205 protein-coding genes and 16 pseudogenes (2 of these 221 running past the window's edge) are annotated in these 229102 nt (G+C 59.8%); 108 read left to right on the top strand and 113 right to left on the bottom strand.

Features of this window, described 5'->3' with window-relative positions:
• Positions 1–573, top strand: the 3' portion of a protein-coding gene (locus ACZ9BX_RS26065) for a GntR family transcriptional regulator (protein ID WP_476223043.1). The gene continues 123 nt to the left of window position 1, outside the view; only the last 573 of its 696 coding nucleotides appear in the window; its start codon lies beyond the left edge, outside the window; the stop codon is at positions 571–573.
• A 54-nt stretch (positions 574–627) separates the two neighbouring features.
• On the opposite strand, the gene ACZ9BX_RS26070 is transcribed toward ACZ9BX_RS26065, so the two are convergent.
• Both ACZ9BX_RS26070 and ACZ9BX_RS26075 read right to left on the bottom strand, forming a co-directional pair.
• Positions 628–936 carry a HigA family addiction module antitoxin gene (locus ACZ9BX_RS26070; RefSeq protein WP_476220997.1) on the bottom strand — a complete coding sequence of 103 codons (309 nt, stop codon included), beginning with the start codon at positions 934–936 and terminating at the stop codon, positions 628–630.
• Positions 937–945: 9 nt separating this feature from the next.
• Positions 946–1242 (bottom strand): type II toxin-antitoxin system RelE/ParE family toxin, encoded by a 297-nt coding sequence (locus ACZ9BX_RS26075; RefSeq protein WP_476220998.1) that lies wholly within the window; start codon positions 1240–1242, stop codon positions 946–948.
• Positions 1243–1662: 420 nt separating this feature from the next.
• Here ACZ9BX_RS26075 and ACZ9BX_RS26080 point away from each other — a divergent pair, with 420 nt between their 5' ends.
• The 10 genes from ACZ9BX_RS26080 (at position 1663) to ACZ9BX_RS26125 (ending at position 10824) form a co-directional block, all read left to right on the top strand.
• Positions 1663–2265, top strand: coding sequence for an amino acid synthesis family protein (locus ACZ9BX_RS26080; protein ID WP_476221000.1), 603 nt, complete (start codon positions 1663–1665; stop codon positions 2263–2265).
• Between the two features lie 16 nt (positions 2266–2281).
• Positions 2282–3124, top strand: a complete 843-nt coding sequence (locus tag ACZ9BX_RS26085) for an alpha/beta fold hydrolase (protein ID WP_476223044.1) — start codon at positions 2282–2284, stop codon at positions 3122–3124.
• Positions 3121–4056, top strand: coding sequence for a flavin reductase family protein (locus ACZ9BX_RS26090; RefSeq protein ID WP_476221001.1), 936 nt, complete (start codon positions 3121–3123; stop codon positions 4054–4056). The genes ACZ9BX_RS26085 and ACZ9BX_RS26090 overlap by 4 nt, the downstream gene beginning before the upstream one ends.
• Positions 4053–5093, top strand: a complete 1041-nt coding sequence (locus tag ACZ9BX_RS26095; protein ID WP_476221002.1) for an LLM class flavin-dependent oxidoreductase — start codon at positions 4053–4055, stop codon at positions 5091–5093. Before ACZ9BX_RS26090 ends, ACZ9BX_RS26095 begins: the two co-directional genes overlap by 4 nt.
• Before the next feature lie 4 nt (positions 5094–5097).
• A complete protein-coding gene (locus ACZ9BX_RS26100; protein WP_476221004.1) occupies positions 5098–6561 on the top strand; it encodes an aldehyde dehydrogenase in 1464 nt (487 codons plus the stop codon).
• 5 nt (positions 6562–6566) lie between these two features.
• A complete protein-coding gene (locus ACZ9BX_RS26105; RefSeq protein WP_087001271.1) occupies positions 6567–6899 on the top strand; it encodes an NIPSNAP family protein in 333 nt (110 codons plus the stop codon).
• A gap of 38 nt (positions 6900–6937) precedes the next feature.
• Positions 6938–7948, top strand: coding sequence for an ABC transporter substrate-binding protein (locus ACZ9BX_RS26110; RefSeq protein WP_476221006.1), 1011 nt, complete (start codon positions 6938–6940; stop codon positions 7946–7948).
• Between the two features lie 119 nt (positions 7949–8067).
• The gene (locus ACZ9BX_RS26115; RefSeq protein WP_476221008.1) at positions 8068–8946 is read left to right on the top strand and encodes an ABC transporter permease; all 879 of its coding nucleotides are present in this window, start codon (positions 8068–8070) and stop codon (positions 8944–8946) included.
• 1 nt (position 8947) lies between these two features.
• Positions 8948–9748 carry an ABC transporter permease gene (locus ACZ9BX_RS26120; protein ID WP_476221010.1) on the top strand — a complete coding sequence of 267 codons (801 nt, stop codon included), beginning with the start codon at positions 8948–8950 and terminating at the stop codon, positions 9746–9748.
• The gene (locus ACZ9BX_RS26125) at positions 9745–10824 is read left to right on the top strand and encodes an ABC transporter ATP-binding protein (RefSeq protein ID WP_476221012.1); all 1080 of its coding nucleotides are present in this window, start codon (positions 9745–9747) and stop codon (positions 10822–10824) included. The genes ACZ9BX_RS26120 and ACZ9BX_RS26125 overlap by 4 nt, the downstream gene beginning before the upstream one ends.
• Before the next feature lie 1502 nt (positions 10825–12326).
• On the opposite strand, the gene ACZ9BX_RS26130 is transcribed toward ACZ9BX_RS26125, so the two are convergent.
• The 3 genes from ACZ9BX_RS26130 to ACZ9BX_RS26140 form a co-directional block, all read right to left on the bottom strand.
• On the bottom strand, positions 12327–13004 hold the full coding sequence (locus ACZ9BX_RS26130) for a DUF1028 domain-containing protein (RefSeq protein WP_476221014.1): 678 nt from the start codon (positions 13002–13004) through the stop codon (positions 12327–12329).
• A gap of 106 nt (positions 13005–13110) precedes the next feature.
• Positions 13111–13524 (bottom strand): RidA family protein, encoded by a 414-nt coding sequence (locus tag ACZ9BX_RS26135; protein WP_476221016.1) that lies wholly within the window; start codon positions 13522–13524, stop codon positions 13111–13113.
• A 60-nt stretch (positions 13525–13584) separates the two neighbouring features.
• A complete protein-coding gene (locus ACZ9BX_RS26140) occupies positions 13585–14829 on the bottom strand; it encodes a flavin-containing monooxygenase (protein ID WP_476221017.1) in 1245 nt (414 codons plus the stop codon).
• A 285-nt stretch (positions 14830–15114) separates the two neighbouring features.
• On the opposite strand from ACZ9BX_RS26140, the gene ACZ9BX_RS26145 reads away from it, so the two are divergent.
• The 9 genes and pseudogenes from ACZ9BX_RS26145 to ACZ9BX_RS26185 all read left to right on the top strand — a co-directional run bounded on the left by ACZ9BX_RS26145 (position 15115) and on the right by ACZ9BX_RS26185 (position 24757).
• A complete protein-coding gene (locus ACZ9BX_RS26145) occupies positions 15115–16068 on the top strand; it encodes a LysR family transcriptional regulator (protein WP_476221018.1) in 954 nt (317 codons plus the stop codon).
• 126 nt (positions 16069–16194) lie between these two features.
• Positions 16195–18537, top strand: coding sequence for a glycoside hydrolase family 3 C-terminal domain-containing protein (locus tag ACZ9BX_RS26150; protein ID WP_476221020.1), 2343 nt, complete (start codon positions 16195–16197; stop codon positions 18535–18537).
• Positions 18534–19739 carry an acetylornithine deacetylase gene (gene argE / locus ACZ9BX_RS26155; protein WP_476221021.1) on the top strand — a complete coding sequence of 402 codons (1206 nt, stop codon included), beginning with the start codon at positions 18534–18536 and terminating at the stop codon, positions 19737–19739. Before ACZ9BX_RS26150 ends, argE begins: the two co-directional genes overlap by 4 nt.
• 194 nt (positions 19740–19933) lie before the next feature.
• Positions 19934–20392 (top strand): annotated as a pseudogene (locus ACZ9BX_RS26160) (extracellular solute-binding protein); the annotation flags it as partial.
• A 121-nt stretch (positions 20393–20513) separates the two neighbouring features.
• Positions 20514–20708: pseudogene (locus ACZ9BX_RS26165) on the top strand (extracellular solute-binding protein); the annotation flags it as partial.
• 33 nt (positions 20709–20741) lie between these two features.
• Positions 20742–20876 (top strand): hypothetical protein, encoded by a 135-nt coding sequence (locus ACZ9BX_RS26170; protein ID WP_476223136.1) that lies wholly within the window; start codon positions 20742–20744, stop codon positions 20874–20876.
• Between the two features lie 119 nt (positions 20877–20995).
• Complete coding sequence (locus ACZ9BX_RS26175; RefSeq protein WP_476221023.1) at positions 20996–22732, top strand: ABC transporter permease subunit; 1737 nt, start codon at positions 20996–20998, stop codon at positions 22730–22732.
• Between the two features lie 48 nt (positions 22733–22780).
• Positions 22781–23839 (top strand): ABC transporter ATP-binding protein, encoded by a 1059-nt coding sequence (locus tag ACZ9BX_RS26180; protein WP_476221025.1) that lies wholly within the window; start codon positions 22781–22783, stop codon positions 23837–23839.
• Between the two features lie 3 nt (positions 23840–23842).
• Positions 23843–24757, top strand: coding sequence for a nucleoside hydrolase (locus tag ACZ9BX_RS26185; protein ID WP_476221027.1), 915 nt, complete (start codon positions 23843–23845; stop codon positions 24755–24757).
• Positions 24758–24936: 179 nt separating this feature from the next.
• Here ACZ9BX_RS26185 and ACZ9BX_RS26190 read toward each other — a convergent pair whose 3' ends face one another.
• On the bottom strand, positions 24937–25401 hold the full coding sequence (locus tag ACZ9BX_RS26190) for a winged helix-turn-helix transcriptional regulator (protein WP_476221029.1): 465 nt from the start codon (positions 25399–25401) through the stop codon (positions 24937–24939).
• An 84-nt stretch (positions 25402–25485) separates the two neighbouring features.
• Here ACZ9BX_RS26190 and ACZ9BX_RS26195 point away from each other — a divergent pair, with 84 nt between their 5' ends.
• The gene (locus ACZ9BX_RS26195) at positions 25486–26220 is read left to right on the top strand and encodes an SDR family NAD(P)-dependent oxidoreductase (protein ID WP_132568602.1); all 735 of its coding nucleotides are present in this window, start codon (positions 25486–25488) and stop codon (positions 26218–26220) included.
• Positions 26221–26341: 121 nt separating this feature from the next.
• Here ACZ9BX_RS26195 and ligD read toward each other — a convergent pair whose 3' ends face one another.
• From ligD to ACZ9BX_RS26250, 11 genes and pseudogenes are all read right to left on the bottom strand, one after another.
• A complete protein-coding gene (gene ligD, locus ACZ9BX_RS26200) occupies positions 26342–27382 on the bottom strand; it encodes a non-homologous end-joining DNA ligase (protein WP_476221031.1) in 1041 nt (346 codons plus the stop codon).
• Between the two features lie 180 nt (positions 27383–27562).
• Complete coding sequence (locus ACZ9BX_RS26205; RefSeq protein WP_476221033.1) at positions 27563–27754, bottom strand: hypothetical protein; 192 nt, start codon at positions 27752–27754, stop codon at positions 27563–27565.
• Between the two features lie 386 nt (positions 27755–28140).
• A complete protein-coding gene (locus tag ACZ9BX_RS26210; protein ID WP_476221035.1) occupies positions 28141–29136 on the bottom strand; it encodes an isopenicillin N synthase family dioxygenase in 996 nt (331 codons plus the stop codon).
• Positions 29137–29138: 2 nt separating this feature from the next.
• Entirely contained in the window at positions 29139–30005 is an 867-nt protein-coding gene (locus ACZ9BX_RS26215; protein ID WP_476221037.1) for an ABC transporter ATP-binding protein, read from the bottom strand.
• A complete protein-coding gene (locus tag ACZ9BX_RS26220) occupies positions 30002–30865 on the bottom strand; it encodes an ABC transporter permease (protein WP_476221039.1) in 864 nt (287 codons plus the stop codon). The genes ACZ9BX_RS26215 and ACZ9BX_RS26220 overlap by 4 nt, the downstream gene beginning before the upstream one ends.
• A 28-nt stretch (positions 30866–30893) precedes the next feature.
• Positions 30894–31868 (bottom strand): ABC transporter substrate-binding protein, encoded by a 975-nt coding sequence (locus ACZ9BX_RS26225; RefSeq protein ID WP_476221040.1) that lies wholly within the window; start codon positions 31866–31868, stop codon positions 30894–30896.
• 28 nt (positions 31869–31896) lie between these two features.
• On the bottom strand, positions 31897–33255 hold the full coding sequence (locus tag ACZ9BX_RS26230; RefSeq protein WP_476221041.1) for an FAD-binding oxidoreductase: 1359 nt from the start codon (positions 33253–33255) through the stop codon (positions 31897–31899).
• Entirely contained in the window at positions 33252–34100 is an 849-nt protein-coding gene (locus tag ACZ9BX_RS26235) for a creatininase family protein (protein ID WP_476221042.1), read from the bottom strand. Before ACZ9BX_RS26235 ends, ACZ9BX_RS26230 begins: the two co-directional genes overlap by 4 nt.
• Positions 34101–34159: 59 nt before the next feature.
• Complete coding sequence (locus ACZ9BX_RS26240; protein WP_476223045.1) at positions 34160–34783, bottom strand: LysR substrate-binding domain-containing protein; 624 nt, start codon at positions 34781–34783, stop codon at positions 34160–34162.
• Between the two features lie 189 nt (positions 34784–34972).
• Positions 34973–35101 (bottom strand): annotated as a pseudogene (locus ACZ9BX_RS26245) (helix-turn-helix domain-containing protein); the annotation flags it as partial.
• Positions 35101–35490: a RidA family protein gene (locus ACZ9BX_RS26250; protein ID WP_476223046.1), complete on the bottom strand. Its 390-nt coding sequence runs from the start codon at positions 35488–35490 to the stop codon at positions 35101–35103. The gene ACZ9BX_RS26250 and the pseudogene ACZ9BX_RS26245, both read right to left, overlap by 1 nt.
• Positions 35491–35644: 154 nt before the next feature.
• Between ACZ9BX_RS26250 and ACZ9BX_RS26255 the strand changes: the two genes are divergently transcribed.
• The 7 genes from ACZ9BX_RS26255 (at position 35645) to ACZ9BX_RS26285 (ending at position 40955) form a co-directional block, all read left to right on the top strand.
• Positions 35645–35830: a hypothetical protein gene (locus ACZ9BX_RS26255; protein WP_476221043.1), complete on the top strand. Its 186-nt coding sequence runs from the start codon at positions 35645–35647 to the stop codon at positions 35828–35830.
• A gap of 452 nt (positions 35831–36282) precedes the next feature.
• Positions 36283–36651 (top strand): cupin domain-containing protein, encoded by a 369-nt coding sequence (locus ACZ9BX_RS26260; protein WP_476223047.1) that lies wholly within the window; start codon positions 36283–36285, stop codon positions 36649–36651.
• A 374-nt stretch (positions 36652–37025) separates the two neighbouring features.
• Positions 37026–37835, top strand: coding sequence for a CE1 family esterase (locus tag ACZ9BX_RS26265; RefSeq protein WP_476221044.1), 810 nt, complete (start codon positions 37026–37028; stop codon positions 37833–37835).
• Positions 37836–37969: 134 nt separating this feature from the next.
• The gene (locus tag ACZ9BX_RS26270) at positions 37970–38512 is read left to right on the top strand and encodes a hypothetical protein (RefSeq protein WP_476221045.1); all 543 of its coding nucleotides are present in this window, start codon (positions 37970–37972) and stop codon (positions 38510–38512) included.
• A gap of 64 nt (positions 38513–38576) precedes the next feature.
• The gene (locus ACZ9BX_RS26275) at positions 38577–38999 is read left to right on the top strand and encodes a DoxX family protein (protein WP_476221047.1); all 423 of its coding nucleotides are present in this window, start codon (positions 38577–38579) and stop codon (positions 38997–38999) included.
• A gap of 393 nt (positions 39000–39392) precedes the next feature.
• The gene (locus ACZ9BX_RS26280) at positions 39393–40265 is read left to right on the top strand and encodes a class I SAM-dependent methyltransferase (RefSeq protein WP_476221048.1); all 873 of its coding nucleotides are present in this window, start codon (positions 39393–39395) and stop codon (positions 40263–40265) included.
• A 231-nt stretch (positions 40266–40496) separates the two neighbouring features.
• Positions 40497–40955, top strand: a complete 459-nt coding sequence (locus tag ACZ9BX_RS26285; protein ID WP_476221050.1) for a YHS domain-containing (seleno)protein — start codon at positions 40497–40499, stop codon at positions 40953–40955.
• 271 nt (positions 40956–41226) lie between these two features.
• Here ACZ9BX_RS26285 and ACZ9BX_RS26290 read toward each other — a convergent pair whose 3' ends face one another.
• From ACZ9BX_RS26290 to ACZ9BX_RS26310, 5 genes are all read right to left on the bottom strand, one after another.
• The gene (locus ACZ9BX_RS26290) at positions 41227–42438 is read right to left on the bottom strand and encodes a CaiB/BaiF CoA transferase family protein (RefSeq protein WP_476221052.1); all 1212 of its coding nucleotides are present in this window, start codon (positions 42436–42438) and stop codon (positions 41227–41229) included.
• Positions 42439–42447: 9 nt separating this feature from the next.
• Entirely contained in the window at positions 42448–43605 is a 1158-nt protein-coding gene (locus ACZ9BX_RS26295; protein ID WP_476221053.1) for an OpgC family protein, read from the bottom strand.
• Entirely contained in the window at positions 43577–45208 is a 1632-nt protein-coding gene (locus ACZ9BX_RS26300) for a thiamine pyrophosphate-binding protein (protein WP_476221055.1), read from the bottom strand. Before ACZ9BX_RS26300 ends, ACZ9BX_RS26295 begins: the two co-directional genes overlap by 29 nt.
• Before the next feature lie 122 nt (positions 45209–45330).
• Positions 45331–45813 carry a hypothetical protein gene (locus ACZ9BX_RS26305; RefSeq protein WP_476221056.1) on the bottom strand — a complete coding sequence of 161 codons (483 nt, stop codon included), beginning with the start codon at positions 45811–45813 and terminating at the stop codon, positions 45331–45333.
• Positions 45814–45841: 28 nt separating this feature from the next.
• Entirely contained in the window at positions 45842–47170 is a 1329-nt protein-coding gene (locus tag ACZ9BX_RS26310) for a tetratricopeptide repeat protein (protein ID WP_476221057.1), read from the bottom strand.
• A 254-nt stretch (positions 47171–47424) separates the two neighbouring features.
• Between ACZ9BX_RS26310 and ACZ9BX_RS26315 the strand changes: the two genes are divergently transcribed.
• The 11 genes and pseudogenes from ACZ9BX_RS26315 to ACZ9BX_RS26365 form a co-directional block, all read left to right on the top strand.
• Positions 47425–48144 carry an SDR family NAD(P)-dependent oxidoreductase gene (locus ACZ9BX_RS26315; RefSeq protein ID WP_244915082.1) on the top strand — a complete coding sequence of 240 codons (720 nt, stop codon included), beginning with the start codon at positions 47425–47427 and terminating at the stop codon, positions 48142–48144.
• Positions 48145–48151: 7 nt separating this feature from the next.
• A complete protein-coding gene (locus ACZ9BX_RS26320) occupies positions 48152–48367 on the top strand; it encodes a hypothetical protein (protein ID WP_476221060.1) in 216 nt (71 codons plus the stop codon).
• A 162-nt stretch (positions 48368–48529) separates the two neighbouring features.
• Entirely contained in the window at positions 48530–49621 is a 1092-nt protein-coding gene (locus ACZ9BX_RS26325; RefSeq protein WP_476221061.1) for a Rieske 2Fe-2S domain-containing protein, read from the top strand.
• The gene (locus ACZ9BX_RS26330) at positions 49621–50391 is read left to right on the top strand and encodes a hypothetical protein (protein ID WP_476221063.1); all 771 of its coding nucleotides are present in this window, start codon (positions 49621–49623) and stop codon (positions 50389–50391) included. The genes ACZ9BX_RS26325 and ACZ9BX_RS26330 overlap by 1 nt, the downstream gene beginning before the upstream one ends.
• On the top strand, positions 50388–50597 hold the full coding sequence (locus ACZ9BX_RS26335; RefSeq protein WP_476221065.1) for a hypothetical protein: 210 nt from the start codon (positions 50388–50390) through the stop codon (positions 50595–50597). Before ACZ9BX_RS26330 ends, ACZ9BX_RS26335 begins: the two co-directional genes overlap by 4 nt.
• Positions 50598–51043: 446 nt before the next feature.
• Positions 51044–51673 (top strand): TetR/AcrR family transcriptional regulator, encoded by a 630-nt coding sequence (locus ACZ9BX_RS26340; protein WP_476221066.1) that lies wholly within the window; start codon positions 51044–51046, stop codon positions 51671–51673.
• Positions 51674–51787: 114 nt separating this feature from the next.
• On the top strand, positions 51788–52342 hold the full coding sequence (locus ACZ9BX_RS26345; RefSeq protein ID WP_476221067.1) for a sigma-70 family RNA polymerase sigma factor: 555 nt from the start codon (positions 51788–51790) through the stop codon (positions 52340–52342).
• Complete coding sequence (locus ACZ9BX_RS26350; protein ID WP_476221069.1) at positions 52339–52974, top strand: NrsF family protein; 636 nt, start codon at positions 52339–52341, stop codon at positions 52972–52974. Before ACZ9BX_RS26345 ends, ACZ9BX_RS26350 begins: the two co-directional genes overlap by 4 nt.
• 6 nt (positions 52975–52980) lie before the next feature.
• On the top strand, positions 52981–53538 hold the full coding sequence (locus ACZ9BX_RS26355; protein WP_476221071.1) for a chlorite dismutase family protein: 558 nt from the start codon (positions 52981–52983) through the stop codon (positions 53536–53538).
• 85 nt (positions 53539–53623) lie between these two features.
• Entirely contained in the window at positions 53624–54259 is a 636-nt protein-coding gene (locus ACZ9BX_RS26360; protein WP_476221073.1) for an NrsF family protein, read from the top strand.
• Positions 54260–54488: 229 nt separating this feature from the next.
• Positions 54489–54619: pseudogene (locus ACZ9BX_RS26365) on the top strand (FAD-dependent oxidoreductase); the annotation flags it as partial.
• Between the two features lie 128 nt (positions 54620–54747).
• Here ACZ9BX_RS26365 and ACZ9BX_RS26370 read toward each other — a convergent pair.
• Entirely contained in the window at positions 54748–55092 is a 345-nt protein-coding gene (locus ACZ9BX_RS26370) for a hypothetical protein (protein WP_476221074.1), read from the bottom strand.
• A gap of 248 nt (positions 55093–55340) precedes the next feature.
• On the opposite strand from ACZ9BX_RS26370, the pseudogene nhaA reads away from it, so the two are divergent.
• Positions 55341–56135 (top strand): annotated as a pseudogene (gene nhaA, locus ACZ9BX_RS26375) (Na+/H+ antiporter NhaA); the annotation flags it as partial.
• A gap of 44 nt (positions 56136–56179) precedes the next feature.
• On the opposite strand, the gene ACZ9BX_RS26380 reads toward nhaA, so the two are convergent.
• From ACZ9BX_RS26380 to ACZ9BX_RS26440, 13 genes are all read right to left on the bottom strand, one after another.
• Positions 56180–57160: an IS5 family transposase gene (locus tag ACZ9BX_RS26380; protein ID WP_476221075.1), complete on the bottom strand. Its 981-nt coding sequence runs from the start codon at positions 57158–57160 to the stop codon at positions 56180–56182.
• Positions 57161–57433: 273 nt separating this feature from the next.
• Positions 57434–57994, bottom strand: coding sequence for an N-acetyltransferase family protein (locus tag ACZ9BX_RS26385; RefSeq protein ID WP_476221077.1), 561 nt, complete (start codon positions 57992–57994; stop codon positions 57434–57436).
• A gap of 52 nt (positions 57995–58046) precedes the next feature.
• The gene (locus ACZ9BX_RS26390; protein WP_179213949.1) at positions 58047–59282 is read right to left on the bottom strand and encodes a hypothetical protein; all 1236 of its coding nucleotides are present in this window, start codon (positions 59280–59282) and stop codon (positions 58047–58049) included.
• A 170-nt stretch (positions 59283–59452) separates the two neighbouring features.
• A complete protein-coding gene (locus ACZ9BX_RS26395; protein WP_179213946.1) occupies positions 59453–60523 on the bottom strand; it encodes a class I SAM-dependent methyltransferase in 1071 nt (356 codons plus the stop codon).
• Between the two features lie 210 nt (positions 60524–60733).
• Positions 60734–61312, bottom strand: a complete 579-nt coding sequence (locus tag ACZ9BX_RS26400) for a helix-turn-helix transcriptional regulator (protein ID WP_476223048.1) — start codon at positions 61310–61312, stop codon at positions 60734–60736.
• Between the two features lie 152 nt (positions 61313–61464).
• Positions 61465–62358, bottom strand: coding sequence for a helix-turn-helix transcriptional regulator (locus tag ACZ9BX_RS26405; RefSeq protein WP_476221079.1), 894 nt, complete (start codon positions 62356–62358; stop codon positions 61465–61467).
• 144 nt (positions 62359–62502) lie between these two features.
• Positions 62503–63216, bottom strand: coding sequence for a formylglycine-generating enzyme family protein (locus tag ACZ9BX_RS26410; RefSeq protein ID WP_476221081.1), 714 nt, complete (start codon positions 63214–63216; stop codon positions 62503–62505).
• Entirely contained in the window at positions 63186–64241 is a 1056-nt protein-coding gene (locus ACZ9BX_RS26415) for an aldo/keto reductase (protein WP_476221082.1), read from the bottom strand. The genes ACZ9BX_RS26410 and ACZ9BX_RS26415 overlap by 31 nt, the downstream gene beginning before the upstream one ends.
• Before the next feature lie 734 nt (positions 64242–64975).
• Complete coding sequence (locus ACZ9BX_RS26420) at positions 64976–65965, bottom strand: NADPH:quinone oxidoreductase family protein (RefSeq protein ID WP_476221084.1); 990 nt, start codon at positions 65963–65965, stop codon at positions 64976–64978.
• A 14-nt stretch (positions 65966–65979) separates the two neighbouring features.
• On the bottom strand, positions 65980–67149 hold the full coding sequence (locus tag ACZ9BX_RS26425) for an acetyl-CoA C-acyltransferase (RefSeq protein WP_476221085.1): 1170 nt from the start codon (positions 67147–67149) through the stop codon (positions 65980–65982).
• Positions 67150–67173: 24 nt separating this feature from the next.
• Complete coding sequence (locus ACZ9BX_RS26430) at positions 67174–67977, bottom strand: enoyl-CoA hydratase/isomerase family protein (protein WP_476221087.1); 804 nt, start codon at positions 67975–67977, stop codon at positions 67174–67176.
• Positions 67978–67996: 19 nt separating this feature from the next.
• Positions 67997–68767 carry an SDR family NAD(P)-dependent oxidoreductase gene (locus tag ACZ9BX_RS26435; RefSeq protein ID WP_476221089.1) on the bottom strand — a complete coding sequence of 257 codons (771 nt, stop codon included), beginning with the start codon at positions 68765–68767 and terminating at the stop codon, positions 67997–67999.
• A complete protein-coding gene (locus ACZ9BX_RS26440) occupies positions 68757–70427 on the bottom strand; it encodes an AMP-binding protein (protein WP_476221090.1) in 1671 nt (556 codons plus the stop codon). Before ACZ9BX_RS26440 ends, ACZ9BX_RS26435 begins: the two co-directional genes overlap by 11 nt.
• Before the next feature lie 167 nt (positions 70428–70594).
• Between ACZ9BX_RS26440 and ACZ9BX_RS26445 the strand changes: the two genes are divergently transcribed.
• The gene (locus ACZ9BX_RS26445) at positions 70595–71038 is read left to right on the top strand and encodes a MaoC family dehydratase (protein ID WP_476221092.1); all 444 of its coding nucleotides are present in this window, start codon (positions 70595–70597) and stop codon (positions 71036–71038) included.
• Between the two features lie 56 nt (positions 71039–71094).
• Here the strand turns inward: ACZ9BX_RS26445 and ACZ9BX_RS26450 are convergent, their stop codons facing one another.
• The 6 genes from ACZ9BX_RS26450 to ACZ9BX_RS26475 form a co-directional block, all read right to left on the bottom strand.
• Positions 71095–72753 carry an MFS transporter gene (locus ACZ9BX_RS26450; protein WP_476221093.1) on the bottom strand — a complete coding sequence of 553 codons (1659 nt, stop codon included), beginning with the start codon at positions 72751–72753 and terminating at the stop codon, positions 71095–71097.
• A 393-nt stretch (positions 72754–73146) separates the two neighbouring features.
• Positions 73147–73860: a TetR/AcrR family transcriptional regulator gene (locus ACZ9BX_RS26455; RefSeq protein ID WP_476221094.1), complete on the bottom strand. Its 714-nt coding sequence runs from the start codon at positions 73858–73860 to the stop codon at positions 73147–73149.
• 52 nt (positions 73861–73912) lie between these two features.
• Positions 73913–74332: a methylmalonyl-CoA epimerase gene (mce, locus tag ACZ9BX_RS26460; RefSeq protein ID WP_476221095.1), complete on the bottom strand. Its 420-nt coding sequence runs from the start codon at positions 74330–74332 to the stop codon at positions 73913–73915.
• Positions 74329–76470, bottom strand: a complete 2142-nt coding sequence (scpA, locus tag ACZ9BX_RS26465; protein WP_476223049.1) for a methylmalonyl-CoA mutase — start codon at positions 76468–76470, stop codon at positions 74329–74331. Before scpA ends, mce begins: the two co-directional genes overlap by 4 nt.
• Positions 76471–76484: 14 nt before the next feature.
• Entirely contained in the window at positions 76485–78488 is a 2004-nt protein-coding gene (locus ACZ9BX_RS26470; protein ID WP_476221096.1) for an acetyl-CoA carboxylase biotin carboxylase subunit, read from the bottom strand.
• 225 nt (positions 78489–78713) lie between these two features.
• Positions 78714–80246: an acyl-CoA carboxylase subunit beta gene (locus ACZ9BX_RS26475; protein ID WP_476221098.1), complete on the bottom strand. Its 1533-nt coding sequence runs from the start codon at positions 80244–80246 to the stop codon at positions 78714–78716.
• 112 nt (positions 80247–80358) lie between these two features.
• Here ACZ9BX_RS26475 and ACZ9BX_RS26480 point away from each other — a divergent pair.
• The 4 genes and pseudogenes from ACZ9BX_RS26480 to ACZ9BX_RS26495 all read left to right on the top strand — a co-directional run bounded on the left by ACZ9BX_RS26480 (position 80359) and on the right by ACZ9BX_RS26495 (position 85768).
• Positions 80359–81757 (top strand): annotated as a pseudogene (locus ACZ9BX_RS26480) (helix-turn-helix domain-containing protein).
• Between the two features lie 698 nt (positions 81758–82455).
• Positions 82456–82920: a MarR family winged helix-turn-helix transcriptional regulator gene (locus ACZ9BX_RS26485; RefSeq protein WP_476221099.1), complete on the top strand. Its 465-nt coding sequence runs from the start codon at positions 82456–82458 to the stop codon at positions 82918–82920.
• On the top strand, positions 82907–84538 hold the full coding sequence (locus ACZ9BX_RS26490) for an efflux MFS transporter permease (RefSeq protein ID WP_476221100.1): 1632 nt from the start codon (positions 82907–82909) through the stop codon (positions 84536–84538). Before ACZ9BX_RS26485 ends, ACZ9BX_RS26490 begins: the two co-directional genes overlap by 14 nt.
• A 155-nt stretch (positions 84539–84693) precedes the next feature.
• A pseudogene (locus ACZ9BX_RS26495) lies at positions 84694–85768 on the top strand (HlyD family secretion protein).
• Positions 85769–85917: 149 nt separating this feature from the next.
• On the opposite strand, the gene ACZ9BX_RS26500 reads toward ACZ9BX_RS26495, so the two are convergent.
• Both ACZ9BX_RS26500 and ACZ9BX_RS26505 read right to left on the bottom strand, forming a co-directional pair.
• On the bottom strand, positions 85918–87015 hold the full coding sequence (locus ACZ9BX_RS26500; protein WP_476221102.1) for an NADH:flavin oxidoreductase/NADH oxidase: 1098 nt from the start codon (positions 87013–87015) through the stop codon (positions 85918–85920).
• Between the two features lie 100 nt (positions 87016–87115).
• Positions 87116–87916 carry an SDR family NAD(P)-dependent oxidoreductase gene (locus ACZ9BX_RS26505; RefSeq protein WP_476221104.1) on the bottom strand — a complete coding sequence of 267 codons (801 nt, stop codon included), beginning with the start codon at positions 87914–87916 and terminating at the stop codon, positions 87116–87118.
• A gap of 89 nt (positions 87917–88005) precedes the next feature.
• Between ACZ9BX_RS26505 and ACZ9BX_RS26510 the strand changes: the two genes are divergently transcribed.
• Both ACZ9BX_RS26510 and ACZ9BX_RS26515 read left to right on the top strand, forming a co-directional pair.
• On the top strand, positions 88006–88545 hold the full coding sequence (locus ACZ9BX_RS26510; protein ID WP_476223050.1) for a MarR family winged helix-turn-helix transcriptional regulator: 540 nt from the start codon (positions 88006–88008) through the stop codon (positions 88543–88545).
• Between the two features lie 396 nt (positions 88546–88941).
• Positions 88942–89238, top strand: coding sequence for a hypothetical protein (locus tag ACZ9BX_RS26515; protein ID WP_476221106.1), 297 nt, complete (start codon positions 88942–88944; stop codon positions 89236–89238).
• A gap of 49 nt (positions 89239–89287) precedes the next feature.
• Here the strand turns inward: ACZ9BX_RS26515 and ACZ9BX_RS26520 are convergent, their stop codons facing one another.
• Positions 89288–89878, bottom strand: coding sequence for a TetR/AcrR family transcriptional regulator (locus tag ACZ9BX_RS26520; protein WP_476221108.1), 591 nt, complete (start codon positions 89876–89878; stop codon positions 89288–89290).
• 422 nt (positions 89879–90300) lie between these two features.
• Between ACZ9BX_RS26520 and ACZ9BX_RS26525 the strand changes: the two genes are divergently transcribed.
• The 7 genes from ACZ9BX_RS26525 to ACZ9BX_RS26555 all read left to right on the top strand — a co-directional run bounded on the left by ACZ9BX_RS26525 (position 90301) and on the right by ACZ9BX_RS26555 (position 96364).
• A complete protein-coding gene (locus tag ACZ9BX_RS26525) occupies positions 90301–90486 on the top strand; it encodes an SDR family NAD(P)-dependent oxidoreductase (RefSeq protein ID WP_476221109.1) in 186 nt (61 codons plus the stop codon).
• The gene (locus ACZ9BX_RS26530) at positions 90470–91333 is read left to right on the top strand and encodes an alpha/beta fold hydrolase (protein ID WP_476221111.1); all 864 of its coding nucleotides are present in this window, start codon (positions 90470–90472) and stop codon (positions 91331–91333) included. The genes ACZ9BX_RS26525 and ACZ9BX_RS26530 overlap by 17 nt, the downstream gene beginning before the upstream one ends.
• A gap of 29 nt (positions 91334–91362) precedes the next feature.
• Positions 91363–92367: an NADP-dependent oxidoreductase gene (locus ACZ9BX_RS26535; RefSeq protein WP_476221112.1), complete on the top strand. Its 1005-nt coding sequence runs from the start codon at positions 91363–91365 to the stop codon at positions 92365–92367.
• Between the two features lie 505 nt (positions 92368–92872).
• On the top strand, positions 92873–93661 hold the full coding sequence (locus ACZ9BX_RS26540) for an SDR family NAD(P)-dependent oxidoreductase (protein WP_476221114.1): 789 nt from the start codon (positions 92873–92875) through the stop codon (positions 93659–93661).
• 46 nt (positions 93662–93707) lie between these two features.
• Entirely contained in the window at positions 93708–94694 is a 987-nt protein-coding gene (acuI, locus tag ACZ9BX_RS26545) for an acrylyl-CoA reductase (NADPH) (RefSeq protein WP_476221116.1), read from the top strand.
• Between the two features lie 100 nt (positions 94695–94794).
• On the top strand, positions 94795–95247 hold the full coding sequence (locus ACZ9BX_RS26550; protein ID WP_476221117.1) for a DUF2147 domain-containing protein: 453 nt from the start codon (positions 94795–94797) through the stop codon (positions 95245–95247).
• 28 nt (positions 95248–95275) lie between these two features.
• The gene (locus ACZ9BX_RS26555) at positions 95276–96364 is read left to right on the top strand and encodes an alkene reductase (protein ID WP_476221118.1); all 1089 of its coding nucleotides are present in this window, start codon (positions 95276–95278) and stop codon (positions 96362–96364) included.
• 32 nt (positions 96365–96396) lie between these two features.
• Here the strand turns inward: ACZ9BX_RS26555 and ACZ9BX_RS26560 are convergent, their stop codons facing one another.
• Positions 96397–96975: a TetR/AcrR family transcriptional regulator gene (locus tag ACZ9BX_RS26560; RefSeq protein WP_476223051.1), complete on the bottom strand. Its 579-nt coding sequence runs from the start codon at positions 96973–96975 to the stop codon at positions 96397–96399.
• 312 nt (positions 96976–97287) lie between these two features.
• Here ACZ9BX_RS26560 and ACZ9BX_RS26565 point away from each other — a divergent pair, with 312 nt between their 5' ends.
• The 4 genes from ACZ9BX_RS26565 (at position 97288) to ACZ9BX_RS26580 (ending at position 101366) form a co-directional block, all read left to right on the top strand.
• Positions 97288–98298 (top strand): aldo/keto reductase, encoded by a 1011-nt coding sequence (locus tag ACZ9BX_RS26565; protein WP_476221120.1) that lies wholly within the window; start codon positions 97288–97290, stop codon positions 98296–98298.
• A gap of 43 nt (positions 98299–98341) precedes the next feature.
• Entirely contained in the window at positions 98342–99526 is a 1185-nt protein-coding gene (locus ACZ9BX_RS26570) for an acetyl-CoA C-acyltransferase (protein ID WP_476221121.1), read from the top strand.
• 23 nt (positions 99527–99549) lie between these two features.
• A complete protein-coding gene (locus ACZ9BX_RS26575; protein WP_476221123.1) occupies positions 99550–100461 on the top strand; it encodes an alpha/beta fold hydrolase in 912 nt (303 codons plus the stop codon).
• 509 nt (positions 100462–100970) lie between these two features.
• A complete protein-coding gene (locus tag ACZ9BX_RS26580; RefSeq protein ID WP_476223052.1) occupies positions 100971–101366 on the top strand; it encodes a VOC family protein in 396 nt (131 codons plus the stop codon).
• Here ACZ9BX_RS26580 and ACZ9BX_RS26585 read toward each other — a convergent pair.
• Positions 101363–103237: a sigma-54-dependent Fis family transcriptional regulator gene (locus ACZ9BX_RS26585; RefSeq protein ID WP_476221125.1), complete on the bottom strand. Its 1875-nt coding sequence runs from the start codon at positions 103235–103237 to the stop codon at positions 101363–101365. The two genes, ACZ9BX_RS26580 and ACZ9BX_RS26585, sit on opposite strands and share 4 nt — an antisense overlap.
• Positions 103238–103463: 226 nt before the next feature.
• Here ACZ9BX_RS26585 and ACZ9BX_RS26590 point away from each other — a divergent pair, with 226 nt between their 5' ends.
• Together ACZ9BX_RS26590 and ACZ9BX_RS26595 are read left to right on the top strand one after the other, a co-directional pair.
• Positions 103464–104516 (top strand): NAD(P)-dependent alcohol dehydrogenase, encoded by a 1053-nt coding sequence (locus tag ACZ9BX_RS26590; RefSeq protein ID WP_476221127.1) that lies wholly within the window; start codon positions 103464–103466, stop codon positions 104514–104516.
• A gap of 88 nt (positions 104517–104604) precedes the next feature.
• Positions 104605–104898, top strand: coding sequence for a ribbon-helix-helix domain-containing protein (locus tag ACZ9BX_RS26595; RefSeq protein WP_476221129.1), 294 nt, complete (start codon positions 104605–104607; stop codon positions 104896–104898).
• A gap of 61 nt (positions 104899–104959) precedes the next feature.
• On the opposite strand, the gene ACZ9BX_RS26600 is transcribed toward ACZ9BX_RS26595, so the two are convergent.
• The 4 genes from ACZ9BX_RS26600 to ACZ9BX_RS26615 are packed head-to-tail and all read right to left on the bottom strand — an operon-like array spanning position 104960 to position 107074.
• Positions 104960–105136: a hypothetical protein gene (locus ACZ9BX_RS26600; protein WP_476221131.1), complete on the bottom strand. Its 177-nt coding sequence runs from the start codon at positions 105134–105136 to the stop codon at positions 104960–104962.
• Between the two features lie 30 nt (positions 105137–105166).
• Entirely contained in the window at positions 105167–106264 is a 1098-nt protein-coding gene (locus ACZ9BX_RS26605) for a WD40 repeat domain-containing protein (RefSeq protein WP_476221132.1), read from the bottom strand.
• A 1-nt stretch (position 106265) separates the two neighbouring features.
• Positions 106266–106580: a hypothetical protein gene (locus ACZ9BX_RS26610; protein ID WP_476221133.1), complete on the bottom strand. Its 315-nt coding sequence runs from the start codon at positions 106578–106580 to the stop codon at positions 106266–106268.
• A 35-nt stretch (positions 106581–106615) separates the two neighbouring features.
• Complete coding sequence (locus tag ACZ9BX_RS26615; RefSeq protein WP_476221135.1) at positions 106616–107074, bottom strand: hypothetical protein; 459 nt, start codon at positions 107072–107074, stop codon at positions 106616–106618.
• A 480-nt stretch (positions 107075–107554) separates the two neighbouring features.
• On the opposite strand from ACZ9BX_RS26615, the gene ACZ9BX_RS26620 reads away from it, so the two are divergent.
• The 8 genes from ACZ9BX_RS26620 to katG all read left to right on the top strand — a co-directional run bounded on the left by ACZ9BX_RS26620 (position 107555) and on the right by katG (position 117865).
• Positions 107555–109228, top strand: a complete 1674-nt coding sequence (locus ACZ9BX_RS26620) for an aromatic/alkene/methane monooxygenase hydroxylase/oxygenase subunit alpha (protein WP_476221137.1) — start codon at positions 107555–107557, stop codon at positions 109226–109228.
• A gap of 97 nt (positions 109229–109325) precedes the next feature.
• Positions 109326–110408 carry an NADH:ubiquinone reductase (Na(+)-transporting) subunit F gene (locus tag ACZ9BX_RS26625; protein WP_436103482.1) on the top strand — a complete coding sequence of 361 codons (1083 nt, stop codon included), beginning with the start codon at positions 109326–109328 and terminating at the stop codon, positions 110406–110408.
• Between the two features lie 56 nt (positions 110409–110464).
• The gene (locus ACZ9BX_RS26630; protein WP_476221138.1) at positions 110465–111523 is read left to right on the top strand and encodes an aromatic/alkene monooxygenase hydroxylase subunit beta; all 1059 of its coding nucleotides are present in this window, start codon (positions 110465–110467) and stop codon (positions 111521–111523) included.
• A gap of 17 nt (positions 111524–111540) precedes the next feature.
• Positions 111541–111909 carry an MmoB/DmpM family protein gene (locus ACZ9BX_RS26635; protein WP_436103480.1) on the top strand — a complete coding sequence of 123 codons (369 nt, stop codon included), beginning with the start codon at positions 111541–111543 and terminating at the stop codon, positions 111907–111909.
• A gap of 70 nt (positions 111910–111979) precedes the next feature.
• The gene (locus tag ACZ9BX_RS26640) at positions 111980–113002 is read left to right on the top strand and encodes an amidohydrolase family protein (protein ID WP_476221140.1); all 1023 of its coding nucleotides are present in this window, start codon (positions 111980–111982) and stop codon (positions 113000–113002) included.
• Positions 113003–113007: 5 nt separating this feature from the next.
• A complete protein-coding gene (locus ACZ9BX_RS26645) occupies positions 113008–113814 on the top strand; it encodes an iron-sulfur cluster assembly protein (protein WP_476221141.1) in 807 nt (268 codons plus the stop codon).
• 65 nt (positions 113815–113879) lie between these two features.
• The gene (groEL, locus tag ACZ9BX_RS26650; RefSeq protein WP_476221142.1) at positions 113880–115511 is read left to right on the top strand and encodes a chaperonin GroEL; all 1632 of its coding nucleotides are present in this window, start codon (positions 113880–113882) and stop codon (positions 115509–115511) included.
• Positions 115512–115681: 170 nt separating this feature from the next.
• Positions 115682–117865: a catalase/peroxidase HPI gene (gene katG / locus ACZ9BX_RS26655; protein WP_476221143.1), complete on the top strand. Its 2184-nt coding sequence runs from the start codon at positions 115682–115684 to the stop codon at positions 117863–117865.
• 242 nt (positions 117866–118107) lie between these two features.
• On the opposite strand, the gene ACZ9BX_RS26660 is transcribed toward katG, so the two are convergent.
• From ACZ9BX_RS26660 to ACZ9BX_RS26680, 5 genes are all read right to left on the bottom strand, one after another.
• Positions 118108–120183, bottom strand: a complete 2076-nt coding sequence (locus tag ACZ9BX_RS26660; RefSeq protein ID WP_476221145.1) for a sigma-54-dependent Fis family transcriptional regulator — start codon at positions 120181–120183, stop codon at positions 118108–118110.
• Positions 120184–120262: 79 nt separating this feature from the next.
• Positions 120263–120745, bottom strand: a complete 483-nt coding sequence (locus ACZ9BX_RS26665) for a hypothetical protein (protein WP_476221146.1) — start codon at positions 120743–120745, stop codon at positions 120263–120265.
• A gap of 1107 nt (positions 120746–121852) precedes the next feature.
• A complete protein-coding gene (locus tag ACZ9BX_RS26670; RefSeq protein ID WP_476221147.1) occupies positions 121853–122209 on the bottom strand; it encodes a low affinity iron permease family protein in 357 nt (118 codons plus the stop codon).
• Positions 122210–122657: 448 nt separating this feature from the next.
• Positions 122658–123863: an LLM class flavin-dependent oxidoreductase gene (locus ACZ9BX_RS26675; protein WP_476221148.1), complete on the bottom strand. Its 1206-nt coding sequence runs from the start codon at positions 123861–123863 to the stop codon at positions 122658–122660.
• Between the two features lie 27 nt (positions 123864–123890).
• Complete coding sequence (locus tag ACZ9BX_RS26680) at positions 123891–124940, bottom strand: LacI family DNA-binding transcriptional regulator (RefSeq protein WP_476221149.1); 1050 nt, start codon at positions 124938–124940, stop codon at positions 123891–123893.
• A 263-nt stretch (positions 124941–125203) separates the two neighbouring features.
• Between ACZ9BX_RS26680 and ACZ9BX_RS26685 the strand changes: the two genes are divergently transcribed.
• The 11 genes from ACZ9BX_RS26685 (at position 125204) to ACZ9BX_RS26735 (ending at position 138005) form a co-directional block, all read left to right on the top strand.
• The gene (locus tag ACZ9BX_RS26685) at positions 125204–126280 is read left to right on the top strand and encodes an ABC transporter ATP-binding protein (RefSeq protein WP_476221150.1); all 1077 of its coding nucleotides are present in this window, start codon (positions 125204–125206) and stop codon (positions 126278–126280) included.
• Positions 126281–126339: 59 nt separating this feature from the next.
• Positions 126340–127593, top strand: coding sequence for an ABC transporter substrate-binding protein (locus tag ACZ9BX_RS26690; protein ID WP_087001191.1), 1254 nt, complete (start codon positions 126340–126342; stop codon positions 127591–127593).
• Between the two features lie 137 nt (positions 127594–127730).
• On the top strand, positions 127731–128666 hold the full coding sequence (locus ACZ9BX_RS26695; protein WP_476221151.1) for a carbohydrate ABC transporter permease: 936 nt from the start codon (positions 127731–127733) through the stop codon (positions 128664–128666).
• Positions 128667–128671: 5 nt separating this feature from the next.
• Positions 128672–129526 (top strand): carbohydrate ABC transporter permease, encoded by an 855-nt coding sequence (locus ACZ9BX_RS26700; protein WP_476221153.1) that lies wholly within the window; start codon positions 128672–128674, stop codon positions 129524–129526.
• The gene (araD, locus tag ACZ9BX_RS26705; protein WP_476221155.1) at positions 129523–131268 is read left to right on the top strand and encodes an L-arabinonate dehydratase; all 1746 of its coding nucleotides are present in this window, start codon (positions 129523–129525) and stop codon (positions 131266–131268) included. The genes ACZ9BX_RS26700 and araD (ACZ9BX_RS26705) overlap by 4 nt, the downstream gene beginning before the upstream one ends.
• A 10-nt stretch (positions 131269–131278) precedes the next feature.
• On the top strand, positions 131279–132082 hold the full coding sequence (locus tag ACZ9BX_RS26710; RefSeq protein ID WP_476221156.1) for an HpcH/HpaI aldolase family protein: 804 nt from the start codon (positions 131279–131281) through the stop codon (positions 132080–132082).
• Positions 132083–132093: 11 nt separating this feature from the next.
• A complete protein-coding gene (locus ACZ9BX_RS26715; RefSeq protein ID WP_476221157.1) occupies positions 132094–132978 on the top strand; it encodes an SMP-30/gluconolactonase/LRE family protein in 885 nt (294 codons plus the stop codon).
• Between the two features lie 3 nt (positions 132979–132981).
• Positions 132982–133746: an SDR family NAD(P)-dependent oxidoreductase gene (locus tag ACZ9BX_RS26720; RefSeq protein ID WP_476221158.1), complete on the top strand. Its 765-nt coding sequence runs from the start codon at positions 132982–132984 to the stop codon at positions 133744–133746.
• Positions 133747–133771: 25 nt separating this feature from the next.
• Positions 133772–135763 carry an alpha-glucosidase gene (locus tag ACZ9BX_RS26725; protein ID WP_476221159.1) on the top strand — a complete coding sequence of 664 codons (1992 nt, stop codon included), beginning with the start codon at positions 133772–133774 and terminating at the stop codon, positions 135761–135763.
• 2 nt (positions 135764–135765) lie between these two features.
• On the top strand, positions 135766–136539 hold the full coding sequence (locus tag ACZ9BX_RS26730) for a TSUP family transporter (RefSeq protein WP_476221161.1): 774 nt from the start codon (positions 135766–135768) through the stop codon (positions 136537–136539).
• Positions 136536–138005 carry an NAD-dependent succinate-semialdehyde dehydrogenase gene (locus ACZ9BX_RS26735; RefSeq protein ID WP_476221163.1) on the top strand — a complete coding sequence of 490 codons (1470 nt, stop codon included), beginning with the start codon at positions 136536–136538 and terminating at the stop codon, positions 138003–138005. The genes ACZ9BX_RS26730 and ACZ9BX_RS26735 overlap by 4 nt, the downstream gene beginning before the upstream one ends.
• Positions 138006–138921: 916 nt before the next feature.
• Here the strand turns inward: ACZ9BX_RS26735 and ACZ9BX_RS26740 are convergent.
• The 8 genes and pseudogenes from ACZ9BX_RS26740 to ACZ9BX_RS26775 form a co-directional block, all read right to left on the bottom strand.
• A pseudogene (locus ACZ9BX_RS26740) lies at positions 138922–139110 on the bottom strand (DUF5615 family PIN-like protein); the annotation flags it as partial.
• Positions 139107–139336, bottom strand: a pseudogene (locus tag ACZ9BX_RS26745) (DUF433 domain-containing protein); the annotation flags it as partial. The pseudogenes ACZ9BX_RS26745 and ACZ9BX_RS26740, both read right to left, overlap by 4 nt.
• 59 nt (positions 139337–139395) lie before the next feature.
• Positions 139396–140121: a ribonuclease activity regulator RraA gene (locus ACZ9BX_RS26750; RefSeq protein WP_132568518.1), complete on the bottom strand. Its 726-nt coding sequence runs from the start codon at positions 140119–140121 to the stop codon at positions 139396–139398.
• Between the two features lie 18 nt (positions 140122–140139).
• Complete coding sequence (gene araD / locus ACZ9BX_RS26755) at positions 140140–141876, bottom strand: L-arabinonate dehydratase (protein ID WP_476221166.1); 1737 nt, start codon at positions 141874–141876, stop codon at positions 140140–140142.
• Between the two features lie 38 nt (positions 141877–141914).
• Entirely contained in the window at positions 141915–142817 is a 903-nt protein-coding gene (locus ACZ9BX_RS26760) for a dihydrodipicolinate synthase family protein (RefSeq protein WP_476221168.1), read from the bottom strand.
• Positions 142818–142854: 37 nt separating this feature from the next.
• Positions 142855–144354, bottom strand: a complete 1500-nt coding sequence (locus ACZ9BX_RS26765; RefSeq protein ID WP_476221170.1) for a tripartite tricarboxylate transporter permease — start codon at positions 144352–144354, stop codon at positions 142855–142857.
• Positions 144355–144382: 28 nt separating this feature from the next.
• Complete coding sequence (locus ACZ9BX_RS26770) at positions 144383–144856, bottom strand: tripartite tricarboxylate transporter TctB family protein (RefSeq protein WP_476221172.1); 474 nt, start codon at positions 144854–144856, stop codon at positions 144383–144385.
• 61 nt (positions 144857–144917) lie between these two features.
• Entirely contained in the window at positions 144918–145904 is a 987-nt protein-coding gene (locus ACZ9BX_RS26775; protein ID WP_476221174.1) for a Bug family tripartite tricarboxylate transporter substrate binding protein, read from the bottom strand.
• Between the two features lie 234 nt (positions 145905–146138).
• Here ACZ9BX_RS26775 and ACZ9BX_RS26780 point away from each other — a divergent pair, with 234 nt between their 5' ends.
• The gene (locus ACZ9BX_RS26780) at positions 146139–147161 is read left to right on the top strand and encodes a LacI family DNA-binding transcriptional regulator (RefSeq protein ID WP_476221176.1); all 1023 of its coding nucleotides are present in this window, start codon (positions 146139–146141) and stop codon (positions 147159–147161) included.
• Between the two features lie 96 nt (positions 147162–147257).
• Here the strand turns inward: ACZ9BX_RS26780 and ACZ9BX_RS26785 are convergent, their stop codons facing one another.
• Positions 147258–148022: a GntR family transcriptional regulator gene (locus tag ACZ9BX_RS26785; protein WP_476221178.1), complete on the bottom strand. Its 765-nt coding sequence runs from the start codon at positions 148020–148022 to the stop codon at positions 147258–147260.
• A gap of 115 nt (positions 148023–148137) precedes the next feature.
• Here ACZ9BX_RS26785 and ACZ9BX_RS26790 point away from each other — a divergent pair, with 115 nt between their 5' ends.
• The 7 genes from ACZ9BX_RS26790 to ACZ9BX_RS26820 all read left to right on the top strand — a co-directional run bounded on the left by ACZ9BX_RS26790 (position 148138) and on the right by ACZ9BX_RS26820 (position 156864).
• The gene (locus tag ACZ9BX_RS26790; protein ID WP_476221179.1) at positions 148138–149451 is read left to right on the top strand and encodes a M20 family metallopeptidase; all 1314 of its coding nucleotides are present in this window, start codon (positions 148138–148140) and stop codon (positions 149449–149451) included.
• Positions 149452–149470: 19 nt separating this feature from the next.
• Positions 149471–151021: an ABC transporter substrate-binding protein gene (locus tag ACZ9BX_RS26795; RefSeq protein WP_476221180.1), complete on the top strand. Its 1551-nt coding sequence runs from the start codon at positions 149471–149473 to the stop codon at positions 151019–151021.
• Between the two features lie 58 nt (positions 151022–151079).
• Positions 151080–152027: an ABC transporter permease gene (locus tag ACZ9BX_RS26800; RefSeq protein ID WP_476221182.1), complete on the top strand. Its 948-nt coding sequence runs from the start codon at positions 151080–151082 to the stop codon at positions 152025–152027.
• Positions 152020–152844, top strand: coding sequence for an ABC transporter permease (locus ACZ9BX_RS26805; protein ID WP_476221184.1), 825 nt, complete (start codon positions 152020–152022; stop codon positions 152842–152844). Before ACZ9BX_RS26800 ends, ACZ9BX_RS26805 begins: the two co-directional genes overlap by 8 nt.
• Before the next feature lie 10 nt (positions 152845–152854).
• Positions 152855–154486 (top strand): dipeptide ABC transporter ATP-binding protein, encoded by a 1632-nt coding sequence (locus ACZ9BX_RS26810; protein ID WP_476221185.1) that lies wholly within the window; start codon positions 152855–152857, stop codon positions 154484–154486.
• 22 nt (positions 154487–154508) lie between these two features.
• Entirely contained in the window at positions 154509–155729 is a 1221-nt protein-coding gene (locus ACZ9BX_RS26815) for a M20 family metallopeptidase (RefSeq protein WP_476221187.1), read from the top strand.
• Positions 155730–155835: 106 nt separating this feature from the next.
• Positions 155836–156864: a M24 family metallopeptidase gene (locus tag ACZ9BX_RS26820; protein WP_476221188.1), complete on the top strand. Its 1029-nt coding sequence runs from the start codon at positions 155836–155838 to the stop codon at positions 156862–156864.
• A gap of 93 nt (positions 156865–156957) precedes the next feature.
• Here ACZ9BX_RS26820 and ACZ9BX_RS26825 read toward each other — a convergent pair.
• The 7 genes and pseudogenes from ACZ9BX_RS26825 to ACZ9BX_RS26855 form a co-directional block, all read right to left on the bottom strand.
• Positions 156958–157262 (bottom strand): annotated as a pseudogene (locus ACZ9BX_RS26825) (PfkB family carbohydrate kinase); the annotation flags it as partial.
• The gene (locus ACZ9BX_RS26830) at positions 157259–158926 is read right to left on the bottom strand and encodes a GH32 C-terminal domain-containing protein (RefSeq protein WP_476223053.1); all 1668 of its coding nucleotides are present in this window, start codon (positions 158924–158926) and stop codon (positions 157259–157261) included. The pseudogene ACZ9BX_RS26825 and the gene ACZ9BX_RS26830, both read right to left, overlap by 4 nt.
• A 113-nt stretch (positions 158927–159039) precedes the next feature.
• A complete protein-coding gene (locus ACZ9BX_RS26835) occupies positions 159040–160395 on the bottom strand; it encodes a NosD domain-containing protein (RefSeq protein ID WP_476221189.1) in 1356 nt (451 codons plus the stop codon).
• Between the two features lie 135 nt (positions 160396–160530).
• Complete coding sequence (locus tag ACZ9BX_RS26840; protein ID WP_476221190.1) at positions 160531–161673, bottom strand: ABC transporter ATP-binding protein; 1143 nt, start codon at positions 161671–161673, stop codon at positions 160531–160533.
• 13 nt (positions 161674–161686) lie between these two features.
• Complete coding sequence (locus ACZ9BX_RS26845; protein ID WP_476221191.1) at positions 161687–162523, bottom strand: carbohydrate ABC transporter permease; 837 nt, start codon at positions 162521–162523, stop codon at positions 161687–161689.
• On the bottom strand, positions 162516–163397 hold the full coding sequence (locus ACZ9BX_RS26850; RefSeq protein WP_476221192.1) for a carbohydrate ABC transporter permease: 882 nt from the start codon (positions 163395–163397) through the stop codon (positions 162516–162518). The genes ACZ9BX_RS26845 and ACZ9BX_RS26850 overlap by 8 nt, the downstream gene beginning before the upstream one ends.
• Positions 163398–163460: 63 nt before the next feature.
• The gene (locus tag ACZ9BX_RS26855) at positions 163461–164720 is read right to left on the bottom strand and encodes an ABC transporter substrate-binding protein (protein WP_476221193.1); all 1260 of its coding nucleotides are present in this window, start codon (positions 164718–164720) and stop codon (positions 163461–163463) included.
• A 169-nt stretch (positions 164721–164889) separates the two neighbouring features.
• On the opposite strand from ACZ9BX_RS26855, the gene ACZ9BX_RS26860 reads away from it, so the two are divergent.
• Both ACZ9BX_RS26860 and ACZ9BX_RS26865 read left to right on the top strand, forming a co-directional pair.
• Positions 164890–165909 (top strand): LacI family DNA-binding transcriptional regulator, encoded by a 1020-nt coding sequence (locus tag ACZ9BX_RS26860; protein ID WP_476221194.1) that lies wholly within the window; start codon positions 164890–164892, stop codon positions 165907–165909.
• A gap of 473 nt (positions 165910–166382) precedes the next feature.
• Positions 166383–166561: pseudogene (locus tag ACZ9BX_RS26865) on the top strand (SMC-Scp complex subunit ScpB); the annotation flags it as partial.
• Between the two features lie 129 nt (positions 166562–166690).
• Here ACZ9BX_RS26865 and ACZ9BX_RS26870 read toward each other — a convergent pair.
• Positions 166691–167584, bottom strand: a complete 894-nt coding sequence (locus ACZ9BX_RS26870; RefSeq protein ID WP_476221196.1) for a methyltransferase domain-containing protein — start codon at positions 167582–167584, stop codon at positions 166691–166693.
• Between the two features lie 154 nt (positions 167585–167738).
• Between ACZ9BX_RS26870 and ACZ9BX_RS26875 the strand changes: the two genes are divergently transcribed.
• Positions 167739–168359 (top strand): TetR/AcrR family transcriptional regulator, encoded by a 621-nt coding sequence (locus ACZ9BX_RS26875; protein ID WP_476221198.1) that lies wholly within the window; start codon positions 167739–167741, stop codon positions 168357–168359.
• 3 nt (positions 168360–168362) lie between these two features.
• On the opposite strand, the gene ACZ9BX_RS26880 is transcribed toward ACZ9BX_RS26875, so the two are convergent.
• Both ACZ9BX_RS26880 and ACZ9BX_RS26885 read right to left on the bottom strand, forming a co-directional pair.
• Positions 168363–168587 carry a hypothetical protein gene (locus tag ACZ9BX_RS26880; RefSeq protein WP_476221199.1) on the bottom strand — a complete coding sequence of 75 codons (225 nt, stop codon included), beginning with the start codon at positions 168585–168587 and terminating at the stop codon, positions 168363–168365.
• A 599-nt stretch (positions 168588–169186) separates the two neighbouring features.
• Positions 169187–170419 (bottom strand): MFS transporter, encoded by a 1233-nt coding sequence (locus ACZ9BX_RS26885; protein WP_476221200.1) that lies wholly within the window; start codon positions 170417–170419, stop codon positions 169187–169189.
• Positions 170420–170741: 322 nt separating this feature from the next.
• Between ACZ9BX_RS26885 and ACZ9BX_RS26890 the strand changes: the two genes are divergently transcribed.
• Positions 170742–170948 carry a CsbD family protein gene (locus tag ACZ9BX_RS26890; protein WP_087001323.1) on the top strand — a complete coding sequence of 69 codons (207 nt, stop codon included), beginning with the start codon at positions 170742–170744 and terminating at the stop codon, positions 170946–170948.
• A gap of 285 nt (positions 170949–171233) precedes the next feature.
• Here the strand turns inward: ACZ9BX_RS26890 and ACZ9BX_RS26895 are convergent, their stop codons facing one another.
• The 9 genes from ACZ9BX_RS26895 to ACZ9BX_RS26935 form a co-directional block, all read right to left on the bottom strand.
• Positions 171234–171731 (bottom strand): YciE/YciF ferroxidase family protein, encoded by a 498-nt coding sequence (locus ACZ9BX_RS26895; protein WP_132568579.1) that lies wholly within the window; start codon positions 171729–171731, stop codon positions 171234–171236.
• A 310-nt stretch (positions 171732–172041) separates the two neighbouring features.
• The gene (locus ACZ9BX_RS26900) at positions 172042–172938 is read right to left on the bottom strand and encodes a hypothetical protein (protein WP_476221202.1); all 897 of its coding nucleotides are present in this window, start codon (positions 172936–172938) and stop codon (positions 172042–172044) included.
• Positions 172939–173407: 469 nt separating this feature from the next.
• Positions 173408–174265 carry a transporter substrate-binding domain-containing protein gene (locus ACZ9BX_RS26905; RefSeq protein WP_027512716.1) on the bottom strand — a complete coding sequence of 286 codons (858 nt, stop codon included), beginning with the start codon at positions 174263–174265 and terminating at the stop codon, positions 173408–173410.
• Positions 174266–174305: 40 nt separating this feature from the next.
• Positions 174306–175088, bottom strand: coding sequence for an ABC transporter ATP-binding protein (locus tag ACZ9BX_RS26910; protein WP_476221205.1), 783 nt, complete (start codon positions 175086–175088; stop codon positions 174306–174308).
• Positions 175085–175825 (bottom strand): ABC transporter permease, encoded by a 741-nt coding sequence (locus ACZ9BX_RS26915; protein WP_476221206.1) that lies wholly within the window; start codon positions 175823–175825, stop codon positions 175085–175087. The genes ACZ9BX_RS26910 and ACZ9BX_RS26915 overlap by 4 nt, the downstream gene beginning before the upstream one ends.
• A complete protein-coding gene (locus tag ACZ9BX_RS26920; protein WP_476221207.1) occupies positions 175825–176544 on the bottom strand; it encodes an ABC transporter permease in 720 nt (239 codons plus the stop codon). The genes ACZ9BX_RS26915 and ACZ9BX_RS26920 overlap by 1 nt, the downstream gene beginning before the upstream one ends.
• Positions 176545–176698: 154 nt before the next feature.
• Positions 176699–177556 (bottom strand): transporter substrate-binding domain-containing protein, encoded by an 858-nt coding sequence (locus tag ACZ9BX_RS26925; protein WP_476221208.1) that lies wholly within the window; start codon positions 177554–177556, stop codon positions 176699–176701.
• 63 nt (positions 177557–177619) lie between these two features.
• Complete coding sequence (locus ACZ9BX_RS26930) at positions 177620–179305, bottom strand: M28 family peptidase (protein WP_476221209.1); 1686 nt, start codon at positions 179303–179305, stop codon at positions 177620–177622.
• Positions 179298–180722 carry a M20 family metallopeptidase gene (locus ACZ9BX_RS26935; protein WP_476221211.1) on the bottom strand — a complete coding sequence of 475 codons (1425 nt, stop codon included), beginning with the start codon at positions 180720–180722 and terminating at the stop codon, positions 179298–179300. The genes ACZ9BX_RS26930 and ACZ9BX_RS26935 overlap by 8 nt, the downstream gene beginning before the upstream one ends.
• Positions 180723–180893: 171 nt before the next feature.
• On the opposite strand from ACZ9BX_RS26935, the gene ACZ9BX_RS26940 reads away from it, so the two are divergent.
• Together ACZ9BX_RS26940 and ACZ9BX_RS26945 are read left to right on the top strand one after the other, a co-directional pair.
• A complete protein-coding gene (locus ACZ9BX_RS26940; RefSeq protein ID WP_476221213.1) occupies positions 180894–181526 on the top strand; it encodes a GntR family transcriptional regulator in 633 nt (210 codons plus the stop codon).
• Positions 181527–181928: 402 nt separating this feature from the next.
• Positions 181929–182779, top strand: a pseudogene (locus ACZ9BX_RS26945) (cation diffusion facilitator family transporter).
• A gap of 60 nt (positions 182780–182839) precedes the next feature.
• On the opposite strand, the gene ACZ9BX_RS26950 reads toward ACZ9BX_RS26945, so the two are convergent.
• A complete protein-coding gene (locus ACZ9BX_RS26950; protein WP_476221214.1) occupies positions 182840–184213 on the bottom strand; it encodes a peptidoglycan L,D-endopeptidase MepK in 1374 nt (457 codons plus the stop codon).
• 198 nt (positions 184214–184411) lie between these two features.
• Positions 184412–184654, bottom strand: a complete 243-nt coding sequence (locus ACZ9BX_RS26955; protein WP_476221216.1) for a DUF1127 domain-containing protein — start codon at positions 184652–184654, stop codon at positions 184412–184414.
• 173 nt (positions 184655–184827) lie between these two features.
• On the opposite strand from ACZ9BX_RS26955, the gene ACZ9BX_RS26960 reads away from it, so the two are divergent.
• Positions 184828–186840, top strand: a complete 2013-nt coding sequence (locus ACZ9BX_RS26960; RefSeq protein ID WP_476221217.1) for a BTAD domain-containing putative transcriptional regulator — start codon at positions 184828–184830, stop codon at positions 186838–186840.
• A gap of 116 nt (positions 186841–186956) precedes the next feature.
• Here ACZ9BX_RS26960 and ACZ9BX_RS26965 read toward each other — a convergent pair whose 3' ends face one another.
• The 3 genes from ACZ9BX_RS26965 to ACZ9BX_RS26975 form a co-directional block, all read right to left on the bottom strand.
• Positions 186957–187214 carry a transposase gene (locus tag ACZ9BX_RS26965; protein WP_476223054.1) on the bottom strand — a complete coding sequence of 86 codons (258 nt, stop codon included), beginning with the start codon at positions 187212–187214 and terminating at the stop codon, positions 186957–186959.
• A gap of 49 nt (positions 187215–187263) precedes the next feature.
• Positions 187264–187569, bottom strand: coding sequence for a hypothetical protein (locus ACZ9BX_RS26970; RefSeq protein ID WP_027512728.1), 306 nt, complete (start codon positions 187567–187569; stop codon positions 187264–187266).
• Between the two features lie 98 nt (positions 187570–187667).
• A complete protein-coding gene (locus tag ACZ9BX_RS26975; protein WP_476221218.1) occupies positions 187668–188090 on the bottom strand; it encodes a hypothetical protein in 423 nt (140 codons plus the stop codon).
• A 14-nt stretch (positions 188091–188104) separates the two neighbouring features.
• On the opposite strand from ACZ9BX_RS26975, the gene ACZ9BX_RS26980 reads away from it, so the two are divergent.
• The 4 genes from ACZ9BX_RS26980 to ACZ9BX_RS26995 all read left to right on the top strand — a co-directional run bounded on the left by ACZ9BX_RS26980 (position 188105) and on the right by ACZ9BX_RS26995 (position 191548).
• Positions 188105–189058 (top strand): MBL fold metallo-hydrolase, encoded by a 954-nt coding sequence (locus tag ACZ9BX_RS26980; protein ID WP_476221220.1) that lies wholly within the window; start codon positions 188105–188107, stop codon positions 189056–189058.
• 148 nt (positions 189059–189206) lie between these two features.
• Positions 189207–189959: an SDR family oxidoreductase gene (locus ACZ9BX_RS26985; protein ID WP_476221222.1), complete on the top strand. Its 753-nt coding sequence runs from the start codon at positions 189207–189209 to the stop codon at positions 189957–189959.
• Between the two features lie 63 nt (positions 189960–190022).
• Positions 190023–190448: a cupin domain-containing protein gene (locus ACZ9BX_RS26990; protein WP_476221224.1), complete on the top strand. Its 426-nt coding sequence runs from the start codon at positions 190023–190025 to the stop codon at positions 190446–190448.
• A gap of 71 nt (positions 190449–190519) precedes the next feature.
• Positions 190520–191548 (top strand): mechanosensitive ion channel family protein, encoded by a 1029-nt coding sequence (locus ACZ9BX_RS26995; RefSeq protein WP_476221226.1) that lies wholly within the window; start codon positions 190520–190522, stop codon positions 191546–191548.
• A gap of 606 nt (positions 191549–192154) precedes the next feature.
• Here the strand turns inward: ACZ9BX_RS26995 and ACZ9BX_RS27000 are convergent.
• From ACZ9BX_RS27000 to ACZ9BX_RS27010, 3 genes are all read right to left on the bottom strand, one after another.
• A complete protein-coding gene (locus tag ACZ9BX_RS27000; RefSeq protein ID WP_476221228.1) occupies positions 192155–193360 on the bottom strand; it encodes an NAD(P)/FAD-dependent oxidoreductase in 1206 nt (401 codons plus the stop codon).
• Positions 193361–193474: 114 nt separating this feature from the next.
• Complete coding sequence (locus ACZ9BX_RS27005; RefSeq protein ID WP_476221230.1) at positions 193475–194305, bottom strand: alpha/beta fold hydrolase; 831 nt, start codon at positions 194303–194305, stop codon at positions 193475–193477.
• 432 nt (positions 194306–194737) lie between these two features.
• On the bottom strand, positions 194738–195688 hold the full coding sequence (locus ACZ9BX_RS27010; RefSeq protein ID WP_100771599.1) for a helix-turn-helix domain-containing protein: 951 nt from the start codon (positions 195686–195688) through the stop codon (positions 194738–194740).
• Between the two features lie 796 nt (positions 195689–196484).
• Here ACZ9BX_RS27010 and ACZ9BX_RS27015 point away from each other — a divergent pair.
• Both ACZ9BX_RS27015 and ACZ9BX_RS27020 read left to right on the top strand, forming a co-directional pair.
• Positions 196485–196688, top strand: a complete 204-nt coding sequence (locus tag ACZ9BX_RS27015) for a response regulator transcription factor (protein ID WP_027513532.1) — start codon at positions 196485–196487, stop codon at positions 196686–196688.
• Positions 196689–196727: 39 nt separating this feature from the next.
• Complete coding sequence (locus ACZ9BX_RS27020) at positions 196728–197921, top strand: ROK family transcriptional regulator (RefSeq protein WP_476221233.1); 1194 nt, start codon at positions 196728–196730, stop codon at positions 197919–197921.
• 57 nt (positions 197922–197978) lie between these two features.
• On the opposite strand, the gene ACZ9BX_RS27025 is transcribed toward ACZ9BX_RS27020, so the two are convergent.
• The 7 genes and pseudogenes from ACZ9BX_RS27025 to ACZ9BX_RS27055 all read right to left on the bottom strand — a co-directional run bounded on the left by ACZ9BX_RS27025 (position 197979) and on the right by ACZ9BX_RS27055 (position 207105).
• Entirely contained in the window at positions 197979–199148 is a 1170-nt protein-coding gene (locus tag ACZ9BX_RS27025) for an ROK family transcriptional regulator (protein WP_476223055.1), read from the bottom strand.
• 152 nt (positions 199149–199300) lie between these two features.
• The gene (locus ACZ9BX_RS27030; RefSeq protein WP_476221234.1) at positions 199301–202324 is read right to left on the bottom strand and encodes an alpha-mannosidase; all 3024 of its coding nucleotides are present in this window, start codon (positions 202322–202324) and stop codon (positions 199301–199303) included.
• Between the two features lie 28 nt (positions 202325–202352).
• On the bottom strand, positions 202353–203138 hold the full coding sequence (locus tag ACZ9BX_RS27035; RefSeq protein WP_476223056.1) for a carbohydrate ABC transporter permease: 786 nt from the start codon (positions 203136–203138) through the stop codon (positions 202353–202355).
• Positions 203139–203191: 53 nt separating this feature from the next.
• The gene (locus tag ACZ9BX_RS27040) at positions 203192–204124 is read right to left on the bottom strand and encodes a carbohydrate ABC transporter permease (RefSeq protein ID WP_207917197.1); all 933 of its coding nucleotides are present in this window, start codon (positions 204122–204124) and stop codon (positions 203192–203194) included.
• Between the two features lie 90 nt (positions 204125–204214).
• Complete coding sequence (locus ACZ9BX_RS27045; RefSeq protein ID WP_476223057.1) at positions 204215–205498, bottom strand: extracellular solute-binding protein; 1284 nt, start codon at positions 205496–205498, stop codon at positions 204215–204217.
• A gap of 354 nt (positions 205499–205852) precedes the next feature.
• Positions 205853–206175, bottom strand: a pseudogene (locus tag ACZ9BX_RS27050) (hypothetical protein); the annotation flags it as partial.
• 54 nt (positions 206176–206229) lie between these two features.
• Positions 206230–207105 carry a helix-turn-helix domain-containing protein gene (locus ACZ9BX_RS27055; protein ID WP_476221235.1) on the bottom strand — a complete coding sequence of 292 codons (876 nt, stop codon included), beginning with the start codon at positions 207103–207105 and terminating at the stop codon, positions 206230–206232.
• Between the two features lie 211 nt (positions 207106–207316).
• On the opposite strand from ACZ9BX_RS27055, the gene melA (ACZ9BX_RS27060) reads away from it, so the two are divergent.
• The 8 genes and pseudogenes from melA (ACZ9BX_RS27060) to ACZ9BX_RS27095 all read left to right on the top strand — a co-directional run bounded on the left by melA (ACZ9BX_RS27060) (position 207317) and on the right by ACZ9BX_RS27095 (position 217109).
• A complete protein-coding gene (gene melA / locus ACZ9BX_RS27060) occupies positions 207317–208783 on the top strand; it encodes an alpha-galactosidase (RefSeq protein WP_476221237.1) in 1467 nt (488 codons plus the stop codon).
• Between the two features lie 118 nt (positions 208784–208901).
• Positions 208902–210989 (top strand): ABC transporter substrate-binding protein, encoded by a 2088-nt coding sequence (locus ACZ9BX_RS27065; RefSeq protein WP_476221239.1) that lies wholly within the window; start codon positions 208902–208904, stop codon positions 210987–210989.
• Between the two features lie 116 nt (positions 210990–211105).
• A complete protein-coding gene (locus ACZ9BX_RS27070; RefSeq protein WP_100771610.1) occupies positions 211106–212113 on the top strand; it encodes an ABC transporter permease in 1008 nt (335 codons plus the stop codon).
• 1 nt (position 212114) lies between these two features.
• Positions 212115–213248: an ABC transporter permease gene (locus tag ACZ9BX_RS27075; RefSeq protein ID WP_476221241.1), complete on the top strand. Its 1134-nt coding sequence runs from the start codon at positions 212115–212117 to the stop codon at positions 213246–213248.
• A 10-nt stretch (positions 213249–213258) separates the two neighbouring features.
• Complete coding sequence (locus ACZ9BX_RS27080) at positions 213259–214926, top strand: ABC transporter ATP-binding protein (RefSeq protein ID WP_476221243.1); 1668 nt, start codon at positions 213259–213261, stop codon at positions 214924–214926.
• A gap of 22 nt (positions 214927–214948) precedes the next feature.
• On the top strand, positions 214949–216319 hold the full coding sequence (melA, locus tag ACZ9BX_RS27085; RefSeq protein WP_476221245.1) for an alpha-galactosidase: 1371 nt from the start codon (positions 214949–214951) through the stop codon (positions 216317–216319).
• A gap of 204 nt (positions 216320–216523) precedes the next feature.
• Positions 216524–216730 carry a cold-shock protein gene (locus ACZ9BX_RS27090; RefSeq protein ID WP_027511051.1) on the top strand — a complete coding sequence of 69 codons (207 nt, stop codon included), beginning with the start codon at positions 216524–216526 and terminating at the stop codon, positions 216728–216730.
• Positions 216731–216867: 137 nt separating this feature from the next.
• Positions 216868–217109, top strand: a pseudogene (locus ACZ9BX_RS27095) (AbrB/MazE/SpoVT family DNA-binding domain-containing protein).
• On the opposite strand, the pseudogene ACZ9BX_RS27100 reads toward ACZ9BX_RS27095, so the two are convergent.
• The 14 genes and pseudogenes from ACZ9BX_RS27100 to ACZ9BX_RS27165 all read right to left on the bottom strand — a co-directional run.
• Positions 217081–217280, bottom strand: a pseudogene (locus ACZ9BX_RS27100) (integrase); the annotation flags it as partial. The pseudogenes ACZ9BX_RS27095 and ACZ9BX_RS27100 sit on opposite strands and share 29 nt — an antisense overlap.
• Complete coding sequence (locus ACZ9BX_RS27105) at positions 217277–217585, bottom strand: hypothetical protein (protein WP_476221246.1); 309 nt, start codon at positions 217583–217585, stop codon at positions 217277–217279. The gene ACZ9BX_RS27105 and the pseudogene ACZ9BX_RS27100, both read right to left, overlap by 4 nt.
• An 8-nt stretch (positions 217586–217593) precedes the next feature.
• Positions 217594–217971 carry a type II toxin-antitoxin system VapC family toxin gene (locus ACZ9BX_RS27110; RefSeq protein WP_476221248.1) on the bottom strand — a complete coding sequence of 126 codons (378 nt, stop codon included), beginning with the start codon at positions 217969–217971 and terminating at the stop codon, positions 217594–217596.
• Positions 217968–218258, bottom strand: coding sequence for a type II toxin-antitoxin system Phd/YefM family antitoxin (locus ACZ9BX_RS27115; protein WP_476221249.1), 291 nt, complete (start codon positions 218256–218258; stop codon positions 217968–217970). Before ACZ9BX_RS27115 ends, ACZ9BX_RS27110 begins: the two co-directional genes overlap by 4 nt.
• A gap of 429 nt (positions 218259–218687) precedes the next feature.
• Positions 218688–219197, bottom strand: coding sequence for an N-acetyltransferase family protein (locus ACZ9BX_RS27120; protein WP_476221251.1), 510 nt, complete (start codon positions 219195–219197; stop codon positions 218688–218690).
• A 283-nt stretch (positions 219198–219480) separates the two neighbouring features.
• Positions 219481–219666 (bottom strand): annotated as a pseudogene (locus ACZ9BX_RS27125) (hypothetical protein); the annotation flags it as partial.
• 139 nt (positions 219667–219805) lie between these two features.
• Positions 219806–220754 (bottom strand): IS630 family transposase gene (locus ACZ9BX_RS27130; protein ID WP_476221252.1). Its coding sequence is split into 2 segments (ribosomal slippage): positions 219806–220417 and positions 220419–220754, totalling 948 coding nucleotides; the frame shifts between segments, so codons are not numbered across the junction.
• Between the two features lie 115 nt (positions 220755–220869).
• Positions 220870–222558 carry an ABC transporter permease subunit gene (locus tag ACZ9BX_RS27135; protein WP_476221253.1) on the bottom strand — a complete coding sequence of 563 codons (1689 nt, stop codon included), beginning with the start codon at positions 222556–222558 and terminating at the stop codon, positions 220870–220872.
• A complete protein-coding gene (locus tag ACZ9BX_RS27140) occupies positions 222555–223604 on the bottom strand; it encodes an ABC transporter substrate-binding protein (protein WP_476221254.1) in 1050 nt (349 codons plus the stop codon). The genes ACZ9BX_RS27135 and ACZ9BX_RS27140 overlap by 4 nt, the downstream gene beginning before the upstream one ends.
• A 33-nt stretch (positions 223605–223637) precedes the next feature.
• Complete coding sequence (locus tag ACZ9BX_RS27145) at positions 223638–224666, bottom strand: ABC transporter ATP-binding protein (protein WP_476221256.1); 1029 nt, start codon at positions 224664–224666, stop codon at positions 223638–223640.
• Positions 224667–226277 (bottom strand): CocE/NonD family hydrolase, encoded by a 1611-nt coding sequence (locus tag ACZ9BX_RS27150; protein ID WP_476223058.1) that lies wholly within the window; start codon positions 226275–226277, stop codon positions 224667–224669. It abuts the gene before it with no gap.
• Between the two features lie 7 nt (positions 226278–226284).
• Positions 226285–227106, bottom strand: a complete 822-nt coding sequence (locus tag ACZ9BX_RS27155; protein ID WP_027512850.1) for a creatininase family protein — start codon at positions 227104–227106, stop codon at positions 226285–226287.
• A 16-nt stretch (positions 227107–227122) separates the two neighbouring features.
• Complete coding sequence (locus ACZ9BX_RS27160) at positions 227123–228631, bottom strand: class I adenylate-forming enzyme family protein (RefSeq protein WP_476221257.1); 1509 nt, start codon at positions 228629–228631, stop codon at positions 227123–227125.
• 138 nt (positions 228632–228769) lie between these two features.
• Positions 228770–229102 carry the end of a LysR family transcriptional regulator gene (locus tag ACZ9BX_RS27165; protein ID WP_476221258.1) on the bottom strand. Its footprint extends 651 nt past the window's final position, so only the last 333 of its 984 coding nucleotides appear in the window; its start codon lies beyond the right edge, outside the window; the stop codon is at positions 228770–228772.

Raw genomic sequence — 229102 nt, forward strand, 5'->3', positions numbered from 1 at the left:
CTGGTGGAGCGAGATCTGTGCGCCCAGCTTGGCGTGAGCCGGACGATTGTTCGCGAGGTGCTGCGCCATCTTGAGTCGGAAGGCCTTGTTGCGAATCTTCCGAACAAGGGCCCGATCGTGGCCCGGCTCGATGCCGATGAAGCGCGGCAAATCTATGAAATACGCGGAGCTCTGGAGGGCATGGCGGCACGCCTCTGCGCCGAGCGTCGCGATCCTGCAATCGTTGAGGCACTCGAGGCCGCGCTGAATGATATTCGCCAATGCTACAGCAAAAAAGACATGCCCGGCGTGCTGGCCAGTACCTCGGCTTTTTACCAAGTGCTTTTCAGCAAGGTCGATCGCCGCGTTGCCTGGGGCATTGTCAACCTACTGACTGTCAGGATCAATCATCTCCGCTCGATGACAATCAAGACGGATAACCGCAATGTCGAGGGTCCCGCACAGATGGAGAGGATCATCGAGGCGATCAGGCGGGGGGATGGCGAGGGCGCCTATCGCGCGGCGATGGACCATGTCACAAGTGCGGCAGCCATTGCCGAGGCCGTGATCTCGGCCCAGTCGCCGGCTGCCTGACATCTTTGCCGTTGATGTGAAGCGGCGGTCCCTTCCCTGGCGGTCGCTGCTTACTCACGCTGCGGAAGCAAGAGGTTTGGCACGTTCGATTCGCTCAATCTCACGCGGAGAGTGCATCGCTTCCCACAAATCAGTGCGGCGCTGCACGTTGAGCCAAAAGTCGGGACTATTGCCGAAAACACGCGCCAGAATGAGCGCGGTCGGAGCTGTCACGGTGCGGCGAGCGTTGCAAAGCTCGTTCACATGTTTGCGCGGAACTCCCATCGCCTCGGACAAAGCCAACTGCGTCAGGCCAAACGGCTGCATGAACTCTTCCACCAGAATTTCCCCGACTGTCGCCGGCTTACGCGCGGTCATCAACATTTTGTCACCTCATCGATAGCTATGGTCGTCAAGATATAGGTCAGACGCTTCGCCTTTGCTTCCGTCCCATCGGAACACCAGCCTCCATTGCTTGTTGACGCGGATGGAATGGAAGCCGTCGAGATTCCCTTTTAACTTCTCGAAATGATTGCTCGGCGGTACCCTCAAGTCTTGATCGGAAGTCGCATCGTCAATCATCTGGAGTTTGCGAAACAAGCGGCTTTCGAGATCGAATGGAATATTGCGAGAACTTATATCCTCCACGAAGAAGGCCCGTAACCACCCATTCCGAAACCCTGCGATCATTCCAATCCTCCAAAGTAGTCGCAATGTACCGCTCTATGGGACTATGGGCAACTCGTTTCTCCCGCCGCAAGCCTCAGATGACAACAATCTTGTTGCAGGAGAAGGCATCATCGATGTCTTGGTCGCACTTCGTATGGGCTGAGGGTTCCGACGCTCAAAGGCTTCGGGGCGGACCGAACCCATTGCCTCGAGTTGTTGCCAGAAATGATGTGCGAAGCCTGCGGCTTCCCCAATGAGGCGGAGATGGCTTGCCGCTATGAAGTTGCATGTGAAGGGGTCGGATTCGAGCGGCATTCTCTAAGTAACTGATAGAAATACACAATATCTGATAATGACGCCCAATTATTCCGTCTGGATAAAGGCTATTGACGAATTAATATTATGGCATACCATAACACCATATGTAGCTGAGGACGTCGCATGAGCATCCAGATCCGCAAGACGCTGTTGCAAATCGAAACCACCTTGATCGAAGGCGGAAAGGCCGCGCCGCTACCGCTGAAACTGTATTCGGCTTTCGCGGTGGTCAAGAATCCATGGGCAGGCAAAGGCTTTGTCGAGGACCTCAAGCCGGAAATCCATGCGGGCGCGCCTGTGCTGGGAGAATTGCTGACGCGCATGATCATCGAAGCCGTTGGCTCCGGCGAAGCTGTCGAAGGGTACGGAAAGTCCGCGGTCGTTGGACTGGACGGCGAGATCGAACATGCGTCCGCGCTCATACACACGCTTCGTTTCGGCAATTTCTATCGCCATGCGGTCGGCGCGAAATCCTATCTTGCCTTCTGCAACACGCGCGGTCCGGCCAACGCGCCGATCATGATCCCCTTGATGGACAAGAATGATGAAGGACGCCGTTCGCATTACCTGACCATTCAGACGTCTATTCCCGATGCGCCGGCAGCCGACGAGATTGTGGTGGCGCTTGGCGCGTCGGTAGGTGGGCGCCCGCATCACCGCATCGGCGACCGCTATCAGGATCTCAAGGATCTTGGCCAAGACGTCGCCAATCCCGCCGGTGTTTGAGAAGGCTGGGCGTGAAATGCAGATCGCTGGATCAACCACGCAAGGCGCTTGCGCAAAGGCCTACGGTTCCTTTGCCAGGGACGCGACGGCAAGTGGCATGGCCTATCACGAAGCCGGCACGGGTGAACCGCTTGTGCTCATCCACGGTGTCGGCATGCGGCTCGAAGCCTGGGGGCCACAGATCGCATGCCTGTCTGCAACTCATCGTGTGATCGCGGTCGACATGCCTGGGCACGGTGGAAGCAGAAAGCTGTCGGTGGGCAGCCCGCTTGAGGCTTTCGTGGCCTGGTTCGGGCGCTTTCTGGACGAGATGGGATTGGACGCGGTGAACGTGGCCGGGCACTCCATGGGGGCCTTAGTGTCCGGGGGCGCAGCGGCAACGTTCGGCGACCGGATCAAGCGTGTTGCCTACCTCAACGGCGTATACAGGCGAGATCCGGAAGCAAAGGCTGCCGTGCTTGCGCGCGCCGCGGCCATTTCTCAGTCGGGCGTGGACAAAGAGGGGCCTCTGGTCCGTTGGTTCGGTGACGATCCCGACAGTGCGATTGCACGCGAGCTGACGCGGAAGTGGCTGAATCTTGTCGATCCGGAGGGATATGCTATCGCCTATTCCGCCTTCGCCGGAGGAGACGCGACCTTTGCCGATCGCTGGAAAGACGTGGCAGGACCCGCGCTGTTCTTGACAGGATCGGATGATCCGAACTCGACGCCGCTGATGGCGGTACAAATGGCGGCGCTTGCGCCGCAAGGCTCGGTCCGCATCGTCGAAGGCCATCGTCACATGGTCAACCTGACAGCGCCGGATATCGTAAACTCGCTGCTCGCGGAGTGGCTGTCGTTCGGGGAGGACGTACGATGACAATCCAGACTGTCGACCCAAGGGCCCTGCGCGACGCATTCGGCGCGTTCCCGACCGGCGTGACTGTCGTGACCGCCAACGACAAGGCCGGAAACCCGATCGGCTTTACGGCAAACTCCTTCACCTCCGTATCCCTTGATCCACCGCTCCTGCTTGTCTGCCTTGCAAAGACGTCCCGCAACTACGCGACGATGACGGGCGCACGACATTTTGCAATCAACGTGCTCTCCGAAACGCAAAAGGATGTGTCGAATACATTCGCACGGCCTGTCGAGGACAGATTTGCGGCGGTCGAGTGGGGCAAGGGATCTGCAGGTTGCCCGATATTCTCGAATGTGGCGGCCTGGTTCGAATGTGCCATGGAACAGGTCGTCGAGGCCGGCGACCACGTCATCTTGATGGGGCGCGTGGAGTCTTTCGACAATAGCGGCCGCAACGGTCTCGGTTATGCGCGCGGCGGCTATTTTACGCCGATCCTGGCAAGCAAGGCTGTTTCGGCGGCAACGGAAGGCAATATCGAGCTCGGTGCCGTGGTTGAACGCCGCGGAGAGGTCCTGCTTCTCGGCGACGATATCCTCTCGCTGCCAACCTGCGACGTCGATGACGGCAACCCGACTGAAAAGCTCCAGGAATACCTCCAGACGCTTACGGGACTGACGGTCAGCATCGGCTTCCTCTATTCGGTTTACGAGGGGAAAAGCGACGGAAAGCAACATATCGTCTATCGCGCGTCTGTTTCGTCAGGGGAGCCCGCAAACGGCAGGTTCCTGAAGCCGGACGCTCTGTCCCGGGCGTGTTTCAGGACCAGCTCGACCGCAGACATCGTCGCTCGTTTCGCTATGGAAAGCTCGATCGGCAATTTCGGCATCTATTTTGGCGATGAGACTGGCGGCACTATTCGTCCCATTCCATCCAAGGGCATACGATCATGAAATTCTCCCTCTTTGTTCATATGGAGCGGCTCGACGCCGACCAAACCCAAAAGAGCCTCTACGAGGAATTCGTGGCGCTCTGCGAGATCGCCGACAAAGGCGGCATGCACGCGATCTGGACCGGCGAACACCACGGGATGGACTTTACCATCGCGCCCAATCCGTTTGTTACCATTGCCGATCTGGCCCGGCGCACGACGCGGGCAAGGCTTGGAACCGGGACTGTCATCGCACCCTTCTGGCACCCGATCAAACTCGCTGGCGAAGCAGCGATGACCGACATCATTTGCGATGGCAGGCTCGACATCGGAATTGCCCGCGGTGCTTATTCTTTCGAATATGAGCGTCTGCTGCCCGGTCTTGATGCCTGGGGCGCTGGGCAGCGGATGCGCGAACTCATCCCCGCCGTCAAAGGTTTGTGGAAGGGTGACTACACCCATGAGGGTGAATTCTTCAACTTCCCATCGACCACCTCGGCGCCAAAGCCGCTGCAGCAACCGCACCCGCCTATATGGGTTGCGGCGCGCGATCCGAACTCGCATGAGTTCGCCGTGGCCAACGGCTGCAATGTTCAGGTGACGCCGCTGTGGCAGGGCGATGACGAAGTCCAGACACTGATGGGGCGCTTCAACGATGCCTGCGCCAAGAACCCGGATAGAGACCGGCCGAAGATCATGCTGCTTCGTCACACCTATGTCAGCTCCACCGAGGAGGACATCGCCCAGGCCGCGCACGAGCTGAGCGTCTACTACAATTATTTCTTCGCCTGGTTCAAAAACGACAAGCCGATCACGCAAGGCCTGATTGAACGCATTCCGGACGAAGATATCCGATCGAACGCGATGCTCTCGGATGAGGTCATGCGCACGAACAATGTCGTGGGAACCGCGCAAACCGTCATTGATCGCCTCAAGTCCTACGAAGCGCTCGGCTACGACGAATATTCCTTCTGGATCGACACCGGCATGAGCTTCGAGCGCAAGAAGGCGTCGCTCGAGCGCTTCATCGCCGAGGTCATGCCGGCATTTTCGGAGTAAGTATATGCAGCGTTTCCAGCATTATATCGATGGCGAATTCTTAGATGGCGAAGCTCGCTTTCCGAGCATCGATCCCGCGACCGGCAAGGTCTGGGCGGAGATGCCGGAAGCGCGCGAAGCGGATGTCGATCGGGCCGTGAGCGCCGCCGACAGGGCGCTTTATGAAGGCCCCTGGTCGAAGATGACGGCGACGCAACGTGGCAGGCTGCTCTATAAACTCGCTGACCTCGTTGCGGCAAACGCTCAGACGCTTGCCGAACTTGAGACGCGGGATACCGGCAAGATCATCCGCGAGACATCCGCTCAGATTGCCTATGTCGCCGACTATTATCGTTACTATGCCGGCATGGCCGACAAGATCGAGGGCTCCTACCTCCCGATCGACAAGCCCGACATGGATGTCTGGCTTCGCCGGGAGCCCATTGGCGTTGTCGCGATGGTCGTGCCTTGGAACAGTCAGCTCTTCCTGTCCGCCGTAAAAATCGGACCGGCGCTTGCGGCCGGCTGCACCATGGTCGTGAAAGCCTCCGAAGACGGTCCGGCGCCGCTTCTCGAATTTGCGCGCCTCGCGCATGAGGCAGGCTTTCCCCCAGGTGTGGTCAACATCATTACGGGGTTCGGCGCATCTTGCGGCGCAGCGCTCGGCAGACATCCCAAGGTCGCCCATGTCGCCTTCACAGGTGGGCCAGAAACCGCACGGCACATCGTTCGCAACTCGGCTGAAAACCTTGCATCCACCTCACTTGAGCTTGGCGGCAAGTCGCCCTTCATCGTCTTTGCGGACGCTGACCTCGAAAGTGCTGCCAACGCCCAGGTCGCAGGTATCTTCGCCGCGACGGGACAGAGCTGTGTCGCCGGATCGCGGCTGATCGTGGAGCGCAGCGTCAAGGATGAGTTCATCGCACTGCTGCAGCAGAAGGCCGAAGCGATCCGGATTGGCCCTCCGCTCGATATGGCAACCGAAGTTGGACCGCTTGCGACTAAGCGCCAGCAGGACAATATCGCAGCCCTCGTCGAGAAGTCGGTGGCATGCGGAGCCCGTCTCGTCACAGGCGGACGCAAGGCTGATGGGAAGGGCTATTACTTCCCGCCGACGATACTCGACTGCGACAATGTCGCGTCGCCCTCGCTAGTCGACGAGTTCTTTGGACCGGTTCTTTCAGTCGTCTCGTTCGAGACCGAGGCCGAAGCGCTGAGGCTTGCAAATGATACGCGCTACGGCCTGGCGTCCGGTGTCTTCACTCAGAACCTCACCCGCGCGCACCGCCTGATGAAGAGCCTGCGGGCCGGGATTGTCTGGGTCAATACCTATCGCGCGGTATCGCCGATCGCGCCGTTCGGCGGTTTCGGCCTGTCCGGACATGGCAGGGAAGGCGGCATGGCTGCGGCGCTCGATTATACCCGCACCAAGACGATCTGGCTCCGGACGTCTGACGATCCGATCCCCGACCCGTTCGTGATGAGGTGACGCCGATGTTTTACGAGATCCGGACCTACAGGCTGAAGAACGGCACGATTCCGCAATATCTCAAGGTCGTGGAAGAAGAGGGCATAGAAATCCAGAAGAGCCATCTCGGCGCACTGGTTGGCTACTTCTTTTCGGAGATTGGAACCATCAACGAGATCGTCCACATCTGGGCTTTTGCCAGCCTGGACGATCGGGACGCAAGACGACAGAGGCTGATGGCCGATCCGCGCTGGCAAGCCTTCCTGCCAAAGATTCGTGACCTCATCGAGGTGGCGGAAAACAAGATTATGAAGCCAGCAAACTTCTCCCCCAAGGAAAGACGCGCGCTGACGGCATAATGCAAAAGCGAGACGAACCAAAACAAGGATAAGGGAACATGAAAACCACATTCGCTGTCGCAGCAGTTGCCGCGCTCATCGCAGCATCCGCACCGGCCAAAGCCGAAAGCCTCGTCTTCTCCAGTTGGGGGGGAACCACGCAGGACGCGCAGAAGGCCGCATGGGCAAGTAAATTCACCACCGACACCGGCACCCCCGTCGTACAGGATGGCCCGACGGACTATGGCAAGTTGAAGGCCATGGTCGAGGCAGGACAGGTCTCCTGGGATGTCGTCGACGTCGAAGGGGATTATGCCGCTCAGGCCGGCAAGAACGGCCAGCTTGAGAAGCTTGATTTCTCCGTCATCGACAAGTCAAAGCTCGATCCGCGGTTCGTCACTGATTATTCCGTTGGCAGCTTCTACTATTCCTTTGTGGTTGGCTGCAATGCCGATGCCGTCAGCGCTTGCCCGAAAACATGGGCCGACCTGTTCGACACGGCAAAATTTCCGGGAAAGCGCACCTTCTACAAGTGGTCGGCTCCCGGTGTGATCGAGGCTGCGCTGCTGGCCGACGGCGTTCCGGCCGACAAGCTTTATCCACTTGACCTCGACCGCGCCTTCAAGAAGCTGGATACGATTAAATCCGACATCATCTGGTGGTCGGGCGGCGCCCAGTCGCAGCAATTGCTCGCCTCAGCCGAAGCGCCCTTCGGCAGCCTTTGGAATGGCCGCATGACGGCACTCGCCAAAAGCGGCGTCAAGGCTGAGACCTCCTGGGAACAGAACATTACCGCTGCGGATTCGCTTGTCGTGCCGAAGGGAGCGCCGAACCTCAAAGCGGCTATGAAGTTCATCGCGCTGGCCACATCCGCAGAGGCGCAGGCAGCGTTTGCAAAGGAAACGGGCTATGCTCCGACCAATATTGAATCGGCCAAACTGATGGATCCGGAGACGGCGAAAACACTACCCGATCAGCAGACGGCCAGCCAGGTCAATGCCGATATGGCCTACTGGGCAGACAACCGCGATGCGATCGGCGAACGCTGGTACGCCTGGCAGGCCAAGTAGGCTGAAGAGCAGATCACCAGGCACGGCGGCGCAATACCCGCCGTGCCGAGAACGCAGCGTCTGTGCCGCTTCCAGGCTCTTAGGCGCCAGTCCGAAATTCGCCGTCGGGAAGGATTGTCATGTCGACGTTTAGTGATGCCCCCACCGTAGCCGTAGCAATAGCTGTACCAAAGGCACGGAAGCCGACAGGTTTCGGTGGGGTTGTCCCGGCGCTCATCTTCGTGGCCATCTTCTTCATCGTGCCCGTTGCGGCACTGTTGCTGCGAAGCGTTTTGGAACCCGTCCCGGGTTTAGGTAACTATGCCGAGTTGCTTGGATCGGCGACCTATCTCAAGATATTTGCCAACACCTTCATCGTCTCAGCTTTCGTGACTGGGATTTCGCTCCTGATCGGCTTTCCCGTCGCCTGGGCCTTGGCAATCATGCCTGGAAGACTGGCATCTGTGATGTTTGCAATCCTGCTCCTGTCGATGTGGACCAATCTGCTGGCGCGCACCTATGCCTGGATGGTGCTTTTGCAACGGACGGGTCTGATCAACAAGATGCTGATGGGCATGGGGCTGATCGACCAACCGCTGCCGCTCGTCAACAATCTGACAGGTGTCACGATCGGCATGACTTATATCATGCTGCCCTTCATCATCCTGCCGCTCTACGGTGTGATCAGGAAGATCGACCCGTCGATCCTGCAGGCGGCTGCCCTTTGCGGGGCGAACCGGTGGCAATGTCTCACACGCATTCTCCTGCCGTTGGCCGTGCCGGGAATGGCGGCCGGTGCGCTGATGGTCTTCGTCATGTCGCTGGGTTACTTCGTGACGCCGTCGCTTCTCGGCGGCACGGCGAACATGACGCTCGCAGAACTGATCGCGCAGTTCGTGCAGTCGCTGGTCAATTGGGGCATGGGAGGCGCAGCCGCGTTGGTTCTCCTTGTGGTAACTCTGTCGCTTTACGCCGTGCAGCTGCGTTTCGTCGGTAACCAGAACCCGGGAGGGCGTTGATATGCTGCTCAATTTCGATCGCCTCGGCTGGTGGAAATACATCCTTGTTGTGATTTCGGTTTTGACCGCAGCCTTTCTGTTGCTGCCCATCGTCTTTATCGCAGCGCTATCCTTCGGCTCCTCGCAATGGCTGATCTTTCCGCCTCCTGGCTGGACGCTGCAATGGTACCAGGACCTTCTGGCCGATCCCCGATGGCTGGAATCGGCCTGGACGAGTTTCAAGATCGCGGTCATCGTGACGATCCTGTCGGTGCTGCTCGGGCTTGTGACGTCCTTCGGACTGGTCCGCGGAACGTTCATGTTTCGCGATGCCTTGAAGGCGCTGTTCCTGACACCGATGATACTTCCCGTCGTCGTTCTTGCGGTTGCTCTTTATGCCTTCTTTCTGAGGATCGGCCTTGGCGGCACGCTGGTTGGTTTCGTGATATCCCACCTCGTTCTTGCGTTGCCATTCTCGATCCTCGCCATTTCCAGTGCGCTGGAAGGCTTCGACAAATCCATCGAGGATGCCGCCGTGCTTTGCGGTGCATCTCCCCTTGAAGCGAAGATCAGGGTTACCCTGCCGGCGATTAGCCATGGGCTGTTTTCAGCGGCTGTCTTCTCGTTCCTAACGTCCTGGGATGAAGTGGTGGTGGCGATTTTCATGTCCAGCCCAACGCTTCAGACACTGCCCGTGAAGGTCTGGGCCACGCTGCGGCAAGACCTAACGCCCGTCGTCGCGGCCGCATCGACCCTCCTCATCCTCTTGACGATCATCTTGATGGCCTTTGTCGCTGTCGTACGCAAGGTACTGAAACAATGAATGATTCTTTCCTTCAGATCAGAGGCATCCGCAAGGAATACGGCCCGGTCGTCGCGGTACACGATGTCAACCTTGACGTACGTCGCGGCGAGTTCCTGACCTTTCTCGGACCGTCCGGATCGGGCAAGAGCACGACCCTTTACATCCTGGCCGGCTTTGAAAATCCGACGAAGGGGGACATTGCCCTGGAGGGGCAGACCCTGCTCGCCACGCCATCGCACAAGCGCAACATCGGCATGGTGTTCCAACGCTACACCCTGTTTCCACATCTCACGGTGGGAGAGAATATCGCCTTTCCGCTGAAGGTCAGGCGCAAGTCCAAGGCCGAGATCGATGCCAAGGTGAAGGAGATGCTGCGCCTTGTCAGGCTCGAAGGGTTCGAGGATCGCAAGCCGGTGCAAATGTCCGGTGGCCAGCAGCAGCGCGTCGCGCTTGCCAGAGCACTCGCCTACGATCCGCCCGTGCTTCTGATGGATGAGCCGCTCTCCGCGCTCGACAAGAAGCTGCGTGAGGAAATCCAGCATGAGATACGCCGGATTCACCAGCAAACCGAAGTGACGATCCTTTACGTGACGCACGACCAGGAGGAGGCGCTCAGGCTCTCCGATCGCATCGCCGTCTTCTCGAAGGGCGTTATCGATCAAATCGGGACCGGCCCTGAACTTTACGCCAGTCCTCGGACGCGCTTTGTCGCTGAATTCATTGGCGATAGCGACTTCATTTCCTGCGATCTGCTGTCGTCGTCCAACGGACAAGCGACGATCTCCCTTGGTGGCGATGCGGTATTCAACGAGATTCCCGTGCATGGCAACGCGGCCTCTGGCGCCAAAGCAGCCCTCATGCTGAGGCCCGAGCGTATCAGGCTGTCGCGCAGTCAGGGAACAGCAAGCAGTCTTGCCGCAACCGTCAGCGACATCACCTTCCTCGGCAACAACATTCATGTATCCACCAAAACGGTTGCTGGCGAGGCACTGGCAGTGCGCCTGCCGTTTGGCCACGAGGCGATCAGCGGGCTTAGCCGTGGCGATCACGTGCATCTCGACTTCGATCCTGGTGCCGCTCACGTATTCTGCTGAAGGTTTCCATGACGCTCAACGATCCTTTACTGTTCCGTCAGGCGTGCCCGGTCGCTCACCGCTGGACAGAAGCCGAAGGTCGTCAAGCAACGATGATCCGTAACCCGGCAACTCGCCGCTGTTGAGCGGAAATGGGGTGACGTTGAAACTTCAAGTCGAAGCATCATCTTCACGAAGAGCGGTGCAATCTACCCTATCCTGGAGGTCCCGCAGATTCTTGAAAAGCTAAATGGCGTTAAGTTCGCGGAATTGACAGCGCCAAACGAAATGCCTCTGCACGTAAATGCTGAGGCCGTTACCGACCGGGACGATGCTTCCCGCGCATTGGATGATCCACGAACAAGATCGGTGCTTCGCTTCGGCGCAGGAAGAAAGGCAGCGACCGTCCGGGTGCGTGAAACGAAGGAGCAGCTCGAAGAGATTTGGGACGCTGTGGGACTTCCACTTGATCCCCTTGCTTGAGGTCACCCTTTACGAAGGATTTATGAGGCCGCGAATTCGCGCCACGATATTTGCCTAGAGCCCTCATAATTGGGGCGAAGCAAACGGTCCTGTGCACACCACACTGGGGGCATAAATGTGGGCTATATCTTCTGCCAAGGGCACTCCTGCTCATTGTCTCGTTGGTATTCGCCCTTCTTGCAGTGCTGGTACCCGATCAGATCAAAAATATACGCTTCGGGCATTGAGCTAAATCAAAATTCGGGACTTTCCGACCTTCAAGCGAGATCCGCTTGTATGGCGCGGAAAAATTTTCGAGTCGCCGGATTTTTGCGTCCGATATTTGCGACGAGAATTGCTGAGCAATTTTAGCGTAGGCCATTGTTATGGTGCGGCTAGCCAGCGGGCTTCAGTGCGTGGCACGCGGGAAATGGTTTGTGAGATTGACCAGGAATCCGTTTCCCGGTCGGTCGCGGTCGGTCGGACGAGACTGAGGCCCGTCGGCAGGCTCGCCGTTTGGGTTCGGCGCCGGCGTCTCTCTTGTATCTCGCGGCGGATTTTTGCGATCGTCAGGTTCCTGGGGCTCTTCCTTCTCGTGGCGGCGGACAGGCTGCTCTTTAGGGTCGCCCTCCTTGGTTGGAGTTGCGATTTTCTTGGGCATATCCAGTTCCTCCAGCTTCAACGATAAGAACCGGCTGATAGGATTGAAGGTTCCGAGGCAGCCGGATTACAATCATCAACGCTAAAAATGAGACTGAAAGGGCCCTGTGCAATTTCAGAACCCAGTCCTTCAATCTTCCCAGGTTTCAAACTGTCCAACTAAATGAGATCAGTACGGGATAGGACAGGTGTCGATACCGGATCAATACTCCCCAAAAGCAAGCGATTCCGCACACCAGCCTCCTTTTTTCATTAAGACAATAAACTCAGGTATTTGGCTAATCTGTTTAGGGCGCCGCGGGTTCGAGTCCTTTCAAGACCTATTATTTGCAACGGAAAATAGCAGGGACCGCTATTCCCCGCCTTGGATTTTGCGAAATCATCACTGACGTGGTTACCGGTCATTGATCTCCAGGCACGCCATACGATGGCGCGGCAAGCGGGTTCAGGGCGCGGGTTATATAGTCGTCAGCTTGTAGTTTGTAGACTTCCCAAGCTCGAGCGACCGCTTCTACTGGGCAACCGTCATCCAGCCAATCAATGCGCAGTTCAGCATAGGGCCAGCTTGCACGATTGACGATCAACAAGCCGGCGGAATGCACGGGGCCCGCTTCTCCGCCATGATCCAGGGCAGCCTTGAGGGCCGCAATCAGCCTGTCTCCGAGGGCTCCCTCGCTAGCCTCGAACGCCTTGATCATTGCCGCCGGAACGCTGTCGTTCGCGAGAAGGTTTCCACCGGCTGCGCAATCCTTGCCGGTGGCCGATGTCCAAATACCAAGCGCCCGTGTTCCCGAATGGGTCGCTGTCTCGCCATTCACATCCACGGCGAGAAGTTGGCGGTAATCTGGAAAAGCGTCGTGTTGTCGCGCTGCCGAAACTGCCTGGGCGGCACTCTCGCCGCCTGCCAGTTTTTCCAGCATGAACGGTCCCAAAGCCGGATTGGTGACGTTCTGCGTCGTAACCGCACCAACGCCGGCGCGCGCCCAGGCGCAACGTGCGGCGACCGCGGGCGAGGAAGAAGAAATAGCCACGCCGAACTGGCCGGTTTTCATGCAGCGGGCAACGATGGAAAAGGTCATGTCGATTTCTCCTATCTGGCGACCACGACGAACGAGCCGCCCCTCTTAGGGATAGCCGAGCGGTACCTTAGGCCCGACCGGTCCGTTTCGCTTTAGGTGATTGCTATCAGTCGGGGATCACGGCCGTTGCATCGATCTCGACTAGCCATTCGGGGCGGGCCAGTGCCACTACGACGAGGCCGGTGCAAACCGGAAACACGCCTTTGATATATTCGCCCATCGTGCGGTAGACGGCCTCGCGATGGCGCACATCGGTCAGATAGACCACCAACTTGGTCACATGCTCCATCCTGCCACCGGCTTCTTCAACAAGCTGACGGATGTTCTGCATGACCTTATGGGTCTGCTCGACCGGGTTGTGGCTATCGAGGTTTTTTGCGCTATGGAGATCTTGCGGGCATTGGCCGCGCAGGAAAATAGTTGTACCGCGCGCCACGACGGCCTGGCACAGATCATTGTCGAGGCGCTGCTCCGGATAGGTGTCCTTCGTGTTGAACTTGCGGATGCGGGTATGTGCCATTTTCTTCTCCGTCGGATAAGGCCAGCAGGTCGGGTTTGATGATCGGCGGGGCATCCCGCGTTAACGCGAGTAGCTCAAGTAATAGTCTTGAATGACAATATGATCGGCTACATGTTTGGCATCGTGCCAGACGCCCCAGATGAAGCTGGAGCCGCGGCCGGAAAGCCAGGGGAGACCAAGGAAATAGATTCCCTTCTCCGACGAGACGCCACGCTTGTGTCTCGGCCGACCCGCTTCGTCGAAGGCGTTCACTTTCAGCCAGCTGTAATCCGAGCTGAAGCCGGTCGCCCAGATGATCGTGCTCACGCCTGCGTCCACCAGGTCCAGCTCGCGCAACGGATTGGCGACGCAGTCAACCTGCGGGCCGAGGGTGCGGGCCTCGGGCTCTTGAGGCAGATTGAGACCACTATTGGCAATGAAGGCGTCCGCTTCATCCAGCAGCGAAAGATAGTTTCGATCGCCGCGCTCCAGATTGCGGGCGAGATCGTCCGAGAAGGAGAGCTTGCCATTGGCGTAGGCACCGGTCATGCCCACGAGCACCATGCCCTGCGCCGCAAGACGGCGGAAATCGATGGTCTCGCCGCCACGCGCGCCACTGACGGCGATTGTCACATGCTCGGCACCCGGCGCCTGCGCCTGCGCGTCCCATTTGCCGAGGACCCCGAGCCACCAGACGAAGTCCCGTCCGCGATAGGAGCGGGGTGGGCGGTCATGGGGACCGACCGAGAGATAGACCCTGCGCCCTGCGCGCATCAATTCCTCGGCGATCTGGACACCGGACGAACCCGCGCCAACGACGAGGACGGCACCTTCGGGAAGCTGGGTCGGGTTGCGGTAGTCACTGGAATGCATCTGGTTTAAGCCGGCCTCGGCGGGAACGAGAGGCGGGATGTTCGGATTTTGGAACGGTCCGGTCGCTGCAACGACATTGCGTGCCTCGATCACGCCATCGGACGTCTCGATGCGAAAGCCGGGACGACCCGCCACCCGTTCGACGCTAGTGACCTCGATGCCACAGCGGATCGGGGCGTCATTATTTCGTGCGTAAGCCACGAAATAATCGGCGACCTGCTCCTTGGGAACGAAAGCGTCAGGATCGCCGGGAAAATCCAGGTTGGGGAAGCGATCATGCCACGCCGGACCGTTGGCGACCAGCGAGTCCCACCGCATTGAGCGCCAGCGCTCGGCGATGCGCCCGCGTTCGAGGACAAGGTGTTCCACGCCGTTCTTTCCAAGATGCTCGCTCATGGCGACGCCGGCTTGGCCCGCCCCGACGACCAGCGTGTGGATCTTCTCGACTGACATGCATTCGTCCTTCCTCTTTCACCGGGAGAAGCCACTCACCGGCGATCATGTGCCTCCCGCTCTAGCTGAGGGCTTGCTTTCGGAAAATTATGATTTCCTTCAGCACTGATTAGGATCGACGAAAGCAATGAGGTTTCGTGGCGCGCGTTGCCTGCGCTCCGAGAGGTTTACACATTGCTGAATGATAACTATTAAACTGGCGATGCCGGCCCGGGCAGGGGCAGCGGCATTCCCGCGGATCGGCTGCATCCAACGGTGCGGAGCGCTGCTGCTTTAGGTTCCCTGATGCGTTTTACCCTTCGCCAACTTGAGTATTTCATCGCGACGGCGGAGGCCGGATCTATCACGTTAGCATCCGAACGGATAAGAGTATCGCAGCCGTCCATCTCGACAGCCATTTCTCAGCTCGAGATTGAGCTCAAAACCCAGCTCTTCTTGAGGCGACACGCCCAGGGTCTTTCGCTCACGCCCGCCGGCCAAAAGCTTCTCGCGCAGGCCAAGACTGTCATCGAGCAGGTGCAGAACATGTATACTGCCGCCTCTGAAGCGACAGATCAGGTTCGCGGGACACTGTCGCTTGGATGCCTTCTCACCTTCGCTCCGATGCTTCTTCCGGAAGTCAGCCACAGCTTCAATGCCGCATACCCAGGGGCCAATGTGCGACCGACGGTCGCCGATCATAGTGTCCTCCTCGCGAAGCTGGAACGGGCCGAACTCGATGTTGCGCTGTCTTATGATCTTCTCATTCCAGAAGGGTTCGAATTCAAGCCACTCGCCGTGCTGCCCCCTTACGTTCAAGTTGCAGAGACCGATCCGCTCGCCGAGCGCTCAGCGATAACGCTTGCGGAGTTGGAGCACCGCGAATTTATTCTCCTGGATCTGCCTCTGTCGCGAGATTACTTCCTCGGCCTCTTCGCGGCGGCCGGTGTGACGCCGAACATTGTCGCACAGCTTCAACATCAAGAGGTAATCCGCACCATGGTCGGCAATCGCTATGGCTATACTCTGGCCAACGTCCGCCCCAAGAACAAAGCCGCTCTGGATGGACGACGCCTTGTTGGGCTGCGCCTGGCTGGCGATCACAAGCCGATGCACATCGGTTTGATCAGGGTCGGCCAGCGGGTCACGACACGTCTTGTGCGCAGTTTCGAAGACCATTGCCGCAACTTGATTTCCGACAACTACGTGCCTGGCATGGATGCCCCAGTCCTAAATCTGCGGCGCAGCACGCCCGGGTAGGCTCGCTTTTTTCTAAGCACCAGTTCCGAATATCTTATTTTTCTTTTGCGCTGGCGAATGCGAATGTGCGCGCCTATTCGCCGGACGCAGCCATGATGACCGGCCTTCATACCCCTGGAGATTCCCTTGTCGGACAAGATCACATTCACAGATCAACAAGCCGATCGCATTGTCGCAGCGATGTCGAACGAAGAGAAAGTTGATCTTCTTTCCGGTTTCGGCATGTGGAAGACTGCGGGAATTCCCTCATATGGGATCAAGCCGATTGTCATGACTGACGGCACTTACGGCGTGCGTTACTCGATCCCGCAGATCGATAGCGATGAACGCGGCGGAATGGACGTGGACGCCTTTCTGTCGGTGGTCAATCAGCGCGCCAGCGACGTGACGATTGCCTGGGGTGAGATGAAGCCCGCCACCTGTTTTCCCAACGGCTCGGCCATTGGCAATAGCTGGGACGAAGCGCTGATGCGTCGCCTCGGCATGTTGCTTGGCAAAGAATGCCGCGCCATGGGCGTTCACCTGCTGCTGGGTCCGGGCATCAACCTGCGCCGCACCCCGCTGGCAGGCCGCTCCTATGAATATTATTCTGAAGATCCGCTGGTGACCGGCAAGCTCGCCGCGGCCGTGATCGAGGGTATCCAGTCGCAGGGCGTCGGCACGTCGCTGAAGCACTTCGCTTGCAACAATTCCGAGGTCGAGCGGACCACGATGGACAGCGTCGTGGAGGAGCGTGCCCTGCGCGAGATCTATCTCAAGGGTTTCGAGATCGCCATCAAGCAGTCCAAGCCCTGGACAATCATGTCCTCCTATAATCGCCTGAACGGCATTCAGGCCTCTCAGGATCCCTGGCTGCTAGACGAGGTTCTGCGCAAGGACTGGGGTTTCGAAGGTGTCGTAGTCTCGGACTGGCACGGGATCAAGGATCGTCCGGTTTCGCTTGTAGCGGGCGGAGATCTCGATATGCCCGAGAGCCCGCGGCGCAAGGCAGACCTTCTGGCAGCTTTGAACTCCGGGGCCGTCCCAGTCCATGTGGTCGACCTTTCCTGCCGGCGGCTGCTCGATCTGATCGAACGATGCAACAAGGGTGCTAAAACGCCCGTGCCTTTCTATACCCCCGAGGAACATCATGCCGAAGCCCGCAGCATGGCGGCGGCATCCATGGTGCTTGTGCGCAACCAAGGGCTTCTTCCGATCTTTCCTGCAATGCAGCAGATCCTTGTGGTCGGACGCGATGCCGGAACGCCGGTAATCCAGGGATCAGGTTGTGCCACGACGATACCGACGATGGTGGATCAGCCGCTGGATGAGCTGCAGCGGGCACTCGGCCCGGCTCATAGCCTCACATTCCGCCCGGAAGCCGACGCCGAAACGCTGAAGCTGGCAGCCAGCGCAGACCTTGTCTTGGTCTTTACCTCGACCGAGGGAGCCTATGATGGTGAAGGCTCTGACCGTTCCACGCTGACACTCGGTCCGGGTCAGGACGAGATGATTGCATCGCTCGCTGCGGTGTCGGATAAGGTGGCGGTCGTCATGGCCTGCCCTGACGCAGTGGAGATGCCGTGGATCGACGCAGTTAACGCGGTGCTCGTGACGTTCTATTCAGGCCAGGCCATGGGTGGGGCAGTGGCCGATCTTCTGACCGGCATGGTCAATCCCTCGGGCAAGCTCTCGGTGACCTTCCCCAAGCGGTTGGCAGATGTGCCCGGGTTCCTCCACTATCCGGGGGAGAATGGCCGGCATGTTTACAGTGAAGGTATCCACGTCGGCTACCGGGCTTACGACCTGCGAGAGATCGAGCCGCTTTTCCCCTTTGGCCACGGATTGAGCTATACCCAGTTCGCTTATTCCGACCTGAAACTCTCAAATTCTGAAATCGGCTTGAAAGACGAGATTACCGTCAGCTTCATGATCACAAATACTGGAGAACGCGCAGGCGCGGAAGTGGCGCAGCTTTATCTTCAGGCGCCAGGCAAGCGTTTGAAGCGGTCGCCGCAGGAGTTGAAGGGCTTTGCTAAAACAATGCTTGAGCCTGGCGAACGCAAGCGAGTTGAGATCGCTATCAAGGGCTCCGATCTGGCGATCTGGGACCCGGCTCTTGGGCGTTGGGTTTTGGAAGGTGTCAACGCGCACCTTGTCATCGCAGCGTCCTCGCGCGCCCCGCGCCTTCGAGGCGACCTGAAGCTGAAGCCATCCGTGCTCCCCTTCCGCCGGCTCGCTTATGACACGCAACCCGCCTATGTGCTTCCCAACGCCATCGCCTGCGAGCACATTTCCGCTTATCTGGTGGCCCGCTGCGACATCTCCTCGGAAGACGCAATGCGGATGCTCAATCACTGCTCGAACTCCTTCTTCGGAATTTTTACCTCGCTTGAGCGGCGTCTGCGATTGTCGATACCGGAAGCGGAAGTCGCTGGATTGATCGCAGACATCAACGCCGCCATGGACGCGGCAGAGGCCAAGCTGTGACGTCGACCGAGGATTGGCTGGAGCGGCTGATCGCGCATCCGACCGTAAGTGCGGAGACGAATCTGCCACTGATCAGCGAGATCGAAGCCGCGCTGTTGAAAGCGGGAGCGGTCTGCGAGCGTTTTCCAGATTCGACGGGACAGAAGAGCTCGCTTCTGGCTCGGTTTGGACCGGATTTTTCCGGCGGGCTGATGCTTTCCGGCCATGTCGATGTCGTGCCGGTCGACGGCCAGGATTGGACGGTGCCCCCTTTTGCAATGACCCGAAAGGACGGGCGCCTTTACGGACGTGGCAGCGCGGACATGAAAGGCTTCGTGGCCTCGGTCATGGCTTTGGCTGAAAAGCTTCATTCGGCTCATCTTGCCGCACCGCTCTGGATCGCCATCTCATATGATGAGGAGATCGGCTGCGTCGGTGTGCGACCGATGATCGAAGATATCGAAGCACGCAGTATCCGGCCGGACCTCATCGTCGTCGGGGAACCGACCTCAATGCAGCTCGGCCTTGGACACAAAGGTAAGATGGCTTTCCGTGTCAAGGCCACGGGTGTGCCTCGCCATTCGGCAGAGGCGCCTCTCGCGCTCAATGCTCTGCATCTGGCAACCGATTTCGTCATGGGTTTGCGTCGGCTGCAGGACGAGATCGAAGCTCGCGGTCCGCGCGAGGCGGGTTACTCCGTGCCTTATGCGACGGTTCATGTCGGAAAGCTCGCCGGCGGCACTGTCGTCAACCTCGTGCCGGACAAGGCCGAGTTGCTGATCGAATGCCGAATGATGGCGGCAGACGACCCGCTGGCTCTGGCGGAGCGCATCCGCAAGATTGGTGAGGCGGTCCTTGAGCCGTATCGGACACACTTCCCTGAAGCTGCACTAGACGTCAACGACACGGGCAACTACCCCGGGCTTGCCACCGATGTGGATGATCCCGCCGTACTGGCATTTGCTGGATGCTTACCAGGGGAAACCAGCCAATGCCGGCTGAGCTTTGGCACGGAAGCCGGGCTTTTTGCGCAGGCACTTGAAGCGCCGGTGATCATTTGCGGACCCGGTAACATGGAGCAGGGGCACCGTCCGGATGAATTTGTCGCAGAAAGCCAGCTAGCGCTTTGCGATGCTGTTCTCGCGCGTGCTGTCGACCGGTTCTGCCGTGGCTATCTTGGCTCTGCTTCGTATGTGCCAAAGCAAATGTACGGAAAAATGTAATTTACCTAAGCCGCATTGATGAGAAATGTACGGTGACGAGGGTTAAACAACAGCCGGAGGGCAAAATGAACAATAATTTCTCACGCCGTGGTTTTCTGAAGGCGACAACAGGCATTGCCGCCATCGGCCTGGCAGCGCCGACGATCCTGAAAGGCTCGCGCGTATTCGCCGGCGAAACTCTGACGGTTCGCGACATGGGTGGCGCATTCTATGAAGGTTTCAAGGTCGCTTTCTACGATACGTTCACTGCAGAGACCGGTGTCGTCATCCAGACCAACACCAACGAGCCTGACCCGATCCCGCAATACAAGATGGCCGTCGATACCGACACGAAGCTGTTCGATGTCGCCCTGATGACGCCGGAACATGTTCTGCGAATACGCCAGCTCGGCGACCAATACATGTTGCCGCTCAACATCGAAGTTCCGAACAAGCAGGACTTCACCCCGAACACCTTTGAGCCGGACTTCGTCGGCGTCGCGATCTTTGCGCTGGCCATGGGCTATCGCAAGGATACCTTGAAGAAGGTTCCCACCAGCTGGGCCGACTTCTGGGACGTCGAGGCTTTCAATGGCCGCCGCGGCCTGTGGCGCAGCCCGGTCACAACGCTGGAAATGGCCCTGCTCGCTGATGGCGTGCCGCTCGACAAGCTCTATCCGCTTGATGTCGACCGGGCCTTCGCAAGCCTCGACAAGATCAAGTCTCACATCAATATTTTGGTGGACTTCGGGAGCCCATGCGACGCAGCTGCTCAAAGATGGCGAACTGGACATGATGTCCACGTGGTCGACCCGAGCCCAGGCCGCAATCAATGCTGGCGCGCCGGCTGGCATCGTTTGGAACGGTGGCCTTTTCAACATCGACGGCTGGACCATCGCCGGCAACACCGAGAAGGCAGACCTCGCTCGCAAGTTCATCGCGTGGTGCCTGGATGCCAAACGGCAGGCGGCTTATACCGACATCCTGGCGTGCGGCCCGACCAATATGAAGGCCTATGAGCATTTGAGTGCCGAAAAGGCTGCTCTCCTGCCCACTGCTCCAGGCAACATCAAGGGTCTGACCGTTCTCAACGCCGGGTACTGGGCCGAGCATCAGGACGAGCTGACCCAGCGTTTCGAGCAGTGGATACTCGGCTGATTTCTGGCTGGACCGACGGCCGAAGCTTGCGGCCTCGTCTCCGAGCGAGGCCGTTTGTCTGATAAGCGTGGCCCGGATCCGCGAAAGTGGAACGGGCCATTTCAACACACGGAACTTCCATGGTTGAACTTTCCGCAAAAGACACCTTTACGAGACAGCGCTTGAGGTTGGACAGCCTGTGGCTTTCGACGCCCGGGCTGGTTTACATGGCGCTGCTGCTCATCCTTCCAGCGGGCGCGCTCATTTGGCAGTCTTTCGTCAACCCCAAATCGGGCGCGTTCGATTTGTCCGTTTATCAGCAGATGTTTTCGGCCGGGGTCTATGTGAAGGTCTTGGCAAACACTTTCGCGATTGCCGCGCAGGTAACGCTGGTCTGTCTTCTGGTGGGTTACCCAATTGCTTTTTGGCTCGCAGGCCTGCAAGAGCGTCGCCGGCGCATGGCGATGTGGCTCGTTCTGCTGCCGTTCTGGGTAAGCCCGCTTTTGAAGAACTTCGCCTGGATCGTGCTTCTGGCGCGCAAAGGGATCGTGGCGCAGGTGCTCATGGGCATGGGGTTCGATACCGAACTCAACCTGCTCTACGGTCGCGGGGCTGTTGTCTTCGGGATGGCGCATGCAATGCTGCCGGTCGCCATCCTGACCATGCTGCCGACGATGCTGTCCATTGACGGCCGACTTATTCCTGCGGCAATGACCATGGGTGCAAGCCGCAGCCAGTCTTTTTGGCGCATCTTCCTGCCACTTTCCATGCCGGGTGTGGCTGCGGCAGGTCTGCTGATATTTGTCATGGGCCTTGGTTTCTTCATAACGCCCGCGCTGCTTGGATCGCCGAACGAGACCGTCATCGGCCAGATGATGATCACGCAGGTCCAAAAGCTCTTCAATCTTCGTCTTGCCGGAGCGCTTGCGGCTCTGCTGCTGGCCGTGACCTTGATCACCATCGCGCTCTACGATCGCCTTTTCGGTATGTCGGCAATCTCCGGCAACGGGTCCGGACTGAAGCGCGGTGGCTTCATCGGTACTATCGGCGGCTGGATGATCGAAGTCGGCGCGGCGGTCAGCGACCTCTTCGCCCGCCTTCTTCCAGCGCGCCTCGGCAAGGGAGCATTTACGGTGTTCGTCTGGTTCGTCATAGCCGTTCTCATCGTCCCGATCCTCGCCTTCCCGCCGATGGCCTTCTCCGGATCGAGCTTCCTCGAATTCCCACCCAAGAGCTTCTCACTGCGCTGGTTCGGAGCCTATCTCGGCTCTGATCAATGGATGGGCGCGACGATGCGCTCCGCGGCTATCGCGGTCGCGACCGGTATCTTTGCTACGATCATCTCGGGCATGGCCGCTTATGGCCTGGCCCGCTCGCAGCGCAAAAGCGGTGGATTGGTCTTCCTATCCTTCATGCTGCCGATGGTCGTGCCGAATATCGTCATCGGCGTATCCTTGTTCTACGTCATGGCAAAAGTGGGGTTGATCGCAACTGATGCCGGCATCGTGCTCGGTCACACGCTGTCGGCTATCCCAGTGGTGTTCGTCATTCTGCTGACAACTTTCCGCAGCGTCGATTGGCGCCTCCTGCAGGCGGCCGCCACTCTGGGTGCCAGCCGCTGGCAGCAGATCCGCCTGGTGCTCCTGCCATTGGTTAAAGGCGGAGCTGTCGCGGCCTTCCTCTTCGGTCTCCTTCACTCTTTCGAAGAGCTGACCATTGCTCTCTTCGTCGGAGCAGGTGTCAAACAGACCCTGCCCAAGCAGATGTGGGACGACATTATCCTCAGCATCTCTCCGACCCTGGCTGCGGCCTCGGTCTTCATCGTGGCGGTGGTGACCGTACTCTTCGTCATCGCTGAAAAGGCAAGGCCGCGCTGATATGCGGACACTTTCCTCTCCATCACGACCAAAGGAACCACGTTCGACATGTCAGTCACCTTTAGCCGCACATCCGAAACCAAGCTCACGGTTCAGGGCCTCGCGAAGATATATGGCCACACCACAGCGCTTGATCACGTCGATCTCGAAGTCCGGAAGGGCGAACTGCTTACGCTCCTTGGGCCATCCGGCTCGGGTAAGACAACCCTTCTTCAGCTCATCTGCGGGTTGCAAGATCCGAGCGCCGGCTCAGTTCTCATCGACGGGAAAGACCAGACCCACGCGCCGGTCAACAAACGTGATATCGGCGTGGTGTTTCAAAATTATGCGCTCTTCCCGCACATGAGGGTGGCTGAGAATGTTGGCTTCGCCTTGAAAATGCGCGGACTGCCCAAAGCCGAGATCGATGCGAAAGTTGCGAAAGCGCTCGAAACAGTGGGGCTTGCCCATGCCGCTGACCGCTCCCCATCCCAGCTGTCCGGCGGCCAGCAACAACGTGTCGCGCTGGCGCGCTGCCTTGTTTACGATCCCACCATCATTCTGATGGACGAGCCGCTCGGCGCTCTGGATGCCAAGCTGCGCGAAGTGATGCAGATTGAGATCAAACGCATTCACCGCGAGACAGGTGCCACAATCATCTTCGTGACGCACGACCAGCAGGAAGCCCTTGCGCTTTCTGATCGCATCTGCCTGATGAACAATGGCAAGATCGCGCAGCTCGGTACACCGCGGCAGATGTACGAGGAACCGCAAAATCTGTTCGTAGCCGATTTCATCGGGGTTTCGTCGATTGTTCGCGGCACGGTCAAAAACGGCGCGCTTCAAACCTCGCTCGGCGCTCTACCGATTGCAGGCGCAACTCCGGCCGATGGTATTAGGGGCGCCATCGTGGTGCGGCCCGAGGCGATCACTCTCGGAGATGGGGCTTGCGAAGGTCGCGTGCGTGAAACCGTGTATGGCGGTTCAGAACTGCGTGTCATCATCGATGCCGGCCAGCAGGAGATCATCGCGCGTGCGCCTGCTCAGGCTGGAGATGTGGAAGTGGGCACGAATATACGCTTCGGTTGGGCGCCTGAAGCGGGCCGCTTTTTGGTAGAGAACGCGTAGCCCATGGCCAAACTGCGATTTCTTTATGATTGCGATCCTGGCGCGGATGACGCACTCGCGATGCTCGTCGCGCTCGGCAGACCTGACGCGTTCGAGATGATCGGTGTGACCTGCGTTGCTGGCAATGTTGGCCTGGCGCCGGTGCTCAATAATGCGCGTCGCATCCTCGAACTCGCTGAACGTCAGGACATCCCGGTTTATCCAGGCGCAGCGCGGCCGATCATGGCCTCACGGGGCAGGGTTTCCATCATGCACGGTTCCGACGGCCTTGCTGGCAGTCCGCTGCCGGCACCGAAAATGCCTCTGACTCCGGGGCACGCGGCAGTTGAGATATCGCGCATCGCGAGAGCCGAAGGCCAGCTGCATATCTGCGCCACCGGACCGCTGACCAATCTAGCCTTGGCCTTGATCCTCGATCCGGATTTGCCGGACTATGTCAGCGCCATCACACTCATGGGGGGAGCCGCCTTTTGTCCTGGCAACACCACTCCGCTCGCCGAGTTCAACTTCGCGGTCGATCCGTACGCAGCAGCAATCGTCTTCGATAGCGGCATCCCGGTGACGATGCTCGGTCTCGATGTCACCCGCCAGGCCGTTATCACCAAGGACATGATCCACCAAGCGGAAGCGATAGGGACACCGGTTGCCCGCGAGGCATCCCGTCTACTCATCAACTATGGTGCCAAAGACCACTGCCTGCACGACCCCGCCGCGATCGCTTGGATGCTGTCGCCGGATATTTTCGAAACAGTCACAGGCCACGTTTCCGTTTGCACGGACAGCGGCCCAGCCGCTGGCCAGGTTGTTGCCGCGGTCAGCGAGCGACATCTAGCGGGACGGACTCCAAACTGCACGATCGTCACCGGGGTTGACGCGGCAGCTTTCCAAAGGCTGTTCCTCGAGGCTCTTGGAGCATGACAGGGCGGTAGGTCCGTTTTCGCTTAACTAGCGTTGTGCCGCCTGCAGTTGGGCGGCACATCTGTAGTCGATTGAATCATTTAGATCTCGATTTCTGCGCATCATTGGCCTGGGTTCGACTCCTTTCAAGGCGACCAGCCCCGCCGTTGTCCGACATGGCGCAATACCCTGCGAGATTGCTACTCAATTCGCGCCGATTGCCGCGTGGGCTCCGACCTTCGGCTGTTCAAGGCGTCGCGCTCGGCGAATAGGCGAGTGACTTCGGCCATGTTTTCCGTGCCCCAAGAGCAGAGGGGTACAAGGGCTTCGGCCAAGCTGCGGCCCATCGGAGTGAGGCTGTAGTCTACCCGCGGTGGGATCTCTTTGTAGTCGGTCCGCTTCACAAGACCGTCGGCCTCCAACTCCTTGAGCTGCTGGATCAGCATCTTATCACTGACATCGCGCACGGCTCGCCGCAGCGCGCCGTATCGGGTCGGGCCGCCTTGGGCAACGAAGTACAGGATCAGCGGTTTCCACTTGCCGGCGATGACCCGCAAAGTCGCGTCGAGACCGCAGGTGAAGCCAGGTAGGGTGGGCGTACAAGTTGGTGCCAGCGGCGGAACCGGCACCAGCGGTGAGGTCGGGTCTGAATTATCTGATGACATTTCTACGTACTTACCAAAAGGTGCATACTTGTCAATGGGTAGGTATGTCGCCAGCTTAGTGCAATCTCAATGAAGGAGCACATCATGAGCAGACTACAGGGTAAGACGGCAGTAGTGACGGGCGGCGGAAGCGGCATCGGCCTCGGGGCCGCCAAGCGGTTCATCGAGGAAGGCGCGTTTGTCTACATCTTCGGCCGTCGGCAGGAGACGCTCGATGCTGGCGTGGCGCAGCTGGGGTCCTCGGCGCGCGCCGTCCAGGGCTCGGTGACTGATCTGTCCGACCTCGACCGGCTGTATGAGACGATCAAAACCGAACGCGGTGGGCTCGACATTCTACTCGCCAACGCCGGGACTGGGTCGTTCGCACCGCTCGGCGAGATTACGCCCGAGCACTACGACCAGATCTTCGACCTCAATGTGAAGGGTTTGGTGTTCACGGTACAGAAGGCCCTGCCGCTGATGAGGGTGGGGGCGTCGATCATCTTGACCGGTTCAAGCACGGGGGTAATGGGGACGCCGGCGTTCAGCATCTACAGCGCAACCAAGGCGGCCGTCCGAAACCTTGCACGCAGTTGGGCGCTGGACCTGCGCGGCACGGGCATCCGCGTCAATGTGATGTCGCCGGGGCCGATCACGACGGAGCTGGCGCTGGAGGTTTTGGGCGAGGAAGGGATGGAAGCGATTGGGGCGACGACGGTGTTCGGACGCATGGGTGACCCGGCGGAGACGGGGGCGGTGGCTGCCTTCCTGGCATCCTCGGACAGCAGCTTCATGACCGGCGGCGAGGTCTTCGTCGATGGGGGCCTGGCACAAGTCTGACACGCTAGGGACATGAGCGTGAGGGTTTCGAGCTTAAACCGAAGCCCTCACTGGCGGTCTGGCATGCAGGAGACAATCTGAACCGCCGTAAGATCGCTGAAGCACAATGCTTTCGATTCGGTCACTCGATCTCGTAAATCGCCGCGTTGTCCTGCACTTCGCGCAGCCCCTTGTATGACGAATGTCGCAGCTTCCCGTCGTGCGTCCATGCCCGGTATTCGACCTCAGCAATCAGCGTCGGCTGCACCCAGACAATACCCTTCGATCGGTCCTTGTATTCGACGGGCGGCTTCTTCACCGTCAGGCGATCAAGCATAGAGCGCAGCTCCCATGCGACACTTTCCTTGAAGCCGGTCCCGACATTCCCGACATAGACGAGCCCATCGCCCTTGCGCGCCGCAAGCAGAAGGGAGCCGATTCCAGCCCGCGCGACCATGGACTGTTCATAGCCGACGATCACAAAGCTGTCGCTCTGGAGGCATTTGATCTTCAACCAATCGCCGAGGCGGCCGGAGCGGTAAGTGCTGTGCCGGTTCTTGGCGATGATGCCCTCGAGGCCGTGCTCGCACGCGGCAGCAAGCAGTTGATCGCCGTCTGCCTCGACCTCTTCGGAAACTCGAATGTCGCCTTCCTTGCCGGCGACCAGATCTTCGAGCAGATGACGCCTTCCGGACAATTCCATCTCGGTGAGGTCATGTCCATCGAAGTAGAGCAGGTCGAAAGCCATGAAGAGTGCTTCGCCGGACGTGCGTTTGCCGCCACGCCCGCCAAGCGATTGCTGCAGCAATCCGAAATTCGGCCGCCCCTGCTCGTCGAGAACGACTGCCTCGCCGTCAAGTATCGCAGTAGCCACGCCGAGCTGCTTTGCGGCTTCTGCTATCGCCGGAAAGCGATGCGTCCAATCATGCCCGCCTCTCGTGATGATCCGGACGCGCCTGGGTTCGATGTGCACCGCGAGACGATATCCGTCCCATTTGATTTCGAAGACCCAGTCTGGTCCCTTCGGCGGCTTCGCTTTTGCAAGTGCCAGACATGGCTCGATGCGCGCGGGCATGGGATCGAGGGGAAGGTTCGGCTGGGCCGGATCTCGCGGCTTGCGGGCTCTTGAACGAACCGGCATATCGGTGGCGAGCAGCGGTTTTGGTGGCGGAGATTTGACCATCCGATGATTACATCAGGGAATGCGTAAAAAGAAAACGGCATTTGAGATGATGGCATCGGAAGAATACAAGCCGAAATGCAAATAACCGGACGCATGGCCGATGGTGCAATCAAAATTCTCACCACGCCTAGAAAAATGCGGGCCTTGCCGATTCCCGACGAGGTCGCGGCGGAGCGGCGCTCAGAGATGTCTCTCCACATAGCCGTTCAGAAAGTCCCATCTCATGCCGAGCGGCTGCCTGACCAGATCATAATGGTCGTTGAACCGCTTGATGAGAGAGCCCTCCAGGTCCTGGCGGCGAGCATCGCCTAGCGCCCAGCTTCGGCCCGCAGCGCAACCGATGCTGCTGGTATGTTCGTCAACGCGTCGCACGTCCTGTGCTCAGGCAGAAGGCTTTGAAGCCGGAGCCAGAACGGTCGGAGTTCGCGCCGGGGTGTTGCCGGTAGCCAAGAGCCATTCCGCCATTAACGAGGATCTCGGCAAATCAGGGAGCTACACACAGGCGGTCGATCGGTTCGTCCAGGGATTGCTCCAATAGGCAGAGAGCGACAGTTCGCATGGCCTGCACCAAGCTAGTCTTCAGGTGTTCAGCCGGGGTTGTCGACGGTCTCGACGCCGCGGCGATTGGGCCGCCCGCTCGCGGGCGCCCAATCGCTTAGCTCCGCACCAGACCCGAAGTTCTCAGGCGTTGCTCCACTGGATCTGACTCCTTTGAAGCTTTGGATAGCGAGGGTCGAGCACGGCTTACTGAGAATTCTTCAAGCAATCTTAGCCAGCGAATATGAGCGGCGGAACATTTCACCGATATGTTCCGCTGCCGTGCAGGTCGCGAACTGGCGGGGGTTGTTGGGAGTAACGCAGGTAGGGATCGCTTCGATGACCGCATCCGGATTCGGAGAATAGAAGAAGGGTATCGAATACCGGTCCTTTTGGCTCACGTTATTGTTCACGCGATGCATGTTAGAGTTATAGATGCCGTTGGTCCAGCGAGCCATCAGGTCACCGAGGTTGATGATGAACGTTCCTTCCACCGGGGGAGCCGTGATCCACTCGTGATCGGCATTGCGGACTTCGAGACCGCCAACGTCATCGTGCGCCAGAATTGTGATGCCACCCCAGTCGGTATGGGCCCCGGCGCCAATCTGATTGAAGTGAACACCTGACGGCTGCGGCGGATACTTAATCATGCGCAATGTTGCCGAGGGAGCGTCGTAGAACGACTTGAACCAGTTTTCGTCAAGATCCAGCGACAATGCCTTCAGGGCGAGAATACGGTCACCGAGGTCCGAGACCGCCTTGCGGTAGGCAAGATTTTGCTCGCGAAATCCCGGCAAATCCGGCCATTGGTTATGACCGAAGGCGCGGATACGCCGCTGGTACCAAGGATCCGTCTCCGCCAGCTCGGCGCCGGAATAGAAGCTTTCCTTAAGGTCGGGCGGACCCTTGGTGTTCTTGTCGTCCTGGCTATCGAGAACCTGACCTCCGACCGGCTCGTAACCGGCGGTAGCCGGCGAGTTTCCCATGTGCAGGGCCATCTTCTGCTCAAGTGGCAGGTCGAAGAACGCCTTTGAAGCTGCAAACTGACCCGCAGTGAGCTCTGCAGGAACGCCGTGCTGAGACACGTAGAAAAAGCCAGTTTCCCGGCAGGCGCGATGGATCTCGTCCGCAGCTTTCCGCTTGCCGGTTTCGGTCGTGTCGCTGATGTCGATTACGGGAATAGAGGTCGCGGCTTTCGGAGGAGAATAGAGAAGCATTATCAGGTTCCCTCTTTGTTTAAGTCAGGTGTCGAACTGCGAAGAACGCCACGCCGCTCGAAACAGCGGCGAATTTCCACCATGGCGTCGTGGAATTGTGGATGAAGGTGAGCGTCTGCCCAGACCCGCGGCCTTGGCAGGTCAATTTTGATCTCAAGGTCGATCCGGCCCGGCCGGGGCGAAAGAACAATTACCCGGTCGGCCAGGAAAATCGCCTCATCAATGCCGTGCGTGATGAAAACGACCGTGTTGCCAAGCCGCATCCAAAGCGCCTGGAGATCGGAGATCATCTGCTCCCGCGTTAAGGCATCCAGAGCGCCGAAAGGTTCATCCAAAAGCAGAAGGCCGGGCCTCTGAATGATGGCGCGGCAGATCGCGGCGCGCTGCCGCATTCCGCCGGAAAGCTCGAACGGCTGTTTCGATCCGAACCCTCCCAGCCCCACCTGGTCGAGCAGCTTTTCCGCGATTGGAATATGGGCCTTACGATCGAGCTTCTTGATCTCGATTGGGAGTAGAACGTTATCAAGGACCGTTCGCCAAGGAAGAAGATAATCGGTCTGAAAGACGACGCCGGCGTGTGGATGAGGTCCGGTCAAAACCTCCTTGTCGATCTTCAGCACTCCGGTTGAGGGATGTTCAAGGCCTGCCAGCATCGAAAGCAACGTACTTTTGCCGCAGCCACTCGGCCCGACGATTGCCACGAATTCGCCGGGTTCGATACGGAGGTCCATGTCGCCGAGCGCCTGGACCTCTTCGCCTGCCGTGGATTCAAAGCTTTTTGAAACGCCTTCCAGCTCTACGAGGAGGCCATTGGCTGAAGAGCGGGACTGGCGAACCGCAGATTTCGGGATTTTCAGGTCTGCATTCATCGGCTGGAAACTCGCTTGGCGACCAGCGCCCGCTCGGCGAGCAGGAGCAGCGTATAAAGACTGACGCCCAACAAGGCGATCGAAACCACGGCCGCAAAATTGAGTGTTGTGTCGAAGTTGGCATTGGCCTGGAGCTGGATGTAGCCCAGGCCTCGCTCAGCCGCGACATATTCCCCAAGCACGGCGCCGATCACTGCCAGCGTCAGTGCAACCTTCAAGCTGCCGAAGATACTGGGAAGCGCAGCCGGCAATCGAACCTTCAGGAAGATTTGCCATTCGGAAGCACCCATGGCGCGGACCAGGTTCGCATAGCCACGATCAAGGCTTTGCAGCCCTACCACCGTCGCAACCACAATCGCGAAGAAGGAGATGAAAAAGGACAGGAAAAGCTTCGGCCCCCACCCATAGCCGAAGTACAAGACGATTAATGGCGCCAGAGCGACCTTCGGGACGGTCTGAAACGCGATCAGAATAGGATAGAGCGCGACTTCAACGATACGGGAGTAGAATACCGCCAAAGCGATGCCTACACCTGCGAATACCGCAAGCGTAAACCCGCCTAATACCTCAACCGCAGTCGTACCGGCGTGGCCAAGCAGGAGACGATGATCCGCAAGCATGCGCATAAGGATGGCGGAAGGGCGCGGTAGAACGAAATCGCTGATGCCGGAATAACGGCTCACGAGCTCCCACGAAAGAAGGAGAACCGCAGCTAGAGCCGGAGCCGCTAGTCGTTCCAGGGCCAGCGTTTGCCTTGCCCGCCGAACCCTCGCTGCCTGTGCCTTTTCGTCTTTCACCAACGGCCTCACTAAGTGACCCGGGGACTGTGAACTACCAACTAAGGACATGGCGACCTCCACATGGCGACCTCCGTTAGACTTCTTTGCATCACTCGGCTGTCAGAAGATTGTTGGTGTAGTAGGTGTCGAGTGGCTTTACCTCGGGGATTTCGCCGACGCTCTTAAGAAGCTCGACCGCCTGCTGAAGCAGCTCCGGATCGACCCAGCCGTAGGGCTTTCCGGCCACTTGAGGAATTGCATGGCCGGTCTCGACTACCTGCTTTTCCACGATATCCTTGGAGGGCGGAGCGGCCCAGTTTTTAGTGAGCTCTTCGGCCGCGACCGCCGGCTTTTCCTTCATGATGCTGATGCCCTGGTTCACAACGCTCAGGAACTTGCTGAGTTTTCCTGCCTGGTTGCTGATTTTGGCATCGCTGGTGACAATCGAGAGGCCGGGGAGCACCAGCCCGTTGTCTGCCAGGCTCAGCGTCACAAGCGGCTGTTTCGCCTGCTGTTCCAGAAGTGGTCCGTCGACGTTCAGGTAGGTGCCGATGACGTCGACATTGCGCGACAGGAACTGGCTGTTGCGAGCTTCGATCCCGACCGATACCTTCTTGATCTTGTCGCAATCGACATTGTTCACTTTGCAGAACGCCGGCAGATAGGCGGCAATCGTGTCGCCGGGGGCCACGATGAAGCTTTTCCCTTCAAGATCGGAGGGTTTGCGAACTGGTTTGTCCGGGAAGGACATGATCCCGAGCGGCGTCTTCGGGTGGTAAAGCGCGATGATCTTGATCGGCATTCCCTTGGAAATGGCGGTCAGCGCAAAAGCCGCCGGCAGCACCACGACATCCTCGCTTCCCTGCAGAAGACCGGCGAGCGCTGCAGGTGCGCCAGCGCCCTCGCCCAGCGAGACGTCCAAGCCCTGCTTTAGAAAAAGGCCTTCTTCCTTGGCGACATAGAAGGCGGCATATTCACCCTTGAGTTTCCAAGAGTATCGTACGTTGACGGTCTCAGCAGCATGAGCCGTCGCTGACGCTGTCAGCAGGAACGTTGCAGCGGCGAAGATTTTGAACATTTTCATTTTGATCCCCATATTTATTTTTGACGGTTTATGCAGCCGAGAGCTGGGCTTTCAGCTTTCCTGGATTGAGAAGCCCAAAAGGATCGGCAATCTGCTTGAATTCGGCCTGCGGTGCGTCTGTGCGCTTCCAGCCGGCACCATCAAGCAGGAAAGTGTGAGGGTTCGAGATCTGGATACCCAGAGCCTCGATTTCGAGCATGAGCGCGCCCAGGCGTTCCGGGGAATTGAACCGGACCAACGGCAGGCTGGACACGAAGACGCGACCATTGCGCCGCTGGAATTCAAGGTGCAGCATCATTTCGCTGCCAAAGCTGCGCTGCAGTTCGGCGACGAGCCGTTCTTCGTCGCCAGCGGGAAAACGAAGCTGAAGGTAGGTTAGCGTCGGATCGGTCCGCATGGCGCGCCATGTGGTGTGGTTCCAGGTGAACTCGTAGAGCGGCGGCAGTCCCACACCTCCTTCGAATGCCGCGCGCTCGGCGTCAACGGCGGATCGCTCGAAAACAAGTTCTCCGCCGAAATCCGCTGCCATTGCTGCGGTCATCGGCATCTGGGGCTCGTTGACCATCAGGATAGCGACAGCCAATCCGGCGGGAATATGGCTTGCGAGTTTGCCGAAATACGGGGAGATGGCCGGTTCGTGGATAGAAACAAGCTTCTTGGCGATACCTTCCGCGGCGGTCAGATGATAGGCAAACCGAACCGCTTTGGCGAAGTCCGGGAAAACCACGAGGCCTTCGGCCCACGGCTGCCTGGGCGCGAGCGGCATTTCGATCTCCGTGAGGATGCCGTTCATGCCATAGGCATGGAGCACCTTCAGGGCATCCCGGTCACGCAGCTGTATGGTCCGCGGCGTCTCTTCGACCGTCAGCAGCTCGACGGCAAGCACCGCGCCCGGATCCGCCAGCTGCCCCCAGGTGCAGGACCCGATACCGCCGGCGCCGCCGGCAATATAGCCCCCGATGGTTGCAAAGCGCCGGGTAGACGGAAAAAGCCGCATTTCCCAGCCCATCGGCTTCAGGGACTTGTCGATATCGAGCAGGCGGCATCCAGCCTCGAACCGCCCGACGCCGGGGGCCGAGGAGATGATCCTGTTGATACCTGTCATGTCGAGTACAACGCCGCCCTGCAGCGGTACCGCCTGCCCGTAATTGCCGGTTCCACCACCTCGGACGGTCAACGGTATGCGCCATTTGGCGCACGCGCTCGCGACCTTCGCCAGTTGTTCCCGGTTTTCCGGAACCACGACCAAGTCGGCAACCTTGTCGCTCAGCTCCGACTTCAAAATCGGCGAGAACCAGAAGAAATCGCGGCTTTTCGCCCGGATCATTTCGGACGAAACTTGCGGGATATCCGCCAGTTCGGCCTTCAGTTGCGCCAGATTGGTCATGCGATCAGCCTTGTCTTGGACTGGGCTGTGGAAGATTCCGGAAGTTCCCTGACGAGACGATCGAGATCGAATTCGCGCATATCACGCAGGAGTGCAATCATGCCATCGACCTGGTGCTCGGCGATAGCTTTGCCGACTGAGGCGGTACCGGCGGCGGCATTGCCAACAGCTCCCTCGGGATTCAGGTCATGGATTAACCAAGCCATATTGTGCTGGGCGGTTGCTCGAAGGTGAGTACAAGACTCTTCCAGCAAGGTTGATGCAGACGCGAAGTTTTTCGCCTGCGACATGCGAACAAGGTCCGGCCGGAAATGCAGCATGAGTGAGGTCTCCGCCTTGCCTGCGTGCACGCCATACCGGCGTTCGGCGTCATCGATGGTGCCGTCTGGAAAGCCGAAGCGATTCCATTGCGTCGTCACCACAAGCATATTCAGCTTGGCGCGCAGCTCTCGGGCAACGATATCCATAACCGGGTTGTTGCCGCCGTGCGAGTTGACGATCAGCATCTTGCGCAGACCGGCTTTGTGAACGCACTCGCCCAGGCTGAACCAGAACGTAATGAGCGCTTCGGTCGGGACGGTCAGGGTTCCCGGGGCGAGATGATGCTCGTTCGACTTTCCTATGGCCTGAAGAGGTAGCACCGATACCGAAATATCCTCGGGAATGCGCTCTCTTAGGCATTCCAGCATTCCGCGGCCGATGGCACTGTCGGTTGCCACGGTCAGGTGAGGACCATGCTGTTCTGTTGCAGCAACGGGTAGGATGGCAATGGAATTTTCCGCAGCCAACGCAGCAAATTCCAGTGTGGTGCGCTCTTCCCAGTAAAATCGTTTCGCAAAATTCATTTTCTGCCCTCATTTTTAGCAACGCTAACAAAACGGGCAGCATCTCCAAAGCACCAAATTTATCCTGCTGTTGTGCTTTTTTGCTCTCGGTCAAGCGAGGGTGAAGCCGCGACGAGATCAGTCACATGGTGGCGGAGATATTCGACGAAGCGGCTGGTTGCAGGGTCGATGGACCCTCGCGTTCGTGTGACCAACTTCAAAGACTGGGCCGATGTTTCCGCCAACGGGATATATCGCAGAAGGTCCTCAGCGCGCTCCATCCCGATATCGAGCGGGTTCATGAAAGCGACGGCATTGCTTAGGCGGATCATCATCTTGATCATTTCGATGGAATTGGTTTCCAGTATAGGGGCTGGTACGAGAGTCAGTCGCGACAGAGCGATGTCGATATGCGTACGCAGGCTCATGTTCGGTTCCGGCAGAACCATGGGAAATCGGACCGCGTCACCTATTCGCGCTATGGATCTCGCTGCCAACTCATGGTCCGGACTCACCACCAGTCCAATCGGAATATCGAACTGAAAGAGCGTTCTAAGCCCTGGATGCGGTTGCAGATTGAAGCCCAGACCCAGATCCACTTCACCGGACAAGACGGAGTTTGGAATGCCATCTGCAAAAAGGGCGCGCACGCGGAACTGTACGCCATGATTCCGCTCCGTATAATCATGAGCGATCTTTGCCATTGGGCCTCCGCCCAATCCAATAGTCGTCGCCAACTTGATGTGACCGCGCTGCAAGCCCTTGAGGCCGTCCAGTCTCTGCTGGAATTTGCCATAGTTGCGAAGCGTGTCACGAACGTGTTCGATCAGGGCTTCGCCTGTCGCAGTGAGCCGAAGTCGCCTCGGCATCCGCTCGAAAATCGGTTGGCCAAGCTCTTCTTCCAAGGCAATAATTTGCCGATTGATGGCGGTCGAGGCGACATTGAGTTTGATCGCCGCCTTCCTGATCGAGCCTGAGCGTACGACTTCATCGAGATAAATCAGCATCCGGGCGTGAAGCATCAAAACACCTTCGAAGCCGTTATTTCCACCTCAACCAGAAATTCCGCCCGCGTAAAGCCACTCACGACAATGAGGGTTGATACAGGCTTCGGTTCCGTCGTGAAACGGTCGCGGACTGCCATATAATCCGAGAAGTCTTCCCGCCGGGTCACGAAACCGGCTATCCGGATCACGTCCGCGAAATTCATGCCAGCTTCCTCCAGGATAGCGGCGATCGCCTTGAAGCATAGCTCTGCCTGACCGGTGACATCGGGGGGAATGGTTTCGTCAAGGGCTATTCCGAGCTGGCCGGAAGTCACCAGCAGGCTGCCGTTAGGTGGCACTAACAGCGCATGGTTATAAGCGCCGAAAGGCTTGTGGATAGAAGCTGGGTTCAAGGCTTTTTTCAGATTGTGTCCCATCACAGTCCCCGAGTGAGTAAGAAAGCAATCTCAATATTCTACGGCGAATATCCACCAAGGTGTATCTGTTGATTATGAGACGGCCCGCCGTTTTGAGAATATCGAGTATGACGTCTCATCATTGAAGGGCGAGGACCGATCCATGACGATTTCGATATTGGGCATCGATATAGGAAAGAATAGCTGCAGCATTGTCGGGGTTGACGACAAAGGCGCGGTGATTATCCGCCGAACGATACGGCGGCGGACGCTGATCGAGTTTGTCGGCAAGATGTCTACGAGCGTCGTTGCTATCAAGTCGCCACCGACACTGGCGCCGCCTTCCTAACGGGCTCAAAACTTCGCCAATGGCTGAACTCAGAAGCAGTCACAGCAAGGAACGTGTAGCCGTGGCCGAGGGCGGAGACGAAGGCGACGTGAACGGAATTCACACAGGACAAGGGACATTTTTTTACCGTCCGATGTAACGATCAGCGACCCGCGCGCGAAATACCTGCTGTGACACGGACTTCTTACCTCCTTCCCGGTCACCGGGCGGCCCGGAACCTTTTCTGGTCCGCGCGCAGGGCACCGAAACTTGAGGAACAATTTATGGGCACCAATCACGCTGCGCTCGGCAGAACTTTCGAAGCGTCCTTACTTGTATAAAGGAGTGTATTCGATGACAAGATCCGCGACTTTCGAGGGGCAGCGAGCGCAAATGCGCGATATCATGGGGCCACTCGTCGATCTCTCGGCTCAAAGCGGGGAAGATTACGTCGTCATCCGAAGTATCGTGCCATCAGGCTCGTACCGCTTCACAGCCACAGCGACCGGGAAACGATGGCAATCGTCGAAGGAAAATTTACTGCAGGGCTCGAAGGAGGCTGGCAGCAGTATGGGCCGGGTGAAATCATCGAGGTTGCTCCGAAGGAACAGCACGCATTGAGAAATAATGGTCCAGATGAGGTTTCGCTGGTACTGGTAACCACATCGCGCATGGCGAACCTCTTCGAAACGGTTAGTGTTCCTCAAGACAAGGCAGACGTCTCGCCGGACCGGCTCGCCGATTTCGTCCGAACCGCGGTCGCTTATGGCTTCTGGAATGGTAGTGTTGAGGATCAGGCTGCGATCGGCATTGAACTGCCTGACGGTAAAAGTGGTGTTTAACCTGGCGGGTCGGGGGCAGTTGACATTGGACGAGAGCCGCTCTTCGACGGAACCTGCGTCGATAAGCCAAGGACGGGGCCGCGCTTGCCCCAACGATCTGCACCTGAGATCCGGCCTTTCCCTCCAGCGCCTGTACTATGCCGTCCAGAACCTTGGTGAAGTCATAAAGGACCCGGGCCGTGCAGCGGACCTCTCCACTATTCGCCAATCGGGAGAGCCTCGCCTATTGCCGCGCTCCGGCAACGTCCAAAAAATTCCCAGACGTGACCACGTCTGCTGCGCCCGCACGCTATTGCAACATGCCTTGCGCAAACTGCTCACCGCGCACCAGGGTTCTGGCAGACTTCTCATTCTAGACATCGGTGATACCCTTCATGCGCACATGCCCGCTCGCTGCTCTCCTTCTCATCGCCGTCATGCCTCTTACTGTTTCTTCCGCAATGCTCTGCGGAGCGCAGACTGCTTGTCCGGTCAAGGACGGAAATTATCGGATCGAGTTGCCGCAAGATGGCGACATTCGCGGCGTCTTTGTCTATTTCCATGGCTTCAAAAGCTCCGCCGGGTTGCAGATGCAGCAGCGCCCCCTGGTCGAGATGACGCTCGCGCATCATCTGGCCTATGTAGCCGTCGATGGCATCGACGGGAGTTGGTCTTTTCCTCAGGGTCCCCGCCAGGGTCGCGATGAAAAGGCGTTCATCACGAATGTCTTTGATGACCTGCGACGACGCTACGGTTTTACCCCGGACAAGACAGTGATCGGAGGTTTTTCCATTGGCGCATCGATGGCTTGGTACACCGCCTGCCAGCAGGGGGAGAAAACCGCGGCGATGGTGACTTTCTCCGGCGTGTTCTGGAACCCTCTTCCAGAACTGGATGACTGCGTTGCCGATCTTCCTCCAATGGTACATTTTCATGGGACCGCGGATCAGACATTTCCGCTCGCCGGTCGGGCGATTGGCACCAAATTCCATCAGGGCGATGCGCTCAAAAGCTTGGCCATTCTGCGTGAGCGCGCCAAATGCGACATGAAGGCTGCGAAAAAAGTCATGCTGGATAGCATCGAGTGCGACGATGTCCCCGACTGCATTCGGGGCGACAGTGTCATGTGCATCCACAACGGTGGCCACGAGGCCCGGTCCGATATGCTTGACGCTGGCCTGACGGCGGTGGGCTTTCCCAAATGAAGATCGGGCTGCAAAAAAACGAAGATCCTTTGTAACAACCGCCTGCATTCCTACGAATTAGCAGGCAGCAAGGTCGCAAACCTGATCCGACGCGATGCTGACGGATCGTTCGAGGATTACAAGGGAACACCCTCATGCTGCAATCAATCACATGTCCAAACATCGGCCATGCTATCGTTCATCATTTCGGAGAAGGCGCGGCCGTCCGGGGGCAGGCGATCACTCCGAGCATTGCTCATCTGGTTCAGGCGCATCGGGAGTTGGCGATCGATTATTCCCGGATACGCCCCGGGATTGTGTTCGAGACCGTCTCGAGTGTTGCGATGCTTCCCCATGTCATCGATGGATCCACGTTTCGCATACACGTCGAAAGCACGGCGTTTCGCCGCACCGTTGTCCGACGCGAAGCGGTGGTGGAAGCCTTCATCCGCTGCGATGCAGGCGCCGAATGCACTCTTAAGCTTTGGGGACGCGTCGCATCGCAGCGGTCAGATCACTTGGTAGCTACCGACGATAAAGACGCCGCCACCGTACCTGTGATTTTCACCGTGGCCTTCTGGGAGATCTCGCGCGCACCTGACGCCCGCATGGAGCAGATGATCAGGGAAGCTTCCGAGAAAGATCGCAAAATCCGGGAGCTGGAATTGAAGGTGGCGCTCTCGATGTGTTCGCAATGAATCCATGTTCAGGCAGATGCGTACGCAGTCGTAGAATTGATTGTTCCATATGAGGGAGTTTACCATGCAGAATTCAGACAGCCCGACGATAAAGAGTGAGGCGCCGCCGCGCTGGCGTCAAATCGGACTGTGGAGCGTCAAGCTTCTCCTTGCTGCGGCCTTCATCGCCGCCGGCAGCGCCAACCTCTACGGCCTGCCGATGTTGGTTCAGAACTTCGAGCAGATCGGGCTAGGGCAGTGGTTTCGGTATTTCACCGGAACACTCGAGCTGATCGGCGCGGCCGCGCTACTCGTCCCGGCTGTGGCCTCGCTCGGTGCGCTTCTGCTCGCCGCGATCATGGTCGGCGCCACCTTGACTCATCTCTTCGTGCTGCCGGGCTCGCCCGTCCCCGCGATCGTGCTCTTCGCGCTGAGCGTGATGGTAGCCTGGGCGCATCGCGACCAGAACGCGGCGCTGGCCAGCAAGATCCTCGTCGACCGCGACTGAGGACACGAAAGTCGTCAACGCCCTCCTCTTCACGTTCCGAGGCTCATGTCACGGCTGATCATCGCCGCCCTGCTCTCTGGGAGATATCGCGCACGGCCGACGCCCGCATGGAGCAGATGATCAGGCAAGTGTCCCAGAAGGACCGCAAAATCCGGGAGCTGGAATTGAAGGTGGCGCTCTCGATGTGTTCGCAATGAACCCATGCTCAGGCAGACGCAGTCGTGAAGCCCCCAAATGTAACGCTCCAGTGCGGACGGATGTAACAGGAGTGTCGCTACCAAGTATCAAGGGAAAGACCAATGACCTTGACGACGGACTGTTATCAAACTGAGCAGCCATCGTCGATCAATGCGTGAGCCGATGAATTGATTGTTCCACACGAGGGAGTTTACCATGCAGAATTCAGACAGCCCGACAGTAAAGAATGATGCGGAATCAACCTGGATCCCCAGGGCAGAGCCAACTGTCGAACATCCCCACATGACGGACGACTTCTCTCGTGTCTACGAGATGACGGCGAATCGCAACACAGGGCAGATCGCCGCTGCCGCGCTGGACCGGGTCGGAGACATTAGATGGGGAACGCAGGTTCTTGACATTGCAGCCGGGGCGGGAGCGCTGAGCGTACCTGCGGCGCTGCGCGGCGCGGCGGTGCTCGCCGTCGACAATGCGCCGGGCATGGTGAACCTACTGTCGCAACGTCTCGCTCCGTTCCCGGCAAGCACCGCTCGGCTGATGGACGGGCAGATGCTCGCCTTGGAAGATGAAGGGTTTGACGCGACCTTCTCACTGATTGGTGCCAGCATCTTTCCCGACTGGCGGAGAGGGCTTGCGGAACAAGTTCGCGTGACCCGCCCGGGCGGCAAGGCATGCGTCGCGACGTGGCGCAAGCTGCCTGGCGGTGGCCCCTTCCTTGTTATGGCGGAAGCGCTTCGTGACGTTTACCCGAATATGGCGCCGCCGGCGCCGCCCGACGGGTTCACAACGCTTGCGGACCCGGACCGACTGGGCGCGGAGCTCAAGGGAGCAGGCCTCTCTGCGCTCGAGATCGAAGAGATCGAGGTCGTCTGGGAAGGGCCTGCTGGCCAGTCCTATCTTGACGACGTTCGGGAATTGCACGGCTACATGGGCGCTTATGCCACGCTCGATGACAATGAACGTCGCCGGGTGGATGACGCGATCTTAACGGTGGTCGACCGGATTGCAACGGACAACCGGGTTGTGCTGCGCTCGACTGCGGTTCTGGCAGTGGGAACGAGACAGTAATCACTCATTCGAATTCGTCGCAAAGGTTGCAGACTGTTTCGAACCCCTGGCGCGTCAGGAATTGGCCCGTTGGACCAACTGCTTATGACATGGCTGTCTGTCCCGAACTGGCGACGGGTGTGCAATCGGTCCATCCCTCTCCACACAAAGGTGTGAACAGCCTGGATGTAACGTCTACGCATCCCGTGACGAAGAAGGCAGGTCGCTTTCGTTCAACAGAAGGATAACACCATGACGATCTCATTACGCCCCATTCTGCCGCTTGCAGCGGCTCTCACACTTTCCTTCGCCTCTGTCGGCTATTCCGCGGAGATTTTCACGACGAATGGTGTGGCCATCAACGGCTATGATCCCGTCGCCTATTTCACCGACCATAAGCCGGTGAAAGGGTCGGGTAAATATAAGGCAACCTACCAAGGGTCGACATTCCACTTTGCATCCGCCGCACATCGCGATGCATTCACCGCCAACCCCGGGCATTTTGCTCCGCAGTATGGCGGCTATTGCGCCTTTGGAACGGCGCAGGGTCACAAGGCGTCGACCGAACCCCAAGCCTTTACCGTGGTCGATAACAAGCTCTACCTCAATTACAATGACAGCGTCCTCAAGACGTGGAGGCAGGACGTCAGCGGGTATATCAAAAAGGCCGACGCAAACTGGGGTAAGGTCAGGGTACTACCTGATCCGTAAGTCCCGATGCCGAGATGAATCACCTATCCGACCCATTGCGGATAGGTACCTTTTCAAGTTGACGAGGGCGACGCCTGCCGCCCCGAGCAAAGACGGCGCCGGAAAACGCCTCATTGCCGCCAGGCACAGCGCGACCGCAGTGCGTCAGAAACGAGATTACAATCAAACGCTCACCCTCAACTTTGTCGGTACGTCGCCCTTGTCATCGGCAAGACGACCCATTCCGGCGTCCTTGGCAAAAACCATTTGCGCGACACGATCAAGCGACAGTTTAAGTCCGGCGAGCAGCTTCGAGCATCGTGAGTTCGCGAAGGATGGCGTCCTTATCCTGATCGACATGCGGCGGCGCCCGATCGAAACGAACCGGAGTTGCGGACATTTTGAGTGGGTTGCCGAGCAGGCGGACGGTTTGTCCGTCCACTGTTTCCATGGGCATGATCATTTCACGCGCCAAGGTATGCGGATTGGTCACGACCTGATCGATCGTGGCGACCCGGCCTGCAGGGATTTCGGCATGGACGAGCCGCTGCTCCCAGTTTTCGGCGGTGTCGGCTTGTAGAGCCTCGGTCACAAGCCGGTCCAGTGCATCGACATTAGCAACGCGATCACGGTTGCGGCGAAACCGCTCGTCGCCCGCCAGATCGGGACGGCCGATCGCCGTACAGAAGCGGGCGAACTGCTGATCGTTTCCGACTGCGATTGCGATTTCACCAGCAGCCGTTGTAAAGGTCTGGTAAGGAGCGATGTTGGGATGCCGGTTGCCGATCCGACTTGGCACCTTTCCCGAAACCAGATGGTTCGTCGCGGCATTGATAAGCCAGGCAACTTGCGTGTCATAAAGTGCCAGATCGATATACTGGCCTTCGCCCGTGCGGTCGCGATGGCGCAGAGCGGCGAGGATGCCGACGGTCGCATACATGCCGCACATGACATCGGCGATGCCGAGGCCGACCTTGAGGGGCCGGCCACCGGCCGTATCGCTTTCGCCGGTGATGCTCATGATGCCGCCCATCGCCTGGACGAGAAAATCATAGCCGGTTCGCTCGGCATAGGGTCCGGTTTGACCAAAACCGGAAATCGCACACCAGACGATATCCGGTTTGATCTTGCGAATATCCTCATAGCCCAGTCCGCGCCGGTCGAGATCGCCCGGCTTGTAGTTTTCGATCACCACGTCCGAGACAGCCGCCAGTCGCTTGACGAGCGCAACGCCTTCATCGCTGGCGAGATCGATGGCTATCGATCGCTTGTTGCGGTTGGCGGACAGGAAATAAGCGCTGAGATCACTGTCGCTGCTATCGGCATCCGGCACGAAGGGCGGCCCCCAACCGCGAGTGTCGTCGCCAATATTTGGCCGCTCGACCTTGATGACATCGGCCCCGAGATCGGCGAGCAGCTGCGTGCAGGTCGGTCCGGCCAGAATCCGCGACAGGTCGAGGATGCGCAGACCTTCGAGGCTGGCGGGTTTTTGATGGTCAGACATTGGGGATTCTCACGATTTCCAGGGGGAACTCTTGAACCAGCGTACGAGATAGGCGGTTCCTATAAGCACGCCGAAGCCAATCAGGTTTCCAATTGTCTCTGCAGAAGTGGTGCGACCGGCATGATCAAGCGCAATACCAATCGGCTGTGCAATCACAATACCGGTGATGAAGACGGCGAGCGATTGCTGGCCAACCACCGTCAGAACGCGCACGACAGGGCCGCGAAGCCGGGAGCCTTTCTTACCGACGAGATGTACGGCGATGTAGCAGAGCGCCATGAAATGAACGAAGCGCAGCAGGCCGAAGTCGGTCTTGTCGGTGAGGGGGAAAAGCCTGGTGGCGGCCATTTGGAAGGCTGGATAGGCTTCCTGGAACCGTACCCAGGCAAACGGCACGGTCAGGATCACGACGGCAACCGCAAGGGCCATCAACCTGCGGTCGAAGCCGGGGGCTGGAAGGCTGCCGCGCATCAGGAAGAAACCGGTGAAGAACAGCAACTGCCATCCGAAGGGGTTAAAGAACCATCGGCGATCCGACCAGGGCTCCGCCGGCAGCCCGGTCAGGTCGAACTGGGTCACCAGCCACAAGGTAGCCATGATGGCGAATGGCAGAAAACGATGGACCTTTGATGCAAGGATCATTCCCGGCATCAACGCCAGAATGACGATGTACATCGGCAGAATGTCGAAATAGTTCGGCACATAACGCAGCGTCAGCAGGCCGACGAGAAGATTGCCCGGGTCCTTCATGAAAGGTACGAGGTTAAGACTATCGACATAGGTGACACCGTCATAGCGGGTTCCGGCGACAACCATGATGGCGGCAACGACGACAAAGACGGCAATATGGGCCCAATAAATCTGCCAGATACGTTGAGCGACGCGGGCAATGAGCGCAACCGCACCGCTGCGATCGAAGGTCGAGCCGAAGGCGATGGCCGAGGCCATTCCCGACTGGAAGACGAACATTTCCGTGGCGTCGGAAAAACCGAAGCGCGCCGGAATCCACAGCGCCCACCCGTTGTTTGGGATATGGGCCAAAAGGATAATCAGCATGCCGACACCACGGAAAAAGTCGAGCCGCGGATCACGGGGGCGCTTGACCTTCTGGGGGGCTGAACCTGTCGCCTGGGTGGGTTCAGAAGGCGCCGTCGTAGGCGCTTGCATCGAACTTGCAGGCGATGAGGGTGAAGCCTTCGCGCTCGCCGGCTGCCTCAAGCTCGTTACGGAAGTCATCACAATTCTCCACATTGACACCATAGCCGCCGAACCCTCGTGCGACGGCGGCAAAGTCAGTTTCGCCGAGCGTGACGCCGGCCGATTTCAGGCCGGCGGATGCCTGCTTCAGGGCAATCAGCGCCAGGCTGCGATCCTGAAAAAGCACGATGGTGATAGGCAGATTAAGATCGCGTAGCGTAGCAAGCTCGCCGATTCCCATCTCAAGACCGCCGTCGCCCATCACGGCGAAAACCGGACGTGATGGATCGGCGACCTTGGCACCGATCGCAAGCGGCAAGGCCGCGTTCATTGTGCAAAAGCCCGCCGATTGCAGCAATGACATGGCCCGTGGCGCAACCCATTTTTGCGACAGGAGAATGCGATGCGCTCCGCTGTCGACGGTGATGATTGCTTCCTGACCGGCAGCTGCATTGAGCGCTTCGATAATTGCGTGCGGTCCCCAGCTGCCATCGCTTGCGAATAAACGGGCAAGTTCGTTTTTCACGGCGGCGGGTTCGCCAGCCGCCCAGGTCCTCTGCCCCGCGTGAATATCGGCCAGCGCCTGTAGAAAAGAGCGAGGTGCAGCCTGGATTCTGGTGCCGGCATGATGCATGCCGTGGTCCGGGGCAGTGTCGGAAATCTCTACAAGCTTTGCTGGATCTCCGACGAAATCCAGCCAGCCGAGCCGCATTTCGATTGGGTCGTACCCAATCAACAGGACCAGATCCGAATCCCGGACCAGGTTCAGAAGAACTTGATCCGCCAGCGGTGACAATCCGGCGGCGCCGAGCGACAGCGGGTGGTTTTCGGGGATGATGCCCTTGGCCTTATAGGTTGTGATAACCGGTGCTCCAATTTTTTCGACCAGGTGCTGGAGTGCCGGACCGGCATGATCTCGCACTGCGTCGAGACCAGCGATAAAAAGCGGTCGTTGCGCCCGGCCAATCCTTTCGGAAAGTGTGTGAACGGCTGGATCCGTCACTGTTACCGAGGGCTTCAGAAGCTTCGGAGGCGAAATGACATTCAAGGCTGGCGGGACCGCGGCAGCAGTCGCTGGAGACAGGTCGAGATGGACGGGACCCATCGGCTCTGTCATGGCAAGCGCGAGTGCACGAGCGACCGTGGAAGCAGCGCTCTCGGGCTCGATTTCGAAAGACGCCTTGACCAACGGTCGGAGCAACTGTGCATGGTCGATCACCTGATGGGTGTAACGCGCGCGGGTCGAACGGTCGACAATGCCGGATATGACGATCAAAGGGACGCGCTCCTGGGCAGCGTCGGCAATGCCGTTGACCGCATTGGCAAGGCCCGGGCCCACGGTCGTCACGAGAAGTTCCGGGTTTTGCGTCATCGCGCTTGCGCCTGCCGCCATGATCGCCGCCGCGGTTTCATGGCGTGCAAGGTGAAAGGCGATGCCTGAGGCCTCCAGACCGTCTATCAGCGTGACCACTTCTCCGCCCGGCATGCCAAAGGCATGACGGACGCCATGGGCATGAAGCGTCCTGGCGACGATGTCGGCAACTCTCGGCGTAACGAAGCTTTCAGCGGTCACTATAAATCTCTCGAATTTGGTCAACTGAATTGTGTCCAGTGTTAGACTTGGCGATGAAAACCAATATGTTGAGAAGCCTGCCCGCTGATTGGCGGAACCGGGCAGGCCTAATCCCAACAGGTCTAGCGTTCCATGCGGCGGACGACGAACGCGACAACCGTACCAAACAGCATGTGGCCGATCAGCGACGCCCAGGTGAGTGTAACAAAACCGAGAAATGCCGGTTGGCCGCCAAACAGGTGTGCCATGACGTAAAGGGCGAAGATCCAAAGACCGATGCCGAAGCCGATACCTGTCAATAGCAATGGCAGTTTGGGGATGATCAGCCGCTGCAACGGCCGGGCGATGAACAGGTAGCCGATCGGATAAAAAACGATACCGACGATCGCGTGGATCGTTTCGGCTAGCAACAAATTGTTGAAACCGAACACCGATTGAACCAGAGCAGCCGGCTCCAGTGGTCCGCCAACCCACAACGGCGTGATCAGCCGTGCCCAGATTTCCCAGGTAATATTGGCGGCAAGTCCGGAAAGAATAATCGTCCGGCCGAGGCTCGGTTGAATTTCAGGGAAGACGCTTGTCTTTTGCATTTCCATCATGGACATCGTGTTTTTCCTTTTCTTTGAGGTGAGATCAGGCAGACAAACTCATGCCAACCGAATGTTCGATGGATTTGAACAGTCGGTCGTCGGCCTTCAGCCGCTGGCGAATCTGGCCGATACGCGAAACACCGACATTATTGCCATCGGTCGCCATCGCCCTGGCGAGCGCGAGGACAAAGAAGTCGCGCTGTGCGTTGCTGCCGCCGATCTTTGGCAGGTTCGCCACCATGCGTTCGAGCATGTGGCGGTCGGCCGGAGCATCGAGACCCGTGAGAACGCGCGCCATCGGTACACCGATCTCGGCGGCGACGCGGCCCTGGTCATCCATGCCAAGCGCCTTGGCTTCTATATGCGATACAAGCTCCACAGCTCCATCGCGGTCGCCAACGGCAACCATGGCGGCAAGATTATGCAGAGCTGCAAAAATCAAGGTCGTGTCCGTCTTTCGACGATGGGCTATTTCTGCCAGATCGGTCCAGCGATCACCGACATGAGCTCCCGATTGCTCCATCCGCCACAGGAGCGAGACAGCATTAGCCATGTCTCGGAAATCGTCGGTTTGCTGTGGGCGAACGTCGTCGTCGTAGATCTGCAGCACCCGATCATGATCGCCGCGTTCCAGGTGTAGCAGACCGAGATGCCAAGCCATATGAAAGGAGAAATTGTTGCAGCGCGACCAGGCCTTGCGGTTCGCCTCGAGCCAGTCAATGCCTTCTTCCGTATCGCCACGCATCTCGAAGACATGCGAGACGGCGTGAAGGCCCCAGGAATCATCGGGCTGCAGAGCAACCGCAAGCTGCCCCGCGGCAAGCGCCTCGGCATACCGACCATGCTCTTCAAGCGAAAACGCGTGGCAACCAAGAACAAAGCTCCTCGCCGTCGTGCTGGTGTCAAGGCACGCGACTGCACGCGTGCTGGCCCGTAGCATGCCGCGGGCATCTCCAAGCATGAAACGCAGGGCCTGCGAAATCTTAAAAGGCAAGAACGTCACCGACCGATCCTCGAAACCGTCGTCGAGAATATCCGTCGCACGCGAAAACGAGCCTTCGACGGCGGCCTCCAGTGCTTTCACAAGGGTGCGCTCGTCACCGGTTCCTCCGCCTCTGACCATCAGCGCTGCCTGCGCATCAACAAGTGCCTTGGTAGCCGGTTCGTCGAGCTCCGACCGCGCCAATATCAGATTTGCAAAGCCCTTCAGCGCATGGCCGGCAACATGATGGGGGTCGGCTGCCAAAGTTGACTGGATGGCCACACCAGTACTTGGCCGATGCGCCGCCAGACCAAACACGGCATTCTCGAATGCCCTTTGTGCCTCGTTGCTGTCAGTGCTGGTCATGAGACCGTAAGCATCGCGCTTCATTCGTTTGCTCCTTCAGGAGGACGCCGATTAGAACCCTCGAGATCCCATCACCCTTCGTCCGACAGAGACCTTTACGGTCGCGTCAGGTGGTTCGTTACAGCCGGTCCTGAAATTTTTCGCAGCCGCATCAAAATTTCTTGGCGTCGCATAGCGGGCGGAAGTTTTTTAAAAACATATGTAACAAAACCATGTGCTGCCGCGAATTACGGGCGGGCCTTTTGCAGGCGGCCTCAACTCGAAAGGGCGGGACCATCATGAGTGAAGCAACAGGAACAAGCACCGTTGTCATGGTTACGGGCGCAGCAGGAAACCTTGGAAGCGCCGTCGTCAGGGAGCTTGCGGCGAACGGTACGCGGCTCGTCTGCGTTGAGCATAATTCGGAAGCCCTGGAAAAATTGGCAGATAGCCTGCCCGAGAGTAGCGAAATCCTACTGATCGGCGGCATGGATCTCGCCGATTTGACGTCATGCCAGGAGGCGGTCGAAAAAACGCTCGCGAGATTTGGCCGGCTCGACGCGCTCGCCAATACCGTCGGCGGCTTCCAGACAGGACCGGTCGATGAGACGGGCGTGCACCAGTGGGATCAGTTGTTTCACATGAATGCCAGAACGGCTTATGCAATTAGTGCGGCGGTCCTGAAACCGATGCAGCAGGCAGGTTACGGCCGCATCGTCCATGTCGCGGCAGCGCCGGGACTAAAGGCCGGCGCCAATCAAGCCGCCTATGCAGCATCGAAAGGGGCGGTGATACGGCTTACGGAAGCCATCGCCGCGGAAAACCGCGACAAGCGCATTACCGCCAACTGTATTTTGCCGGGCACGATCGACACGCCGCAAAACCGGTCGGCGATGCCGAATGCGAAGACGAACAGCTGGGTTCAGCCAACGGATATCGCCAAGCTCATCGGGTTCCTCATTTCGCCTGCAGGAGGCATCGTCACTGGTGCGGCCATACCGGCGACCGGCCGCATCTGAGGGTCCCATGGTTTCGATGTCCGATCCCGTCTCCGCAGGATTGATGCTTTGGGCCGGCATCGGTCTTGCCGTCGCCGTCGCCTTTCTGCTGTTCGGATTCGACAAGGTCGATCCGGGAGCACGTGACGCCTATGCGGTCCGGCCGCTCCTTATCCCCGGGCTCGTTCTCCTCTGGCCGCTGGTCGTCTGGCGGTGGGCCAATCTTTCCAGGGGAGAACACTAGCATGCAGCGCCGTCACCGTCGCGCTCACATTGTGATCTGGACAGGCATTGCGGTCGTTCTCCCGATCATGCTTGTCGTTATCTTCGCGAGCGTTCCGAAACTGCCGGCCGATGCGCCAGCTGTGCGCCTGGATGCCACTGCAGCACAGGGGGATAAGCAACCGTGAGCCTCTCCTACAAGCCGGTCATCTGGAACAGGACCAAGATCATCTATGACGCGGTCATGCTGGCCGGGATCTTCATCTACATCCTCATTTTCCTGCGGCTAGGCCCAGTCATATCCTCTGCGCTCCGGGATACCGACCTGCCGATCCAACGGATGCGTGCCTTCGGGTCTCTGGCCTTGCTCATGCTGACCATCGTCCTCGCAATCGGGCCACTGGCACGGATCGATGCCCGTTTCGTTCCGCTCCTTTACAATCGCCGCCATTTTGGCGTGATGACCGCGATCATCGCAGCCACGCACGCCTACTATGTGCTCGGATGGTATTTCTCCTTCAGTCCAACACCACAGCTCACGGCGCTCTTCACCAGCAATACCAGCTTCACGAGCATCGCCGGCTTTCCTTTCGAACTCTTCGGCGTCTTCGCGCTCGTCATTCTGGCGATCCTTGCGGTAACCAGCCACGATTTCTGGCTTTCCTTCCTGACGCCGCCGGTGTGGAAGGCGATCCACATGAGCGTCTACGTCGCCTATGCTGCGGTCATCCTGCATGTGGCGCTCGGCGCTCTGATCGATCGCCGGGATCTTGCTTTGACATTTTTGTCGCTCGGCGGATTGGCTGCACTGTGCGCCCTGCACCTCATCGCAGGTCGGCGGGAGACATCGGCTGACGCGGCTGCATCGCAAAAGGCCCCCGAGGCGCCTTGGGTGATCGTCGGTGACCTCAGCGAGATTGCCGATGGCAGGGCGATCATCGGCGCAGCTCCCGGCGGCGAGCGCATTGCCGTTTTCCGCTCGAACGGCGGACTGTCCGCTGTCTCCAATGTCTGCTCGCATCAGAACGGCCCGATCGGTGAGGGCAAAGTCGTTCTCGGCTTCATCACCTGTCCATGGCACGGCTATCAATACCGCCTCGAGGACGGCTGTTCGCCGCCACCGTTCCGCGAGCGCGTCCGCAAGTATCGTGTCCGGCTGCAGGGATCGAGCGTCCTCGTCGATCCCGAACCTTTGCCTCTTGGCACAAAGCTGGAGCCGTTGGCGATCCCCCCGGAGCTGCTTCCCGCGGCACCGGCGAAGCAAGGAGGAGCTTGATGCTGAGACCTGCCGAACGTGGATTTTTTGTCGGCTACTTCAAGAAGGTGCCGGCCGATGTCAGAGCGCTGATGATCGGCTTCATTGTCTTCTTCGTTGCCGCCATGGCATCGGCCTCCGTGCTTTTGTCTCTCAATACCGAAAGCCCCGGGTCGGGCAGCTATGCGGATGAGTTGCATGGCGAGCATCTGATCGGCACGATGGAGGTCAGGCCTTATCCGATCCTTCGTGTGCCGGCCGACGGCGCAAGGCCGGCACGAGCCGTCATGTTGGCGGGATCGGGCAAGTTCGGCGTGGACGATCGGGCACTACCACTAGCAGGCAAGACCGCACAGGCAGGTGGCATCTTCGTTAAGCGCGGAGACCTGGTCATGCTGCTGATCGGCGGCGAAGACGACCTGAAGGCAGCCAAACCGCAAATGCCGGCATTGCCGGTCACGCCCGTGCCGGAGAACCTCGGTTCGTGGCGTTTGACGGGCGAGATCTGCGACGGAAAATGCAGTGCTGGTGCCATGAAGCCGGGAACCGGTCTCGCGCACAAGGCCTGCGCCAATCTATGTATTTCTGGAGGTGTTCCACCGGTCTTCGTTTCCACTGCACCCGTGGACGGCCACATCTTCTTTCTTCTCGCTTCCAAGGACGGAGGACCGATGCCGGCGGCCTTGCTCGACAAGACCGGTTTACCGGTGGTGCTGGAAGGCAATATCGAACGCCGCGACGATCTGCTGATTTTCAAGATCGACAGTTTCCGCGAGGAGGCTGGAGCATGATCCAGAATGGGAGAGGATTCTGGCGCCATCTGTTCGGTCTTTTGCTGGCGCTGATTGCTACCATCGTGATCATCCTCGCATGGCAGTATGGTCTGGACTATCTGAGCGGCACCCCGTTCGAAGAACTGCGCTACGTGATCTTCGGGGTTGCCGTTGTTGGGCTGCTCTCCGCCCTTAACAGCCTGACGTTAAGTTTATTGAAGTAGGAAGTCGCCAAAGGTTGGAGCAGCACAATCATGCGGGCCAACCGTCAGAATGCTTGTCCAATGTGCGAAGGCTGCTGACGGCTTTGACTTGAAAGGAAATGCTAAGTGGCCGCAGCAGCGGTCCGACGTCGAGTGAGCTGCGAGTTAGGGGTTGCAGCAGGGACCGGCAGCGCGAATCGTCAGTACAAACTGGCGACTGCGAGCGTTTCAGGCCACGAGACAGGCTCATCACACTGGATTCCCCAACTCTCGGGACGCAGTCGACTAGAAACGCCGTGGTCAACGTCTAAAATCTTCGAATTTACGAAGACGGCATATCCCTTGTCGTCGCAATCCCGAAAGCAACTCCAATTTCCGCACAATTATGAACCACACACGGTTGAGTTTTAGATCGGATGTTCTAAAAGAATTGTCAATGCTCTTGGGCATGTCGCCCGCTTCGATCCGTGTTCTGGGAGACAGGATATATGGCTAGACCAAGAGAATTTGATGAAGAAAGAGTATTGCTGCTGGCTGTAGAGCGGTTTTGGGAACACGGCTACGAGGCAACGTCAATCCGTGATCTGGCCCAGGCAATCGGGCTAACCACCGCAAGCATCTACAACGCCTTTGGCGACAAGCACGCATTTTATCGCAAAGCGCTCGATTTCTATGTCGAACGGAGCTTCGGCGACCGTGTCGGCCGGTTTGAGACGAAGCCGCCGCGGGAGGCGATCGGCGCATTCTTCAACGAGATCATTGAGCGGTCGTTGAGCGATACCAAGCGAAAAGGCTGCATGTTGGTCAATTCCGCGCTCGAGGTAGCACCACATGATGATGAGTTTCAGCGGGTGGTGGCGCAAGTCCTGGTGCAGGTTGAGGCTTTCTTCAGGCGCTGCGTCGAAAGAGGCCAGAAAGAGGGATCGATCAATCGCTCCCCAAATGCATCGGACATGGCCGGCACGCTCCTCGGCACACTGCTTGGCATTCGTGTGCTTGCGCGCACGCGTCCTGAAAGAGACCTTCTGGAAGGTCTTATCCGGCCCATTTTTGCACTGCTGGAACCTCAAACACAGTCAGACAATCTTACCTCATGATCGATGACATGAACGTTCAAACGCTTGCACGCTTTGGCTCGATATCCCACACGCAAAAAATCAGGCTGGTCTCTGTAACAATTGCACCAGAACCGCCGAAGAAGGATATGTCGGATGAAAGATCTGGCGCGTGAAAAGGAATGGGCATCCTGGCTGCGTTCCGCGATTGCGGGCGACAGCCGTGCCTATCACAAATTCCTGACGGCCCTCACACCACATTTACGGGTGATGGCGCGGAAGCGTTGTGACCAGTTCGGTGCGCCGGCCAGCGAGGCTGAGGACGTGGTTCAGGAAGTGCTGCTTACAATACATCTCAAGCGGGGGACATGGGATCCGTCACGGCCATTGGGGCCATGGCTATCGGCAATCGTTCGCAACAAGGTGGTCGATAGCCTGCGGCGCCGTGGCAGGCAGGCAGTACCACTTGAGGACGTCATTGCTACACTCAAAACAGACGAACGCATCACAGCCTCCGATCGCATCGATATCGAACAGATTCTGGGCAAGCTCAAGGATCCACAACGAACGATCGTTCAATCGATATCGGTTGAAGGGTCGAGTGTTCGGGAAACGGCCGATCGGCTGAAAATGACAGAGGTGGCGGTACGGGTTTCCCTGCACAGGGCATTGAAGGGCTTGGCTGCTCTCTATTCGGAGCGGGCGACATGAAGACTGAGGAGTTGATCGAACTGCTCGTGCAGGATACGCCGGTTCGACTGAATCTTGATCATGCCCTGATGCACGCTGCCATTGCCGCCACATTGATGGCAGCCATTTTGTTCTTCGCCGTCATCGGCTTGCGTGCGGACTTCGGCACGGCCATCGAGACCGGCCGCTTCCTGTTCAAATTCGTGATCACGGGATCTCTCAGCTTGACCGGTGGGATGGTCATGTTCCGGATTGGAAGACCGGGGGTCCCGGTTCGGTTGACGGCATTGGGCTTACTGGTTCCTGCTCTGTTGGTGAGTGCAGCGGGGATCTTTGAACTGTTGGTCATGCCGTCGGAGGCATGGGTGACGCCCATGATCGGGCGCAATTCCAGCCTCTGCCTGACGATTATCCCTTTCTTATCGGTGGGTCCTCTTGCCTGTTTTCTCTACGCGCTTCGATACGCTGCCCCCACCCGACCCGCGGTCGCGGGAGCTGTTGCCGGGCTCGTAGCGGCCGGGATTGCGGCGACATTCTACGCAGCCAATTGCGATGATGACAGCCCGCTCTTTGTAATGCTCTGGTATCCGATTGCCATTTCGATGGTTGCCGGAACCGGTGCTTTGCTTGGCCACAGAATGTTGCGCTGGTAGGTCACAATGGTGAAACCGACATACTTCGTGGCTGGTGAGAGTGGCCAATGGCAGGTCGAGGCAACGCGCGCCATTGCTGGTAAGGGTCTGGATGTTGCGCCTCGTCTTACTGTCATGGACATCAATCAGGTCATACTGCCCGATCCAGCGGCCTGGGTTCTGCGCGGAACAGCCGGCAGCGCGCGATACACGACCCGTGTCGAGCTCGATCGGCTTGGAGAACGCCAACCACCGTTGGGCCGCGCGACGGCGTGCCTCGCGGTGTTGATCCCGATCCGCAAGTCGGATCTTTGGTGGTCTCTTGCGCAGGACGAACGCAGGGCCATCATTCAGGAGAGGTCGGCGCATTTTCAGATCGGGATGGACTATTTGCCTAGTGTCGCTCGACGCCTCTATCACAGTCGTGATCTTGGCGAGCCTTTCGATTTTCTCACCTGGTTCGAATTCGCGGAGGAAAGTGCCCCTCAATTTGATGCCATGCTCTTTCGATTGCGTGCGACCGAAGAATGGCGTTATGTCGAACGTGAGGTCGAAATCCGCTTGCGGATATGGCAACATGGTTGATGATGCTAAGATAGCCAATCCTGCATAAGGTTGCACTACAAAACGGGAAGGTTCTCGTCAGGCCAGCCGCAAACGGAGTATTTGAGTGAACACGGAAGACCTGATCAAACTGATATCAGAGGACACACGGCGGCCCGTTAACCTCTCGAAGGCGCTTGCTCTGGCGACAGTTGCTGGCGCATTGGTGGCGGGATTGGTGTTCTTTTCGGTCCTGGGTCTTCGACCTGATTTTGCTCAAGCCATCCTGACTGTGCGCTTCGCATTCAAGTTCATTGCCACCTTGGCGCTGTTTTTTGTGGCGGCATCGCTGATGGAGAGCCTTATCCGTCCAGGGGAGGGCGCATCGGCTCGGCGCTGGTTACTGCTGCTGGCACCAGCGCTGTTGATCGCCGCCGCTACTATCGAGTTGATCGTCACCCCAGCCGATCTTTGGCGAAGCAGACTGGTTGGCCAGAATGCGTTGCATTGCCTAACAGTCATCCCGATCCTCTCGTTAGCGCCGACCGTGTTCCTCTTTCTGGTGATGCGCCATGGTGCGCCGGATCACCCCGGTCAAGCCGGGGCAATCGCGGCATTGGCTTCCGCCGGTATTGCCGCTACGCTTTACGCCTCCAATTGCCCCGACGACAGTCCGTTGTTCGTCGCAACCTGGTATCCAATCGCCATACTCATTGTGGCCGTTGCGGGGTATTTTGCAGGCCGACGCTTTCTAAGGTGGTAGCTGCGATTGTGCCGTTCACAATGCCGGGCCTATCCCGTCCGGCGAAAAACGATGGCGTTTGCAATGGACAGTCGACTGGCTCAGGACGTTCGGTGGAAAAGGATTACCACCATTGAGGTGCATTTGCCCGAGTCAGATTTTTTGATCGACGCGATAGCTGATGATGGAAAGGTAATCGAGCGCCGAACATTGCGGTGCTCGCAGGCAGGGTTGAGCCTCACGACGCCCTCTTTCGCCGAAGGGCGGCATCGTCGTCGAACGACCGCATGCGCACGTCCCGGTCCGGCATCTATGCCGCCGGTGATGTCACCGGCCGCGACCAGTTCGTGTAACATGGCCGCCTACGGCGCCAAGCCGGCGCTTTGTCGATCGGTGCCCGCAGCTAAGGAAGCCATCCGAAATAGATAGCGATCGACAGCGCGAGTTGAGCCACGGCCAAGACGAGGCACACGGCGAAGATGATGATGACCCAAAAGCGTTTTCTCGGCCTATTCATCTGAATTCAAAGTGCTCGCTGAGAGACATTTGGCGCGGGCGGGGGCAGCTGTCTCGATTAAGCGCGCTGGTTTCGTCATGTCGTCGTCTTCGGCGTCATCTTTCGCGATGCCGAGGTTGTCGAGGCGGTGTTTGATGGCCAAAGCGTAGATGACATCAAGAATGTGCCGATCGTGAAGGTCGGGATCGGTAAGCGCGAGGAGCGAAGCGCGCACGATGCGCTTGCTCGAGGTCTTTGGGCACTTCTCGAGGCCGTATTCGTAGAGCTCTTTGTCAGTAAGGCCGTCTTTCGCACCTTCAACCAGGGTGTGGTAGACGCGCTCGCGTTTCTCACCCATCCCGAACTCCTTTCATTTTGATCGGGCGACCTTCCTAAATCGAGTTGTCACAATCAACCTCAGCTTGGAGAACCGCGACAGTAACAGCCGCATCGCGCGACCGGCAGCAATCCGCTCATCACATCGATTTTAGTGGCACGACAGCCGTCAATGACCTAGATTGCAGGCGATGGCGTGTGCTGCGTGCGCCACGGGATTCCCGAAAATGACGGAGACTTCGATCAACTCTCACAAGGGAGCGTGACCCTATGTCTTTGTCACACCGTCGGAGCGGCCGGGGCCTGATCCATTCTACTTTCCGCCGATTGCTCGATAGCGAGGCGTCCGCAGGCCTGCTGCTCATGATCGTCGCTTTGCTGGCCATCGTTATCGCCAACTCGCCACTGGCCTCCGCATATTTCGCTGCACTGCACGTCTCTATTGGGCCGATGAGCCTGCAGCACTGGATTAACGATGCGCTGATGGCGCTTTTCTTCCTGCTCGTCGGCCTGGAAATCAAGCGTGAGATGCTGGATGGCCAGCTCTCAAGTTGGTCGCGCCGCATCCTGCCGGGTGCTGCGGCCGTTGGCGGCATGGTCGTTCCCGCATTAATCTACGCTGCTTTCAATCGGGGCGATCCCACCGCAGCACAGGGTTGGGCGATCCCGAAGGCGACCGACATCGCCTTTGCGCTTGGCGTCCTGTCTTTGGCTGGCCCGCGTGTTCCGGTAACTCTCAAGGTCTTCCTGGCAGCCTTTGCCATCATCGACGACCTCGGGGCGGTCGTGATCATTGCGCTCTTTTACGCAAGCGACCTGAACTACTGGGCCCTTGGCGGCGCGGCGGTCATATTCTTCGCCTTGATAGGGATGAATCGATTGGGGGGCAGTCGCCTCGCTGCCTACCTGGTTCTGGGGGCCGCACTTTGGTGCCTGGCTTGCCTGTCGGGCATCCATGCGACGATCGCAGGCGTTCTTCTGGCCCTCACCATCCCACTGAAGCTGACACGAGGAATGCCCGAGGCGTCACACTCGGAGTCACCCCTGCATCGGCTGAACCGTGTTGCACGGATCGATCGGCAGGCAGCCCATGCCCCTTTCGCAAATGATCAGATGGCACGCGCATAGTTTGCCCGGCCGAGGGCAGTCATACGGTTCAGGGCGTTGGCTGCGATCTGCGTTTCGCAGGTCTGATTGTCGAAATGCCTTGCTTGCAGTCGGTCACCTATGACCGTTTTCCAACGACCTATTTGAGTTTCGATCCGTGATCTTTGGTTGTAGCCGGTTGCCACCTGCCACGCCATTCGACCACGTTCGGCGATCTTCTCGACATGCCGATTCCGCTGGGAACTGACGCCGGGAACGGCGTTCTTTGGAGGTGGGATGATGATGATCTCGACATCAGACCCGAAAGCGGTGACCACGGAATCTGAAACACCCGTGCCGTCATAAGCACCATCCGCCACAAACCGATCCACTCGCGCATCGATATTCCCGAACAGATCCGGCAAGGCCGTTTCGTCGCCAACGTGCTCGGTTGTCAACTCGGATGCGAGAATAACGCCACTGTCAGGATCGAGGGCAAGGTGCAGCTTTCGCCAGGTTTTGCGGGCGCCTTTGACCCCGTGCTTGTGGCCGTGCCAAGCTGCATCGCTGTGAATTTTCAGACCTGTGCTGTCCACAATCAGGGTAATCGGCCGGCTTGCTGCACGGCCATTCCGGGCCACGTGCAGGTCCTTGCCGCGCCGTGACAGGGTCGAGAAGTCTGGCACCGGCAGGGCCAACCCCATCAGCGTTGCAATCGACCGCATGAAGCCCTGTGTCTGACGAAGGGCAAGCCGAAATACGACCCGCAGAGTCAGACAGATCTCGATCGCAACGTCCGAATATTTCCTCTGCCCACCTCGCGTCCGTCGTCGTGCCGCCGCCCACTCCTGCGTCACATCGTCAGAAACCCATATCGTCAGATCGCCGCGGCGGCGAAGGCTCTCATTGTATGCGGGCCAGTTCGTAACTCGGTATTGGGCCTTCTTGAACTTGCCACGATGACTGGCGTGAAATTTATACGGCATCAAAACAGCTCGCAGCATGGAAAACCCGCGCAGATAGCCCCCAACTCCAATCCATGCAACACAGTCGTTTCGCACTTAATCGGGGTCTTCCTCAATTCGTGTGATTCATCCGTCGTTAGCGACGCCATTGCTATGGGCGGGCATGCGAACGAAATCTAAATGGTCTCCCGGCTCAGGGGGTCAAAGTTCTGAGTGTGGCGCTCACTGATGAAGACAGTTGGGTTGTTTCCGCTGTCGGACCCACTTCTGATCATTGACCGCTGTCGCTTGGAATGAAGTGAATGGAAATGGTTATCTCTTCAAGCGCAGGACCATGATCAACTCCTCATTCTCCATACTGTGACCCAGGAAGCCGTGTGGAATGCGGCCAGCCTCTACGAAGCCGCATCGTTGATAGAAGCGTATCGCTGCCGAATTCTCTGCATTCACCGAAAGCTCCAGCTGCAGAACTCCGTGGTTTCGTGCATGCTCTGTAACGTCATGCAAGAGGTTTGCCGCAATCCCGGTCCCTCTTTCGCCTTTTCGCACATAGACGCTGACAAGCGTCGCGCGATGCACCATTTTCCTCGCACGCTGAAACCTGAGCCCCATCATGCCGACGGGCTGCCCACTCAGGAACGCGACAAAGACTGGCTGGTCCAGATGTTGGCGCCATTCGCGGTCGGAGAGATGGACCCAATCGTCAAATACACTCGCAAACGAAAGCGGTTCGTGTGAAAGCGCCTCCAGACGAAACACGTCTACGTCCTCGACGGACAGGCGCCTGATTACCGCCCCTTCTTCAATCGACACATCGGCCTCCACCAAGGTTCCCAGGTCGGGCTGAAAACGCCATCTTGCCACCCTCGGCATCTAATCGAATGGACGTAGACCAGCAGCCAAGCCGCTCAGCATTCATGCTCGATCACGAACCCGGCCACTGCCACTCGACCGACTCCGAGGTGATGGCCCCGCCTACGATTTTCTCGGACAGGTTCGCCCAGATGGGATCCCCGGTGAAACTTGCGAGATCACCGCTCGACTGTACCAAAGGCATCTCCGCGTATTTTGAAAGGGGTATCGCGGCCGCTCCGAAAAGATCGATCTCCTGGAACGGATAGCCGCCAGCAGGCTTCAAGACACGATGGCCCCAAAGCCCGGGTCGCTCGTCCCCACGCAGTTCAGTCAAGAGATCGAAATGACCCGATTGCTCAAGGCCGACCGCCGTAAGGTGGCGCATTAGCGGGTAGTAGACGGTCTGGCGACATCCCCCAAGTGCCCTCACGCCGGGCAGGATGGAAATCACCAGGAACACTGTATAGAGGCTGGGCACGATCGCTCGTTGCCGAAGCGCCGCTGCGATACTGTCCGGCCGGAACTTCACTTCGAAACCGGACGGGGCCGCCGCCCTGAGGGCGTTTTCCTGGAGGCGGAGCGGAACAATCCTGCCTTTTTCCATGCGCCAGAAGAAATCGGTCGTTCTGCGTACCCAACCCTGCCAAGGTCCAATGTTCAGGCGATCCATGGCGTCCAGGATGCTCTCGGCAACCCTTCCGTCTCCGATAAGGCCAGCCGACATCCAGGATCCCGCGTCGTCGAGATGGTCGGCGACCAGGTCTGCGATGTCGAAATCATCGAGCTGCAGCAGCTTGATGGGGGAGGGGAGCTTGCCGCGCCAGAGGGTTTGGTTGGCCGCCCTGATTGCGTCGGCCGCAGAAGTAAATTCATCCGACGGCAGTTCGACGAGGAGATAGGCGGCAGAGTCATTTGGAGCCGGAGCGCCTTTAGCATTCGAGAAAGCGAAGCGATAGGGACCATTCAAACCGCAGATGCTGAAAGAATCCATCCGGCTCCGGGGTAAGCCGAAGACGTTGAGGGGTTCATCTTGGAGCCAGAGCCAGCCGGGACCCTTCTTTGACTTCTCCGAGAAACTGACCGTCGAGGCGTGATACGTGATGTACCATTCGCGGCTATGGGCGTTCAAGCCCAACAGGCTGAACAGATGCGTGTAGAACGCATCCGGTTCGATCAGCAGCAGGCAGTGCGGACCGGTCTGTAGTACCGGCGATGCCATCAGCTGAAGGCTGGCGCTTCGAGCCTCCTCAAGGTCGTAATCGGACCTCCGCGCCGCCCGTTCGATGCAGCCGAGCAGCAGCTCCATCGCATGACGACGCAGGTGACACTCGGAATGGAATTTGTCGGCGTCGTAGGCAGCCGACGCGTAGTCTCGAAGGGGACGATCCCAGAAGGGGGTAAGATGCGGCATCAAGGCAGACAATGCGCGTCGCACGTCGGCTGCGCTGCAATGCTTGTCGGCGTTTACGGTTGCCGTCATTTCATGATGCCAAGCTTCGGCGCGAGCAGCATCATGGTATTCGCGCTGCGCCACGTCAGATCAGGAGCCAACGCCTCTACCTCGGTATCGACGATCGCGGCTGGCAAACGTTCGTAGCAATAGCCGGGTGGAATAGCCGGCTTCACCATCAGCGAAATCAGTTCCAACACGGAAGCCCGGGAGTTGGATGACACGATAGTGTAGAAGTTCCCGCTGTTCCAGGTTAGCACGGAGTATCGGAGAAACGTCCTTAGAGCGGCTACAGTGGTCGCCAGATCGACTTGAAGATCCGTCATCGTGTTCAGGACTTCATCCTTTTTCTTGGAGATGTGACCTGTCGAGAAGAAACGGGACTTAAAAAGCTCGTCCTTCTGCCGCTCGCGTTCGTCATAGATGTCGCGGTCTTCATGAGCGAGCTTCTGCACCTGCACGAGGAGACCGCCAGGCCGTATACGAGGAACGACGAATTCCAGCTGCTTTAGCCGATCACGGTCGTACATCTGAAACGTCGTGTCCTCCAACAGCACGTCAAATCCGCCCCGAAATTGGAAAAGATCCTCGTCGGTCGCGTATCGGTCGTCGTCCAACTCAAAGAACGGTCCATGAAAGAAGTGCGCGTGCTCGCTTCCCCTGTTCGCAAAGAACGATGCCCGATTGGCTGCCGTTGGACTGCAGCAGAGCGCCTCGATGCGACCATTGCCAAGTGTGGCGAGGGTGCGCGCAAGGCAACCAGTGCCCGTGCCCAGCGTGTATATTGTCGTAGGGGTGGCGCTGCGTGCCCAGATCCTCAGGCCGAAGGAAAGTATCGCAGCACCCAGGCGGCACTCCTCTTCGAGCCTGTAGGGAATGCTGGCAAAGTAATGACGGTCAAAATGGCCCCAAAGACGCCGATGCGTATCCGCGAAAACTGCACCTTCGAGATCGAAGTCGAGCAGGCTCATGTCGAGTTGCGGCTCGGCGAGGTCCGGTGCTGCACCCTGTCCGCTTGCGGTCCGTTCGAAGAACTCTGCGAATGATGTAAGCCTAGGAGCGTTTCGCCAGTGTTCAATCGTTAGCCGATCCACCATAGCCACCTCCGATCATATCCGGCGGGTGGCGCGCTTCATCTCAGCGTTCATCGAGATGTTTTAGTTGCCGCCAGCATCCGCCGTTCGTGAGCTTCTGGAATGCCATCTGTGGACCCAGGCGAGGGGGCAGCCAATCTACCGATTTCGGCAGGTTGACCTTTCCAGGAAAGTCGAAACAGAGACACGGGCCACGAACGTGATCGATCACGGTCAGAGTTTGATCAACTCGAGGAAGCTTGCCTTGGCAACGGCGTGATGACTTGTAACAGAACCGAGTTTCAGTCTTGCCGAACGCAGGTACAACTTCACGGAGTTTTCCGAGATGCCCAGGTCCGCTGCTATCTGCTTGGAAATCCGACCTCTCGCAAGCAACTGAAGGCACTGGCATTCGCGCCTGGAGAGATTCCGAAAACGGTTGACCTCTCGAAGGCCGCTGGCAGAAAGCATCGTCTCATGAAGATAGTGGGAAAGGATCTGCAACTCGTGAATGCTCGAAGCGCATAGCCGCGACCAATCGCGCTTGGGTAGGTTCGAGGTCACGGAAAACAGACAGCGTTCGCCTTTCGGGCCTCGGATAGGGATTGTCAAGCCATGGGGACCGATGTCGTAGGAACGCGCTTCTTCAAATACACGGGAGACCTGTGCTGGCCGCTGATCGAGAGAGGACCAATCCACGGGCATGAAACCCCAGCGAACGACGTCAATCACCGGATCTGCGTCGAAATACCGCTTGTCGATGTAAATTTCAGTCCACTTATCTGGAGGCTGGGGCCTCTTGGCGCCAGGCATTTTCGCATCCACAAGGGATCGGCTGCCGACGAAGATATGGCGAGTTCTTTCCGGCGAGAGTCAGTTGGATTTTCGTCGCGTCGTACGTCAACGCGAATACTGAGATAAGGCGCTCAAGCTTCTTGTATGTCGCGTCTGAAAATCTTCGTCGATTACCGTTTAGCGGCTATCGATCGGAGGGAGGCAGCTTTAGATTGCTTTCTCCATTCCGAGGGTGAATGACCTTTGAGGGTGCGGAACAGCCGCGCGAAATGGCTCGGGCTCTCTATCCCGCAGAGCGCGGCGACCTCGATGATCTGTAGGTCCGTTTCGCTCAAGAGACGGGCCGCATGGTCCATCCGCCGGTTTGAAACTGCCTGCAGTGGCGTCTCGCCCGTTGCTCCGCGAAATGCTCGGAAGAAATGTCCCTCGGAAATACCGAGCGGGATCGATAGGTCGGCGATGGCGATAGGCGCCGTTAGCATCGCGTCGATCCTCTCATAGGTGTCGTTGAGTTGCCGTCGCGTCAGCGCGTACCTAGCCGTGGCGTCTCCCTGCCGCTGCCCCGCAACTCTGTTGGAGAGGTACTCGGAAAGGGCCAGCGCCATCGTCGAGCAGTAGGTGGCATCCAGACTGCCGTCGCGATGGAAGAGGCCGCCCATCTGCGCCGTCATGCCATAGATGAAGTCGTCGCGGCCGACCAAGAAAGACTTGATGTTATGCAGCCTCGGGTTCGTCATGGTTGGATCGATGGCGATCGCTCCCCATTCCCAGGCGACGTCGCGGAGAACGAGCTCGCGCCGGCAACCGGCAGGTAGGAAGGAAAGCATGCCCTTGACGTCGCGCCCTTCGTAGCGATGCCCGTCGTCCGTCCGAAAGGCATGATAGGCGGCGCCGCCGTTAAGCGTCACCATAATGAGGTGGAAGTCCGGAGCGATCTTGCCTTCGACCACTCCGGTACGTCCTCTCCGAGCGGTCTCAAACCGGCCGCCGGACCACTCTGCTTTGAGATGGTCCTGGGGCGGCTGCGTCAGTTGCCAGTCTCCGGTCTTCATCGTCTGCTGCATTGGTACACCCCGGATAACCTCCCGCTATGCCGATCCAGCGGGCAACATGGCGAGCGTACGACTGATTGCAGGTGCACGCATCCGGAAAATCGGAGGTCTTTCGAGCGCACCGTTCAACAGTGTGTGAGAGGATTCTTGCTGCAGCTAGGATTTGACGTCATAGGCACAGCGGAAGCCGATATAGGCGACGTAGAAGTCGGCTGGCTTCCATTGCATGGCCTCATCCCGCATCTTGTCGGGACCGTACCACCATGAGCCCCCGGCGGTCAGAGCGTTGCCGCCTTCCCGATCTGCAAGCCATTCCCAAACATTGCCGCCCATGTCGTGGAGGCCATTGACGCCCTGCCGGGTGGCTCCCCGTGGCGCATGCCGGGCCCAGGCGTCATCATTGCTGGTATTGGCGCCTTCCGGGGTAGCGCCGGTCGGATAGGGATAGGTAGTGCCTGTGACGAACCCTGCTGCCGATCCGCTGCCATGTTCCCGGTAAGCGGCTCGCCGCCATTCCTCGCGCGGTGGCAGGCGCCCGCCGACCCAAGCGCAGTAGTCTCGTGCCTCATGCCAGCTGATATGCACGGCAGGTTCGGCCATGTCTTGCGGTGCCTCACCATAGGGGGTGCGAAACGTCCAGCCGGGACGGCGTTCCCAGCCGCTTCCCCATTCATGGCCGCCGCCTGCCTGCTCGGCGGCCGTCTTCAGCCTCGTTGCCTCGGCGAAGGCAGCGAAATCACCGATGGTGACTTCGTAGCGGTCTATGGCAAAACCTCGGATGGCGATACGGTCGCTCGCGCCAAGGACGGTAGAGGTTACCGCCAGGAATATTATCGATGTCAGGTACGCTTCGGTTGCGGGAAAGGCCATGTGACGACGCCACCATATTTCTTGCCGGGGTAGGGAGGTTGTTTAAGCGCGTCCGCGACACCTGTCAGACCTGTATAGTGATCGGCCATCCGTTTGCGCATCGCCCGATCGGGAAGATCGCCGTAAAGCGCTCCCATGTTATCCACGACATGCTCCGGCTGGCTCGTCGCGGGGATGACGTTGGTCACCGCCGGATGGGAGATGATCCATTTCAGGAAGTACTGTGCCCACGTCTGAATACCCACTTCCCTTGCGAAGTCCGGAACCGGTTGTCCTGCGACGGGCGTGAAGAGCCTTGCCTTCTCGAATGGGATGTTGACCTGGACCGCGACACCGTTTGCGGCACAGGCGTCGAGCAGCCTCTGTTCGGCGGCCCTGGTCAGGATCGTGTAGGCGATCTGTACGAAATCCAGCGTGCCCGTGTTCACGAGACGCTCCATCGTGTCGTAATATTCGGGACTATATTGCGTGATCCCGATATAGCGGACCGAGCCCTCGGCTTTCTTCTGGGCCAGCCAGTGGCGCACCTGGTCGTGGTTCTCGAGGCTGTGAACTTGCAGTACGTCGATCCGATCCCGCCAGAGCCTTTCGCGCGATTGCCTCAGTTGTCGCTCCGAATGGCTGTTGTCGGAAAGATAGTCGCCTGTCGTCCAGGTCTTGTTGGTGATAAAGAGGTCGCCGCCAATACCGAGATCGCTGGCGAAATCGCCCACGCAGACTTCCGCCATGCCGTAGAGCGGGGACGTATCGATGACCCGACCCCCGTTCTCATGGAACAGACGGATCACCTCCCGCACGTTGTCCCTTGGTTCGCCGGGTCCGATGTCGAAAGTCTCGAAGGTGCCGAGGCCAATGGCCGGGACCATCTCGCCCGATTTCGGGATTGGGCGTCTGATCGGCGTGCGACCCGCCTGTTGCGCGACGGCCCGGCGCAACGGAAGAGCCGAAGCGAAAATCGATGTCGCAGCGACTGCTGCCGTGCCGGTCAGGAATGCCCGGCGCTTCGTGGAAAGTTGTGAAGTCATGTCCAAGTCCCTGTTGTAACAATGGCAGACTAAGTGGCGGGCTGGCGCGGCGCGCGCCGGATCCTGACCATTTGCTCGATCCTGATCCTTTTTCGGATTCGGCACCTGTTGGCGGTATGATTTCGTCATGTCCCAGCATGACGAACATTCCACGCTCAGTAGCTCGGATTTACTGCGTACGGCCGAGTCCACGAGCAGCTGCAGGGCGTTGGCGAGAACCGTTGGTTCCGAGATCGGCCAGTCCTGTCCAAAGGTTCCTCCCGGTTTCATCCCTTCGCCGAGTACAGCTTATAGATCGTCACTCAGGGATGATCGGCAGCTCGATCCGAGAAGGGTGCGTGCTGTCGTGGAGTATGCGCTGGCGAGCGATGCGCATCGCCACCCCCTCGGTCTCGAGCTCGCCCGTGTTGAGATTTCGGTCCCACCCGGGGGAAGTTGCTCGACGTAACGTGCACTCGCAGGCGGTGGCGGCCTCAGCGCACGTTACGAGCGGACTCGCACGCACACACTTGAGTATTCCAACGAGACATCGATGCCGGCATACTGTTTCATGGTCGTCTCTCCGTAATGCTATGCAGCAGGCCCTTCCTGACTCCGCGACACGATCGTTGTGAGGGACGACCACCAGACCTGCAAACTTGTCCGGCTGGGCTCCGCCCGTGACACCATCTAGTCTAGCGGTTGTCGGCAGGTGGAGGCCTGGCTAAATTGCCATCATTTCGAAAAACTCTAGATCACTCAGGGGCCGTGCTCGCGAGCAGCACCACCGGCTTTCCCCACTTTGACCTGAGGGACGATGCGATGAGGGCTTCTTTAGCCTGTTCATATTCAAAGGTCATCAAAGGCGGCGGCGTGAGCGATCCGACGACAAGCTTCTTGAATATCTCGCCGCGGGCACGCTTCGCGGCTTTCGGGTAGGCCGCCACAAAATATCTTAGATCGACTCCCACCAGAGAAGCGCTTTTCAAAAGCGCCAGATTTGATGGAATCGCAGGGATTGATCCCGCCGCGAAACCTATCACGAGATGGCGTCCCTCTTTCGCGAGAGAGCGGAACAGTGTTTCGCTTAGGGAGCCTCCAACTGGATCGACGACGACGTTGATACCGTCTGGCGCAAGTCGCCTGAGTTCGTCGCGAAGGTGCGGATCCGATGATGAGATAGCCGCGATCGCCCCCAGCTCCACGGCACGCCCTTGTCTAGCCGGATCCGAGACAAGCGCGATCACGCGCGCACCATGGTTCCGTGCGATCTGAACCGCTGCGGATCCCACGCCGCCGCCAGCTCCTGCCACCAGAACAGTTTCACCTGCCCTGAGCTGGCCTCGTTCAAGCAAGGCGTATCTGGCCGTCTGGTAGTCAACGAGCACTGCGGCGGCGGTTGCGATATCGAGCCCGTCCGGAATTACGTCGATTTCCGCTGCCGATACGATGACACAGTCCGCGAGCCCGCCGCCCAACTGCCAGGTCACGACCCGCGCCCCCTCCTTGAGGGCATCGACATCGGGGCCGACCATATCAACAATCCCACCGATCTCCCCTCCGGGGGTGAAGGGTAGCGCCGGTGTAATCTGGTAGCGGCCCGCGGCGATCAGTCCGTCAACGAAGCCAAGCGCCACCGCGTGTACTCTTATCCGGACCTCTCCGGGACCGGGATAAGGATCCGGTACTTCCTCAAACGCGAAGTTTTCAGGTCCACTCAGCTCGGAACTTGCAAACCGGAGCATGACAGATTCCGCGGCTAGTGAAAAAGTTCGATGGCGAGAGCGGTTGCTTCTCCGCCGCCAATACAAACTGATGCCACCCCTTTCGCGAGGCCGCGCGCCTTCAATGCCGAAAGGAGGGTGACGACAACCCTGCTTCCAGAGCAGCCAAGTGGATGGCCCAAAGCGCAAGCTCCGCCATTCACATTGAGTTTCTCATGCGGGATGCCAAGATCGCGCATGGTCACCATGGGGACGACCGCGAATGCCTCGTTCACCTCGTAAAGGTCAACCTCCGTTGCGCTCCAGCCGACCTTGTCCAGCAGCCCTCCTACGGCAAATACGGGAGCGGTGGTGAACAAGCCCGGCTCCTGTGCGAACTCGCCCGTCCCACGAACGTAGGCGAGGGGCTGCACGCCTAACTTCTCGGCTGACGACAAACGCGTCATCACTACCGCGGCCGCTCCGTCCGAGATCGAAGCAGAGCTTGCGGCGGTGATCGTTCCGTTATCCTTGAATGCCGGACGGAGTTGACAGATCTTGTCGCGCTTTGCCTTGCCAGGCTGCTCGTCTGCGGAAAGGTCGCCGACCGCAATAATCTCGCTTCGGAAAGCACCATCTGCTATTGCTCTGGTTGCACGATCAAGGCTCTCCATCGCGTAAGCGTCCTGGTCAGCCCGGGTGAACTGGTAGGCTTCGGCCGTCTGCTCGGCGAACGTGCCCATGGACCGACCGCGGTCGTATGCATCTTCCAAACCGTCAAGGAACATGTGGTCGATGACCCGGCCATGGCCCATGCGGGCTCCTCCCCGATGCTTCTCCAGCAAATAAGGGGCATTGGTCATGCTCTCCATGCCGCCTGCGACGACAAGACCTGCGCTGCCCACGACGAGAGCATCGTGTGCCATCATGACCGTCTTCATGCCGGATCCGCACACCTTGTTGACAGTGGAGCAGGGGACAGACCATGGCAGGCCCGCGTTGTGGGCTGCCTGCCTCGCCGGCGCCTGTCCGAGTCCGGCCGGGAGGACGCATCCCATGAACACCTCATCCACGTCGCTCGGCTGGACCGACGCCCGTCTCAGAGCCTCGCTCATGGCGATCCCTCCCAGTTCGGTGGCCTGGAAGTTCTTCAGGCTTCCCTGGAAAGACCCGATGGGTGTACGGGCAGCGGAGATGATTACGATAGGATCCGGTTCAGTCTGCATGTCAGTTTCCATATCCTTTGGAGTTCACTTGCCGCTTCTGCGAGAAAGAAAGGCTCCGACCCCGCGTTGGAAGGCGTCTGACTTCCAGTGGGTTTCAAGCGTCGCAATTTCTGCTTCAAGGCCTTCGGAGAAGTTCTGCTCGTTCACCATCGACAGGAGCATCTTGGCCCTGCCCATCGATTCCGTATCGCCGCGTGTCATCGCCAGAACATGGCGCTCGGCGGTGGACAGGAGATCCGCATCTTCAACGACGTCGAATACGAGGCCCCACTCGCGAGCCGTCTCAGCGTTGATCGATTCTGCACTCAGGATCATCCACTTAGCGCGCTGCCATCCGATCGCCCGGTGCAGACGCACAGTTGATCCCCCTCCCGGAAGCAGACCCTTCGACAGATGGGCGTCACCGAACGTGGCGGACCTGCCGGCAACGACGAGATCGCAGGCTAGCGCGATTTCGATGCCTCCGGCGCGCGCAGCCCCATGAACCGCGACTGCGACGACGAGGTGCGACCGCTCGATCCTTATCGTGACCTCCCGGAAGAGGTCGAGAAGCTTGCGCACTCCGGCCGGGCCGTTCCCCAATAGTTCCTTGAGATCGGCTCCAGCGCAGAAATGCGCCCCCGAGCCGTGCAGGACGATACCTTCAACGCCCGCCATGCCTTCGGCCTTGTTGATCGCGTCCAAGATCAGTTCGAGCGTCTCTGAATTGAGTGCATTTGCACGCTCCGGCCGTGACAGGGTGATCCAGGCGATCCGCCCTTCGCGTTCGCAGATCGGGTTGATCCGCTCGCGCGCTGCGGGGGCGAGATGAACTGCAACTTCGTTCATTGTCTGTCCTTTTCTATCGTCAGGCCGGAAGCCGCGCACCGCCGTCAAGGCGGATCAGCGAGCCGTTAAGATAGGCATTCTCGACGATGTGCATGACGAGCATCGCGAACTCCGTCGGCAGTCCCATGCGCGCTGGATAGAGGAGCGCGCGCTTCAGCGCTTCGATACCCTTCTCGGGTATTTGCTCGAACAATTCGGTGCCGAACAGACCCGGCGCGACCGCGACGCAACGGACCCCGTATTCCGCGAGATCACGCGCGACGGGGAGGGAGAGCGCCGCAACGCCCGCCTTGCTGGCGGCATAGGCGGCCTGGCCTTTCTGCCCGTCTTCGGCGGCGACCGAAGCCGTGTTCACGATCACGCCGCGCTCTCCGGCCTCGCCCAACGGGTCGTTTGTGACCATGCGGGACGCGGCAAGACGCATGACGTTGAACGTCCCGTTAAGATTGATATCGATGACCTTGCGCCAGAGATCGAAGTCGTGGGGATCCCCCCGCGAGACGATCTTTGCAGAGGAGGCGATGCCAGCGCAGCTCACGGCGGCCCGGAGAGGACCGAACCGAGCGATTGCCTCATCGAAAGCTTTCTCGATATCGTCGGGACTTCTGATGTCCACTGCCGCGGAGATGGTCGTCTCCGGCGCAAGCTCCGATTGGATCTCCGCCAGCCTGTCCTTGTTGAGGTCGAGTAGCAGGAGATTGGCCCCTGCATCGTGGAGAGCTTTTGCAGTTGCTCGTCCCAAGCCTGATGCGGCGCCCGTGACAGCGCACAGCTTACCTTCAATCTGCATTGGCGGCTTCCTTGGCGTTCAAAGTTTCGAGCGTGCCGTCCCGGGCCTGCTGCCTGACCACGAAACGCTGAATCTTCCCGGAAGGTGTTTTAGGCAGGCTCTCGACGAAATGGATCCGCCGCGGGTAAGCGTGGGCGGCGAAGTTCTGCTTGACGTGCAACTGCAATTCCTTGGCGAGAGCCTCCGACGGAACCACTCCCGACCGGAGAACGACTGCCGCTTCGAGCACTTCACCTCGGACCTTGTCTGGTATTGCGATGACCGCGGACTCGGCTATTGCGGGATGGGTCGCAAGGACGGACTCGACTTCGAAGGGACCTATGCGATACCCCGCCATGATGATGATGTCATCGTCGCGTGCACTGAAGTAGACGTAGCCGTCGTCGTCGATCTTTGCGAGATCGCCGGAGAGGTACCATCTCCCGTCGCCCGCGAATTTCTCCTTGGACTTGACCGGCTCTTCCACATATCCCGAGAACCAGGCGAAGGGGCTTTCGCTGAGTTCGAAAGCCAGACGACCGACTTCTCCCGACGGGGCAAGCTCATCCTTGTCAAGCCGGAGCACAACGGCGCTCCACCCTGGCATCGGCAGCCCCATTGATCCCTCCTTCAACGGACCCTTGAGATCCGGATGGTGATGGTTGTTGACCAGCATCCCTGCTTCCGTCTGACCGAAGTGGTCATGCACCAGAACGCCGAGCGTGTCCTTGCTCCATACATTGACTTCGGGTGTGAGCGGCTCACCCGCGCTGCTCGCGCAACGAAGTTCGACGGGGGGCGGCGTGATGCCCGAACCGATCAGGGATCTGTACACCGTTGGCGCCGCTGTGAAGTTGGTGACGCGGTGCTGCGAGAGGACCTTGTATGTGAGTTCCGGCGAGAACCCGGCGCAAAGCATGATGGATGGCGTTCCCGTGGTCAGCGTCGCGAGCACGCCGAAATAAAGGCCGTAGCCCCAGCCAGGATCGGCAGAGTTCCAGAACACGTCATCGGGCTTCAGGCCGAGTGCGAATTCCGCATATGCGTGGAAACCTGCGAGCGCCTTTGCCGGAACGACCACGCCTTTCGGTTTTCCCGTCGTACCGGACGTGTAGATTTGAATGAAAGCACCATCGCCTCCGACCGCAACACTCGGCGTATCGCTAGTTCCCGCCGCCAGCAGGGTGTCGAAGGACAGATCGCCGTCCAAGGCCTGAGCAGTGGTCAGGACACGCCATGTCGGAGCCGGATCTTCCTTTTCGAGGGATTTCAGCTTCGACCGCTGCGAAGCGTCGCATGCCACAAGCTTGGCGCCGCAGGAGGCCAGTCTGAACTGAATGGCCGGCGGCGCGAAGGCGGTGAAGAGCGGGACGTGCACTGCCCCGATCCGCCAGATGGCGAGGATGGTGACGAGGTACTCGCGTCCCTTGCCCATCAGCGTGGCGATCCGGTCTCCCCGGACGATTCCAAGGTCGAGAAAAGATGAGGATAGCTTTTCGGACTCCACACGAAGCTCGCCGTAGGTGAGTTTCGTGGATGAGAGGTCATCCCGGATTATGGTGTGCGCGACCGCGTCTTCCGGATGTCGGTCGCACAGATGCCATGCGACATTGAAGTCTTCTGCGGAGTAGGTTTCGACGAGTTGCAGGACGCGGGCCTGCGTGGATAGAGCGTCGCTCATGATGGGCCTCCCAGGTTCCGGCGAGCTCCACCTCGCCATGCTTTACTGAACAAGTGTTCAGGACATTAGAGGCGGACTGTACACTTGTCAAGTATCGTTTGGGCTTTCATAAGAACCACTCCGATCATCCGGCCGTGGCTGGCTCTGCACAATAGGAGAAGATGCTGATGGACGCCGACAATCAGAAAATTGAAGGGCGGAAGCTTGCGGTAGGACACTCGTTTAGCAAGGAATTCCAATTCGATGAGCAGAGTATAAGCGCGTTTGCGTCGGCAGCAGGTGACACCAACCCGCTCCATCACGACAGAGCGGTTGCGGAACGCTCCCGCTTCCGTGGGATCATCGCTAGCGGGACCCAATACACCGCGCTCATGATGGGGCTGGTGGCCGATTACTTTTCACGCACGGGCGAGGCAGTAGGCCTCGAATTCAGCTTCCAGTTCAGGAAAGCGGTTCCGGCTGGGGCAACGATGCAGGCCGAATGGACGATCACGGAGGTGGAGCAAAACAACAAGCTCAGAGGCCACATTGTTCACCTCTCCGGTACGCTCAAGCGCGGCGAGGTAGTCCACGTCACGGCACTCGGAAAGGCGCTGTCCATCAAGGAATGAAGAAACAAAAAGGGCCGCGAGGTGGTGCGCCGCGGCCCTTCGCTTGTTCCAGACAGTTAGCCCTTCGATATGTCAGTACCTCGTGTCTCACTAGCAAAGATCAGGCTCAGCACCATGCAGGCCGCGGCGATGCCGACGGGATAGTAAAGGCCTGAGTAGACGTTTCCGGTAGCCGCTACGATCGCGAAGGCCGTGGCAGGCAGGAACCCGCCGAACCAGGCGGCGCTCAGATGGTACGGGAAGGACATCGCCGTATATCTGATGCGCGACGGAAACATCTCCAGCAGGGACGTCGTGGTCGGCGCGAACACCATAGCACCGAGCGCAAGCAGCACGCAAAGCAGCGCGATGATAGCCGGACTGTTGACCTCTTCCGGGTTGGCGTTGCCCAGCGGGTAGCCGGCGTCGGTCAGAGCCTGCTTCAGCTCGGCATCGAGCCGTGTCTTCTGCGCGGCGGCGTCGGCTGCATCTGCCGGGTAGCTTGCGATCGTACGGTCGCCGACCCTCACCGCCGCGACGGCGCCCGCCGCAGCTTCCTCACTGCGATAGTTCAGGCCGAGACTGGTTACGGCGTTGATCCCAACGTCGCAGGATTTGACAAATTTCGCGGTTCCAAGCGGGTTGAACTGAAATGAGCAGTCCTGCGGGTCTGCAACGATCGTGATCGGCGCACGATCCTGCGCAACCTCAAGTGCCGGATTTGCGAAGTGGGTGAGCCCCTGAAAGGCTGGGATGGTCACAAGTGCGGCGATCAGGTAGCCGATGATATAGACCGGTTTTCTTCCGATCTTGTCCGAGAGCTTGCCGAAGACCACGTATAGCGGAGCTGTCAGCACCGTGGCCGTAATCAGCATCAGGTTCGCCGACAGGTTTTCCACCTTCAGAACCTTCGTCAGGAAGAACAGGGTGTAGAACTGGCCAGTGTACCAGATAACGGCTTGCGCAGGCAGAATGCACAGAACTGCAATGATGATGAGCCTTACGTTTTTCCAGGTGCCGAAGGTCTCGGCCAAAGGCGACTTCGAAGCCTTTCCTTCCGCCTTCATGCGCTTGAATTCCGGAGATTCGTCCAGCTTCAGACGGATCCAGAGAGATACCCCGAGAAGGACAATTGAAATCACGAATGGGACGCGCCAGCCCCACAAAGTAAATGCATCTGGCCCCAGAGAAAGTCGTAGGGGAATGATAACCGCAACCGCGAGCAGGAAGCCGATGGCGGCAGTCATGATGATATAGGCGGTGTAAGTTGCGCGTTTATCGGTTGGTGCATGCTCTGCTACGTAGACCATCGCGCCGCCGAACTCGCCGCCGAGGGCGAGGCCCTGAAGCATTCGCATGGTGACGAACAAGATTGGCGCGAGCACACCGATCGTGGCGTATGCAGGCAGAAGACCGATCAGGAATGTCGAGCCTCCCATAAGCACGATCGTCACCAAGAACGTGTATTTGCGACCAACGAGATCACCCAAGCGGCCGAAGACGATGGCGCCAAAGGGGCGAAGCATGAAGCCTGCGGCAAATCCCAGGAGAGTGAAGATGAACCCCGCCGTTGGATTAACCCCCGAAAAAAATGCCTTGGCAATCTCGGTCGCGACGAGGCCGATGAGAAAGAAGTCGTAGAATTCGAATACCGTCCCAAGCGAAGCCGCGAGGATGACCCGTCGGTCCCTCGAGGATATGCCCTCGGTACGGGGCATTGTTTCCACATGTGTCATCTATTTCCTCCCAGTCGATGTAGAGGCGCGGATGGTGCCGATCACCCCGCGCGTAGTTCATGGTCGAGCAGGAGCGTCCGGCGAGGATGGAATCCACGACGATGCGCTTGCTGCGAAGACTTCGTACCGTTGAAGCCGATGTGTGATGAAAGATGCGCTCAGTTTGCTCCCGGCAGACTGTGGCGGCCTCCCTGTCCAGTCCCCTCCATCAAGCTGAACAACTGTTCAGTGATACTAGAGTAGACTGTACAGTTGTCAAGTCGTTTTCTGAAGGTGTCGCTGGCGGCGGATTTTTGCTTGGAGCGCGACGGGGCAGCTCGCAAACGACGAGGTTTCGGCGCAGCGGAGATAAGCGGGGTACGATCGCAGATATGCTGAAAGATCGTCGTTCCGTCAGGCTTTGACCGGTCGGAAAAGTTTAAGAAGCGTTGTTTCGCAGTCTTCTCGCAACGCCCCGTAGCTACGCTCCCAGTCCTTGTCCTGCAGCCACTGAATAAAGCTGCCCTCGACGACGGCGCGGGCGCGCTTTGCCGCCACGGCGAGGTCATCCACCTCGAACAGGCCAGCTTGTACGCCCTGCTGGATCACCCTGGCATAGGTGCCATCGATATGGGTGCGCAGCAAATCGGCAAGCTCCACGAATGTCGATTCGCGCGTCGAGTACTGAACGAGATCGAGGTAGATGAGATGGAAATCCCGGCTGGGCTTCGGTCCAAGGAACACGCCGTCCATTAGTGCCGAGAACGCGGCACGGGCGTCCTGGATGCTGGCAACCTTCCTCGCAATACGACGAACAGTCCCGGCAAGCGCCCAGCGCATGGTCTCCATCACGAGGGCGTCTCTCGACTTGAAGTGATAGCCGATGAGGGCAGGGCTGACCTCAAGCTCCTTGGCGATCCTCCGCAACGATAACTGCTGGGTACCGATCGTCGCCATCGCCTTGTACGTCCCGCGAATGATCCGGATCTCATGCGGAGAGTAAGTCGGAATCTCGATGCCCGGCAGGAAACCGTCATCCGCGACGGCGGGCGGCGAGGGATCTGATGGCGATTTTTCTGCGTTCTCTTGCAACTTCAAGCCTGACTTGGAACAGGGACCTGAGTTCATATGCTAGGACCCACCCATAGGCGTCAAGTGCTGCATCTCTCACAGGAGAAACCTACCTGTGCTTCGGCTCGGCTACTTCCTCGAATTCCGTGAGAACGCCGAACAGGTCTGAAGGGTGCACGAATATCACAGGATTGCCGTGGGCGCCGATCTTCGGCTCTCCCGAACCAAGGACCCGCATGCCGCTTTCGCGGAGCGCTGTCGTTACAGTATCCAGTGTCTCGACCTCGAAGCACACGTGGTGCATGCCACCCCCCGGGTTCTTCTCCATGAACCGCTGGATCGGGGAGGCATCACCGAGCGCCTCCACGAGTTCAAGCTTGAGGTTGTCGAACTCGAGGAAGCTGACGCGCACCCCGTGCTCTGGAAGTTCTTGCGGCTCCGAGACCTCGACGCCAAGCCGCCGATAGCTTTCGCTGGCCAATTCGAGGTCGGGAACGGCGATCGCGATGTGGTTCATTCTTCTGATCATAATGAGTTGCGACGCTTGCCTTCGAGGAGGTCGAGTATCCTATTGGCGGCGTCCAGCACATTGGTGCCGGGGCCGAAGACGGCGGCGACGCCGAGGTCCATCAGGTAGTCGTAATCCTGCCGAGGCACGACGCCGCCGACCACGACGATGATGTTTTCGGCGCCATTCTTCTTCAGCGCCTCGACAAGTTGTGGCGCCAGCGTCCGGTGGCCGGCGGCGAGCGACGACATGCCGATCACCTGCACCTTTTCCCTGATCGCAAGGTCGGCGGCTTCTTCAGGCGTCTGGAAGAGCGGACCGGCGAGCACGTCGAAGCCTATATCCCCGAAGGCCGAGGCAATCACCTTGGCCCCACGGTCATGACCATCCTGGCCGAGCTTGGCGACCATGATTTTCGGCTTGCCGGACACCTTTGCGTAACCGGCAAGGCGCGCGGTAAGGGTCTTGTATTGCGGATCGTCCTCGTAGGCGGGACCATAGATATCGCCCACCACTTCGGGCACAGCCGAATGATTGCCAAACGCCCTGCGCATCGCGTCCGAGATTTCCCCCACAGTCGCACGGGCACGTGCTGCCTCGATGGCAGCGGCGAGAAGGTTGCCCTCTCCGGAACGGGCGACTTCCGATAGAGTAGCCAGCGTCTGCTCGACTTGTCTCGGATCGCGCCGGCGGCGCACCTCTTCCAAACGTTTGATCTGGCCTTTGCGGACCGCGGTATTGTCGATCGCCAGAATGTCGATCTCGTCCTCGTTTTCCAGCCGGTACTTGTTGACGCCGACGATGATTTCCTCGCCACGGTCGACGGCGGCCTGGCGGCGGGTGGCGGCTTCCTCGATTAGCCGTTTCGGCAGGCCGTCGGCGACCGCCTTGGTCATGCCGCCCATCGCCTCGACTTCCTCGATCAGCGCCCAGGCCTTTTCGGCAAGCTCGTTGGTCAGGCTCTCGACATAATAGGAGCCGGCCAGCGGATCGACGACCTTGGTCACGCCGGTTTCGTGGCTCAGGATCAGCTGGGTGTTGCGGGCGATGCGGGCGGAAAAATCGGTCGGCAGCGCCATCGCCTCGTCGAGCGCATTGGTGTGCAGCGACTGGGTGCCGCCGAGCACCGCCGACAGTGCTTCATAGGCGGTGCGGACGATATTGTTGTAGGGATCCTGTTCCTGCAGCGACACGCCCGACGTCTGGCAGTGGGTGCGCAGCATCAGCGACGACGCCTTCTGCGGCTTGAACTCCTCCATGATCCGCGACCACAGAAGCCGGGCGGCGCGCAGCTTCGCCGCCTCCATGAAGAAGTTCATGCCGATCGCGAAGAAGAAGGAAAGCCGGCCGGCGAACTCGTCGACGCTCAGGCCCTTGGCAAGTGCTGCACGGACATATTCGCGGCCGTCGGCCAGCGTGAAGGCAAGCTCCTGCACGAGCGTCGCGCCCGCTTCCTGCATATGATAGCCGGAGATCGAGATCGAATTGAACTTCGGCATTTCTTTCGCCGTATATTCAATAATGTCGGCGACGATCCGCATCGAAGGCTCGGGCGGGTAGATATAGGTGTTGCGGACCATGAACTCTTTCAAAATGTCGTTCTGGATGGTCCCGGAAAGCTCCGCCCGCGAACAGCCCTGTTCCTCGCCGGCGACGATGAAGGAGGCGAGGATCGGGATGACCGCGCCGTTCATGGTCATCGACACCGACATGTCCTTCAAGGGAATACCGTCGAACAGAATCTTCATGTCCTCGACGCTGTCGATCGCCACGCCCGCCTTGCCGACATCGCCCTCGACCCGCGGATGGTCACTGTCGTAGCCGCGGTGGGTGGCGAGGTCGAAGGCGACGGAGAGGCCTTTCTGCCCGCCGGCGAGATTGCGGCGGTAGAAGGCGTTCGATGCTTCGGCTGTCGAAAAACCGGCATATTGGCGGATCGTCCAGGGGCGGCCGGCATACATGGTGGCGCGCGGGCCGCGCACGAACGGCTTCATGCCCGGCAGCGAATCGAGATGCCCGATGCCATCGAGGTCTTCCGCCGTATAAAGCGGCTTGATGTCGATGCCTTCGGGCGTATGCCAGACGAGCGTTACCGGCGAAGCCTTCAGCTCCTTTTCGGCAAGCAGCTCCCAGTCCTTGACGGTCTTTGCGGCTTTCACGGTCTTCTCGGCCATCACTCGAACTCCATGATCAATTCGTCGACCGCCAGGCTTTGGCCCTGGCTCGCGGCGACGTGCTTGACGATGCCCCTGCGCTCGGCCTTCAGCACGTTTTCCATCTTCATCGCCTCGACGGTCGCGAGCGTCTGACCGGCTTCGACGGCGTCGCCGGCCTTCACAGAGACGGAGGTGATGACGCCGGGCATGGGACAGAGCAGCATCTTCGAGGTGTCCGGCGGCAGTTTTTTCGGCATCAGGCGAGCAAGTTCGGCCACGCGGGGCGAACGCACGCGGGCGGTGACGTCCATGCCGCGCCAGCGCAACCGCACTGCGGAGCCGATGAGGTTGACCTTGCCCCCCATCGTCTCGCCGCCGACATGGAAGCGGGCATGGCTCTGGCCCGGCAGCCAGCCGCTGGCGACGGAAAGCTGCGTTCCATCGGCAAAGTGGACGCTGGCGCCGTCAGGCCCGGCTTCGAGCGTCACGGCCTCCTCGAAGCCGGCAAGCGTCACCACCCAGTCCTTGCCGATCACCCGGCGATGATTGCCGATCGTGCCGGAAATCTGTACCGCCCGCTCCTGCAGGGCCTGATGGACCAGGACGGCGACGGCGGCGAGCTTCCTCGCGGCCGCCTCATCGGGATGCACGCCCGAAAAACCTTCCGGGAATTCCTCGGCGATGAAGGCCGTGGTGATCTTTCCGGAGCGAAAACGGTCGTGATCCATGACGGCCGAGAGGAAGGGCAGATTGTGGCCGATGCCGTCCACCTCGAAATCGTCGAGCGCCTTGCCCATCGCGTCGATCGCCGTCAGACGATCAGGCGCCCAGGTGCAGAGTTTTGCGATCATCGGGTCGTAATACATGGAGATCTCGCCGCCCTCGAAGACACCGGTATCGTTGCGGACCACGGTGCCGTCGTCCTGCCGGCCTTCCGCCGGCGGACGGTAGCGGGTCAGCCGGCCGATCGACGGCAGGAAGTTGCGGTAGGGATCCTCGGCATAAAGCCGGCCTTCGATCGCCCAGCCATTGAGCTTGACGTCGTCCTGGCCGAACGACAGTTTTTCGCCTGATGCAACGCGGATCATCTGCTCGACGAGATCGATGCCGGTGACGAGTTCCGTCACCGGGTGCTCCACCTGCAGGCGGGTGTTCATCTCGAGGAAATAGAAATTTCTGGCGCCGTCGACGATGAACTCCACCGTGCCGGCGGAAAAATAACCGACCGCTTTCGCGAGCGCGACGGCCTGTTCTCCCATCGCCCGCCGGGTTTCGGCATCGAGGAAGGGCGACGGGGCCTCTTCGATGACCTTCTGGTTGCGGCGCTGGATCGAGCATTCGCGCTCGCCGAGATAGAGCGTGGTGCCGCGTTGATCGCCGAGCACCTGGATTTCGATATGGCGCGGCTCTGTTACGAACTTCTCGATAAAAATGCGGTCGTCTCCGAAGGAATTCTTCGCCTCGTTGCGAGAGGACTGGAAACCTTCGCGCGCCTCGGCATCGTTCCAGGCAATCCGCATGCCCTTGCCGCCGCCCCCGGCGGACGCCTTGATCATCACCGGGTAACCGATCGAGGCGGAGATCCTCACCGCCTCCTCGGCATCCTCGATCAGGCCCATATGGCCAGGAACGGTAGAGACGCCGGCTTCAGCCGCGATCGTCTTGGAGGTGATCTTGTCGCCCATCGCCTGGATGGCCTTCACCGGCGGGCCGATGAAAGCGACGCCGGCCTTTTCCAGCGCCTGCGCGAAAGCGGCATTTTCCGAAAGGAAGCCATAACCCGGATGCACCGCATCCGCGCCGGTCGTCCGGATCGCCTCGAGGATCTTGTCGATGACGATATAGGACTGGGAAGACGGCGCCGGGCCGATGTGAACAGCCTCGTCCGCCATCCGGACATGGAGCCCGTCACGGTCCGCGTCGGAATAGACAGCCACCGTCCCGATGCCCATCTTCCTCGCTGTCTTTATAACACGGCAAGCAATCTCGCCTCGGTTCGCGATCAGGATTTTTTCAAACATGATTAGGGATTGTCCGTTCGATTAGGAATCTGCCGCTGTGGTCGCGCCACTTCATGCCGCTGCCGCGCAAACTCTCCGTTACGTCGATCGCGCATAGGCACCAGTCCATGTGACCTTCGTGGTGGTTCCAGACAAGCGCGTCTTCAGTGCCCAGCAGATTGGCAAGCTGGCGTGGGGTTCGGATTTCAACCCCGTCCGCCACGACTGTGACACATCTGATGTTCGTCACAGCGGAATCGTGTCGTGCTTCTTCCATGGACCTGCCACCGTCTTGTTGCGAAGTGAGGCGAACGCGCGGGCGATACGACGGCGGGACGAGTGCGGCATGATTACTTCATCGATGAAGCCGCGTTCAGCCGCAACGAATGGGTTCGCGAACCGCTCCTCGTACTCCTTCGTCCGGGCTGCGATCTTGTCCGGATCGCCGAGTTCGGACCGATAGAGGATCTCGGTCGCGCCCTTTGCGCCCATCACTGCGATCTCTGCAGTCGGCCACGCGTAGTTGATGTCGGCTCCAATATGCTTGGACGCCATGACATCGTAGGCTCCGCCGTACGCCTTGCGGGTGATGAGGGTCACCATCGGCACAGTCGCTTCCGAATAGGCAAAGAGCAGCTTTGCGCCATGTTTGATGACCCCGCCATATTCCTGGGCGGTGCCGGGCAGGAAGCCAGGCACGTCGACCAGCGTCAGGAGCGGTATGTTGAATGCATCGCAGAAGCGGACGAAGCGGGCGGCCTTGCGCGCGCTGTCGATGTCCAGACATCCTGCGAGGACCATCGGCTGGTTGGCCACCACGCCGACTGTCTGCCCCTCTATCCGGATGAAGCCCGTGATGATGTTCCGGGCAAATGCTTCCTGGATCTCGAAAAAATCGGCCTCGTCGGCGAGCGCCGTGATGAGCTCCTTCATGTCGTAGGGCCTATTGGCGTTGTCCGGAATAAGGCTGTCGAGCCTTTCCTCGATTCTCCCAGGATCATCATGGAAAGGGCGGAATGGAGCATCTTCCCGGTTATTGAGCGGCAGGAAGTCGAGGAGCTGGCGGACCGCCTCGAGGGCCTCGACATCGTTCTCGAAAGCGGCATCCGCGACGGACGACTTCTCCGTGTGAGTCCTCGCACCGCCGAGCTCTTCGGCTGTTACGATCTCGTTGGTAACGGTTTTCACAACATCTGGCCCCGTCACGAACATGTAGGAGCTGTCCCGCACCATGAAGATGAAGTCCGTCATGGCCGGGGAGTAGACCGCACCACCTGCGCATGGTCCCATGATGACGGAGATCTGCGGCACCACGCCCGAGGCATCGACGTTGCGGCGGAAAACATCCGCGTAGGCCGCCAGAGATGCGACGCCTTCCTGGATGCGCGCCCCGCCGGAATCGTTGAGGCCGATGATGGGAGCGCCGACCTTCACCGCCATGTCCATGATCTTGCAGATCTTCTGCGCATGGGTTTCCGACAGCGAACCGCCAAGGACTGTGAAGTCTTGGCTGAACACGTAGACCTGGCGGCCGTTGATCGTACCCCATCCTGTGACCACCCCATCGCCCGCGATCTTCTGGCTCGCCATGCCGAAATCCACCGCACGGTGGGTGACGTACATGTCGAACTCCTCGAAGGAGCCTTCGTCGAGGAGCACTTCTATGCGCTCCCGGGCGGTCAGCTTTCCCTTCGCGTGCTGTGCATCGATACGTTGCTGCCCACCCCCAAGACGAGCCTCCGCACGACGCTCTTCCAATACTTCCAGAACTCGCTGCATAGGTTTCCCCTTTCCCTTGTTTTCTTATGAGGGAGCCGAGGCGAAGAAAAGAGTTGAACATGTGTACAGGGGAATTTACAAAGAGAAGAAACTGAAATTGTGAAATTGCAAAATGGCCATTGGAAAGCTGTTCATCGGCAAAAACGTGCGGGAGCTGCGACTATCGCGGAAGTGGAACCAACCCCAGTTCGCGGAGCGGCTGGGGATATCGACGAGCTATCTCAACCAGATTGAAAGCAACAACCGCCCGGTCTCCGCGACCGTCCTTCTAGCACTCGTCGACAAGTTCCAGCTTCAGGTGTCGGAAATCGCAGGCGGCGAGGGCGATCGCCTCCTGTCCACGTTCTCAGAGGCGCTAAGTGATCCGTTGTTCGAGACGCTTTCGCCGACGGTCCAGGACATCAAGCTGGTGGCGCAGAACGCCCCTGGGATTGCACACGCGCTGATCCTAGCTCAGCAGGCATACAGGCGCAGTACCGAGCAACTGGCGGGCATCGATCAGGAGCTAGCGAGGGGAATGACGGAGGCGACACCATACGAAGAGGTGAGGGACTTCTTCCATTTCCTCGACAACTACGTGCACGATCTTGACGTGGCGGCGGAGCGCCTGGCATCTGAGCTGGGACTATCCGAGGATCCGCTCGGCGCGCTGAAGCGGGAACTCCAGACACGCGGTATCGCGGTGCGACACCGCGTCGATGACGGCTCGCTCAGGAGCTTCGACGCGGTATCGTCCACCCTGTTTCTCAACAAGCATTCGCCTGCACAGACGCAGCAGTTTCAAATGGCCGTGCAACTCGCGCAGACGGCGTTTGGCGGAGCTATTGACGACATCGTCGGCTCCGCCGGCTTCCGCACAGTAGAGGCGGCGGAAATCTGCAAGATCGGATTGCAGAACTATTTCGCTGGAGCGCTCTTGATGCCGTACTGCGAGTTTGCGGATGCCGCAACGAACCTCCGCCACGACGTTGAGCTGCTTGCCCTTCAATTCAAGGCATCGATCGAACAGGTGTGCCACCGCCTTTCGACGTTGCAGCGTCCGGGCCGCAAGGGTGTGCCGATGTTCTTCGCCAGAATCGATCGCGCCGGCAACATCACCAAGCGCCACAGTGCCACTAAACTGCAGTTCGCACGCTTTGGTGCGGCCTGTCCGGTCTGGAACGTTCATAGGGCCTTTGAGACACAAGGACGAATCCTGCGGCAGATGGCAGAAAACCCCCGATGGCGCAAAATATCTTTCGCTGGCTTTGCAGGTGACAAAGCGGACCGGAGGATTTCGGGGGCAGGAGATAACATATGCCCTCGCATTTGGATGCGAGATGAGCAACGCCGAAGCGTTCGTCTATGCCGATGACCTCCTCGAAACCACTCGACCAGCCTTTGAGCCCATAGGCCTATCCTGCAGGATCTGTGAACGAACCAAATGCGCGAGTAGGGCATGGCCTCCCATGAAAGGCCGTATTGAGGTAGACCATCACCAAAGGATGACCCTCCCATACGAGATCCGCTAATCGATTTCTTCGTCGCCATTGCGCGCGCGGTGGCCGCCAGTACTTCGCACCCGGGGTATGGGGATAGTGCCAAGGTCGATATCTCGTGGGTTTTGCAGGTTGCTTGAAATCCAATGTAAGTGCCGAGATCAATGAGGTTTGCCCATTGCAAAAACGAAATTCCAGGAAACCATGTACGAAGTACCAGTAACAAGCGCGTCCGGTGATGAGCCGGGCGAATCAACAAGCCGGCGGCGACATCGAACCACGAGGCCGATCGTCCAGCCCGACTGCGAGGGTCACCCGGCTTTTGGATCTTACTTGTTGGGATGGCTTTCCTTGCGTTTCAATTCAGTGGGTTCAACTTTTTCGTACCCCTGGTGTTTGAAAGCCGCTCTGGAACATCTGCTGCCGACTACGGCATCGTCAGTGCGGCCGCCGGAATAGGGGCTTGTCGCGACTTTTGTGCGATTTGCTGAGCGCCCCTATATCGGGTGTCGCCTGCGTAGCGGTGGCGATCGGCGATCTGACCGTAACCCACTTGCTTCGAACGGAATGGATGCTGGTTGCGGCCTTTGTGATCGGATTTGGCTTCACCTTCGCCAAGCGTACGATTAGCGAAACCCCCTCGATGAATTGGCCCTTGGACGCGTCATCCTCGCTTGAAATTAAATGATTAGCATGCTACTTAAATTGTGGAAACTTAGCACACTAACTTTATGTCTACGATGAAATCCGACCCGATCGCATCCGACTTCCTGGAAGCCCTCACCAAGGTGAGCCGCAAGATCCGCACGGCCTTCAACCAGCAGGTCACGGCGCATGGACTGACCTATCCGCGTGCCCGCACTTTGCTGCGGGTGGCCAGGAAGCAGAAGATGAACCAGAGCGAGCTTGCCTGCGACCTTGATCTCGAGCAGGCGACCTTGGTGCGCCTCCTCGACCGCATGGAGGAGAACGGCCTCATCAAACGCCGGCCGGACGCCAGCGATCGCCGCGTCAAACTCATCGTGCTCACGCCCTACGGCGAGGAGCAGGCCAAATTTGTGATGTCGATTGGGGAGGACCTGCGCCAGCGCCTCTTCATCAATATCGATCCGAAGGACCTGCGCGACGGCATCGCCCTTCTGGATCGGATAGCGGCCAATGTCACAGAGATGGAGGATATTCATGGCTCGGCGTGAGGCCGCAACGAGACGGGAAGATGCAACGATCATACGGCCGGACTCTAGCGGACACGCGAAGCCGACCGACGCCGTTCGTCTTCCTGAAACGCAGCCGGAGCCGGTAGCCGCGCCCGCGGCGCCTGCGCCGGCTGCGCCCCTCGCTTTTGTGCCCAAACCGCCGCTTATGACCATCGCCTATATCCTGGCCGGCACGTTGATCGCGCTGACGCAAGGCCTCGGCATGAGCTTCATCTCCACCAACCTGCAGCAGATCGCCGGGCCGATGGGGCTAACGCAAGTCGAGGCCACATGGCTGATGGCAGCCTATTTCTTCCCGAATGCCAGCCTGACGCTCTTCCTCTTCAAGGTGCGCGCCCAATACGGCCTCAGGAATTTCGCCGAAGTGGCGATCGTCGCCTATGTGCTCGTCTGTCTCGCGCATTTCTGGGTGGATAGCTACGAGAGCGCTTTGGCGCTGCGCTTCTTCGCAGGTGTTGCGGCGGCGCCTATGACCTCACTCGGCTTCCTCTATATCCTCGAAGCCATCCCGCCGGCGAAGAAGATGAACATCGGCCTCTGCATCACGCTGACGGCGCTGGCTCTCCCGACGCCGGTCACGGGGCTCGTTTCACCGACGCTAATGGACCTCGGCGAACACCACGCGCTTTATCTGGTCGAGATGGGGCTTGCCATGGTTTCGCTCGGTCTCGTCTACCTGCTGCCGCTCGCCTCTCCGCCGCGCGCCAGGGTGATCAGCAGCCTCGACGTGGTGAGCTATACCTTCCTCGCAATCGCGTTGGGCTGCTTCGCCGTCGTACTCACCGTCGGGCGGCTCTACTGGTGGACGGCGACCGATTGGCTCGCTTTCATGATCATCGCCGGCATTGCGGCTTCGGCCATCTTCGCGATGATCGAGCTCAATCGGAAGAACCATCTGGTCGACATCCGCTGGCTCACCTCCCGCGAGATGCTGCGTTTCACCGGCGCGCTGATGGTGTCCCGCCTCGTGTTCTCCGAGCAGACGAGCGGCGCGGTCAATTTCCTGCGCAATGCCGGCATGCTGAACGAGCAGATGGGCGGTCTCTACTGGGTCATCCTCGCGGGCTCCGTCGCCTCCGGCTTCATCTGCGCCGCGATCATGAAGCCCGGCCGGGAGTCGATGATCCATGCGGCCGCGCTGATCCTGGTCGCCATCGGCAGCTATATGGACAGCCGGTCGACCATCCTCACCCGCCCGGTGCAGATGTATCTTAGCCAGATGCTCGTGAGCTTCGCGAGCGGCCTCTTCCTGCCGCCGGCGATCGCCATCGGCATGGGCGCTGCGATGAAACGCGGCCCAAGCTACATCCTCTCCTTCATCGTGGTCTTCCTCGCGACGCAGAAGATCGGCGGTTATTTCGGCAGCGCGATCTACGGCACCTTCGTGCAGTGGCGCGAGCAGTTCCATTCCTTCCAGCTGGTCTCGGACCTCGCCTCCACCGATCCGCTCGTCGCGGCCCGGCTGAAGCAGCTCGGTGGCGCTTACGGCAAGGTGCTGACCGACCCGAACCAGCAGACCATCCAGGGGCTTCGCTCTTTGCCAAGCAAGTGCAGCAACAGGCCTATGCGCTCGCCTATAACGACGCCTTCCTGCTGACCGCATACCTGTCGCTCGCGGCGCTTGCCTGCCTCGTCATCCATGTGGCCTGGCGTAATCGCCAACGTCTTTTCCCGAACGCCAATCCCGCGCCCGCCGCCGTCTGACGCCCGAGCAGAACCACAAAAAACGAAACTGCCCAGAAAACGAACGCCATGTCCAAGCTCTTCCGCTCCATCGCCACCTATGTGGCCCTTCTCATCGGCATCGCCGGCGTGTTCGTCGTGCTTTATGCCTGGAACCTGCCGCCCTTCCACGGCTCGGTGGAAGTGACCAACGACGCCTATGTGCGCGGCCAGGTGACGATCCTCAGTCCGCAGCTTGCAGGCTATCTCGTCGAGGTGCCGGTGCAGGACTACCAGAAGATCGAGGCGGGCGATCTGATCGCCCGGATCGACGACCGTATCTATGCCCAGAAGCTGGAGCAGGCCAAGGCGGCGCTCGCCACCGCGGAAGCCTCGCTCGCCAATTCCGAGCAGAGCCGCAAGTCGGCGGAAGCCAAGATCCAGTCCGCCAAGGCGGCGGTGGAAAGCGCCAATGCCGCCTTGGAGGCTGCCCGGATGACCTACGAGCGCACCGAAGGCCTTCTGGAAAAGAACATCGCCAGCCAGAGCGAGGCGGAGAAGAACCGCGCCGCCTTCAACCAGGCGCGGGCCGCCGTTCACCAGGCGGAAGCGGCCGAACTGGTCGCCGAGCAGGATCTGAACACGATCGTCGTCAGCCGCCGTTCGCTGGAAGCCAGCGTGGAAAGTGCCAAGGCCGCGGTGAAGCTCGCCGAGATCGACCTGGCGAACACGCGCATCACGGCGCCGCAGGACGGCACGCTCGGCGAGGTGATGGGTCGCATCGGCCAGTATGTCTCGGTCGGCACGCAGATCGGTTCGGTCGTGCCCGATCATGTCTGGGTGGTCGTCAATTTCAAAGGAGACCCAGCTTGCCGGCATGCAACCGGGCCAGGAAGTGACCTTCACCGTCGATGCCCTCGGGCGCAAGAAATTCACCGGCCGGATCGAACGTTTCGCGCCGGCCACGGGTTCGGAATTCTCGGTCATCAAGGCCGATAACGCCACCGGCAACTTCACCAAGGTGGCCCAGCGCATTCCAGTCCGGATCTCCATCCAGCCGCAACAGCCGTTCACCGACAGGCTCGTCCCTGGCATGTCGGTCGTAGCAAGCGTGGACCTCGCGCAAGGCGATGCGGCTCTGGACCAGGCGGCGGAGCTCAACTGATCGCTCCCCGCGATCGAGCCCCGCTTCCGTTGGCTATCCGACGGAGAACGCCCCGCGCCACTTCTCGAAATCCTGACTTTTGTAGTCGATACCATATCTGCGCCAGAAAACGGGCGCCTTCGAAAAATGTTGAAGGCGCCGGTACAGTTTCAGGCCGCGCGGTAGGAGGCGAGCCAATGTGCGTAGGGGGCGGGCAATGTCCAGGACGCACGCTCGACACCGAGCTTGCGCGCGGCTGAGTACGGCCAATGCGGATCGGCGAGCATCGCCTTGCCGATCATCACTAGGTCGAGCTGTCCGCTGCGAATGAGCTCGTCGGCTTGCTCCGGCTGAGTGATATTCCAACTCGCCGCGCCGGGGAGGCCAGTGGCCTTGCGAACTCGTTCGGCGTAAGGCGCAACAAACCCAGGGCCCCACGGAATATTGGCCGTCGGGGTCGAAAAGCCGAGGCTTGCATCGAGGAAATCGAGGCCTGCTGCCTTGAATTTCCCCACAAGATCGATCGCGTCTTGCAGAGTTTCTTCGTCACGCCCATCAAACTCGATGACGCCGAAGCGAGCCGTAAGCGGACGGTCCTCGGGCCAGACCTCACGAACGGCCGCCAATGTCTCGAGGAGGAAGCGTCCGCGGTTTTCGGCGCTGCCGCCATATTCGTCGTCGCGCTGGTTCGAATGCGACGAGAAGAAATTCTGGCCGAGGTAGCCATGGGCAAAATGCAACACGAGCCAGCGGAATCCAACATCGCGCGCGCGGATCGCCGCAGAGACGAAATCGCCACGAACGCGATCAATGTCCGCTTTCGTCATCGCCCGTGGCACCTTCCCCAGACCGCCGCCGAACGCAATAGCGGAGGGTGCGATGGTCTCCCAACCGCGCGGATCGTCCTCGGCGATATGATCGTCGCCTTCCCAGGGACGGTTTGCACTGGCCTTGCGGCCGGCATGGCCGATCTGGATACCTGCGACCGCGCCCGCCTTTTCGATGCCGGCAACGATCGGCGCAAAGGCCTCTGCCTGGTTATCGTTCCAAAGGCCCGTGCAACCGGGTGTGATCCGGCCTTCGGGAGAGACCGCAGTGGCTTCGACGTTGACGAGGCCCGCGCCACCACGCGCCAGGCTTGCGAGATGGACGTTGTGCCAGTCGTTGGGTACGCCATCGATTGCGGAATACTGGCACATCGGCGAAACCGCGATTCGATTTCGGAGTGTCACGCCTTTCAGCGTGAATTGGTCGAATAAACTGGGCATCGGTACTTCCTCAATAAGAAAAGCAGATTTCCCACCCGCAATGCTTACGCCGGCTGGCGCATACATTGCCCCATGGTCTATCCATTGGGATTTTCCTGGCTCAGGCGGCGCGGTAGCGGGGTGCAGGTTCGCCCGTCTGAGTGGCGGCGAACAGGTTGGATCGGGCTTCGTCGAATTTGTCCCAAAGAGCGGCGTCGGCAACGGATGGCAGCGTGATGTCTTCGCCGTTGTCGAACCCAGCCAGAGCGGCATCCACGAGGTTCTCTGACGTCATAAGCGCGGCCTGATTGAGCGACGCCAACGGGACTCCTGACAAATCCCAGAGTTCGGTCGCCGTAGATGCCGGCATGACGAGTTGCAGGCGGACATTGGTCCCAGCCAATTCCTGCTGCAGACCCCGGCTGAAGTTCATCACATAGCCCTTGGTGCCGCTGTAGATCGCGGTGATCGGCAGCGCGTGGAAGGAAAGGACCGAAGCAACGTTGATAATCGCGCCTTCGTTGCGGCTGAGAAAAGCCGGCAGAATGGCGTGCGTGAGGCGCGTGAGCGCCGTGACGTTGAGTGCGATCATTGCAGCCGCGTCTTCCTCAGAGGTCTTGGCGATAGGAGCCAGCGTCGCGTTACCGGCATTGTTCACGAGGAGCGTGATTGCCGAATTGGCCTTCAGCACCTGTTCGACGCGCGTGACGTCGGCGTCTTTCCTCAGGTCGGCTTCCACGACCTCAACTTTCGTGCCGTGGGCAGCACTCAGTTTGTCCGAGAGCGCCTTTAGGCGTTCGGCCCGCCGCGCCACGAGGATGAGGTCATAGCCCCTTTCGGAGAGGCGTTCGGCGTAGACGGCGCCGATGCCGGCAGAGGCGCCAGTGACGACGGCGACGGGCTTGAGCGATGATACAGACATGTGAAGCTCCAATTTTGTTGAGTGCTCAAGTTTAAGTATGACCGTGTCTAGCCCTTGTCAATGGCTGAGTGCTCAACTATTTTGGCGAGATGGGTAAGAAACTTTCGATTAACGATGCGGCAGAGGAACTGCGCACGGGCAGGCTGAGCCCGCCGGAGCTCCTGTCTGAACTCGTGTGCACCAACACTGCTCTTCGGCGCGCGTCACGGCGGCTAGGTCAACTTTACGATGATGCGGTAGCGCCAACCGGATTGAAGGCCACCCAAGTCGGGCTTCTGACCCAGATTGCTGCGTTGCGCGAGGGCGCCTATCGATGGCCCACGCTGCAATCCCTCGCCGAGCGCCTTGCCGTCAGTATCTCCGCTTTGACACATGCGCTTCGCCCCCTCGTCCGGGATGGACTGGTCGAGCTCATGCCGGACGAACATGATGGCCGAACAAAGCACGCGATGCTGACGACGTCTGGCGAATACCGTCTGCACGAGGCGTTGGTCCTGTGGGCGGATGCCAATCAGCGCGTTGAGGTGGTGCTTGGTCCCTCCGCCGCTGCGCTTCGCGCGCTGGCCGATGACGTCGCCTCTCAGGAGTTCCTGGAAGCCTACGAGACCCGTCGCAGGCTAAAAAGCTGATCGCTTTCTCCTAAGCGCGGCGCGGGGTGGTGGCCTGATCTCAATGCGACGGAAGCGAAATGCCAGCTGTTTGTCTTCTGTGTGTACGATCGACCTTTTATCGAATGCGCAACTATGGTCGTCGCGGCCACGCCTCGACCCTGGTTCCGAGAACCGACAAGCAATGTTTCGGCTCAATCGCCGGACACGCTGGGTGTTGGCGCGTTAAACGCCCGCTCAAAATCGTCCGATGCGCCGCGACAGCCTGCTGCGTTTGAACGCCGCGCGCCGGAAACGTCTCGCCGCCGTGCTGCTGACGGATCTTCGGGAGAGACGAGCGTGTCATCCTGGAGGGCGATCCGGTCGAGCCGCCGTTTGCCGCGCTCGTCGAAGGCGCCCGTTCGGTCTGGCCGCTCAATGGCTTTCGATGCGGCCGATGCCAGCGGCTTCCTCAATGTCTACCTGCCCGCGCCGCGCATGGCCATCTTCGGCGCCGTCCACACCAGCCAGTGCCTGGTGCAGACGGCGAGGCTCGCCGGCTCCGATGTGCGCATCATCGATCCGCGCACCGCCTTTGCGACATCACAGCCTTTGCGACATGGTGAGGACACGGAGCGCGCGAAGCGTTCGGGCGGTGATGATCGTGCGGGGAAGGAACCGCGCGGCTCGCAGCTGTGGGTTGAAGGGTTGCCCGGTCATCGCGTTCCTGTCTGATGGAGGGCGACATCACCGGGTGTGCCGGGGCTTGTCGCAAAAATGAGCGTCATGGTCGGACCTCAGCGTCCACCAAGGTCAGGGCGTTGCGAAGGCCCAGTTCGAGGAGGTCGTCGGAGAGCTGTCTGTCGGTCAGGGCGCGGGAGAGTTGTAGCGTCCCGGCCATCAGGCCGAGGAGGCTGAGCGCCTTCACGCGGGCCGAGGGCGGATCTTCGGCTGTCATGCGGGCGGCGAGGCCGTCGATGACGATCAGCACGCCGTCGGTGTACGCCTGCCTGATTGCGTCCGCGCTGCGTCCGATCTCGTCGAGCAGGGCGGCGTTGGGGCAGCCGTCGCCGGGGTTGTCCCGGTGGTGGGCCGACAGGTACCAACGCACGACCTGTTCGAGGCCGGCCGGGCCAGGCTCCACCAGCTCGACGATGTTCGCGTGCAGTGTGTGCAGTTGGTCGGTGACCGCCTCCGCGACGAGGCTGTCCTTGGATTCGAAGTGGGCGTAGAAGGCGCCGTTGGTCAGGTCCGCGTCCTTCATGAGCGTCGCGACTCCGGAGCCGTCGATACCGTCCCGCTTGAGCCGTCGTCCGGCCGTCGCAATGATCCGCTGCCTTGTCTCTTGCTTGTGTTCTTTCGTGTAACGCACCATGCGTTCCTCCATCTCAGCCGGGCTTGCGCTCCGGATCCGGCTATGTCCAGGTCAGTGTGCAGCGTTGGCAAGGAGAGCCGGGACGTTGATCCTCGCGGTCTGCAGTTTCGGGTCGTGGGGCTCGGGGACCCCACCGTTGGTGATGTACTGCGCGCGGTGGCGGGCCATCTGCAGTAGCTGCTTCATTGAGAAACGGAAGTCGTTTTTCTGCTCCGATGTTCTCACCGTTTGTAACAAAAGCGATCCCATTTACTCTCGGCCCGAGCGCATCGCGTCTGTTCGGCCACCCAAAAAATCGGCTTGACATTTTTGATGACGGCTATCATTAATCTACTATGATGATGTTTGTCATCAAAAAATTGAAACTAAGGCTGGCTTTCCGCCGCGGCGGTCGAACGATTCATAGGAAAGACGTAAGCACAATGGCAAGGATTGGGGCGACGGCGCACCAGAAGAGGGCGTTCCTCACTGGCGCGTCGAGCGCCATCGGCAAGGCGACAGCTTCGGCGCTGGTGGAGGCAGGCTACCGTGTGATCGGCGCGAGCCGCAATGCCAAGCCTGACCAGGTGTGCGACGGCAATGGAGTAAATGATGACCAATCCTGTTAGCTTTGTCGGATCGGGTAGGCGCTACATCGATGCGCCGAATCTCTCGATCAATGTCGGTGGAACGACTTTTACCTACCGCGACCTCGGTCCCCGGGACGGTGTGCCGATTATTCTCCTCAATCATTGGGGTGCTGTTCTGGACAATTTTGATCCGCGGATCGTTGACGGCCTCGCCAGCAAGCATCGCGTGATCGCGACCAATTACCGGGGCATCGGTGCGTCGGGCGGAACGGCGCCCGCGACCATAGACGAAATGGCACGCGATGCGATTGCCCTTATCCGGGCGCTGGGCTTCGCAAAGGTCGACTTGCTTGGTTTTTCCCTCGGAGGATTTGTGGCGCAGGATATCACGCTGAAAGCACCGGATCTTGTGCGGAAACTCATTCTAACCGGCACGGGTCCGGCGGGTGGTAAAGGTATCGAGAAGGTCGGAGCGGTGTCGCGGCCACTTATTGTCAAAGGTCTGCTGACGTTGCGCGACCCAAAAACCTATCTGTTTTTCACGTCCACCGCCAATGGCCGCCGAGCCGCGAAAGACTTTCTGGCTCGCCTGAAGGAACGAAAGGCGGGGAGGGACAAGGGTCCCTCTCCAAGGGCCTTCCTGCGGCAACTCAAGGCGATCAACGCCTGGGGACGGCAGGCGCCTCAGGATCTCGGCCGTATTAACGTCCCGGTCCTGATCGCCAATGGCGACAATGATATCATGGTCCCTACCGTCAACAGCACTGACATGGCCCGCCGCATCCCCGGAGCGCAATTGGTGATCTACGAAGACGCCGGGCATGGCGGAATTTTCCAGAACCATGCGGATTTCGTGCCGAAGGCTCTTTCCTTCCTTGGCGCGTGACGCCGCAAACCTAGATCGGAGAAAGCCCTGTGAAGGCGTTCGTTGTCGACAAGTACAAAAAGAAGGGCGCTTTGCGCCAGGCCAATGTGCCGGAACCGGAATTAGAGGACTTCGACGTCTTGATAAGGATACAGGCCACGGCCGTCAATCTACTGGATTCCAAGCTCCGGGATGGAGAATTCAAGCTTATTCTTCCCTATCGTCCGCCCTTTGTCTTGGGGCATGACGTCGCGGGAACGGTTGTTAAAACTGGACCAAGCGTCAGGCAGTTCAAGGTGGGCGACGAGGTCTATGCGCGCCCGCGCGACCATCGGATCGGCACATTCGCAGAATTCATTGCCATTGATCAATCCGACGTGGCATTGAAGCCAAACAACCTCAGCATGACGGAAGCGGCGTCCATCCCACTGGTGGGGCTGACCGCGTGGCAGGCGCTGGTCGAAGTGGGCAAGGTAAAACCCGGTCAGAAGGTCTTCATCCAGGCCGGCTCCGGCGGTGTTGGGACCTTTGCCATCCAACTCGCCAAGCATCTCGGTGCCACGGTCGCGACAACGACGAGCGCGAAGAATGCCGAGTTGGTCAAGAGCCTTGGGGCGGATGTGGTGATCGACTACAAGACGCAGGATTTCGAGAAGGTTCTGTCGGACTACGATCTCGTACTGAACAGCCAGGATCCGAAGACGCTCGAAAAATCTCTGCGTGTGCTGAAGCCCGGCGGCCAGCTCATTTCGATTTCCGGCCCGCCCGATCCCGCTTTCGCCAAGGAACTCGGCCTGAACCTGTTCCTGAAACTGGTGCTGCGCTTGCTGAGCCGAGGGGTCCGGAAAAAGGCCAAGGGCCTTGGGATCCGTTACTCGTTTCTGTTCATGCGCGCCGATGGGCATCAATTGGGTGAAATTGCCTCGCTCATTGAATCGGGTATTATCCGTCCGATCATTGACAAGGTGTTCCCGTTTGAGAAGACCGGGGAGGCTCTGGCCTATGTCGAGACCGGGCGCGCAAAGGGCAAGGTCGTCATTACGGTCGCAGACTAAACCCGCAGCGACCACACCGTATCTGCCATGCCGCGTCGCGGCATGGCAGCGTCCAAGGGTTTCGGGGAAGAGGGAGCTGCTACTCGTGAGCCGCAATGCGGTTCCGGTCAAGCCGTCACGCGGTTTGCGAGGCAGTGCAGCGGCTTGGTCGAGTCCGTCATCAATCCAGGCCCGGTTTTCTTCAGATCTCGTCCGATAAGGCCCGGGATCGCGGGCCCGGGTGAAGACCGGCAGGTTTTCAAACGTCCGATTTGTCTGCTGACGCACGCCATCCGTCATTGCCAAACGGCTTGCCGAGGCCTGGCGCAGCGTGTCCGCTGCAAGCCTCCGGCAGCCTCCCGGAAAAAAGTGGCCACCCGACCTCCAGAATCCGCTGTCAGTGCTGGACCATCTGTTTCCTAAAAATTCTCAAGCGAGGCCGTTGACATTTTAATGACAGTCGTCATTTTAAGAATTAATGATGATATATGTCATCAATATAAGACCCTTGAGAGAGAACAAGTCCATGACTGAAAGACCCACGGTCCTCATTACCGGAGCTTCAACCGGCATCGGGGCAACCTATGCCGACCGTTTCGCCCGCCGTGGACATGATCTGGTCCTGGTCGCCCGCAATAAAACCCGGTTGGAGGATGTGGCAGCGCGTCTTCGCGATGAAACAGGTGTGACGATCGATATCCTGCAAGCCGATCTCACCAATCCCGATGAACTCGCCAAAGTGGAAGCACGCCTGCGTGATGACAATCGGATCGGCATCCTTGTCAACAATGCCGGCGGAAACCTTGCTGGCGGTTTTCTTTCGCAGGAAACCGATGCCGTCGCCAAACTTGTTGCATTGAACACGACCGCCGTCGTCCGTCTCGCCAGCGCTGTCGCACCGCGTCTCGCCGAAGCTGGCAAGGGTGCGATCATTAACATTTCGTCGATCGTCGGGCTGGCGCCGGAGTTCGCTATGACGGTCTACGGCGCGACAAAGGCCTTCGTGACGTTCCTCTCGCAGGGCCTCAGCCTGGAGCTCAGCCCCAAGGGCGTCTATGTCCAGGCGGTGCTTCCCGCAGCCACGCGCACCGAAATCTGGGAGCATTCCGGCGTCGACGTCAACACGCTCACGGGTGTGATGGAGGTAGGCGACCTGGTGGATGCGGCCCTCGTCGGCTTCGATCGCCGCGAACCCGTCACCATCCCGCCGCTTCCCGATGCCGGACAGTGGGATACCTATCAGGCGGCGCGCCTCTCCATCCTTCCGAACACCAGGCAGGAACATCCCGCCGAACGCTATCGGACGGCCGGTTAACGGCTCTGGCTGCGACCGGCGAAGCACATCAGAGGAAGATAGATCAATGACATTCAAAGCGCTGCTGGCCAGCAAAAACGGCGATATGATATCGACGGATCTTGTCGAACTGGAAGAAAAAGACCTCATGCCGGGCGATGTCACGATCGCCGTCGACTACTCGACCGTGAACTACAAGGACGGCATGGCGCTTACGGGTCGTGCTCCGATCATCCAGACATTCCCGCTCATTCCTGGCATTGATCTTGCAGGAACGGTCGAGGGGTCCTCCTATCCAGGCATCGAGGTGGGTGACCGCGTCGTTGCCAATGGCTGGGGACTGAGTCAGACCCATCATGGCGGCTACGCGCAAAAAGCGCGGTTGAGCGGCGACTGGCTCGTCAAGATTCCAAACCCCCTGTCGACCTGGGATGCCATGGCCGTCGGAACAGCGGGCTACACGGCGATGCTGTCGGTGCTGGCGCTCGAACATGGCGGCGTCACGCCCGACCGGGGCGACATCCTTGTCACGGGTGCCAATGGCGGCGTCGGATCGATCGCGATCGCGCTTCTGTCCGATCTCGGCTATCGTGTGGTCGCATCAACCGGGCGCCTCGAAGAGGCCGACTACCTGCGTGAACTTGGTGCAGCCGACGTCATCGATCGCCGCACGCTTTCCGAGCCGGGCGCGCCTATCACTAGTGAACGCTGGGCCGGCGCGGTCGATTCCGTCGGCAGCCATACACTGGCGAATGTCCTGGCCCAAACCCACTATCGCGGCGTGGTGACGGCCTGCGGCCTCGCCCAGGGCTTCGATCTTCCTGCAACAGTCTTGCCCTTCATCCTGCGCAACGTCACGCTTGCCGGCATCGACTCCGTGAACGCGCCGCAAGCGGTTCGCACTGAGGCCTGGTCGCGTCTGGCGCGCGATCTCGACCTCAAAAAGCTCGCCCGCACGACGAAGGTGGTCGGTCTGGCCGCGGTGCCGGATATCGCAAGACAAATTCTGGAAGGAAAGGTTCAGGGCCGCACGGTTGTCGACGTCAACGCGTAACGACGGCAGGTGAGCTTCCGCCAAACACCCGGATGAACTTCTGACCGCACCTCAATAACACAAGCGTTCAACCAACCCCACCGGCACGGAGACGATAGACATGCGTATCTCGAAACAACTTGCCATTTTCGCACTCACTACCGCTGCGGCGCTCATGTCATCCGCAGCATGGGCGGACAATAGCTCGCCTGTTGGCTTGTGGCGGAACGTCGACGACGTCAGCGGCAAGCCGAGGGCCTTGATCCGAATTACGGAGTCAAATGGCACCCTGCAAGGAAAGGTCGAAAAAGTCTTTCTCGGCCCCAACGAGAGCGGGACATGCGTGAAATGCGAAGGCGCACTCAAGAACGCTCCCGTTACGGGCTTGGTCATCCTGAGCGGCCTGAAGAAGGACGGTGATGAATATACCGGCGGCAAAATTCTCGATCCGGATAACGGTCGGGTCTACAGCAGCAAGATTGCCCTGACCAATGGCGGCAAGAAGCTCAACGTGCGCGGCTTTGTTGGCGTGTCAATGCTTGGACGTTCGCAAGTCTGGGAACGTCAGGATTAAATCTTTAACTTTTGGGTGAAAGTGACAAATGACCAACAAGACACTCTTTGAGCCCTATGTGCTCGGCCCTCTGACGCTCTCCAACCGGATTGTCATGGCGCCGTTGACGCGCAATAGAGCGCGCGCTGGATTTGTGCCCGGAAATTTCGCTGCGGAATACTACGCGCAGCGGGCCTCGGCAGGCCTGATCATCTCGGAGGCGACCCAGATTTCGCAGCAGGGTCAAGGCTATCAGAACACCCCGGGTATCTACACCCAGGAGCAAATCGACGGCTGGCGTAATGTGACCGACGCTGTGCATGCCAAGGCCGGCCATATCTTCCTGCAACTCTGGCACGTCGGCCGGGTGTCGCATGTCCACCTGCAGCCGAATGGACAGCCCCCGGTGGCACCTTCCGCCATCAGGGCCGAAACCAAGACGTTCGTGAACAACACCTTCGTCGATGTGTCGGAACCTCGTTCGCTCGAACTGAACGAGATTCCTGGCATTATCGAGGATTTCCGTCGTGCCGCCGCCAATGCGATTGCTGCCGGTTTCGATGGTGTCGAAGTTCACGGCGCGAACGGTTATCTGCTTGACCAGTTCGCCAGGGACGGAGCCAACATGCGCACCGACGCTTATGGCGGCTCGATCGAAAATCGTGCCCGCCTGATGCTTGAAGTGGCGGCTGCGGTCGCCGAGGAAGTCGGTGCGGAACGAACCGGGATCCGGATTTCGCCGGTCTCACCTGCCAACGGCGTTTCGAGCAGTGATCCGCAAGGCCAGTTCGACTACATCGTCGAGAAGCTCGATGAATTAGGCCTCGTCTACCTCCATGTGGTGGAGGGCGCCACGGGCGGACCGCGCGACGTCGCCCCGTTCGATTTCGAGGGGCTTCGCCGCCGGTTCAAGAACACGTACATTGCCAACAACGGCTACGACCTGGATCTCGCAGCGACGAGGCACGCGCAAGGGCTGGCGGATCTGTTTGCCTTCGGCAAGCCGTTCATCGCCAATCCGGATCTTATCGATCGCCTGAAGACCGGTGCGCCGCTGGCCGGCTTCGATCCATCGACGCTCTACGGCGGCGGTTCGGCGGGCTACACCGACTACCCAACTATCGCCGCGTCGGCCTGACGTGACGGCAATAGGGCCGCGCAAGCGCGGCCCTATTGCTCGGGCACACCTGCGATGGCGTCGCGGCAATCGGCTCGGCAGGCATCCAGGATTTCATCCGCCAAGGAGGAACCATCCGGGCAAGCCCTCGAAAGGACGACGGCTCCGACGGCCTGGGCGAGGACGCTGATCGTCAGCGCGCGCGATCCGGCGCCGGGCGCGCGATTTCGTGCTATGTCGGCCTCGAACGCGCGTAGGAGGTTCTCTATTCCTGCGGCAAAAACCGACCTGGTTTCATCGGGCTGCCGTGCGGCCTCGCAGCTCAGTGCCGCAGCCGGACACCCTTGGCCGCGCGTATCCCGGTGCTGGCGTGAGATATAAAGCTCGATGGCGGCGAGGGCATCATATCCTGCGTAGCGTTCCGCGGTCTCGCCGAAACCCCTCGCGGTCGCCTCCGCAATCAGCTCCTCCTTGGACCGGAAGTGGTTGTAGAAGCCGCCATGGGTGAGCCCGGCGCGCTCCATCAACTCCGCCACACCCACGCCGTCGAATCCGTGCTCGCGAAACATCTCGGACGCGATGGTGAGAATCCGCTCGTAGTTTTCCTGCTTCTTTTCCTTCGTGATCCGCACTTCGCAGCCCTTTCGACGGCCTATGATGTTATTCATCATTATAGCTTGACTTTTTGATGACGTATATAATTAATAATGGCCACCAACACAAGGAGCACGTCATGGCAGACATGCACTTCACAGCGCCGACCCGCTTCGCTGAAGTCGAGGGTGATCGCTTCATCAATCGTCGCTCGGGTAACGCGCGTAAAGACGGCCTCTGCTGGCAGCGCTCTCGATCGTCCTCGTCCGCGAGCTTGCCACACCCTTAACCGCAAGGATCGCATTGTCGTTGGCAATGTCTCGCCACGGCGCGAAAGAAAGAAAAAGCTCATGAAATATATGCCATTCGGAAAGACCGGTCTTCGGGTCTCGCAAATCGCGCTTGGCACCGGAAACTTCGGCACAGGCTGGGGGCATGGCGCCGACCCCGACACAAGCAAGACGGTCTTCGACGCCTATGCCGAGGCCGGCGGCAATTTCATCGATACGGCTGACATCTATCAGTTCGGTCAGTCGGAAGAGCTTCTGGGCTCGCTGCTGCAAGGGCGTCGCGAGAATTTCGTGCTCGCCACGAAGTTCACCAACGGCGCGGTGCCCAATGCCGACCGGCTTGTCACCGGCAACAGCCGCAAGGCGTTGGTCGCTTCCGTGGAGGGGAGCCTCAGACGGCTTAAAACGGACCGCATCGACATTTACTGGGCGCATCATCCCGATGGAGTGACGCCTGCCGAAGAAATCGTCCGGGGCTTCGAAGATCTCGCTCGCGCCGGCAAGATTCTCTATGCAGGCCTCTCGAACTTTCCGGCCTGGCGGCTTTCGCGCGCGGTGACGCTGGCGGAGTTCACCCACGCGGTTCCGATCGCCGCCGCACAGTTCGAGCACAGCCTTGTCCATCGCGAACCCGAAGCGGACCTTTTTCCGGCGTCCGAGGCGCTCGGACTCGGTGTCGTGACATGGTCGCCGCTCGGCGGCGGCATGCTGACGGGTAAGTACCGGCAAGGCGAGAAGGGCCGGGCCGAAGGCTTGGGCGGCAATGTGTTCCAGGCGGAGAATTCTGCGCAGCGCACGAAGATCCTCGACACCGTGCTCGAGATCGCCGGCGAACTCGGTGTCAGCCCCGATCAGGTGGCCATTGCCTGGGCCGGCACCCACGGCGCAGTCCCGATGATCGGCCCGCGTTCGCCGACGCAACTGACCAGCAATCTCGGGGCGCTCGCGGTCGCGTTCTCGGCGGAACAGCTTGAGCGGCTCGACAGTGTCAGCAGCCTCGATCCGTCCGCATCGGTCAGGAAGTCCGTGCCATGGGCTTCCGGTGAAAATGCACCGCGGGCCGTTGCCTGAAGGCTGCGCCAGCAGCGCCACCATCCAGACAGGGAGATAGACCATGAGTACACGTGACATTATCCTCGCCCATCCGGTTCGCACCGCGATTGGCGGATATAACGGCGCGCTGAAGGGCGTGCCCGCCACCGAACTTGGCGCGATCGCTGTGCGGGAAACCCTGCGACGCGCCGGGCTTACCGGCGAAGACGTCAGTACCGTGGTGATGGGCAACGTCATCCAGGCCGGCAGCCGGATGAACCCGGCGCGCCAGGCTGCCATCGGGGGCGGGCTTCCCGTCTCCGTCCCGGCGCTGACCGTCAACCGCGTTTGCGGCTCGGGCGCGCAGGCGATCCTGTCCGCCGCGCTGGAAATTGCCGCCGGCGACGGCGATGCCGCCATTGCCGGCGGCATGGAGAATATGGACCGCGCGCCCTATCTGATGGACGGCGGACGATGGGGCTACCGCATGGGACCGGCCCAGATCCTCGACAGCATGCTGACCGACGGGCTGAACGACGCCTTCTCCGGCGAGCACTCCGGCTGGCACACGGAAGACCTCGTCACCAAGTTCCAGCTCTCTCGTAAGGAGCAGGACGCGTTTGCCGCGCGTTCCCAGCAGCGTTTCGCCGCCGCGCGGGATGCCGGCCGGTTCACGGACGAGATCGTTGCGGTGGAGATCAAAGGTCGTAAGGGGCCCGAGAGTTTCGCAATAGATGAGGCGCCGCGTCCGGATACGACCATCGAATCGCTTGCCCGGCTCAAACCGGCCTTCCGTCCGGGCGGCACGATCACCGCCGGCAACGCGCCGGGACTGAACAGTGCGGCCGCGGCGATGATCGTCGCCGAGCGCGGCTTTGCCGATGCGAAAGATCTCGAGCCCATGGCGCGCCTAGCCGGATATGGGGTTGCCGCCGTCGAGCCTGGCCTGTTCGGCCTCGGTCCTGTTCCGGCCGTTCGCAAAGCGCTGGAAAAGGCCGGCTGGACGCTCGGCGACATCGAGCGCATCGAGATCAACGAGGCGTTCGCCGCCGTGCCGATCGCAGTCATGCGCAAGCTTGGCCTGCCGGAGGATATCGTCAATGTCGAAGGCGGCGCCGTCGCGCATGGCCACGCGATCGGCGCGACGGGAGCGATCCTCACCACGCGGCTTCTCCATTCGATGAAACGCGACGGGCTGTCGAAAGGCGTCGTCACGCTGTGCATCGGTGGCGGGCAGGGCATCGCCCTGGCACTGGAAGCGCTGTAGTCGCATCGCAAGGGGAGGCGAGGATGTTCGAGGAATTCGAAAGCGGCCGGAGTACCATCGATGGCGTGGAGATCGCCTATGTCGCCGCGGGTGCGGGAGAGCCGGTGCTGATGCTGCACGGCTTTCCGCAGAACAAGGCGCTCTGGGCACGGATTGCACCGGCGCTGGTTGCGCGCGGATATCGGGTGATCTGTGCCGACCTGCGCGGCTACGGCGCCTCCGGCAAGCCGCCGGCCCAACCCGATCTCGCCAACTACAGCTTCCGCGCTATGGCGTCCGACCAGGCCGGACTGATGCGTACGCTCGGGCATGAGCGGTTTCATCTGGTGGGGCACGACCGCGGTGCCCGTGTCGCGCATCGGCTGGCCCTTGACCATCCGGCGGCGGTGGCTAGCCTCACGCTGATGGACATCGTCCCCACGGCGGTCCTGTTGAGTGACCTTCGCAAGGAAGTTGCTCAAAGCTACTGGCACTGGTTCTTCCTCGCTCAGCCCGCTCCTTTCCCGGAACGGATGATCGAGGCCAATCCGGATCTCTTTTATGAAACCTGCCTGTTCGGCTGGGGCGCTACTGGTCCGGCGGATTTCGATGCCGAACAACTCGCCGCTTACCGGGCTTCATGGCACGATCCGGAGGCGATCGCGGGCGGCTGCAACGATTATCGCGCCGCATTGGCGGTCGATCTCGCCGACGATCTGGTGGATCGGGGGAAACGCTTATCCGCTCCCGCACTGGTCCTCTACGGAGCGTCGGGCGCCATGGCCAAACTCTATGACTTGCCCGCGACCTGGGCGGATCGCTGCACCTCCATGGAGGCCCACGCCATCAAGGGCGGCCATTTTTTCCCGGACTCCGCGCCGGGGGATGTTGCGGAACAAGTGACTGCTTTTCTGAGACGTCATCCACTTGGAGAGCCTAGGCACTCGAAGGCATAGCTGAGCAAATCAGATTGAAGACTGTCTTGGACGCAGCGCACACGACCTTGTCGCTCCGTCGGTCGATTGGCTCGTTGCGAATGTGAATGGTGCACTCCGCCGGGTGAGGTGACGTCGGTCGCCTTCGGGGTGGGTTACGAAATTCCGACGCAGTTCAGCCGCGAATACGCCCGCTTCTTTGGCTTCGCCTTGGAAAGAACCTCGCGCGGTTGACGCGCAATTTGCGGATAGAGCAGAAAGCTCGATGAGCCTCACAACTATGGTCTTCTGGCCAAGGTCGAGATGCAGCTTGCGCCATCTTTTCGTTTTAGCCTTGGTGCTATGCTTGTTCATCAGCCAAACCGATACTGTTGGCCACTGTCCTCCGATTAAAACGCGACAAGAATGGGTCGGCGCATCCAAGGTGAGCGAGACACCACGTTGGTTAACCGCGTGGTAGACAATTACTGCTTTTTCACTCGGAATGGCTCTATAGGTTGCACTTGGTTTTGAAATTTGAGGGTTGCATCCTGGCCAAGACAATCCACTCTATGATCCGCGTTCTCCAGGAGCAGCGGTCGGTCGAATTCTACCATAAGGCTTTCGGTCTTGCGGTTGCCGAGCGGCTGGATTTTGAAACGTTCACACTGATCTATCTGAGCAATCGGGAAAGCGAATTCGAACTTGAGCTGACGGTCAACAAAGGCCGCTCCGAATCCCATGCGCTCGGCGACGGCTATGGCCATCTCGCCGTTTCGGTTGACGATCTCGACGCCGAGCACCAGCGCCTCGTTGGGCTCGGCTACAATCCGGGCACGGTGGTGAACTTCAATCATCACGGCAAAAAGCTCGCCCGATTTTCCTTCATGAGCGATCCCGATGGCTACAAGATCGAAGTGTTGCAGCGTGGCGGGCGCTATCTCTAAGCTGCTGTCCGCACATGTTTGTAGACCGTCGTTCGCGACAGGCCGAGTTCCCGCGCCGTTCGTGATATGTTCTTATTGGTCTTCTGGTAAACTGATCGGATTTCCTGACATTTCGCGCGGCTGAGCGGTCGGCCCCGGCATTCGTCGCAGCAGTCGCGAGAAAGGTCGGAGACGGGACCGGCTTCGTCGAAACAGCTTTCGTCAATGTAGTCGGCGCGTCGGCGAACCAGCGCACGCTGCAACACGGATCGGAGTTCTCGGATATTGCCCGGCCATTTCCGTTGCGAGAGGGTGGCGATTGCGGCATCGGTCACGGGTGTTCCAGGCGCCATCTTTTCCATCAGATGGCGGACGACACTGGCAAAATCAGTTCGCGTTTTCAGCGCAGGCAGGCGGATGGCGAATGCGTTCAGCCGATAATAGAGGTCCGCCCGAAACTGTCTTTGCGCTACCATGTCTTCCAGATCGCGATTGGTCGCCGAGACGATCTGGATATCCACTTTCTGCGTCTTTTGGCCACCGACGGCACGGATTTCCATGGTGTCAAGGAAGCGCAACAGCGATGTCTGTGCCGCAAGCGGTATATCGGCAACCTCGTCGAGAAATAGCGTGCCGCGATCAGCTAAGCGAGCCAAGCCGGGAGCGCCTTCCGCGCGCGCACTGGTGAAGGCGCCGCGCTCGTGACCGAAGATTTCCGCGATGAACAATTCCTCCGGCACTGCGCCGCAATTGAACGCGATGAACTCCCCTTTGCGTCCACTCAGCCGGTGGACATGGCGCGCCATCAGCTCCTTGCCGGTGCCGGTCTCACCGGTGATGTGCACTGGCATACAAAGTAGCACCGCTTCGGCAAGATCGTTGAGCGACCGTTTGATCGCCGGATCGTCCGAGACGAAGTCCGGCGCGTCTTCTTTTCGCAGCAGCACCGGAATGGAAGGCAAAGGACGCTTCGGCATGGCCGTGCGGCGTTCGCCGATCTGGCGGCAGACCATGAAGACGCCGCTGCCCGCCCGGTCGCGGATGCGGATGACACCACCTTTCAGAAGGCCATCGACCGCCGGGCCGAACCCCGCTTCGAACAGCATATCGAAATGGCTGCCCGGCGCCGCGGACAGGCCGTTGAGGAATGCCTTGCCTGGGCGGTTGATCGACGCGACCTCGCCATCCAGCGACACGGAAATCAGCCCCGCGGAAAGCGTGTCGAGATATTCCACACGCGGATGGAAGGCGAAGACGAAGCTTTTGGAATGGTCCCGATAGACAAGGCCGTTCTCGATCTGGGCGGCGGCCATGCGAACCAAAGCATGCGTGTGCTCCTGCCGGGCCTCATGTGCGCAGGATGCATCGAGCAGTCCAAGGATCTTGCCATCGGAATTGAAGATCGGTGCGGCCATGCAACTCAGATGGCTGTGGCAGGCGAAATAATGCTCGCGGCCGTAGATCGCAACCGGCTGTTCGACCATGGCGGCGAGCCCCAGCGCATTTGTGCCACGCTCGCTTTCGCTCCACATGCTGCCGGGAATGATCGACCGCCCGGCCTCGCTATTGGCGAAATGCTGGTCGCTGATCGTATCGAGCACGATGCCATCCGCATCGCCAAGCGCGATCATGAAATTCGAGCCGGCAATTTGTGAGTGCAGGAGTTGCATCTCCGCGAGCGCAAGTAGACGCATCGCGGCATTGGCCTCGCGGCGATGCTTTACGTCGGAAAAGGCGACGACACTGTGACGCGGCGTGCCCCGCGGGTCGAGGTCGATGTCACGGCATCGCTGCCAGCTGTCGGCAACGATCGGCTGCAGGGCGCCGACAGGGAAGCGCTCGCCCTTTTCCAGCGCATTGCGTGCGCGGTCCATTCCCGAAAGATGCTGCATGTCTCCTCCTCATGCATCATTTCCGCCAAAGTACCAGCATTGGGCAAGGTGGCGCAATAGACAGAAACTGTACAGTGTCGCTGTTCATAGCGTTCAATCGGTGAACATCTGCCGAGCGGATGACCTGGCTCATATCATTGATATTGCGACAAAATTTCGCTTGGCATGAGGCTTGCTGATTGACTCCTGCAACGGGTACAAATCCGGCAATTGGAGGAGAAAAGGCATGAAGGCGCAAGTTCTAACCAAATACGACGATAACCTGACGGCGGACCAATGGGTTTCGCTGCGCGAAGTCTCCGATCCGACCATAACCAAATCAACCGATGTCATCGTCCGGATCGGGGGAGCCGGCGTCTGCCGCACTGATCTCCACATCATAGAAGGGGTCTGGCGGCCGCATATGGACCCTGCCGGCAACAATCTCCTGCCGCTCATTATGGGTCATGAGAATGCCGGCTGGGTGGAGGCCATCGGCAAGGAAGTCGAAGGTATCAAGGTCGGAGATCCGGTGATCGTGCATCCCAAGATTTCCGGCGGTACCTGCCTAGCGTGCCGGCGCGGCTTCGACATGCATGGGCCAGGCAAGTTTCCGGGGCTGGATTGCAATGGTGGCTATTCCGAATATCTCTGCACATCGGAGCGCAACATCGTGCCGCTGCCGAAGACGCTGGCGCCGAAGGAGGTGGCACCTTACGCCGATGCTGGACTAACAGCTTACAGGGCCGTTAAGAAGGCGACGCGGCATCTGTTGCCGGGCGAGGCCTGTGTGGTCATCGGCGCGGGTGGGCTCGGCCATGTCGGTGTGCAATGCCTCAAAGCGATGTGCGCGGCGGATGTGATCGTCGTCGACAAATCTGACGCTTCTCTGGCACTGGCCGCAAAGATCGGCGCCGACAAGACGGTGAAGGCGGACGGCAACGAGGTCGAGGCCGTTCTCGAACTGACGGGCGGTCAAGGCGCCGAGGCGGTCATCGATTTCGTCGGCGAGAAAGGCACGACGACCAAGGGGCTCGCCATGACTCGATCGATGGGCAGCTATTATGTCGTCGGCTACGGCGAGGACATCCGCGTGGCCACGGTCGACATGGTGATCACCGAAAAGAACATAATCGGCAATCTGGTCGGCACTTGGGCAGAGCTGACCGAACTGATGGCGCTGGCCGATCGCGGGCTCGTGGATCTGACCACCGTCGAATACCGGCTGGCCGATGCCAACCAGGCGCTCCGGGATCTGCGCGACGGCAAGATCCACGGTCGCGCCGTGCTCATTCCCTGATATGCCGGTCCAGCATGCATCCGCTCTCCGCCAGGTCAACCGGCGGGGAGCCTTTGCCGTAAGGCGACACATCGTGGGAGGAAGAGATATGATGTGCAAGATATTGACAGCGCAGACCCCGCACCGATTCACGAAGATCAGCCGGTCGGTGCGCATTTCCGGACATTCAACCAGCATCCGGCTGGAGGCGGCGTTCTGGGACGCCCTCAAAGACATGGCGCAGATGGAAGGGCTTTCGACCGCCAAGCTGATATCGGCACTGTATGATGAAGCGTTGGCCCTGCCCGGCGGCATGTCGAATCTGGCATCCGTACTGCGCACGGTTTGTCTGCTCTACTTGGAAGAGCGAAATACGCAGATCGTTTTCCGTCGCAACGCCTAAACCGAGATGGCAGCAGATGAACGCGCTGCCATCTCGGTATGCCGGATCGACTCCAATGGAATCAATTGGCTTTCCGCTCCGCCTCGAGGCGGCCCTCGGCGATCCATCGTGCGCCGAGCACCAGCGCGCCCATGCTGAAGTCCTTGCCGTGAGCCGCGATCATCTCTTCCGACAGTCTGGCAATTTTCTCGAAAAATCGGTCCTTGCTTTGTTCTTCAATGGTGCGTTCCGCTTGCATGATGTCCTCCGCTATCGGTTTTCAGGGTTGTTATTTGAAGATCTCGTTCGGAAAGGTGACGATGGCCGCATTGCCGAGCGCATCGCCCACAGCCAGATGGCGACCGTCTTTCGACCATCGCAGCTCGGTGACCGGACCGCCGGCATCCCGCACGATCAGTTCCTCGGGTGATCCGATCGGGGCAATGGCAATCCGGCCGTTCGGATAGCCGGCCGCAACCAGCGCCTTAACCGGATGGGCCGCGACGGCATCCACCATGATGAAGCCTCCGCGTCCCGTGGCGCGCGCGCCGGGCGGCGGTGCATCCATCGACCAGCCGGCGATGCGATAGGCGCCGGAGGCCAGCACCGTGTTGGCGGCCGGGCTCCAGTCGAGCATTGCGACCGGTCCGGGAAAATCACCGAGCATGACGTGGTGCCCTGTGTCGGCGTTCAGCAGAACGAGCCCGCCGGTTTGAAGCCCGCAACCGAGCCATCGGCCATCCGCGCTCCATTTCAACGACAGCGGCGGCGAAGGAAGGGACACCTCGATCAGCGGGCCGGGATCATCGGCAATGCGCCAAATGCTCAGACTGCCCGAACCGGCCAGCGCGACCAGCCGGCCATCGCCGCCGATCGACGCGATGGCCGGTCTCCGGTCACCAAGATCGATCTCGCGGATCGTGTCCGTCTCTCCCGATTGCAGGCGCAGGCGATGGGACACCGCCACGGTGAGATCCGTCGCGCGGCAATGATCGAAGGCGCAGATCGGCCCCTTGTCGGACAAAACCTTTGCCACGATCGCGCCGGACCGATCGACGCGCAGCAGTTCGCCGCTACGGGTTGCCGCGAGAAACGCTCCGTCCCGATAGGCCGAGAGCCTTGCACCCTCATGGATGCGCGTGCTGATCAGCGGCGAGGGCCTACCCTCCCGCGGCTGGATCGTCGTCTGCCCGTTGTCGATCACGATACGCGATTCCGGCGGTTCGTTGTCGCCGAGGCGGGCGAGCGCAAGCGCGCCATCCACTGAGCCGATCGCCAGAAGCGTGTCGTCCTCGTTGAAACAGAGATGATGGACCGGTGCCTGGCGCTGCCAATTGCGGGCCAGAAGATCGAACAGAGTTACGTTCGGCATTGTCTGCTGGTTCATGTCATTCTCCCTTTGCGGTCGCGATCAGCTCGTCCAGGGCCGCGATCTTCCTTTCCGCCGCGGCGATATCCCCGGCGCAATCGGCCTGGGCCTTCCGCATCACCGCAGCGTTGTTCTCCGTATCAAGCAATTCCTGCGCCAGTTTCCTGTTGGCGGGATTGCGGAGGATTTCCATCTCGAGGCGCAGAATGTCCATTTCCATCCCGGCCGCCGCCTGCGTCAGCTTCAATGCTCTTGCGGTCAGCAGCGAGACAGTGGCGACGCGTTCGACGCGGCGTCTCATGAGATCGTCGGCCGCATTGTCTGTGCTGGTCATTGCAAACTCCCTGTCTCTATCGGATGGAGGCCCATTCAACGGCGTGGGGCGTCTGGCGCTTTCCAGGCTTCCAGAATGGTCGGTAGTTCCGGTAGCTGTGTTCTGAATTGATGTTCGGCCATCACCACATGGTCGCGAAGCTGATCCCAGACATCGACGCGGATCATCGTATCCCCCGTCAGTTGCTCCATTTCCTCAATGCGAACCTGCCGGGACAGCGATACGCCGGAAAAAACGAACTCGCGCAGCATCAGTGCATGCCGTTCGGCAAAGGCGTGAATCATCGGATGGGTGTCCTGTGTCACCCCGGTCTCGGCCAGTTCGGCCAGGATGAAATGCTGGAAATGAGTTTGCATCAGATGTTGACTTTCGCCCACAAAATGCAGGGCGAAGACGAGATCGCGCGGCATGAGCCGCGCCAGCGCTGTGCTGATATCTTCCCGGGGGCGTTCCGCCGAACCGGGTCCGCGATTATCTGTCATGAGTTTTTCCACGTAAAAGAATTATCCATGGATTGGAAAATATAGGTATGAAGAAAATTATGTCTAATTTTATTTCATTCGCACACGAAAGAAATTATGCTGCATATGCACATAATATAGAACATTACATACTGTAAATTACAATTGTAAAATAACGTTACACATAACGGATATTCACCTTTACCAATCGTTCCCAGCGCTACATTTTCAAACTGGCACGGCCTTTGCATCGTCTATTCCATAAGAAGCCATCGCGTTTCAAGCGACGCCAGAAGAACGAAGGAATGGGGAGTACGGTTTTAAACAGTCCGGAACGGGAGTGTCCGGATCATTCCCCCCAAAAACCTTTGCCATGATCCACTTGAATGGCCGGACCTTGGTCGCGCCTTTGGCGCAGCCCTATGCCTGCCGTTCCACCTTTCGCTCGCGGCGCTCACGGCGCCGTTCCAGCCGGGGCCGGCAAGGTCCGCGGTTCAAACACAGTGGAGGCTGATGACGATGTCGTCGTTGACGCTTAACAAGATCACCTCGCAGCGCGGTATTTCCGTTGGCGAGGCAACCAAGAAGATTTCCGACCTCGGTTGGAATCCCACCTATGTCCAGGAAGCGATGACGTTTCCGACCGACTACAAGATCACCAAGGCGCCGCGCGATCCGATGAAACAGGTGCTGCGCTCCTATTTCCCCATGCAGGAGGAAAAGGACAACCGCGTCTACGGCGCGCTCGATGCCGCCCTTCGCGGCGACATGTTCCGCAACGTCCAGCCGCGCTGGGTCGAGTGGATGAAACTGTTCCTTGCCATCATTCCCTTTCCGGAAATTTCGGCCGCTCGCTCCATGGCAATGGTCGCCCGCATCGCGCCCGGCGAGGATCTGCGCACCGGCTTCACCATGCAAATGGTCGACGAGTTCCGTCATTCGACCATCCAGATGAACCTGAAAAAATGGTACATGGAGAACTACATCGACCCGGCGGGCTTCGACATCACGGAAGAGGCTTTCGGCAAGTGCTACGCCACGACTATCGGCCGCCAGTTCGGCGAAGGCTTCATCACCGGCGACGTGATGACCTCGGCCTGCATGTACCTGACCGTGGTCGCGGAAACCGCCTTCACCAACACCTTGTTCGTGGCGATGCCTTCGGAAGCCGCCCGCAATGGCGACTATGCGCTGCCGACCGTGTTCCTGTCGGTGCAGTCCGATGAAAGCCGGCATATCGGCAACGGCCATTCTCTCCTGATGGCGGCGCTGAAGGAACCGGAAAACCATCTGCTCCTGGAGCGCGACCTGCGGTACGCCTTCTGGCAGAACCATGCGATCGTCGACGCGGCCATCGGCACCCTGATCGAATACGGCACCACCAACCGCGACAAGAACAAGGAATCCTATGCGGAAATGTGGCACCGCTGGATCTTCGAGGACTACTACCGCACCTACATGCTGCCGCTCGAAAAATACGGCATCAAGGTTCACCACGACGATGTCCACGAAGCCTGGAACCGCATTACCAAGAAGAACTATGTCCACAAGGTGGCCCAGTTCTTCACGGTCGGCTGGCCGCTCAATTTCTGGCGGATCGAAGCCCAGACCGACAAGGACTTCGAGTGGTTCGAGCATAAATATCCGGGCTGGTTTGCTGAATTCGGCGACTTCTGGAAATGGCACGCCAAGCTGAGCAAGCGCGGCGAGAAGATCATCACCTTCAACGAAGATGTCGGATACGTCTACCCGCACCGCTGCTGGAGCTGCCTGGTACCCTGCCTTATCCGCGAGGACATGGTGGTCGACGAGATCGACGGGCAGATCCACACATTTGCGCACGAACTGGACCGCTGGACGGCCGTCGAGGCGTTCTCGGACGAGTATCAGGGCCGACCGACGCCGGCCATGGGCCGGTTCAGCGGAAAGCGTGAGTGGGAAACCGTCTATCACGGCTGGGATCTCGGCGATGCGATGAAGGATCTGAACTTCATTCGCTCCGACGGCAAGACCCTTGTCCCGCAGCCGCACCTGAGCTTCGACGCCAAGGATATGTGGACTCTCGACGACGTTCGCGGCCACACCATCATGTCGCCGCTGACGCTGCTGCGCGAAATGACGCCTGCCGACCGCGAAAAGCACCTCGCCGAGTATCGTGCGGGCTTCACCGTGAACCCCTGCAACTAGGGCCAGGCTGCTGCGGAGGCCGGTTCCGGCCTCCGCAATTTCCGGGATGAGGCCGTTTCCTTTTCGGAGGTACGGACAGGAATTGGGAGACTCTAGAATGGCTGAAGCTCAAAAAGCACATCAGACCGCCCATACGGTGCGACTTGAACCAGTCGGCGTCGAGTTCGAGGTCGAACATGGCGAGACCGTTTTGAATGCTGCATTTCGCCAGGGCATTGCGCTGCCGCACGGCTGCAAGGAAGGGCAATGTTCTGCCTGCAAATGCGTGCTGCTCGACGGTGAGGTCGACATGCTCAAATATTCGACCTTCGCGCTCAACGACATGGAGAAGGAATCCGGCCACATCCTGTTGTGCCGGTCGATCGCCTATTCCGACGTGGAGGTCGAACTTCTCAACTATGACGAGGAGGTTCTTGCGAAAGCGATTGCCGTCAAGACGTTCAAGGGCCGCATCTCCGCCAAGGAGAATTTGACCCACGACATACGCGGCATCGAAATCGAACTCAACTCCCCGATGAAGTTCTGGGCGGGGCAATATGTCGACATCACAGTCACCACGGAAAAAGGGGAGACGATTACGCGCTCGTTCTCCATGGCAAATACGCCGCACGAAACCCAGAAACTCTCCTTCATCATCAAGAAGTACCCTGAAGGAAAGTTCTCCGGAGAACTCGATTCCGGAGGAATCCGGGTCGGAGCCGAGGTCTCCGTCGTTGGACCCTACGGAACCTGTTTCCGGCGAGAAAACCGGGAAGGCGCCCTCGTGCTCGTAGGCGCGGGATCGGGCATGTCGCCGGTCTGGTCGATCCTCAACGACCACGTGATGAGTGGCGAGACGCGACCGGTCTATTTCTTCTATGGCGCGCGGACACCCGACGATCTTTTTCATCTCGACAAGATCGCCGACCTGGTGAGCCGGTATCCGGATGTCACCTTCATCCCCGTCCTGTCGCATGCCGAGGAAGGTGCCTGGGACGGCGAGCGGGGTTTCGTCCACCAGAACGTCGATGCCATCCTCAAACGACTAGGCATCGACGGCGAGGGAGACGTCTATGCCTGCGGCCCGCCGCCGATGATCGATGCGCTGCAGCCCGTTCTCTTCATGAACGGCTTCGAGATGGAGCGCATCTTCTTCGACAAGTTCACCACGTCATCCGGTGGAGGAACATCCGGCCACTGAGGTCGGATGCATCGGGAAACATACGCACAGCAATTGCAACAAGGGAGTGAGACATCATGACAGCCACAGCGACTTCAACTCGATCAGGCGCCGCGGGCTCGGCGGTCTTCGCCGATTCCGACAGTCGGAAATATCGATATTTCGACCCGAAAGGCCAACGCGCCACCCATTACGAGGACGTGACGGTCGACGTCCAGCCGGACCCGGAACGCTATCTGATCCAGAACTGGATCATTTCGTTTGCGGACGGCAAGGGCGCCTATGTCAAGGACAACACGGCGGCCGAAAGTTCCAACTGGCACGCTTTCCGCGCGCCGGATCAGGAATGGGAGCGCACCCACTATCAGCGCCAGTCGAAGATCGAGACGATGGTGCAGAGCGTGATCACCAATGCCCGCCGGGCCGGTGCGCCGAAGTCCTTCGACAAGGTCTGGATCAAGGTTCTGCAGGCCCACCTGGGAGCGTGGAAACATGTCGAATTCGGCCTCGGCACATCATTGATGCAGGCGCAGCGCTACGGCTACACCCAGATGATCAACAACGCCACGCTGACCAATTCCTCCTACAAGCTGCGGCTTGCCCAGGACATCACGCTCTATCTCGCCGAGATCGGCATGGATATTCCAGGCTGGGACGACGAACTCGGCAAGAAGCACTGGCTGGAAGACAGCGTCTGGCAAGGCACCCGCGAAGCCATCGAGACGATCATGGGTGCAACCGACTATCTCGAACAGTATTTCGCGATCAACATCGTCTTCGAACCGCTGGTCGGCGAGCTGTTTCGCTCCGGCTTCCTGATGCAGGCTGCGGCCGCCAATCATGACTTCATCACGCCGCCGGTCGTCTCGGCCGCCGAAGCGGATTACGAACGCAATCTCGCCAACACGATCGACCTGATCTACCTGCTCGCCAACGACGAAAAGCACGGCGCGGCCAACCGCAAGCTTTTCCAGGGCTGGGTCGATAAGCATGGCGCACTCGCCGACAAGGCAGCCCTCGGCCTTCAGCCAATCTGGTCGATGCCGCATTCCAAGCCGATCTCGTTCCCCGACGTCCGCGCCCAGTCCGAAGAACGGATTGGCCAGATTCTCGGCGAACTCGGCCTGACACGCTAAACCCAGGAGCAACCAGAATGTCATCAATCGCACGCGACGCATCGCAGTCCAACATCTTCAAATCGATGAAGGACATCACCTTCGAACAGACGATTTCCCACCAGTGTGGCGTCACCATGAACGATTCGGTCGAGGCCCGCGCCATCGCCGAATTCATGGGCCTGAAACCCGGCGTTACCGTAACCTACGCCCCAGCGATGATCCGCATCGACGGAAACGGTAAGCTGATCTTCCGGATGGACGACATCAGCGAATATCTCGGCCGCGAAATGACCGCCGAGATCTTCGAGGTCAATACCTCTACCCATTACGGCCGCATGGTGCGCATCGACGACAACGAGGTCATCTTGTTCGGCGATATGGACGAGGTGTTCGCATACATCTGAGACGACAAGACGCGCGGCGCGCCGTTGGGGTGGCGCGTCGCAATTTTCAATCATCCTAGCGGAGGAAAATATGTTCAAGACACCGGAAGGCAAAGAAATCTTCATCGTCGATGGCCACACCCATTTTTGGGACGGCAGCCCCGAAAACCAGCGCAATATCCACGGCAAACAGTTCGTCGAGTGCTTCTACGCCTACCACACGGCACTGAGCCCGAAGGAACAGCTGTGGGAGAAGAGCAAGTTCGAAAAATACAGCGCGGACGATCTCTATCACGACCTGTTCATCGACGGCCCGGACGATATTGCGATCGTTCAGTCGACCTATCTCAAGGATTTCTACAAGAACGGCTTCAACACCGTCGAGCGGAATTCAGAGATGGCCAAGCGCTATCCCGAGCGTTTCATCGTCAACGGGTCGTTCGACCCGCGCGACGGCGACAAGGCGCTGGAATACATCCACTGGATGAAGGAGACCTACGACATCAAGGGCGTGAAGATGTACACGGCCGAGTGGAATGGGGCCTCGAAGGGCTGGAGGCTCAACGATCCTGCAGCCTACAAGTGTTTCGAGCTTTGTGAAAAGCTCGGCATCAAGAACGTCCATGTTCACAAGGGACCGACCATCCTGCCGCTGAACAAGGATGCTTTCGACGTTCACGACGTCGACTATGCCGCGACCGATTTCCAGAATCTCAACTGGATCGTTGAACATTGCGGCTTGCCGAGGCTCGACGATTTCTGTTGGATCGCCGTGCAGGAAACCAATGTGTATGGCGGTCTTGCCGTCGCGCTGCCCTTCATACACTCACGGCCGCGTTATTTCGCCGAGGTGATCTCCGAACTGCTCTTCTGGGCCGGTCCGGACAAGATCCTCTTCGGGTCTGATTACGCGATCTGGACGCCGCGCTGGCTGGTCGAGAAATTTTGGGCGTTTGAACTGCCGGAGGATATCGCCAAGGAACGCGGCGTCGAGTTGACCCATGAGATCAAGGAGAAGATCCTCGGCCTCAACGCGGCAAGGCTCTACGATATCGATATCGCCGCCAAGAAGGCGGCGCTCGCCGCCTCGCCCTTCAGCGTCGCGGCGGAGTGAGGGCGATGAAAACCGCCATTCAGTCAGAAAGCCGTCAGGGGGAACTCTGGCGGCGTTTGGAAGGCGTCAACGATCCGGAACTGGACGAACCCGTGACCGATATGGGCTTTATCGAGCACGCGGAGATTGCGGCCGATGGCCGGGTCGATGTCGGCTTTCGCCTGCCCACATACTGGTGTTCGCCGAACTTCGCCTTCCTGATGCTCGACGATGTCCGGTCGGCGCTTGAGGCCCTGTCCTGGTCGCCTAAGTACCATATCACCCTGCACGACCATATGTTTGCCGAGGAGGTCAACACGGGCATCGCGGACGGCAAGAGCTTCAAGGAGATTTTCGGATCGCTTGCGGAGGATGCCGATCTTGAGGATCTGCGGGAGAAGTTCCGGCTAAAGGCCTTCAAGCGCCGCCAGGAAGCGGTGATCCTCGATCTTCGCGCAATGGGGATGACGGACAGCGACATCGTTGCCATGACGTGTGCCACCTTCGAAACCTATGCGTTCGGTAGCGAAGAGGTGGCGAAGCAGAAGGCACGCTACCGCGAGGCATGGTTAGGGCGGTTTCCGAATCTGTCATCGAATGCCGCCATGATCGTCGATCACGAAGGCGGACGGATCGCGCCGGAGGCGCTGTCCACACACCTTGCAGATCTGCGTAGCGTGCGGATCAACATGGAGTTCAACGGTGCGCTATGCCGGGGGCTCAAACATACGCGTTACAAGGAAATGGAAATGATCGATGGTGAGCCGACGCTTGTCGATTTCATCATCGGCCGGGTTCCAGGAACCGAAGCACAGCCGCATTCCAACCGGTAAACACAACGGCCTTCCCGAAAGAGGCCCCAAATCAACAAACCGCCCGCCAGGCGGAAGGAGGAACTATGTCCAAATTGATGTTGCACAATTCCGAAGCGCGGCGCGCGCTCGCCCGGGGCGTTGCCAGATTGGCGGCTGCCGTCGAGCCTACCCTTGGTCCAAGAGGGATGAATGCGATGATAGACCGGCCGCTCGGAACACCGATGGTCACCCGCGACGGCGTCAGCATCGCATCCGAAATCGAGCTGCACGACAGGTTCGAAAATATGGGAGCGCAGGTGGTGCGCGAGGTCTCCATGCAGACCAACGAGGTTGCCGGCGACGGCACCACGACGGCCATCGTGTTGGCCAATGCGCTGGTGCAGGGAGGCGTCGCCGCCAATGAGCGCGGGGTGAAATCCGTCGATCTTTGCAAGGGGATCGATCTTGCCGTCGATAAGGTGGTCGAGGCGCTGAAGGCCGGTGCCAAACCCGCCAAGGGCAATGGCAAGCTCGCGGCCGTCGCCAATATCGCCGCCACTGATCCAAAGCTCGGCGCGCTGGTCGCGGAAGCCTATGAGCGGGTCGGCGCGGATGGCATCATCACCACCGACTTCAGCGTGACGATCGAAACGACGCTGGAGGTGGTCGAAGGCATGTCCTTTGAGCGCGGTTACCTTTCGCACCACATGGTCACCAACCAGGAAAAGATGGAGGCCGTGCTTGAACGCCCGCTGATCCTGATGACCGACCTCAAGATCAGGGAACCATCGGCGCTCGACGCTGTTCGCCGCATCGCGGACAAGGCGGGCCGACCGTTGCTGATCGTGGCTGAAGAAGTCTCGCCCGAGGTGGTCGTCACATTGCTTGGCAAGCAGGGGCCGGGGAAATATCTGGTGGTGCATCCGCCGGAATATGGTCATTGGCGCAAGGCGATGTTGGAAGATCTCGCGATCCTGACAGGCGGCCGGGTGATCGCCCGCGATATAGGCGGCCAGATTGAAGACGTGACACCCGAAGATCTGGGATCGGCCGAACGTGTGAGGACGAGTTCGACCTATACGACGATCGTTCAAGGTGGTGGCGATCATGCCGCCATTGTAGCGCGACGGGCTCAGGTGCAGCGGCAATACGAGGTCGCGCCTCCCAATGTCGAGCAGGACAAGCTGCGCGAGCGTCTTGCCAAGCTTTCTGGCGGAACCGCCGTGCTCTATGCCGGCGGCGTCACTCCGGTCGAGCAGAAGCGGACCATCCAACTGATCGAGGATTCGCTGCATGCAGTACGCGCCGCTGCGGAAGAAGGCGTGGTTGCAGGCGGCGGTTCGGCGCTGGCCCAGATTGCGCCGGTGCTCGATGCCTTGATTGCGGCTACCGATCACGACGTCGCCGAGGGTATCCGTCTGGTGCAATCGGTCCTGACGCGACCGCTATGGCGCATAGCAACCAATGCCGGCCGCGACCCTGATGCGATCATTGCCGAGGTCACTAGGGTCAACAGCGGCTATGGCTTCAATGCCTCGATCGGCAAATACGAAAACATGATCGATGCCGGCATCATCGATCCGGTGCGGGTGACCTATACCGCGCTTCGTAATGCAGCCTCGGTCGCCAAACTCATCCTGACGACGGAAACGCTGATCGGTGATCTTGCCGAACACGAGGATCCGACGGCTGGTCCGGCGCTCGGTGGCGGCTCGGAGAAACTCGGCCGCCCATAGTTGCGCGCGCAGTTTTGGAAATCTGATCCTTTGAGGTCAGTTGGACTCATTCAGAACGTGAATCTGGGCGAGGCACTCTTCTGTTGCATCGCCCAGCTTACGTTTCCCGGAAGAGATGACGAACATTTCTTCCTCAATGGATATCTCATTCTCAAAAGGGAGAAGATTAGATGGACGCAAAGATCGACAACGGCGCCGGCAAATGTCCGGTCGCCCATACGCCTCGCGGCAGATCGAACCGCGACTGGTGGCCTAACCAGCTGAACGTCCAGATTCTTCATGGGCACTCCGTTCGCTCCGATCCGATGGGCGAGGGGTTCAACTATGCCGAGGAGTTCAAGAAGCTTGATCTCGACGCCCTGAAGCGGGACCTTCACGCGCTGATGACGGATAGCCAGGAATGGTGGCCGGCCGACTTCGGTCACTACGGCGGCCTGTTCATCCGCATGGCCTGGCACAGCGCCGGTACATACCGCATCACCGACGGCCGCGGCGGCGCCGGTCAGGGGCAGCAGCGTTTCGCGCCGCTCAACAGCTGGCCGGACAACGTCAACCTCGACAAGGCCCGTCGCCTGCTCTGGCCGATCAAGCAGAAATACGGCAACAAGATCTCCTGGGCGGATCTGATGATCCTCACCGGCAACGTCGCGCTCGAATCGATGGGCTTCAAGACGTTCGGTTTCGCCGGCGGCCGCGCCGACGTCTGGGAGCCGGAAGAGCTCTACTGGGGTCCGGAAGGAACCTGGCTCGGGGATGAGCGCTACAGCGGCGAACGCCAGCTCGCGGAACCGCTTGGCGCCGTGCAGATGGGCCTGATCTACGTCAATCCGGAAGGGCCGAACGGCAATCCCGATCCGATCGCTTCTGCGCGTGACATCCGCGAAACCTTCGCGCGCATGGCGATGAACGACGAAGAGACCGTGGCGCTGATCGCCGGCGGGCACACTTTCGGCAAGACCCATGGTGCCGGCGATCCGTCGTTTGTCGGTATCGACCCGGAAGGCGGCGAGCTCGAAGCCCAGGGTCTCGGCTGGTCGAGCAAGTTCAACACCGGCGTCGGTCGCGATGCGATCGGCAGCGGCCTGGAAGTGACCTGGACGCAGACGCCCACCCTGTGGAGCAACTACTTCTTCGAGAACCTGTTCGGCTTCGAATGGGAGCTGACCACGAGCCCGGCCGGCGCCAAGCAGTGGGTGGCGAAGAATGCTGAAGCTTCCATTCCGGACGCTTTCGACCCGTCGAAGAAGCAGCTTCCGACCATGCTGACCAGCGATCTGGCGCTGCGTTTCGACCCGGCCTACGAGAAGATCTCGCGCCGCTTCCTCGAAAACCCCGACCAGTTCGCAGATGCCTTTGCCCGCGCCTGGTTCAAGCTGACCCACCGCGACATGGGACCGAAGGTTCGTTATCTCGGCCCGGAAGTCCCCGCCGAAGACCTGATCTGGCAGGATGTGATCCCGCCCGTCAACCATGATCTGGTCGATGATCGCGATATCGCCGACCTGAAGTCCAGGATCCTGGCATCCGGACTCACGGTACAGGAACTGGTTTCGACCGCCTGGGCTTCCGCGTCGACCTTCCGTGGTTCCGACAAGCGCGGCGGCGCCAATGGCGCACGCATCCGGCTTGCGCCGCAGAAGGACTGGGAGGCCAACCAGCCGGCGCAGCTCGCCAAGGTCTTGAGCGTTCTCGAAGGAATCCAGAAGGAGTTCTCCGCTACCCATACCGGAAGCAAGAAGATCTCGCTGGCCGACCTGATCGTGCTTGCGGGTGCCGCCGGCGTCGAAAAGGCTGCCAAGGCTGGCGGCCAGGACATCATCGTGCCATTCACGCCGGGCCGTATGGACGCTTCGCAGGAACAGACGGATGCCGCTTCCTTCGCTCCGCTGGAACCCCGTGCCGATGCCTTCCGCAACTATGTCAACAGCAGCAAGACGCAGTTCATGAAGGCTGAAGAGGCCCTGGTGGACCGCGCTCAGCTGCTGACGCTGACGGCACCGGAAATGACGGTTCTCCTCGGCGGCCTGCGCGTGCTGAAGGCCGGCCAGCCCGAACACGGCGTCTTCACGTCCCAACCGGAAACGCTGACGAACGATTTCTTCGTCAACCTGCTCGACATGGGCACCGAAGGGTCGCCTGTTGCCGGTAAGGATGGTGTTTACGAAGGCCGTGACCGCAAGACCAAAGCACCCAAGTGGACCGGCACCCGCGTCGATCTGATCTTCGGCTCGCATTCGCAGCTTCGTGCGATCGCGGAAGTCTATGCCCAGTCCGACGCCAAGGCGAAGTTCGTGAAGGACTTCGTCGCGGCCTGGACCAAGGTCATGAACGCCGACCGTTTCGATCTGAACTAAAACTCATCCATTTCACCGGAACCGCGGTCTCAGTGTTTCGGCCTTGTCGCAGCTACGGCTCTTCATCCTTGCACCCTGCATCGGTACGGCAGTTGCGGGTATCGTCTGGCGCTCGGGCACATTCAAATCAGCAAGGCCGCCGCGCGGCCATCTTGATCAGTGGCTGAAAGCCGGCGTATGCGAATAAACCCATGGCGCGAAGCCATGGGCGTTTCGTTCCGTTCATGGCCGAAATTCGAGCCTCAAACGAACCCGCGCTTGATGCCGAACTGTTCGAGCTTGCGGTAAAGTGTCGGGCGCGATACGCCGAGGCGCTGCGCGACCTTGCTTAAGTTTCCATGCTCGGCCGCGAGCGCATTCTTGAGTGCTTGCCGCTCGGCCTCTTCGAAACTGAAAACGGGCAATGCCGGTTCGGACACGGCGCCGGAGGTGAACTGGATGGCATCATGATCCTGCCGTGGTTCGACGATCTCCGGCGGCAAATCATCAACACTTATAAACCTGTTGGACGACAGAACATGCAGGCGTTCGACCAGGTTTCGCAACTCGCGTACATTTCCCGGCCATCGATAAGCAAGAAGCGAGTCGAGTGCCTCGTTCGAGAAACGGAGCGGCTCGCTTTCCTTGCGATCGGCAAGCTTTCGGTTGAAATGCTCGATCAGCAAAAGACTGTCGCCGCCGCGATCCCTGAGTGGCGGAACGTGGATAGATACCGTGCTTATGCGGTAGAAAAGATCCTTGCGAAAGCGACCGCTTTCGACTTCGGCCTTGAGATTTCGGTTTGTGGATGCGACAAGTCGCACGTTGACCGGACGCATCCGGCTGTCTCCAAGTCGGGTGACCGCCCTCTCTTCCAGCACGCGCAATAAAAACGGCTGCATATCCAACGGCATCTCGCCGATTTCATCGAGGCTTAGAACGCCTCTATCAGCGAGCTCGAAGACGCCTGGCTTGCCTTCCCGGGAGGCCCCCGTGAAGGCCCCCCCAACATGGCCGAACAGCTCGCTGCCAAACAATTCCTTTGTTATTGCGCCGCAGTTGAGGGCAATAAACGGGCCGCTGACTGATTTGCGGCTTGCGGTGTGAACGAGCCGAGCAAAAAGCTCCTTGCCGACGCCCGTTTCGCCTTCAATCAGGAGCGACGTTACCTCCTCTGATGCGGCAATCTTGCAGGCGATCTCGATCGCCCTTCGCAAAGCCTCGCTCTCGCCGACGATGAGGGCGCTTTCGTCTTTCGGCCGCTGCGACGCGGTTCTGCTCCCGATCAAGACGCTACCGTCATCGGCTTTGGGAAAGACGAAGGCAGCGCCGCGTACGTCACCATCGAGCTCCAGGGGACAGAGATGCCAAGATTGCATATCCCGGGAGAGTGAGGTCGCAACGCTGTCGAGAAAGCCGGAGTTGCTCAACTCCGGCAGCCGACAGATCCTGGACCCCTCGCGGATTGTGTCGCCAAACCGCTTCCTTTCCGCGACTGGAACATTGTTGCTGTAGATGGCGCGGCCATGGCGATCAATGATCATGACGCCGTCTTTTGAACGATAGTTACTGACGGACGCTATGAATGCTTCCAGCAGCCGCGTCCGTTCTTCATTCTGTGAATCAGCGAGTGCTCGTTCGATTTCCCTTGCGGCGGCCGTAACAAGGGCGATGTTGTGCGGCCGGAAAATATCCGGATGTCCTGAAAGATCAACGACCCCAATAATTTTACCGTCAAAAGGATCGCGGATCGGCGCTCCAGCACACGTCCAAGCTTTTATCCCCGCGCAAAAGTGTTCGGCTGCATGAACAAATACCGGTTCCCCTGTCCAAAGGGCCGTGCCGATGCCGTTGGTTCCAACAACATCTTCGGTCCACTTCCCTCCAACGCCAAGATGAATATCCATTCCTTCGTAAATTGTCTTTTTATCGCCGATGGCGTCTATCAAAACCCCCTCGCTATCGGCAAGCATTAGCATTGCACCTGTGCCATTCAACAGCTTTCCAATAGCCTCGAAAGGGCGAGCTGCTGCCGCCAGCAGTTCCGAACTGCTTCTGGCGAGGGCCTCGACTGCATCCTTGTCAGTCTCAATGGGCGCTTCGTTTCGCAGTGCATCGATACCGCCGCTGGCGCAACGGTGCCAGGAATCGTTGATCGCCGATCTGATGACAAGCGAAGATCGCGCCGGCTCGATATTGCCTTCCAGCAGAGACTCCCAAGCGCGCATTGTGACGCGCTCATCGTAGGGAGAGACTAGCATTGTCTCGCCGGCGACCCGGCCAATTGAGGATCGCTGGGCCCTTGCGGAGTGTCCTTGCGGATATGAATTCCGATTCATACGGGTATTCACATTCGACGTTCGAGGGAACTTGCCGTCAGGCTGAGCTTACGAGGACAGAGGCCCTTGCCTCTCATCCTCAAGTCTCCGGAGGAATGTCTAGCCGGAGACCGATGTCGGTCGCCAAATCCGTGTCGCCGTAAGAGGATCCCAACCCAACACCGTCCATATCCACCAACGCCTCGGCGATCGATTGCTCGAGTGGCCGGATGTAGCCGTTCGCCTTCGTTGCCAATGCGAACGTCTTCACGCCTTGCCGGTCGCGAATGTCGCCGAAATGCTGCAGCTGTCGTCCCGTGGTAGAATCGACGCTTATCACGCGGCCATTGGCGGTAACACGGATTTTGGGTTCCGGTGCGGGGACAGGCGACGCCCCACCGCCGATATGGATGATGAGGCCTTGTGCCTGTGGGGCCAGTTTTGGCTTTTTGGATTCGGAGTATCGGCCACCGCTAAACTGGTCGGCAAGCTTCGTGATGACGCCGCGGTTTTGCTCTATCAACCGCCTAACTTGCGCGTCCTCCCGACGCGGTCCGTCCTGCTTCGAAAATATCTCGACCATGAACCCTCCCAGATCCTGTCTGCATGTCTTCGTTTTGCATTCTGCCAAAAAGCGTATCACATTTTCAGGGATCCACCACCAAGGAGCTTACACAAACGAACCGGCACACAGGTGGTAGCGGGCTACGGCGATCGAAGGATTATTTTGAGCAGGTGGCAGACGCTAACGGGCAAGCGATCTCTCACGCCGTACAGAACAGCCGGCTGCCTCACTGGGGGAGACCGCCACCTTGCGAAAATTCTTGCACAGGAAGATTGTAACGTATCGCGCGAAGGGGCAACAATCGTATCGACCACCTCAACGCCTCGGTAGGCACAACGAGCAACTAAAGCGTCTCCCTGAGCGTCTCGAACGTCTTTTCTACGGCCCTCACTAACCAATGACATTACGATAGTCGCCAAAGTCGGCGCTTTTCGGGGGAGGAGGTACAATCAGGCTAAGCTCAGCGAGATATCGGCTACCGGCTACCTTGGATGCTGCGCCGATGCAGGTGGCACTCGCATGGCTTCCGGCTCTGTTGCCGAACACTCTTCTCATACCAGGTACCTCAAGCGTGCTGCACCTTTACGAGAACCTAAGCGCTCGCCGCTCTTGGAAACTCGGCGCGACCTACACGAGGCTAGTCGCATTTGCACTGGACCATCTGTTTAGGCGCGGCAGCCCGCAAACGAAGGTTGCAGTGAATTTTATGATCGGGACACCCATCCAACACGGTGGTCCCGCACCCATTGTTCTAAAGCTAGTTAACAACAGCAAGTCGACTGGGATTTCGCGTCGAATGCTGAGAAAGTCGAAGCACTCCACGCCGGATTGTGAGGTTCCAGCGGCGGCGAAGGTGTTCCACGTGGAGGCTGCTCTGACCGGCGCCCCTCGTGATGGCTGCCTTGCCTTCATGGCAGTGAAATTCGATGTCACGGAGCTTGATGGCAGACGCTTTCATTGGCTGCCGAAACGCGCGAAGCCATTTGAGCCCATGTGACGCAACGCGTCGCTTTGGCTACGTAAGCCTTCGAGGGGCCGCCGAAACGTATCGAGCGGAGCACCCCCACTTCGGTACCGATAGGCTGGTGCACTGGAGCGTGCCGGCGTCGAGCCTAGACAATTTCGCTATATAGTGGTCTGCCGAGGGGCAGGGTTTTGCTTGTCCGCTTCCTGTTCGAGCCGCTCGACTTCCGCCGCGATGCGCTCCGGCTGTTCGTGCTCGAGGCCGACGACCTCGTTCCGGGTCTCACGCATTGACACGATGATTTCATCGAGCTTGGCGTGGATTGCCGAGGTGTCGCGATAGCCTTGGATCAACACGATGCTAGTGATCACGATTGCCGCGACCGACAGAGCATAGGTGACGACGTTTGTGAGCCCGAACGGCAACAGCGCGGTGCTGCCAACCATCGCTGCAATAACGAAATAAAAGCCGGGAGGGCGGGAAAGAAAATCCGCCAGTCGAAAAAGAAACTCGGTCACGTCAGTTCTCCGCAATCGGTGACTAAATTAACGCGCCAATGCGGATCTTGTTCGGAGGCACTGCTTTGTCGTTTGGCACTTAAACGGGGTCTTCCTCACTTTGTTTGGTTAACAGATCGTTAGCAGTGACGCCGGTATGGGCTGGCATGCGAACGAAATCGAAATGGTCGCCCGGTCCGGGCATCAAAGTGCAGAGCGTCGTATTCAACGACGAAGGTCATTGGGTTGTGTCTGCTTGCGGTCCATCCTCTGGCATATGCCCAGATTGCCAACACCAGAGCAGAAGTCAGCACGGCTGGTCCTACCCGCCAAAAAGCGAAAAGTTTTACCCATGTGTCCGGTACAAAACGTCACCTATCTCTCAAGTCGGGCATTTTGCCAGCACCGAAGGTACTGTGGACCGCAATTCGAACTCCGACGCGGGGGCGTGTTGCAGATAGTGTTCCCATCAAAGTGGGCCGTGATCCAATCGAGATAAGACGTGACGGGAAAATAAGTCAGCCTCGGCCGCGTGCGGATAGCCTGAGAGGATAAAAGCTTCAATACCTTCCGCCCGGTAGGCCCGCAGCTTTGCAAGAACCTGGTCCGGATCGCCGACGATCGCAGCACCGCAGCCGGAACGGGCGCGGCCAATACCTGTCCATAGGTTATCTTCGATGTAGCCCTCGTTGCCTGCCTTTTCGCGTAGTTCCGCCTGGCGCCGCACGCCCACAGACTGGCTGTCCAGCGATTTGGCACGGATCGCTGCGCCGGCCGCATCATCAAGCTTCGACAGCAGACGGTCCGCAGCCATCCGCGCCGCTGCTTCTGTTTCACGAACGATGACGTGTACGCGGTAACCGAATCGGAGCGTCCGGCTGCGCCTTGCCGCACGGCTGCGAAGATCGGCAATCGTTTCGCGCACAACCTCCATGCGGTCCGGCCACATCAGATAGATATCAGCACCTTTCGCCGCCGCGTCGCGAGCATCCTCGGAGAGGCCGCCGAAATAGAACTGCGGGCAATGTCCGGAGACCGGGGTGATGCGCGGCGGATCGACTTTCAGCTTCCAGAACGTACCGTCGTGGTCGAGCGGCTCACCGTTAAGCAGGGTGCGCAGGATCGACATGGCCTCGATCGTGCGGGCATAACGTGGGCCGCTTGCAAGAGTTTCGCCGGGCATTTCGCTGGAAATGATGTTGACCGACAGGCGCCCATTGGCGATGCGGTCGATGGTAGCGATCTGGCGGGCCAGTTGCGGCGGCCAGCTCTCACCGATCCGAACGGCCATCAGTAGCTTGATGCGGCGTGTGAGCACGGCCATCGCCGAGGCAAACGCGCTGGTATCAATGCCCAGCGCATACCCCGAGGGAAGCAGGATATTGTCGAAGCCGCCGCTTTCAGCCTGCAGCACGATATCGCGACAGTGTTCGAAGCTCGATTGCAAATGCGGATCCGGGACGCCGAGAAACTCGTAGTCGTCATCACAAAGAGCGGAAAACCAGCTGACTTCGCAGGCTTTGGTCATGAATGATGTCTCCCGTCCTGTGGTGCATGTGCAGCGCGGATTCTCTTGTTTTTGGGACCCGGCCCTGCGCGCAATATCTGTCGTAGTAGCCGTTCGGGGAATAGGGGAAGAGACGGTACTTTTGATCTTCCTCCGTTTTTCGATCAAATTTTCGATCGTTGCGGTGTTTTACCGCTAGCTGCTTTGCCGATGAAGCAGGGTGAAACGGGTGTCGATCACCGTGGGCGTCCTCTCGCCGCTATGAGCGATGCGCTCAAGGATCAGGCGCGCCGCCTCGGTGCCGATCAGGTCTCCCGGCGGACGGATGGTGGTGAGCGAGGGATTGGAGGCGGCGCTGAAGCTCAGATCTCCGAAGCCGACGACCGAGAGCTGCCCCGGAATGTCGATGCCAAGCCGCTGGCATTCGAAGATCACGCCGAGCGCCACATGGTCGTTGGAGCAGGCGATGCCGTCCACATCGGGGAACGTGCGCATCGTTTCGCCAAGCAGCATTGCGCCCACTTCGGCGCTCGACGGCGCTGGATGCTTGATGACTTCGGCAGTGACGCCTGGGGTCTTGCGGGCTTCCTCGACAAATCCTTCGGCCCGGTGCGCCGCTCTCTTGTCTTCCTGCAGGCGGGCGCCGAGAAAGACGAGCTTGCGACGGTTGCGCTGGACGAGATGGGTAGCTGCTGACCGGCCGACCTGTTCGTGGTGGAAGCCGACGGCCATATCGATCGGCTCCGAACCGAGCTCCCAGATTTCGACCACCGGCACGCTGCTTTCGCGCAAGAGCTTTCTGGTTGCATTGCTATGGCTAAGCCCCGTCAGCACAATCGCCGCCGGCGCCCAGGACAACGCCATGCGAACGAGGTTTTCCTCCTCGCGCTCGCTGTATTCAGTGTGGCCGAGCAGGACCTGCAGCCGCTCCTTGCCCAGCTCCGTCTGCATGGTTGCAACTGTTTCGGCGAAAAAGGCATTTCGCACCGATGGCACGATGATGCTGACGGCGCGGGAAGAGGCGGCTGCGAGCCCTCCCGCCATCAGGTTCGGGACATAATTGAGAGCTTCGATGGATTTTGCGATCGCCTCGCTGGCCGACGCTGATACGGCGTCCGGCTTGCGCAGATAGAGCGAGACGGTAGAGGGTGAAACCTCCGCCCGTGCCGCGACATCCATCATTGTGACACGCTGCATCTTGCGGCGTTTGCGTGTCGGCTTAACGGAGCGTCGAGTATCCACCATTCTTCCTGTCGATATAATAGCGCTATTATTCTGATGTATGATAGCCCATGGTTTTCCCAGGAACAATTCCCATTGACAGAGAATAGCTTAATTATCTGACATAGCTCGGTAAATCACCACATTAACGGCGCCCGCATCGGCTTATGAGTATCTCGCGAGCCGGTTTTGAGCAGTTCCGCTTGCAAAAGAAAAATCGTAGCGCTATTATTGAGCCAAGAAATAGCGATGGGCACGGGATGAGGTGCCATCTGCGGGAGGTTGAAATGGCGGGAGTGAGCCTGCGGGCGCTGGACAAGAGTTATGGCGCCCTTCGGATCGTTAAGGGTATCGACCTGGAGATCGCCGACGGCGAGTTCGTCGTCTTCGTTGGCCCCTCCGGCTGCGGCAAATCCACCACTTTGCGCATGGTGGCCGGCTTGGAATCGATCACCGCCGGCGAAGTCAGGATCGGCGACCGTGTCGTCAACCGGTTGGCGCCACGCGAGCGCGATATCGCCATGGTGTTTCAGGATTATGCGCTCTATCCGCACAAGACAGTGCGCGAGAATATGGGCTTCAGCCTGAAGGTGCGCGGCATCAATGCCGGTGAAGCTGCTGTGCGGGTCGACGAGGCTGCCAACATGCTTGGCATTGCCCACCTGCTCGACCGCCGGCCTGGTCAACTCTCCGGCGGCCAGCGCCAGCGAGTCGCCATGGGCCGCGCGATCGTCCGCCGTCCGCAGGTGTTTCTCTTCGATGAGCCGCTCTCCAATCTGGATGCGAAATTGCGCGGCCAAGTCCGGACCGAAATCAAGAAGCTGCACCAGGCGATCGGCACGACGATCATCTACGTCACCCATGACCAAGTCGAGGCCATGACGCTCGCCGACCGGATTGTCATCCTGCGTGGTGGCGAGATCGAGCAGGTGGGAACACCGGACGAGGTCTATAACCGCCCGGCAAGCGTTTTTGTCGGCGGTTTTGTCGGATCACCCGCGATGAATTTTGCGAGAGCCAAGGCGGATCGCGACAATCTGGTCTTCGCAAACGGCGACCGGTTGCCCCTGTCGGCGATCCGTGCCGCCGGTCATGCCGGGACCGTCGACGGGCGCGAGTTCATCCTCGGAATCCGCCCGGAACACTTCAGCGCCAATGCATCCGACGTTGCCCTGACTTGTCACGTTCAGGTCGTCGAGCCGCTCGGCTCCGATACGCTCGTTCATTTCGCCGTCGGCAACGAGACCTTGACGGCTCGGATGCCGCCGGAAACGCGCGTGAAGGCGGGCGAAACGCTGCAGATCGGTGTCGATCCGACAAAAATCCATCTCTTTGACGCCGCAACAGAACGCGCCGTCCATTGACGAGCCCGCGCGGGGAGGATGCCAACACCGCGCCACCACAAACCAAACGGGAGGAAATCATGACTTTTTCGAAATTAACCGCGTTTCCGAAATTCGCCGGTGCATTGCTCTGTGGCACGATGCTGGCCTTCGCGATGCCGGCTTCGGCCGAGACGGCGCTGAACATCTACATCTCCAGCCAGCACCAGCCGGACGTCTGGCGCAAGGCGCTCGACAAGTACGAAGCCGCCAATCCGGATGTGAAGGTCAAGATCGAGACCGGCGGCAATACGTCCGAAGCCCAGGCGCAGTATCTCAACACCGTGATGTCGGCCAAGGATACCTCGCTCGACGTCTTGATCCTCGACGTCATTCGCCCGGCGCAGTTTGCCGCTGCCGGCTGGACCAGTGATTTCGCGGATAAGGACATGTCGTCCTACCTGCCGGCCTATGCGGGCGCCAACACCGTCGATGGCAAGGTGATCGCCTTGCCGGCCTTCGCGGATTCGCAGTTCCTCTACTATCGCAAGGATCTTCTGGAGAAATATGGCATCGCGCCGCCCAAGACATGGGACGAACTGAAGGTTGCGGCCAAGAAAATTGCCGAAGGCGAAGGAAATGCCAATCTCCAGGGCCTGTCGTTCCAGGGCAAGGCGATCGAGGGCGCCGTCTGCACCTTCCTTTTGCCGTATTGGAGCCAGGGCAAGGTGCTGACCGACAACGGTCGTCTGACCTTCGATCGCGACGCGGCGATCAAGTCGCTCAGCCTCTGGAAGAGCTTTGCCGACGAGGGCGTCTCCAAGAAGAATATCGCCGAAGTCGGCACCGACGACACGCGCAAGGAGTTCCAGGCTGGCAACGTGATCTTTGCCGTCAACTGGTCCTATGCCTGGGCGCAGGCTCAGGGCAAGGAATCGGCCGTTGCTGGCAAGGTCGGCGTCGCTCGTCTACCGGCCATGACCGGCGGCGAGCAGGCGACCTGCCTCGGCGGCTGGGAGTGGGGTGTGTCGGCCTATTCCGAACATCAGGACGAGGCGAAGAAGCTGGTTGAATACCTGTCCTCGCAAGACGTTTCGAAGTTCATGGCCATCAACGGCTCGCTCCTACCGACCTATGCCGGCCTCTACCAGGACGCTGAAGTGACGAAGAGCGCGCCATGGTTTGCAGATGCGCTGCAGGTGGTCGAGACAGCCAAGCCGCGTCCAGTGACGCCGCGCTACAACGAAGTGAGCGAAGTCATCCGCACGACCGTCAACGCCGTTCTTGCCGGTGTAACGACGCCGGAAGATGGCGCCGATCAGATCGAGGCACGCTTGAAGCGCATTCTGCGGTGAGGAGCCCTTAAGCTCTTGCTTAATCCCCTCCCTGTCGTCCGGGGAGGGGAGACTTTCTCAAGGAGTGGAACGAGCGACCTTTCGCTTGCGAGGCAAAGGCCTGCCATCCAACCCTCTCAATGTTTCGGAACGAAGCCATGGCGACGACAACCACATTCAAAGCGACAGACGCACAGGAAGCCCAACCTGCCAATTGGACGCGCTGGCTTGACCTCAGCGACCGTTCGCTGGCCGGGCTGCTCTTGGCGCCGGCCGCAATTCTCCTGGCGCTGATCATCGGCTACCCGGTCTGCCGGCTCGCCTATACCAGCGTTTTCAATCTGTCTCTGACCTCGGGCCTGCCGGCCGAGTTTGTCGGGCTGGATAACTACCGGCTGATGATCGACGACCCGGTTTTCTGGGAAACCACCTGGAACACAGTATTGATCACGTTGATCACGGTTCCGGGCGCGCTTTTGGTTGGGCTTGGTCTGGCCCTGATGGCGAACCTACCTTTTGCAATGCAATGGCCGGTCCGTCTGTCGCTGCTCATTCCCTGGGCACTTCCTTTGTCTTTCGCCGGCCTGATCTTCGCGTGGTTTTTCCATTCGGAATATGGTGTCGTCAACGATGTGCTGAACCGTCTCGGCTTCGAGGGCATCATCTGGTTCAATTCGCCGAACTGGGCCTTCGCCGCCATCTGCCTGACCATCATCTGGAAGACCTCGTCCTTCATGGCGCTGATCATTCTCGCAGGCCTGCAGACCATTCCGCGCTCGCTCTTTGAAGCTGCGGATGTCGATGGCGCCGGGCCCCTGCGCCAATTCTTCGAAATTACACTGCCGTTGTTGAAGCCCTCGATCGTCGTGGCGCTGATCTTCCGGACGATCACTGCGCTGCAGACCTTCGATATCCCTTACATGATGACCGGCGGCGGGCCCGGCACTTCCACCGCGACGCTTGCGATGTACATCCATCAGAACACCGTTTCCTTCCTCGATCTCGGCTATGGGTCGGCACTCGCCGTCGTCATGTTCGCACTCTCCATGTGCGTGACGGCCGTCTATCTGCGCATGATCCGGACCAAGGAGTAATCGTCATGAGTATCGCCACCGCCTCCGGTTCGACCTCCTTCCTGTCCGGCAGGTCGCTTCGCTTCATTGCGGCGGCCATCCTGCTCGTCAACGGCATGTTCCCGGCGCTCTGGATCCTCTTCACTTCGCTGAAGACGGAAGCCGAGCTGACGGTTAAGCCCATTACTTGGATCCCGCATGCGCCGACCGTGCAGAACTATGTGCAGGCTTTTTCTGACCAGCCGCTGCACGTCTTCCTGTTCAATAGCTTCATGGTGGCCCTGCTTTCCACTGCGCTGACCCTGCTCGTCTCGGTGCTGGCGGCCTATGCGCTGGCCCGGCTCAACCTCGCTTATCGCGGGCTGATCCTGTCGCTGATCATTGCTGTCTCGACCTTCCCGCTCGTGACGTTGCTGGTACCGTTGTTCGAGATCATGCGAACGCTCAATCTCCTGAACAGCTGGACGGCGCTGATCCTGCCCTACACGGTGCTCAGCCTCCCGGTCTGTACTTTGATGCTGGTGTCCTTCTTCGAAGGTATCCCCCGCGATCTGGAAAATGCCGCGATGATCGACGGCTGCACGCGCATGGGCGCACTATTCAAAGTGGTGGTGCCGCTCTGCGCGCCCGGTGTATTCACCGCCGGCATCCTTGCTTTCGTCAACGCATGGGATGAATTCCTGCTGGCGCTGTCGTTCAACTCCAATCCGTCGCTGCGCACGCTGCCGGTCGGGATCCAGCTTTATCAGGGCGAGTTCGCCTTCCCCTGGCCGGTGATCTCCGCAGCGCTGGTCGTCGGCATCGTACCGGTGGCCATCCTGATCGTCATCTTCCAGGAGCGCGTTGTCTCCGGCTTGACCGCGGGCGGCATCAAGGGATGAGCGACGTGAAGAAGAGACGCGAGCTTTCGGAACTGCGCAGCCAGCGCTGGTTCGCCTCCGACGACATGCGCGGCTTTGCCCACCGGCAGCGCACGCAGCAGATGGGCATGCGCCGCGACGAGTTCATGGGCCGGCCGGTGATCGGCATCATCAACACCTGGAGCGAGATGAGTCCGTGCCATGCCCACTTGCGCGACCGGGCTGAGGCGGTGAAACGCGGCGTCTGGCAAGCGGGCGGCTATCCTGTCGAAATGCCGGCCCTGTCGGTCGGCGAGGTGATGGTGAAACCGACGACGATGCTCTACCGCAATTTCCTGGCGATGGAGTGCGAAGAGCTTTTACGCTCGCATCCGGTTGATGGCGCGGTGCTTCTCGGCGGCTGCGACAAGTCCACGCCGGCGCTCCTGATGGGCGCGATCTCCATGGATGTTCCGGTGATTTATTGCCCGGCCGGGCCGATGTCGAACGGACAGTGGCGCGGCATGAAGACCGGGGCAGGGACGCATACCAAGAAATATTGGGACGAACTTCGCGCTGGCAATATCACGCAGGATGACTGGGTCGATCTTGAAAGCCGGATGACCCGCTCCGTCGGCACCTGCAACACGATCGGCACGGCGTCGACCATGACCTCGATCGTCGATGCGATGGGGCTGACCTTGCCCGGCGCGTCCTCGATCCCGGCGACCGATTCTGGCCATCCGCGCATGGCATCTGCCTGCGGCGTGCGCATCGTCGATATGGTCTGGGAGGACCTGAAACCTTCCGACATCCTCGACAAGGCGAGTTTCCTTAACGGCCTCGTTGCATATATGGCGCTCGGCGGCTCCACCAATGCGGCCGTTCATCTGGTCGCGATGGCGCGCCGCGCCGATATCGATCTGTCGCTGGACGACATGGCAGCGATGGCCGGCAAGGTGCCGGTCGCAGCCAATGTCTTTCCATCGGGCGAATACCTGATGGAGGATTTTTACTTCGCCGGCGGCCTCCTGGCGCTGCTGAACAAATTTTCCCGTCACCTCGACCTCGCCCGGCCGACGGTCAACGGCCAGACGCTCGGCGAAAACATCGCCGGCGCGGACTGCTGGAACGACGATGTCATTCGCGGCGAGGACAATCCGGTGGTGCCGCTGTCGCGCGGCAAGACGCTGGAGGTGCTGCGCGGCAATCTGGCGCCGAACGGTGCCGTGATGAAATCCTCTGCGGCCAATCCGAAATTCCTCAAGCATGTTGGCCCGGCCATCGTCTTTGACAATCCTGGCGTCATGAACAAAACGCTCGACGATCCCGATCTGGATATCACCGAGGATACGGTGATCGTGCTGCGCAACGCCGGTCCGGTCGGCGCGCCGGGCATGCCGGAATGGGGCAATCTGCCGATCCCCAAGAAGCTTCTGAAGCAAGGCGTGCGCGACATGGTGCGTATCTGCGATGGTCGCATGAGCGGCACGCATTACGGCACCTGCATCCTGCACGTCTCTCCCGAGGCGGCCATCGGCGGACCGCTGGCGCTGCTCAAGACCGGCGACCTGATCGAACTCGACGTGACGGCCGGGACGATCAACATGAAGGTCGACGAGGCGGAAATCGCCCGCCGGCGCGCGGAGTGGAAACCCGCCCCGCCGGTCTACCAGCGGTCCTTCGCGGCGCTTTACCAGCAGCATGTCAGCCAGGCCGATCAGGGCTGCGATTTCGATTTCTTGAGCGGAACGGCCGTCGTGCCCGATCCCGCGATCTATTGAGGAGACGACCATGAGCCTGACCAACCATTTCAAGGCATGGCTTGCCGAAAAGGACCGGGCAGCCCCGCTTGGCACCTGGCTGATGGCAGCGGCACCCGCCACTGCCGAGGCGCTCGGTTATACCGGCTTCGATTTCCTCGTCGTCGATATGGAACATGTGCCGGTCGAGGTCTCCGATGTGGCGGGCATCCTGCGCGCCATCTGCTGTACGCCGGCCGAGGCCGTAGTACGCCTTGCGTGGAACGACCAGGTGCTGGTCAAGCGCGTGCTCGATGCCGGTGCGCGCACCGTGATGCTGCCATTCGTCCAGACCGCCGAGGAGGCGCGCGCGGCTGCGTCCTACACCCGTTATCCGCCGCAGGGCATTCGTGGTGTCGCCGCGGTTCATCGCGGCTCGAAATTCGGCACGATCCCGGACTACCTGAAGCGGGCGAACGGTGAGGTCTGCACCATCGTCCAACTCGAAACGCCGGAGGCGATCGAGCGCCTGCCAGAGATCGCTGCGGTCGACGGCATCGACGCGCTGTTCGTCGGGCCTGGTGATCTGTCGGCTGCGATGGGCCACATCGGCAATATCGCCCATCCCGAAGTTCAGGCGCTGATCAAGAAGGCGGCGAAGGATGCGCATGCGGCCGGCAAGCCGGTCGGCATCGTCGGTCCTAATCCGGACATGGTGACGCGCTTCCTCGGATACGGCTACGATTTCGCAGCGATCGCTTCCGACATCGCCATGATGACCGGTCGCGCCAATGACTGGCTCGCCGTGCTGAAGGGGCAGACGGCTCCTGTTGCCGCGCCTGCCGCTGCTTATTGAGGATCGCATCCGTGCAAACCGGCTTCGACCTCGTTCTCGATGCAAAGGCCTCGCTCGGCGAATGCCCCCTGTGGTCTGTTGCCGAGCAGGCGCTCTATTTCGTCGATATCAAGCGCTGCCGCATCCATCGTTTAGATCCGCAGACGGGCGGCTTGAAGACCCTCGAACTCTCCGAGGAAGTCGGCTGCATCGGCCTTGCCGCAGGTGGCGGCTTCATCGCAGGCTTGCGTTCCGGAATTTGGTTGATCGATTCGGATGGCAATCCCGTTCGCAAGCTGGCCGACAACCCGGAGGATCAGACGATCAGCCGCTTCAACGACGGCATGGTCGATCCCGCAGGCCGGTTCATTGCTGGCACAGTCGATGAAAGCCGCGAAAAGGGCGTTGCAGGTCTCTATCGCTATGACTGCAACGGTCTTGCGCAACTGGCGAACGGTCTTCTGACCTCGAACGGCGTCGCCTTTTCGCCGGACGGCCGGCGGCTTTATCACGCGGACACGCTACGCTACACGCTCTATACCTACGACTACGCGCCGGAAACCGGCACCGCATCCAGCCGCCAGGTCTTTGCCCGGTTCGGCAGCGAGACGCATAGGGGGCGCCCCGATGGCGGCGCGGTCGACGTCGACGGTTGCTACTGGACGGCATTGTTCGAAGGCGGGCGGGTCCAGCGCTACAGTCCCGATGGCACGCTGCTGGCCGAATACCTGGTTCCCGTCAAATGCCCGACGATGGTCGCCTTCGGCGGCGCGGACATGCGCACGCTCTATTGCACTAGCGCCAGCGTCGGCCGTTCGGACGCCGAGCTTGCAGCGTTCCCTCTCTCGGGCGGCCTTTTCGCCATGCGGACCGACGTCGCGGGGCTGCAAAAACCTCTTTTCAATCCGGAAGCCTGATCCATGTCCTCTCCCTATAACACCGTCCGCTATGCATCTCTCGAAGGTCGCGCCGTCCTGATCACCGGTGGCGCCTCGGGGATCGGCGCGGAAATGGTCAAGGCCTTTGCGGCGCAGCGCGCGTGCGTCTGGTTTATCGATATCGACGCCGTTGAAGGGGCAAAGGTTGCCGCCGAGACGGGTTCGGTCTTTTCCGCCTGCGATATCACCGACATTCCGGCGTTGCGGGCTGCCATCGCCGATATAGAGCAAGATTCAGGTGGAATCGATACCCTCGTCAACAATGCAGGCAAGGACGATCGCCATGCTATGAGCGACGTCGAGCCGGAAAGCTGGCGGCGGGCGCTGTCGCTCAATCTCGATCATCAGTTCTTCGCAACCCAGGCCGTCAGCCCGCGCATGTCAGAGAAGGGGGCGGGTTCGATTATCATGATGGGCTCGATTTCCTGGATGCGCGGTCGTCCCGGCATGGTCGGCTACACCACCGCCAAGGCGGCCATCAACGGCATCACCAAGACGCTCGCCCGTGAGCTTGGCCCCTCCGGCATCAGGGTCAACTGCATCGTGCCCGGCGCGATCGTCACAGAACGGCAATCGAAACTCTGGACGTCGCCGGAACAGAACCAACAATTCATCGACCTGCAGGCGCTGAAATTCCGGCTGGATGCAAGCCACGTGGCGCGTATGGCGCTGTTCCTGGCCTCCGACGAAAGTGGCGGCTGCACAGGCGGCAACTTCATCATCGATGCCGGGCTGACGCAGAACTGAACGTGCAAGATCCGAAAGATATCCCATGAACCTCGAACAGACAGAAACCGGCTTCATCCTCTCCTTCCGGGGCCGGACGATCCTTGACCATAGTGCAACCATGCCAGCGATCTTTGCCGGACATGGTGAAGAGCGCATGGACATGTATCGCGGCAATTTTGAAATCGAGGACTATGTGATCGAGCGTCGTGCGCTTGCGCATGCGGAGATCGACGGAAACCAAGTATTTTTATCGGATGGAGCGGGCCGGCCGGCGCGCCTTGTCCTGAACATCGATGAACGCGCCATCGGCTTTAAGGCGCTCGACGCGTCCCTGAACCGCCTCTGGATCCGTGTCTCGGCAGAGCCTGACGAGCACGTCTGGGGTGGCGGCGAACAGATGTCCTATTTCGACCTGCGCGGCCGCCGGTTTCCCTTGTGGACCTCGGAGCCGGGCGTCGGCCGCGACAGGAACAGCGAGATCACCTTTAGGTCGAACGTTAACGATCGAGCCGGCGGCGATTATTTCAACACCAACTACCCACAACCGACCTATGTTTCCTCGGCGCGCTACGCGCTGCATGTCGAAACGACGGCCTATTCCGTCTTCGATTTCCGCCGCAGGACCTTTCACGAGATCGAGGTCTGGGCAATCCCGGAGCGGATCGAGCTTTTCGCCGCGCCGACCTTCGTCGAACTGGTTGAGGTGCTGTCGGATCGCTTCGGGCGTCAGCCGCCGCTTCCCGACTGGGTCTACAACGGCGCGATCATCGGCCTGAAGGACGGTGAAAATTCTTTTGCGCGGCTTCAGTCGATGCGCGATGCCGGTGTCGAGGTTTCCGCTCTATGGTGCGAGGACTGGGTGGGGCTGCGCCAGACCTGCTTCGGCGCGCGTCTCTTCTGGGACTGGCAAGCAAACGAGGCCCGCTACCCAGGTCTTCGACAACGGATCGCCGAATTAAACGGTGACGGCATCCGCTTCCTGGGTTACGTGAACCCCTACCTCTGCGCCGATGGCCCTTTGTTTGAAATCGCGGAAGCGGAGGGCTACTTCGCCACGGATGAAAGCGGCAAAACGGCGTTGGTCGATTTTGGCGAATTCGACTGCGGCGTCGTCGATTTCACCAATCCGGCCGCGGCCGAATGGTTTGCCGAGGACATCATCGGCAAGAAGATGCTGGACTATGGGCTTTCGGGATGGATGGCTGACTTCGGCGAATACCTGCCGGTCGACGTGCACCTCGCAAACGGCATCGATGCCAAGTTGATGCACAACCAGTGGCCGACGCTTTGGGCGGAAGTCAATGCGAAGGCGGTTGCCAGCCGCGGCCAGACCGGCGAGGCGCTGTTTTTCATGCGCGCCGGCTTCACCGGCGTCCAGAAACATTGTCCGCTGCTGTGGGGCGGCGATCAGTCGGTGGATTTCTCCCGTCACGACGGGCTCGTCACCGTCATCTGCGCGGCCCTGTCTTCCGGCCTCCTCGGCAATGCCTATCACCACTCGGATATCGGCGGCTATACCAGCCTCTTTGGCAATGTCCGCACGCCGGAGCTTTTGATGCGCTGGGCCGAGATGGCGGCGTTTACGCCGGTCATGCGCAGCCACGAGGGAAATCGCCCGCGCGAAAACGTGCAGATCGATCAGGATCCGCAGGTGCTGTCGCACTTTGCCCGGATGACGCGGATCTACACGCATCTTGCGCCCTATCTCAAATCCCTGTCCGATGAGGCGGTTGCGCGGGGCCTGCCGGTGCAGCGGCCGCTCTTCCTGCATCATCAGGACGATCGCGAGACCTATGCAATCCAGGACAGCTACCTCTACGGCGCCGATATGCTGGTCGCGCCGGTCTGGGAAGCAGCGCAGGCGGATCGTGTCGTCTATCTGCCGCGGGGCGAACGCTGGGTTCACGCCTGGACGGGCGAAATCTTTGCGGGCGGCGAAAAGCTGCGGATTGCCGCGCCGCTCGGACAGCCGCCCGTCTTCTACCGGGCCGGTTGCGCCGATGAAGCGCTGTTTGCCGGTCTTCGGGGTCTGTGACGGTGAGCGCTGCCGGTCTTGCGGGGCTTCTGGTGCTGGCGGGCGTTGCCGCCTACATGCAGACCCTGACCGGTTTCGCCCTCGGCCTCATCATGATGGGCGGCATCGGGCTTTCCGGGCTGATACCGCTGCCGGATGCTGCCGTGCTCGTCGGCTGCATGGTGCTCGTCAATGCCGCGCAGGTTCTCGCACGCGGCTGGCGCGACATTGCCTGGGCCGAATTCTGGCCGGTCGTCATCTCCAGCCTTGCCGCTCTTGCTGCCGGATACTGGCTGCTGGGCGTGATGGTTTCGGCATCGATCGACTGGCTGAAGCTTGTACTCGGCATCGTTATCATCGCTTCGAGCCTGCAGCTTGCGCTGAAACCTCAGCCGCTGGCTGTGCGGTCGTCAAGCGCTTCCTTCGCGGTTTTCGGCGTGATTGCGGGCCTGATGGGTGGCTTGTTTTCCACCGCCGGCCCGCCGCTGGTCTATCATCTCTACCGGCAGCCTTTGCCGGCGGTCAGTATCCGCGAAACGCTGGTGGCGGTGTTTGCCGTCAATGCCGTCATCCGGCTGGCTATGGTCGCGGCTGGCGGCGAGGTGCCCCGTGGCGGTTTCTGGTGGGGGCTGCTCTGCATTCCGGTCGTGATGATCATGACCTTCGTTGCCAAACGGTGGCCGCCGCCCTTGTCTGCCCCGTCGATCCGCCGCCTGGCCTTTGGCCTGCTTCTCATGTCCGGCCTGTCGCTGGCCGTTCCCGCCCTTTTGAAGATCATAGGAGATCACGCATCATGACCGAGCGCCGCACGCTTGCCCTCAAGGACCCCGCCCTTCTCACCGACAAGGCTTTCGTCGCCGGCGCGTGGATCACCGCACCCGACGGCAAGTCATTTGCCGTGACGGACCCCTTCGACGGGGCGCTGATCGCCCATGTGCCGGATCTCGGCCAGGCGGTCGTCGCCCGGGCGATCGATGCGGCCGCGGACGCGCAGAAGCTCTGGGCAAGGCGCACGGCCAAGGAGCGGGCGCAGGTGCTCAAGCGCTGGTACGAGATCATCGTCGAAAACGCCGATGATCTGGCGCTGATCCTGACGACCGAGCAGGGCAAGCCTCTGGCGGAGGCGAGAGGCGAGGTCGTCTCCAACGCGGCCTATCTCGAATGGTTCGCGGAAGAGGCAAAGCGCATCGATGGCGACATCATTCCCGGCCCCAATGCCGGTCAACGCATCATGGTGCTGAAGCAACCGGTTGGCGTCTGCGCGGCAATCACGCCATGGAATTTCCCGAATGGCATGATCACCCGCAAGGCAGGCCCGGCACTCGCGGCCGGCTGCAGCATGATCCTAAAGCCGGCTTCGCAGACGCCGCTGTCGGCGCTGGCGCTCGCCGTGCTTGCCGAGCGCGCCGGCGTGCCGAAGGGCGTGTTTTCGGTGGTGACCGGCGAGGCGAAGCCGATCGGTATCGAGTTCTGCCGCAATCCGAAGGTCGCAAAGATTACTTTCACCGGTTCCACCGGCGTCGGACGCTGGCTGATGAAGGAAGCGGCCGACGGCATCAAGCGCCTGTCGCTGGAACTGGGCGGTAACGCGCCCTTCATCGTTTTCGACGATGCGGATCTGGACGCTGCCGTCGAAGGCGCGATGATTTCCAAATTCCGCAATGCCGGCCAGACCTGCGTGTGCGCCAACCGCATCTATGTGCAGGAGAGCGTCGCCGCAGTATTCACCGAAAAGCTACTTGCGAAGGTTTCGGGTCTTTCGCTCGGCCGCGGTACAGACGCCAGCGTCAGCCAAGGGCCGCTGATCGATGAGAAGGCCGTGGCGAAGATGGAAGAGCATGTCGCCGATGTGGTCGCAAAAGGCGGGACTGTTCTCTTGGGCGGCAAACGCAGCGCGCTCGGCGGCACTTTCTTCGAGCCGACGGTCGTGACCGGCGTGACGCAGGCGATGAAGGTGGCCAAGGAAGAAACCTTTGCGCCGTTGGCACCGATCATTTCGTTCAAGGACGAGAACGACGTCATCGCCATGGCCAATGATAGTGAATTCGGTCTCGCCTCCTATTTCTATGCCAAGGACATGGCCCGCATCTGGCGCGTTGCGGAAGCACTCGAAGCCGGCATGGTCGGGGTCAATACCGGCATGATCGCCAACGAGATGGCGCCCTTCGGCGGCGTCAAGCAATCCGGCATGGGGCGGGAGGGCTCGAAGTACGGGATCGAAGGGTTCCTTGAACTGAAATACGTGGCTCTTGGGGGAGTGTAATTGTCGCCACCAAGGGCTTCGCCTCATGCGGCGAAACCGCCAAGTCGTGAACCGATTGCCGTTCTATTCGCTGCGAGTGCCGGACGAGACCGTTGCAACTTCGGCACGCTCGGCTTTGCGAAAGGCGATCTGGCCGCCTCGCCGCGTGGGCCGCCGACGGACCGGCCGAAAGTTGGGCGCCGTCTCGATCAGATGTTTGGCTGTCGTTTGGCACTTAAACGCAAGAAAACGGGTGTTTCGAATGTTTTTGGCAGATAATTTGAGATTCCTGACGAAGAGAAACTTAAATTAAGTGCAACTACGAAGACGTTAGCGATTGGCTTGCGGGTCCGCGATGTCTTTGAAAATGCTGCCAAAGCCATGATTGTTTTCGCCCGGAGGTCATTGGAAATGGATCGCTCATTGCAAAAATACCGTCGATTCTGTCGACGACCAATTCTCACATTAAGTGGCAAAGTCCGCATGAGAATCTCACGTTAACTGTCAAGTCTCAAATTAAGTGCCACGCTATCTTGTTGAAATCTTTGAATTGAGAGTCTTACGATTAACTGGAAAACGACACCTGGTCACGGTCCTCTTCGCGGTTGAGACCAAGGGCCAGGTCCTAGAGGAACTTTCGCCGTGACAACCTGAAACGTCAGCAATCAAAAAGACTTACGGGTCAAAGGCTCGGCTTAAGATCGCCCGGGCCTTGATCTTCGTACTCCTTGGTGGGCGAACTCCGGCGGTCAAGCCGAGGGACATTCATTCCTGACCAGGATATCGACGCTCTGAAATTCAAAGCCGGAATACTAAAAAATCCAGCGCGATTGGTCTTTGATGGGGGAATTGGTAGTGCGACCGATTCTCGCATACAGCAGTTCCTCCTTACAAAAGTATACTGTCAGAGGCCGCAGTTGTACCGGGTATGGATCAGATAGAGTTTTCTAAAGTCGCGGGCATTATTCGTCACGAAGGTGAAATCTCCCGCAACGATCCGAGGCATCAAATCCCAATCGCCCTCGCCGCTTAAACCCAGCCAATTCACATGGAAGCAATCGTGGCCGTGATCTTGAGCCACGGCCACGAGCGACGTGTGCAGGCATTCATCGATGAGGAATTTCACGAAGCCTTGCTCGAGGGTTTTCGTGTGCTAGCAACGCCGAGAGGCAAACGGTTTACCGACTTCACCTTCAGGCCCTGTTCTGACAGCTTGCGAGGCCGCCCACTGGCAGGATGGGCGGCGACCCAGATTTCGGCGAGATCCACCATGCCGGATAGCCCTCAACGAGCTCGTCGGTGGTAGCGCCTTGCTGTTTCATCGCAGCGATTGTTCGCACTGGTATGCGGGTGAAGTCCTGTGTTCCAGCTCAATCATTGCAGCGGGTCGGATCTTTTAAAAGAACAGGTCTCAGCGATCCTCCGCTTTGCGCCATGCCTCGTACTTTGGCAGGTATTCATCCTTAGTCCTGGGGTAAAGACCTATAATTGGATCGCCGGCATTTACCTGATCCAGCACGAAGTCTTCATAGCTCTCCATCTCCGTGCATTCCTCGGCGATCTCGTCCGCGAGATGCGCGGGGATCACCATGACCCCGTCACCGTCGCCGAGCATCACGTCGCCGGGAAAGACCGGGGCATCGCCGCAGGAAATCGGCACGTTGATGTCGAGCGCCTCATGCAGCGTCAGGTTGGTCGGTGCCGACGGCCGCTGGTGATAGGCCGGCATTTCCAGCCGGCCGATGCCCTCGGCATCTCGGAAGCCGCCGTCGGAGACGACGCCGGCACAGCCGCGCACGGCCAGCCGAGTGACGAGGATGGAGCCGGCGGACGCTGCCCGCGCGTCCTTGCGGCTGTCCATCACCAGCACATGGCCGGCCGGGCAGGTCTCCACCGCCACCCGCTGTGGATGGTCGGCATTGCGGAAGACAGTGATTGCATTGCGGTCCTCGCGCGCCGGAATATAGCGCAGCGTAAAGGCCTGGCCCACCATGTTGACACCTTTCCAGGAGACGGGATGGACATTCTGGATGAACTGGTTGCGCAGGCCGCGCTTGTAGAGGGCTGTAGCCACCGAAGCTGTGGAGACCTTCATAAGCTTTTCGCGCGTGGCATCGGACAATACGTAGTCGGACATGAAATGCTCCTGGTGTGGTCAGTTGATCGCCGGTTCGTCGACCCTGGGGCCGAAGTCCGTCTTGAGGAAATCGAAGTCGCAGCCCTTGTCGGCCTGCTCGATGTGTTTCGAGAACATCAGGCCATAGCCCCGGCCGTAGCGTGGCGGCGGCGGTGTCCAGGCAGCACGGCGGGCTGCCAGCTCTTCGTCCGGCACCAGCATGTTGAGGCTGCGCGCGGGAATATCCATTTCGACGATGTCACCAGTCCGGAGCAGCGCAAGCGGCCCGCCGACATAGGCTTCGGGTGCCGCATGCAGCACGCAGGCCCCGAAGGACGTGCCGGACATGCGGGCATCGGAGATACGCATCATGTCGCGCAGGCCGAGCTTAAGGAGTGCTTTCGGCATGGGGATCATGCCCCATTCCGGCATTCCCGGCCCACCCTGCGGCCCGGCATTGCGCAGCACCAGCACCGTGTCCGGTGTCAGCGGATAGTCGGGATCGTCGATGATCTTCTTGAGTTCAGCATAGCTGTCGGCCACCAGCGCCGGCCCCTTGTGCCGGTGGAATTGCCGATCGCAGGCCGCGGGCTTGATCACTGCGCCGTCAGGGCAGAGATTACCCTTCAGCACGGCGAGCGATCCCTCGTGATAGACAGGGTTGGTGAGCGGCCGGATCACGTCCTCGTTCCAGATCTTCACGTCGTCGAGCCCATCGGTCAGCGGCTTGCCGGTGACGGTGATCGCCGTGCTGTCGAGCTTGTCGCCGAGCTGCTTCATCAGCGCGCGCAGGCCGCCGGCATAGTAGAAATCCTCCATCAGGTAATTGCTGCCCGAAGGCCTGATATTGGCGATGACTGGCGTCCTACGGCCGATGCGGTCGAGATCATCAAGTTCGAGCGGAATGCCGGCACGGCGGGCCATGGCGATCACATGGATGATGGCATTGGTGGAACAGCCCGTTGCCATGGCGACCGTCACGGCATTCTCGACGGATGCCGCGGTGACGATCCGGTCCGGCGTCAGGTCTTCCCAGATCATCTCGACGACGCGCCGGCCGCATTGCGTCGACATGCGCTGGTGGCCGGCATCCGCCGCAGGAATGGATGAGGCGCCGGGCAGGGAAAGGCCCATCGCCTCGGCAATTGCAGTCATGGTCGAGGCAGTCCCCATGGTCATGCAATGGCCGTAGGAGCGGGCGATCCCGGCCTCGATGCCTTGCCATTCTTCCTTCGAGATGGTGCCGGCGCGGCGCTCATCCCAGTATTTGAAGCCGTCCGTGCCGGAGCCTAGGTACTTGCCAGCATAGTTGCCGCGTAGCATTGGCCCTGCGGGCAGGAAAATAAACGGTAGTCCCATGCTGAGCGCACCCATGATGAGCCCAGGCGTGGTCTTGTCGCAGCCGCCCATCAGCACGGCGCCGTCGAACGGGTGCGAGCGCAACAGCTCTTCCGCCTCCATCGCCAGCATGTTGCGATAGAGCATGGTCGTCGGTTTGACGAAGTTTTCCGAGAGCGACAGCGCCGGCAATTCCATGGGAAAGCCGCCGGCCTGCAGCACGCCGCGTTTTACCCATTCCACCCGATCCTTGAAATGCATGTGGCACGGCTGGGCATCAGACCAGGTGTTGAGGATCGCGACGATCGGCCGTCCCTCCCAGTCCGCCGGGTCATAGCCCATCTGCATCGTCCGCGAACGGTGGCCGAAGGAACGTTGGTCGTCCGGCACCATCCAGCGGGCGGATCGCAGTTGCTCGTAGGTCTTTTTCGGTGTCATTGACGTCTCCGGCTGGTCTTCGACCGCATTGGCTTCGGTCAGAAGCGGATTTCGCTTGATGTGATGAATGCCTGCAGTGCCGCATGCTGGGATGGAGTGAGCGGCCAGGCCGAAGGCGGCCGGGTGGCGCCGCAATCATGACCGATCGCTGCCAGCGCCGCCTTCACTCCTGTCACATTGGTGCCGTTCAATTCCTCGGCGCGGATCTCCTCGAATGCTTTCATTCCCGCGATCAGGCAGTTGGCCTTGCGGTAGTCGCCCGCTTCGAGTGCTGAATGAATGGCGACCGAGCGCTCGGGCCAGACATTGATGAGGCCGGACGTAAAGCCGCGTGCGCCGACCGCATAGAAGGCCGGAGCCCAGACTTCCGCCAGTCCGCCGACCCAGACGATGTCGGGATCGGTGGCGGCGATCGCCTCGGCCAGTTTCAGCGGATTAGGCGTCGCCCATTTGACGCCGACAACCGCTGGCAGCTCGCAGAGCTCCCTTATGGCCTTGATGCCGATGGCGTCGTTGCGCAGATAAAGCACTATGGGCAGTCCCTCTGCGGCATCGGCGATTGCCCGGACATAGTCGATCAGGCCGCGTGGCGATGAAAATGGATCCGGCGGCTGGTGGATCATCAACGCCGATGCCCCTGCTGCCCTTGAGGTTCTAGCCAACCGGCAGGCGTCACGCACGCCTCTGCCCACACCCGCCAACAGCGGAACGCGGCCACCCACATGATCCGCCGAAGCGCCGACCATAGTCTCGGCCTCCTCGACTGTAAGTGCGTAAAATTCGCTCGTATTGCCGTTCGCAACGAGGATGTGCACACCTGCGGCAATCGCCTTGTCCACGATAGGTCTCTGCCGCCGAGGATCGACCTCTCCAGCGTTGTCATAGGGGGTGACGAGAATGCCGGAGATGCCTGTGAGGGCGGTATGCAAATTGCTGGTCATCGGAGATCTTCCTTGTGTCAGTAACGTTCGCATCGCGTCATTCCGTGAAGGCTTCGTCGCGCTTGCGGCTGATCGAGGGTGCCAGCACCAGGCCCAGGACGACCACCGCCACCACCAAGAGCAACAGGCTAAGCGGGCTTCGTACGAAGATGGTCGGATCGCCCTGGCTGATAAGCATGGCGCGGCGCAAATTCTCTTCCAGCATCGGGCCGAGAATGAAGCCCAACAGCAGCGGCGCAGGCTCGAAATGCAACTTGGAGAGCGCAAAACCGACCGCGCTGAAGCCTGCCATGATGAAGATGTCGAAGACGCTGTTGTTGATGCTATAGGCGCCGATGCAGCAGAAGCCGATGATTGCAGGAAACAGCAGGTGATAGGGAATGGTGAGCATTCGTACCCAAAGCCCGATCAGCGGCAGGTTCAGGACGACAAGCATCAGGTTCCCCGACCACATGGACACGATCATGCCCCAGAACAGTTCGGGTTCCTCGGAGATGACGTTGGGGCCGGGCGTAATACCCTGAATGATCATCGCGCCGACCATCAGGGCCATGACCGGGTTACCGGGTATGCCAAGTGTCAGCATCGGAATGAACGAGGTTTGCGCTCCGCCATTATTGGCAGATTCCGGCGCCGCGACTGCCTCGATCGCGCCCTTTCCGAATTCGGCCCTGTTTGGCGAAATGCGCTTTTCCAGCGCATAGGCGGCGAAGGAGGATAGCATGGCGCCACCGCCCGGCAGCACGCCCAGGAACGAGCCGAGCGCTGTGCCGCGCAGGACTGGACCGCGGATGCGCCTGAAATCGTCGCGGGTCAGCATCAGGCCAGTAACCTTCTTCACTCCGACCGAACGCTCATGCTCGTTCTCGAGATTGCGGAGGATCTCGCAGATGCCGAATATGCCCATGCTGACTGCGACGAAATTGAGACCGTCATAAAGCTCTGGAATGCCGAAGATGTATCGCGGCATGCCGCTTTCCACATCGGTGCCGACCGAGCCAAGCAGTAGGCCGAAAACGATCATCGCAAACGCCTTTAGGAGTGAACCGCTGGCCAGCGCTACCGAGGCGACGAGGCCGAGAACCATCAGAGAGAAATATTCAGCAGGCCCGAATTTCAGCGCGACTGCGGCAAGCGGCGGGGCCGCAACCGCCAGAAGCAAAGTCGCGACCGTTCCGGCGAAGAAGGATCCAAGCGCTGCTGTTGCCAACGCCGCGCCCGCGCGACCGTTGCGCGCCATTTGGTAGCCGTCGATCGCAGTGACGACCGACGAGCTTTCGCCCGGAAGATTGATCAGGATCGCGGTGGTCGAGCCGCCATACTGGGCGCCATAGAAGATGCCGGCAAGCATGATCAACGCCGACTCCGGCTGCAGTCCAAAGGTGATCGGCAACAGCATGGCGATCGTCGCAGTCGGCCCGAGACCCGGCAGCACGCCGATAGCGGTGCCCAGCAGACAGCCGATGAAACCATAGAGCAGGTTCACGGGCTGGAAGGCGGTGGCGGCACCCAGCAACAGGTCGGAAAAGATGTCCATACGAAACTCCAGGCGGGTGATAAATCGGTCAGTTGCCCAGGAAAGGGATCCATGGGCCGAAGGCGCTGACGGGAAGCGACAGGAGCCGTGCAAAGAGAACGACCGAACTGATCGCCATGAACAGCGCGAGCGCGATCGAATGGCGCCACCCGGCATATCTGCTGGCGCAACTGACACCGCCGACCATCAAGAACATGGTCGGTGCGAGCCCTAGGTGCGAGAGCGCCAGGCCGAAGAAGACTGGCGCCAGGATCACCAGTATGTAGGCCTTCCAGTTCGCCGGTGCATCTGGCTCATCCTTGACGGCAACCACCAGAGACTGAACCATGATGAGGACTCCGATGCCGATCAGCAGGAGGCTCAGCATGACCGGGAAGTAACCAGGTCCCATCTGGAACGAGTTCCCGACATCGAGCTCTCGCCCGAATCCAATGAACAGTAGGCTAACGACGATCATCGCCGCGCCGCCGACAAATTCGCGACCGTTTCTAATCTTCAACATGGCTTTAGATCCATAGGTCAGAAGGTACCGGCCGACGCGATGCGCCGGCCGGGTGGAAATGTCACTGCAGGGGGACGTTCGCCGCCTTGATGACCTCTGCCCATTTGTCGGTTTCGCTCTTGATAAAGGTCGCAAACTCTTCCGAGGTGTTGCCGACCGGCGTTGCGCCCATGCCTTCGATCTTCTCTTTCATGGCTGGGTCGTGAAGGATGGCCTGAACCTCCTTGCTGAGCTTCTCGACAATTTCCGGCGGCGTGCCTGGCGGTGCGAAAATGCCGTGCCAGGACGTTGCCTCGAATCCCGGAATGACGCTGTCCATAGTCGGCACGTCCGGCAGCAGCGATGCCCTGTCGAGGCTGGTAACCGCGAGCGCCCGAAGCTTGCCGGCCTTGACCTGCTGCGCTGCCGTCGGAATGTTGTCGAACATGAAGTCGATATGGCCGGCGACAACGTCCATAATTGCCTGGCTGCTGCCCTTATAGGGCACATGGGTAATCTTGACGCCTGCCTTGGTGGCGAGCAGTTCGCCCGCAAGATGGATCGACGTGCCGACGCCCGACGATGCGTAGGTGTGCTTGCCCGGTTCCTTCTTCAGCAGTTCGATCAGTTCCTGGACCGAATTGACCGGCAGCTTGTCCGGATTGACCACGAGCACGTTTGGCAGGCGGGCGATCAGCGACAGCGGTGCGAAGCCCTTTTCCTTGTCGTAGGGCAAGGTTTTGAACAGGGTCTGGTTGATCGCGTTGGAGCTGACCGTGCCCATGCCGATCGTGTATCCGTCGGGAACCGCTCTAGCGAGATCGCCGAGGCCGACATTTCCTCCCGCTCCAGGCTTGTTCTCCACGATAAAGCGCTGGCCGAGGCGCTTATCCAATTGTTCGGCCACGAGGCGGCCGAAGGTATCGGTATTGCCGCCTGCGGCAAACGGCACGATCACCGTCACCGTTTTAGAGGGATAGTCCTGGCCCTGGGCCTTACCCGCAGTTGCGGCTAAGGAAGCGATCGAAGCGGCCATCGCCGCCACTGTAATGAAACGAATTAAACGCATGATTTCTCCTCCGGCTTGGGCAAGCATATGCCCTAATGAAATCCCGTTCCGGCTCCTCAACCGGAAAATGGAAGCGCTTTCATTCTATCATCATATTTTTGCCTCGCAAGACTTGGCCATCTCATGAATCAGCAAGCTTTTTCTGTGAGTTACGTGAAATTAGCAATCTTTTTTTGTTGCGGCCTTGCCAAACGGCAAAATGAAAGCGTAAATCATTTTACGATGGAGATGACCATGACCGGACAGGGAAGCAGCAGACCGATAGACCTACCTAGACCGGTGACGCTGGCGGATATCGCCAGGCTTGCCGGGGTCTCGCCGGTGACCGTCTCGCGCGCGATCAACACGCCCAGCCTGGTGAAGCCAAAGACGCTTGGAGCTATAGAACGCGTTATCGCCATGACAGGATATGTACCTAATCTCCTTGCCGGTGGACTGGCGTCCCGCAGAACAAGGCTGGTTGCGGCGATCGTTCCATCGGTGTCCAGCACCATCTTCGCCGAGGCGATCGAAGGTTTGAATGCAGAACTCGTCGCTGAAGGCTATCAACTCCTGCTGGGCCTGTCCGGTTATGACCACCGCCGGGAGATGGAACTAACGCGCGCCATCCTGGCGCGGCGGCCCGACGGCATCATCCTGACCGGCATCACCCATCTGAAGGAAACGCGGGCTATGTTGACGGGGGCCGGTCTGCCGATCGTCGAAATCTGGGATTCCACGCCGTCGCCGCTCGATACCGCCGTCGGCTTCTCGCACTATGATGTCGGCGCCTTGGTCGCCGAATACTTTATAAGGAAGGGCTATGATCGTTATGCGCAAATCGGCGCGAACGATCCTCGCGCCATTCAGCGCAGGGATGGATTCATCAAGCGGCTCTCTGGTGTCGCGGCGGTGGAACTCCCCGATATCGAGATGAACTCGCCCTCGACTTTCAGCGACGGGCGGAAGGCATTGGCGCATTTGCTTGCTCGGGGAAGGGGATCGCTCGCCGTCTTTGGAAGTTCCGACGTCGTGGCGCATGGGGCGCTGACAGAAGCGGTTGCAAGAGGATGCAGAATACCGGAGGATGTCGCAATTGTCGGGTTCGGCGACTTCGACTTCGCGCCACACACCTATCCGTCGCTGACGACAGTTCGCATTGACCGCCGCATGATCGGGACAAAGGCCGCGCGGTCGATATTAAGAAAAATCTCTGGCGAGACTGTCGAGCCCATGATCGAAATTGATTTCGAAATCATCGCGAGACAGTCGGCTTAGTCGCCGATGGCGGCGTAGGTGCGCCAGACGTTGGATGAGGGTGTCTCAGGTTTTGCTCCTATCAAGACCAGCCATGTGGACTGCGAAGACACCACCTCACTGCACCTCGTTGACATAGCGGTGGTTGGCGGTGGTTGCCCGGTGCGCTGAAATCAAAACCGGTACAGCCATCTGGTCATAGGCCACTTCGTCGATCGTTAGGACCGCCGCTGGCCGGCTCAGGTCCAGCCAATGGGCATCGCACTCGGTCGCAAGGTCGGCACCGAGCTGTTCCCGTATGGCCGAGATGCGGATCCCATAATTTTCCAGTAGATGCAGGTAGAAGAGCTGAGGGATTTCCTCCGACCTCTCCGGGAAGTCTGGAACCCGGTCGCAAGAAAGCGTCAGCGTCTCGTGCATGATCGGCCGCTCGTCGACGTAACGCACCCGGTGGAAGGTAACGATCGGCGATCCTTCGTAGATCTGAAGTTTTCGCGCTTCGGCCGCGGAAGCAACGCTCCTATCGAGCGAAGTCACCTTCGTGACCGATTTGCTAAGCGAACCATCCAGACCGTGCAGTCGAAAATACTGAAAAAACAGTCGCAGGCTGTGCTGCGGCTTGCGGCCGGTCACGACTGTGCCGGTCTTGCGACGGCGGCTGAGAAGGCCGTCATTGGTGAGATCCATCAGCGCCCGCCGGATCGTACCCACGGCCACGCCGTAGGTTTGCGACAGCGCCACTTCGCTGGGCAGAACCGAACCCGGTTCCAGTTTGCCGAGCATGATCGCTTCGGTGATCTGTCGTTTGACCACTTCATAAAGCGGCAACGACAGTTCCGTCAGCTTGATCACTCCTGATGAATTATTGGGCAGTTCCGGCAATGATTTGCCTCTTCTTTGGAGTTGACTCAGGGTCTCGATCTACGCAGTATTACTATATAGTTTATATTAAAGCGCAAGCTGGGGAGGCTGGCGCGACGGTATCGAGGACACTGCCATGAACACGCCGCCGCCAGCTTCTTCGCAACAGATCCTCGGACCTGCCATGGCAGCGATTGAGCTGGATGTCGAGGTTGCTGTCGATGATCTGGCTCGGATGATCGAAGTTGACACCTCATTCCCGCCGGGTCTTGGCTATGACGCTTTTGCCGATCTGATGGCTGAACTCCTTTCGCCCTTGGGGTTTGAGTTCGAGCGGGTCGTCGTGCCGCGTGATCTTTGGTACGTAGCCAGTGGACCGGCATCCGGCGAGCGGACCAACCTCATTGCCGCCCGCGAAACGGGAAAGCCCGTCTGCGGTCTTTATTATCATGTCGACACGGTCCCGGCCGCGCCAGGTTGGGCACGCGATCCTTTGAAACTGACGGTCGAGGGTGACGATCTGTTCGGGCTCGGCGCAGCGGACATGAAGGGCACGATCGCAGCAACCCTGCTGGCGTTGCGGGCCGCCAAAAAATGCGGTCTGCCTCTGTATTACGATCCGATGCTGCTCCTCTGCACCGATGAGGAGGGGGGCCTATATCCCGGCATTCGCTATCTGGCGGAGCAGGGCATGTTGAAAGGTCATATCCTCAATTTCAACGGGTCCGCGGCGCCGCGCATCTGGGCGGGCTGCTTCGGCGTCTTCCATCTGCAGGTGACGATTAGGGGGCGCGCCGTTCATGCGGGAGAAGGCAATCGCACCGGCGCCGGCATCAATGCTATCGAAGGCGCCTTGCCCCTGCTCAATGCCTTGATGGCATTGAAGCCGGACGTGGCCAGCCGGGCATCCGCGCTGACGCCGCCGCCGCACGCGTCAGATCCGCTGCGACCACAGCTTTCAATTTCGGCCGTGAACGGCGGCACCGCCGGGGGACAGGTCCCGGCGCAGATCAAGATTCTCGTGAGCCGGCGTTACGCTCCGGAAGAAAGCTATGAGGATGCACGCGCCGAGATCGAGAGCCTGATCCGCGACCGCGTTGCCGGCACAGGGCTGGGGCTCGAAACCGACCTTGTCGGCCACCTCATCCCGACGAACGATCCGGAAGGTCCGCATTGGCCACGCTGGCAAAAGGCGCTGTCGCTGGGCTTCGGCTACAAGCCGGAAGACTTTCAAAAATGGGGCGCCGCAAGCTGCTCCGACTTCGGCTACGTGCAGAAGTCCGGTTTTGCACAGGAGGTGCTGCTGGGCGGGCTCGGCCGCCCGGAAAGCTGCATCCACAGTCCTGAAGAGCATACCACCCGCCAGGACGTCATCGCCTTGGCAAAAAGCATACTGGCCTATCTCGCGGCGGATTTTGCCGCCGACTCCATTCCTGAAAGCCGCGCCTGAACCATAAGGGAACTGAAAAATGCTGGAAATGAAACGTCGCTTCTTCCTCGCCGGCACAGCCGCCGTCTTTGCTGCACCGGCGCTTGGCCTGGCGCAGACCGCAAAGCCGGCCAAGGGCGGCACGCTGCGCATCTCCGTTGACCAGGCTGCAAGCGTCATCCATCCGCTTTTGACCCGCGTCAACCCCGAATACCTGGTGACCGAGTTGCTCTACAGCAACCTGACACGCCTCAAGGTCGACATGTCGGTCGAGCCGGATTTGGCCGAAAGCTGGACGCCCAATGACGGCCTGACCGAATGGACGTTCAAGCTGCGCAAGGGGGTGACCTTCCACGACGGCTCGCCGTTCACCGCAAAGGACGTCGTCGCCACTTTCAAGGCAATCCTCGATCCGGCAACCGCGTCGCCCGGCCGCAACAATGTCGGCCCGATCTCCGACATCGTCGCCGTCGACGATACGACCGTGCTATTCAAACTCTCCGGCGCCTATGCCGACTTGCCGGTCGCAATGGCCTACACCAACGCTCGCATCATTCCGGCCTCGATCGCCACCGGCGACCTCAAGAGCCTTTCCACCAAGGCTGTGGGCACCGGCCCGTTCAAGCTGGTATCCTACGAGCCGGACCGTCTGATTGTCGTCGAACGCAACCCGAACTATTACGACCCGGCCCGCCCTTATCTCGATCGTATCGAGGTCCAGGTATTCCCGGATATCTCCGCCGAAGGCTCGGCGATGATCGCCGGCAATGTCGACATCATCTCGACGCTGCAGCCGACCGAATACCTGCGGCTTGACGGCAATGACGGCGTCGAGGTCCTGCGCACGCCGTCCGGCCAGTTCTGCAACATCAACTTCGGGTGCGACACCGCACCGTTCAACGACGCGCGCGTCCGCCGTGCGATTGCGCTCACGGTCGATCGCGAGGCGATGGTCAACTTCGTTACCGAAGGCTTTGGCACGCCAGGCAACGACACGCCGCTGAACCCGTCCTACCAGTTTTTCAAGGCAGCCAACCAGCGCGAGAAGAATATCGAAGAAGCCAAGAGGCTGCTCACTGAAGCCGGTTTCCCGAATGGCCTGCAAGCCACGCTCATCGCCTCCGACCGCCCGGCGGTGCGCACGCAACTTGCCGTCGCCCTCAAGGAAATGGCCAAGGAAGCCGGCATTACCATCAACGTCCAGACGATGCCGCATGCCACCTATCTGGAGCAGGTGTGGAAGAAGGGCAGCTTCTACGTCGGCTTCTACAACATGCAGCCGACCCCGGACGGAATCTTCAAGCTTCTCTATACCTCGGATGCCTCCTGGAACGAGACGCGCTGGAACAACAAGGCCTTCGACGCCCTGGTCGCCGAAGCTCGCGGCACGATCGACGCAGCCAAGCGCACCGAGCTTTACACAAAGGCCCAGGAGCTGATGAACGAGGAAGTCCCCTCGATCATCCCGTCCTTCTTCGACGTGCTGTCGGCCAAGCGGAGCTGGGTCAAGGGTTACGAAGCGCATCCGCGCGCCTCGGTCTTCCGCCTCGATTACGCTTCCCTGACCGACAAGGCGCCCAAGCGCGGCTGACCCCGAACGATGCCGGACGCTCTTTGAGCGTCCGGCTGGTGAAACAAGGAACACGAACGTGTCCCCGAATTATATAGCCAAGCGGCTGGTGATGATCGTCTATACGCTCTTCATCGTATCGCTCATCGTCTTCGCCATCACCCAGATCCTGCCGGCCGATGCCGCCGTCATGATGCTGGGTGAGAATGCGACACAAGACGCGCTTGCTGCGCTGCGTGAAACCATGGGGCTCGACGCCCCGGTGTGGCAGCAATATGCAACCTGGCTCGGCCATCTGCTGCAGGGCGATCTCGGCACCTCGCTACGCACTGGCCAGCCTGTCGGCCCGGTCATGTTCGAGGCGCTCGGCCGTTCGCTGCTTTTGGCCTTCCTGTCGATCGGTCTGATGCTGGTTCTTGCCATTCCGCTCGGCATCATCGCGGCCGTCCGTCGCGGCAAGATCGCCGACATGGTCGTCAGCCTGATCTCCTATGCCGGCGTGGCGCTACCCGAATTCGTCACCGCGACGGTCGCCGTCCTCGTCTTCGCCGACCTGATGAAATGGTTGCCGCCGACCGGATATGTGCCGCTCACCGAAGATTTTACTAGCGGCATTGCCCATCTGGTCCTGCCGGTCTGCGTCATTTCGGTGATCCTGATCGCCCACGTCTCGCGGATGGTTCGCTCGGAACTCGTCGACGTGCTGCACACCGATTATATCCGCGCCGCCCGGCTGAAGGGGATTTCGCGCGGACAAGTCCTTCGTCGCCACGCGCTGCGCAATGCGCTGTTGCCGACCATCACTATCGTTGCGCTCGATGTGGGCTACCTGCTCGGCGGCGTCATCGTCGTCGAAGAGATCTTTGCCATTCCCGGCATTGGCCGCCAGCTGATCGTGGCGATCCAGGCGCGCGACCTGCCGGCCATCCAGGCCGGCGTGCTGATCATGGCGGCCACCTATTCGATCGTCAATTTCATTGCCGACATCCTCTATGCCTGGCTCGACAAGAGGATCCAGTATGACTGATTTCATCAAACGCCTCCTGCGCACGCCACAGGGCGCGATCGGCATGTTCCTTGTCCTGCTGGTGCTGGTGATCGTGCTGTTCGGACCAATGCTCGCGCCGCACGACCCGGGAACTCTTGCGCCGCTCGCGCGATACAAGGGACCAAGCGCTGCCTTTTGGCTGGGAACTGATCAATACGGCCGCGACATCTTCAGCCGCCTGCTGATCGGCGCCCGCGCCACCGTGGTCATGGCCGTGCTCGCAACCATCGCCGGTACGCTGCTCGGCGCCTTCGTCGGCACCACCTCCGCCTTCCTTGGCGGCCGGGCGGACGAATTGATCATGCGCACCATCGACGCCGTCATGTCGATCCCGAGCCTGCTGTTTGCGCTTCTGGTGGTCAACCTCCTGGGGTCCAGCACGGTCAACGCGCTGATCGCCGTTGCCATCGCGTTCGCGCCGGGCATGGCCCGCATCACCCGCAGCGTCGCGCTGTCGGTGCGCAAGCAGGATTATGTCAATGCGGCGGTCGCCCGTGGCGAAAGCTCTGCCTACATCATCCTGCGGGAAATGCTGCCGAACGTCATCGCGCCGATCATTGTCGAGATGACCATCCGCATCTCCTTCGCGGTCATGCTGTTTGCGACGCTCAGTTTTCTCGGCCTCGGCGCGCAGCCGCCGGCGGCCGAATGGGGCCTGATGGTCTCGGAGGCGCGCCGTTACATGCACCTGAGTGCCGGTATCCTGATCTGGCCGAGCGTGGCGATCGCCGTCGTCGCCGTCGGCTTCAACCTCTTGGGCGACGGTCTTCGCGATGCCCTCAATCCGCGAACCTGAGGCCGCCACCATGACGACAAAACCAGAAACTCCGGTTCTCGTGATCGAGAATTACGCACTGGATTATCACACGGTCTCCGGCGTCTTCCATGCGCTCAAGAACATCGACCTCTCCGTCCACCGAGGCGAAATCCTCGGCCTGGTCGGCGAGTCCGGTTCCGGAAAAACCTCGCTTGCCTGGTCGATCATGCGCTATTTACCCAAGAACGCCCGCGAACCCGGCGGCCGCATCCTGCTGAGCGGCGAGAACCTGCTTGAAAAGACCGATGCCCAGATCGAGGCCTTTCGCGGCCGGCGCATCAGCATGGTGTTCCAGGATCCGAGTACGTCGCTCAACCCGACCCTGTCGCTCGGCACCCAGCTCGCCGAGGTGCTGGTCCGTCACCGCGGGCTGACACGGCAGCAGGCCTGGAAGGAAGGTGAGGCGATGCTTGACCGCGTCGGTCTGAAGACGCCGGCAGCGATGATGAACCGCATGCCGCACGAGGCATCGGGCGGCGAGAAGCAGCGCGTCGTCATCGCATCGGCGTTTGCGTGCAATCCCGAATGCATCATCTTCGACGAACCGACGACGGCGCTCGACGTCATCACCTCATGCCAGATCCTCGATCTGTTCGTGGAACTGCAGGCCGAGACCGGCGTCGCCTCGCTCTACATTTCCCACGATCTGGCGCTGGTGTCGCGCACGGCCAGCCGCGTCGCCGTCATCCGTCGCGGCGACATCGTCGAGCAGGGCGCGGTGCGCGACATCTTTGCCAATCCGCAGCAGGATTATACCCGCGAACTGATCGCGGCGGTTCCCGATCCGACCCGCAGGCTGGTCGGCGACATTGTCGTTGAAACGGACAAGCCGCTGGTGCGTGTCGAAAACGTCAGCGTCCATTATGGCCGCAAGCCGTTTCTGGCAGCACTCACCGGCCGCGCCACCGAGCGGGTTGCCGGCAACAATGCCATCAGCCTCAGCATCAAACCGGGGGAAATTCTCGGCATCGTCGGTGAATCCGGCTCCGGCAAGTCGACCCTGGCGAAGGCGATGACCGGTCTCAACCGCTTCGAGGGCAAGATCTGGTTCGACGGTCGCGACATCAGGAACCTTGGCGACATGGACACTGCCTATCGCAAGGATGTGCAGATCATCTTCCAGCACCCCGACGCCTCGCTCAATCCCCGCCAGAAGATCAGCGAGATCCTGTCGCGGCCGCTAAAGCTGTTCGGGGACGCGTCTCATCTCGACCAGAAGGTCGGCGACATGCTGGAGCAGGTGCGCCTGCCGCGCACCCATGCCCAGCGGTATCCGCATGAGCTGTCGGGCGGCGAGAAACAGCGCGTGGCGATCGCCCGCGCGTTTGCCTCCAAACCGAAATTGGTGATTTGCGACGAGATCACTTCGGCACTCGACGTATCGGTGCAGGCGTCTATCGTTCAACTGCTGCTGGAACTGCAGAAGGCCAGTGGCACCGCTTACCTGTTCATTACCCACGACCTCAACCTTATCCGCCAGATCGCCCACCGGATCGCCGTGATGTATCGGGGCAATCTCGTCGAGATCGCGCCGGCGGCGGATATCGATAGCCAGGATCGCGCCGAATATACCCGCCGCCTGATCGAAGCGGTGCCGCGCCCGGCCGGCCAATACCTATGACAATGCATCAAGGAGCATGACAATGGACCCGAAGTCCCTGGTGGATCGGATCGACGAAAAGGCCTGCCTCGATTTCCTATCGAAGATGGTCCAGCACAAGAGCCATTCGGAAACCGATGGCGAGCGTGATCTTGCGCGCTACATGGCCGGCGAACTGGAAAAGATCGGGGTCGAAGCCGAATTGCAGCCGTTCGACGAAGGCCGCCGCTTCAACACGATCGGACGCCTCAGGGGCACCGGCGGCGGCAAGAGCCTGCTGTTCAACGGCCATCTCGACACCAACCCGGTCACCGAAGGCTGGACGGTCGATCCCTATGCCGGCCTCGTCGATGACAAGTTCATCTACGGTATCGGCGTGTCGAACATGAAGGCCGGCGATGCCGCCTATTTCTGCGCGGTCAAGACGCTGCTCGATGCCGGCGTCAAGCTCAAGGGCGACGTTATCCTGACCTTCGTGGTCGGCGAACTGCAGGGCGGCGTCGGCACGCTTGCGGCGATCAGACACGGCGTCAAGGCGGACTATTTTATCAACAGCGAACCGAGCGATCTCGTCGCCGTCACCATGCATGCGGCAGCCCTCAGCTATGTCATCGAACTGACCGGCGACACGCGCCATCTCTCCAAGCGCGAGGAATCCGTCGATGCGATCGCCGCGGCTTGCGACATCATCCCGCGCATCAACGCCATGACCTTCAGCGGCGCCAGGAGCGACCTGCACCGGTCGATCAACCGCGGCCATGTCGGCGTCGTCCATGGTGCGCTCGGGCGCAGTCTCGAAGAATGGCGTCCGCCGCAGGTCGCAGATTTCGTCCGCCTCAAGGGCTCGTGCCGTTATGCGCCGGGGCAGACGCAGGAGGGCGTGCTGGCCGATCTCGAAAAGGAACTGGTGGCCCTCGAAGGCCGCTTCCCCGGCCTCAAGGCAAAGCTGGTTCCGGAATTGATCGAGGGTCGCCCGCTGATGCCGCCCTTCGAGGTCTCGCCGACATCGCGCATCGTCAAATCCATCAACGCGGCCTATGAAGCCGTGCGCGGCGAAAAACAACCGACCGGCGCGATTACGCCGACGCGCTTCTACGGTACCGATGCCGGCCATCTCTATAAGGAGCTCGGCATGGAAGGTATCGTCTGTGGCCCCGGCGGCCGTTACAACACCATGCCCGACGAGCGTGTCGACATCGTCGACTATCTCGACATGATCCGCGTCTACATGCTGACCATCCTTGATATCTGCGAGGTTGCCTGATCATGTTCTCCCGGGCGGAATTCGATAGTCGTATCGCACGCGCCCGGGACGCCATGGCATCCGCCGGCGTCGATCTGCTACTCGTCGATAGCGGCGAGCTGCTGGCTTGGCTGACCGGCTACACCGTTTCCGAGACCATGTACCGCGCCGCCTGTTTGCCGCGCGAGGCGATGCCTGGTTCACCCTGCGGGCGCTGGACGAGGCGCCGTGCCGGGAAAGGAGCTGGATTTCCGACGTGGTTGGCTTCGCCGATACCGACGAAGCGCAAGCTGCCGTCGCGGCAAGCATCCGCGAGCGCCGATTTGCCGGTGCGCGCATCGGCCTCGATACCAATTCCTACAGCATGAGTGCTGCGACGTTCATGCGGCTTTCGGCGCTGCTACCGGATGCGAACTTCATTCCCATGCCGGGGCTCAGCGACAGCCTGCGCTGGGTCAAGTCGGAGGAGGAGATTGCCATCCTCCGTCAGGCATCTGCAATCGCCGACAAGGCGATGCTGGAGATCGCAAGGCAGGCTCGTCCGGGGATGACCACCCGCGATGCGGCGGCAGTCGCCTCGCAGGTCTTCCTTCGTGAAGGTGCCGATACCGGGGAAGTGGGTCCGGTCGTCAAGGCCACCGGCAGCCACGAGTTTCTGCACGGCGCGTTCAAGACCGAAACGATCACGGAAGGCGACGTCCTGCATGTCGAGCTCATTCCGCGCGTCGGAAACTACGGCGCGCGGATGATGCGGCCACTCGTCGTGGGTGCTTCCTCCGCGGAACTTACCGCTACGGCGGGAAAGCTGATTGAGCTGCAGGATCGGCAGATCATGGCGATGAAGCCGGGCGCCATAGCGCGAGACGTTGACGCGATCATGCGCCGAGGTGCCCTCGACACGGGCCTCCGGCCGACCTACGAAAACGTCACCGCCTATACGCTCGGCCTCTATACCCGCACGCCCCGCACTAGCGACTTTTCGAGGGTTCTACTGCCCACATCCAACTGGGCGCTCGAGGAGGGGATGGTGTTTCACCTTTATGCTACAGCTCAAGGCCTGGGCTTCAGCGAAACGGTGGTCGTCGATAAAGAGGGAGGCGCTCGGCTCACGAAAACGCCAAGACTGGTTTTGGCGCCTGACCCAGCTGGTCGTTAGTGAGAGGTGGATCGATGACGGGCTGTGCGTCTGCTCCAGGAAAAGCCGCATTTGGGCCGCCAGTTTCTCAGCGTTTCCTAAAAACCCATCGCCCCGTCCCGCTGAATTTTCATCGAAGAAGGAGTAACTCGCCTGACCCCTTTCGAGTTTGACGAAGGCAAGCGTCGTTGGCCGGCCAGATACGTATCGACCTGGCTTTCCCGAAGCGCCGAGATAAGTTGTTCTCCGAACAGATCGTTCGACAGGCCGGTCAACATGCCGGTTCGTATGCCCAGTCGTCCCAACGCAATTGCAGTGTTGAAGACGGCGCCGCCGGCATGAGGAATGAATCCGCTGCTTCCGCCGTCTGTTGATGCCGGAATCATGTCAATCAGTGCTTCGCCGCAGCAGAGGATCATTTCGAATACCTTTCCAATACCTGCGCTGAAGCGGACGATGAGACGTCCAGGTGATCGGGCTCGATATTCGAGTAGCCGCGGCGGGTTCCACAAACAGTTCCGCCGTCGGCGAAGATCTCGACGATTCCACGGTCATGAAACAGACGAAGGTCCTTCCCGCCGCCAAGCCCCGCCACGTATTGGATCGAGCCGTCGTCCTGGGCGAGCCGGATCGAGAGGACGCCATCGGCGACGCTCACCTCGAAGGCAAGTTCACCGCCCTGCGTCGCGACGAGCTTGCTGCCCTCCAGGGTTCCGGAAAGGCGGATTTCAATGGGTGCCTTCGGCAGCGAGAATTTGCCGCTTTTGTCCTCTGCGATAAGGTCGGCGGCATAGTGCTCGTCGACCTCGGCCGCCGGCAGCATTTGCAGTCTATTCCTGTCTTCACTCAGACTTAGAACACGGGGCAGGGACAGCTCCCCGGAATAGGCTGAGCCCTCAGGCTTACGGTATTCCCAATTGAAAAGCCAGGCAAAGGCGATCTGGCGCCCTCCCGCTTCGAAACTCTGCATCGCGTAATAATCGGTGCCGAAATCCAGCAATTGCAGTTCCGACGTGTCGGGTACGAAGGAGTCGTCGATAAACTCGCCGATCAGGGCATAAAGGAGATTGTGGCGCCGTGTTCGTGGTTCGACATGACCAACAAAGCCCATCACCAGAACCCACTTTTCCTCCAGCGGAAAGAAGTCCGGGCATTCTACCGCACGTGCGCCTTCTTCACGGAAGTTCGCCGGCGCGCGGTAGAGCGGCCTGAGGTATTGCCAATCGAGGCCATCGTCGGAGCCGAACAACAAGACCGCGGGGTCGCCCTCGATCGATGCGCCGAGGATCATACGATAGGCGTTGGCTGCGTCGTCCCACCAAACCTTTGGATCGCGGAAGTCGTGCTCGACCCCGTCGGGACGCTGCTCCAACACCGTCACAATGCCTTCCGCCTTGATCATCCGCCGATCTGGGCGCGCTATTTTCTGAATTTCCCGATAATCCTTGAAAAGGTCATAGGCGGGCAGGCGCTCGGTGTAAAAGAACATCAAACTTCCATCTCGATCCCGAAAGGCGTTGCCGGAGAATGCGCCTCCTGTAGCGCCGAGACGCCAGAGGTTCTGTTCTGGATGCAGAAATACCGGCATGTGAAGCCAATTGACCAGATCGCGAGTGGTCGCATGTCCCCAGTGCATCGGTCCCCAATCACTGCCGCTGGGATGGAATTGATAAAAAAGGTGCCATAGCTCGCCGGTCTTGCAGAGACCTACGGGGTCGTTCATCCAATGCCGGATTGGCGAGAAATGAAGCGCGGGACGATCCGGATCGGACCGAAGCCGATCTTCAATTTCCGCACCGGTGCGTTGAAGGATCCCTTTTTCCGAAAATTCAAACACCGTTATACCGGTCTCGTTCACGGTTTGAGGCTGATACCCATAGGCCCAAAGAACAGCATCCGGCGCATTGGTGACAATCGTGACCTTGCAAGCTTCCCTGTGGTGATACTTGAAAAACTCCGGATGGATGGCAAATGACGGAACCTGCCAAACCGTTTTCCCATCAATGTTGATACGAAAAAAGCCGTCGCCCGCGGCCCAAAACTCCAAGCAGTACCCCGAGGGTAGGAATAGGTTTTGCTTCATCAACGGGCCATCTTCCCGTTCCATTTGGTTCGTCATGAACACAACTCCGAATAGTCACTGAATTTTCGACAGACTCTCTAGACTACGCTCGGTCTACATTGAAACTCTGCCGACTATTGCCCGGGAACTGGAGTGCCCCTGAAAGCATTCACTGTTCTGTCCATTTCGACCTGTTCGACACTGCCTGAATCCAGAACCGTATTCCGCACCGAACCCTTTTGCACCGCTACTGCCGTCACCTCGAGCGCCTTCAAATTGTCCGTTGAAAGCAATGCGCCCACTTGCGTTGAAAAACACGCACTGTTTGGTGCATCGTTGATTTGCGACATTTCGGTTGTGGCCACGATGTGATTATTGGCTATGTAGTTGCCGCTGCCGGAAACCACATTGATGATCACAGGCTTTGCGGCGAGAGGCTTGATATATTGAGTATCGATCGTTTCTGAAATGTGGTTGGCGATTATAGAATTGTTGCTGCCATCAATGTGCAAAAGTCCGAACAGGTCATCCAGGCCGTTATCGTACTTCTGCATGGGCGCCCACGGCTCGCGATCTCGCAAGAAGTGATTTGAGGACACCAGGTTTTCGCAGCAGTTCGCAGCAAGAACCAACATTCCGGGATAGAAGGAATGGAATCTATTTCCTGTGATCGAGGAACGCACCACGCCGGAAAAATAGACGCTGCTCGCGCCTCGGGGGAATACGTTGTTTGAAGAGACCAGGATGCCGCCGTAATTTTCGGCGTAGACGGAATGTCCCCTATATCCGGCTCCGACAAAATTATTCGCTATCCTCGAGGCCTGCCCCATACCTTTCAATTCGATACAGTTGCCGCACTCTGCAATGAAATTGTTATCTATCGCCAGCGCATCCGCGTCATGAACGGTCACTCCATGCTCCAGATAGATAAGACCCATCCCCGTTATCCGGAACGAGTCATTGGCGCTGCCTACATAGATTCCCGTTTTGCCGTTCCTGTAGGTATTTTCCGCATCATTCTGCCCCGAACCATCGTCCATGAAGTGCAGGCCATCGATGCAAAAGTCAGCAAACTCCACGGAGCTTATACGAGGATTGCCGGTGCGTCGGACATAAAACGCGGCTCCGGCAGCCTCGCCGTCGGCGACGTCGGGAGACATGTCCACACATATGCGACTTCCGCCCGGCCACACTTCGCGCCACTGCGCCAGTTCGTCCGCGGGTGTGTTGAAACGGATGCTCGAAGACGTGAAGCCATGTCCAGAGCCCGCAATCTTCAGATAGCTCACGTCTATGACGACCTGGGTGACAAGACGGTAATCGCCTGGCGGAATATAGATCACTGCTCCAGGCTTTCCGCCGCCATTGCGGTCGGGAACCGCTTGCCGGCTCTTGATATCCGCAATGATGCTGTTGATGACCGCTCCGATATCCTCATGGGGGTTTCCTGCGGGATAGCGTGTTACGTCGTAGAAGTTTTCACTTGCCATTGTTCATCTCTCCTCGGCCATTTCCCGCTCCACGGCGGGAGCGAACCGATGTTCTTGATGGGCTTGTCGTAAAGCCGCCTAGGGATATGCGTTCAACCGGCTCTCGTTGGCGTTGGAACAGGAGCCCGCGTACCGTCACCAGATACTGGTGCGGCTGTCGGGTTGAAAGAAATGGAGTTCGTCGGCATCGATAGCGATGCGCGCGATGTCACCTGCGCGTACTGTGCTCTTCGGAGAAAAGCGGGCTACAGCAGCCTTTTCGTTGCCGATGTCGGCGACGGCGTCCGGGTCGCCGGCATCCACCCAGGGTGCGTCGATGTTCAGATGCACCATGGATTCGGAGCCCAGCGCCTCGACGAGAGCGACCGGGGCCGAGATCTCGGCCGAAGAGGGCCGGATCGCCGCGTCGTTCATATGCTCGGGCCGGATACCGATAATGACCTGACGGTTGAACGCACCGTTGAGCGAGGGGCGGTCTTCGAAAACCCGGTCAGGGATTTGGAAACTGTTGCTGCCCAGGGTCAGCGTCCTCCCATTCAGAAGGGCCTCGTACAAATTCATCGAGGGCGATCCGATAAAGGCGGCGACAAAGACATTGTCAGGACGATTGTACAGGTTTTGCGGTGTGTCGACTTGCTGAAGGACGCCGCCTTTCATGACAGCGACGCGGTCACCCATCGTCATCGCCTCGACCTGGTCGTGGGTCACGTAAATCGTGGTGACATTCAGTTTTCTCTGGAGACTGGCGATCTCGGCGCGCATCTGCACGCGCAGCTTGGCATCGAGGTTCGACAACGGTTCATCCATCAGGAAGGCCGCTGGTTTGCGGACGATCGCTCGTCCCATGGCGACACGCTGACGCTGGCCTCCTGAAAGGAGTGCCGGCCTGCGGTCGAGCAAAGTCGTCAGTTCGAGGATGCGTGCGGCTTCGTCTACGCGGCTGGCAATCTCGGTCTTCGGCAGGCCTGCCATCAGCAAGGGGAAGGCAATGTTCTCCCTCACTGTCTTGTGCGGGTAGAGCGCATAAGACTGGAAGACCATGGCGATGTCGCGATCCTTGGGATCGACATCGTTGACCAACCTGTCACCGATCCTGAGTTCGCCGCTCGTAATGCTCTCCAGGCCAGCGATCATCCTGAGCGCCGTCGACTTTCCGCATCCTGACGGACCAACGAACACCATGAACTCGCCGTCCCTAATGTCGAAGCTCAGATCGTGCAGAGCGTGAAACCTGTTTCCGTAGACCTTGTTGATATTGCGCAGCTCTATGCCGGCCATGCCTTTGCCTCCCTCATCCCTTTACAGCGCCGAAAGTCAGACCGCCGACGATCTGTTTTTGCAGTGCGAGCGTTACGATGATGACCGGCAGCGAGTAGAGGACGGCTGCGGCGGTCATCGCCCCCCAGGCAAGCCCATAGACGGAATTGTATTCGGCGATGACGATCGGCGCCGTTTTGGTCGCCTCGGACGTCAGCAGCAGCGCGTAGAGGAACTCGTTCCAGCTTGTAATGAAGGTAAAGAGAGCGGTGACCGCTATCCCCCCTGTCATGACCGGAAGGACAATCTTTCGAAACGCTTGGAATCGGGTGCAGCCATCCATGCGCGCCGCTTCTTCGAGCTCCTTCGGCACCCCCTCAAAGAAGGCGGACATGAGTAGCAGTGCCAGCGGCACGGCAGCCGATGTGTGAGCGAGCACCAGGCCAGGAATTGTATCGAGCAAACCGAGCGACTTTAAAAGCTGGAACAGCGGCACTCCGAGCGCCACCGACGGCACCATGCGCGTCACCAGTGCGAAGAGCAGGAAAATGGTGGTGATCCGGCGCCGGTACTGCGTGGCAACGTAAGCAGCAGGCACGGCCACTGACAGCGAGAGAGCAGTCGTCAGCACCGCGACGGTGAGGGAATTGAAGAAGGCTCTAGGCAAGGTGGAGGATCGCAGCACTTCGCGAAAGTTCTCGAACGATACAACGGCGGGAAAGAAGCTTGGCGGGATCTGCTGGACATCAGCCGCCGGCTTGATGGAGGTCATCAGGAGATAAATGTAAGGCAGCGCGTACGATAGCACCAACACGAGGGCTGCCGCGTTGATCAGGATTCCGCTGACATTGAGGCTGGGAGCTCTACGCATGGACCGGCCTCCATATCTTCCAATAGGCGACTGCCGCCAAAAGCATCATGACGATGAGAAACAATGTTCCGGACGCGGACGCCTCGCCAAGATCGCCGAACCGAACCATGCGCTGATAGATGTTCATCGAGAACACTTCAGAAGCGTGACTGGGACCACCCTGCGTCTGTATCCAGATCAGGTCGAACGTCTTGGCCGCATCCACGCCGCGTACGATCACCACGACGGCGATCACCGGCCGCATGAGGGGAAGGGTGACATGCCAAAAGCGCTTGAGCGCATTCGCCCCGTCGATCCGCGCTGCCTCCAGCAGGTCCTTTGGGATGTTCGTCAGCCCGGCATAGGACACAAGGGCGACAAAGGAAGTCGTCAGCCAGATGTCGGCAAAGGAAACAGAATAGATGACGATATCTTCGCTGGACAACCATGCGATCGCTTCTGGATCGCTAATCAGACCCAAACGGACGAGCCCGTAGTTCAGGATGCCGATATTGCCGACGAGCAGAAATCGCCAGAGTAGACCCGCGACGATGGGCGGAACCATCAACGGCAGAGCGAAAATCGTGCGATGCCACCGCGATTGACCGGCAAGCGCCGAAAAAAGCAGCGCCGCACAGAAGCCAAACGTGAACTCGAAGAACAGCGCGAAGAGCGAGTACTGAACGGTCCGCAGAGCGCTTTCCACGACACGTTTCGACGTCAAGGCGTCGACATAGTTCTGCAGCCCGACCCATTCGCGTATATGAGGCGTGATCGTATCGACCTTGAAAAAGGAATCGAATACCAGGAGCCCCACCGGGTAAGCGACCAGCACGCCGAGGATGGCGACTGCAGGCGCGAGCATGCAAAGCACAAATCGGTCTTCACCCGACATGTCCGTCTCCGAAAGCTAAGGGTGGGCATATTTTGCCCCACGATGTTGAAGGAATGTACGAGGCTAGTTGAGAATGTCCTCGATCATTTCCTTGGCTTCCGTCAGGACCTCTCCGATCTCTGCCTTGCAGGTGAGTGCCTGCTGGATAGCCGGCAGCACAGCTTCATCGACGATTTCCTGATATTTTTCATTGATCGGCCGGCCCTGGGTGGCAGGCGCGCTCAGCGTCTCAAGAAGTGGGGGGAAGTGCTCATAGCCGGACTTGCCTGAATAGCTGCGATAGGCGGAATTCGTCGCTGCAAGGCCGAGGGGAGCTTCGATACCCAGGGCATTATTGGCGATAGCAAACGAGATGAATTTTTTCGCTGCGTCCTTGTGCTGGGATGTGGAGGGAACGACGTTGTACCAAGGGCCTGGAACAGCTGCGATCCCGGCGTCACCGGCCAGCATCGGCGCCACGCCGACCTTGCCGCTGACCTTTGAATCCGGAGGCGTCATCTTGTAGGCGTGCGCCCAGAACTTCATCATCGCTGTTTTGCCCTGGTAGAACAGGTTCTGCGCCTCGCCCCAGCCGATTTCGTTCACATTTTCAGGAACGGAATGATCAATGCAGTGCGGCGCGATGTAGAATTCAAGTGCCTTTTTGTGCGCCTCATTGTCGATAATGATCTGCCCGTCCTTATCGAGGATCACCCCTGGCGAACCCGCCTGCAGCACATGCGCCATCCATTCCTCTGAAAACGTGCCGATGGTGTCGGTGCCCCAGAAGTCAGTCTTTCCATCGCCGTCAGTGTCACGCGTGAAGAATTTCGCAATGTCGCGCCACTGCTGCCAGGTTTTGGGCGGCGCGAGAGGATAGCCATACTTGACCTGAAAAGCTTCCTTTTCCTCTGCCTTTTCAAATAGATCCTTGCGGTAGAACACGATCTCGGCATTGGCCCACGCAGGCATGCCGATCAGTTTGTCAGCGACCTTCGCGTCGGCAAGCAAGACAGGCGGCAAATCCGCGCGAACTGCATCGGTGAATAGAGCCGAGAGATCCTCGACGTGGCTTGCAAACTTCGCATTCCACACGACGTCAATCGTCACGACATCGAACGCGGAAGAGCCAGAGGCGATTTCGGCCGAGAATTTGTCAAAGACCCCCTGATAGGGAACCACGGTGAAGTTCACGTTGATGCCGGTTTCGGCGGTAAACTTCTCGGCGACCGCCTTCTGCAACATTTCGCCGCCGCCTTCGACCAGAATGTTGATGGTTTCGGCATTGGCAGTGGCGGCCATGAAAACAAGCGCGAGTGCGCTGGCACCAAGCATTTTCTTCATCGATTCCTCCCATTGGCTCGTTGCACTTGCATCGAGCCTCCTTCTTGTTGCGAAGGTAATCCCCGTATGACGACGTTGTCAACATGGAATGTCGACGTTGTCAGAAAATCCTGTCGACGTTGTCATGCGTCTGGTTTAAAAACGAATCCCGGCAAGGAGATTGGCTTACATGGTCAGCATAGTCAGCGTCGCGAAAGTGGCGGGGGTTTCCAACAAAACTGTGTCTCGGGTCATTAACGGCGAACCATATGTGACCGAGGAAACGAGGGAGAGGGTAGAAAGGGCAATTCGAGACCTCGGATACGTGCCTAATATGGCCGCCCGCCAAATACGCTCAAGTCGCTCCAACACATTTGGTATCATCGCTGACTATGTGTCGACGACGCCCTATTCAGTGGATATCGTTCGCGGGATCCAGGATTGGGCTAATGCTAACGGCAAAACCATCCTGATGGCAAACACCGGCGGTGCGTCCGAGCAGGAAATTAAAATTTGGAAAATGTTCCAATCGCATCGCATTGACGGTGTTCTCTACGTAACGATGTACCATCGCATCGTTGACCCCGAAACCGGCGACGTCGGTATCCCCACAGTCATGATCAACTGTCGACCTCGCACGAGCGAGCTGTTGCCGTCGATCGAACCCGATGACTACCAGGGTGCGCAGGATTTGACACGCTATCTGCTTGAAAAGGGCCATCGAAAGATCGGCTACATCCGGCTCAATCCCATTTTGCTTGGCGCGGAACTGCGACTCGATGCATTCCGCAAAACCACCGGCGACTTTGGCCTTAAAGAGAGCGATCTGACTATCCGTCTTGGGATGGAAGGACCGGTAGGAGCAGAGAAGAACTACGTTTTTGCTGCCGCCACCGAGATGCTTCAACAAAAGGATCGACCGACCGCAATCATGAGCGGCAACGACGAAATGGCGATCCAAATCTACATTGCGGCCATGGCATTGGGTTTCCGTATTCCCGAGGATGTGAGTATTGTCGGCTTTGACGACTTCCGGACCGTTTCCCAGGCGTTGAAGCCGGAGCTGACCACTGCGGCTTTGCCGTATTACAATCTCGGCCTCGAAGGGGCGGAATTGTTGAATAGCGTGGTGGCCGGAACTGAGGTTTGTCCGAGCCGCCGCGTTGTGCCCTGTAAACTGGTCGAGCGAACTTCGGTGTGCTCCTTGTAATGCGATTCACGAAGCGGGAGCACCTGGTTGGGCGAGCAAACCGGCCGGTTTTTCAGCGTACTAGTCAAGAGGAAAGAGGTGGTTGCGGGAATATGGCGGAAACTTGATATGTCTTCAGGCTGATAAAAAGGCAAACGACTACGCTGCATTGCAAGCCGAGTTCCATAAATCGCCTTATCAATCAAAATAACGACTTTACAGGTACTTAGCCGTCTCCGATGACAGGTTGTCAGTTCGATTCCTTTCAAGAGCGCTTAGAAGACTGACGGAGCGTGCGGCCTTCCATGATTTGGCTCCGGGGACGGTCGATGCCCAATGCGCCGAGCAGCGCTACCGCGCGCAAACCTATGTAAGCCCCAGCCTGCAGGTCGGGCCTTAGTCTTCAACTATGCATACGACTTGATATCTTCCTATCTGCATATTGGAACTTACACCGCATTGGTATGCAGTGGGAAAGATACGCAGCAGCCTGGAGCCGCGATACGACTACCGGTCTCCGAGCTGCGGGCTTCCTCGCCTCTGGTCCCCGCAGTCCGTCGTCCGGGGCGGCGCGCACCTATGTGACGATGAAGCATTTCCTCTCCGCTTTGGCTTCGAAACACTGCGCGATCTCCCGGACATTGAGATGCTGGAAGACGCGGGGCTAATTTGATCGGCACATGGTCGAACAGGCGGCCACTTTGGACGACGAAGTCGTTGATCAGAGTTCCTGCGACGGGGAGTGAGAGCCGGAACAATCGGTACATAAGGCTTTTGGCTGCCGGCAGGAAACCGTCAGTCGTCACGTTCCGCAGGATGGCCCTTCGTCGTCCGTATGCGCCGGCATTGCCCGGATGTAACGGAGGCCCTTGGTCCCGACGCCACCGGTCGCGACGATTTCAAACCCGGCCTCAGTGAGAAGCGCACCGATCGCCTGCATGTCGACATGTCCGTGTCGGTGGAGGATCGGCAATCTCGACCTCCGCGCCGGCTTGCCGAAGTCAATCAGCAACAAACGGCCTTCCGGCCTGAGGACGCGGCGCGCTTCGCGGGCGAAGGCTGCTCGAGCACGCTTTGGCAAATGGTGGAGCATGAGCGTGCCGGTGACGACGTCAAACCGGGCATCATCGAACGGCAACCTCTGGGCCGCTCCGTGCACGAAGGTGACATCAAGCTGCACTCTTTGTGCCTTCGCCTTCGCTCGCGCGACCATCTCCGCCGAGGCGTCGAGCCCGGTCACGCGGCCGGTTGGTCCAACCTGACGTTTCGCCGCGATCGCCAGCGTCCCGGTCCCGCAGGCGACATCGAGCACGATTTCTCCCGGCCGGAGCCCCGCTAGGCGCAACATTGAAGTGCGAAACCGACCCTCGCGCCCGAGCGTCAGCATGCGGGCGAGCAGATCGTAGGTGGCCGCTCCGTGTAGGACGATTCCAATCGCGTTGCCGTGTTCGTCGTCGCTGCGGCCTCCGACAAGGCTTTGCCGTCGGCCGCGTCCCCAGATTACCAGGGCCAACAGGGCGGTCAGAACGACGCCGTGGAACACGAACACCGAGGCACCAGCGCTTAGATATCCGGCTCCAAGCCACAGCAACGTCATCAACCCTGCGATCAACGACAGCTTCGCTGCGACGACCATGATGATCAGGCTTCTGCGGGAAGGCGAACCCACTCCGGCGTTGCGACCAAATCCGTGCATGAGATGCAGCCTCCGTGGTGACAAACGCGCGCCGCAAAGGCGCCGTAAACTTTCGGGACACGTCGTATCATGCTGGACACGATGTCCGGAAATAGTGTTGCAGGACACCCGACGGTAAGATGTTCGGAACGGCACAATCCAGGAGGCAGTGGCCATGAAAATCGAGCGGTCAGCAAAGAACGGCTCGATCGATCGTCGCGTCGCGCGAACGCGCGCTCTGCTGCAAGACGCGCTCATCGCACTGATCCCGGAGCGGGGATATGCGGCAATTACTGTCGAAGACATTTGCCGCAAGGCCAATGTCGGACGATCGACCTTTTACGCTCACTACACGAGCAAAGATGAACTGCGCAGCGCAACGATCGAGGCACATCTGAGATCGCTCGATCAACAGCGCCTGGCGACGCTTCCGGCTTCCGGCCGACGCCTATTCCGGTTCAGCCTGCCGATGCTTGAGCATGCGCAGGCGGCCCGCGAACTCCATCACGCACTGCTCTCGAGCAGCAGCGACGCGATTCACGATGAATTGCGCGAGCGGATCCGCCGCGTTGTCCGGCATGAGCTTGCCGAAAAGCGGATCGGCAGTACCAACGTCCCTGCCGAGGTTGCCGTGCAATTCATTTCCGGAGCCTTTGTCGCCGTTCTGGCCTGGTGGATCAACGGAAATGCTGACCTGTCGCCGTCCGAGGTCGATGAGCTGTTCCAGCAGCTGGCGCTGAACGGCGTCGGCGCCCGTGTCAAGACGGACGAAGCTGATCCTCAGCAATGCCGTTAGCCGTCAATTTTCCCATTGCGTTTCGGCGATCGAACTGGCCATGAGCTGGTCGCTACCATCAGGTGCCGCGGGCACCGTCAACGTGACAAGTTCATTGCGGCCCTTGACGATCACGCTGTAAAGCTTGTGCACATGCGTCGGGCTACGGTTTTCATCTATGGCTTCGGCGTCGAAAACGTCGAAGAGCTGCCTTTCAAAGCCCCGGCTGTCGACGCCGGATGTCGCCACCGTGCAGGCTTGGACCGACTTGCCGCCGAGGTTGTTTTAGCGACGCCGACGAAGAGAGGTTGGCCTATGCCATTGCCTTGCGCCGCCCAGCCTTCGATGCTCTCCGGATCGTCCACGGGTGCCAAGCCGATGACCACCTCGTCGCGGAGCGGCGTCCAGCCATGGGCCTGCGCGGCCCTGACTGTCCTGTCGAAGTCGGGCCCGCTCGAAAGACAGTGGCGACGGAAAAAGTCGAAAGATGTGCTGCTATCCTCGGCTTCGGCCGTTGACGCGACGCAAAGGATGGCGGCCTGCAGTATCGTTCGGGAACGTACCATCGTGTTATATCGCTCGGATCGCCGAGCGATCCCCGGACATGGAATTCCCCGGCGCGCAGTCTGATTATACTCCTAGTGTGGTTAAAGCGCAGGCGGTTTGTTGAGTTTGCCTACGCACAGCAACCCTTTCAATATCGGGGCCAATTTGCCGTGATATTGTTAGCCGGCACTAACAATTTCGAGGAGCAGCGTCCATAGCATAACCAACGCATATTCACGGCTTGACAATCGAGGGACTGACAGTCGATGCGGAGAAGGCTGTGAACGACATCCGGGGTCTTTTTAACGCTCCTCAGGTGGCTTGAGGTGGCGGAACTGCAGCAGCAACAGCAGGTCGTAGACGATCTTCAGCATGCCGCAGATGACGAGCGGCCAAGCGCGATAGGAGGCAGCGACGAGAGCACCCGCCAGGGCAGGACTGGCCGCCGCGGCAAGACTGCGCGGTACCGATGTGAAGCTCGCCGCCGCGGCCCGCTCCGCCTCGGTCACGACGGCCATCACGTAGGACGAGCGCGTCGGTACGTCCATTTGCGAGAGAGCGGCCCGGAGGAGCAACAAGGCGAGCGCCAGGGGCAAGTTGGGGGCGAAGGCCGCCAAGATCAGCACGACGCTCGACGGAATGTGGGTGAACACCATGGTGTTGATCAGCCCGATACGCCGCGACAGCCAAGCGGCGACCGGGAAGGAAAACGCCGAAAGTACGCCGGACCAGAAGAAAAACATGCCCGCCGCCGCAAGCGATAGATCGAACCGTTCAAACAGCCAAAGCGCTAGCAGAGACTGGACCACGAAACCGCCGGCAAAGGCATCGAGGCTGAACAGGCCCGCAAGTTTGAAGACAACGGCACGCGAAGGTCCGAGTGCCGACGCTTCGGCGGGCCCCATTGTGGGGCGTCGCGGTATGCGGGCATAGAAAAGACCGCCAGCTATTCCGACCAGAGCATAGAGCACGAACATCAGCTTGACGGCGGTCAATCTTTCGAGACCCACCAGCGCGGAGGAGTCCGGTATCGCTGCCGCGAGCGCGCCGACGGCGCTTGCAAGCGCACCAGTGAGGCTATAACGAGCGAACATCTTCGTCCGATCGACTGCGGTCACCTCGCGAGTGAGCGCCGCGTGCTCCAGCGGCACGAACACGCTCACGCTGCCGGCTGAAGGATTAATCGTACCGGCGAAGGCAATCACCAGCAGCGGTGCATAGTCGTGAACCATGGCCATGGCCACGCCCGTGGCCACCATAAGTCCGGTGGCAGCAAATAGCAGTTGGCGGAGATCGCGATGCGCACCGAGGAATCCGATCGCAATCGTCAAGAGTGCAGAACCGAACAGCGATGCCGTCGCGATGATGCCGACTTGCAGGGGCGAAAATCCGAGTTCGAGCAGATAAACCGGCAGTAAGATCGCCACAAAGCCGTCGCCGAAGTCGCGCAGAGCGCGTGCGGCGAAGAGACAGGTCGCGGGATTAAGTCCCGGTGCGATTTTTCCGTTCGGTTTTTGTCGTTCGCGCGGCGGCATCTCTTCAGGCGCCTAATACGATGAAGCAGAAACGCCGCGAGATCACCGACTCGAGCCGCAAACTGGCATGTGTCCTTTGTTGCATGGTCTTCCGCAAGCCTCCGCCACCGGCTTTCCACTTCGAGGAACGCGGGTGCTTCTTCCGTGCTCTATTGCTCCGAACTTCGTGGCAGTCTGCGAAATCGCCTCACGAGCCGGCGATGAGAATAGGTCAGCCGAATTTCGGGACCTATTAATGGCTGCGATTTGCGTGATTTGCGATGAACAAAACGCCGGGGGCAACGTTTCCTCGACGCCCCAATATTCAAGAAAGGAAAAGAACATGGATTGGAACCGCGTCGAAGGCAACTGGAAACAGGCCAAAGGGAAGATCAAAGAGCAATGGGGCAAGCTGACTGACGACGACCTTGATCAGATCGCCGGTAAACGCGAGCAGCTTGAAGGCAAGATCCAGGAACGCTACGGCCTCGAAAAGGATCGCGTGCGTCGCGATATCGATGACTGGTATGCGCGCCAGACTTGGCATTGATCCTCCCGCATGGCAGTTGATGAGTGATGTTTCGAGTGTGATCTGGCGATCGGCTCTTCCCGGTCGCCGGATTCTGCTGTCGCGTTGGCGACACTCTGGTGCGCGTATTGGGAAGCCTGCAGCCGGATCCGCTCTACCTCCGCCAAGCCAGTAAACGCCTCTACCTCCGCCAAGCCAGTAAACGCTAAGGGTCCTTCCGGTGCAGAGCTCTTCGCATTGCTTGGATGCCCCCATCGAAGCATGCGAGAAGGCCGCGAACACGGCCTCCTCGCTATCGGAAATGGCTCAGGCGGCTTTGGTTGCCTTCAAATTCGCCGACGCCTGTGCAAGCTTCGTCAGCTTCTTATCGGTGGCTTCCTCTTCCGCGAGGCTCGCCTGAAGGAGTGGGACCGCGTCCTTCAAGCCAAGCTGCTTGGCCCAAGCGACAAGTGTGCCGTAGCGGGCGATCTCATAATGTTCGACGGCCTGGGCTGCGGAGATCAATCCTGCGTCAAGCGCGGGAGACCCCTTGAATTCTTCCATGATTTCCTCCCCTTCGGCGATAATGCCTTGGATGGCCTCGCAGGTCTTGCCGCGAGCGGGCTTGCCAACGATCTCGAACACTTGCACGAGACGCTCGACTTGGCTTTCGGTCTCGTCACGATGCTGCAGGAAGCCCGCTTTACCTTCCTCCGATTGCGTGGCGCGAGCCATCTTCGGCAATGCTTTCAGGATTTGCCTCTCTGCGAAGTAAATGTCCTTGAGGGTATCGACGAACAGGTCGTTCAAAGTCTTCTCTGCCATTCTATCCTCCTGTGGTGGGATGATTTGTGGACTCTGAACGTGGGGCATCGCGGGTTGTTCCGATTAGCGGCCCAACAAATCCGTTGGGCGCGAAAGACTCATTAGGCAATTCCGAGACCAGGAGGAGCGCTGGCCCGTTAGGCGGTCCACTCGACCGGAAAACGCAGCTGAGATGCCGGGGACCTGGCAGGAATACTACCGGAATGATGGATGATGACGGTCGACGGCATCGTCATGCGCTTCCTTGTGATCGCTGCGGCATGCTTGATGAAGTCATCATCTTGGCCGGCCGCAGTTCTGCGATCGGTGTTTACGTGCGAGTAAGAAAAAGGTCCTCTTCCGCATCCCTTTGCCGACCTCCGAGTGCTGCGGCAGCAGAGGAGATAAAAGCACCAACAATGAGAGACAGGGCACCGAGCATCGCCGTTGTTGCGGCTGCCTTACGTGCCTCGTCTGCTGTTTTCTGCGCAGCGACCTTCGCGTCTTCCACACGCTTTAAGATTGCGTCGACTCGGGCCTTGGCGTCGGCCTCCGGCAGGGCGGTGCGCGATGCCACAATCGTTGCGAGGTAGTTTTTGTCCTCGTCTGGGATCCCGCCTTGAGCAGCACCTTGAAGAAGAATTCTCGACACCTCCGCTGCGGCCGCCCCGTCGTCGGTCGTGGCCTGCGCGCGGCTTCGATCGGGTCGAAGCAAGGCATCGGTGAAATAGGACGTCGAGAGATCGGTCGTCGGCGATTCTGCTGCTGCAAGAGTGCCGGCAAGGCTTGCGGTTGTCGCGGCCTGGCTGACACCCTGAGCTCCGGCGCCCGCCAGCGCGGTCAAAGACGATGCTAGGAAACCGGCGACAAAAACCGTGGCGACTGCCCAGCTAATCAGACCGTGAGCGGTGTCGCGGAAGAAGACCTCGTCGCTGTGGACAGCGGTCCATTTCGTGCGGAGCCGGCCCGTGAGGTAGCCGCCCAGCGCCGCTGACAGCCACTGCACGACCACAAGCCAAATTGCAGCGGTGACGCCAATTGACCCTGCCGAAGCGCTCTGTCCCGTCCACGGGGAAACAGCCGTCAGCCCGACGCCCGAGCCAAGAAGCAGAAGGATCAGTGTAACGCCGGTGGCGGCAAAAGCGCCGCCGAAGATCGGTCCCCACGACATCGCGGATTTGGACGATTCAACCGGAGTTGCCACGACGCCCGTGTCTGTCAGGGACATGGCAGGCGTCTCCTATCGCATGAAAAGAACAAGGAGAATGACGATCGGCAGTGGAATGCCGAGAAGCCAGAGAAGAATGCCGCGACCCATGGCGTTGTCTCCGATCTTGGGCGTTGAAAAATATTCGAGAGACTTAACGCCGGTTGACGTTCGATGTTCCGGTCGCATTTGGGGTCTATCATTCGCGAATGATACTGCCGAGAAAGATCAGCCACTCGAAGTCACAATCCTCCGCAGCCTCCGCCCTTTAGGAGTTATTTTCTCTTCCGGCGGCTCGGGGAGTGGCGTTTCCGATAGCGGCGGGTGATGAACTTGTCGCCATCTTAATTTCTAATGGTGTGCATGCGCTTCGCGCGCACGCCGCCTTCATTCCCGGCGCGGAATCCAGCCCATCCGGCAGTCGTCCGGTGGCCCGGCCGCCGATCGCGGCCAAAGCCGGCCGGGCCAATTCGGATAACCACCGTTCTGGCTATCGCGGCGTGACGTCGAAGCCGAACCACTTCTGCGACAGCCTGGTGACCGTGCCGTCGGCTTTTGCCGCGGCGATGGCATCGTTGAACAGCGCCTTCAGTTCCGGATCGGTCTTGCGCAGGCCCACCGAGCTGCCGCGTCCGAGAAGTCCGCCCTGGAAGCGCGGGCCGGTCACGACCATGTCCTCGTTTCCGGGCTTTGCCGCCGCAGTCGAAAGGTAGGCCATGGACGCGATGATGAGATCGACGCGCCCGGCCTTCAGGTCGAGATCGTGCTGTTCGGTGGTCTTATATTCCCTGATCTCGACGACGTCCCTGAGGTATTTGTCAAGAAAGGCCGCGCCAATGGAGGAACCCTGGACACCGATCGTCTTGCCCTGAAGGAGAGGCGTCAGCTGTTTTACAGCATCGGCTGCACCGGCTTCGTTGGTGGCGAGCGAAAATACCTCTCCCTTCAGCGGAAGCGTGGCGAGCGGGCTCGACTTGAGGGTCGCGAATGTCTGGCCCGTCGTGCCGTAAGAGTCGCTGAAATCGATCACTTCCTCGCGTTTTGCCGTTGCCGACATGCCGGAGATGATGGCATCGAACTTGCCGGCATTGAGCGCCGGGATCATGCCGTCGAAGGATTGAATGACAGTCGTGCATTCCACCTTCATGTGGGCGCACAGATATTTGCTGAGCTCGATTTCATAGCCGTCCAGAGTGCCGTCGGCATTGGTGAAGTTCCACGGGCGGAACTCGCCTTCGGTGGCGATCGTCATATGCGTCCATGTCTTGCCTTCTGCATGGGCGGCCGACGAGGCGAACATGAGCGGCAGGACGCAAAGCGCCTTCAGAATTCCAGTCAGATATTTCATTGCAGTTCCCCTTTTTCGTTGTTTGGGTTTCGGACCGCTGTCATTTGCTGATGAACTGGCGGAAACGTTCGGATTTCGGGTTGGCAAACACCTCCTGCGGATGGCCGTCTTCTTCGACGACGCCCTTGTGCAGAAAGACGACCCGACTGGAGACATCTCGGGCAAAGCCCATCTCGTGGGTGACAACCAGCATGGTTCGTCCTTCCTCGGCCAGCGCCCGCATCACGCGCAGCACCTCGCCGACCAACTCCGGATCAAGCGCCGAAGTCGGCTCATCGAAGAGCATGACCTTCGGCTGCATGGCGAGCGCGCGGGCGATCGCGGCGCGCTGCTGCTGGCCGCCGGAGAGATGGACGGGATAGTGGTTGCGCTTGTCTGATATGCCGACCTTGGCAAGCAGCATCTCCGCCTCCGCGATGCATTCGGCGCGGGACCGGCGCTGCACGTGAACCGGAGCCTCGATGATGTTTTCGAGCACCGTCTTGTGGGACCAGAGATTGAAGCTCTGGAAGACCATGCCCAGGCGGGAGCGGATCCGGTCGACCTGCTTCCGATCCTCGGGATGGGCATGGCCCCTGGCATTGGTCCGCATGCGGATCGTTTCTCCGGCAACGGTGATTTCGCCGGAGCCCGGCGTTTCCAGAAGGTTGATGCAGCGCAGAAGCGTCGACTTGCCCGAGCCGGAAGAGCCGAGAATGGAGACGACTTCGCCTTCGCGAGCATCGAGCGAGATGCCCTTCAGCACTTCGACCGGCCCAAAGCTCTTGTGCAGGTTCCTGACGCTCAATGCCAGCGGCGCGGTTTTGGACACGGTGACGATCATGAGGCATCTCCTTCGATAGCCGTCGGTGCGGAGGCGGCCGGGACAGATGGCGGAGGCTCGCGCAGATGCGGGCTCAGCCGGTATTCCAGGAGCTGGACGAGGCGCGTCAGCAGGAAATTGATGGCGAGATAGATGGTGCCCGCGACGATGAAGACTTCGATCGCCCGATAGGTCTCCGAGATGATCTTCGCGGCGACACCGGTGACTTCCATCAAAGTGATGATCGAGGCGAGCGATGTCGCCTTGACCATGGAGATCATCTCGTTGCCGTAGGCGGGTAACGCCTGGCGGATTGCAAGCGGCATGACGGTGCGCCGAAAGACCATCAGCTGCGGCATGCCGCAGGCTTTGGCCGCTTCGATCTGCCCGTGCGGCACGGAGAGCAGCCCGCCGCGGATGATTTCGCTGGCATAGGCGGCCGTGTTCAAGGTCAACGCCAGGACGGCGCACCAATACGGCTCGCGCAGCAGTGGCCAGAGCAGACTGTGGCGGACGGCCGGAAACTGGCCGAGGCCGTAATAGATCAGGAAGATCTGCACCAGGAGAGGCGTACCGCGGAAGACGAAGACATAGAAACGAGCAAACCAGTCGAGGACGAGAATGCCGGAAAGGCGGGCGAGGGCCAGCCCGAGCGCCAGGATCGCGCCGAGCGCGATCGATGTGGTGGCAAGCTGCAGCGTCAGCGGGATTGCAGAGACGAGGCTACGGAAAGTCTCGGTGGTGAAAGCCCAATCCATCAGCCCCTCCTGACGCCGCGGGAGAAATGCCGCTCGGCCTGGCGCATGAAGACGCCGGAGATCGTCGAAATCAGCAGGTAGATCGCCGCGGCGATCAGGTAGAAATCGAAGGGAAGGCCGGTCGATCCGGCACCCACCTGCGCCTGACGCAGCAGTTCGGCGACGCCCGTGATCGAGACCAGCGCCGATTCCTTCAGAACGACCTGCCAGACATTGCCGAGGCCGGGCAGGGCGTGCCGCAGGGTGAGTGGCGCGACAATCCGCCTGAAGCGCATGAGGCGCGGCATTCCGCAGGCAATCGCCGCTTCGATCTCGCCGGGATGCACGGCTTTGAAGGCGCCACGAAAGACTTCGGTGTGCTGCGCGCCGGAGGTGATCCCGACGGCGAGCGCGCCGGCGAGAAAGCCCGGAAAGCCGATGAAACCTTCCGCGCCGAACAGCCTGCCGACCGCCGTCACCATGGCGCTGCCGCCAAAATAGAAGAGATAGATGACGAGAAGATCGGGAATGCCACGCAATATCGTCGTATAAGCATCCGCCGCCGTTCTGACGGCAGTGCCGCCGGAGATCTTTGCCCAAGCGCCGAAGGTGCCGATCACTGCCCCGATCGCGTAGCCTGCCAACGCGATCAGGATCGTCATCCATGCACCGGCAAGGAGCGCGTGGCCCCATCCGCCGGGACCAAAGCTGACGAGCTCCAGGATTCCGGGTTGATTCATGGCCGGGCCGCGCTCTGCTGGGTGTCTAGAAAATCGAATGGCATATCCATCATCCTGTCTTCAGGAAGGTGCCTGCCGGTGAAGCGTTCCGACCAGCCAGCTCATTCGGAGCGGGCGTTGCGGTCGGGTGCAGCATCCAGGAAGGCAGGCGCGATCAGTTGGTTTCGAAGTTCGGCGTGAGGTCGAGCTTGCTCCACTTCTCGGAGAGCGACTTGATCACGCCGTCCTTGGCGGCGGCCTTGATCGCATCGTCGAACTTTGCCTTCAGATCCGTTTCGCCCTTGCGCATGCCGAGTGCCACTTCGGTCGCCAGCATGGCGCCTTTGACGAGCGGGCCGGACATCATCAGATCGTCATTGCCGGGTTTGGCGAGGACGGATGTCGCATAGACGCCGCTGTCGAATCCTGCGTCGATGCGCCCGGCCTTCAGATCCAGATCGCGTTCGCCGGAATTCTTGTAAGCACGCACGGTGACGTCACTGCCGTAATAGGCGTTGATCAATTGTTCCTGACTGGTCGATTGCACGACGCCGACCGTCTTGCCCTTCAAGGCTTCGCCGATCTTTGCCATGACCGGATTGGCCTTGTCCTTGTCGTTGAGGTTCAGCCGCTCGCCGGCCATCGGCAACTCGGCTACGGGACCATCCTTAAGCAGCAGGAATGTGGCGACGCCGCTGGCATAGGGCACGGTGAAATCGACAACCTGCTTGCGCTTTTCATTGATGCCGAGCGTCATGATCAGATCGAACTTACCGGCATTAAGGCTGGGGATCATCGCCGTCCACTCGCCGGCGGTCAGTTCGCACTCGACCTTGGCGCGGGTGCAGAGATCGTTGATGAGATCGACGTCGAAGCCCGCGAGCTTGCCGCTGGAATCGATCATGTTCCAGGGCGGGAATGCGCCCTCGATGCCGACCTTCACATGTGTCCAGTCCTTCGCATCGGCGCTCGCAGGGCCGAGGGAGAGAATTGCGGCCGCAACGGCGGCAAGGAATTTCGTTTTCATGGTCATCTTTGGTTCCCCTTGTATTGCCGCATCGTTGGCGGCGGATTGATCGGAGCGTTGGCCGCTCCTTTAAGGTTGAGGTTGAAGTGCTTCCCGTAATGCTTCGTTGGCTTGCCGCAGCGCTGAGGCGATGCGATTTCGTGTCTGCCGCGCGTGGACGGCATAAAAGGCGGTGTCCGGCGAGCCTGCGGGCAGCCGCGCAAGTTCATCGATCCCTTCCAGCGACGCCCAGGGTCGATGAGGCAGGGCGGGATCATGGTGAAAGCGCTCGCCGCTCGTATAGTTCAACGGCACGAGCTGCCGCGAAGCACGCAGGAGCGAGGCGTTGATGCGATCGGCAGTTTCGCCTGCCGCGCCGTCCGACAGCCGGGCGAGGGCAATTGCCTGCCGCTCGAGTTCAGAAGCCCCATCCTTCAATGCCGATATATCCAGCCGGCCGTCGAGCGCCCTCTCGAGATGACCAAGTTCCGCCTGCAATGACGTGGCGTAAGCGGCGTAGTCATAGGGCAGGACCGGCGAAGTCAGCAGCCGCCATAGGACTTCGAGAACGATCCGCGTGTCCCGTTCGAGATTTTCCGGGTCGATGTAATCCATCGTGTCGTGGGGCGTATGCCACCACCATCCTAGCGCCGTCAGCATCTTGACCGGACCGGGAGGCTGGTGGCTCAGACTGCCGAACATGGAGGGAATGCCGACACCCCAGAAGGACTGATCGGCAGCGCGTCCATGACGCCTGCCGGCGTGCTTCTGTCCTGAGATCGCAGCGACAGCATCCGCGGCGACGGCCTTCAATTCATCGATGACAGCGGAGTTGGTGAGCACTGTCGCGCCCTCGCCACCGGTGGAATCGACGTTGACATGCGCGACGCAACGGCGTTCGAGTTCGTCGAAATATTCGTCGGCATACCAGGCCGATCCGGAATAGCGCCCGTGCGAATGGCCGGACCAGAAGCAGAGGCGAAGCCCCCTTCGCCATTCGCTTCGCGTTTCGGCGAGAACGTGTGCGGCTTCCAGCATCGTCGCGTTGGCTCCGCCATTGTCCATGACGCCGAAATGCCAGGTGTCGTGATGGCCGGAAAATAACACGAACGGCGCGTCGTCAGGACCGTTCTCCGCCGAGAGTTCCGCGACCAGCAGAGGCGTCTTGCGCCAGCCGGTATCTACTTCGGCCTCGAGGCGGGCGTGAACCCGCTCGCCGCCCGCCAGCCGGCGGCGCAAACGCTCGCCGTCCTCCTGACGAATGGAGCAGATCACAGTCGAGGGCAGTTTTGCGCGGGTATGCTGCGACGGGCTTCCCCAGACGGGCGAAACGCACATTTCATAGAGATGTTCGTTCGGGCTGACATGGATCTGGCCGATCGCGCCGCCCGCACTGGCAAGGGCTGCGACTTCCTCGGTCGCGATGCCGTCGGCCAGAACGATCCTGCCGGTGACATCACGATCGGCGAAATGGGCTTCGCTGCCTTCGCCGACGTAAACGAGCTCGGCGGTGATGCCGGCGCTCGCCACCGACATCGAGTGTGTGATGCAGAGTAGCGCCATGCCGTCGATTTCTATCTTCGCCCGCCCCGGCAGGCTGATGAAGGCATCATGGGCAATCAGCCGCGTCTGATAGCCGGCTGCGTTCATCTCCGCCTGCAAGTATGCGAAGCTTTCGAGCTCCTCCGGCGTTCCCGACAGTTTCACGCGCCGCGAGAATTCGCGGATATGCGACACCAGGTGCGCTCGCTCGGGAAGGGGAGCGGTGCTAGGCATGGCTCTTCTCCGGCAGAGGCGGCTCAACGTCATCGGGAATCGGATTGACGAAAGCGATCCCCTCGAGGCGTCCCTGATGGTCCGCCTTGGCCGCCTCGATGAGTGCGGGATCGCAGATGAGATCGACGGCGGTGCTCGCCATCACCTTGGCTGCATGCTCCATGCCCTTGTGGGCGGCCGGAAGCTTTCCCTGGGCCACGAGCTGCCAGGAATGGCCCGGCGTGCCGATGGCATATGTGGCGCCGCGCATCTGCACGGTCGGCACCACCCAGCTGACGGTGCCGACATCCGTGGAGCCGACGATCGTTCCGTCGCCGCTTTCCGGCGGGAAGATCCCGTCGCAGAGCGCCACACCCTTCTTCCGATTCAGTCCGAACCGGCCATAGGATGCGGAAATATCTTCCGCCGAAAAGGTTTCCTGGAATTTCCGGGCCGTCTCGTGATCGGCGGCGTCGAAGGGCGGCGGGCCGAGGCGCTGGAGATGCTCGTGCATCAGCTCTTCGAGCGGGGTATTGCCGACGAGGTTGGCGTCGCCGCTGAGCACTTCGCTGCGCACCGTGGTTTCGGTCATCAGTGCAGCGCCTTCCGCGAGCTTTTTTACACGGGCGACGAGGCTCAGCAGTTCGGGAAGGCTTCGCGCACGCACGAGGTAGCGCACGGTCGCCCGAGCCTGCACCACATTCGGCGCTGCACCGCCGGCATCGGTGATCGCATAATGGATGCGCGCGGTCGAAGGCATGTGTTCACGTAGGTAGTTGGCGCCAACATTCATCAGCTCCACCGCGTCAAGCGCGCTGCGTCCAAGATGCGGGGTTGCCGAGGCATGCGAGGCACGGCCGGTGAAATGGAAATTAATTTCGTTGCAGGCGAGCGAGATCGGATTGTTGACACCGGCAAAGGATGCCGGATGCCAGGAGATGGCGATATCGACATCGTCGAAGACGCCGGAACGAACCATGAAGCCTTTCGACGATCCGCCTTCCTCGGCGGGGCACCCGTAGTAGCGCACCCGGCCCTTCAGGCCGTTCGCCGCCAGAAAATCCTTGACGGCTGCGGCTGCAAGCATCGACCCCGCGCCGAGCAGGTTATGGCCGCAGCCATGGCCGTTGCCGCTTTTTTCTATTGGCCTCTCCTCGGCGATGCCCGCCTCCTGGCTGAGACCGGGAAGTGCGTCGAATTCGCCGAGGATGGCAATCACCGGCCCGCCTTCGCCGGCCTCACCCATGACCGCGGTTGGCAGTCCGGCAATGCCACGCTCAACGCGAAAGCCCTCTTCTTCCAGAAGGCGCGCATGCTCAGCCGAGGAGCGGAACTCCTCGTAATTCGTTTCCGGCATGCCCCAGACGCGATCGCTGAGCCCGACGAAGGCGTCGCGTTTCGTTTCGACAATATTCCAGATGGCGTCGGCGTTTTTCATAGTGCTATAAGGATCCGCGTGCATGGTTACCAAAATTGGCGCCAATTTATGATTCAAAAATCAATTGCGCAATAGATAGGCTTGAATATTTTTTGATCATCTCTGTTCGCGCGGGATCGGAAACGGAAGACAGGCCCGGCTAAGCGGCCTGCTGAATGATGGGAGAGTGAAATGAATGACAGCCAGCTAAAGCCTGTTGCCGAGGGAGAAGAGAAAGACGTTACCGATTTCATTCTTCAGGACATTCTGACCGGAGTGCTGGCACCCGGCACGTGGCTGAAGCAAATCGATCTGGAGCGTCGCTACGAATGCACGCGGCCGGAAGTGCGCCGGGCGCTCGACAGGCTGGCGCAGAAGCGGCTGGTCGAGCATGTGCCGAACCGCGGTTATCATGTCTACGAGCCCGACGGTCGCCGCGCCAGGGAGGTCAGCGAAATTCGTATCATCCTGGAGACCGGCGTCGCCGATCGGATCATTTCGAACGCCTCCGCAGAAAGCATTGCGAGATTGCAGATGCTTGCAAAAGCCTTCGACGACATGATCCTTTTCGGCACGATGTTGGATCTCTACGAAGCCAATCTCGCGTTCCATCGGGAATTGCTGGCACTGAGCGGCAACCAGGAACTCGTGGATCTTGTCACGGAGATACGCCAGCGCACCTCATCTGCTCCCGTTTCACAGTGGCGAACCCGCGCCCGCATAGAACAGTCGGGAAATGAGCATCACCTGATGATAGAAGCCATCAAGAACGGCGACGTGGAGGAGCTGAAGAACCTGACGAGGAAACATATAATGCAAGGCTGATAGAGGACACCTTGGAGATATGGTGAGCGCGACGAACAGCCGACCGGTCTCTTGCGAGGCAGACGGCGAGATATAGCAGGTCATTTAAGGCCCCATATCGCTTGGAACATCCGTCGCGATGCCAGCCCGAACTGCGACATATCCATCGGGTAGGCCGACCAGAATGGCGACGGGATCGCACGTCACCACGACCTTGTGGATCCCTTGAAAATATGCCTGCCGACGGCCTTGCCGCTGAAGTGCGAGCCCCTGTCGAGCTTCCAGCGGGAACGACCGAAGATCGACGCGCTGCTAGCATCTCCACCTCGGACACAATGAACCGGCGAAGAAATCCGAATCGCCCGCTCACATGATGCCGAAGGCGGCCACGGCCACGACCATACCGCAGGGGCGAACGCCCGCATGCTCGGATGGGCTCTCGGAATGACGTCGACCTTCCTCGTCGCGGAAGTGGTGGCGGGCATCCTTTTCAACAGTCTCGCATTGCTTTCCGACGCCGCGCACATGATGACCGACGTCGCCGTCCTTGCTATCGCCCTCATGGCGATCAAGCTGGGGAACCGACCGGCGGACGAGCGCAGAACCTATGGCTACAAGAGGTTGGAAGTCCTTGCCGCAGCGTTCAACGCGGTCCTGCTCTTCGCCGTTGCAATCTACGTCCTCGTTGAGGCGATAGGACGCTTTCGGAATCCGGAGCCTAGGGGTCCGAAGGAATGTTCGCAGTTGCCGTGCTGGGGCTCCTGGTGAACCTGGCGTCGATGCGGGTGCTTGCAGCGGGCCGGGACGAGAGCTTGAACGTCAAAGGTGCCTACCTCGAAGTCTGGGCCGACATGCTAGGCTCCCTCGGCGCCATCGCCGGCGTGGTCGCCATATACCTGACCGGGTGGACCTGGGTCGATCCCGTGGTCGCCGTGGCTATCGGCCTTTGGGTGCTTCCGCGGACTTGGGGTCTCCTTCGCGACACGACCAATGTGCTTCTGGAAGGGGTTCCCGCGGGCGTGCCGCTCCCGGAGGTCCGCAGGGCCGTCGCCGACGTGCAGGGCGTGGCAGGTGTTCATGATCTCCACATCTGGTCGACGTCCAACGACGAGATCAGCTTCATAGCCCATGTGACATTGAAGCCCGGCGATGACCGGGCGGCCGTCAGGCGCGAGATCGAAAAGGTTCTAAAAGAACGCTTCGGAATTCATCACACGACGATACAGGTCGAGAGCGAAGCAGAGACCCACGAAGGGGCAATCTTTCATCGATAACGTTAACGGGGAATGGAAACCACCCGGCGGCGAAATCTATCAGAGCGGTGATGACTACTCTTAGCCTTCCGAGGGTGAGGCAAACCGCTCGGCGTCGAAACGTTCAGTGGCGGCGACAGGGATTATGTTCGCACCGGATGCTGCATCAGGATTTTGCTGAACCGTGCGGCGGGAAACGCGAGGCGCTCTCATGCCAATCACCGCGCCCGGAGGGTGCAGCGCCCAATTCATCAGCGCTGCATCTGAAATCGATCCGAATAGATCTGCCTTTTCCCTGGAGGTAGCCATTGGCAGGGAGGCGATGATCGCGCCTTCTTTTGAGCCGGGACGTGCGGCAGCGAAAGGCTTGAAGCCGGTATAGGTCGCCGATGCAGATGAGCGTCTATCCGGAAGCACGCCGACTGGGCCAATCGAAGCAGTCTCCAGCTTGGCATCGGCACCCGCGTCGCCCCGTAACTCGGATGGCCGCATCGCCGGTATCGGGATCCGGAAAGATGAAAGATCCAGTGAGGACCGCTTGTCGTCCCGTTCGGCCGCGTTGGTCTGCAAGGCAAGCACATTCAATGCGCGGCTTCGCGGCGTGGGCAGGAGCGCCGTCACGAGGCTCCTGTTTGTGGCGTCGCGGCTCGAGGTGGCTGACGCTCCTGCGTCATCGTCTTCTCCAGCGGTGCTGGCAATCTGGATGGAGGAGGGGCCGGCGCGCTTCTTATAGTTCGCAACCGCCTGGTTATACCCCGGCAGCGGCCGGCCGTCGGCTGGAAGATGCACCGTCTGCCCGTTCGGGAATATTCGAGCGAGTTCCTGCCGAGACATGCGGGGCCATGCCCGGACGTTGCCGACGTCGAGATGCACGAAGGGCGATCCCGAGGTCGGATAATATCCGACGCCGCCGACCTGCATCTGCATTGCAAGCGCACGCAGCGTCGAAAGCTTCACGCCGGGAACATAGAAGTCCATCGCCTTGCCAAGCATGTGCTGGCTCTTCTTGGCAACGCCCGTGCTACGCGAACGGTTGCGGAGCATGTTGTTGGTGGCCGGAGACCGGTAGGCGGAGACAATGTGGATATAGTCCTTCGCGCCGCTGCGCTTGTACACTTCCCAGACCAGGTCAAGCAGCCGGGGATCCATGCGGGTAGGTTCGTTCCTTCGCCAGTCGCGCAGAAACCGATTTATCTGGGACAGCCCCTTTGGATCGAACCTTCCGTCGCGCTTGTAGGTAATCGTGGCCCTTTCGCCCGTATGGGTAAAGAACAGCTTCAACGTACGATCTTCGGCAGAGGCAAAAGATGCAGAACCGACAAGCGCAGGGAGCGCAAGCAGAGCCGGCAGAATGGTCTGGGCGGCGAGCCGTACCACACGCGACAGGAGTACAGCAATCCCGCCGCCTAAGGCTCCACCCGAGAACGCTCTCACTGGATATTTCGACACGAACAAACCCGTCCCATACAAAACGCTCGACGACGTGCGGGAACGTCCGCATCCATCGCGCTCAATGAAACCACTTTATGGTCAACAAAGTCCTAATAGTGCGAGCAGATCGTGAATGGTTCCAGCGGGGCCGGTCACGCTCATTCTCTTCGATGCCTCGTGCTTGGCCAGCAGCTGACGCTCCCGCGCAGTTGAATTTGCTGATTACCTCATCGACGTTAAGTTCGTGATCAGACCTGCTTTAACCTCGAGCACCGGTCGATTGACCTCCGGATGGCCTATGTCCCTCAACTGATCGGGCGTCAACTCTGCCAGTGCCTTCCGTTCCGCGACGGTCCGCCGCCACACAGCGAGGGCAGTGACGATCGTTGCTACGCTATTCGGCTTGGATCCAAACAACTGCTTTTCCGACGCGCTGCCGACAGCGTGAGTTTCCGTGTGAACCATTTTCAGTCTCCCATTTTTGAGATTTGCGGATGGGAGAGTGCCACGGGGCTATTTTCTGACCGTTCGGCTATCCGTGAACCAAAAGTAAAAGTTCGACAGCCGCCGCTAAATCGGTGTTAAATCTATTCGCAGAAATGCTGTTTGCCTTGGCGGTCAAAGTCTGGAGAGGATCAGTGCGCATCAGGTTGCTGGGCGGCCTTGAAGTTACTTCTCCGGAACTCCGGCAAATCCGCTTTGCCACGCGCAAGACTTCGCTTCTTTTTGCTGCCCTGGTCCTCGGAGGCCGCCGCGGCTATCGTCGGGAACAGCTTTGTGAAGCCTTCTGGCCGGGACGAAGCAATGGGCAGGCCCGCAGTAGTTTGCGGCAAGCCCTGGTCGACATCAGGCGGTCGTTCCCGGCCGACAAGGATGCCGGCGTCTACATCGATGGAGATCAGAATGCCGTCGCGTTGATTGCCGGTCCGGATGAAGCGGATATTTCGATCTTCGACCGGAAACTGGGGGACGGCCGGCCCGCCGATCTCGCCTTCGCTGCGGATCTTTATCGCGGTGAGTTGCTTGCAGGGGAATCCATTCCGGACGGACTGGATGAATGGTTCGGACCCTACCAGGGCATATATCAACGGAAGGCGCAGCAGCTGGTGGAGCGGCTGAGCCTTGCGCTTTCCGAGCCTGGCTCCGCGGAAGAATCAGCCTGCGAAGGGCTCGCGGAGAGGCTGCTTGCCGCGGATCCGACCGTGGAGGCCGCCCATCGCGCGTTGATCCGGATCCACGCTCTCAGGGGTCACGAAAACGCGGCCTTGCGCCAGTTGGAGTCCTGTCGGGCTCTCCTGCAGAAGCATCTAGGCGCCGAACCCGAGGCGCTGACGGCCTCCCTAGCGCCTTCGCTGCAATCACGGGCGAGACCCGAATATCAGCGGATCACACCGGGACCCGACGTTGTTTCGCAGCCGCAGGCCTTCTCAGTTTCGACGAAGCATCACGATCGGCCGTCGGTTGCGGTGTTGCCGTTTCAGAATTTAAGCGGCGATATGGAGCAGGAATATTTTGCCGACGGCATAGTGGAAGACATCATCATCGCCCTGGCGCAATTTCGACACTTGTACGTCATCGCACGGAATTCGAGCTTCGCGTACAAAGGACGGGCCGTCGACATAAAGCAGGTCGGGCGCGAGCTGGACGTACGCTATGTGGTTGAGGGAAGCGTGCGCCGGACTGCTGACCGCCTGCGCATTGCCGGGCAGCTCATCGACACCTCGACGGGTGCACACCTTTGGGCCGATCGTTTCGACGGAACTGTGGCGAATGTATTCGATCTTCAAGATCAGGTCGCATCAAGTATCGTGGGCGCAATAACACCGAGACTAGAGGAGGCTGAGATCGAGCGCGCCAAACGCAAACCGACAGAGAGCCTCGACGCTTACGACTACTATCTTCGCGGCCTGGCGGCCTTTGACCGGACGATTACGAGTAGATCTGTCATTGACGATGCTTTGCGGCTCTTCATGAAGGCAGCCGACCATGATCCTGAGTTCGCAATCGCTTACGCCCGGGCGGCCCGGTGCTACGCGACCCGAAAGAGCAACGGCTGGATGGTCAATCCCGCAGAGGAGATTGCCGAAGCTACTCGACTGGCCAGGAGGGCGGTTGAACTCGGCAGGGATGATGCGATTGCGCTCTCCTACGGTGGATACGTCCTCGGTTATGTAGGCGGTGATCTTGACGAGAGTGCCGCTTGTATCGATCGAGCACTCTTACTCAACCCGAACTTGGCCGCTGCTTTGGGCGTGAGCAGCTGGGTGAAGGCTTGCCTGGGCGAACCGGAAAAGGCCGTCGAACACGCCGCGCTTGCCATGCGCCTAAGCCCATTTGATCCACGCCTGTTCGCTTGGCAGTTCAATACCGGGCTCGCTCATTTTTGTGCTGGCCGCTACGATGAGGCTGTCGCCTGGGCGGGGAAGTCGTTGCGGCACCAGCCGAACTACCCGAGCGCGATGCGTGTCGTGGCGGCGGGAAATGCCTTGGCAGGGCGGCTTGCAGAAGCACAGGACATGATCGCTCGTATATGCGAATTCGATCCGGCGCTCCGGCTTTCGAATCTTGTCGATGTGCTACCACCGTTCCGGCGACCGGACGATCGTGATCGCTACATCGATGCTCTTTGGAGGGCCGGACTGCCCGAGTAACGCCACAGCGGCGCGAGGCGAGATCTTCACGGACAAATCGCTTGCACAGGTAGCCTTCTTAAAAAATGCCATCATCGGGTATATGTTGATATCAAAGTCATCGTTTCCAACAGGGCCTATTTGCCTCCCACAAGACACACTTCGCCCATCGATCGTATCAATTTAGGAAGGCGTATGATGTTGTAGGTGGCAAGGGCAAAGCTGAAGTCTGCCTCCACCTTGTCCAGTCCGCGCACCTTGAGCTGCGCTAGGCCGGCCGTCGTCTTGACACCAAATATTTCCTCGATCCGCTTGCGGCAGCGAAGGCTGATCGCATACGGGTCTGCAACGTGGTTTGAGAGTCGATTGGGGTCCGTGCAGTGGCGGACGACAATCTGGACCTCCTAGCGAAGGCAGGAACCACTGTTAATTCGGCGCGAGTTTTTAAATCCCTGATCCGTCGAGGTGGTGGTCGTCGTCTCCTTCCCAGGGTGAGGGCATCGAGGTGCGACTGAGGTTGGCCGAGGGCATCGGCATCCAACACTTCAATTCCGGTTCGGCATATTCGATGATCTGCCCGGGCGAGGAATCAGACGCGCGCCAGCCTTCTCCCCCAAACTGATCGCCATTCGACCAATACGCGAGGTCAACTTCTGCCGGACCCTGTTCGGACGGGCGGATTGTGACCAGGATCCGACTACCGTCTTTCGGTGCGCTTGCCATATGGCGCCAACGGTCTGGCTTGTCCATCGTTTTTCCTCCTGCCTTGCTACAGGTTCCGAATGTCGCCTCGCCATCGAAAACGGTCAACTCAAACTTTGCACAACCCATCCTCTATCGATGTCCGATCAGGGATCAACCCACGGTCGGTGGTAGCCGGGAACGATGTTCGCGAGCTGCGAGAATTCGTTGCGAAAGGGCCGCCGAGCCTCAGTCAACGGCCCCGGGATGTTGATCGCGAAGGCTTGGAAGGCCGCAGGACGATCCCGAAGATCAGGATGTCTTTGAGGATGATTGCCGGACGTTTCTCTCGCAGCCACATTCAACTGACTGGCGAAACCACGGGCGATTGCCGCATGCGCATGCGGCAGCAGCAATTGCTCTACAGCGGCAGCAATCGTTCTGGCGCAGCCGCAGATCGGTTTCGCTAGATCATTACAGGACACACCAGCAACGAGTGTGTCGCCGATCGCTAAAGACTTCACCAGCTTGACGGCGCTTCCCCTCCAGGAAGCGTAAGCCACCCTGGATCTAGCACCAAGATAGAACAAAGGAGTTTTCAAAGATGAACCAGATGATCAACAACACTCAGGAGGCAAGCATGAAACTGGACAACACCTCACATCCCGGTAAACCGGGCTCTGGCGAACTGGTTCCGTCGCGCTACGCGGTGCGGATCGGCGAGATTGACGTGCTGGTTGTCAGCGATGGAGTGCTGCCGCTTCCAACCGTGATGTTGGGCCACAACGCCGACCCGGCCGCCCGGGCTGCCTGGCTGGGCGACATGTTCCTGCCGCCAGACGCCTTCGACTGGGCGCTGAACGTGGTCGTCGTGCGCAGCGGCGGGCAGACCATACTCATCGACGCTGGGCTGGGACTCGACCCGGACTTGAACCTGCCGCGGGCCGGGCAGTTGATAAAGCGACTGGAGGCCGCCGGCATTGATCTTGCATCCGTGACCGACGTGGTGCTGACCCACATGCACATGGACCACGTTGGCGGGCTGCTCGTCGACGGGGTGAAGGAACGGCTGAATCCGGACCTGCGGATCCATGTGGCCGCTGCCGAGGTCAAATTTTGGGAGTCGCCCGATTTCTCTCGCGTCTCGATGCCGGCGGGCTTCCCGGACGCGCTTCGGGCGGCCGCCAAGCGGTTCAGCAAAGAGTACCAGAGCCAGCTGCGGTTGTTCGAGGATGAGCACGAGGTGGCGCCGGGCGTCGTCGTCTCTCGGACCGGCGGCCACACCCCCGGGCACAGCGTCGTCCGCGTGGCCTCAGGCAACGACCGGCTGATGTTTGCCGGCGACGCCGTGTTCGCGGTCGGCTTCGATCACCCCGACTGGCACAACGGTTTCGAACATGACCCCGAGGAGGCTGCCCGCGTTCGGGTCCGGCTTTTGCAGGAGCTGGCAGCGACCGGCGAACTGCTGGTGGCAACTCATATGCCGTTTCCTTCCGTTGGCCATGTCGCAGTCGACGGCAACGCCTTTCGTTGGGTACCGGTCTTCTGGGACTACTGATCGCATGTTGAATTAAGGCCGAACCAGAGCGTGCATCCTTGAGGGCCGTGTCCAGCTCGGCCTTCAAGCCCGAGCTTCAACCAGGCCTTCACCAATCCACCTATTGAACCACGCGCACCGCATGGGCGCGCAGCAAATGGAGCATCTTATGAAAATCGTAATTATCGGCGGAACCGGCCTGATCGGTTCCAAGACTGCAGAGCGCTTGCGCAAGAAGGGGCATGACGTCATTGCTGCCGCCCCGAAAACCGGCGTCAATACCCTCACCGGAGAGGGCTTGGCGGAAGCGCTGAAGAATACCGAGGTGGTGATAGACCTCGCGAACTCGCCATCCTTCGAGGATAAGGCCGTGCTCGAATTCTTTCAGACGGCGGGCAAGAACCTGATGGCAGCGGAAATCGAGGCCGGCGTGAAACACCACGTCGCGCTTTCCATCGTCGGCACGGATCGGTTGCCGGATAGCGGCTATCTTCGAGCCAAGGTCGCCCAGGAAAAGATCATCCGGGCAGGCGGCGTTCCCTATACTATCGTGCGTTCCACACAGTTCATGGAGTTTCTCGGCGGCATTGCCCAGGAGGGCACGGTTGGTAACACGGCCCGCCTGTCGACGGGTTCCCTGCAGCCGATCGCGTCCGACGACGTCGCCGATTTCGTAACGGACGCGGCCCTTGCCGCGCCGACGAACGGCATCGTCGAAATCTGCGGCCCCGAGCGCGCGCGACTCTGCGATTTCGCCGCGCGATACCTCAAGGCGATCGGAGATTCCCGCACCGTTATCGCGGATCCGGATGCCCGCTATTTCGGGACCAAACTGGAAGACGGTTCACTCGTTTCGGACAATCAACCACGCATCGGCCGCATCGGTTTCGATGATTGGTTTGCGACAGCACCCAGAAGATAACGACTCGCATATGGCCCGCCTCAGAGGCGGGCCGGTGCCTCAGTCAACGAAAGGACGATAGACATGATCAAGTCATTGCATTTTGCCGTTGCGTTGACGGCTCTCCTATCAGGTTCGGCTCTTGCACATGATACGCCGGGTGGCGGCGAGGGCGCGAAGGTTACGCTGGTCTATGAGCATGAACTGCCGAACGTTCCAGGCAAGAGCATGAAGGGCGTTCTCGTCGAATATGCTCCCGGCGGCTTCTCGGAGGGCCATACGCATCCAGCATCCGCCTTCATTTATGCGACCGTCTTCGAAGGCGCGATCCGCAGTCAGGTCAATGACGGCCCCGTCACGGTGTATAAGGCCGGTGAAAGCTTTTCGGAATTGCCGGGCGATCGCCACGGTGTCAGCGAAAACGCCAGCAAGACCAAACCGGCAAGGCTGCTTGCAGTCTTCGTCGTCGATAGCGCCCAGCAAGAACTGACATTCCCGATCAGGAAATAGGCTATCAGGCCGGGCCTGCAGTGCCGGTGCCCGGCCGCTCTTTGACGCAACCATAATCGGTGATTCCTGCCATGTTTGGTGATGACAATTTCGTGCCGCTTGTTCTGGTCAACCTTCTGGGAATTGCCGGCATCGTCGTGTGGCACATCCAGGGCGGCAACCGTCCGACGGGCCGCTTGATCGTCCAGATCCTGTTCTTTACCGGCATGAGCCTCGTGCTCTTTATGGCGGGCATCGCTCCGCACCGACCCGACGGTATCTATACGCAGGGTTTTGGCGCGCTGCTTTCCAAATCGGCCAGAATCCTGTGGTGGACCCATCTCGCCTGGACGATCATCGGCTTCATCCAGATCTACGTCAGATTGAACCGCAAGCCACGGGAAGCACATCTCATCCAGGATATGGCCATTGCGGTCATCTATCTAGGCGTGGCGCTTTCCGTCATCGGTTTCGTCTTCGGCATGCCGGTCGGCACCTTGGTTGCGACCTCGGGCGTCATAGCCGTCATCTTCGGTCTTGCGTTACAGAACACGCTCGGCGATGTCTTTTCCGGCATCGCGCTGACACTCGGCAGGGCCCATGCATTAGGCGACTGGGTCCAGTTGACCGACGGCACTGAGGGCCGCGTCATCGAAACCAACTGGCGCTCCACCAACCTGCTGACCGTTACGCACAATGTCGTCGTGCTACCGAACAGCATCCTGGCAAAGCAGGGCGTGACAAATCTCAGCCGCCCTGACGAGACCCACCAGATCACGTTGCGTGTGCGCATCGCTGCAACGCAAAGACCACGCCTTGTCGAGGAAGTCATGCGGTCGGTGCTGCAAGCCAGCGTCCTAATCATCAAGAACCCGCCGCCGGTCGTTGCCATCAAAGCCATCGACGCGATTGCCATCGAAGTCGAGCTGCAGTTTCGCGTCGACAGCGTCGCCATCCGAACGCCGGCCAGGAACGAGATCGTCGACTTGCTTCATGACCAATGCAGAGCAAGCGGGCTTTCGCTGGCCATGCCTGCCGAAGGCCTCGCTTTCGTACCGGCACTGATCGGCAACCAATACCCTGCCGTGAGTAACGACACGCATTCATCCCGGCCGGTCTAGGATACCGTCTCATAAGATCGTAGCCAGATACGATTGAGGCGAGCCGGATGGATGCGAGAAAATCGCGCATTTGCCGTATCTAGTTGGGTAAGAATTTGAATCTTTCGAAAAATCATTCATCAGGTTGCGTTATTTCATAAGACCGCGAGCTGAAGATGCGCCCTGATGTCCGGTGGCTGCCGCGGCAAAGCGAGGGCCGCGAACCGATAACAGACGCTTTATGGATGCGATGTTCTGGATGGCCGTTCGGGTGCGCGCTGGCGCGACCTGCCAGAGCGATTGGCGATTGTCACGCTGTCAAGCGGCACCACTATTGACTGGGCGGAGCGGGGCGTGCTGCAGGATCCCTTTGACAGCCTCAGCCATGATGGTGATTTCGAATGGTTGTGCGTGAATGCCACAATCATTCGCGCTCATCAGCATGCCAGGCGCATGCAGGCAAAAGGGCCGGATGCCGAAGGTCTGGGAGCGTTTCAAGGCAGGCTCAGGCACCAAGCTCCATGTCGCGACCGACGGGAACCGATGAATTGACGGCACGCCTCACGAGCAGGCCTGAATATGGCAAGCCGCGCTCTTGCAGAGAGCGCAGCTCGTGTCGTGATGCGATCAGAGGTCCGTCACACGCTCCGGATCGGCGGAAGCCAGCGCAGCGGCGCGCTCGGGCTGCGGCGGATAGATCCAGACGGTGTTGATTTCCTGCTTGGTCGCCTTTGCTTTCTCGCCGACCATCTCCACTTTGCGATCCCAGCCTCGGGTAAAGAGGGCTCCGGCATCGGCAAGGTCAAGGCAGGTGACATAGGCTTCCTGATGATATTGCCGTGCCTGCACGCCCAGCAGTTCAGCGGCGGCATTGTTGCCCGCGAAGGCGCCCATGCGAGTGGCGTGCTGGCACGACATCAGTGCATAGTTGCCGAAGTCGTCGCAAGCGGCGCGAGCCGCATCCCCGGTGGCGAAGACACCGGGCACGGACGGCACGCGCAGGCAGCCATCGACCAACAGCCGGTCGAACTTGTCACGCTCGCCGGGAATTTTGGTGGTTAGCGGATTGGCCCGCATGCCTGCCGCCCAGATCACTGTCATGGTTTCGATATGCTCGCCGGTGCTCAGCGTAACGCCGGATTTATCCAGCGATGAAACGCCGGCATTGAGCCGCGTTTCCACGCCGAGCTTGCGCAGTGCCTCCTCGATGATCGGGCGCGGACCTTCGCCCATGTCGGGGGCGACTGCGCTGCTGCGGTCGACGATGATTACGCGCGGATTGGCGGTTTTGTCGAACAGGGTTCTTAGCCGCGAAGGCATCTCGGTCGCCGCCTCGATACCTGTGAAACCGGCGCCCGCAACAACGATGGTGTCGCGCGCGGCCGAGGCCGGCATCTTCGCAAGCGCGTGGAGGTGGCGATCGAGGGCAATGGCGTCATCGATGTTGTCGATGCTGAAGGCGTATTCGGCAAGGCCCGGAATATTCGGGCGGAACAGCCGGCTGCCCGTGGCGAGTACAAGGCGATGATACTGAAGGCTCTTTCGTTCGCCCTTGGCATTGACGACGTCTGCGGTGCGGGCCTTCGTGTCGATCGCTTCGACGCTGCCCTGTATGTAGGCGACATCGATGGCGTCAAATACATCCTGCAGAGGTGCCGTCAGGGTCTCGGGTTTCGGCTCATAAAGCCGGGGGCGGATGACGAGCGTCGGTTCCGGGGACACGAGCGCGATTTCGAGTTCTTCGGGCGAAATGCCTTCGATATCGCGCAGGCGGGCTGAGGAAAGTGCGGCGTACATGCCGGCGAAGCCGGCGCCCACGATCACAAGTCTCATGTTATTCACTCCGTTGTTTGTAGTTTCAATGGGCCGCGCGTCACCGTCGCCGCTCCTGATGGGCGGCGAGGTGGTCGGCAATCGATGGCGCGCGGATTGGTGAAGCGACGTCGCTCAGGCCGTGATGAAGGCCAGCATGTCGGCATTGACGACATCTGCATGGGTCGTGCACAGCCCATGCGGCAGTTTCTCGTAGATTTTCAGCGTGGCCGCCTGCAGGAGCTTCGCCGACAACAGAGCGGCGGCACCGATGGGAACGATCTGGTCGTCATCGCCATGCAACACGAGCGTCGGCACGGTGATGCTCTTCAGGTCCTCGGTGAAATCCGTCTCTGAGAATGCCTTGATGCCGTCGTAATGTGCTTTCGCGCCGCCCATCATGCCCTGACGCCACCAATTTGAGATGACCGCCTGCGAAGGCTCGGCACCCGGGCGGTTGTAGCCGTAGAAGGGGCCGCTCGGAAAATCGCGATAGAACTGCGAACGGTTGGCAGCCAGCTGACTGCGCAATCCGTCGAATGCCTCGATCGGCAAACCGCCTGGATTGGCGGCGGTTTTCAACATCAATGGCGGCACGGCAGCAATCAGGATCAGTTTGGCAACGCGACCCTTGCCATACCGCGCGACATACCGCGCGGCTTCACCGCCGCCGGTAGAGTGGCCGACATGGATCGCGTTGTGAAGATCGAGATAGTCGATCATTGCGGCAGCATCGGAGGCGTAGTGATCCATGTCATGACCGTCGCTCACCTGGCTCGATCGGCCATGACCGCGGCGATCATGAGCGATCACGCGAAAGCCCTTGCCGAGGAAGAAGAGCATTTGATTATCCCAATCGTCGGAGCTGAGCGGCCAGCCGTGGTGAAAGACGATCGGCTGAGCGGACTTCGGTCCCCAGTCCTTGTAAAAAAGTTGAACACCGTCGCTGGTTGTAATGGAGGTCATTGTGCTGATCCTTTGTAGGGCCCGTCATCGAATCGGACGGACAGTTGCTAAAATCGGGTATGCAAGCCGCTACGGGTCGCTTCGTTGCGATTGACCCGTAATCGGTGCCCAGACCATCCTTTGTCTCCGCAGGATCCGTTGGTATGGGCGCAATGGTGTTTTAGCGAAACAGGTCTGCGGCTGCGCCAGAGGGATTGGCGCCATTGCAGAGCAATTGCGGTTAGCGGATGCGCGCCGCGCATCGCCCGGCGCTTTACCGGTTAGCTTTCGAAATGCGGCGGCCAAGGCTGTTTGCGAGGCGCAGTCAAGTGGGGCCGCGACCAACGCCATGCCAGTGGAATCGCGCGGCGTGTCGTGCTTGTTCGAGCCGATGACGTCGCAGCGGAGAACGCGACAGTCCGGAATCTGAGGCGAGGCGAAAGAAGATTGCGGTCAGCCGTGGCGCCGCCGCCAATCGGTCGGTGTTTCACCGGTCAATTTTCGGAATGCAGCTGCAAATGCTGTTTGCGAGGCATAACCGAGGGAGGCCGCGACCAACGCGATCGAATTTTGAGGATCACGTAGCATGTTTATGGCCTGCTCGAGCCGATATTGACGGAGCCAGTTGTGAGGCGAAAGCCCTGTGCTTTCCTTGAAGGCGCGACAGAAATGAAAACGCGACAACCCGGAATCGGCAGCGAGGGCCCCGAGGGAGACGTCCGCGTCGGCGTCCGACCGCAATCGTTCGATCGCCCGGCGCAGCACGCTCGGCGCGAGGCCGCCCAGCGCCGGCTGATAGCTCGGTGCCTTGCCGGTGTGCGCAGCCAGCAGGCGCGTGGCCAGAAGGTCAGTCAACTGCTGCCTGAACAGTGTATCCAGTGCCGTATTGCCTTCCAGGACATCGGCTGCGCTCAGGAGCAATCGGGATGTAATGAGGTCCGGATGCGCCGTTCGCTCCAAGAGATCGGTCGGCGTGAAAGTATCGGTTTCGTCGGCAATGCGCGTCAGTGTCGTGCGGGGAAGATAGAGCTGAACGACATCAACCGGTTTTGGAATATCCCATCGGGAGCTTGATCCAGCCGGGATGATGATCACAACCCCGCGACGAAACGTTCCGCTCTCGATCGATCTTCCGGACCGCCGTTCCATGCGCTGTATCACGCCGTTGTAAGCCATGATGACGTGGTCGGTCATGGGCTCGACGACGTCATGCAATGGGTCGTGATTCCAGTGCGCGATTGCACCGCCGGAGGGGTCCGCCGCAAGATGAATTGGCGCAGTCCTCAGAACGCGCGACATCTCGTTAGCAGGATTCTGATCGGCGGCCGGCATTTCCTCCCGACGCGCGCCGATTGTCTCAGCCGGCAAGCTCTCGAGAGGATCGGAGGGGGAAGACAAGCTCATGGATGCGTGCTCATCGATTGGCGCTGCTTGCGTGCGATTCTTGCAACAATTGCCAGCTCGTCGAGCACCCGCCTATAGTGGCCAGCCCTGTTAGTCTTATTACGCATGACATCCCCATGTCCTGAGCAATTCCGCTGTGCTCTGGTTATTCGCGCGTTGCTAGATGCAGCGAGGATATCAAGATTTTTCGAGGGCGAAACCTATTCTCCAGGATAGGTTGCGTTCGCGATTTGGCCTCGTTCTGGGAGCCGCCGACGACAATCGTGTGACGCGATGTGTGCCAACGCATTGCGGTAAGAGTGGAAACGGTCAGGCGTGTCACGAGAGACGATGGTGAATGGCCGTAGCCGATGTGCGAGCTCTTTGAGATCAGTGAAACACCGGCAAGAGCCTATCGAATGAAGGGAATTGCCAGCGCACGGACATTGAACCGGCAATTCGATGGCGTGTGTTCAGGCCACAGTGCCATAATTCACTGTGATCGCATCTGGTCGAAATAACGGGTCGGCGATCCCAATCCGTTCAAGGCGAGGGAATGCAACGCTTTGTTTCCTTAGCCAGGGGCGACCCTCGAGGGTGCTTTCGTCGGGCAGAGGCTCATTTCCGCAAGCCGGCCACTGAAAGTGTGGTCGTCGAAATTGCCCGGCGGCGTGGGGAGTTTTCTGTCACTATTTGGCTCTATGGCAACTATTTTGGATAGGCGCGCTTACAAAAACGGGCTTGCTCTTTTTCCGGCGACCGCACGATCACCCTATATCTATAGGGGCAAGCAAAGTGCTAAGCGAAGAGGAAAAACTTGAACGAGATCCACATCACCAAGCGAGAGAGGGAAATCTTGACGCTCATGTGCGACGGAAAGAGCGCGCAGGAGATTGCGATCATCCTCGGCTGCTCGGTGCATACCGTGCGAACGCATATCGAATCGCTGAAGGATACATTTGCAGTCTACAAGGACACGGCTCTGGTGGCGGCGGCGCTACGGACAGGCGTGATTGAGTGATGAAATGCATCACGCTGTCCCGGAAACGTGCTCCTAGAGATGACTGGCGTCGTCTCCGCCTTGCCGCGCCAACCCTGCGGTATGCCCGTGAACGCATTTTTTCATTTTGATGCAGGCGAAGACCCAGTATTGCATAGGCAATCGTATCGGGAATGGCTTGATTTGAAAACAGGACGGCGGCTTTCGGTATCTGGCGCATCTAAAGGACGGGATCGCAATGATGATCGTCCAGGCATCAGCCCGGTTGACATTGCAGACCACAATTCGCGAACGGCCTTGGGGCTCCTGCGCCGCTTTGGGCCGCTTACCCGCCAGGAACTTTCCAGGCATCTTGGGCTCACGGAGCCAGCGATAACGGGGATCATGCGCCGGCTGGCCGATGCGGGCCTGGTCAGCGGGCAAAAGCGGCCCACAACTGCGCATTACACAGCGGTTGAGTTCTCGTTGCGAGCCGACGCCGCATATTCCCTGGGAATTCGCCTCGGTGCGGATGGTGGCGAAACTGTCATGATGGATCTTGCAGGTAAGATTCTTCAGCAGCGCGCCTTCACAGGACCCGAAGGGATCAATGACGCTGTTTTGCACATCCGGCGTGCCGCTGGCACTTCGGGCAAACTGCTCGGATGCGGCATTGCCCTTGCAACCGAGTTCCCTCTCGATCGGAGAGCTATCGAGGATACGCTTGAACGGGAGGTCGGCCCGCTCTTTTTTCTTGGTGACACCGAGGCGGCGATCAATGCCGAGCGTATGCTCGGCATTGGCGACCGCGAAGGTGGCCTGGTGATCATCATCGTCGACGAGACTGTTCGCGCCGGACTTTTGATCGGAGGGCGGCCGTTCCGCGGTTTCCACGGATTGGCCGGCCAGATCGGCGATATGTGCTCGGGTGTTGACGGCGCGAGCCTAAACGACGTCGCGAGCTTGCCCTCGCTCAAAAAGCACCTTGCAGCCCACCCGGGTGAACCAGATGCCTGGGTTGCGATTGCAGCGCGGCATCTTCATGAGATGGTCCTGGCGATTTCAGGATTTATCGCTCCGGGCGCCATCCTCATCGGTGGTGCTCTGCCCGATGATGTTTTTGAGGCAATCATTGCGCGCTTGTCGCGTGAACGGGACGATAAAATTCGCGATCTCGTGATTGCGCCTTGGATACCGTCCGTGCGGCGTGCTTCCTTTCCTCGGGCAGGGGTCGCCGTCGGCGCCGCATTGCGTCCGTTCTCCGAGACACTTTAACCCGATACCCGTCCATGACCTCCCCGCCGCCCGACCGTTGAGCGGCACTGCCAACTGTCATGTGACCGTGATCGGGTCCTGGGCCTGCCGGCTGCTGATTGGATTTCGAAATCTTTGACCCGGTTCGGCGGAGGGCAACCCAAGACGATGAGCGAGCGGGATCGCAGCAGCACCGAGAGCTGCGGCATCTTCAGAGCCTGCTGCCCGGTGAAGGGACGGCGCTCGTGCGCCAAGCCGGGTAATCTCCTCGTGGACGTAGACGAGCAGTTCATCAATGAGGCGAACAGGAAAGCGGCCGCCGATGAGAACGCCTTCCGGGTCGACGATCAAGCCGATATCGACAATTGCTTGGGCAAGCTTGATGCTGATCTTTCGCAGCCAGCCACTGACGAGGTTGCGTCCCCCCTCGTCAAGGTTGAGAAGATCTCCCGGTGTTGTCGCCTTGATGCCATTGCGCCCGAGATAGTCGAAGAGGATAAAGAGCGAGAACATTTCGCCAAGTGGTTGCGTGCTGCCCGCAAACGGGCCATCGTCAAAGACGACCGGCAGCCACCCGATTTCTCCACCGATTCCGCTGGCTCCCTTATGACGGACCCCATCTATGACGAGGCTGCCGCCAAGACAGGCATTGGCGAGGATGTAGAAGAAGCTACCGATTTCCGTGCCGAGACCATACTCGATTTCACCGAGCGCAGCTGCGTTGGCATCATTGTCGATGAACACTGGGTGATCGGACATTGCCTCCAGCGCGCCGCGCACGTCATAGCCATTCCATTGCCGGTATTCTGATGGAAAGCCGATGACTTTAACCTCTCCGAGCCAGTCAGGAATAGCAAGGCCAACTCCCGCCAGACGAGCTTCTTCGATGACCCTGCGGCGGCGGAAGGAGGATAGTGCATCTGCCATCAAGCCCACGAAGTCGTCCGGTAACAGAAAACGCCTTTCGTGATGGATGCGTCCGCGTACCGTGCCGGCCGCATCCACAGCGACGACCGTCAGGTGATCGCGATCGATATTCGCGCCGACCGAAAACACTCCTTCGGGATCGATCTCCAGCTCGATGGCAGGTTGTCCCCGAAGGCCGTGCCTGCGCCGTGCCTCCATAACGAGCCCTTCATCGAGCAAACGGTCCACGATGCGGGTCACGGCCTGCTTCGTCAATCGCGATTGGTGGGCAAGCTCCGTGCGCGAGATCGGGGCGCCGCGATGAATCGCAGCGAGAATCATCGCACGATTAGCGGCTGCAGCCTGCTCCGTATTCGAGCCCGACAATATCAATCCCGGTGTCCCTTCCCGCCTGATCCAATCCGGACGGAGACTAGGCGATTGTCCTGCATGCGAAAAGCGGTCGAGGACCTCTTGCATCGACCGGTGTCGCATCACGTCTTGGTTATGCGCCAGCTTTTGACCTCAAAGGGCCGCAAACCGGCATTCGGGACCTTATCCATCGGTTCTTCCAGGATACTGACGACGCCCTTGTTCTGCCAACGCTCCGGAAGACATACCTCAAAATTCCCGCGGCGTCCCGCCGGTTCGTACACGCGCACGATGAGGCCGTCACGGTCCTCCGAAGATTTGACGGCGGACAGCGCAGCATCAATGCCAGCCGTTGCGAGTGGCTGCCACCTGCCCGTTGCGCGATCGGCAACCGGGATCGTTAATAGAGGCTGGTTTAGGTCTTCGGCTTCCTCCCTCACGCCGCCCTCGTACCACGCGCCTTCGTGCGGCATCAGCGAATAGATAAAGGTCTGGATGCCTTCGTCGGCGAGGGGATCTGGATAGATCGGCGCGCGCAGGAGGGAGAGGCCCAGGACGTTGCCGCGCACGCTGTGGCCGTACTTTGCGTCATTGAGGATGGCAACGCCGAAGCCGGGCTCCGAAAGATCGGCAAAGCGGTGGGCGGGCGCCTCGAACATCGCCGCATCCCAGGACGTGTTCGAATGGGTCGGACGTTCCACGACCCCGTAGGCGCATTCGCAGGTCGCCTTCGCGTGACGCACGGCAACCCCGGTCAGGGTGCGAAGGAAGACACGCCGGTCATGCCAGTCAAGTTCTGTCTGTATGTCCAGCCGCCGCGCGTTGGCACCAAGCGACAGAAGCTGCGTAATGCGCGAGTGGCGCCAGGTTCGAACGATCTTGATCACCGCGCGATGGGGGCCGTTCTCGATCAGTTCAAGGCTGTCGAGCGCAGTGATCTCTTCGCCGCGAGCGGCGTAATCTTCCTCGACATCCCAGGCGTCCCAATTGCGCGGCTTATCGGCTGGATAGACGAAAAGGCGGTTGCCGCACCCGTCAAGCGCCTCACGCCCTGTCGGCTTATGCAGAATGCTGGCGATCGAGCCATCGTTGGCAAGTGTCACTTTCAGGACAGCGTTTTCCAGATGGTCGCGCCCGGCCGAAAGGCCGGTCTTCGGCTGGAGTGATCCGGTATCCAGAACGGCAATGCCAAGGGGCGCAATCTGTCCCTCAGCTGAGACTGTGCTTCCATCCGATAGCGTCAAGCGGATTGGACGTTCAGACAGCGACGGATTGACGACCAGAACATTGTTGCCTTCTCCAATCGGCAACTGCGCAGCTATTGCTTTCATCGCCGCTACTTGGGCGAAGTGCGCCTCTGCTGCGACTGCCTCGAGTTCGTTGGTGGCATCGGTATAGACCTCGGCGATCGACGACCCGGGGAGGATGTCATGAAACTCGTTCTTTAAGACGACACGCCATGCCGGCTCCATTGATGCCGGCAGCTCGCCTCCCAGAAGATAGGCAAGGCTGGCCAGCGTCTCGGCGGTAATCAAACTGCGCTCTGCTCTGCGGTGAAGCCGCTTGACGGTGCTCTGACTTGTAAGGGTTGCGCGGTGCAGTTCGAGGTAGATCTCACCTTGCCAGACGGTCAGGTCTTTCTTGGCTGCCGTGTCGTGCGCATCCTCGAAGAAATCGTGGACTTTTGTCCACCGTGCTTGCGGCAAAGCCGGGAAGAAGCGCAGTTGCTCTTCCCGCATAATCATTTCCGGCGTCACGCCGCCGCCGCCATCGCCGTAGCCCACGGCAAGCAGGGTGGCCTTGTGCTTGTCCTTCTGGCGGAAGTTCTTCCAGGTCGGCACGAAGCAGTCCGGGCGCACGAAGCCATTGTAACCCTGCATCGGATTGTCGAATGTGTGGGCGAGAACCCGGCTCCCATCAAGGCCTTCCCACCAGAAGAGATCGGCCGGGAACTGATTGGTTTCCGACCAGTTGACCTTGATCGTGAAGAAGCTGTTCATGCCGCCCTGACGAAGAAGCTGGGGCAGGGCGCCGGAAAAACCAAAGCAATCTGGCAGCCAGCAGACGGTATGGCGAGTCCCGAAGGTCCGTTCGAAATAACGCTGGCCGTAAAGGATTTGCCGGCTGAGGCTCTCGCCGGTCGGCATGTTGGTGTCGGGTTCGACCCACATGCCGCCAAGCGTTTCCCATTGGCCTGCCTTCGCCCGCTCGATGATGCGCTCCAGCAAATCCGGATCGTCTTCGGCGATCTGCGCGTAGTAATGGGCCGTGGACTGGTTGAAGCGGAAATCGGAGGACTGCTCCATGAGCGACAACGCCGTATGAAAAGTACGGCGCATCTTCCGCCGGGTTTCACTGTAAGGCCAAAGCCATGCAAGATCGATATGCGCATGGCCGGTCAGCGCGATCTCGCCTTGCGGCGGAAAACGCTCGCGCAGCTGCTTGAGCTGTCCAACAAGTGTGTCGTAGGCTTGGAGCACGCTGGCGCGCTGGCCTTGATTGAGACCCTCGGGCGTGGCCTCGAGTGGCGGCAGCTGCCAAATCTTCTGTTGCACCGGCGAAGGCGCCGTCCGCGCTACATAGGCGGCCGTGGCCGACGGCCAGTCAAGGCCGCGCATGGCGTGTTCGGCAATATCCAGGAGATGCGGAACGGCCTCGTGGCCGTCGAGGATATCGGCCGCCTCGGTGATCTGGCGCAAAAGCACCCAGAGCCGGTCGACGGCCGTGTCCAGCCAGATTACTGCCGCATGTTCTAGCCTCGGGTGCCGCACGGGCTCGCCGAAGGGCAGGCGGGCGACGGTTTCGGAAGAGATCCGGATGCTGCGCGAAGGGACAAGGAATTCCCGATGATAGGGATCAAGGCCAAGTCGCGTTTCATTCCCGGTCTCGTCGGTGACCGTGATCAGGCCTTCGCCGCCAAGGTCGAGCACGAGCCGAGCATCGTCAAGGGGCCAATGGCCGGGCAAGGTGGTTGCGCCGGAAAAATGCACGGGACCATCTTTGCGCGGCCACGCATCGCCGATTGCGATGGGCTCCCCTTCAAACGTCCAGCCGTCTATCTGCATTGTTTGGCGCGAACGCCAGTATTCCAGCTCTGCGATACGGACGCGAATGCGGTCGAGGCGTTGGATAAGAGTAAGCGTCATGATGATATCCTGAGATGTGAATGCAATATCAGCCCTTGACGGCGCCCTCCGTCATGGCGCCGAGGATGAGCCGCTGGAGGGTGAGAAAGGCAATAATGGCTGGGAGGACCGATACAAGACAGGCGGCCGCCAGCAACTGGAGGGAGGAGTCGTTTTGCGTTCCGGCGTATTGAAATATCCCAACGCCGATCGGCGTGAGCGATTCCTTGCTGATGAGGAGAAATGGGACGAGAAACTGCGACCAGCCGGCGATGACCGAGATGATGAAGGCTGAGGCGATGCCTGGCGCCGACAACGGAAGTATGATCCGCCAAAAGACGGCGAAATGACTGCAGCCGTCAATAAGTGCGGCCTCGTCGAGGCTTTTCGGAATGCCGTCGATTGAGCCCTTCAATATCCACGTCACCATTGGTACCGCGAGTGCAATATACACCATCGTTGCGCCGAAATGGCTGTCGGTCAGGTGAAGCGCTGTCATGTAGCGGTAAAGTGGCACCATGATAACAAGCGGTGAAATCATCTGAAAGGCAAGCAGGACCATCATCCAAGGTCCTTTGCCGCGAAATGGAAAACGGGAAAAGGCATAGGCGGCCGGCAGCGCCACGATCAGGCAGCCGATTGCGCTGCACGAGGACAGGACGAGCGCATTCCAGAGATACCCCGCGAACTTGTCGGAGGATAAGATGGCGGCGAAATTTTCCAAAGTCGGTGCCTTCGGGATAAAGCGGCTCACGCCCAAAAAGATTTCCCTGCGCGTTCTCAGCGCGAGCGACAGCAGCCAAAGCAAGGGCCAGGCGAAGAAAAGAAACGTCATGGCGAGAAACAGATAGCTCAGAGCATCGCCAATGCGATCTTGTCTGGAAGCCCTCACGACGGTTCTCCTTTTGGCAGAAAACGAGCATATACGAGCGCAAGGCCAAGGCTGATTGCGAGCATTAGGATCGACAGGACGGCGCCGGCCGCAAGGTCGTAATTACGGAACACGACGTTGAAGGTGTATAGCGAGAGAACCTCGGTCGCGCGGCCAGGGCCGCCGCCGGTCAGAGAAATGATGGCGTCAAACGTGTTCAACGTCTGGATTGTGATGAGGATCATGTTCACCAGGATCGCGGTCCGCAGCTGGGGTAGAGTGATATAGATCAGCCGCTGCCATGGATTTGCGCCGTCAACGTCCGCAGCCTCGTAAAGAACAGGATCGATGGCCTTGCTTGCCGCATACATCACGACCATCGAGAACGCCGTGCCGCGCCAGACATTGGAAATGACGACCGACCACATGACCATGTGGGGATCGGACAGCCACTGGACAGCCGGCACGCCGATCACGCGCAAAAGGCTGTTCAACCCGCCAAATGGCGCTTCGTTGAAGAGCATTTTCCAGATGATGCCGCCGGCAATACCTGGAACAACCCAGGCGACAAGGGCTGTGGTTCGCACGATCGTCGTGCCGAAGAGCCGGCGCTTCTCGCCGTGCAAAACAATCAAGGCAATGAAAAGCCCGAAAAATTGCTGCGCAACAACGCTGGACGCGGTGAATACGAATGTCACCCACAGGATTTGTAAAAGCTCGGGCTTCGACAATGTGCTGACGATCGTCTGCAGCGTATACTCCTCGTCCCTGCCAAGCAGCGAAACGTTGGTGAATGCGAAGCGAAAGACGTCCAGCAAGGGGTAAAGATAAAAGACGCCAAGGACAAGAATGAGCGGCATAAGCCAAGGCAGCGGGAAGGGACTATGCCGTCCGGCGGCTCTCCTGCCGAGTCTTCGGGGTCTCTTGGCGGCAATGCTTGCATCCATCATCAGTCCGGTCCGGCCATTTCATCGCTGGGCAGCGTTTGCACAGGTTGACTGGCGGCGCGGGGTTTCGGTCCACGCCGCCAGGTCCTTATTTTAGCTGCGTTTGAAGGCGCTGAGCGAAGCGCTGAAGGCCTCGTCCACGGCTGCCTCGGTCGGCTGGGTACCCGTCAGCACCTTGCCCATCATGATCTGAATCTGATTGGAGATTTCAGGATAGACAGGCGCGCCGGGCCGGGCTTGTCCGTCCTTGAGTGCTGCCGCAAAGGTCTTGTTGGCCTCTGACGAGAACACCTCGTATTTGTCATAGAGGTCGGCGCGGGTCGGAAGCTGTTCCTGCAACGCGTTGGCCGGCCCCATATAGACGTCGCGGGCAAGTTCTGCGCAGAGCTTCACTTTTTCAGTGTCCTTGCTGAAAGCCGCCACCGTCCAGCCGCCTGTACCTGTTGATCGCTGGTCCGCTGCCGGGCCAGGAAGCGGGGAGAAACCCCATTTGGCGAATTCATCTGGGTCAAGCGCTGTCCTGAGCTGTGCATATTGCCAGTTGCCACCGACGAAGAGCGCAGTCGTCCCGGCCGCAGCCGCTGCATTGAAATCGTCGTAATCGCCGATGGTCGCCACACGTTTGGGAGCGGCTCCGGACTCGACGAGATCGCGATAATAGTTGACGGCCTTGATGAATTTGTCGCGATTTTCACCCTCGCCGAAGACCGGTTTGCCATCGTCATCGACCAATTTGCCGCCTTGTGCCCAGAAATTGGCGAGCCAGTCGAATGTTGTTCCTTCATAGCGGCCGCCGTTGAACAGAACGCCTTCCATTCCCTCCTCGACCGAGGAGAGCGCCGCCTTCTTCAAATCGTCCCAGGTCTGCGGCGCATCAGGAACAATCTCCTTGTTGCGGTAAAGAACACGAAGATCCGTCGACCACCACCATGCGTAGATGTTGCCGTCCGAGCCGGTTATGCCCTCGCGGATAAATGGGAAGAGCTGGTCAATTTCCTCTTTGGTAAAGTAAGGCGAGAAGGATTGCAGGACGCCGGCTTTCTTGAAGAGCGGCAGGACGAATGAGTCGACGGCCGCACAATCCGGGGCCGATCCCGATTTCGCCTGCTCGAGCATGCGCGCCTGTTCCTGACCGATATCCCCCGACATCATCTGCAACTCGATCTGCCAGTCGGAATGCTTGGCGATGAAGTCATTGAACAGCTTGCTGTAGCCTTGAGCGTAAGCCGGCTCGTTGTTGCGCGGGCCATCCGTGGTCATCCGGAAAACCAGCTTGTTGGGCGCGTCAGGCTTGCCGACGACGTCGCCCGTGATGGCCTCTTGTGCCGGGCTGCCATGCGGTGCGGCTAAAACGGTGGTCGCCGCCAGTGCAAGAATGAGTGCTGTATTCCTCACGAGTTCTCCTCCCAGGGTCAGGATCAAACTTGAGCCGCTGCCTCCAGCACAACGGGCTCGGGATCCGAAAAAATAGATTAAGTCACATTCGTTTGATGTCAAGGTTAGTCCCGGAGGACCGCGAGGTCCGCCAAGCCGCCCCCAGCTGCTATCACCGGTTTCGCCCGAAAGAGAACCGGCGGTAGGGAGAGGGCGTCACAGAACCGACCCGGACTGGTCAGGTCGGTCGACCTCCAAGGACAGAGCTCTCAGGACGAAAAAGATCGGCGCGATTTGACATCGCGCTGTCGAGCTTCAATGGGCATTTCGCTGCACGGCGGATCGTTCGGGCCGGATCTACAGGACAACAGCCGGTTTTTTCCACGAAAGAAGCTGGTTTGCCGCCACCGGCAACATCAAGGCAAGGCCAATCAGGGATGAGATCAGCTCGGGTACGACAAGCAAGATGGCTGCGACGACCAACAAAGCCCTCTCCCAAGAGGTCGTCCTGACCAGAAGAAATCCTGAAAGAGCCGAGCCCAGGCAGGTGATGCCGAGCACGCAGCCGACGAAGGCGATCAAGAAATTGCTCCGACGCTGATACCCACCGTCGCCGCAGCGGCGCCGACGGCGAGTGCGCATTTGGCGCCGTCGCGCAGGCTTTCGAAAACCTCCCCGACCAGTTGCTCCGGGTCGCGTTCCGAGAGTCGGCGCCGGCTTCCTTTGCAAGGCTTCTAGCGTCCCTTGCCGATGCTTGCATACATGCCGGTGGTTCGGAACTCCGTGGGGGTGATGCCGTAAACGCGGCGGAAGACTTTGGAGAAATAGTTGGAATCTTCGAAGCCGCACATGATCGAGACTTCCTTGACCGGCAGGAAATCGGCCTTCGTCAAAAGCTTTGCCGCGCGCAGCAGCCTTTGCTGAAGCACATATTCGGCAGGCGGCATGCCTTCGCTTTCGGCGAAGCTGCGGGAAAAATGCGCGCGGCTGAGACCGACGATGCCTGCAAGCTCGCTGACTGGCAACGGCTGATCGAGATTGGCATGGATATGGTCAATCACCGGCTGCATGGCGCTGAGGTCTGCTGCAAAAGCCGGTGAGCCGAAGACATCATCGTAAAGCGCCATGGCCGCTTCATAGGCGATTGCGGACGCCGCCCCGGGCGTCGTTGCGCCTTTGACAAGGCGAAGACTGCAGTCGGCGAGATGATCGATGGTCGATGGCTGGAGCCTTAAAACCGGACCGGCAAGCCCGAGCACCATCTTGTGGATTCTCAGCGTCTCCTCGCCATGCATCGATATCCAGAAATACTCCCAGCGGTCGCCCTTTTCGAGCCAGTAGCGGTGATTGTGCGGAACGAGAACCAGCAGCGTATCGCCGCTTTGTAGCCTGTAGTTGCGGTTTTGATAGCGCAGATGGCCGGTGCCACTGATGGTATGCTGAAGAACGGTAAAGGGGGTCTGGCCGCGGCGCCTGCCGTCCCAATCGTAGACCTCGTTTTCCCGCACCTCATAGCCAGCGCTTGTCGGCATGGCGTGCAAGCGCTGGCGCCCGCGCGGCAGGGAAACCGTCCTCATGGACTGCCCGTTGGCGATCAAATCCTGCAGCACAAAATTACCCTCGAAAGCATAATCCTTCTCTGGCCACCTCCGCGAATATCCGCATAATCGCTTTTCATAAGAGGAAGAGATCGCGGTCGAAAGAACGGCCGGGAGGAAATATAGGCGCTATTTTGCTTTTTCGGGCTGCATGTGCCGGCATGTGGTCTATCCTCCCCTGTCCGTCCTTTACCTAGCATCTGATCGGATTGAGGTGAAGATTATGAGTTTCAAAATCGCTATCATCGGTGCGGGCAGTGTCGGCTTCACCAAGAAGCTGTTCACGGACATTCTGTGCGTTCCGGAATTCAGGGATGTCGAATTCGCGCTGACGGACCTCAGCGAACATAACCTTCAGATGATCAAAGCGATTCTCGACAAGATCGTCGAATCCAACCAGCTGCCGACCAGGGTCACCGCAACGACTGACCGCCGCAAAGCGCTCGAAGGCGCGCGCTATATCATCAGCTGCGTGCGTGTCGGTGGTCTCGAAGCCTATGCCGACGATATTCGCATTCCGCTGAAATACGGCATCGACCAATGCGTCGGCGATACGATCTGCGCCGGCGGCATTCTCTACGGTCAGCGCAACATTCCGGTCATCTTGGATTTCTGCAAGGACATCCGTGAAATCGCAGAACCGGGTGCGAAATTCTTGAACTACGCAAACCCGATGGCGATGAATACATGGGCTGCGATCGAATATGGCAAGGTCGATACGGTCGGCCTGTGCCACGGTGTGCAGCACGGGGCCGAACAGATCGCCGAGGTGCTCGGCGCCAAGTCGCCGGCGGAACTCGACTATATCTGCTCGGGCATCAACCATCAGACATGGTTCATCGATCTGCGCCTCAACGGCCGCAAGATCGGCAAGGACGAACTCGTCGCGGCCTTCGAAGCGCATCCGGTCTATTCGCAGCAGGAGAAGCTGCGCATCGATGTGCTGAAGCGCTTCGGCGTCTATTCGACGGAAAGCAACGGGCACCTTTCCGAATACCTGCCGTGGTACCGCAAGCGTCCGGACGAAATCACCAAGTGGATCGACATGTCCGACTGGATCCATGGCGAGACTGGCGGCTATCTCCGTCACTCGACGGAAACGCGCAACTGGTTCGAGACGGAATTCCCGCAGTTTCTTGAATCGGCCTCGAAGCCGATTGATCCGGAAAGGCGCTCCAACGAACATGCTAGCCATATCCTTGAGGCGCTGGAGACCAACCGCGTCTACCGCGGCCACTTCAATGTCAAGAACAATGGCGTCATCACCAATTTGCCGGCTGATGCGATCATCGAGTCGCCTGGCTTCGTCGATCGGTTCGGCATCAACATGGTCTCCGGCATCACCCTTCCGGAAGCCTGCGCCGCAACGTGCATCTCGTCGATCAATGTCCAGCGCATGTCCGTCCATGCGGCGATCAGCGGCGATATCGAGCTTTTGAAGCTTGCGGTGCTGCACGACCCGCTGGTCGGTGCCGTCTCGACACCCGAAGAGGTTTGGCAGATGGTCGATGAAATGGTCGTGGCTCAAGCTCGCTGGCTGCCCCAATATGCCGACGCCGTTCCGGCTGCGCAGGAGCGTCTGTCGAAGTCCAGCGTAAAGACCCGCGATTGGGCGGGTGCTGCACGGCGCAACGTGCGCTCGATCGAGGAGCTGCGCGCCGAAAAGGCGGCCTTGAAACAGGCCGTTTGAATTTCGTGGAAGTCGCGTGGGTGGATTTCCGGGAGGGAAAGCCGCCGCGTCAGACCCGGTTTCATGCCGTTAGAGGAGAACGGGAGCGCCCAAGCGCTCCGAACAAGAGGGAGAGACGATGAGAAATTTTCGCAAAATTGGCATTCTTGCCGGGCTGGCGCTGAGCGTCTCGGCCGCAGCCTTGAATGCATACGCATCCGAACCGACCATTCCGCCGGAGCCGGCGCCGTTTCCGGCTGAAGGCAAGATCAAGTACGTGGCCCGCGACTCCATTTTGGAGTTCAAGGCGCTGCCGGAATATAATGAGCCGGATTGGGTCAAGACGAATTTCGTAGATACCGGCAAGCTGCCGCCGGTCAAGGACCGGCTTCCGAAGGAGCCGCTGGTTTTCAAGACCGAGAACATGCCGGACGGCATCGGCGCTTACGGCGATACAATGCGCCATGTCATCGGCGGGCGCCCTGAAGGCTGGAATTATGGCGCCGGGCAGACGCAGGGCTGGGGCGGCATCGATATCGGCCTTTCGGAATGCCTGACGCGCACCGCACCGCTCTTCCAGGTGGAGGCCAAGGATACCGAACCGCTTCCGAACCTTGCCAAGAGCTGGGAATGGTCCGAGGACGGCCATAAGCTCACCATGCACCTGATCGAAGGTGCGAAATGGTCGGACGGCGCCCCCTTCGGTGCCGACGATATCATGTTCTACTGGGAAGACGAGGTCATCGACCCGAACGTCTCGCCGCTTGGCGGCGGCGCGTCGCCCGAAGCCTTTGGTACGGGCACGACGCTGAAGAAGATCGATGACCATACTGTCGAATGGACGTTCAAGGAGGCCTTCCCAAAACAGTATCTCTACACGATGGCCTATCCCAATTTCTGCCCGGGTCCATCGCATATCCTCAAGCCGCAGCATCCGAAATATTCAAAGAACACTTACGACCAGTTCAAGAATGCCTTCCCGCCGGAATATATGAACATGCCGGTGATGGGGGCTTGGGTGCCGGTCGAATACCGGCCGGACGACATCATCGTCATGCGCCGGAATCCATACTATTGGAAGGTCGACGAGAAGGGCAATCAGCTGCCCTACCTCAACGAGCTGCATTACAAGCTTTCGACTTGGGCAGACCGTGACGTTCAGGCGGTTGCCGGATCGGGCGACTTCTCGAACCTCGAGCAGCCGGAGAATTTCGTCGCTTCCTTGAAGCGCGCCGCCGAAAAGACGGCACCTGCCCGTCTCGCCTTCGGTCCCCGCCTGATCGGCTATAACCTGCGCATGAACTTCTCGGCCAACGGCTGGGGCGATCCGGACGGGCGCGGCCAGGCGATCCGCGAGCTGAACCGCAACGAGGATTTCCGCAAGGCTGTCACCATGGCGTTCGATCGCAAAGCCATCGGCGACTCGCTCGTTAAGGGGCCGTTCACGGCCATTTACCCCGGCGGCTTGTCGTCCGGTACGAGTTTCTATGACCGGCAATCGACCGTCTCTTATCCATACGACCTTGAAGGCGCGAAGGCCGGGCTTGCAAAGGCGGGCCTGAAAGACACCGATGGCGACGGCTTCGTGAATTTCCCGGCCGGAGCGGCGGGCGGAAAGAACGTCGAGATCGTGCTGCTCGTCAACAACGGCTATGCCACCGACAAGAGTCTTGCCGAAGGCGTCGTCGGCCAGATGGAGAAGCTTGGCCTCAAGATCATCATCAACGCACTCGACGGACCGAAGCGCGATGATGCACACTATGCCGGCCGCTTCGACTGGCTGATCCAGCGCAACACCACGGAACTGGCTTCGGTCGTGCAAAACACCGAGCAGCTCGCGCCTGTCGGCCCGCGTACCAGTTGGCACCACCGTGCCGGCAAGGACGACCAGCTTGATCTGATGCCCTTTGAAAAGGAGCTTGTCGATATCGTCAACAAATTCAGGACAAGCCAGAACAACGACGAGCGTGTCAGCCTGATGAAAGAGTATCAGAAGATCTCGACGGAGCACGTAAATACTGTCGGCCTCACGGAGTATCCAGGGGCACTCATCATCAACAAGCGCTTCTCGAACATCCCGCAGGGCACGCCGATCTTCATGTTCAACTGGGCTGAAGATTCGGTCATCCGCGAGCGTCTGTGGGTGGCTGCCGACAAGCAGCAGAAATATGAACTTTTCCCCGAGCAACTTCCCGGCAAGCCGGGAGAGAAGGGTCCGTTGAACTAGAGCTCCCTCCCAAATGAAGTGAGCATCCGGCCGCGCGTGGTGCGCGGCCGGACATAACCAACAAGCCGGCCGCGCTGACGAAGAGCGACTGGCGGCAAGGAGAAGCGAACCGTCCGATGTTACGATTCCTGCTCATGCGCACAGCCTCTGCGGTCCCCGTGCTTTTCATCCTGAGCGTGGTGACATTTGCAATCATCCAGGCGCCGCCCGGCGATTACGCCGATTACATTCGCTCCCAGCTGATCAACCAGAGTGGCGCGTCCTTCGCGCAGGCGGAAGCGCAGGCGCAGGCCTACCGCGTCGAGCATGGCCTCGATCAACCGATGGTCATCCAGTACTTCAACTGGATCGGTGGCATCGTCACCCGCGGTGATTTCGGCTACAGCATGTACTACAACAAGCCAGTTGCCGACGTCGTCGGCGAGCGCCTGCCGCGCACGCTGCTCCTGGCCCTCGTCTGCCATCTCTTCGCTTCCGTGCTCGGCATCGGCTTCGGCATCTGGGCGGCAACACGCCAGTATACCTGGATCGACAGCCTTCTTTCCGGCATTTCCTTTCTAGGCATGACGGTGCCGCGCTTTCTGATGGCGCTGATCATCGTCTACCTGCTGGTGTTCCAATTCAACATTTCTGAGATCGGCAGCTTCTTCTCGCCGCAGTATGGCGGCGCGCCATGGTCGTGGGCGAAGTTCGTCGACCTCGTCAGCCATGTCTGGCCGGTCGTGGCGATCGCGACGTTCGGGGGTCTTGCCTACAATATGCGCGTCATGCGCGGCAATCTCCTCGACACGCTCAACGCGCAATATGTCGAGACTGCCAAGGCGAAAGGCTTGACCGGGAGCGCGGTCGTCATGCGCCATGCTGTGCCCAACGCGCTGCATCCGCTGGTCATGTATCAGGGCGTGGTGCTTCCCTACATGCTAACCGGAGAAATCGAGACGGCGATCATTTTCGCCCTGCCGACGGTGGGCCCCGCCATTGTCGGCTCGATGGCCATCGGTGACGTCTACGTCACCGCGACCTTCATGTTGGTGCTGTCGGCGACGCTGATCGTCGGCAATATCATTGCCGATATGCTGCTTGCCATGCTGGACCCGCGCGTCCGCCAGTATGGAGGAGCCTGATATGTTCGCCTTCGATTCCTCCCTTCCGCCGCCACATGAAGAAACCGTCAAGAAGCCGCCGCATGGCAACGAAAGCTATATCGCGCTCGTCTGGCGCCGCCTGAAGCGCTCCTGGACGGGCATGATGGGCCTCATCCTCGTCGGTCTGCTGATCATCATGGCCGTCTTTGCGGATTTCTTCGCGCCGATGGACCCGAAGGCAACCGATGTCGGTTTTGCGCCACCGCAGGTCATGAGCTTCCACGACAAGGACGGCAATTTCGTCTTCCAGCCGCGCGTCTATGCACTCGCCGATTCAGAAGAGCTCGACCCCGTCACGTTCCAGCCGATCGTTGGTCCTGATTACGACAATCCGCGCTACCTCGCCTTCTTCGTGAAGGGGGCGGACTACAAGCTTTTCGGCCTCATTCCGGCCAACCGGCATTTCTTCGGTTCGACAGATGGCCAGCCGGTGCATTTTCTAGGTACCGACAAATTTGGACGTGATGTGCTTTCGCGCGCGATCATTGGCTCGCGCATTTCGCTGGTGATCGCACTGACCGTCGTCTTCATCGTCACGATTGTGGGTACCACGGTCGGCATGGTCTCCGGCTACTTCGGCGGTACCTTCGATGTCTGGGTCCAGCGGTTCGTTGAGCTGGTGCTCGCCTTCCCGCAATTGCCGCTCTATCTGGCGCTGACGTCGCTGATCCCTGTCACGGCTCCGACGAACGTCTTCCTTGCCTTCGTCATCATCGTCATGTCGGCACTCGGCTGGGCGCAGATGTCGCGCGAAGTTCGCGGCAAGACGCTGGCTCTGGCGCGCATCGATTATGTGCGGGCGGCGATGGCTGTCGGCGCGACCGACCGGCGTATCATCTTCCAGCACATTTTCCCGAATGTGATGAGCCACGTGATCGTATCGGTGACCCTGCACATTCCAAGCGTCGTGCTGCTTGAATCCTTCCTCGGGTTCTTAGGCTTTGCCGTAAAGCCGCCACTGATCTCCTGGGGCCTGATGCTGCAGGATACGGCGAACTATTCCGTTATCGGCACCTATCCCTGGATCCTCGCCCCCGTCGGCTTCGTGCTTGTGACCGTCTTTGCCTTCAATGCGCTGGGCGACGGCCTGCGCGACGCAGTCGATCCTTATTAAGGTGATGAAGATGGCCCTTTCTCTTGTCAGTTCTTTCGCGCCGGCCATCCGTCACGACCACGATGGCCGCAAGGAAAGCCCGATCATCGACGCGCGCAATATCGCTGTGAACTTCAAGGTCGAAGATGGGCTGGTCGAGGCGGTTAAGGATATCTCGTTTCAGCTCTATCGCGGCGAGACGATCGCGATCGTCGGCGAATCCGGATCCGGCAAATCGGTAACCGCGCGCACCGTGATGGGGCTCCTTTCAAAACGCGCTGCCGTCTCGCCGAAATCGACCATCGACTATGACGGTGCCAATATCCTGAAATTCTCCGAACGCGCACGGCGCAAGCTGCGCGGCAACCGCATCTCGATGATTTTCCAGGAGCCGATGAGCTCGCTAAACCCGATCTACACGATCGGCAGCCAGATCGTCGAAGCGATCCGGGTGCATAAGAAGATCGGCCGCAGGCAGGCCGAGGCACGTGCGCTGGAGCTTCTGAAGCACGTGCAGATTCCAGATCCCGAAGCGCGGCTGAAACAATATCCGCATCAGCTCTCGGGCGGCCAGCGCCAGCGCGTGATGATCGCCATGGCGCTCGCCAACGATCCGGACGTCCTGATCGCTGACGAGCCGACGACGGCGCTTGACGTCACCGTGCAGGCACAGATCCTGAACCTTATCCGCAACCTGCAGAAGGAACTGCGGATGGCGGTGATCCTGATTACCCACGATCTCACGGTCGTTCGGCAGTTTTCGGACTATGTCTATGTGATGCAGGATGGCGAGATGCGCGAGCACAACACGACCGAGCGGCTTTTTGCCAATCCTCAGCATCCTTACACGAAACATCTGCTTGGCTCCGAGCCGCGCGGCCAGGCAAACCCATTGCCGGAAAATTCCGAGATCATTCTTGATGCCAAGGGCGTGCGCGTTTCCTTCATGCTGCGCCACGGCACCTTCTTCAGGCCGGAAATGCGGGAGCTCGTCGCTGTCGACAGTCTGAGTCTCACGCTTCGTCGTCATGAGACGCTTGGTCTCGTCGGCGAATCCGGTTCCGGCAAAACCACCTTCGGTCAGGCGCTGGTCCGGCTGAACGACCCGGACGGCGGCGAAATTAACTTCGATCACCAGCCCATCCACGGCCGCTCCCGCGCCGAAATGCGGCCGCTGCGCTCGCGCATGCAGGTCGTGTTCCAGGATCCGTTCTCGTCGCTCAATCCGCGCATGACGATCGGTCAGATCATAGAGGAGGGACTGGTCGTCAACAAGCTCGGCGCGACCAAGTCCGAGCGCATGGACCGGGTGCGTGAGGCGCTGATTGCGGCCGGCATGCCGGGTCACATTCTCTCGCGCTTCCCGCATGAATTCTCCGGCGGCCAGCGCCAGCGCATCGCCATTGCCCGCGCGATCGCGCTTGAACCCGAATTCATCCTGCTCGACGAACCGACCTCGGCGCTCGATCTTTCCGTCCAGGCGCAGATCATTGAGCTCCTTCGCAGATTGCAGGACGAGCGGGGCTTGAGCTACCTCTTCATCTCGCACGATCTCAAGGTCGTGCGGGCGCTGTGCCACCGTGTGATCGTCATGCAGCACGGCCGCATCGTGGAAGAGGGGCCTGTCAACGACGTTTTATCCAACCCCAAGACCGCCTACACGGAACGGCTGGTGAAAGCCGCTTTCGAGGTAGCATGATTGCCGAATGCCGGAGGTTATAATGGCACGAAATCCCAAGATCACGTTTATTGGAGCAGGCTCCACCGTCTTTATGAAAAACATCGTCGGCGACGTTTTGCAGCGCCCGGCGCTGTCGGGTGCTACGATCGCGCTGATGGACATCAATCCGCAGCGGCTCGAAGAAAGCGCCATCGTCGTCAACAAGCTGATTTCGACGCTCGGTGTCAAAGCCAAGGCCGAGACCTATTCCGACCAGCGCAAGGCGCTGTCGGGCGCCGACTTCGTCGTCGTCGCCTTCCAGATCGGCGGCTATGAGCCCTGCACCGTCACCGATTTCGAAGTGCCTAAGAAATACGGTCTGCGCCAGACCATTGCCGACACGCTCGGCGTCGGCGGCATCATGCGGGGCCTCAGAACCGTGCCGCATCTCTGGAAGATCTGCGAGGACATGCTCGCCGTCTGCCCGGATGCGATCATGCTGCAATATGTAAATCCCATGGCCATCAACACCTGGGCGATTGCGGAAAAGTATCCGGCGATCAAGCAGGTCGGCCTCTGCCACTCGGTGCAGGGCACGGCGATGGAACTGGCACACGACCTCGACATTCCCTACGAGGAAATCCGCTACCGCTCGGCCGGCATCAACCACATGGCCTTTTATCTGACGTTCGAGCACCGCCAGCCGGACGGATCCTACAAGAACCTCTATCCCGATCTTGTTCGCGCCTATCGTGAAGGCCGGGCCCCGAAGCCTGGCTGGAACCCGCGCTGCCCGAACAAGGTGCGCTACGAGATGCTGACGCGCCTCGGCTATTTCGTCACCGAAAGTTCGGAGCACTTTGCCGAATACACGCCCTACTTCATCAAGGAGGGCCGTGAGGACCTGATTGAGAAGTTCGGCATTCCGCTCGACGAATATCCGAAGCGCTGCATCGAGCAGATCGAACGCTGGAAGGGCCAGGCGGAAGCCTACCGATCGGCTGAGAAAATCGAGGTCGCGCAATCGAAGGAATATGCCTCGTCCATCATCAACTCGGTCTGGACCGGCGAGCCGTCGGTCATCTACGGCAACGTCCGCAACAACGGCTGCATCACCTCGCTGCCTGCAAATTGTGCCGCCGAAGTGCCCTGCCTGGTCGACGCCTCAGGCATCCAGCCGACCTTCATCGGCGACCTGCCGCCGCAGCTGACGGCGCTGATCCGCACCAACGTCAATGTTCAAGAACTGACCGTCCAGGCGCTGATGACGGAGAACCGCGAGCACATCTATCACGCCGCGATGATGGACCCGCACACGGCGGCCGAGCTCGACCTCGACCAGATCTGGTCGCTCGTTGACGACCTTCTGGCGGCCCATGGCGACTGGCTGCCGGCTTGGGCGCGCACGGGCAGGAAGGTACAGGCAGCTTAACGCTGCAAAAGCAGCGGTGGCGCAGGGCTCACCGCTGCGAATGGCGGTCACGGGCCCTTCACGCCCTGACTGGGCAATGAAAGTAGGTCGCCGCCAGCTGGATTTTGCCTTTGCCTTATATTCAGAAACGTCTATTTATGTCGGCGCAAAACGCGATTTGCCGGACGAAAGTGCGGCAGGGTTAAATGATCAAAGGAAGACGCTATGGCGACCGGTACGGTAAAATGGTTCAATGCAACGAAGGGCTTTGGTTTCATCCAGCCGGACGACGGAAGCGCTGACGTCTTCGTCCACATTTCCGCGGTCGAGCGGGCTGGCATGCGTGGCCTCAACGACGGCCAGAAGATTACCTATGAGCTGGTGAAGGATCGCAAGTCCGGCAAGATGTCGGCGGACAATCTGCAGGCCTGAGCCTGATTTTCGATGCGACAGCTGGAAAGGCCGGGTTTTCCCGGCCTTTTCCGTTGCCAATGTCTCGGGCATCCACGCCTTGTTGGCTTCGGCGTCGTGCGTACCTTCAGGATGCCAGGTATTGCCGAGGAACGCAAATGACGACAACAGTCGCGGCAAAGGGGCAAGTGACCATTCCGACGCCCGTCCGCGATCTGTTGGGAATCGTTCCCGGAAGCAAAGTTGATTTCCGCCGTGCCGCCGACGGCAGCATTGTCGTGGTGCGGGCGGACAAGAAGCTGCCTGTAAGCCGGTTTGCGAAGTTGCGCGGCCATGGGGTAAGAGGCTCAGCACCGGCGCCATCATGGCCCGGCCTCCAGGTACGCGAGGTGGGAGGTGAGCGCCCGCAGCGTGTTGTCGCCGGTGTTGATGAGATGGCGAAGCGTCCCGACGTCCTGGTCGGTCAAGAGAGCTCGGCGAGTTTCTCGCGCCGGTCGATCGGCCGCACCGCGGCGATCGTGTTGAGTGCGGCGGCGCGGCTGAGAACCGATGGCGAGGGCGTGGCGGTCATCGCGGAAGCCCGTCTTCGTCGTAAAGATCATCATGCGCCGAGGCCGTATGCAGTGCCTGCTTCAGCTTGCCTTCCGCAGCACGCGTCCACACACCATCGATTGTATTGGTGCAATCCTCAGCCTTTTCGCTGGAATGCATCACGGCAAGGTCTTCGGGTGAGCAAACATTCCTCTCTGAGAGAGCGGCGAGCCGAGCGATTGGACGCTCGCCGCGGCACACGTACACCTCATCGTGCTTCGACGCCAGATCCATGAGTTCATCGAACGGTTCCGCCGCTTCCTCAATGTCGACGAAGATTTGCATCAGCTTGCCTACCAGACTCGTTCGTGCAGCACCGCATCGAAGGCGCCGTCGATGGACACAAGCGTGCAATGTTCAAGCCGCGTCTGCGCGGCGAGAATACGGTCCCACGGATCGCGATGATCCCAGTCGAAGCTTGCTGCCAGTTCGGCATGCAGGTCGGTGATGGCAAGGGACTGCAAGCCGCTTCCCATGACCGCGGAACGCAGCTCCTGTGGTTTGAGATCAAGCTTTTTCAGGCGCATCTTGTTGTCGAGCTCGTAGAAGGACACGGCGCTGACAAGAATGGTGTTGGCCTTGTCCTCGATCAGCGACCGTGCTCGTGTAGAGAGGCGGTCGCTGCCGATTGTCCACCAATAGACCGCGTGGCTGTCGAGGAGCATCTTCATGTCGGCTGGTTGCTCTCTTCGGGCTTGCCCCGGAATATGCCGACATCGTCGTTCCAGTCGCCGGCATCGATCGCTGTCTGTTCGGGTTCGGCGTCGTCGAACAGGTCGTCGGGCAGGCCCCGGTGGCGCAGCAGGCCGAACGGGCGTTTGCCGCCATCAACCGGACCGATGCGGGCATAGATCTCATTGCCGCGCATGATGATGATTTCTTCACCCTGATTGGCGCGCTCGAGCACCTCGGCAAAATTCTTGCGGGCTTCGCTGATCTTATAAATGGTCTGGGGCATTGCGACCTCCGGTCGTTTCTGGCGCGCGAAGCACTATAGCATGGCTCCCGCATCTGTACACCTGCCTTGTACACTTCACTATCGATAAGCATTACCTATCGATGATTAGGGATGCTGATCAAAATCAACACCTACGACGGAAGTTAGTGTCAAATTTACTTCTCTTACGGAAACTACATCGTTACGTCGAAGGCCCAAAATTCCGAGTGACTTTTCGAGCGTGCGGGGCATCGGTCGACATAGTCGAGTTCAGCGCACGATTTCATGGAACGCCGGGCTGAAAATCGGCTCCGCCGCTGCGCGTCAAAGCTGCTGCGCGTGAGGCCGGCGGCATCGGCCTATTGGACCCCGGGGCAGCAGGACGACGGGAAAGCCTTGAACGGTCCGGATCCTTGGGTGCCAGGCGCTAGAGTAACGCCGTCCAGAATTTCAGCCGCGGGACGTCGTGTGCCGCGTGGCGTCGATTGCAAAACGCTTCTTGATTCTGTCGACGGGCGTCCCATCCTGAAGTGGAACCTGGGCCAGCCTATCATAGATCTCAAAGCCCATCTTCGCGTAGTAGGCCAGACCGCTGACGTTGTCGGCACGAATGGTCGCATTGATGAATTCCAGCCCGAGCTCTTCCGCTGCGCCCCGGGTTGCGGGAAAGAGGGCACTGCCGACGCCGCGTGTCCGCGGGCTCATACGGGCAAAGGTAGCGATGTCCGCATATCCTTTCGGCGGATCGCCGTACGAGCTCAGGGACTGAAAGCCGACAAGTGCGTGATCGTGCTCGGCAACATGGCAGACGAGAGGAAACGCGCCATCGATGAACCAGTCCGCGAACTCGGCAGCCGAAAGTGGTGTCTCGAGCGCGGTTGTGCCGCCGGCCCGGATGATCTCGTTGAGGAGAGTACTCAGCTCCTCCGCGTCGGCGGAGACGGCCCTTCGAATGTGCATGTCCTTGGCTACCTTATCTTGGACTGACAGCGTATCGGCGAGATCAACCGAGCACAAGCAGCCCTTTCCACTGCCGCACCGCCGATACGCCGGTAGATCGCCAGCACCCTGGGCTTTGGTGATCACCCTTGAAATTCCAGGCAGCCAGCGAAGTCCTGAGCTGAAATCGCGGTCGAGAGCAATCCCAAGCTCAACAAACTCAAGGCATCTCGTCATTTGCAATCCGGAGCTGGGGGCGACAGGGCGATCGAACGAGAGCCGATCGCGGACCGATGCTGATAGCCTATGCCGCTTCCCAGACCTGATTGAGAATCCGCGCCGCCAGAGCTGCCTTGTCCTGCGGCAGGAAGCGACCGTAATGCTGCTGGATCATCTCCGGCGTATCCTGGATCGCATAACTTGCCTGTTCGTAGGAGCCGGTCAGTTTCAGAATGTGCGTGGCCAACACGTCGCGGACATTATGAGGTCCGCAAACTGGTCCGTCGCTCTTCATATCCGGCAGATGGGTAGAACCGCAGCCTGATCAGTGTCCAACCTAAAGGGCGCAGTCCATTAACGATCGGGTAAACCGTTGCTGCACCGGTCCCCGGGGATCACCTTAGAGCCTTTCATGTTTTGACGGAAGCGTATCCTGCGTTTGTGAAATAGTTTGCGCATTCGTCTGGCTCGATGGTGCCGGCGAGGTATCCGAGATGGCGCCAGATGTCCTCGACGGTTTGCTTTTGGGCCTGACGCATCCAGTGCTTAATCTTGGCGAAGGCCTGCTCGATCGGATTGATGTCGGGGGAATATTTCGACAGGAACCATAGTCTGGCGCCGGCCGCCCTGATGGCATGGCGGACGGCCTTGGCTTTGTGGGAGCCGAGATTGTCGAGGATAACGATGTCGCCAGGCTTGAGGGTCGGGATCAACTGTTGGCGAACATAAGCGTCGAAGCACTCGCCATTGATTGGGCCATCGAAGACGCAGGGCGCAGTCAGCCGGTCGCAGCGAAAGGCGCCGAGGAAGGTGAGCGTGCGCCAGCGTCCATGCGGGGCAAAGCCGCGCAGCCTCTTGCCCCTCGGCCCCCAGCCGCGTAACGGCGCCATGTTGGTGCGGATCCAAGTTTCGTCGATAAAGACGAGCCGCTTCGGATCGAAGCGGCCTTGCCAAGCTTTCCAGCGGGCTCTGCGCCGGGCAATGTCGGCACGGCCCTGCTCAAGGGCGAACAGCGTTTTTTTTGAAGCTCAGGCCTTCACGGCGCATGAACTGCCAGATGGCATTGTGGGAGACGGTCACACCGCGGGCGGCCAGCTCATCCTTCAGCCGATGCAGCGTCAGATGCGAGGTCTGATCGATACGCTCGATAATGAAGGCACGATGCGGCTCCAGCACCCGCCGGCGATGGCCGCCCATCTTGCCGGGCGAGACGCTGCCGGTTGCCCGATGGCGCTGCGACCACTTCACCACAGAGGAGACGGCAATGTCGAACCGCTCCGCCACCACTCGGCAGCTCTGACCGGCCGCAACTGCTGCCACTACGCGTTCACGAAGATCATTCGAATAGGGTCGCGTCATGGATGCTGGCCTCCATTCCAGCATCCATGATGAATCACAATTCTGCTGATTTGGGAATCCCGCCCCGATTCCGAAAAGCAATGAATCGCTCTAGCATCTTTTTATTCGGGCAGTCCTATCTGGCATAGAGGCGATCGAGACGCACAACCTTGCCCACCACGGTCAGCGCGATTACCGTAAATAGGATCAACACCGCAGAAATCGCATGGGCGGTCGGCTCCAGGCTGAAGGTCGATTCTGCATAGATCCTGACCGGCAGCGTGGTGAGGCGGGCGGTCGTCAGGAAGCTCGTCACCGTCACCTCGCCGAAGCTCAGCAGGAAGCCGACGATGCCCGCCGCGAACAGACCCGGCGCGAGGCCCGGCATGATCACCACGAAGAAACGTGTCACGGGGCTTGCGCCGAGGCTTGCCGCCGCTTCCTCCTGTGCTCGGTCGAGGGCCATGACGGAGGTCGTCAGCAGCGTGATGGCAAAGGGCAGGATGACGATCACGTGGATCGCGACCAGGCCCAGGAACGGTGGGATGACGAGATAGAGCTGCAGCAGCCGCAGCATGCCGACGCCGATCGCCACATGCGGCAGCGACATCGGAAGCAGCCAGAACGCGAGCAGCGCCGACCTGCCCTTGAACGGAAACCGGCCGAGCGCAAAGGCCGCCGGCAAGGCCAGGGCGATCGCGACGAGCATCGAGGTCAGGGCGAGTTGTACTGAGACCCAGAAAGCGTCCGCATAGGTACCGGCGAAGAAGACCTGCTGATACCATTTGAGCGTGAAGCCCCGGAAGCCGGCAGCAGTCGCCTGCGGCACGTCGTTGAAGCTCTGGATGCAGACGAGCACGAGCGGCAGGAGCAGAAGCAGCAGGGCGGCGGCGAGCAGCAGCTTGGAGACGGCCGGACCGAGGATATCGATCACCGGCACGATCCAGCGCGGAATGCTGATCGGCTGGCTCGGCCTGCTTTTCAGCCAGGGCATCATGCGGTTGAGCGCGAGCATGCACAGCGCCGCAAAGACCAGGCCCGTCGCCGTCATGATGATGGCCAGCGCGGAGGCGAGCGGCGCATTGAGGTTCTTGATCGCCTCCTGCAGCACGAGCATCCCGGTCGTCCAGACCTTCTTGCCGCCGAGCAGGGTTGCCGAGACGTAGGCCGTCGAGGCCATGAGGAAGACGATGACCGCGCCCGAACGCAGGCCGGGGAGCGAAAGCGGCAGGTCGACGGTCAGGAAACGCACGGCAGGAGAGGCACCGAGGCTTTCCGCAGCCTCATGGACGCGCGGTGAGGTGTTCTGCAGGTTGTCGTAGAGCGCTAGCACCATGAACGGCAGGAAGACCTGCGCCAGCGCCACGGCGACCGCGCCATGGGTGAACAGCATGTTCCTTGCCGCCGGGATGCCGACGAGGCCGGTCACAGAGTTGATCAGGCCCTCCGGCGCTAGCAGCAGGATGATGCCGAGCGACCGTACGACCACGTTGGTGAGCAGCGGGATGAGGATCACCGAGAACGCGACGGCGCGATACTTCACCGGCATGCGCGCCAGCCAATGGGCCAGCGGATAACCGAGCAGCGCGGTCAGCACGGTCACGCCGAGCCCGAGAAGCACGGTCTCCGAGACGACGCCGTAATAGAAACCGTCGGATGCTATGTCGATATATTGCGTCAGCGACGGCGGGATGAAGATTGGGCCGAAGGGGTCGGGATACTCGTGCAGGGAAAGCACGAGCACCACGAACATCGGCGCCGCGAAGGAAAGCAGCAGCCACAGGGTGACCGGCGCGGCGAGCGCCGGTCCTATCCAACGGTTCATCCGGCGATCTCCCGGTCGTAGCGGGCCTGCCATTTTGCGCGGTTGGCGTTGATGTAATCCCAGTCGAAATCGACGAGCTGGCTGACCCGGCTTTCACCGACGACGAGCTTCTTCTTCAGGTCGTCCGGAAGGGTGATGTTGTTGACCGTCGGCGAATAGTAGATCTCGCGGGCATAGGCGAGCATGCAGGGCTCGGAAAGGTGCAGGTTGATCCATTCCTCGGCAAGCTTCTGGTTCTTCGTGCCGACGGTGATGCAAGCGACGTTCATCGAAAGCGCCTGGCCTTCGGACGGAGCGGCGATCGCGATGTTCGGGTTGCGGCTTTCCACGTAGGACTGAGTGAAGCTGCCGAACTCGACGGAAAGGTCGGCGAGCTTCTGGTCGAACATTTCGAAGAGCTGCGCCTGGCTCGCCTGGATGGCGGCGAAGGGCTTCAACTGCTTCACCTTGTCGACGACCATGTCGAAGTCCTTCTCGGTGCCGCCGAAGGCGCGGGCGGTCATCATCAGGGCCGAGATGCCTTCGGCGCCGAGGCCGTCCGGCCAGGCGATGCGGCCCTTCCATTCCGGGTTCCACATGTCCTTCCACGAGGTGATGGGCTTGGAGGCCTTGGTCTTGTCGTAGACGATGGTGCAGGGGTTGAAGGCGACGCCATAGCCGCCCTTTCGCGCGCTCGGATAAAGCGCCTCGAAATTCTTGACCGCCGCGGTCGGCTCCTGGGTCACGCCATCCTTCACCGCCTGGCGGCTTTCGAAGATATTCAGGTAGAGAACGTCGAAGCTTGGGCGGCCGCGCTCGGCATAGGCGCGGGCACGGCGGTCGCCGGTGCCGCCGAGAACGTAGCTGATCTTGCAGCCGTATTTCTCCACCAGCGGTTTTTCGACATATGCCTTGACGATGCGCTCCTGCGCGCCGCCCCAGATGCCGACGACCAGCTCGTCGCCCTTCTTGGGCTCCTGTGCGGCGGCGGGGCGGATGATGTGGAACGGTGCGGCAAGGCCAGCACCGACGATCAGTTTGTTGAATTTACGACGCGAAATAGTCATCTGAGGTTCCCCTTGTTCGTTTAGATGCCCTGGTTAGATGAATGTGGCGCCACCCGGCTGTGTCTGGATGCTGCACGACGTCCCGACGGGCGGCGGCGGCATATCCGAAGGCACGATGAGGCGGATCGTGCCGCACGCGGATTGAATGTCGGCTTCGTAGGTGTCCCCGAGGAAGGCCGCGTTGACGAGCGTGCCGGAGACGTGAAGCGGCCCCGGTTCGTCGGAAAGTCTGAGGCGGGAGGCGCGCAGCACAAGACGCGTCGCGCCTTCCGGCGCACCGTCGCAGGTCAGTCCCGGCGCGGCGAAGCGCCCGGCTTCTGTGCGGCCCTCGATCACCGTGCGGGCGCCGAGGAAGGAGGCGGTGAAGGCGGATTTCGGCCGGTCGCAGAGGCTGACGGGCGATCCGATCTCCATTAGCAGCCCCTTGCTCATGACCGCGACGCGGTCGGACATGGCGAGCGCTTCCTGCTGGTCATGTGTCACGAAGACGGTGGTGATGCCGAGCCGCTGCTGCAGCGAGCGAATTTCGCTGCGCATGTCGGCGCGCAGGTGTGCGTCGAGATTGGAGAGTGGCTCGTCGAGCAGAAGCACGTCCGGCTCGATCACCAGCGCGCGGGCCAGCGCCACGCGCTGCTGCTGGCCGCCCGAAAGCTGGCCGGGATAGCGGTCGTAATAGGCGCTCAGGCCGACCGTATCGAGTGCGGCGGCGGCCTTCTCGCGGCATTCCGCCTTGCCGGCATGGCGCATGCGCAGGCCAAAGCCGACATTGTCGAGAGACGTCAGGTGCGGAAAGAGCGCGTAGGACTGGAAGACCACACCGATATTGCGGGTATGCACGGGACGGCGGCTGATATCCTCGCCGCCGAGGATGATGCGCCCGCTGCTCGGGCGGATGAAGCCCGCGATCATCCGGAGCGTCGTCGTCTTGCCGCAGCCCGAGGGGCCGAGCAGCGAGAGCAGTTCGCCCTTGGCGGCCTCGATCGTCAGGCTGCTGACGGCGACGGAATCGCCGTAGATGGCCGTCGCGTTGTCGAGGGTGAGGTAGTGCTTATTCGACGTCATCTAAACCTTGGGCATGATCAGGCGGGAACGGGCAGTTCCGCCGTGGTGAATGGAAATCGGGATAGGCCGCTTCGCCATGTCCGGCACGGATGCGAAGGGGCCGTTGCCGGGATGGACTTCGAAGGCCGGCGAGCCGGCTCCCTGCAGCGAAAGCCGCAACGCATGGCCCGCCGGAACGGTCAGGCATACTGGCCGCAGCGAAATCGATGCGGAACCCTGCTGAGCGCTCTCGATCCGGGCATAACCTGTGGAGACGACCTTCGCTGCGCCGTCCGGCGTGACGAGCGAAAGCGCCGCGCAGAGGTCGCAGCCCGACGATGGCGTATGGATATCGACCTCGACCTTTGCCTCGCCGACGAAGGTCCTGCTGGCTACGAACGTCGCGCTGGTATAGACCGCCACGTCGGCGCGGGTGTCGCAGGCGCTGCGGTCGACAAACCCGGCCGGCGTTCCGAGATGGCCGCCGATCAGCGGCGTCGGGCGGAAGGGGTCGTTGACGAAGGTGTCGACGGCTCCGGCCGAGGGTTCGAGGCCGAGACGGCCATCGCTCACGGTAGCGGCCGCAAGGCCGGACGAGGACAGGAAGAATGTCTCGTCCGAGATATCCGGAAGCGACGGGAGGTTCTGCCAGGTCCGGCTGCCCATGTCGAACAGCCGCATGGCCACGGGCCGCTCGCCTCTGCCCTTGAGGTAGAAATCGAAGAACTCGACCTGCGCCCGATCGACCGAAAACTCCGCGGCCGGTCCCATGTCGGTGCCGCCGCTCATGCGGCTCCAGGGGACATGCGCCCACGGCCCGATGACGAGGTGGGACGTTTCGGAGTTTTGGGCGCGGAAGGCCGCGTCTGCGGCCCAGGTGCCCTGCAGCAAGAAGTCCGCCCAGCCGCCGGTATGAAAGGCCGGAATGTCGAGAGGATCGTACTTGAGCAGGGTCCCGGGAGAAACGGCATCCCAATAGGCTGCGTCATCCTCGATCCATTTGCACAGGTGCGAAAGGCCGGGCCTTTCCACGAGGTAGTCGCGCAGCGCGGCATCGCCCATGGCGCCAAGTGCCGCGTAGGTGGCGGCATCGTCGCTGCGGGCAGCCTTAAGCTTGACCATCTGCGCCGCCCAACTGACATTCACCCCGAAGCGGAACGCGTTGCCTTCATAGGCCCAGTCGTCGCGCGGCATCCATGAGCCCATGGACGGAGCGATCGCATCCGGCCGGCGGCTACCTTTGCCAGCGAGCGCAAGATATTGCGTCATCGCCTGGTAACTGAAACCGTAGAGGCCGAGCTTGCCGTTGCTGCCCGGCAGGTCGGCGGCCCATTCCAGCGTCTGGGCGCCATCCTCGGCTTCATGGATGAAGGCCTCGAAATCGCCGCCGGACTCGCCGCAGCCGCGCACGTCCTGCACGACGACGACGTAGCCTTGTGACGCATACCAGGACGGATGCGCCAGAACCACGGTGGAGGCGATGGCGCGCCCATAGGGCTGGCGCATCAGGAGTACCGGATAGAGGTCTTCGTTCAGTGGCCGATAGATGTCCGCCACCAGGACGGTGCCGTCGCGCAACACGAGTTCGGCCCTTGTCGGTCCGATCACGTCATGGGGCGTCCTGTGGTGCATCACGTCGTCAGCTCCTGTACATCGTCTTGTCGGTGATGCGGTCGAGCGGGAATTCGAGAACCTCGTTGATGAGCTTCAAGAGGTTGCGGGCGCTGCGCTCCACGTGTTCGCGGCCGCGTTCGGCGTCAGCGGCGGCGGCATTGCCACAGGCGCCGGAGGGTTGCACGTCTTGCGTCTGCCATCCGTAGCCGATCCGTCCTTCCGGCATCAGCAGGCCGCCCGCATTCTCAAGCTCCACGGAGACCGGCACGAAATCGTCTGCATACTGCATGTCGATCAGGTCGCGATGCAGATGCAGCATGACGCTGGTTTCCGCCTCACCACCATGAATGCCGTGTTTCAGTTCGTGGGCACTATAGAGATCGGAGAAATCCGCGCCGGCGCTCGCCCAAGCGCTGACGGCGAACATGCCGAGCTTGACGCGGAGTTCCCGGCAGACGATCTCCATCACCTGCGGCTGGCCGCCGTGGGAATTAACGAAGATGATCTTGCGGCAGCCGGCGCGGTTGACGCTCTCGCCGAGCTCGAACCACATCTTCGCTAATGTCTCGTAGGTGAAGGTAAGCGTGCCCGGAAAGGCGGTGTGCTCGACCGACTTGCCGACCGGCATCATCGGCAGCACGAGGACGGGCAGATCGTCATCCATCAGTTCGACGGTGCGGACGATGGTGCCGGCATTGATCGCCGCATCGACGCGCACCGGCAGATGGGGACCATGCTGTTCGACGGCGGCGATCGGCAGGATGGCGACGAATTCTTCCATGTCGAACTCGGAAAAATCCTTCGTCGTGTGATCCCACCACCAGTGCGATTTCAGTTTCGTGGTCATGTTCTCTGGTCCCCTCTCAGGCCGCGGCTGCACGGGCGGCAAGTTCCGCCTTGGCGATCTTGCCGGTGGGCGTCATGGGAAGTTCGGCGAGCGGGATGACGGTCATGAGGGAAAGGTCATACGGCACCGAACCGGCGATCTTCGCCTTGATCTCCTCCCCATCCACAGGACCTGCGGCCTGTACGAATGCAACCGGCCGGGTGGTAATCGCCTTGTCGGGAACACCGACGACGGCCGCTTGCTGCACGCCCGGCACCGTGGAGAGCGCCTCCTCGACGTCGCGCGGATACCAGGTCTTGCCGCCGACCTCGATCAGTTCGGAACGGCGTCCGAGCATGGTGACGAAGCCTTGCTTGTCCATCGAGCCGATGTCGCCGGTCCAAAGCCAGCCACCCTTGAGCGTCTCGGCCGTCTTCTCCGGCTTGCCCCAGTAGCCCCACATGAAGCCGCCCCTGAGCGCGACCTCGCCGACCGCGCCGCATGCAACCTCGGTGCCGTCCGCATTGAGAATGCGCACTTCCTTGTCGGGAAGCGGTTGGCCGGCGCGGCGCGTCTCGATATCAGCCGGATCGAGCTTCGGGAAACCGAGCGCGACAAAGCCGCCGAGCTCGGACTGGCCGTAGCTTTCAACGAGCGGCAGCTTCAGCTTTTCATGCCAGCCGGCCTTCAAGGTCGGCGGAACCGGTCCGCCGCCGGACATGCTCATGCGCAGCTTGGATGGCGTACGGCCTCGCACGGCTGCTTCGTTTAGGACCTCGGTGAGGATCGGAGGATTGGCAATCAGCATGGTTGCGCCGCGCGCTTCCAGCGCATCGAAGCCGGTCGTCTGGGTCCACTTGCCCATGACGTTGATGGCCGCGCCGCGGGAAAGCTGCGGCAGCAGGTTGCCGACGAGCTGGTAGGAACTGGAGAGCGCGCTTGGCCCGAAAGTGACGTCGGCGGCGGTGATCTGCAGCCGCTCGGCAATGCAGCGCGTCGCGCGGACGGTCGGTTCGTGCTTCAGGCAGGCACCCTTCGGCTTGCCGGTGGTGCCGGATGTGTAGGAAAGATGCGCGATCGCATCCTCGTTGCTGGGATCGGCGGGGAGGGGGAGCGCCGCGGCCATCAGGTCGGGCAGCGAATGGGCGCCTTCCTGCGGTCCGTCCATGCAGATCAGTGCCCTGACGCTCGGCGCGCCCGCCGCCGCCGTGTGGATCGGCTCCTTCATGTCATGGGTATAGACGACCACCGCGGGCTCGTGATCGGCGAAATAATAGGCAAGTTCGTCGGCAAATTTGACGTTTACGAGGGCGCAGATGGCCCCGAGGCGCCAGCAGCCGAACATGATGTTGAGATAGTCCATGCCGTTATGGGCAAAGATCGTCACGCGGTCGCCCGGTTTGACGCCGAAATGATGAAGGGCCCCGGCGGCACGCTCCATGGTATCGACCGCTTCGGCATAGGTCAGGCTCCTGCCCCGGTCCACCCAGTGGAAACAGGCGTGGTCCGGATCACGGTTTGCACCGTCCAGAAGCAGGGTGTGCATTAGCATCGAATTCCTCGCGTATTTTGCTCATTTGTTCGGCACTGAAGAGATCTGCCTGAAGCATGGGCAAAATTGATCGCGGGGTGAACGCCTACAGCGTCAATAGTAGATATAGACACACGCTTATATATCTCCCGCTCAGTACGCCGCGAGGAGCTCGGCCTTTGCGGGCATGGCGTGGAGGGTCTGGTCGAAACGGCGGGCGACGGAGCGGACTACGCCGCGCAGCCATTGATTGGCGCCGCTCGCATGGGCGCGCTCATGCCAGAGCAGATAGAGGTTCATCTGGTCAAATTCCCGTGGCGCTTCGATCAGCCGAAGCTGATTGGCTGGCGCGTTTTCGATGATGTATTCGGCATAGGGCCGGGCGGTGGTGAAGACGAGGTCGGTTTCCGCCACGATGGCCGGGATAAGGGCATATTCCGGCACGGACATAGCGATCCTCCGCTTCATCCCGAGTTGCGACAGCCG

This window comes from Rhizobium sp. USDA 3886, from assembly GCF_056279785.1.

What these genes read in the sequence shown, in the direction of transcription:
- katG (WP_476221143.1), top strand. Translation starts at nt 115,682, where the DNA reads ATGGACGCAAAGATCGACAACGGCGCCGGCAAATGTCCGGTCGCCCAT.
- ACZ9BX_RS27070 (WP_100771610.1), top strand. Translation starts at nt 211,106, where the DNA reads ATGTTACGATTCCTGCTCATGCGCACAGCCTCTGCGGTCCCCGTGCTT.
- ACZ9BX_RS26970 (WP_027512728.1), bottom strand. Translation starts at nt 187,569, where the DNA reads ATGGACAAGCCAGACCGTTGGCGCCATATGGCAAGCGCACCGAAAGAC.
- ACZ9BX_RS26860 (WP_476221194.1), top strand. Translation starts at nt 164,890, where the DNA reads ATGGTCAGCATAGTCAGCGTCGCGAAAGTGGCGGGGGTTTCCAACAAA.
- ACZ9BX_RS26410 (WP_476221081.1), bottom strand. Translation starts at nt 63,216, where the DNA reads ATGGCCTTTCCCGCAACCGAAGCGTACCTGACATCGATAATATTCCTG.
- ACZ9BX_RS26935 (WP_476221211.1), bottom strand. Translation starts at nt 180,722, where the DNA reads ATGAAAAACGCCGACGCCATCTGGAATATTGTCGAAACGAAACGCGAC.
- ACZ9BX_RS26565 (WP_476221120.1), top strand. Translation starts at nt 97,288, where the DNA reads ATGAAATATATGCCATTCGGAAAGACCGGTCTTCGGGTCTCGCAAATC.
- ACZ9BX_RS26400 (WP_476223048.1), bottom strand. Translation starts at nt 61,312, where the DNA reads ATGCCTGGCGCCAAGAGGCCCCAGCCTCCAGATAAGTGGACTGAAATT.
- ACZ9BX_RS26610 (WP_476221133.1), bottom strand. Translation starts at nt 106,580, where the DNA reads ATGACCAGCACAGACAATGCGGCCGACGATCTCATGAGACGCCGCGTC.
- ACZ9BX_RS27075 (WP_476221241.1), top strand. Translation starts at nt 212,115, where the DNA reads ATGTTCGCCTTCGATTCCTCCCTTCCGCCGCCACATGAAGAAACCGTC.
- ACZ9BX_RS26310 (WP_476221057.1), bottom strand. Translation starts at nt 47,170, where the DNA reads ATGAAGCGCGATGCTTACGGTCTCATGACCAGCACTGACAGCAACGAG.
- ACZ9BX_RS26285 (WP_476221050.1), top strand. Translation starts at nt 40,497, where the DNA reads ATGACGATCTCATTACGCCCCATTCTGCCGCTTGCAGCGGCTCTCACA.
- ACZ9BX_RS26080 (WP_476221000.1), top strand. Translation starts at nt 1,663, where the DNA reads ATGAGCATCCAGATCCGCAAGACGCTGTTGCAAATCGAAACCACCTTG.
- ACZ9BX_RS26110 (WP_476221006.1), top strand. Translation starts at nt 6,938, where the DNA reads ATGAAAACCACATTCGCTGTCGCAGCAGTTGCCGCGCTCATCGCAGCA.
- ACZ9BX_RS26600 (WP_476221131.1), bottom strand. Translation starts at nt 105,136, where the DNA reads ATGCAAGCGGAACGCACCATTGAAGAACAAAGCAAGGACCGATTTTTC.
- ACZ9BX_RS26765 (WP_476221170.1), bottom strand. Translation starts at nt 144,354, where the DNA reads ATGGACATCTTTTCCGACCTGTTGCTGGGTGCCGCCACCGCCTTCCAG.
- ACZ9BX_RS26700 (WP_476221153.1), top strand. Translation starts at nt 128,672, where the DNA reads ATGAGTATCGCCACCGCCTCCGGTTCGACCTCCTTCCTGTCCGGCAGG.
- ACZ9BX_RS26795 (WP_476221180.1), top strand. Translation starts at nt 149,471, where the DNA reads ATGCTGGAAATGAAACGTCGCTTCTTCCTCGCCGGCACAGCCGCCGTC.
- ACZ9BX_RS26790 (WP_476221179.1), top strand. Translation starts at nt 148,138, where the DNA reads ATGAACACGCCGCCGCCAGCTTCTTCGCAACAGATCCTCGGACCTGCC.
- ACZ9BX_RS27040 (WP_207917197.1), bottom strand. Translation starts at nt 204,124, where the DNA reads ATGATGGATGCAAGCATTGCCGCCAAGAGACCCCGAAGACTCGGCAGG.
- ACZ9BX_RS26270 (WP_476221045.1), top strand. Translation starts at nt 37,970, where the DNA reads ATGCTGCAATCAATCACATGTCCAAACATCGGCCATGCTATCGTTCAT.
- mce (WP_476221095.1), bottom strand. Translation starts at nt 74,332, where the DNA reads ATGATCAGAAGAATGAACCACATCGCGATCGCCGTTCCCGACCTCGAA.
- ACZ9BX_RS26255 (WP_476221043.1), top strand. Translation starts at nt 35,645, where the DNA reads ATGACGATTTCGATATTGGGCATCGATATAGGAAAGAATAGCTGCAGC.
- ACZ9BX_RS26230 (WP_476221041.1), bottom strand. Translation starts at nt 33,255, where the DNA reads ATGACCAATCTGGCGCAACTGAAGGCCGAACTGGCGGATATCCCGCAA.
- ACZ9BX_RS26395 (WP_179213946.1), bottom strand. Translation starts at nt 60,523, where the DNA reads ATGGTGGATCGGCTAACGATTGAACACTGGCGAAACGCTCCTAGGCTT.
- ACZ9BX_RS26445 (WP_476221092.1), top strand. Translation starts at nt 70,595, where the DNA reads ATGGACGCCGACAATCAGAAAATTGAAGGGCGGAAGCTTGCGGTAGGA.
- ACZ9BX_RS27160 (WP_476221257.1), bottom strand. Translation starts at nt 228,631, where the DNA reads ATGCACACCCTGCTTCTGGACGGTGCAAACCGTGATCCGGACCACGCC.
- ACZ9BX_RS26735 (WP_476221163.1), top strand. Translation starts at nt 136,536, where the DNA reads ATGACCGAGCGCCGCACGCTTGCCCTCAAGGACCCCGCCCTTCTCACC.
- ACZ9BX_RS26195 (WP_132568602.1), top strand. Translation starts at nt 25,486, where the DNA reads ATGAGCAGACTACAGGGTAAGACGGCAGTAGTGACGGGCGGCGGAAGC.
- ACZ9BX_RS26190 (WP_476221029.1), bottom strand. Translation starts at nt 25,401, where the DNA reads ATGTCATCAGATAATTCAGACCCGACCTCACCGCTGGTGCCGGTTCCG.
- ACZ9BX_RS26355 (WP_476221071.1), top strand. Translation starts at nt 52,981, where the DNA reads ATGGTGAAACCGACATACTTCGTGGCTGGTGAGAGTGGCCAATGGCAG.
- ACZ9BX_RS26940 (WP_476221213.1), top strand. Translation starts at nt 180,894, where the DNA reads ATGAATGACAGCCAGCTAAAGCCTGTTGCCGAGGGAGAAGAGAAAGAC.
- ACZ9BX_RS26585 (WP_476221125.1), bottom strand. Translation starts at nt 103,237, where the DNA reads ATGCAGCATCTTTCGGGAATGGACCGCGCACGCAATGCGCTGGAAAAG.
- ACZ9BX_RS26575 (WP_476221123.1), top strand. Translation starts at nt 99,550, where the DNA reads ATGTTCGAGGAATTCGAAAGCGGCCGGAGTACCATCGATGGCGTGGAG.
- ACZ9BX_RS26070 (WP_476220997.1), bottom strand. Translation starts at nt 936, where the DNA reads ATGTTGATGACCGCGCGTAAGCCGGCGACAGTCGGGGAAATTCTGGTG.
- ACZ9BX_RS26855 (WP_476221193.1), bottom strand. Translation starts at nt 164,720, where the DNA reads ATGAAGAAAATGCTTGGTGCCAGCGCACTCGCGCTTGTTTTCATGGCC.
- ACZ9BX_RS26530 (WP_476221111.1), top strand. Translation starts at nt 90,470, where the DNA reads ATGACCAATCCTGTTAGCTTTGTCGGATCGGGTAGGCGCTACATCGAT.
- ACZ9BX_RS26510 (WP_476223050.1), top strand. Translation starts at nt 88,006, where the DNA reads ATGGGTAAGAAACTTTCGATTAACGATGCGGCAGAGGAACTGCGCACG.
- ACZ9BX_RS26720 (WP_476221158.1), top strand. Translation starts at nt 132,982, where the DNA reads ATGTCCTCTCCCTATAACACCGTCCGCTATGCATCTCTCGAAGGTCGC.
- ACZ9BX_RS26490 (WP_476221100.1), top strand. Translation starts at nt 82,907, where the DNA reads ATGGCTCGGCGTGAGGCCGCAACGAGACGGGAAGATGCAACGATCATA.
- ACZ9BX_RS27025 (WP_476223055.1), bottom strand. Translation starts at nt 199,148, where the DNA reads ATGATTCTCGCTGCGATTCATCGCGGCGCCCCGATCTCGCGCACGGAG.
- ACZ9BX_RS26415 (WP_476221082.1), bottom strand. Translation starts at nt 64,241, where the DNA reads ATGACTTCACAACTTTCCACGAAGCGCCGGGCATTCCTGACCGGCACG.
- ACZ9BX_RS27140 (WP_476221254.1), bottom strand. Translation starts at nt 223,604, where the DNA reads ATGACTATTTCGCGTCGTAAATTCAACAAACTGATCGTCGGTGCTGGC.
- ACZ9BX_RS26885 (WP_476221200.1), bottom strand. Translation starts at nt 170,419, where the DNA reads ATGCCGCCGCGCGAACGACAAAAACCGAACGGAAAAATCGCACCGGGA.
- ACZ9BX_RS26660 (WP_476221145.1), bottom strand. Translation starts at nt 120,183, where the DNA reads ATGAATCGGAATTCATATCCGCAAGGACACTCCGCAAGGGCCCAGCGA.
- ACZ9BX_RS26350 (WP_476221069.1), top strand. Translation starts at nt 52,339, where the DNA reads ATGAAGACTGAGGAGTTGATCGAACTGCTCGTGCAGGATACGCCGGTT.
- ACZ9BX_RS26390 (WP_179213949.1), bottom strand. Translation starts at nt 59,282, where the DNA reads ATGGAGCTGCTGCTCGGCTGCATCGAACGGGCGGCGCGGAGGTCCGAT.
- ACZ9BX_RS26555 (WP_476221118.1), top strand. Translation starts at nt 95,276, where the DNA reads ATGACCAACAAGACACTCTTTGAGCCCTATGTGCTCGGCCCTCTGACG.
- ACZ9BX_RS26455 (WP_476221094.1), bottom strand. Translation starts at nt 73,860, where the DNA reads ATGAACTCAGGTCCCTGTTCCAAGTCAGGCTTGAAGTTGCAAGAGAAC.
- ACZ9BX_RS26345 (WP_476221067.1), top strand. Translation starts at nt 51,788, where the DNA reads ATGAAAGATCTGGCGCGTGAAAAGGAATGGGCATCCTGGCTGCGTTCC.
- ACZ9BX_RS27150 (WP_476223058.1), bottom strand. Translation starts at nt 226,277, where the DNA reads ATGCACCACAGGACGCCCCATGACGTGATCGGACCGACAAGGGCCGAA.
- ACZ9BX_RS26955 (WP_476221216.1), bottom strand. Translation starts at nt 184,654, where the DNA reads ATGGTTCACACGGAAACTCACGCTGTCGGCAGCGCGTCGGAAAAGCAG.
- ACZ9BX_RS26435 (WP_476221089.1), bottom strand. Translation starts at nt 68,767, where the DNA reads ATGCAGATTGAAGGTAAGCTGTGCGCTGTCACGGGCGCCGCATCAGGC.
- ACZ9BX_RS26995 (WP_476221226.1), top strand. Translation starts at nt 190,520, where the DNA reads ATGTTTGGTGATGACAATTTCGTGCCGCTTGTTCTGGTCAACCTTCTG.
- ACZ9BX_RS26870 (WP_476221196.1), bottom strand. Translation starts at nt 167,584, where the DNA reads ATGCACGGATTTGGTCGCAACGCCGGAGTGGGTTCGCCTTCCCGCAGA.
- ACZ9BX_RS26305 (WP_476221056.1), bottom strand. Translation starts at nt 45,813, where the DNA reads ATGTCCATGATGGAAATGCAAAAGACAAGCGTCTTCCCTGAAATTCAA.
- ACZ9BX_RS26515 (WP_476221106.1), top strand. Translation starts at nt 88,942, where the DNA reads ATGGCTTTCGATGCGGCCGATGCCAGCGGCTTCCTCAATGTCTACCTG.
- ACZ9BX_RS26140 (WP_476221017.1), bottom strand. Translation starts at nt 14,829, where the DNA reads ATGTCAGTCGAGAAGATCCACACGCTGGTCGTCGGGGCGGGCCAAGCC.
- ACZ9BX_RS26840 (WP_476221190.1), bottom strand. Translation starts at nt 161,673, where the DNA reads ATGGCCGGCATAGAGCTGCGCAATATCAACAAGGTCTACGGAAACAGG.
- ACZ9BX_RS26905 (WP_027512716.1), bottom strand. Translation starts at nt 174,265, where the DNA reads ATGAAATATCTGACTGGAATTCTGAAGGCGCTTTGCGTCCTGCCGCTC.
- ACZ9BX_RS27155 (WP_027512850.1), bottom strand. Translation starts at nt 227,106, where the DNA reads ATGACCACGAAACTGAAATCGCACTGGTGGTGGGATCACACGACGAAG.
- ACZ9BX_RS26425 (WP_476221085.1), bottom strand. Translation starts at nt 67,149, where the DNA reads ATGCAGACTGAACCGGATCCTATCGTAATCATCTCCGCTGCCCGTACA.
- ACZ9BX_RS26295 (WP_476221053.1), bottom strand. Translation starts at nt 43,605, where the DNA reads ATGCAAGCGCCTACGACGGCGCCTTCTGAACCCACCCAGGCGACAGGT.
- ACZ9BX_RS26380 (WP_476221075.1), bottom strand. Translation starts at nt 57,160, where the DNA reads ATGCTGCGAGCTGTTTTGATGCCGTATAAATTTCACGCCAGTCATCGT.
- ACZ9BX_RS27110 (WP_476221248.1), bottom strand. Translation starts at nt 217,971, where the DNA reads ATGAAGATGCTCCTCGACAGCCACGCGGTCTATTGGTGGACAATCGGC.
- ACZ9BX_RS26450 (WP_476221093.1), bottom strand. Translation starts at nt 72,753, where the DNA reads ATGACACATGTGGAAACAATGCCCCGTACCGAGGGCATATCCTCGAGG.
- ACZ9BX_RS26645 (WP_476221141.1), top strand. Translation starts at nt 113,008, where the DNA reads ATGAAAACCGCCATTCAGTCAGAAAGCCGTCAGGGGGAACTCTGGCGG.
- ACZ9BX_RS27065 (WP_476221239.1), top strand. Translation starts at nt 208,902, where the DNA reads ATGAGAAATTTTCGCAAAATTGGCATTCTTGCCGGGCTGGCGCTGAGC.
- araD (WP_476221166.1), bottom strand. Translation starts at nt 141,876, where the DNA reads ATGACACCGAAAAAGACCTACGAGCAACTGCGATCCGCCCGCTGGATG.
- ACZ9BX_RS26105 (WP_087001271.1), top strand. Translation starts at nt 6,567, where the DNA reads ATGTTTTACGAGATCCGGACCTACAGGCTGAAGAACGGCACGATTCCG.
- ACZ9BX_RS26115 (WP_476221008.1), top strand. Translation starts at nt 8,068, where the DNA reads ATGTCGACGTTTAGTGATGCCCCCACCGTAGCCGTAGCAATAGCTGTA.
- ACZ9BX_RS26235 (WP_476221042.1), bottom strand. Translation starts at nt 34,100, where the DNA reads ATGAATTTTGCGAAACGATTTTACTGGGAAGAGCGCACCACACTGGAA.
- ACZ9BX_RS26525 (WP_476221109.1), top strand. Translation starts at nt 90,301, where the DNA reads ATGGCAAGGATTGGGGCGACGGCGCACCAGAAGAGGGCGTTCCTCACT.
- ACZ9BX_RS26710 (WP_476221156.1), top strand. Translation starts at nt 131,279, where the DNA reads ATGAGCCTGACCAACCATTTCAAGGCATGGCTTGCCGAAAAGGACCGG.
- ACZ9BX_RS26130 (WP_476221014.1), bottom strand. Translation starts at nt 13,004, where the DNA reads ATGACCTTTTCCATCGTTGCCCGCTGCATGAAAACCGGCCAGTTCGGC.
- ACZ9BX_RS26815 (WP_476221187.1), top strand. Translation starts at nt 154,509, where the DNA reads ATGGACCCGAAGTCCCTGGTGGATCGGATCGACGAAAAGGCCTGCCTC.
- ACZ9BX_RS26275 (WP_476221047.1), top strand. Translation starts at nt 38,577, where the DNA reads ATGCAGAATTCAGACAGCCCGACGATAAAGAGTGAGGCGCCGCCGCGC.
- ACZ9BX_RS26330 (WP_476221063.1), top strand. Translation starts at nt 49,621, where the DNA reads ATGCTGAGACCTGCCGAACGTGGATTTTTTGTCGGCTACTTCAAGAAG.
- ACZ9BX_RS26385 (WP_476221077.1), bottom strand. Translation starts at nt 57,994, where the DNA reads ATGCCGAGGGTGGCAAGATGGCGTTTTCAGCCCGACCTGGGAACCTTG.
- araD (WP_476221155.1), top strand. Translation starts at nt 129,523, where the DNA reads ATGAGCGACGTGAAGAAGAGACGCGAGCTTTCGGAACTGCGCAGCCAG.
- ACZ9BX_RS26470 (WP_476221096.1), bottom strand. Translation starts at nt 78,488, where the DNA reads ATGTTTGAAAAAATCCTGATCGCGAACCGAGGCGAGATTGCTTGCCGT.
- ACZ9BX_RS26175 (WP_476221023.1), top strand. Translation starts at nt 20,996, where the DNA reads ATGGTTGAACTTTCCGCAAAAGACACCTTTACGAGACAGCGCTTGAGG.
- ACZ9BX_RS26550 (WP_476221117.1), top strand. Translation starts at nt 94,795, where the DNA reads ATGCGTATCTCGAAACAACTTGCCATTTTCGCACTCACTACCGCTGCG.
- ACZ9BX_RS26625 (WP_436103482.1), top strand. Translation starts at nt 109,326, where the DNA reads ATGGCTGAAGCTCAAAAAGCACATCAGACCGCCCATACGGTGCGACTT.
- ACZ9BX_RS26405 (WP_476221079.1), bottom strand. Translation starts at nt 62,358, where the DNA reads ATGCAGCAGACGATGAAGACCGGAGACTGGCAACTGACGCAGCCGCCC.
- ACZ9BX_RS26185 (WP_476221027.1), top strand. Translation starts at nt 23,843, where the DNA reads ATGGCCAAACTGCGATTTCTTTATGATTGCGATCCTGGCGCGGATGAC.
- ACZ9BX_RS26595 (WP_476221129.1), top strand. Translation starts at nt 104,605, where the DNA reads ATGATGTGCAAGATATTGACAGCGCAGACCCCGCACCGATTCACGAAG.
- ACZ9BX_RS26680 (WP_476221149.1), bottom strand. Translation starts at nt 124,940, where the DNA reads ATGGTGGATACTCGACGCTCCGTTAAGCCGACACGCAAACGCCGCAAG.
- ACZ9BX_RS26485 (WP_476221099.1), top strand. Translation starts at nt 82,456, where the DNA reads ATGTCTACGATGAAATCCGACCCGATCGCATCCGACTTCCTGGAAGCC.
- ACZ9BX_RS26780 (WP_476221176.1), top strand. Translation starts at nt 146,139, where the DNA reads ATGACCGGACAGGGAAGCAGCAGACCGATAGACCTACCTAGACCGGTG.
- ACZ9BX_RS27000 (WP_476221228.1), bottom strand. Translation starts at nt 193,360, where the DNA reads ATGAGACTTGTGATCGTGGGCGCCGGCTTCGCCGGCATGTACGCCGCA.
- ACZ9BX_RS26540 (WP_476221114.1), top strand. Translation starts at nt 92,873, where the DNA reads ATGACTGAAAGACCCACGGTCCTCATTACCGGAGCTTCAACCGGCATC.
- ACZ9BX_RS26990 (WP_476221224.1), top strand. Translation starts at nt 190,023, where the DNA reads ATGATCAAGTCATTGCATTTTGCCGTTGCGTTGACGGCTCTCCTATCA.
- ACZ9BX_RS26095 (WP_476221002.1), top strand. Translation starts at nt 4,053, where the DNA reads ATGAAATTCTCCCTCTTTGTTCATATGGAGCGGCTCGACGCCGACCAA.
- ACZ9BX_RS26635 (WP_436103480.1), top strand. Translation starts at nt 111,541, where the DNA reads ATGTCATCAATCGCACGCGACGCATCGCAGTCCAACATCTTCAAATCG.
- ACZ9BX_RS26335 (WP_476221065.1), top strand. Translation starts at nt 50,388, where the DNA reads ATGATCCAGAATGGGAGAGGATTCTGGCGCCATCTGTTCGGTCTTTTG.
- ACZ9BX_RS27105 (WP_476221246.1), bottom strand. Translation starts at nt 217,585, where the DNA reads ATGCAAATCTTCGTCGACATTGAGGAAGCGGCGGAACCGTTCGATGAA.
- ACZ9BX_RS26665 (WP_476221146.1), bottom strand. Translation starts at nt 120,745, where the DNA reads ATGGTCGAGATATTTTCGAAGCAGGACGGACCGCGTCGGGAGGACGCG.
- ACZ9BX_RS26805 (WP_476221184.1), top strand. Translation starts at nt 152,020, where the DNA reads ATGACTGATTTCATCAAACGCCTCCTGCGCACGCCACAGGGCGCGATC.
- ACZ9BX_RS27005 (WP_476221230.1), bottom strand. Translation starts at nt 194,305, where the DNA reads ATGACCTCCATTACAACCAGCGACGGTGTTCAACTTTTTTACAAGGAC.
- ACZ9BX_RS26630 (WP_476221138.1), top strand. Translation starts at nt 110,465, where the DNA reads ATGACAGCCACAGCGACTTCAACTCGATCAGGCGCCGCGGGCTCGGCG.
- ACZ9BX_RS26520 (WP_476221108.1), bottom strand. Translation starts at nt 89,878, where the DNA reads ATGGTGCGTTACACGAAAGAACACAAGCAAGAGACAAGGCAGCGGATC.
- ACZ9BX_RS26225 (WP_476221040.1), bottom strand. Translation starts at nt 31,868, where the DNA reads ATGAAAATGTTCAAAATCTTCGCCGCTGCAACGTTCCTGCTGACAGCG.
- ACZ9BX_RS26290 (WP_476221052.1), bottom strand. Translation starts at nt 42,438, where the DNA reads ATGTCTGACCATCAAAAACCCGCCAGCCTCGAAGGTCTGCGCATCCTC.
- ACZ9BX_RS26100 (WP_476221004.1), top strand. Translation starts at nt 5,098, where the DNA reads ATGCAGCGTTTCCAGCATTATATCGATGGCGAATTCTTAGATGGCGAA.
- ACZ9BX_RS26280 (WP_476221048.1), top strand. Translation starts at nt 39,393, where the DNA reads ATGCAGAATTCAGACAGCCCGACAGTAAAGAATGATGCGGAATCAACC.
- ACZ9BX_RS26370 (WP_476221074.1), bottom strand. Translation starts at nt 55,092, where the DNA reads ATGGGTGAGAAACGCGAGCGCGTCTACCACACCCTGGTTGAAGGTGCG.
- ACZ9BX_RS26850 (WP_476221192.1), bottom strand. Translation starts at nt 163,397, where the DNA reads ATGTCGGGTGAAGACCGATTTGTGCTTTGCATGCTCGCGCCTGCAGTC.
- ACZ9BX_RS26830 (WP_476223053.1), bottom strand. Translation starts at nt 158,926, where the DNA reads ATGAAGCAAAACCTATTCCTACCCTCGGGGTACTGCTTGGAGTTTTGG.
- ACZ9BX_RS26930 (WP_476221209.1), bottom strand. Translation starts at nt 179,305, where the DNA reads ATGCCTAGCACCGCTCCCCTTCCCGAGCGAGCGCACCTGGTGTCGCAT.
- ACZ9BX_RS26085 (WP_476223044.1), top strand. Translation starts at nt 2,282, where the DNA reads ATGCAGATCGCTGGATCAACCACGCAAGGCGCTTGCGCAAAGGCCTAC.
- ligD (WP_476221031.1), bottom strand. Translation starts at nt 27,382, where the DNA reads ATGGTCAAATCTCCGCCACCAAAACCGCTGCTCGCCACCGATATGCCG.
- ACZ9BX_RS26570 (WP_476221121.1), top strand. Translation starts at nt 98,342, where the DNA reads ATGAGTACACGTGACATTATCCTCGCCCATCCGGTTCGCACCGCGATT.
- ACZ9BX_RS26920 (WP_476221207.1), bottom strand. Translation starts at nt 176,544, where the DNA reads ATGAATCAACCCGGAATCCTGGAGCTCGTCAGCTTTGGTCCCGGCGGA.
- ACZ9BX_RS26135 (WP_476221016.1), bottom strand. Translation starts at nt 13,524, where the DNA reads ATGGCACATACCCGCATCCGCAAGTTCAACACGAAGGACACCTATCCG.
- ACZ9BX_RS27035 (WP_476223056.1), bottom strand. Translation starts at nt 203,138, where the DNA reads ATGACGTTTCTTTTCTTCGCCTGGCCCTTGCTTTGGCTGCTGTCGCTC.
- ACZ9BX_RS26315 (WP_244915082.1), top strand. Translation starts at nt 47,425, where the DNA reads ATGAGTGAAGCAACAGGAACAAGCACCGTTGTCATGGTTACGGGCGCA.
- ACZ9BX_RS26090 (WP_476221001.1), top strand. Translation starts at nt 3,121, where the DNA reads ATGACAATCCAGACTGTCGACCCAAGGGCCCTGCGCGACGCATTCGGC.
- ACZ9BX_RS26210 (WP_476221035.1), bottom strand. Translation starts at nt 29,136, where the DNA reads ATGCTTCTCTATTCTCCTCCGAAAGCCGCGACCTCTATTCCCGTAATC.
- ACZ9BX_RS26430 (WP_476221087.1), bottom strand. Translation starts at nt 67,977, where the DNA reads ATGAACGAAGTTGCAGTTCATCTCGCCCCCGCAGCGCGCGAGCGGATC.
- ACZ9BX_RS26440 (WP_476221090.1), bottom strand. Translation starts at nt 70,427, where the DNA reads ATGAGCGACGCTCTATCCACGCAGGCCCGCGTCCTGCAACTCGTCGAA.
- melA (WP_476221245.1), top strand. Translation starts at nt 214,949, where the DNA reads ATGGCACGAAATCCCAAGATCACGTTTATTGGAGCAGGCTCCACCGTC.
- ACZ9BX_RS26590 (WP_476221127.1), top strand. Translation starts at nt 103,464, where the DNA reads ATGAAGGCGCAAGTTCTAACCAAATACGACGATAACCTGACGGCGGAC.
- ACZ9BX_RS26505 (WP_476221104.1), bottom strand. Translation starts at nt 87,916, where the DNA reads ATGTCTGTATCATCGCTCAAGCCCGTCGCCGTCGTCACTGGCGCCTCT.
- ACZ9BX_RS26605 (WP_476221132.1), bottom strand. Translation starts at nt 106,264, where the DNA reads ATGAACCAGCAGACAATGCCGAACGTAACTCTGTTCGATCTTCTGGCC.
- ACZ9BX_RS26775 (WP_476221174.1), bottom strand. Translation starts at nt 145,904, where the DNA reads ATGCGTTTAATTCGTTTCATTACAGTGGCGGCGATGGCCGCTTCGATC.
- ACZ9BX_RS26750 (WP_132568518.1), bottom strand. Translation starts at nt 140,121, where the DNA reads ATGTCCGACTACGTATTGTCCGATGCCACGCGCGAAAAGCTTATGAAG.
- ACZ9BX_RS26240 (WP_476223045.1), bottom strand. Translation starts at nt 34,783, where the DNA reads ATGGCAAAGATCGCTCATGATTATACGGAGCGGAATCATGGCGTACAG.
- ACZ9BX_RS26120 (WP_476221010.1), top strand. Translation starts at nt 8,948, where the DNA reads ATGCTGCTCAATTTCGATCGCCTCGGCTGGTGGAAATACATCCTTGTT.
- ACZ9BX_RS26875 (WP_476221198.1), top strand. Translation starts at nt 167,739, where the DNA reads ATGAAAATCGAGCGGTCAGCAAAGAACGGCTCGATCGATCGTCGCGTC.
- ACZ9BX_RS26760 (WP_476221168.1), bottom strand. Translation starts at nt 142,817, where the DNA reads ATGACCAGCAATTTGCATACCGCCCTCACAGGCATCTCCGGCATTCTC.
- ACZ9BX_RS26075 (WP_476220998.1), bottom strand. Translation starts at nt 1,242, where the DNA reads ATGATCGCAGGGTTTCGGAATGGGTGGTTACGGGCCTTCTTCGTGGAG.
- ACZ9BX_RS26910 (WP_476221205.1), bottom strand. Translation starts at nt 175,088, where the DNA reads ATGATCGTCACCGTGTCCAAAACCGCGCCGCTGGCATTGAGCGTCAGG.
- ACZ9BX_RS26685 (WP_476221150.1), top strand. Translation starts at nt 125,204, where the DNA reads ATGGCGGGAGTGAGCCTGCGGGCGCTGGACAAGAGTTATGGCGCCCTT.
- ACZ9BX_RS27020 (WP_476221233.1), top strand. Translation starts at nt 196,728, where the DNA reads ATGACTGGCGTCGTCTCCGCCTTGCCGCGCCAACCCTGCGGTATGCCC.
- ACZ9BX_RS26145 (WP_476221018.1), top strand. Translation starts at nt 15,115, where the DNA reads ATGCGTTTTACCCTTCGCCAACTTGAGTATTTCATCGCGACGGCGGAG.
- ACZ9BX_RS26810 (WP_476221185.1), top strand. Translation starts at nt 152,855, where the DNA reads ATGACGACAAAACCAGAAACTCCGGTTCTCGTGATCGAGAATTACGCA.
- ACZ9BX_RS26695 (WP_476221151.1), top strand. Translation starts at nt 127,731, where the DNA reads ATGGCGACGACAACCACATTCAAAGCGACAGACGCACAGGAAGCCCAA.
- ACZ9BX_RS26640 (WP_476221140.1), top strand. Translation starts at nt 111,980, where the DNA reads ATGTTCAAGACACCGGAAGGCAAAGAAATCTTCATCGTCGATGGCCAC.
- melA (WP_476221237.1), top strand. Translation starts at nt 207,317, where the DNA reads ATGAGTTTCAAAATCGCTATCATCGGTGCGGGCAGTGTCGGCTTCACC.
- ACZ9BX_RS27010 (WP_100771599.1), bottom strand. Translation starts at nt 195,688, where the DNA reads ATGAGCTTGTCTTCCCCCTCCGATCCTCTCGAGAGCTTGCCGGCTGAG.
- ACZ9BX_RS26125 (WP_476221012.1), top strand. Translation starts at nt 9,745, where the DNA reads ATGAATGATTCTTTCCTTCAGATCAGAGGCATCCGCAAGGAATACGGC.
- ACZ9BX_RS26320 (WP_476221060.1), top strand. Translation starts at nt 48,152, where the DNA reads ATGGTTTCGATGTCCGATCCCGTCTCCGCAGGATTGATGCTTTGGGCC.
- ACZ9BX_RS26925 (WP_476221208.1), bottom strand. Translation starts at nt 177,556, where the DNA reads ATGACCATGAAAACGAAATTCCTTGCCGCCGTTGCGGCCGCAATTCTC.
- ACZ9BX_RS26620 (WP_476221137.1), top strand. Translation starts at nt 107,555, where the DNA reads ATGACGATGTCGTCGTTGACGCTTAACAAGATCACCTCGCAGCGCGGT.
- ACZ9BX_RS26475 (WP_476221098.1), bottom strand. Translation starts at nt 80,246, where the DNA reads ATGCAGCGAGTTCTGGAAGTATTGGAAGAGCGTCGTGCGGAGGCTCGT.
- ACZ9BX_RS27115 (WP_476221249.1), bottom strand. Translation starts at nt 218,258, where the DNA reads ATGCCCCAGACCATTTATAAGATCAGCGAAGCCCGCAAGAATTTTGCC.
- ACZ9BX_RS26690 (WP_087001191.1), top strand. Translation starts at nt 126,340, where the DNA reads ATGACTTTTTCGAAATTAACCGCGTTTCCGAAATTCGCCGGTGCATTG.
- ACZ9BX_RS26980 (WP_476221220.1), top strand. Translation starts at nt 188,105, where the DNA reads ATGAACCAGATGATCAACAACACTCAGGAGGCAAGCATGAAACTGGAC.
- ACZ9BX_RS27090 (WP_027511051.1), top strand. Translation starts at nt 216,524, where the DNA reads ATGGCGACCGGTACGGTAAAATGGTTCAATGCAACGAAGGGCTTTGGT.
- groEL (WP_476221142.1), top strand. Translation starts at nt 113,880, where the DNA reads ATGTCCAAATTGATGTTGCACAATTCCGAAGCGCGGCGCGCGCTCGCC.
- ACZ9BX_RS26770 (WP_476221172.1), bottom strand. Translation starts at nt 144,856, where the DNA reads ATGTTGAAGATTAGAAACGGTCGCGAATTTGTCGGCGGCGCGGCGATG.
- ACZ9BX_RS26915 (WP_476221206.1), bottom strand. Translation starts at nt 175,825, where the DNA reads ATGGATTGGGCTTTCACCACCGAGACTTTCCGTAGCCTCGTCTCTGCA.
- ACZ9BX_RS26900 (WP_476221202.1), bottom strand. Translation starts at nt 172,938, where the DNA reads ATGTCCCTGACAGACACGGGCGTCGTGGCAACTCCGGTTGAATCGTCC.
- acuI (WP_476221116.1), top strand. Translation starts at nt 93,708, where the DNA reads ATGACATTCAAAGCGCTGCTGGCCAGCAAAAACGGCGATATGATATCG.
- ACZ9BX_RS26895 (WP_132568579.1), bottom strand. Translation starts at nt 171,731, where the DNA reads ATGGCAGAGAAGACTTTGAACGACCTGTTCGTCGATACCCTCAAGGAC.
- ACZ9BX_RS26985 (WP_476221222.1), top strand. Translation starts at nt 189,207, where the DNA reads ATGAAAATCGTAATTATCGGCGGAACCGGCCTGATCGGTTCCAAGACT.
- ACZ9BX_RS27080 (WP_476221243.1), top strand. Translation starts at nt 213,259, where the DNA reads ATGGCCCTTTCTCTTGTCAGTTCTTTCGCGCCGGCCATCCGTCACGAC.
- ACZ9BX_RS26845 (WP_476221191.1), bottom strand. Translation starts at nt 162,523, where the DNA reads ATGCGTAGAGCTCCCAGCCTCAATGTCAGCGGAATCCTGATCAACGCG.
- ACZ9BX_RS26725 (WP_476221159.1), top strand. Translation starts at nt 133,772, where the DNA reads ATGAACCTCGAACAGACAGAAACCGGCTTCATCCTCTCCTTCCGGGGC.
- ACZ9BX_RS26265 (WP_476221044.1), top strand. Translation starts at nt 37,026, where the DNA reads ATGCGCACATGCCCGCTCGCTGCTCTCCTTCTCATCGCCGTCATGCCT.
- ACZ9BX_RS26835 (WP_476221189.1), bottom strand. Translation starts at nt 160,395, where the DNA reads ATGGCAAGTGAAAACTTCTACGACGTAACACGCTATCCCGCAGGAAAC.
- ACZ9BX_RS26420 (WP_476221084.1), bottom strand. Translation starts at nt 65,965, where the DNA reads ATGCTCCGGTTTGCAAGTTCCGAGCTGAGTGGACCTGAAAACTTCGCG.
- ACZ9BX_RS26215 (WP_476221037.1), bottom strand. Translation starts at nt 30,005, where the DNA reads ATGAATGCAGACCTGAAAATCCCGAAATCTGCGGTTCGCCAGTCCCGC.
- ACZ9BX_RS26180 (WP_476221025.1), top strand. Translation starts at nt 22,781, where the DNA reads ATGTCAGTCACCTTTAGCCGCACATCCGAAACCAAGCTCACGGTTCAG.
- ACZ9BX_RS27135 (WP_476221253.1), bottom strand. Translation starts at nt 222,558, where the DNA reads ATGAACCGTTGGATAGGACCGGCGCTCGCCGCGCCGGTCACCCTGTGG.
- ACZ9BX_RS26500 (WP_476221102.1), bottom strand. Translation starts at nt 87,015, where the DNA reads ATGCCCAGTTTATTCGACCAATTCACGCTGAAAGGCGTGACACTCCGA.
- ACZ9BX_RS27120 (WP_476221251.1), bottom strand. Translation starts at nt 219,197, where the DNA reads ATGCACATTCGAAGGGCCGTCTCCGCCGACGCGGAGGAGCTGAGTACT.
- ACZ9BX_RS26890 (WP_087001323.1), top strand. Translation starts at nt 170,742, where the DNA reads ATGGATTGGAACCGCGTCGAAGGCAACTGGAAACAGGCCAAAGGGAAG.
- ACZ9BX_RS27030 (WP_476221234.1), bottom strand. Translation starts at nt 202,324, where the DNA reads ATGACGCTTACTCTTATCCAACGCCTCGACCGCATTCGCGTCCGTATC.
- ACZ9BX_RS27145 (WP_476221256.1), bottom strand. Translation starts at nt 224,666, where the DNA reads ATGACGTCGAATAAGCACTACCTCACCCTCGACAACGCGACGGCCATC.